Source organism: Moraxella nasicaprae (assembly GCF_025643275.1).
Classification (GTDB): domain Bacteria; phylum Pseudomonadota; class Gammaproteobacteria; order Pseudomonadales; family Moraxellaceae; genus Moraxella; species Moraxella nasicaprae.
Genome location: NZ_CP089977.1, coordinates 1,093,753 through 1,324,438 on the forward strand (window position 1 = coordinate 1,093,753; position 230,686 = coordinate 1,324,438).

The following is a 230,686-nucleotide window of genomic DNA, read 5'->3' on the forward strand; positions in this document are numbered from 1 at the left end:
GCCCAGACTCCTACGGGAGGCAGCAGTGGGGAATATTGGACAATGGGCGAAAGCCTGATCCAGCCATGCCGCGTGTGTGAAGAAGGCCTTTTGGTTGTAAAGCACTTTAAGTGGGGAGGAAAAGCTAGTGGTTAATACCCATTAGCCCTGACGTTACCCACAGAATAAGCACCGGCTAACTCTGTGCCAGCAGCCGCGGTAATACAGAGGGTGCAAGCGTTAATCGGAATTACTGGGCGTAAAGCGCGCGTAGGTGGTTATTTAAGTCAGATGTGAAAGCCCCGGGCTTAACCTGGGAACTGCATCTGATACTGGATAACTAGAGTAGGTGAGAGGGAAGTAGAATTCCAGGTGTAGCGGTGAAATGCGTAGAGATCTGGAGGAATACCGATGGCGAAGGCAGCTTCCTGGCATCATACTGACACTGAGGTGCGAAAGCGTGGGTAGCAAACAGGATTAGATACCCTGGTAGTCCACGCCGTAAACGATGTCTACCAGTCGTTGGGTCTCTTGAAGACTTAGTGACGCAGTTAACGCAATAAGTAGACCGCCTGGGGAGTACGGCCGCAAGGTTAAAACTCAAATGAATTGACGGGGGCCCGCACAAGCGGTGGAGCATGTGGTTTAATTCGATGCAACGCGAAGAACCTTACCTGGTCTTGACATATCTAGAATCTTGCAGAGATGCGAGAGTGCCTTCGGGAATTAGAATACAGGTGCTGCATGGCTGTCGTCAGCTCGTGTCGTGAGATGTTGGGTTAAGTCCCGCAACGAGCGCAACCCTTTTCCTTAGTTACCAGCACCTCGGGTGGGAACTCTAAGGATACTGCCAGTGACAAACTGGAGGAAGGCGGGGACGACGTCAAGTCATCATGGCCCTTACGACCAGGGCTACACACGTGCTACAATGGTTGGTACAAAGGGTTGCTACACAGCGATGTGATGCTAATCTCAAAAAGCCAATCGTAGTCCGGATTGGAGTCTGCAACTCGACTCCATGAAGTCGGAATCGCTAGTAATCGCAGATCAGAATGCTGCGGTGAATACGTTCCCGGGCCTTGTACACACCGCCCGTCACACCATGGGAGTTGATCTCACCAGAAGTGGTTAGCCTAACGCAAGAGGGCGATCACCACGGTGGGGTCGATGACTGGGGTGAAGTCGTAACAAGGTAGCCGTAGGGGAACCTGCGGCTGGATCACCTCCTTAACGAGATTATCTGATTGGTAAGAATCCACAACAAGTTGTTCTTTAGTAAGATGTTTAAAACGGGTCTATAGCTCAGTTGGTTAGAGCACCGTGTTGATAACGCGGGGGTCATAAGTTCAAGTCTTATTAGACCCACCATTTAAATGGGGTTATAGCTCAGTTGGTAGAGCGCCTGCCTTGCACGCAGGAGGTCAGGAGTTCGACTCTCCTTAACTCCACCATATTAAAACATAAAAAAGCAATCTTGATAAGATTTCTTCTTTATGCTTTAATATAAAGCATAAAAACATCTTATAAGCTGACGAAGTTTATGAACATTATTTAACAACATGATTATGAGTCTGGGTAATTTATTTAATTCCAACAAATAAATTACCATAGTAAGTACACCCCAAAATGTACTTACTTAAAGTAAAGAGAACTGAATCAAGCGTAAACATAGGTAAATCGTTACACATTACCCTTATAACACCAAGACTACTTGGGGTTGTATGGTCAAGTAATGAAGTGCACATGGTGGATGCCTTGGCAGTCAGAGGCGATGAAAGACGTGATAGCCTGCGATAAGCGTCGGTGAGGTGGCAATATCCTGTGACCCGGCGATTTCTGAATGGGGAAACCCAACCAACCTAAGTTGGTTATCTTATCCTTTGGATAAGAGGCAAACCGGGAGAAGTGAAACATCTCAGTACCCCGAGGAAAAGACATCAATAGAGATTCCCCAAGTAGCGGCGAGCGAACGGGGAGGAGCCGATCAAACTTGTAGTAGCAAAATGGCGTGGGAAAGCCAACCATAGTAGGTGATAGTCCTGTATGCGAAACTGCAAATGCGACATATTAAGTAGGGCGGGACACGAGAAATCCTGTCTGAAGATGGGGGGACCATCCTCCAAGGCTAAATACTCCTGACTGACCGATAGTGAACCAGTACCGTGAGGGAAAGGCGAAAAGAACCCCTGTTAGGGGAGTGAAATAGAACCTGAAACCGTGTGCATACAAGCAGTCGGAGCGGACTTGTTCCGTGACGGCGTACCTTTTGTATAATGGGTCAGCGACTTATATTCTGTAGCAAGCTTAACCGTGTAGGGGAGGCGTAGGGAAACCGAGTCTTAATAGGGCGACATAGTTGCAGGGTATAGACCCGAAACCGAGTGATCTATCCATGAGCAGGTTGAAAGTGCCGTAACAGGCACCGGAGGACCGAACCCACTCCCGTTGAAAAGGTAGGGGATGACTTGTGGATAGGGGTGAAAGGCTAATCAAACTCGGTGATAGCTGGTTCTCCCCGAAAGCTATTTAGGTAGCGCCTCGGACGAATACCTTGGGGGGTAGAGCACTGTTTCGGCTAGGGGGTCATCCCGACTTACCAAACCGATGCAAACTCCGAATACCCAAGAGTACTATCCGGGAGACAGACGGCGGGTGCTAACGTCCGTCGTCAAGAGGGAAACAACCCAGACCGCCAGCTAAGGCCCCAAATTCCTAGTTAAGTGGGAAACGATGTGGGAAGGCACAGACAGCTAGGAGGTTGGCTTAGAAGCAGCCACCCTTTAAAGAAAGCGTAATAGCTCACTAGTCGAGTCGGCCTGCGCGGAAGATGTAACGGGGCTCAAACTAGGAGCCGAAGCTGCGGATTTAATTGTTTCAATTAAGTGGTAGGGGAGCGTTGTGTAAGCCTGTGAAGGTGCATCGTAAGGTGTGCTGGAGGTATCACAAGAGCGAATGCTGACGTGAGTAACGACAAAACGGGTGAAAAGCCCGTTCGCCGGAAGACCAAGGGTTCCAGTCCAACGTTAATCGGGGCTGGGTGAGTCGACCCCTAAGGCGAGGCCGAAAGGCGTAGTCGATGGGAAATCGGTTAATATTCCGATACTTGTTTATGATGCGATGGAGGGACGGAGAAGGTTATGTCAGCCTGGCGTTGGTTGTCCAGGTGGAAGGATGTAGGTAGGCTTAGTAGGCAAATCCGCTAGGCTATTACTGAGATCTGATAGCAAGCTAGGTTTACTAGCGAAGTGGCAAATACCATGCTTCCAGGAAAAGCTTCTAAGCGATAGTCATAAAGAAATCGTACCCGAAACCGACACAGGTGGTCAGGTAGAGAATACCAAGGCGCTTGAGAGAACTCTGCTGAAGGAACTAGGCAAAATGGTACCGTAACTTCGGGAGAAGGTACGCTGCCGATGGTGATAAGACTTGCTCTTTGAGCTGTTGGCAGTCGCAGATACCAGGCTGCTGCAACTGTTTATTAAAAACACAGCACTCTGCAAACACGAAAGTGGACGTATAGGGTGTGATGCCTGCCCGGTGCTGGAAGGTTAATTGATGGGGTTAGCGTAAGCGAAGCTCTTGATCGAAGCCCCAGTAAACGGCGGCCGTAACTATAACGGTCCTAAGGTAGCGAAATTCCTTGTCGGGTAAGTTCCGACCTGCACGAATGGCATAATGATGGCAGCGCTGTCTCCAGCAGAGACTCAGTGAAATCGAAATCGCAGTGAAGATGCTGTGTACCCGCGGCTAGACGGAAAGACCCCGTGAACCTTTACTACAGCTTTACATTGAACTTTGACCTAACTTGTGTAGGATAGGTGGGAGGCTTTGAAGTAGGGACGCCAGTTCCTATGGAGCCATCCTTGAAATACCACCCTGGTTATGTTGGGGTTCTAACTTAGATATAACAGTATCAAGGACAATGTATGGTGGGTAGTTTGACTGGGGCGGTCTCCTCCTAAAGAGTAACGGAGGAGTACGAAGGTGCGCTCAGGACGGTCGGAAATCGTCCAAAGAGTATAAAGGCAAAAGCGCGCTTAACTGCGAGACCCACAAGTCGAGCAGGTACGAAAGTAGGTCTTAGTGATCCGGTGGTTCTGTATGGAAGGGCCATCGCTCAACGGATAAAAGGTACTCTGGGGATAACAGGCTGATACCGCCCAAGAGTTCATATCGACGGCGGTGTTTGGCACCTCGATGTCGGCTCATCTCATCCTGGGGCTGAAGCAGGTCCCAAGGGTATGGCTGTTCGCCATTTAAAGAGGTACGCGAGCTGGGTTTAGAACGTCGTGAGACAGTTCGGTCCCTATCTACCGTGGGCGTTGGAAATTTGAGAGGATCTGCTCCTAGTACGAGAGGACCAGAGTGGACGAACCTCTGGTGTTCCGGTTGTGACGCCAGTCGCATTGCCGGGTAGCTATGTTCGGATGGGATAACCGCTGAAAGCATCTAAGCGGGAAGCCCACCTCAAGATTAGATTTCCCTAAAGAGCCGTTGTAGACTACGACGTTGATAGGTTGGGTGTGGAAGCATGGTGACATGTGTAGCTAACCAATACTAATTGCTCGTTTGGCTTGACCATACAACACCCAAGTGGTTTAAATCACTGACAGTGTTGTATGATAAAGTGTAATGATTACCTTAATCTTGATTTAGTCAATGCTTTAAATTGAAAAATAAAATAACAGACTCATAAGCAGCGTTGTTAATCCTTTTACGCTGACGACAATAGCAAGATGGAACCACCTGATCCCTTCCCGAACTCAGAAGTGAAACGTCTTAGCGCCGATGGTAGTGTGGTTCGCCCATGTGAGAGTAGGTCATCGTCAGCACCTTATTAATAAAACCCCCTCTGTCGGATGATGGAGGGGGTTTTGGTTTGGGGGTTGGGATAGGATAAAAAGAGGTTAAAATTTTTTTAAAAAAATTAAATAAGTATACTTATTTAAAGCATTCCTTGACAGGAATGCTTTAAACATTATTTGTTAATATGGATTTAATGGGGTATGTTATGAGCGATTTGCCACAGCTTGTGTTTCGGTTGCCTTATCTGGATGTGCTAGCGTAGAAAAGGTGGGCGTTGGTGTAAGCCAATATATCAAACAGCTAGATGATAAAATAGAAAGATCTCATAAGGGACTATATTATGATGAATCTACAGGCTTGATGTGGTATGTTTGTGCTGTTGGTATAAACTGGTCAGATAAACGCAAATACGAGAATGGAAGCTATGGAGATATTATTGGGTGTCATGGTAGTCGCTCTATTTACTTAAATGCGGAAGACACCGAAAGATATATTGCCGAGTTTATCAACAGTAAAAATTTTGGCGGATATTCAGATTGGCGATTACCGACTGTTTTTGAGGTAGAGTCGCTTCGTTTGGCTAATTGTAGTAGTTGGAGACAGGAGCAAACCGGCGATACGCTTACTGAAACAGGTCGACAGCCCACCTATAAAACAGCTACTCGTACCACTTTGGATAATCAAGGTCGTCTGATTATAGTGGATGATTGCCAGTATGACAAACGGACTGTATTTGATAGAGCCTTTGGGGGAGATTATCAAAAGTATGATAGGGATATGTACAGCTCTTATAATGTTTATTCTGTTCGTGTTAAGGAAAGTATTCTTTCTAAAAATTATCAACAAATGATAGATATAAAAGATGATTATGGTGTACGGCTTACAGGCTTACGCCTGTATAAATCAGATATATCGTTTTCGGATGATAGACCTGCCGCCTTTTACATTGTCCGTCAGCATACACCAGCCAAAGAAGCCACCAAATGAGCAAGATTTACTTTATCCGCACCGACCCAGAAGCGGTTGAGCGTGGTTGTGTAGGTTGTGGTTGGGGTGATTGAATTTTTCTACTTTTTCTTTGTTGGCGGATTTATTGTCCGCTTGGAAAATAATGACCACTATAATTGGCAGCAAGAGCGTCAAATCACCGCTTTTTATACTCTAAGCAAGGGCGATATCGTGATTGCAACGACTCGCCACACCAAAGAGATTTATGTTGGTGTTGTGGCAAATGCTCGTTCTTATGATGCATGTGTGGTTTAATTTAACTCAGGAGAGATGTATTATGCGTCGCATATTATCCGTATTTAGCCTATTAAGTTTGCCAATGTTGGTTGAGGCATCTTATTGGAATCATAATGGTTCAGTTATGTGGTTATCGGCTGATGGTAATTCACGCGAATTTTATTACGATCAGCCATCCAAGACCATGCGTGGAGCAGGAGTGGTCTCAGGTACTTTACTATTTAATGGTTATCGTCAGGGTAATCGCTATTACGGCACAGCTAGGAGATTTTCTAAATATTGTACTTACCCGATTGAATATGAAGTTTCGGGACGGGTTGTTACTGAGACCAAAGTTGTTTTAACTGGTCGTTATCCATCTTATGCAGCTGGCTGTCGTCCAACAGGGCAATGGAAAGATGATAGACTTGTTTTTACTTATCTTCATCGGTAGAAAAATGATTTGAAGATTGGCAATTCGAAAAACACCTAGATTGATTTCAAGGTGTTTTTTTGGCTTTGATTTCTTCGGTAAAGTTAAAACCATGAAAATTGAATTTTGCCTAATCCGTGTAGGATGGATGGGAGCTTTTCAAACACCTTTGAAAAAAGATTAGGCTTGGATATAATAATCTATCAAAAATTAGTTGGGAGACAGTATGAAGCTTATTTATCTACACGGACTGGACAGTGACAGTAATGCAATCAAAGCACAACTTGTCGATGCTTATTGTCGTCAGTATTATCCGCAGATAAATGTCATTCGTCCAGATTTGAACCGCACGCCTGATGAGGCGGTGGCGTTATTAACTGATTTGATTGGCGATGGCAAAGATACGGTGCTGATGGGTAGTTCATTAGGTGGTTACTTTGCTAATTTGATGAGCGATGTATGTGGCGTGCCAGCAGTATTGCTTAATCCAAGCATTCGTCCTGATTTTAGTTTTAGGCGTTTTTTGAACGAGCATTTTGCCAAACAACCCTTGCCTGATGATGCACCGATTTATCGCACGGGAGGAGGCTGGCAGATTGTGTATGGCGATTTGGCTTGGTTTGAGGCTCATCGTTTACAGGTCAATTATCCAGAAAAAATTCGTGTCTTTTTACAGTTGGGCGATGAACTGCTTGATGCCAAAGCAGCACAAGAGTTTTATCAGAATCACGGTGCTTTTGTGTCAGCCATGCAGGGTGGCGACCATCGAATCAGTGATTTTGAGCAGCATGTTGCTATGGTGGTGGATTGGGCAATTTCTTTAAATCAGTCAAGATGAGCTATTTGGGCTTTATAAATAGATGTTGTGCGTGTAAAATAGCAAAACGATAATAATTTGAATGATGGTAAATGATGAATCAATATACTTCCCAAAATTTAGAAGTCTTAGAGGGGCTTGAACCTGTCCGCCGCCGTCCTGGCATGTACACAGACACCACTCGCCCCAATCATTTGGCTCAAGAAGTCATTGATAATTCTGTCGATGAGGCGTTGGCAGGGTATGCCAAGCACATTATTGTCACTTTGTGTGCTGATGGCTCATTGTCGGTAGAAGATGATGGGCGAGGCATGCCAACAGACATTCACCCTGAATTTGGACAGTCTGGCGTGGAGCTGATTTTGACGAGACTGCATGCTGGTGGTAAGTTTAGCACGGATAATTATCAGGTGTCAGGCGGTCTGCATGGCGTGGGCATTTCGGTGGTTAATGCCTTATCCAAGCAGGTTGAGGTAACGGTGTGGCGTGATGGCTTGGAACATCGAATGAGTTTTGCCAATGGTGTTGCAACCACGCCACTCTTGGTGGATAAAGCATCTAATAAGAAAAAACGAGGCACCAAAGTGCAGTTTTGGGTTGATGGTAGTTATTTTGATTCGCCAAAATTTGCCATCAAGGCACTCAAACACAATCTCAAAGCCAAAGCGGTGTTGTCGGCAGGATTGCTTATTGACTTCATCGATGAAATGGGCGATGAGTCAGAAAGCTGGCAATTTGCTGATGGGGTGGTGGGCTATTTGCATGAGCAAATTGCTAATGAGCCTTGCATTCCAGATGAGCCATTTTATTTTAGCCAAGAAGTGCAGTCAGGCGAGCGAGGAGCGGCAACTTTTGCCATTTCTTGGTTGGCAGAGGGTGGTACGCCCATTCAGGAAAGCTATGTGAATTTGATTCCCACTGCACAAGGCGGTACTCATGTTAATGGTCTAAGAACAGGTGTCTTGGAGGCATTGCGTGAGTTTTGCGAAATTCATCATCTATTGCCTCGTTCGGTGAAGCTGTCTGGCGAAGATGTGTGGGACGGTGTGAATTATATTTTATCGCTTAAATTTGTTGAACCTCAATTTAGCGGTCAGACCAAAGAGAGACTATCTAGTCGAGAGGCCGCACCATTGGTGCAAGCTCTTGCCAAAGATTCGTTCAGCCTGTGGTTGAATCAACACCCAGACAGTGCCAAAGCGATTGCTGAGCTTGCCATCAGTAAAGCCAGCAAACGTCTTGCCACCGCCCAAAAAATTGCTCGTAAAAAAATCACACAAGGACCTGCCTTGCCTGGTAAATTGGCAGATTGTCGTGGCGAACAAAAAGATGGTGCTGAATTATTTTTGGTGGAAGGTGATTCAGCAGGTGGTAGTGCCAAACAAGCTCGTGATAAAGATTTTCAGGCGATTTTGCCACTAAGAGGTAAGATTTTAAATTCATGGGAGGTTTCCCATGATACGGTTTTGGCAAGCCAAGAGATTCATGACATCGCTATTGCCATCGGTGTGGACCCCGCTTCTAATGATTTATCTGAACTTCGCTATGATAAGGTGTGTATCTTGGCTGATGCTGATAGTGACGGATTGCATATCGCTACTTTGATTTGTGCATTATTTGTGAAGCATTTTCCTGCATTGGTGGAGGCAGGGCATTTGTATGTGGCAATGCCTCCGCTGTACCGAGTGGACATTGGCAAAGAAGTGCATTACGCCTTAGATGGTGATGAGCTTGATGCTATCTTAAAAAAAGCAGGCAACAAAACACCACAAATCACTCGCTTTAAGGGATTGGGTGAAATGGACCCAAAACAGCTAAGAGAAACCACCATGAACCCAGATACTCGCAAGCTGGTACGACTTGATTTGGACGATTTGACCCAAACGCAAGGGTCGATGGATATGTTGCTTGCCAAAAAACGAGCTGCTGACCGCAAACGCTGGCTTGAAGATAAGGGTGATTTGGCGGATTTGACGGTATGAGCAAACATTGGTCAGTATTGCCCAGACTTATCCCTGATGATTTGGGCGAACAAGTGCCAAAAAAGCACCGTCCGTTTGCCCAAAAAATCGCCCAATTTATCTTGCCTCGATTAGGTTGGCAAGTAACAGGAAGTATCCCAAATGTGGGACAAGCGGTGCTGATTGGCGTGCCTCACACTTCTAATTATGATGCCGTGCCTGCTTTTTTGATGTTGTTGGCACTGGGCTTGGATATTCGCATTTTGGGCAAAAAGCAGTTGTTTTCTGTGCCAATATTGGCTCAATTTTTGCGGTGGATTGGCGTGATGCCCATTGATCGCACCAAAAAAGGTTCGGTTTTGCAAAGTAGCATTGCAAATTTTGCTGACAACAAACCATTGTTTTTGGCACTAGCACCAGAAGGCACTCGTTCTTATACGACCAGCTTTAAGTCGGGTTTTTATTATTTGGCGGTGGGTGCTGGCGTACCCATCATTCCTGTGGCATTGGATTATGCCACCAAGACCATCTGCTTTATGCCGCCATTTTATCCAACGGGCGATTATGCCAATGATTTGCCTCAGATTGTTGCTTTATATCAAGGGGTGCAAGGACGACACCCTCACAAAATGTCACAGATTTTACAAGATTTATCAAGTCAATCAACCATGTAAAAAAACCGTCTGACAGGCGGTATTTTTTGCTGGACTTTTGACCAAATTACATTATAATGAAAATGTTATTTATTATCATTGAATAAACATTTCAAGCAATTATCCAAGATTTATCCAAATACAAGGAGGGCGATATGCAGATATGGCATTGGTTGGTGATTGGTCTGGCGTTGATGACGCTTGAAATATTTTTGGCAAGTTTTGCCAGTCTTTGGTTTGGGGTGGCTGCCTTAGTGACGGCACTATTGTTGTGGCTTATGCCGATGAGTTTGCTGGCTCAGGTGGTTGTGTGGCTGGTATTGTCGGTGTTGTGCTGCCTGCTTTGGTTTCGATTCATACAGCCTATCCTAAAAAATAAACAAGGCAAGTCGCACAAGTTGCTATTAGGGGAGGCGGGCATCGTCATCGGTGTGCCAGTGGCAACACAGCCTGGTAAAGTCAGATTTAGCGTGCCAAAAATGGGTCGTGATGAGTGGTGGTGTCGCTCCACTGATGGTGAGGTGTTGGAATTGGGTGGTCGTGTTTTTGTGGTTGGCATGAGTGGCGGTGAGCTGATTGTATCACAAAAGCATCAATGATTTTGGATTGTTAGACAAGGAGTATCATGATGTTGGATATTGGTTTATTGATTTTGGTGCTGATTGCTTTTGTTGGATTGACAATCTACAAAGGCGTACGCATTGTGCCTCAGGGGGAAAAGTGGATTGTACAAAGGCTTGGCAAGTATCATCAAACGCTTGAACCAGGGCTAAGTCTGATTATTCCTTTTATCGATGCAGTGGCGTATAAAGTGACCACCAAAGACATTGTGCTGGATATTCCAAGCCAAGAAGTCATCACACGAGATAATGTGGTCATCATTGCCAATGCAGTGGCTTATATCAATATTTTGCAACCAGCCCAAGCGGTCTATGGCATCGAAAACTATGAGCAGGGCATTCGCAATCTGGTGCAGACTTCCTTGCGTTCCATCATTGGTGAGATGGATTTGGATGCAGCATTATCAAGTCGAGATCAGATTAAGGCACAGCTAAAACACGCCATTTCTGATGACATTTCTGATTGGGGCATTACCCTTAAAACAGTGGAAATCCAAGACATCAAACCATCATCGACCATGCAAATGGCGATGGAGGAGCAAGCGGCTGCCGAACGCCAACGCCGTGCTATGGTAACTCGTGCTGATGGTCAAAAACAAGCCGCCATCTTGGAGGCTGATGGTCGTCTTGAAGCATCACGCAGAGATGCTGAGGCTCAGGTGGTGCTTGCCAAAGGTTCTGAGGAATCAATTCGCTTGGTGTCGCAAGCGATGGACGGCAAAGAAATGCCAGCCGTATATTTGCTTGGCGAACAGTACATCAAGGCAATGAATGAGATGGCACAGTCTAATAATGCCAAGACAGTGGTATTGCCAGCCGATATTCTAAACACGATTAAAGGTCTGGTGGGCGATAAATTAAAAGCCAGCTGATGGTCATTAAAAAAATAAACCCTTGATATTCAAGGGTTTATTTTTTTGGTTCATCAATGATCTGCTCGTATTGCACCGTGATGATACAATATTTGTACGATTTCATCGGTTTTGTGACGCAGGAGTGTGGTGTCGCCAAGAGTCTCAATATTTAGACGAATGAGCGGCTCGGTATTTGATGAACGCAGGTTAAATCGCCAGTTGCCAAAGTCCAAACTAAGTCCATCTAGGGTATTTTTATTTGGAGATAGCTGGGCAAAATGTTGCTCTAATAGTTGGCTGATTTGCGTGGCATCTGTCTGACCTAAGCGGAAATTAAGCTCGCCTGAACTTGGGAATTTGGCGATATAATCATCAACGAGTGAGGACAGCGACTGACCTGTCACTGACAACAATTCAATCAACAGCAGCCAGACAATCATGCCACTATCGCAATAAAAAAAGTCTTTAAAATAATGATGGGCTGACATTTCGCCACCATAAATCGCCCCAGTCTCACGCATGACTTGCTTGATGAATGAATGCCCTGATTTACTTAGGGCTGGCACACCATTGAGGCGACTGATGACATCTTGGGTGTTGTACACGACTCGTGGGTCATAGACGATGGTTTGTTGTGGGTATTTTTGTAAAAAAGCTTCGGCAAGCATGCCAACCACATAACTGCCTTCAATGAAACGACCATGTTCATCAAACAAAAAACAGCGGTCAAAATCGCCATCAAACGCCACACCAAAATCCGCCCCATGAGCGATGACCGCTTCTGAGGTTGCTTGTTGATTGGCGATAATCATGGGATTGGGAATGCCGTTGGGGAATGAGCCATCTGGGGTGTGATGGACTTTGATAAGCTCAATCTTGTCGCCCAAGCGTTTTTCTAGCTCGTCTACCACAGGACCTGCTGAGCCGTTACCGCTATTGACCACGATTTTTTTCGGGGTGAATTTGGCGGTATCAACAAAGCTCATCAGTTTATCGATGTAGGCGGTTTTATCGGTGTGTACGCTGATTTTGCCTTTGTGTGCTGGCGTGATAAAATCGCCTTGTTCAGCGATGGTACGAATGTCTGCCAAGCCTGTATCTGCACTGATGGGACGGCTGTTTTCACGCACCATTTTTAGACCATTATAATTGATGGGGTTGTGGCTGGCAGTAACCTCGATACCACCGATTGCTTTGTAGTGGCTGACTGCAAAATACACCTCTTCGGTACCAACCATGCCCAAATCAATGACATCAACACCAGCGTCTGTGATGCCATCAATGACCGATTGTTTTAGGCTGTTACTTGATGGGCGAATGTCTGCACCCACGACCATGACGGGGTTTGTGCTGTTGTGATGTAAAAATTGAGCAAAGGCTCGCCCAATGCGATAAGCGATGCTTTCGTCCAAGTTTACGCCAAGCTCGCCACGCACATCGTATGCTTTAAAACAAGAAATGGTAATAGGGTCAAAGATTTGTTGGGTCATAAATTGGCAGCCGTTAAAAAGTGGTTGATGAATGGGTTGAGTGGTATTTAGAGAGTGGATGTTTATGATGAGTACATCGCCAATACTAAGATTGCTACGGTTCTCATCATATCCTTGGGCTTGATTGATGATTTATTATAGCCAAAACCAATGATAAAGTCTAAGTATTCTTGATGATTGTTCAATGTAGAATAAAGCGTGTCAAATTTTGACTAACAATTTTTGCGTTTGGGCGTATCCATCGCCCAAAAAATTTGTTATGCTAATCATCACATCATCAATGACTACATGAGGGAAGTTTATGAATATCGCTAACAATATCACTGATTTGATTGGTAATACGCCATTGGTCGAATTATCCAACCTAGCCAAAGATTTGCCTGCCCGTGTGGTGGTGAAGCTAGAATATTTTAATCCAGCCAGCTCAGTCAAAGATCGCATTGCTTTATCGATGATTGATGATGCCGAAAAATCAGGCAAAATCAATCAAGACACCACCATCGTTGAGGCGACTTCTGGCAATACAGGCATCGGTCTTGCGATGGTCTGTGCCGCTCGTGGCTACAAACTTGTCATCACCATGCCTGAAAGCATGAGTCTTGAACGCCGTGCCTTGCTTCGTGCTTATGGGGCGACATTGATTCTAACGCCAGCTGCTGACGGCATGGGTGGGGCTATCGCCAAAGCCAATGAGCTGGCTGCCCAAGATGGCTACTTTATGCCTCGCCAGTTTGACAATCTTGCCAATCCGCAAGTACATCGTGAGACGACCGCTGAGGAAATTTGGCGTGATACTGATGGTTTGGTGGATATCTTTGTGTCGGGTGTGGGTACAGGTGGCACGGTGACAGGCGTGGGTGAAGTCCTAAAAGCCAAAAAAGACAGCGTGCAAGTGGTGGCAGTCGAACCATCAGCATCGCCTGTGTTGTCTGGTGGCGAAAAAGGCCCACACCCCATTCAGGGCATTGGGGCAGGCTTTGTGCCATCGATACTAAATACACAAATTTATGATGAAATCATCAAGATTGACAATGATGATGCGTTTACAGTCGCTCGTGAACTGGCGGCAAAAGAGGGTCTGCTGGTGGGTATTTCGTCAGGAGCGGCAGTATCAGCGGCGTTGCAGCTTGCTGCCCGTCCCCAAAATGCTGGCAAACTCATCGTGGTCATCATTCCTTCATCGGGCGAGCGGTATTTGTCCACCGCATTATTTGCTGATTTGACCCAATAAACATAAAAATACGCACGCACTTCATTTTTTGCTTGCAAAGAAAGCGGGGGGGGGGTAATATATGTCTTGTCTTTCTTTAAGGAGTGATGTGATGAAAAAATTAGCGGTATGTTTTTTGGCAATCTTGACCTGCCAGTCAGCATTGGCGGCGGGCAACTTGCCTTTTGTGGGTGAGAAGGATTTTAATTTTTATAGAGGTAATGGCACTGCGCAGAGCATTATCATCAACAAGACTGGCAATGTAACCATGCGATTGCACGGCAAAATCTCAATAACAACATATCGTGGCAAATACAAGGCTGTCATGTGTGATGGCGAGAGCTGTTATAAAATCATTGGCAGTAACAAAATCGCCAAAACAAACCGAAAAGGCGTGATATTGTCAGGGCAAGATGAGAATTGTGGCATTCCTTTCGAACCCCTCCCCGCCAAATGTATCACAGACTTAGATTAAGCCATAGTAATCTTGCGATACCAGCAAACAAAAACTCATTATCTGATATAATGGGTTTTTGTTTTTTTGGGAAAAATATCATGACACCAAGTCGTAATTTTGATGATTTGCTTGCCTTGATGCAGCGACTACGCACCGATTGTCCTTGGGACGCTAAGCAAACCAACGAAAGTCTAAAACCCTACGCTTTGGAGGAGGTATTTGAGCTGATTGACGCCATCAACAGCAACGACGACCAAGAAATCAAGGGCGAGCTGGGCGATGTGTTGTTGCAGGTGGTGTTTCATGCCCATTTGTATGATGAACAGGGTCGTTTTGACATGGGCGAGGTGATTTATGCTTTGATGCAAAAGCTCATCAGAAGGCACCCTCATGTATTTGACAAGGAAAATCTAGCCACAGACGAAGATGTCAAACGCCGTTGGAATGAGATTAAAGCCATTGAAAATGCTGGCAAGCCCAAACGCTTGTTGTCCGATGTCAAGACAGGTACGGCTTTGATGACTGCCCAAAATCTACAAAAACAATCAGCAAAAGTCGGTTTTGATTGGGCAAATCTAGGCGGTGTGCTGGATAAGCTCCAAGAAGAGTTGGGCGAATTGCAAGCAGAATTACCCACCGCCAGTTTTGCTTATAAAACCGATAAATTGAATACTGCCCAAAAAGATAAAATTAGCGATGAATTAGGCGATGTATTATTTGTGCTGACCAATCTGGCTCGGCATTTGGACATCGATGCAGAGATGGCACTGCACAATGCCAATGCCAAATTTAGACGCCGTTTTGCGTTTGTGGAGCAGTCGTTATTGGCAAGTGGTCAAGATTTTGATGGGACAAATGTAGCAGACATGGACAGGCTTTGGACGATGGCAAAACTTAGCGAACAGCAATCATGAGATACCAGCTTTTACTGACTGGATTTGTTGGCATTTGCCAAAATGGACTGGCAACCACGGTAACGCCACATTGCTACACCGATGTGCATCAGGCATATCAAGCACTCATCAAGGACAAAAAACGCAGTCAGCTCATCAATATCAATACTGCTTCTGTGGTTGATTTGACCACATTGGCAGGCGTGGGTCATCAGACTGCCCAAGCCATTGTGAATCATCGCAGTCAATACGGTCAGTTTGCTTCTGTTGATGAACTGGCTAGGGTCAAAGGCATTGGCAAGGCGACCATTGACAAAAACCGCCACCGCTTGACGGTGCTTCATTTGCCCAGCCAGCCCAAAGAAAAATAAGCCAAAGTTTACAAGATTTGTAAACTTCCTGTGCTTTGTTGGGCTTTTTTGTCGCTTTTTTTTGGGGAAAGGGTTAAAATAGGGGGTTTAACGAATAACGATGATTTTTTTGATTTTTTGTCAAAGTCAGTGACATTGTTTTTAAAAACAAGGAGATGGCATGGCGACCAAAACGCCGAAAAAGCCAAAACATAACAAAGTGGTGAAAACCGTACACGCTGCCAAATCACTCAATCTACAAAAATCAACTTTGCCACACAGCATTGTTGAGGTGGTTGGCACGCTCAAAAAAGCAGGATTTGATGCCTATATCGTGGGCGGTGGTGTGCGTGATGGTTTGCTTGGATTTGCCCCAAAGGATTTTGATGCGGTGACAGATGCTCGTCCGCATGAGATTAAGGCGATTTTTGGAGGGCGTTGTCGTATCATTGGACGACGCTTTCAGCTTGCCCATGTCTATTCTGGGCGTGAGATGATTGAAGTGGCGACTTTTCGAGCACCGCCCAAAGACGACACCCACACCACCGATGAGGGTATGATTACCCGTGATAATGTGTGGGGCGATATTGAGCAGGATTTTGCTCGTCGTGATTTTTCCATCAATGCTTTGTATTATGACCCAATCGCAGGCGAGGTATTGGATTTTTGTGGGGCATTGACCGACCTTCAAAACCGCACGCTTAGATTGCTTGGCGACGCATCGGTGCGTGTTGAAGAAGACCCTGTACGACTGCTTCGTGCTTTGCGTTTTAAGGCCAAATTGGGTTTTGAGTTTGATGATGCACTACAAAAGCAGTTTCATGCCGATAATTGGGCATTGCTTGAACAGGTCTCTACGCATCGACTGTATGACGAAACTCAAAAAATGTTTGGCGGGGGCTATCTGACACCGTTATTGCCGATTTTATTCGAGCATGGGGCGATGGACAGCTTGATGGTGTATCCACCCGATGAGCCGTCTGCATTGATGACCGCCGCCGCCATCAATACCGATAAGCGTATTTTGGCAGGCAAAAGCGTCAATCCTGCTTTTATTTATGCCACGATGTTGTGGGGTAATTATCTGCATCAGCTTGCCAAGTTTAAGAAAAAGGGCTTGCCTTTTCATGAAGCTCAGATTAAGGCGGCTGCCAAAACCATCGATGCCCAAAGAATCAAGACCGCCATTCCTAAATTTGCCGAGCAGTTCATTGCTGATATTTGGATTTTGCAAAGCAAGCTGGTTAATCCAAAAATCAAGGACATCGCCCAGTTAGAACGCTTGCCAAAATTCCGTGCAGCTTTTGACTTTTTGGTGCTAAGAGAGCGATTTGATGACCACCCATTGACCGAGCCAACAGGCGATATGGCTGCGTGGTGGCAAGCATACCAAGATGCTAATGCGTCAGAAAAAGCAATGATGATTGAGAGTTTCGGTGCGGCGGCTGGCACACCAAAACGCCGTCGTCGAGACCGCAAGGCGGATAATATCAGTTTGGAGCTTGAACAGTTACGAGAATTGTCGTTGCGACATGATAAGCCGACCGCCAAGCCTAAGCCACTATTTGTGGTAGCACCGCAGGCAGATACCAAAGATGAGATGGTTGATGTGCCTAGTTTTGCGATGGTTGAGTACAGCGAAGAAGACTTTGCCAAATTGCTTGCCAATGATGAACCATACATTCCAGCATCTCGCCATCGTCGTCGCAAGCCGTCATCGACTTTGAGCATTTTGGAGCAGCAACAAGGATTAAGCGAGTCAAAACCGCCCAAAAAATCCAAAGCAACCACTGCCAAAAATACTAAGAAAAAATCTGCCAGTCCCAAAAAAGCGACACCAAAAACAGCGTCAAGCGATGAGCTGGGCGATAAACCCAAACGCCGCCGCAGTCGTAAATCAAACGCCAAACCCAAAGCGGATACAATCTAAGGAGAATGTGATGGTCAGTTGTTTTATTGGACTTGGGGGCAACATCGCCAACGAACACGGCACGCCCATTGAGCACCTACAAAACGCCATTACCGCCTTCAAAAACAGCCCCCATTTTGACAAGGTGGTGGTGTCGTCTTTTTATACCTCAAAAGCCTATGGCGTTACCGACCAGCCTGATTTTGTCAATGCTGTGTTAAAAGCCGATACCAATTTGTCGCCACTGGATTTACTAGATTTTTGTCAATCGCTTGAAAATACAGCAGGGCGAGTTCGCTTACGCCACTGGGGCGAACGCTCGCTTGATGTGGATATTTTGCTTTATGGTGATGAAGTGATTGACAATGAGCGTTTGATTGTTCCACACAAAGAATTGACCCTAAGAAATTTTGTGGTCATTCCAATGCTCGAACTTGATGATACGCTGATGATTGATGGCAAGCCTTTAAAGGAGCTTTCGACAGCTGGCGACTGGCAGGGGCTTGAAATTTTAAAAAATTAACCCACTATAATGATACATTTTTACCAAAATGACCGTGATTACCCAAATCAATCATGCCATTTTGAATCATTTTTCCCATCTGGATCAGCATCAATGACCTATCTTGCCCCAAATCATCAAGCCCCCATCACTCTATCCACCCTTGCCAAATACAAAAAGGTAGGCGAAAAATTTAGCTGTTTGACCTGCTATGAGGCAAGTTTTGCTCATCTGATGGGGCAGGCAGGCATTGACACCATTTTGGTGGGCGACAGTCTTGGCATGGTGGTACAAGGACAAAGCTCCACTTTGCCTGTCACGGTTGCCGATATGGTCTATCACACGCAAAATGTCGCAAGGGCAAATAGCCACGCCCTGATTATGACCGATTTGCCCTTTATGAGCTATGCCACCTTGACAGACGCAGTCGCCAACGCCCGTGCGGTCATGCAAGCAGGGGCAAATGTGGTGAAGATTGAAGGCGGTAGTGAGCTTGCCGAAATCGTTCAAGTTTTGGCAAATAATGGCGTGCCCACTTGCGTGCATTTGGGCTTAACCCCCCAATCGGTCAATGTCTTTGGTGGCTACAAGGTACAAGGCAAAACAGACGCACAAGCCGAAAAGCTCTTAAAAGACTGTGAAATATTGGTAAACGCAGGGGCGAGTATGATTTTATTAGAATGTGTGCCTGCTTCCCTTGCCAAAACCGTTACTGAAAAATTTGCCGTGCCTGTTATCGGCATTGGGGCAGGGGCGGACACCGATGGGCAGGTGTTGGTTATGCACGATATGCTAGGCGTTTATACTCGTAAACCTGCCAAATTTGTCAAAGACTTTTTAAAAGATGATGGCAATGAGACAGGCGATATTTTGGGGGCATTTGTCAATTATCACAATTCGGTAAAAAATGGCTCTTTTCCGAGTATAGAGCATACTTTTTAAAAAAATTTAGAGAATAACAATGCAAGTCTTTAACACCATCGCCCAATTACAAGCACAATTAAAAGCATACCGTGATAACACCATTGCTCCCAAAGTTGCCCTAGTCCCCACGATGGGCAATCTGCACGAAGGGCATTTGACCTTAGTCAATATCGCCAAACAGCACGCTGACATCGTGGTGGTGAGTATCTTTGTCAATCCCACCCAGTTTGGGGCAGGCGAGGATTTTGATAGCTATCCACGCACCCTAGATGAGGATTGTCAAAAACTACAAACGGTGGGGGCGGATATGGTCTTTGCCCCAAGCGTTGATGAAATGTACCCCACTTATCCGCCAAATATCCAAGTATTAAGCGGTGAGATTACCAAGATTTTGTGTGGCAAAAGTCGTCCTACGCATTTTGATGGCGTGGGGCTGGTGGTGTCTAAGCTCTTTAATATCGTGCGTCCTGATGTGGCTGTTTTTGGCAAAAAAGATTATCAGCAATTAGCCATCATCAGACAGCTTAATGACGAATTAAATTTTGGCATACAAATTATCGGAGCGGATATCGTGCGAGCCGATGATGGGCTTGCCTTATCATCTCGCAACCAGTATCTGACGGATGATGAGAGACGATTGGCACCGATGTTAAACCAAACGCTTAACCAGCTGGCAAAGCATATTCGCCAAGCACCATTCATGGACTATCATGCATTGGTGGCACAAGCACGAGAGCATCTGAACGCCAATGGATTTGTGGTGGATTATCTAGAATTATATAATGACAAGCTGCAAACCGTCAGTCAGTCGGATACAAAGTTGGTGGTTTTGTTGGCGGCGTGGCTTGGTAAAGCCAGATTGTTGGATAATCTACAAATTAACCTAAATTAGCACATCACCTGTACAGGAAGTATATGACAAAACAAGCATCCATCATCATCGTGTCGGGTCGTTCGGGTTCTGGCAAGACTTCGGTGCTCAATATTTTAGAGGATTTTGGGTTTTATGTGATTGATAATTTGCCCTTATCCATCGTGCCAGAGACCATCAAAAAACTCACCTCTGATGACAGTATTCATAAGATTGCTTTGGGCGTTGATGTCAGAGCCCCAGCGGCGGATTTGTCCAGCTTTCCCAAAGTGCATGACGATTTGATTGCTTGTTATGGTGAGAGTGCCATCACGGTATTGTACACAACAGCTACCGAATCGGTGCTGGTGGCTCGTTTTGGGGCAACCAGACGAGTACACCCCTTGATGGCGACAGGGGTGACGGGCAATCTGCCAAAAGCGATTTTGAGTGAGATTGAGCTGTTGGAGCCGATTGCCAGCTTATCTGATATTAAGATTGACACCAGCTATCTCAATACGCACGAGCTAAAAGAAAAAGTGCGTGACTATCTGGGTGTGCAAAATCAAGTAACCATCAATCTGCTGTCCTTCGGTTTTAAATATGGCACACCAATTGATGCTGACTTTATTTTTGATGTCAGAGTGTTGCCAAATCCGCATTGGCACATCGAGCTGCGTCAGCAATCTGGCGAAGATGCTCCTGTGCAAGCATTTTTTGCCCAGCACCCAGAAGTGGACGAGATGGCGGCGGATATTGCCACTTATTTGAATAAATGGCTGCCAAGTTTTTTGCAAAACAATCGCCACACCATCACGATTGGCATTGGCTGTACAGGCGGTCAGCATCGCTCGGTGTATATGACCAGACTGATTGAAAGACGACTGGCACAATCATTACCCAATCAGATGCGAGTGGTTGCCAAGCATCGTGAAAAACGCTATTGGTGCTGTTAAGTTGTGAATTTATTGCTAAAAAAGAGATGATAGAATGATGATTGATTGGTCAAAACAAGACATGCGAGTATCTCGCACCGAAATCAAAAAAGCCCATGAACGCCTGCAAGCATTGGCGACACCGCTTGCCAATTTATCCAAAAAACAACAAAAAAATCTGCCTGTCAGCGAGTATTTTTTGGACGAATTAAGCCAGCTTGCCAGTATCACCAGTGCCGCTGCTAAAAATCGCCAAATCAAGCGAGTGGGCAAACTCATCATCGAGGAAGACCACCACAGTTTGACACAGGCATTGTTTGAATGCAAATTTACCAAAGAACAAATCGCCAAGATTGAGACTTGGTATGCACGCCTCAAATTAAGCGATGAAAGCACCATTAAGCAATTTGTTAAGCAGTTTAATGCCAGTGAGTTTAACAGCATTTATCAACTGTTGTTGTGGATAGAGTACGCCCGTCACTTAGGCGATGATGAACTGCTGACCGAAAGCGTGGCGGATTTTGAAAGCTATGTCAAGGAAGTGGCGATTTTATCTACTTGATTTGCCGATGTATCAATCCATTTGATAATGATAATCAATAAAATATATTGTATTTTTCTGATATACAGTGCTATGATGTAACAAAGCCACATGAAATTCGGGTTCATGTGGCTTTGTTACTTTCCTAAGCGATGACCTTGCGGTCAAATCCATGCAATGCGTTCCATCAAAACAGCGGTCGTCCATGTTGGCATTTCCATTCGCCATTTCCTTGCTGTGTGCGTATTATCACACAATAGCAGGTTGTGGTATAGTGGTAGAAATCATCTTTTGTTGTAAGATATTTCGTACAAGCATCACACCATCATTGATGGGTCATAAAAAAACATCGCCCATGCGAGCGATGTTTTTTGGCAAAAAGTGACTTATTTTTTCTCTTCACGCACTTTATTGATAAGAAAATCAACTACTTGTGGCACTTTGGCATCTTCGCCTGTTACCACATATTTGCCATGCACCACCACCGCAGGCACGCCCGTCAGTTGATAACGCTGAGCTCCTGCTTTGGAGCGTTCGATTTTGGTGGTGACAGGGAATGAGTTGTATAGACTGTTGAATTTGGTCTTATCCACGCCTTGTGAGGCATACCAATTAGCAAGCTCTTCTTGTGAGCCGATGATGTTTCTCTTGCCATCTTTGTGTACGGCATCAAACAGTAGCTGATGCGTTTTTTCTTGTACGCCAAGTTGCTGAGCGGCATAAAAACCACGAGCACTCACCTCCCACATAGGGTTTAGAGCGGCTGGCGTTTGGAAAAATGCCACATCTTTGGCACGAGTTTTTGCCCATTTTTGCATGTGTGGTTCTAGGGCGTAGCAATGTGGGCAACCATACCAAAAAAACTCACGCACCACGATAACATCGCCTGCGATATTTTCAGGGTTTGGTAAAACTTGGTAATCTTTATTCGCTTCAAACTCGGCAGCTTGGACAAGTGTCGCCAAGCCAAGCACGGTCGCCATGACGGAAGTTTTTAGTAAAAATTTCATCATTGTTTCCTTAAATCCAACGGTTGTTTGGAAATGATGGCAATACCGCCCGATGGGAGACAATTGCCAAAAAAATTGGTCGGGTATAGTTTAGCGTATTTTTGGGCAAATGTGGCAATTGTTTTCTTAATAATTCGTTGCAGTTTGTGTAAATTTTATGTTTTTTGGGCAAATTTACCTAAATAACAGGCAGAAGTGACATCTTTGTTGCTGGTTTGGCCGTCAAGCATTGGCAAGAATGTAGTCAATGGGCTTGAAAAATGGTAAGATAGTCATTTTATGAATCATTTTAGCGTCTGAACAAGGATACGCCATGCAGCACATCAATACGCCTGCCAATGCTGATTTTGATGAAATCGGTAAATTCACCAAACTTGCCAACGAATGGTGGGATAGAAATGGTGCGTTTAAATCTTTGCACGACATTAATCCATTACGCCTTAACTGGATTGAAGATAGGGTCAATGAGCATTACGGCTCGCCATTGGTGGGCAAATCGGTGGTGGATATTGGCTGTGGTGGCGGTATTTTGTCGCATTCGATGGCGGTGCGTGGTGCTGGTGTGCTGGGTGTGGATTTGGGCGATGAAAATCTGCAAGCGGCTGGTATCCATGCTGCCAAGACAGGAATGAGCGATAAAGTATCGTTTCGTTGTGTGGCGGTTGAGGAGCTTGCCAAAGAACAGCCTGCCAGCTTTGATGTGGTCACTTGCATGGAGATGCTTGAACATGTGCCAGACCCATCAGCCATCATACAGGCGTGTTTTGACCTACTAAAACCAGGTGGTGCGTGCGTGATGAGTACCATCAATCGCAATCCAAAATCGTATCTGTTTGCCATTGTGGGGGCGGAGTATGTGCTACGATTGTTGGATAAAGGCACGCACGATTGGCATAAATTCATCACACCAGCTGAGCTTGACCAGATGGCAATCCGAGCAGGATTTGAGCGATTTGATATGACAGGACTGCATTATAATCCCATCACCAAGCATTTTTGGTTATCAAACAGCAATGTCGATGTCAATTATATGATGGCATTTACCAAGCCTGCTGCATAAGGAGTGTATGATGACCTCAAAGATTTGGGCGGTGTTGTTTGATTTGGACGGTACGCTCATCGATACTGCCCCTGATTTTATTCGCATCATCAAGCAGATGTGTGCTAAGCACAACCACCCATGCCCCACAGAAGAGGCGATACGAGAGCAAGTGTCAGCAGGGGCTAGGGCGATGGTGCGTTTGATGTTTGGCGATGAGCTGGCAGAGGTGGCGGACAGTGATGAGAAACTGCTCGCCTATCGCCAAGAGTTTTTGGATTTGTACGAACAAGACATCTGTGTCGATAGCAGACTCTTTGATGGCTTGGATAAGCTACTAAACACCCTTGAAAATCAAGGCATTCAGTGGGGGATTGTCACCAATAAACCCAGATATTTGGCAGAACAGCTCCTTGATAAGTTAGACCTAGCCAAACGCTGTGCGGTACTGGTTTGCCCTGATGATGTGGTCAATACCAAGCCTGACCCAGAGCCGATGTTTTTGGCGACAGACAGACTCAATCAAACATTTGGCACAAACATTGAGTGCAAAAACTGCATCTATGTGGGTGACCACATCAGGGACATACAGGCAGGGCAAGCATCTGGCATGACCACTGTGGCTGTTGGCTTTGGTTATATCGTTCCTGATGAAAATCCTGATGATTGGGGAGCTGATAAAGTGGTGCAGACACCTGATGAGCTGACCGATTGGGTGTTGGGCAAAATACAGGAGGTGATGGCGTGAACCATCATGATATTCGTGCTTTTGATTATCAAGCAGACAGCCTAAATGGTAAAATTATCCTTGTGACAGGGGCAGGAGACGGCATCGGTAAAGTGGCGGCACTGACCTATGCCAAATGTGGTGCGACGGTATTACTGCTTGGTAAAACCCAAAGCAAACTAGAAGCGGTCTATGATGAGATCGAAAGCCTGCATTTGCCAGAGCCTGCCATTTTGCCATTGGATTTAGAAAAAGCAACTTTTGCCCAGATGCAAGAGCTGGCAAGATTGATAGAAAAGGAATTTGGACATTTGGACGGTGTGCTACACAATGCAGCGATTTTGGGGGCATTAACACCGCTTGAAATGTACGACCCCATTACTTTTGAGCAGGTCATGCGTGTCAATTCGACAGCGGTTTTTATGTTGACTCAGGCACTCATGCCGCTATTAAAAGCCGCCAGTAGCGGTTCGGTGGTTTTTACCAGCAGTGGTGTTGCTAAGCCTCGTGCATTTTGGGGGGCTTATGCTTTATCGAAACAGTCGCTTGAAGGCATGGCGACGATTTTTACCCAAGAAACCAACAATCATACTACTTTAAGATTTAACTGCATCAATCCAGGGGCAACTCGCACCAATATGCGAGCCCACGCTTTTCCTGGCGAAGACCCTTATACCCTAAAAACGCCCGAAGAAATCATGTCGCCTTATGTATATTTGATGACAGATGAAGCGGCAGGTGTGAAAGGCGAAGTGATTGATTGTCAGCCCAAACAATAACGATTGGTGTTCCTGTGAGCTTATTTCAACACTTGTTAATCATTTTGGCATTGATTTTGACATCGAGTTTTTTTTCCATTTCAGAAATTGCTCTGGCTGGGGCTCGCAAAATCAAGCTCAAACTTTTGGCAGAATCTGGCGATGAACGAGCCGACAAAGTGCTGCAATTACAAGAAAACTCTGCTGATTTTTTTGCCACTTCGCAAATCGGTCTAAATGCCGTTGCCATCTTGGGTGGTTCGGTGGGCGAAAGTGCGTTGCGTCCTTATTTTGCCGAGTGGATTGGTGTGTTTTATTCAGGGCAGTATTTGGACAGCATCGCATTTTTTGCGTCTTTTATCGTGGTGACTTTGCTGTTTATTTTGTATGCAGATTTGATTCCCAAACGCATTGCGATGATTAACCCTGAAAAAGTGGCCTTGGCGGTCATCAATCCGATACTGTGGACAATCATGTTGGTTAAGCCACTGGCTTGGGTCATCAATGCCATCGCCAATCTCACTTTTCGCATCTTTAAAATCAACACCACCCGAGATGATAACATTACTTTTGATGATATTTCTGCCATTGTGGACGCAGGGGCGGAAGCTGGCGTGGTGTTACAACAAGAACAACATTTCATCGAAAATGTCTTTGAACTAGAAGAGCGTACCGTACCATCATCGATGACGGTGCGTGATGATGTGGTGTATTTTACGCTGGGCGAGTCAGAGGAGTCGATTCGCCAAAAGATTGCTGACTATCCGTATTCGAAGTTTTTGGTGTGTAACGAAACCATTGACCAAGTCATTGGCTATGTCGATACCAAAGATATTTTGGTGCGAATCATGAATCAGCAGTCGTTTTTTCAGCTTAATGAGTCCACCATTCGTAATGTGCTGATTATTCCTGACACGCTGACTTTGTCAGAGCTTTTGGATAAGTTTCGTGCCAGTAACGAAAAACTGGCGGTGGTCATCAATGAATACGCCTTAGTGGTGGGTGTGATTACGCTATCAGACATCATGATGACTGTGATGGGCGATTGGGCATCTGCTGAACCTGAGGACCAACAAATCATTCGCCGTGATGAAAATTCTTGGTTCATTGACGGCTTAACCCCGATTGATGATGTTAAGCACGCACTGGATATTGATGAATTTGCCGACTGGGAGCATTATGAGACTTTGGCGGGTTTTATCATGTATCGACTGCGTAAAATTCCTCGCTTGGCAGACTTTGTGGAGCATGAGGGTTATAAATTTGAGGTGGTGGACATCGACCATTATAAGATTGACCAATTATTAGTGACTCGCTTACCACCAAAAATTGAAGAAAAAACCGATGATTAAGCGTGCCAGCTTTTTGTCAAATCAAGCATGCCCAAAAGCCCCCATCAATCAGGGGGCTTTTGTTTGGCATAATGCCATCAGTTCATCGTCCCATTGCTGCCAAATGACGTCGTTTTGATGTGTTGATAAAATCAATTCTAGTTTGCTGGCATCTTGGGGGCTGGCATCGCTGATGTTGATGCTTTCTGGGGTGATGTTCAAAGAAACCCAGCCGTCATCGGTGTGAATGACCGCCTTGATGCGTAAATAGTCTGGTAGATTGAGCAGCCATTTTTGTAGCGGATAGCTGATAAATTGCCAATCAGCAGGCAACAGCCACCCACCCACTTGATATTCGCCCAAAATATCGTGATAGCGATAGGGAGGCGTGACATCATCTGCTGTATCGATGGGATTGGAGACTGGATTGAGCGGTGCCAGGCTGACCTTATGCACAGTATGATGAGTCTGTCGTGGCATGCTGAGCATCTTGGTATAATCTTGATGGGAAAGTTGTTTTTGGTCAAAGAGCATCGCTTTTGGGTTGATGTTTGCTACCCATTGATATAATAGCGATGTATCATCTGTCGTGCCGTGATAGACGATGATGTCAGCATGTTTGATGTGGGCAATGTAACCTTCGTGCGTGCGGTACTTTTCTTGTTGCCATTGGGCAAGATTTAGTACGCAAATGATGGCATTGATGCTAAGGCTATTTTGCCAATGCGACTGACTTAGCTGACTGCTTAGCTCATCAGGGTGTGATAATCCTGTTGGCTCAATGATGAGCTGGCTGGGTCTGTGGTCGGATAATAAACGCACCAAAGCAACCTGCAAGGGGAGCTGGCTGGTGCAACAGATACAACCACCGCTGACTTCCTTGATGGCAAGGTTATTGCCATCAATCAGACTGCCATCAATGCCGATTTTGCCAAATTCATTGATGAGTAATGCCCAAGTGTCATCAGGATTTTTTTGGGCGATGAGTTGATTGATGAAAGTGGTTTTGCCTGCTCCCAAAAATCCAATCACCAAAGTGGTGGGCGTGGCAATGATGGGCGATGGTGTGTACTGCATAGATAAAAATGGGACAAAAATTTGCCCCATTATAAAGGTTTGGCATACACCAAATCAAGCAGCCCCATCTGGAACAAACACATAGCCCACGCCCCAGACAGTCTGAATGTAGCGAGCTTGTGAAGGATTATCCTCAATCAAGCGACGCAGGCGAGAGACTTGCACATCGATGGAACGCTCCATTGCCCCCCATTCACGACCACGAGCCAGATTCATCAGCTTATCACGAGTCAAAGGCTCTCTTGGGTGTTGGACTAAGGCTTTTAGGACGCTAAATTCGCCTGTGGTCAAAGTGACTACATCGCCATCTCGTTTGAGCGTGCGAGTCGATAAATCCAAAATCCAAGGTCCAAATTGCACCACTTCAATCTGCTGGCTTGGAGCACCAGGCAGTTCACGATTGTGGCGACGCAACACCGCTTTGATGCGAGCCAGTAGTTCTTTTGGGTTGAAAGGTTTGGGCAGATAGTCATCAGCCCCAGCATCAAGACCCGCAATGCGGTCACTGTCTGAACCTTTGGCGGTCAGCATGATGATGGGAATGCTACTGTTTTCAGCACGCAGTCGTTTGCAGATGGCGATACCATCTTCGTCAGGCAACATCAAATCCAGCACAATCAAAGAAAACATCTCTCGTGCGATGAGTTTATCCATTTGTTTACCGTCGTGTGCCACACGCACCACATAGCCATCGTCTTCTAAGAAGCGTTGTAGCAAGGCACGCAGGCGTGCGTCATCGTCCACAACCAAAATACGATGGGTCATTGCATCAATGGTATCGGTCATAAGTGTGTCCTTATTTTTGGTCATTTATCGTCAGATTGATGATGCTAAGTGTACAACATTACACCATAAAATGTAACTGTTTTTGTGTTAATTTACTTAACCGAGTATTGATTGGTCAAAGCCGTCATCGTTTTTTGGCGTTTTGTTGGCAAAGTTGTTATAATAAGTGCATTTTCCTGCCAATTTGGCGTAACATAAGATACCATCATGACCCAAAATGTAGAAACTTTGCCGTCCATTGACCAAGATGCCATCTATGCACAACTTGCCAGCGAGCATCACATCAGACCCGCCCAAGTGTCGGCATTTGCCCAGTTGTTCGATGAGGGGGCAAGTGTGCCGTTCATCGCTCGTTATCGCAAGGAAGTGACAGGCGGTCTGGACGATGAGACATTGCGTCAGCTTGAAAAATCATTGGTGTCCGCACGAGAGCTGGCGACTCGCCGCCTAAAAATCATTGAGCTATTAAAGGCTCAAAACGCCTTGACCGATGAGCTACAAAATCGGGTCAATCAAGCCATGAGTAAATTGGAGCTTGAAGAGATTTATCAGCCGTATCGCCCTCGTCGCCGTTCGGTTGCCGCCAAAGCGACTTTGGCTGGATTGGGCGTGCCTGCCAAACAGATTTTGTCAGGGGTAGCACCAAGCGTGGCGTTGGCGGATTTTGTTGCACCTCAGACTTTGACCGATGAGTCGGGCGAAACCTTTGAGGCAGATTTTGGCGACTTTGATAAGCAGTTGGCTGGCGTACAGGCGATTATCCTAGATGAATGGGCAACGGCACTGGACTTGCTTGATGTGGTGCGTACAGGCTTTAATAAGACTGCCAGCATTCGTTCAGAGCTGATTGGCGAAGAAAAGCGAGAAGTTGGCGAGAAGTTCAAAGATTATTTTGAGCATAGTGAGCCATTTGCCAAATTATCCAATCATCGTCTGCTTGCCATGCTCAGAGGTCGCCAGCAAAATGTACTGGTGCTGCATGTCGATGGCGAAGATGAGCCATTTATTGAGCAGATTGTGCGTCATTTTGGCGTGGATAGTCGTGCTGATAATGGGGCATTTTTGGCAGACTGTGCCAAAAAACTTTGGACAACCAAATGGCGTACACAGATTGAACATCGTCTTTTGACCGAAAGACGCATCACGGCAGAGACGGACGCCATTGCTGTGTTTGCGGAAAATCTAAAACATTTATTGATGGTTGCACCAGCGGGGCGTAAGGTCATTTTGGGTGTCGACCCTGGCTACAAAAATGGCGTCAAAATGGCCATCATTGACAGCACAGGCGATGTACTGGCAACCCAAACCGTTTATCCTTTTGCCAGCAGCCAAGAGAATGCCGAAAAAGCCAAGCTCATCATCGCCAAGATGATTCAGGATTATCAGGTTGAGCTGGTTGCCATCGGTAATGGTACTGCCAGCCGAGAAAGTGAAATTTTTATCAAGGACATCATCAAGCAGCATCAACTATCCGCCACAGCACTGGTTATCAGTGAGGCAGGAGCGTCGGTGTATTCTGCCAGCGAGCTTGCCTCTGCCGAGCTTGGCGAACTTGATGTGTCGCTGCGTGGTGCGGTTTCTATTGCCAGACGATTGCAAGACCCATTGTCTGAGCTGGTCAAGGTTGAGCCAAAAGCCATTGGCGTGGGTCAATATCAGCACGATGTGAATCAGGCAGAGCTTGAAGCAAGTCTTGATAAAGTGACCGAAGATTGCGTCAATGCGGTGGGTGTCGATGTCAATACCGCCAGCCCTGCGATTTTGGCTCATATTTCTGGCTTGAACAAAAATGTCGCCCAACAAATCGTGGAATATCGCCGTGCTAATGGTGCATTCAAAAACCGTGAAGAGCTGAAAAAAGTACCAAGACTTGGCGTGAAGACCTTTGAGCAATCGGCAGGTTTTTTGCGTATCAAAGATGGTAATGAACCGCTTGATGCCACTGGTGTACACCCTGAAAGCTATGGCTTGGTTTATGAGATTTTGACCAAGCATGACAAGACCTTGGGCGAAGTTTTGGGCAATGAAACGCTTGCTAAGTCACTTAACGATAGCAACAATGATTTTAGCCAATTATCGGTCGTGTTGTCTGAGCTTGCCAAGCCAGCACACGACCCACGAGGCGAGTTTAAGACAGCAACTTTCCGTGACGATGTCAATGACATCAAGGATTTGCAGATTGGCATGGTGCTAGAAGGTGTGGTGACGAATGTAACCGCCTTTGGCTGTTTTGTGGACATTGGGGTGCATCAAGATGGCTTGGTGCATATTTCAGAGTTGTCCGATGATTTTGTGGACAATCCTGCCAGCGTGGTCAAACCACAGGATATTGTCAAGGTGCGAGTGATTGTCGTTGATGAGGCTCGCCGCCGCATTGGGCTTAGTATGAAATCGGATAAACCAAAGGCAAATCCAGAAAAAACCGACCGCAAAGCCAAGCCAAAAGCCAAACCAAGCCATAAGCCAAAAACAGAGCAACCAAAGGCGATGGGTAGTTTTGGTGCGTTATTGCATACGGCATTAAATCAATCGTCCTAAAACAAGGCTGGCAAGTAGGAGGTTGTGCCTATTTGCCAGCCAATATCTTAGTGCATCATTTTTTATTTGTGTCTTGTTGATTGCTATTTGGTAAATTTTTGTAACTTTTACAAAAGAATTTTCCCTGTTTAGTTATTTTTTCTGTATTATGGTTTGAAGGTGGATTATATAGTCTGAAAGTCATGTTCTTAGCATGACCAAAAAGTATCGCCTATATTTGGTATTTAGCTTTTTTGACAAAAGGATTTTTTATGAAACGCACTTTACTTGTTTTGGGTCTGACCACTGCTGCAATGAGCCTAACTGCCTGTGGCGGTGGCGGTCATCATTCCGTAGATAATGCGGCCACGCCTGTTGTGAATAATTCAGCCAACAACACCAACACGAACAATACCAATGCCAACAATGGTGCTAGCAATACTGCCAGTAATACTACCAACACCGCCAAAACGGGCATTCAAGGTAATATCATCGCCATCAAAAATCATAAAGCAGGCAATAATACTGCCATCAGTGCCACCAAAAACATTGAGAGCATTGTGATTAACGGTCAGGCTATTGATTTTATCCCAGCAGGATTTTCGGTGGGTAGCATCGATTTGCGTGCCAACAACATGGTGCGTGTTGGTTCGGGTAATAACGGCAGAAACTTAATTCACTCTTATTACGGCTATCTAAAAGAAGGTACTAATGGCACGCCTCATCTGTTCTCACAAGGTAATGTGACCACCACAATGCCTCAATCAGGCAAAGCAAATTACACAGGTAATGCAGTCAATGTCAGCACCAGTGCCGATGGCAAAAGCCACGCCATCAGCACTTCGACCGCCAATTTTAGTGTCGATTTTGGTGCCAAAACCTTAACAGGTCAAATCAACAGTGCCAACAAAGTTGAACTGGCTGGCACGATTAAGAACAATGGTTTTTCTGGCACCAAAAATGGCATTACGACCAATGGTTATTTTTATGGCAATAACGCTGCCGAGCTTGGCGGTACTTATAAAAATGCTAACGGCACCATCAGTGGTGCGTATGGAGCAAAAAAACAATAATGTTTTTCTTGATAAAAGCCTGTTGTCATCAACGGGCTTTTTATTGCTTATCTTGATGGCAAAGATGGTCAATCAAGAAAAAATCCGCCCAAATTGAGCGGATTTTTTTGCAAAACTTTTAATCAAAGAAAACCGTTTGTGGCAAGCTAAGTTAAACCATGTCAAACCATGACGGTTTTCCGCCGCCCAAAGGCAAACTTGGGGCGAACGAAAAACTGGTTTTGCGAGTAATTTAATTATTCTACCGTAACCGATTTGGCAAGATTTCGTGGTTTGTCCACATCGGTGCCACGCACCAACGCCACATGGTAAGATAGTAGCTGAACACCAATGGTATGTACGATTGGCGATAAGATACCCACATGACGAGGTGTGCGAATCACATGAATACCATCAGCAGCATGAAAATCGCTGTCCAAGTCTGATAGTACGAACAATTCTCCACCACGAGCCGAGACTTCTTGCATATTGGCTTTGACCTTGTCTAGCAGACCGTCATTAGGCGAGATGACCACGATGGGCATATTTTCATCGACCAACGCCAAAGGACCGTGTTTTAGTTCGCCAGCAGGATAAGCCTCTGCATGAATGTAGGTCAGTTCTTTGAGTTTTAAAGCACCTTCTAAGGCAATCGGATAATGAATGCCACGACCCAAGAACAGCGTGCTTGGTTTGCCAGCAAATTTTTGTGCCCAAGCAGACAGTTGTGGTTCTAGGTTGAGAGCGTGTTGGATATGACCAGGCAGTTGACGTAAATCATCTTTGTAGCTTTCTGCTTTGGCATCATCAACATGACCACGCACCAGACCCAAAGTCACCGCCAAGCCGAACAAGATGACCAGCTGGGTGGTGAATGCTTTGGTTGAGGCGACACCAATCTCTGCTCCTGCACGAGTGTAGATGGCAAGCGTGCTGTTGCGAGGTAGGGCAGATTCCATCACATTACAGATGGATAAGCTGTATTGATGACCTTGTGCGATGGCGTATTTTAGGGCTTCCATCGTGTCTAGGGTTTCGCCTGATTGGCTGATGGTAATGATAAGCTCGTTAGGGTCTGCGATGACATCACGATAGCGATATTCGCTGGCAATCTCGACATCACAGCGGATTTTGGCGATGGATTCTAACCAGTATTTGCCTGTCAAGGCAGCATAGTAGGAAGTGCCACAGGCTAGGATTTTGATGCTATTGATGGTGCTAAAAATATCACTTGCTTGGCTGCCAAAATTCTCTGGCACAAAACCACCGTCCAAGAAAATCTCTGCTGTGTCTGAGACGGCTCGTGGTTGTTCGTAGATTTCTTTTTGCATGAAGTGGCTATAAGGACCTAGTTCAAGTGATGCCAAAGACAGCTCAGAAGTTTTGACCAAACGATTGGCTTGATTGCCATCTTTGTCAAGCAGTTGTTCGATGCCGTTGGCACTTAGCAAGGCAACATCGCCATCTTCTAGATAAGAAACTTTGCGAGTAAAAGCGATGACGGCTGAAACATCAGAGGCGATGAACACTTCTTCGTCACCAAATGCAACCAACAAAGGACAGCCCATGCGAGCCACGACCATTTGGTTTGGCTTATCATTGGCAATCACGGCGATGGCGTATGCACCATGAAAACGAGAACAGGCAGTCTGTACCGCACGATACAAATCGCCATTGTTATTAACATATTCGTGATGGACGCTGTGAGCGATGACTTCGGTATCGGTTTGTGATTCAAATTCATAACCCAAAGCTTCTAGACGACGGCGTTCTGCTTCGAAGTTTTCGATGATGCCGTTATGCACCACAGAGATGAGTCCTGCCGAGATGTGTGGGTGGGCGTTTGGCTCGGTAACACCACCGTGTGTCGCCCAGCGAGTATGACCAATGCCAGTCAGACCATAGATTTGCTTGTTTTTGGCAGCTTCTTCCATCAAGGCAACACGCCCGACACGACGCACACGACGAATGCCTTCATCTGTCTGCACAGCGATGCCTGATGAGTCATAGCCACGATATTCTAGGCGTTTTAGACCATCTGTCAAAAAATCAACCACATTGTGATGAGTACGAATTGCACCAACGATACCGCACATAATTTAAGTTCCTTAGTATCCAAACCAATGTCAAAAAAACCAAAGCGGTAAACAATTCCAAATCGTTAAATTGCTTACCATAAAATTCTTAAAAAATGCATCATGGCATTTTTATGAATCAGTATAGCATAAGACAATCGGGCAAATTGTTAATTTTTTATACTCATTGGTTGATGAATGAATGGATTTTTTTGCTCGTTGATTATCCTGCCTAAGGGTTGTTAAATTTTCAACATCGTCTAAGTTTGCCATACATGGGTGTTGTGGTTGAAGTTTGACAAAAAGCTGAATAAAAAACCGTGCTAGGGGTGGCACGGTTTGGCTTGGATAAAGATTAGAGTAAATCCCAGTTATCACGAGCAGGATAGACCACTTTGGGTGTGGTAGGTCTGTCATCTTCTGCTTGTAGTTTTTTACTGCGATGCACCAAAAAGTCCAGCAAATGATTGCGAATGCGATAATAATCTTGGCTGTGGTGCAGCTCTTCTCGGCTTCTGGGGTGTTCGATGGTGTTCACCACGATTTCAGCCAGCACCGCTCTTGGACCATTGCTCATCAAAAAAATACGGTCAGCCAGCAAAATGGCTTCATCAATGTCGTGGGTAATCATAAAGACGGTTTGTTGGGTTTTTTCGACGATATTGACCAGCTCATCTTGAATGATGCCACGAGTCAATGCGTCCAATGCCCCAAACGGCTCGTCCATCAGCAGCATCTTAGGTTCGGTGGCAAAAGCACGAGCGATACCAACACGCTGTTTCATGCCGCCAGAAAGCTGTGAAGGCATCTTGTCCATCGCAGATTCTAGTCCGACCAAAGACAGATAATGGCGGATTTTTTCGTTTTTTTCTGCTGTGGGCAATTTGCCAAATCTGGCATCGATGGCAAAGCCAATATTGTCTTTGACCGACAGCCAAGGCAGTAGGGCGTGACTTTGAAATACCACACCTCTATCAAGACTGGGACCTGTGATGGGTGTATTGTCCATCAACATTTGTCCTTGTGTGGGTGTGTCAAGTCCTGCCAGACAGTTTAAGATGGTCGATTTGCCACAGCCAGAATGACCGATGAGGCAAATAAATTCGTTCTTTTTGATGTCAAAATTGATGTTTTCAAAAACATTTTGACCGCCATGTTGAAAACTTTTGGCAAGATTTTGTACGCTAATTAGAGTTTCTGTCATCGTGTATTCTCATTCAGTATAGCTGACTTTCTTTTGTAATTTGGCAAAAATTAAGTCCAAAATCATGCCAACCACGCCAATCATCAGTACGGCAAAAATCACATTGCCCAAAGATAGATTATTCCATTGATTCCACACAAAATAGCCAATACCTGTACCGCCAACAAGCATTTCAGCAGCCACAATCACCAGCCATGCAATGCCCATTGAGATACGCATGCCTGTAACGATGGTTGGTGCGGCGGCTGGCAGGACGATTTTGGTGGCTTTGGTCAGAGGTGGTACTTCTAGTGTTTTGGCGACATTGAGCCATTCACGGCGAACCGAAGATACGCCAAATGCTGTGTTGGTCAGCATGGGCCAAATCGAGCAAATAAAAATCACAAAGACCGCTGATAGGTTGGCATCTTTGATGGTGTACAACGCAATCGGCATCCACGCAAGTGGCGAGATGGGTTTGAGTAGTTGTACAAACGGAGAAATGGCTTTATTGGCAATCGGCGATATACCTAATAAGTAACCTAAGGGAATGGCAACCAGCATCGCCAATAAAAAGCCCGCCAACACTCGACTGATGGAATAGGCAAGCTGAATGCCGATGCCCTTATCATTGAGTCCTTTGTCATAAAATGGATCGGATAGATGGGCAAAGCTGGTTTTGGCAAAACTCAGCGGACTTGGAAAGTCGCTTTCTTGGCTGCTTAAAATCGCCCCAGCAGGCGTACCTTCGGGGATATTGCCCATCAGCACTTCGTATTCTAAGGCAATGGCATCGGTTGGTGCAGTGATTTTGGTTGGTTGTGTTGCCATGTGCCAGACGCCAATCACGCCAACGACAATCAATAGACTTAGCAGGTAAGCCTTCATTTGTCCAGAAAGTTTGTTCATCATCATCTCTTAGCGTTTGATTTTAAAGCTGTTTAGGTAGTCGTCAGGGCGACTGGGGTCAAATCGCTTACCCATCACGGTGATGGATTTTTCGTTGGCAAAAGTATAGCCCATATTCGCCATTTGTTTTTTGGCATCGGTAAGCATGAATACTTGATTGGCAAGCGTTTGATAATTCACATTGCCTTTGAGGTAGCCCCAGCGTTTCATTTGAGTCATCATCCAAATCGCCAAAGAATGCCACGGCATCGCATCAAAACCTGTACGGTCTGGCACATCTTGTACCTTACCAATGCCATCAGCAAATCTACCCGTCAGACTTTGGCGAATCACCAGTTCTGGCTGGTTTAGGTAGTTGGCAGGTGATAGAATCTTTGAAAACTGTTTTTTCATTTCAGGATTATTTGCCATCACATTGGCTTTGAGAATGGCACGATACATTGCCAAAAAGCTGTTCGGATTTTGGCGAATAAACGCAGCAGAAGTCCCAAATGAACAACAAGGGTGTCCATTCCAGATGTCACGACTTAGTGTGTGAATGTAGCCTGCTTTATCCCAAACGGCTCGTTGATTGAATGGTTCAGGGCCAAAAAATCCATCAATATTGCCTGCTCGTAAGTTGGCAATCATGTCAGGCGGCGTGGTTAGGCGAAGTTTGACATCTTTATCAGGGTCAAGTCCATGCTCTGCCAAAAAATAACGCAACAAATAGTTGTGCATCGAATGCTCAAAGGGAATGGCAAAAGTCATGCCACGCCAGTTGGCAGGGTTGCGATTGTCTTTGTGTTTTAATGCCATCACCAATGCTTGTCCGTTGATGTTTTGGATACAGGCAACTTGGGTATCTTGTTTGGCAGAACCTAGACCCAAAGTCATCGCCAAAGGCATGGGTGCCAAAAAGTGCGATGCGTCCAGTTGGCGACTCATCACTTGGTCTCTGACCAATGCCCAGCCTGCTCGCTTGACCAATTTGGCATTGATGCCTTGTTCGGCATAGTAGCCCAGTGGGTCTGCCATGATGAGTGGGGTGGAGCAGATGATGGGAATAAAACCAATGGTTAAGTCTTTTTTCTCAGGGGCAAGTTTGTCCATCGCTGCCGCTTCTTGTAGCAAGCCAAGCGGTAAGATACTCCCAATCGCTGCCATGGCAGTGCTTTTGCCAACGCTTGCCAAAAAAGCTCTTCGAGTTGGCTCGTGTGGAAATAATGCCTTGATGGCGGCAGCTTCGACAAAATCGGTCGAGGCTTGCTCGATTTGGCTGGCATCGCCAAAGCGTGTGTCTGGTGTTGCCATATCGCAAGCCTGTTGGCTATGATGGCGACCACAGCGACAGCCTAAACTGCTGTCTGTATCAAAGGGGCGAAAAATGTTAGTCATATCAATTTCTTATCAAAAATCAGGGTGAATCTATCCTAAAAAATCCAAAAAAGCCAATCTGCAACGAACTTGGTGCGTCATACAGATTGGCTGGCAAGGTCATCGCTCAGATGTGGACTGATGAAGTCGAATCACGATGTATTGCTGGCAATATTAACCGATGGGTTTTTTGAGCAGGGCTTTGGCAAGCAACTGCCCATCTTGATGTAATTCTAGCGACAGCTCATGCTCTGTTTGTGTGATGATTTGCCAGTCGCCATCAGCAGTTGGATACCCATTAGCAGTCACCGAAATGGATTTGTTTTTTAGGCGAATCATCGGTGGTTTATGCTCATAATTGCCCACGCCTTGCAAAATATGGTTGGCGATGGCAGTTGCTTGCGGACGATGAGGGGCAACATAACGACATGGCATGCCATCAATGCTGATACAGTCGCCTAAGGCATAGATGTGCGGCACATTGGTTTGTAGGGTGGTGGTATCAACCTTGATGCCTGTGCGTTTATCAAAATCTAGTCCTGCACGAACAGGCAATCTGTCATCGACCATCAGTCCTGTGCTGACCACAATCTCATCAAATTGATGTTGAGTGGTTTGGTTGCTGGTGCAATCAAGCAGTTCAAGCACATAGCCAGCATCATTTTTTTGGACACTTTGCACCATGCTTTGCCCCAAAAATACGACACCCAAGCCAGTAATAGCATCAAGAATTTGCTCAGTGGCAATTTTGGGCAATAGGGCATTTAGCGGTCTTGGGTGAACATCGATGAGACTGACCTGATGTCCTGCCATCGTCAAATCTTCGGCAAGCTCTGTACCAATCATGCCAGCACCAATGATGGCAATGTGTTTTTTGTTGCCAGACAGCCGAGCTTGCAAGCCAGCAAATTTATCCAAATGATTGACATGCCAAGCCATGCTTGGGTCAATGGTTGGTGGATAGGCGGGTTTTGCACCGATTGCCAGCACCAAATCATCATAAGCAATGTTGCCCAAGGTGGTGTGCAGTCGTTTGGCATCGGTGTCGATGTTGGTGACAAAAGTATTGGCAAGCAAGCGTACATTGGCGGTGATGGCAGCTTCTGCTCCACGACTACGCACCAAATCGCTTGGCGTTTTGTGCTGACTGATGGCAACAGACAGCATGGGTTTGTGATAGCGGTCAGCATCATCAGCACTGATGAGTGTGACGGGAATGTCTTTATCCACAGCACGAATGGCATCAACCATCGCCCAGCCAGCCAGACCTGCACCAACGATGACTACACCAGCTTGCTGACTGTCAAACTCAACAATCGCTACCGTCTCATCATCGGTCTGCTCATAAGGTTCAAAGTCGGTTTTTCTGACACCGCATAGTGGGCATTGCCAGTCATCTGGAATGTCCTCAAAGCGAGTGCCAGCAGGCAAACCGCCATCAACATCGCCCAACTCTTCATCATAAATAAAGCCACAAGCAATGCAGATGAACTTTCGCCATGCACCACGACCATCGGTTGGCATCATTTTGTCTTATCCTTTAAAAAATCTTAAATAACTTTTGGTTCGCTCATCAGTTGATGCGACAAATAGCGTAGATGTTTAATCGCTGGGGTAACAATGGCGACAAATTGAGCTTCCCTGAGGCGACGCTGTGGGGCTGATGTCATCAGATAGCCTTTGGCACCTTGATGTAGCATGGCTGCTTGGGTCGCTTGCAGGCACAGCATTGCTCCTTGGGCACGAGCATCTAGCACATCAAGAAAGAAGTCCTTGTGCGTCTCAAAAGGTGTTTTGGCAAGTGTTAAGGTGGTCTTGACCAGCTTGTCCAGTTCGTGTTGCAGTGTGCCTGCTTGGTCTTCTAGGTAGGCATTGCTGACCGCTACGCCTTGCTTGATGTCGTCAATCGCCCCTGCGATGATGCCTGCACCGATGCCAAGCTGCATCAAGACGAATGCACCACGAATTTTTTTGATGAATGCTTGGCAAGGATTGGCGATGATGTCCTGTTCACGCACAGGATAGTTGTTCAATTCAATTCGCCAAGTGCTAGAACCCTCCATGCCTGCAAAGGTTGGGCAGGCGTGTAGTTGCCAAGCACCTTGTCTTTCGTCATCAAATTGCAACAAGAAAAACACCTGCTCGCCTGTTTCTTCGATGAGTGCCACCGCACCGCAGTATTGATGTGGGGCAATGTGGCTAATCCAAGGCAAAGTGCCTGACACCACATAGCCATTGCCATCTTTTTTTGCTTTTAAAATCATCGTTTCGATGTTTGCCCAAGTTTTCATTGGGTTGGATAAGGCCGTGCCGCCAAAGCTGTCTGCCCATTGGTGCTTACTTAGAAATTTATCTTTTAGGTATTCGTTGTCTGATTGGTCAATGTACAATCCGCACACTTGATGACACCAAGACAAAAAGCCAGTCGTGCCACAGACCTCGGCGATTTTGGCGGTGGATAAAATCGCTGTTCCAAAATCGCCCCCGTTGGCATTTAGATGTGCCGAAAAAGCCCCAGCCTTACCCAAGGCTGACATTTCTGCCAATGGGTAGTAGCCCCTATCAATTTCCAATACTTTTGGAGCAAGGTGGGTTTTGGCAAGCGTGGCAACATTGTCTAGTAATTGATTGGTATCTTGAAAGTTGATGTTCATCATAATTTAACGATTATTAAGCAAAAATTTCGAAGTATTATAGAAAAAAATCATATGAATAGATAAGTTATTTTGGCATATTTTTAGTTCATTTTAGAATAAGAAATGACCAGCATGGCAAAAACCAAGCATCATTTGCCAAAATTTAGGTCAAATCTGCACAATTGTCGGTGGTTTGCCCTAGAAAATATCCAGCTTATCCCCATAAATGACCCAAATTTATTGATTTTGGAATTAAGTTTATGAGCCAAGTTTATCCAGCCAATTATCGCCAGCGTTTTTTTATTGATGGTTCTGTCGTGCGTGGCGATGTCGTGCGTCTGACCGATGCCTATCAAACCGTCATCGCCCAAAAAGATTATCCTGTCGCCATCAAGGCTTTATTGGGCGAGATGTTGGTATCGGCAAGTTTGCTGATTGGTACGCTAAAAATCGATGGCAGACTATCCATTCAACTACAAACTTCGGACGAAAACGCTCGACTGAGCTGGGCGATGGCAGAATGCGACCACACAGGGGCGGTGCGTGCGTTGGCAGGGTTTGCCCAAGATGATGAGGCTGACGCAGTTTGGCAAACACTCACCACCAGTGACGATGCCTTTGCTCAGATGGGAGCTGGTGTATTATTCATCAGTATTCACCCTGCCAAAGGCGAGGCATATCAGGGTATTGTGGAGCGTGTGAGCACCAATTTGGGCGAATGTTTGGCACATTATCAAAAGCAATCTGCCCAAATCCCAACCATCATCAAACTTGCCAGCGATGACAGCACGGCAGGCGGTATGTTGGTACAGCTATTGCCACAGACGCAGGCAGATAGAGACAATGACCCTGATTTGTGGGACAGATTGAGTGTTTTGACCAGCACCATTAAGGCGGACGAATTGACAGGGCTTGATGCCAACGAAATCTTGTATCGCCTATATCACGAAGAGGAAGTGGTATTGCCAGAGCCTACACCGTTGCAGTTTGCTTGCACTTGCTCGCAGCAAAAAAGTGAAGGAGCAATCATTCAACTTGGGCTTGACGATGCTAAGCAGGCGGTGGCGGCTCATGGTGGCAAGCTGGTGCTTGACTGTGGATTTTGTGGCACAGAATATCAGTTTGACGAAAAAGCAGTTGAAGCATTATTTGCCTAGGCGGTCTTGATGATTTGTTCCATGTGGAACATCAAGCCACGCATCGATTGATGGGTGGCTTTTTTGGCTCTGATGATTTTTATCAGCCAAGCTGATGGCATATCATCAAGTGCTTTAATGATGTATTTTGGCATACATGGCTTTGTTTGGTTGTGATGAGAATTTGCCATCATCAAAGACAGTGATATTTTTTAGATGGCGAAGTTTGACGAGATTGGTCATATCGCATTATTTTTTATTTTAACAAAAAAATCGTTTTTTTTGGATTGGGGGTAAAATGGCTGCATGATGGGGACTTTCCATCATCACACGAATATTGTTCATGTACGAGGAGATTATGATGAAAAAATTCATCTTAGCGGCCGTGTTGTCGGCTGTGGGTTCATCGGCATTTGGCTTTTGTAGTTATAGCACTTACATCAGCCCAGATGATAAATATAACAGCAATGGTCAATACTTAGCAGGTGCGGTTACCAAAAGTGCAGCGGCAGCAATTTTACGCCAAAACAGAGCTTGGGCAGGTTCTAATGAATGTGGTCTGGGTAGTAAGTCAGCTCGTGCCAGCTTTGAGGCAAAGGTACGCAGAGGTAATATCTCGCCAAGCACCATTCGTGCCATCGTGCGAGGCAACCCTTGGGTAACTGTTGAAATTCATGGTAACTCGGTTACTGTTTATTGATAAAAAAATCGCACCACATGGTGCGATTTTTATTAGATTAGGCAGTTGTGGGTGGAACATAGCGTTTGTGCTTATTGATATAGCGTTCAAATTGGCGAAAGCCAAATAAGAATATCCAACTAATCAATAGATAAATGATACCAGCAGCAAAGTAGATTTCTAAGGTCAAATAAGTCACCGAAATGATGTTTTTGGCTTGGTGGGTCAGTTCAACCAAAGTGATGGTTGATGCCAACGCACTGCCTTTGAGCATAAAAATCACTTCGTTACTGTACGCAGGAATCATGATACCAAAAGCACGAGGTAGGGTAATACGACGCATTTTTTGGAATGCTGACATACCGATGGCATCAGCCGCTTCCAATTCGCCTTTTGGCACAGCCTGAATTGCACCACGCACAATCTCAGCGATGTAGGCACTGGTGTTGAGTGTAAAGGCGATGATGGCACACCAATAGGCTTGGCTTAATACGGGCTGCCATAGCCAAGATTCTTGTACACTTTTGAATTGACCTAAGCCTGCATAAATCAAAAAAATCTGTACCAGTAGTGGCGTGCCACGAAAAAAATAGATGTAGGCGGCTGGGAAAATTCGCACCCATGCCACAGATGACAATCGCCATAAGCCAAGCAAAACGCCAAACACCAAGCCCAACGCACATGACAATACAACCAGCTCGATGGTGGTGACGGACGCTTTTAATAGTGCTGGAAAATGTTCAATAATTGCTTGCCAGTTCCAGTTCATGCTTGCCCCCTTGTGTTACGCAGTTTTTTGGCATAGCGAGCTGCTGGATTGGCAAGAATCTCAAAGCGATTCATGAACAGCATGATGACTGTGGTCAGTAGCAGATAGATGAACGCTGCCGCCAGATAAAAAGTGAATGGCTTTTGGGTGGATTGGGCGGCTCGCTGGGCATAGTACATCAAATCGTGCAAACCAACCACCGAGATAAGAGCGGTATCTTTGAGCAGTACCAGCGTCAAGTTACCAAGACCTGGTAGGGCGACCATCCACATCTGTGGCAAAATGATACGAAAAAAAGTCTGAGCAGGACGCATACCGATGCTTTGAGCTGCTTCCCATTGACCTTTTGGAATGTCCTGAATCGCCATACGAAATACTTCGGTGGCATAAGCACCAAACATCACAGATAAAGCCGTGACACCTGCCCAAAATGGACTGATGTCCACTCGTCCGTGATAGCCAAACAGTTTTAAGATGGCGAGCAAAATGATACTGCCACCAAAATAGATGAACAGCACCATGAGAAGTTCTGGAATCCCACGCACCACCGTGGTGTAGATGTTGGCAAGTTTTTCCAAAATCCAAATGCCAGATAGCTTAAATAACGCACCAATCAAGCCAAACAACAAGCCCAACACCAAGCTGGCAAATCCAAGCTTGATGGTGGTGATGGTGCCTTGCACAAGAATTGGGCCGTAGCCTTGCAAATCAAACACAATAATACCTTTAATGCCCAATAATATGGTTGGTGTTGGCTAATCAAGATGCTACTTTGGCTGAGTTGATTAAACAATACCAAATGATTTTGTTTATAATTATTAAAAAACTTTCTAAAACGGTCAATCTGCCAAGAAAACTTAGGACTATCTTAGACAGTTTGTTGTCAAAAATATACCGCCAGTGGACAACATAAAGCACATTGTAGCAAATCTTGCCACCAAAATAAAACTTTTTGATGGCAAGAGATGTGATTATTGTGCATCTTTTGGTAGGGCTTCTTTGCCAAAATGTTTGATGACAATTTGTTCATAAGTGCCATCTGCTTTAATGGCAGCCAATGCTTCATCAAATTTGTGCAAAAGCTCGGTATTGCCCTTGTCCACAGCGACAGAGATTTTGTCATCAATGTCAATCTCATCGCCAACGACGGCAAAATCTTTGCCAATGTCGCTTTTTAGCCAGCTAAGAGCAGGTAATTTGTCAGAAATCATCGCATCAGCACGCCCATTACCAAGGTCAATGAATGCATTATCCAAAGTATCGTACAGTTGTGGTTTGCTGTTTGGATAGGTTTGGGTAAGCCATTGACTTGAAATGGTTGAGCGTTGGGCAGCGATTTTGGCAGATTCGATGTCTTTGATTGATTTTGGGTCAAATGACGCACCATTTTTCTTCAAAAACACCAGCGAATTGACAAAATACGGCTGACTAAAATCCACTTGTTTGCTTCGTTCCTCGGTCACTGACATGGCTGAGACGATGGCATCAAATTTGCCTGTTTTTAGGGCAGGAATGATGCCGTCCCAGTCTTGTGCTGAGATTTCACAAGTGGTCTGCATTTTTTGGCACAAGGCATTGGCGATGTCGATGTCAAAACCACCCAAACTGCCATCGGCATTGGTGTAGTTAAATGGTGCATAAGCTCCTTCGGTGGCGATACGCAAAGTTTGGGTTTGCTCGCCTTTGTCAGAGCCACAGCCCGCCAATGCAAGAGTGGCAATGATGCCAAACACCAATTTTTTCATTTATTTCACTCCTTGAAATGATGATTTATTCAACCAAAGCAGGGTCAAAGTATTTGCCAGCGATTTCTTTGTATTTACCATTGGCTTTTAGGCTGGCAATGGCTGCGTTGAAGTTGTTGGCAAGTTCGGTGTCTGATTGACGCATGGCAATGGCAACATTGTCATTGATGTCAATCGATTCGCCTTTAACCTCAAAGCCTTTGCCTTGTTCGGTGTTATTGAGCCAATCGGTTGCAGGGGCAATGTCAGACAGTAGATAATCAACACGACCCGCCGCCAAGTCTAGATAAGCATTGACCTGCTTGTCATAGATTTTGAGGTTGGCTTTTGGGTGGTTTTTTTCTAAGTATTGAGACGATACGGTGGCTTGTTGAGCAGCAACATTTTTGCCATCAATATCGGCAATCGTGCCAGTATCGCCTTTTTTGCCAACCAAGACCAGCTTGTTGTTAAAATACGGTTCGCTAAAATTTACAGTCTTGCGGCGTTCTTCGGTGGCAGACATACTGGCAAAAATGGCGTCATATTTATCTGCAATCAAACCAGGAATCAGTGAGTCCCAGTCGTAGGAAGTGATGGTGCATTCTGCTTTCATCTCTTCACACAGGGCGTGGATAAGGTCAATCTCAAAGCCCTGATGTTTGCCTTCTGCGTCCAAATAGCTAAAAGGCTTGTAGTTAGATTCAGTGGCGATGCGTAGCTGAACTTTACCACCATCGGTGGCTGGCTGGCTTTCTTGTGGCTTGTCGTTACCACAAGCAACCAAAGTCAGGCTCAGTGTCGCTGCTGCTGTTCCTAGAACATACTTTTTCATCATAACACTCCTTTTTTGTGGTGAATTGGTACCGCTTAACTGTGTTTGGCAATCAATCGCCAAACTTTGGCTGATGTTTTGCTTGATGATTCAAACAAAACATCAGCTGATACTGACATTATTTGGTTGCACCAAAATATTTGTCAGAGATTTGTGCATATTTGCCATTGGCTTTTAGGCTGGCAAGTGCTGCATCAAATTGTGCCTTAAATGGACTGTCTTTGACAACGGCGATACCAACTTTGTCGCCAATGTCAATCGGTTCGCCTTTAACCTCAAAATCCTTACCTTGCTCAGTGGTGAGCCAGTCAGAGATTGGCACGATGTCTGATAGCATAAACTGGACACGACCAGCCGTCAAGTCTAAATATGCATTATCTTGCTTATCATAGACCTTGATGAGGGCTTTTGGGTGATTTTTTTGTAGATAATCTGCCGAGACGGTCGCTTGTTGGGTGGCGACTGCCTTGCCATCAATGTCAGCGATGGTTGAAGTATCGCCTTTTTTGCCAACCAAGACCAGCGTGTTGTCAAAATAAGGTTCGCTAAAATCCACCACTTTTAGGCGTTCTTCGGTGATGGACATGCCTGCCATCACGGCATCAAATTTATCAGCATTAAGACCTGGAATCAGACCGTCCCAATCTTGGCTGGAAATTTCGCATTTGGTTTTCATTTCTTCGCACAAGGCATTGGCAAGGTCAATCTCAAACCCCGCCAAATTACCTTGATTATCCAGATAGCTAAATGGCTTAAAACTAGATTCGGTGGCAATACGCACTACTTTTTCTTCTGTGTTGGCGGTAGTATTTTCGGTTTTATCGTTGCCACAGGCGGTTAGGGCGGTGATTGCTAGCACGGTGCTGGCGATTTTTAGGATTTTTGTCATTGTGATTCTCAATATTAGTTACCAAAATGGAGTTTTTCTAGTTCTGCCAGTTTGCCGCTTTCTTTGACTTTTGCCAAAGCAGCGTCAATGTCAGCTTTTAGGGTATCGCCCTTGCGAACCGCAATGCCTAGATGGTCGTTGTTGTCAATCTCTTCGCCAACCAAGCCAAAACCTTGATTGTCTGCTTGTTTTAGCCAGTCGCTGGCGGAAACTTTTTCTGCCATCACAGCTTGGTTACGACCTGCTTTTAGGTCAAGATAGGCATTGGTATAGGTGTCATACAGCTTGACGGTATTGCCATCTTTGCCATCGTATTTTTCGCTGATGTAGGCAGCACCTGTGGTGGCTCTTTGACTGCCTAGGACAAGATTTTTGATGTTATTTGGGTCAAAGCTACCATCATTTTTGGCAAGCCAAACGATGGTGTTTGAAAAATAAGGTTCGCTAAAATCAACCTGAGCTTGGCGTTCTTTGGTGATGGACATACCAGCGATGATGGCGTCATAGTGATTGGCAAGCAGGCTTGGAATCAGACCGTCCCAATCTTGGGCTTTAATCTCGCATTCGGCATTCATTTCAGCACATACTGCTTGAATGACATCAACATCAAAACCGACAATTTTGCCATCTGGTGTGGTGTTGTTGAACGGAGGGTAGGCAGCTTCGGTGGCGATGGTCAGTTTGCGTTTTTCAGCAGTTGGCTGGGCATCTGCTTGCTCGGCTGACTTGTCTTGACCGCAGCCAACTAAGACAGTACCACAAAGTACAGCAAGAGCGGTTAGGCGTTTTAGCATGATAAATCCTTAAAAAGTACAAATGAAAAAATCAACAATATTTAAGTCAAATATATTTTGGTAATCAAATCACACGGCACAAAATCATTGGTGAGAGGCCATAAATTCACGCACACGGGGCGATTTTGGGTTGTCAAACACTTCGCTTGGCGTGCCAATTTCTTCGATGCGACCTTGATGTAAAAAGACCACCTTGCTTGATACCTCACGAGCAAAACGCATCTCGTGGGTCACAATCAGCATCGTACGACCTTCTGCGGCTAATTCTCGCATCACCGCCAGCACTTCATTGACCAGCTCGGGGTCAAGAGCGGAGGTTGGTTCGTCAAATAGTAAGACTTGTGGACGCATGGCAAGTGAACGAGCGATGGCAACACGCTGTCTTTGACCGCCTGATAGATTGTCAGGGTAGGCGTCTTTTTTATCCAATAGACCCACTTTGGTCAATAGTCTTTCAGCGTCTTTAATCGCCTCTTCTTTGGATAAGCCTAAGACTTGCGTTGGTCCTTCGATGATGTTTTGCAAAATGGTCTTATGTGGCCATAGATTAAAACTTTGGAACACAAAGCCGATTTTGGAACGCAATTTTTCAAGCTGGCGTTTATCGGCGGCAATCAACTCGTCTTTTTTGGCTTTTAGTTTCAGCTCTTCTTGACCGATAAAAATTTTGCCAGAGCTTGGGTTTTCAAGCAGGTTAATGCAGCGTAGCAGGGTTGATTTACCCGAACCTGATGAACCAAGAATGCTGATGACATCGCCATCGTGTGCGGTTAAAGACACGCCTTTTAAGACTTCCAGCGAGCCGTAATTTTTGTGAATGTCCTGCAAGTCTAATGCAATCGGTCTTGAATCTGAAATGTCAGTCATGGCTATCCTAATGTTGAAGTCGTCAAATATCAATCAATGCACCATCAATATATCGCATCAATTTTTTGGGTGCATCATCGCATTCTATATTTTTACCCAAAACATCAATAAAGGCAAATATTTTTCATCACTTTTTGTGATTTTATCAGCTTTTCTTGGATTTTTGTTAACATTATTAACAAATAAGCAATATTTGGCAATAATATCCCATTTCATTTGTTGTACCACCAAGTTTTTTGTTCAGCATAAGTCCTTGAAATCATAATTGAGCGTTGATTTGGTTTGTGATTTTTTTTAGATGAATGTGAGCGTATTTATTGATGTTGATTTGGGCATGATAGGGCAGTGGTTATTGAATAAAAAAATTCCCCAAAAGATTTTTTGGGGAATTTAGGAACAAGCAGTTTATTTGCGTTCGTTCACTGGTACGAATTGACGGTGTGTTTCGCCAGTATAGCGTTGGCGTGGACGACCGATTTTGAAAGATTCTGAATGCATTTCTGTCCAGTGAGCAATCCAACCTGCGGTACGAGCCAAAGCAAAGATGACGGTAAACATCGAGGTTGGGATACCGATGGCTTTTAGGATAATGCCAGAGTAGAAGTCCACATTCGGGTACAGCTTACGCTCGATGAAGTAAGGGTCTGATAGGGCGATTTTTTCTAGCTCCATTGCCAGTTGTAGTTTTGGATCGTTCACACCCAAAGCACTTAGCACTTCATCGCAAGTTTCTTTCATGACTTTGGCACGAGGGTCAAAGTTCTTATAGACACGATGTCCAAAGCCCATTAGCTTGGCTTCTTTGGTTTTGACTTTTTCCATGAACGGAGCGACATTTTCAATCGTGCCAATTTCATCTAGCATTTGTAGTACAGCTTCGTTTGCACCACCGTGTGATGGTCCCCATAGAGCGGCAATACCTGCTGCGATACAGGCGTATGGGTTTGCTCCTGTTGAACCAACCAAACGCACGCTAGAAGTAGAGGCATTTTGCTCATGGTCAGCGTGTAGCGTGAAAATCTTGTCCATTGCTTTAACAAGCACAGGATTTGGCTTGTAATTGACATCGCCTGGGGTAGCAAACATCATGTATAGGAAGTTTTCAGCGTAGCTAAAATCTTTGCGTGGATACATGAACGGTTCGCCAATAGAGTATTTGTAGCTCATTGCCGCCAGTGTTGGGGCTTTGGCAATCAAATCCACACAAGTATCATCACGATGTTTTGGGTCAGAGATGTCTAGATGGTTGTGATAGAACGCAGACAATGCACCCACCACGCCCAGCATGATTGCCATCGGGTGAGCGTCACGGCGAAAACCTTCAAAGAACTTACGCAGTTGGTCATGAACTGCCATTCTTTTGCTGATGCGAGCTTCAAACTTCGCTTTTTGTTCAGCATTAGGTAGTTCGCCATAAAGTAGTGCGTAGCAGACTTCTGAATATTCTGCTTGACTTGCCAAATCAGCGATGTCGTAGCCACGATGTAGTAGCTCGCCTTTGTCGCCATCAATGTAAGTGATTTTTGATTCCACAGGTGCTGTCGCCATAAAGCCTGGGTCATAAGTCCATAGACCTGCTTTTGCAATCGCACTGACATCAACCACAGGACGACCTAGCGTGCTTTCTAGCACAGGCATTTCATATTCAACACCATCAACGGTAAGAGTAACTTGTTTTGACATAAAAACCTCTTTGTTTTAAGTTGCATCTACCCAGTCACTAAGGTTTTTTGCCGCTTTCCCTGCCAACAAAGGCATCAGCGATGTGTAGATGAGCTGTATTGCACCTGCCATCACAGCCTGTGTGCCAAGTGCAGCTTCCTTGTTTTGATTGTAAATGGGCATCTGATGACAGACACCACTCAACTAATGAGTTTTTTGATGATACAAAAACTTTACCCAAGTTACAAGCATTTTTTTATTTAAAGTTGGCATAATGACTGCTCAGTATAAATTTTCCATTGGTTTTCTTTACCCTCCGATATTTCATGAATGATGACTGTATCAAAAAATGGCTTCGTTGATGTTGTTTGGCAAGGTTTTAAGCTGATTTATTGGCATAAAAAATCAGGGGCTGGTTATTTTGACATTATTTGTAACAATTTTACATTTGGTATTTGAAAAAAATTACAGGATTTTTACACAAAATTAGGGATTTTGTTTGTAATTATTCATCAAGAGTTTTATAATCTATAAGATTTATTACCGCACTTTCTTAAACGATAATCACTCGCATTGTCAAGTGTTTCGCTAAAAACTTGGCGAAATGATGTGATGATTTTTGGAAAGTTTTTTATTGTTTTATTGTGGTGCTCGCTGCATTTGAAATTATTCAAGTGATGGACAGCCAAGCTGCTCCAATCCAGCCAGCTACTCCTTGCCGTTGTCGGCGTAAATGATATAAGGATGCCCGCTGTGAAAAGCAACCGACCGATTGATTTACCTCTAAGTCAAGTGATTAAGGTGAACTCAAAATCACCCATCGCAATGGCTTCTATTTTGCACCGTGTTTCAGGGATTGTTTTATTTTTGCTTGTTCCTGTGATGCTTTGTGTATTACAAACCTCTTTGTCATCTGCCGAAAATTTTGCGGCTGTGTTTGACAATATTGCTGTGCGTTTTGTGGCGTGGATTTTTGTGGCTGCGACCGCTTATCACTTTGTGATGGGTATTAAGCATCTGCTTGCCGATTTGGGCATGAACGAAGAGTTCAAATCTGGGCGTACCGCTGCTATCATCAGTTTTGTGATTGCTGCGGTATTGATTGTCGCATCGTTTGTATGGGTGATGTTCTAATGAGAAATAATTCTGGTATTAAAAGTGCGACAGGTCTGACAGGTTCAGGCTCTCGTGACTGGGTATTACAACGCCTAAGTGCCGTTGTTTTGGCGATTTACAGCATTGTTGTGGTGGGTTTTTTCCTATTTAATGATGTGAATTTTGAAGTTTGGCACGGCTTTATGATGAGCTTGCCAATGAAATTATTCAGTCTGGTGGCGATTTTGTCATTGGTATTCCATGCTTGGGTGGGTATGTGGACGGTGTTTACTGACTATGTCAAATCATCAGGTCTGCGTATCGTTCTACAAGCCATCGTCATTGTTGCGATTTTGGCGTATTTGTTTTGGGGTGTGATGATTTTTTGGTAATCCTTAAAAATCGTCCCTGTTAAGAATTATTAGGAAAAAAGATTATGGCATTAGCACCAGAAAAACCTATTGAAAATATCCCTACCCTAAACTTTGATGCGGTCATTGTTGGCGGTGGCGGTTCAGGCATGAGAGCCTCATTGCAGTTGGTTAATGGCGGTATGAAAGTCGCTGTTTTGACCAAAGTATTCCCAACTCGTAGTCACACGGTAGCTGCCCAAGGCGGTATCGGTGCGTCTTTGGGTAACATGAGTCCTGATAACTGGCATTTTCACTTTTATGACACCGTCAAAGGCTCAGACTGGCTAGGCGACCAAGACGCTATTGAATATATGTGCCGTGAAGCACCAAAAGTGGTGTATGAGCTAGAACACATGGGCATGCCGTTTGACCGTAACGCAGATGGTACGATTTATCAGCGTCCATTTGGTGGACATTCTGCTGAATACGGTGCTAAGCCTGTACCTCGTGCCTGTGCTGCTGCTGACCGTACTGGACACGCTCTACTGCATACGCTTTATCAAAAGAACCTAGAAAAAGGCACACAGTTTTTTGTTGAGTGGATTGCCCTTGATTTGATTAAAGATGAAGAAGGCAACATCAACGGTGTGATTGCTCTTGACCAAGAAACAGGTAAAGTTAGCGTTTTCCAAGCCCAAACTACCGTGCTTGCCACAGGTGGTGCAGGTCGTATCTTTAAAGCATCGACCAATGCCTACATCAATACAGGTGATGGTCTTGGCATGGCAGTGCGTGCTGGCATTCCTTTGCAAGACATGGAATTTTGGCAATTCCACCCAACAGGTGTGGCAGGAGCAGGCGTACTATTGACCGAAGGCTGCCGTGGTGAGGGTGCGATTTTGCGTAACAAGCACGGCGAAGCCTTTATGGAACGCTATGCCCCAACCCTAAAAGACCTAGCACCTCGTGACTTCGTTTCTCGTTCGATGGACCAAGAAATCAAGGAAGGTCGTGGCTGTGGCCCAAATGGCGACTACATCGTGATGGACATGACTCACTTAGGTGCTGCCACTTTGATGAAGCGTCTGCCATCAGTTTTTGAAATCAGTAAAAACTTTGGTAATGTGGACATCACCAAAGAGCCTGTCCCTGTTGTACCAACCATTCACTACATGATGGGTGGCATCCCGACCAACATTCATGGTCAGGTGACTGTGCCTGTGCTTGATGGTCATGTGGACGAGCAAGGTCTATATACCGAAGGTCGTGTCATCAAGGGTCTGTATGCCATCGGCGAATGTGCGTGCGTGTCAGTGCATGGTGCAAACCGCCTAGGCACGAACTCGCTACTTGACCTTGTGGTATTTGGTCGTGCCGCAGGTCAGCATATCCTAGATGAATTTGCCAAATCTGACCGCAGCTATAAGCCACTAAGCCCACAAGTGCTTGACTTTACTTTGGCTCGCTTGAATAAATTGCAAGATTCTACCGAAGGCTATAATGCCCAAGAAATCGGTGATGAAATTCGTCAAATCATGCAAGATCACGCTGGTGTATTCCGTACCCAAGAGTTGATGGATAAGGGCGTGGAGCGTATCTTGGCATTAGAGCCAAAGATTAACCAAATCCATTTGGCGGATAAATCGCAGGTATTTAACACCGCTCGTATTGAAGCATTGGAAGTGGCAAACCTATACGAAGTTGCCAAAGCAACGATGATTTCAGCCTCTTTGCGTCATGAGTGCCGTGGTGCTCACAGCGTGCTAGACTATGAGCGTCCAGAAGATGACAGCTATGCACCACTAGGACGAAATGACCATGAGTGGATGAAGCATACACTATGGTACTCAGAAGGTAATAAAGTGGTTTATAAGCCAGTTCGTAAAACACCTTTGACCGTAGAATATTGCGAACCACGAGTGCGTACATTCTAATCAGCCATTAGGATAGGTTGTGATGGCTTCATGTTTATCCATCACAACCCATATCGCAAGTCCAGCTTGACCTAGCAGTAGCCTTAGGGGCTTGCCAAAAAGCTGATTTTATTGAATTTTAAAATTTTTAGAATAAATTAGGTCATTTTTGAGCAGATGCAACAAGACATTGCTTAAAAATCCCAAATACCCAATGGAGAAACCCATGAGTCGAGGTAAACGCATTGTAGAGATTTATCGCTACGATCCAGATAAAGACAAAGCCCCTTATATGAAAACATACGAGATTGAACTGCTTGACAGCGATCGTATGTTACTTGATGTCCTACTTCGTCTAAAAAAACAAGATGAAACCCTAACTTTCCGCCGCTCTTGCCGTGAGGGTATCTGTGGTTCGGACGGTATGAACATCAATGGCAAGAATGGTTTGGCGTGTCTAATCAACATGAACACATTGCCAGAAAAAATCGTCATTCGTCCATTGCCAGGTTTGCCTGTCATCAAGGATTTGGTGGTGGACATGAACCAATTCTATGAGCAATACGAAAAAGTACATCCGTACTTGATTAACAACCAGCCTGCACCGCCAACCGAACGCTTGCAGTCACCAGAAGACCGTGAAAAACTTAATGGTCTGTATGAGTGTATCTTGTGTGCGTGTTGCTCGACTTCTTGCCCATCGTTCTGGTGGAATCCAGATAAGTTCCTTGGGCCATCAGCATTGCTTAATGGCTACCGCTTCATCATCGACAGCCGTGACAATGACACCCAAGCTCGTCTTGCAAGACTTGACGACCCATTTAGCCTATTCCGTTGCCGTGGCATCATGAACTGTGTGTCGGTATGTCCAAAGGGATTAAACCCCACCAAAGCCATCGGTCACATCAGAAGTATGCTGCTTGACCAAGCAGGCTAAGCCAAGCGTCAAAAAAACCGCATCATTAGGTGCGGTTTTTTTGTGTTGGTGTTTATGCTTGGTGGGTGTTGTTAGGTTAATTTTGATTTTTTGGCGGCACTCATGCAGGTCTGATAGCGTTTATCCACCCGAGTGGCGAACCAGTTGGTGTCATAATCTTGACTGAGTTTTGGCCCTGAAATGACGACTTTTGGCATGATGGCATAACTGGCAGGCTTGCCTGTTTTTTGGGTAAACAGCTCATTGACCAGTTGATAGGTTTGTGTTTGCTCAAAAGATTTTTTCTTTTCTTTTTTCAAATCAGAACGGATTTGTCGTTCGTTTAGCGGTTGCTTGGTTTTGGCAAGCAGTGCGACTAACACTTTTTCGGTTTGGCTTTTTTTGATGGTGGGACTGCCATCATTATATAGCAATAAATCGCCATCAATGGAAATTTTTTCGCCCGTCAAGGTGGCGATACGCTGCTGAAAAGCGGCATTACGACTAGAATACATGCCCGAATTATAATCCGCAAAGCGATACAATGGTCTGTCATAGTCGGCTTGATAGACCATCAAGCGATGAATGCCATAATACAGACCGCCAAATTGTGTGTACAAATCCTGTCTAAGCTCACGGTCGCTCATATTGACACGGCGATGACTGCGAGCATAATCAATATGCACCTGCATTGAGCCTAGCGTGGTGATGGGATTGATGCGTTCGTCAATGCCTTGTCCGCTTAGTTTGGTGATTTGCGACAAAGAATTGACTTTATAGGTGGTGGTAAAATAATCAAAAATCTTTTGGTACAGCTCATCAAGCTCTTTTTCGGTTTTGACTTTTTTGATTTGCTTGATGAAGTTGTCTTGTTTATTTGGGCGGGTTTCTAGCATCGTGCGAAATACGCCAGCCAACGGTTTGCCCAATTTGCTTTCTAATTTTTCGTCAATGGCGTTCAAGGCGGCATTGCCCAGATTTGGCACACTAGGGTCTGCCACGAAGTTGGATTCTTGGTCGATGACAGCGATGGCAGTGCAGATGTTTTGGGCGGTTTTGTCGAGGCGTAATTGGTCAAAAACCGAAGCGATGTCCGCAGCCCAACTTTGGGAGTTCTTGACATGAGTGGGAATGAGCTTGGCGATTTGTTTGTTGCTCAGCGATGTGCCAGTATCAGACTGATGGCTGGGTAAGTCACAGCCAGTCATTGCCACAATGCCCATCATCAAAAAAGCAGTACGAAAGATTGTCTGTCTCATAACGCTACGACCAAAAGAAAAACCACCATTATATTAAGTGATGACAGCATACTCGTCAATATGCTGTACAAAAGATAACCGATGGGCAAACTTTAAGGCATGATATGTCAGATGCTGGCTGTGTCAAATATTATCAAGTATGGAGCGATGCAGACGCATCAGACCTTCTTGTTGTGTGGTGGCGACCAGCTTACCATCTTGCCAAAATTGCCCATGATTAAGACCTTTGGCGTGGCTGGTGGTGTCGCTCCACATGTCGTAGAGTAAAAATTCTCTGATGTCAAAAGGGCGATGAAAGTGCATACTATGGTCAATGCTGGCAATCTGTAAGCCTTTTTGCATGAAGCTGATGCCATGACTCATCAATCCTGTGGCAACCAAATAAAAATCTGATGAAAAAGCCAGTAGGGCTTGGTGGACGCAGGCGGGCTGATTGCCCAAATCAGCAATGCGTAGCCAGTTGGCTTGGTGCGGTTTGGTCTTGGCAGGCGTGATGGGGTCTTGGGGGAAAATGGGGCGAATCTCAATGTGGCGTGGACGCATGAAGCGAGCTTGCAATGCTGGGTCAATGCGGTCAAGATACTGTGCTTTTAGCTCTTGTTCGGTCGGCAGGCTCATTGGTGCTGGGTAGTCTGGCATTTGGGTTTGATAGTCCAGACCGCCTTCCATCGGCGAAAAAGAGGCAATCATCGAAAAAATGACCTGTTCTGTCTTGATGGGCAGACCTTGTTCGCTGGTGCTGTCCACATACTGCACGGCAATGATTTCTCGTGCTGACAAACTGCGTCCATCTCTGAGGCGACGCACCTGATAGACGATGGGCAATCGAATGTCCCCACCACGCAAAAAATAGCCGTGCAAGCTATGGCATGGCTTGTCATCGGTCAAGGTGCGAGCTGCTGCCATCAAGGCTTGTGCCAATACTTGCCCGCCAAACACCCTAGGGCCGACATAATCAAAACTTTGACCTTCAAACACATCATCGCTTAGCTGCACCAAATCTAATGTATTTAATAAATCTTGCACGCTGGCGGTCTGCTGGCGTGGTGTGTGGGCGTAGCGGTCATATGAAGTTTGCATAAAAAATCATCAAAATTATCAATAAAAATCGACCAAAATTATAGCATTTTTTTGATATGTTTAGCCAAAAAATTAAAAAAATGATACAATGGGTTAATTGATTTTAATGAAAAAGTTTTTTGTATGTTTAAACTGCCAAAGTGGTTTGGTCAAACAAACCAATCTAACAATCAAGAAAGCACCTTAGAACAAAAACCAAGCTCGTATCGTCGCTTATCCGCCAAAGGATTGTCGCTGGCGGTCAAGCCAAGCCTGATTGGTGAAGTGCCAGAGTTGGATACGCACATACCGACTTTTTATGTGATTCGAGCTTATTCTCGCTCCAATAGTTTGCTGGTTGGTATGCAGACGCAGGAGCTTGGCTTGCCATCAGCACTGGCTCCCATTAAAACCGATGACATCAACGAAACTTCGGCGATGATTTTTTTGCAAGACCGCAGACAAGGCAATCCGACCAAGCCAAGCTCTCGGCTTGATAGATTGATTGCAGCGGCACTTGCCAATCCAGAATTACAAGTCAGATTAGTGCCAGTCACGATTTTATGGGGACGAGCCCCTGACAAAGAGGAGTCTTTGTTCCGTTTGTTGATGGCGGACGAATGGCAGTCGCCCAATATTCCCAAGCAGCTGTTTAATATTGGCGTGATGGGGCGAGATACTTTTGTGCAATTTTCCAAGCCAAAAGACCTGCAAAAACTCATCAGTGATGCTAAGGCAGGCGTGGGCGATGACCTGACACAAATCATTGCGTTGCGACTCAAAGGCTATCTGGATAAGCAACGCACCAGCATTGTTGGGCCTGATTTATCCGACAGACGCAATATTGCAGGGACGATTCTATCATCGCCTGTGGTGCAGGCCGCCATCGAAAAAGAAGCCCAAGCCTCAGGTCGCAGTATCGCTCAGGTTAAGGCAGAGGCACAAGGCTATCTGGGCGAGATTACCAGTGATTATTCGCATTCGGTGATGCGATTTTTTGACCACTTTTTGACTTGGCTATGGACTCGCCTGTACGATGGCGTGGAAGTGCGACACTTTGAGCGAGTGAGGGAGCTGGCTGCCGACCATCAAATCGTCTATGTACCGTGCCATCGCAGCCACATGGACTACCTATTATTATCTTATGTGATTTATAAACAAGGATTAAGAATACCGCACATCGCTGCTGGCGATAATCTAAATATTCCGATTTTGGGCGAGATTTTGCGAAATGGCGGTGCGTTCTTCATGCGTCGTAGTTTCAAGGGTAATGCCCTATACAGCACGGTGTTTAAGGAGTATGTACACAGCCTTATGCAGCGAGCAGCACCGATGGAATATTTCATCGAGGGTGGTCGTTCTCGTTCGGGTCGTCTGTTACCGCCCAAACTTGGTATGCTGGCGATGACGGTGAATAGCCATCTTAGAGAGCCTGCCAAGCCTGTGGTGTTTATCCCAACTTACATCAGCTATGAACGCATCATGGAAGGGGCAACTTATGTGGGCGAATTAAAGGGCAAGCCCAAAGAAAGTGAAAACTGGCTTGGTATCCTAAAAACCGCTCGCAAGATTGAACGGATTTTTGGTACGGTGCATTTGGTGTTTGGCGAACCGCTACATTTGAATGATTTTATGCAGAAATTTTCTGTCAAGCCGATGGAAAATTCTGATGAAAACACCAAAAACACGCACGCCATGGTACAAAATCTGGGCGTCAAAGTGATGCAAAACATCAATAAAGCGGCGGTGGTCAATCCTGTATCATTGTTGGCTTTGGTGCTGTTATCCACGCCAAATCTGGCACTTGATGAGAATCAGTGTATTCAGCAGATTCAACTGTATCAGCATCTTGCCCAAGCATTGCCTTATGATGCTGACACTCATGTGACCGACATGACCCCAAAACAAATCATCGATCATGGAGTGAAGCTAAAACTCATCGAACGCACGCCACATATTTTGGGCGACATGGTGCGTGTGGCGGACAAACAAGCTCCTTTGCTGAGTTATTTTAGGAACAACATCTTGCATGTGTTCATCATTGCAAGTTTTATGGCGGCATTGGTACAACGAAATGGTCGTATCTATCGAGATAAATTAGATGGCATCACCAAGCTGCTGTACCCGTTTTTACAAAGTGAATTATTTTTAAAAACTTCCCTAAGAAACATCACTGAGACGACCGATGGCGTGCTGGATTTGCTCATCGAACAAAAAGTGATTGTGGACTTGGGCGATGGTGTGCTTGGCTCGCCACAGGGTAATAGCGTGGCATATCAGCAGTTGATGGTGCTGGCTGCTCCTGCCCAGCAGAGTTTGGAACGCTATTTTATGGCATTGACTTTATTGTCAGAGCAAGGCTCAAACCGCCTGACAACTGAACAGTTTATCAATCTGTGCCATGTGCTTGGTCAAAGAATCTCGGTGCTACACGCCGATGATTTGCCAGATATGTTTGACAAAGCATTGTTCCAAAGTTTCATTGATACTTTGGTGCGAACAGATTATGTCAGCATTGATGACAAAACAGAACTGCTCAAATTTGATGAACGCATCGATCAGATTGCCCAAAACGCCAAATTTGTCTTGCAGCCCGATGTGATGCAGCTGCTTCGCCACAGTGCCAATCTGTCTAACGAAGAGATGACGCTTGCCATCGAGCAGATGAGCCAAAAACGCAAATTTGGACGCAAGTGATGATGAATTTGGTTAGAATGCAAAACTTGTATTGACCTGATGGTGTTTTTATTATCATAAATTGTCATTGATTTTTTGTTTTGAGTTCATCAAGCCGTCAAACGCTTGTTTTGATGTGCTTGATGAGCTTTATTATTTGAAAAAGATTTGGGCGACTTGCCAAATTTCTTGCCCAGATATTTGTTTTTATAGATTGATTTTATGCTCATCACTCAACAGCTGTCGGTTTATGCTTACCAAAAAACCTTATTAAAAAACATCAACTTACAACTAAAACCTGCCACACTCTATGGTCTGATTGGGCATAATGGTTCTGGCAAGTCCACGCTCATCAAGGCGTTGTCTGGCAACATCAAGCCCAGCGATGGCAAGGTTTTGCTTGATGGGCAAAATCTGCATGATTTATCCCCAAAACTGCTTGCCAAACAACTGGCGTATCTGCCCCAAAAACTGCCCGAGCAAGCAGGATTTAGTACCAAAGAACTGGTGATGCTTGGGCGTTATCCGCACCAAAGTTTTCTATCTAGACCCTCTGAGCAGGATTATCAGCTGGTTGAAAAAGCGATGGCGGTAACAGGGGTTGCACCGTTTGCCGCAGCCAGTTTGGCAACTTTGTCAGGCGGTGAAAAGGCTCGCGCGTGGCTTGCGATGTGTCTGGCTCAAAAGACCCCTTATTTGTTGCTTGATGAACCATTAGCACCACTTGACATCGTATATCAAGTACAGATTCTTGAATTGATTCAACGCCTTGCCCACGAACAAGGTCTGTGCGTGGTGGTCATCATTCATGACATCAATCTGGCAAGTCAATTTTGTGATGAAATCATCGCCCTAAAAGGCGGGGAACTGGTCTATCAGGGCGATGCCCAGACCCTGATGAATGCAGAAACCTTGCACGATATTTTTGGGATAAGATTGACGCTATTGACGCACCCAACCACAGGCAAACAGGTGGCGGTGGTTTGATGAAAGGGTTTATGTTATTTGGCTTGGTTTTGATGATGACCGCTTGCTCCAAGACTGACGCACCGCATCAATCAACCAGCAATACCAATCATCTTAGTCCAAGCATGAGCATCATTACCCCAGATTGGGGCGTTGCATCGACGCTGGTCGGTATCGGCAATCCTCCTGTGGCGACGGGCGATTTGACCACTTTACCTGATTGGTCGGTCAGTCCAGCCATGCCTGAGGGTGTGATGGATTTGGGGACAAGATTCACGCCCAATCCTGAGCTGATGGCACAGTTATCGGCAGATTTGTTTATTTATACAGGATTTTATGGTCATCTAAACACCGTTACCATGCCTGCTTGGGAGTATCAAGGTGTTGATAGAAAAGGTCGAGAGCCTGTCTGGGCAGATTATGCGCAGGCTGTTTTGGCGTTGGGCGATAAAATTGGCAAAAAAGAACAAACGGTCAATTATATCAATCAGGTCGCCAAACACCTAGAACAGCAAGGAGAGATTTTTCAAAAGCGATATCCGCACATCAAGCGACTTGCTGTGATGCAAATTCCTAATGCCACTCAGTTTTATCATTACACCACATCTACGCCGTTTGGCGTGGCAATGGAAAAAATGGGATTGGCGTCGATGGCATTTGGCGATGCTGGCGAATGGGGTACTTATATTGGGCAACTCAATGAGCTGACCAAACTTGACGCAGATACTTGTCTTGTGATTGTTGCTCCGTTTAGTCCGATGCTCAAAGCAGAGCTGGCAAAAAATCCCTTATGGCAACGCTTAGGCTATGACGATGGCAGTCGCTGTGCGATGGTCATGCAACCTGCGTGGGCGTATGGCGATTTGGCGAGCATGACAGGGTTTGCTGATGGGCTGGTGAATGCGACTGCTTATACTGATTTTGGTCATCTTGGTGGTAATAAGTGATGATGAAAACAAGTCATGTATTTTTGATTGGATTGTTGGTTTTGGCATTCATCACAAGCCATGCTGTCATTGATGGGCAATGGCAAGGCGATGTGGCAACATTATTTTTATCCACCAATGTTTTATTGGAAAAATTAAATCACCATTCGCTGTCCCTAGCTGATTTTGGTGTCGCATTGTCGTTGATTCCCACGATGGTGGTGGCGATATTGGCAGGTGGACTATTGGGTGTGTGCAGTACCTTATTGCAGACCTTGACCAAAAATCCATTGGCGTCAGACAGCACTTTGGCGGTGGGCGGTGGAGCCCAAATGGCATTGCTGATTACCACGATTTTCTTACCCAGTTTTGGTTTGTATGGCAATTTTTGGGTGGGATTTTTGGGGGCATTAGCAAGCATTGGATTGATTTTTTTATTGTCCGCTCCTAGTCGGTTTAGCCCTGTGGTGATGGTGCTGTCAGGCTTGATGGTCAATATTGTGCTTGGGGCGGTTGCCAATGTACTGATTTTGCAGTATGCCCAATATGGACTGGGGGTGCTGTTGTGGGGCAGTGGTGTGCTGACCCAATCAGGCTTTACTAAGTCTTTGACGCTGCTGATGACTTTGTGTGTATTGATAATTGCCATCGCACCTGTCTATAAAGCGATGAGTGTGATGAGTCTTGATGATGAGCGTGCCAAAAGTCTGGGCGTGAGTGTGGGCAAGATTCGCCTGTATGTGACGGTGCTGGTGGCGGGTGTATTATCCATCATCGTGGGTAATTTAGGATTGATTGGTTTTGTGGGCTTGATGGGAGCGACGCTTGCCAATGCCATGCCCGTGCATCGACTGTGGCAAAAATTGCTGGCAAGTTTTGTGTTTGGGGCATTGACCTTATGGATTACCAGCAATCTAACCACGCTCTTTTTGGCAAATACAGGCATCGGAGCAGGGGCGATGACCGCTTTATTGGGAACGCCTTTGATGATTTATTGGTTGTTTCGCCTGCCCAAACAAAAAGATGACTCATTTGCCATTACCATGGCTTTTGACAAAACAGCTCGACCCCATCTGCTTGTGATGGCATTATTGCTTTTGATGATGATTGCTTTATGGTTTGCACCAAAAGTGGTCAATGATGGCACGATGATGCAAATCGTTTGGGCATGGGCAGGGATTGATGATGGCTGGCTCATCAGTGAATACCGCTTGCCAAGAACCTTGACGGCAATCAGTGCAGGTGTGATGCTATCTGTGGCAGGCGTGGTGCTACAAAGTATGAGCAACAACCCAATGGCAAGTCCAGAAGTGCTAGGCATCAGTAGCAGTACAGCCATGGGTGTGGTCGCAGGTTTTGTGATTTTGCCGATGATGGGCATCACACCAACGATGAGTACGCTGTTTGGCTTTGGTCTGGCGGGGGCAGCACTGTCTTTGGCGTTCATTCTTTGGTTGTCTGGTCGAGTGGCAAGTAGTGCATTACTGTTGACGGGTGTGGCGGTGTCTGCATTGGTGGGTGTGCTGATGAGCATCATCAAAGTCTCTGGCAATCCGCAGCTGACAACGGTGTTGTCATTTTTTTCAGGGTCAAGTTATTATGCCAATCCAAGCACTGCGTATGCTTATGCAGGGGTGGCGATGGCTGGTCTAATCATGGCTGTTTTGTATGCCAAACCGCTTGGATTGCTTGGCTTTGGCAGAGGCATTGCCCAAGGGCGTGGACTTGATGTGACTTGGACAAATGGGGTATTGCTTGGCTTGGTGGCACTGCTGTCTGTGACCGCCACTTTTGCCACAGGCGTGCTAAGTTTCGTTGGCTTGATGACACCGCACCTAGCGATGATGATGGGAGCTAGAACTTTACAACAACGCCTGTTGGTCTCAGCTTTATTGGGAGCGTGCCTGTTGGTGGTGGCTGACTGGGTGGGGCGTTATGTCATTTTCCCTTATGAAATCCCTGCTGGCACGATTGCCTCTTTGGTGGGAGGTGTGTATTTTGTTGGACTGATGAGAAAATTTCGATGAGCTGACTTTCTTTTTGGTCACGCTGATTGATTTGTTGCTTATTTTAATGATTTGTATTATCATTAAGCAATTTGGTGCATGAATGATTTGATTGAACACCAAAAGCCTGTACTTTTTGATGGAAAAAAGAAGTCTGCACATCAAGGTGCAGGCTTTTTTGTTGCACAAAAGTTTTTTTATGATGATTTGCCATGCACAAGATGACTGCTTGTCAAACTTCACCCAGTTGTTGGGCGTGTGCATGGTATTACAGAGTGATTTGATGATGCGTATTTCTCCTTTGTCTTTGACAATCAAAAGTTTATTAGTGACCAGCTTGATTGGTACTGCCGCTGCCAATAACAATGAGCCAGCTGATGTGAATTTGGGTACAGTTGTGGTGACGGTCAGTGCTGATGCCAGCAGCGTGGGTCTAAAAAAAGCTCATGCAGGCGGACAGTTTGCCAAAGGCAGTCGTGTGGGCATTTTGGGCAATAAAGATGTGATGGACACGCCTTTTTCTACCACAGCCTATACCCAAAAATTCATCAAAGACACCCAAGCTGACAGCGTGGGCGAAGTGCTAAAAAAAGACCCGACGGTACAGCTGGCACGAGGCTATGGTAATTTTCAAGAAGCCTACATGATGCGTGGTTTTGTGACTTATTCTGATGACACGATGTACAATGGTCTGTATGGCATCATGCCTCGACAATACACCGCTGGCGAGCTGTTTGAGCGAGTAGAGATTCAGCGAGGTGCTTCGGCTGCCCTTAATGGCGTGTCACCAGGCGGTGCTAACACAGGTGGTACGATTACTCTGCTACCAAAACGAGCTGGCAATAATCCAAAAAAAGAACTGACAGTCAGCTATGAATCAGATGGACAGGTCAAAGTGGCGGCTGATGTGGGGCAACGCTTCGTGGGTAACAAAGTGGGCGTGCGTGTCAATGCTGCCTATGGCAAGGGCGATGGTGCGGTATCGGGCGAAGAAAAAGAGACCAAGCTTATCTCTGTGGGCAGCGACTATCGTGGCGAAAACTTGCGTGTGTCTTTTGATGTCGGTCATCAAGAGGTAACAGACACCGCCAAACGCAGCAGTGTTGATGTCAATGCCGCCACCGTAGCACCAAAAGCGGTCAATGCTAAGACGAATTGGACACAAAACTGGGCAAATACCCAATCTAAGGACACCTTTGCAACCGTGCGTGGCGAGTACGATTTTAATGACAACATCACCGCTTTTGCTGCTTATGGTATGCGTCAAGGCGAAGAAAATAATGTGCTTGGTGGTGGATTTTTCTACTTGACTGATGGTAAGACGGGCGATGGCTATTACACCAGCTTTGATAATAATCGCAAGGACGACATCAAGACAGGCGAGCTTGGTGTTAAGGGTAATTTTCAAACGGGCAAGCTAAGCCATGCTTGGACACTGACCGCTAACGCCTATCAAGCCGAAGAAAAAAATGCCACCGTGTGGGATTGGAGTAATCAGCAAGCCAACAATCTATACAGTCCAACGCAGGGCGATAAGCCAGCGTTATCAGCAGCGGTGTATCGTTCGGGCGGTTCTTTGGACAACCCAAGTCTGACGGCGACCACCAAATTAAACAGCATTGCTTTGGCAAATACCATTGGTGCATTGGACGATGATTTACAGCTGACTTTGGGGGCTCGTTATCAAGCCATCAAAACCCAAGACCATACTTGGAATACTCATTATGATGACAGCAAAGTATCGCCTGTATTTGCTGCCAACTATCGTTTTGCTCCAAGCTGGTCAGCATTTGCCAATTATAGCGAAAAATTGACGGCAGGCAAAAATGTCAGCATCAATGCCAGCACCCAAATGCTTAAACCATATGTCTCCAAGCAGGCTGAATTGGGCGTGAAATATGACCAAGATGGCATCGGAGCGACCGCATCGGTTTTCCAAATCAAAGAACCAAGAGCATCTTTGGCAAATGGCAATGCCGACACCAAAGGCGATAATGTGCATCAGGGCTTGGAAGTGATGGTGTATGGTGCTGCCACACCAAATCTGCGTCTAAACACAGGCTTTACGGTGCTTGATGCCAAACAAAAAGACACAGACGATGCCTTTGATGGCAAGACAGTCATTGGTGCTGCCAAGTTTAATTGGCGTACAGGTGCTGAATATGACTTAGATGGCATCGAAGGATTAACTTTGACAGGCGATGTCTTACACACTGGCAGTCGCTATGCCAAAGCTGACAATAGCCTAAAAATCGATGGCTATACCTTGCTTAATCTAGGGGCAAGATACCACACCGAGCTGGGTGCCGTGCCAGTGACTTTGCGTGGCAATGTAGAAAATGTATTTAACACCAAGCATTGGGCAAGTGTGGGTGGCTATCCTGGACAGGGCTACTTGGTGGCAGGCGAGCCACGCACCGTCAAGGTCTCAGCATCGTTTGATTTTTAATCATCAACCTCTCACAACCAACCGTTTTTGCGGTTGGTTTTTGTTATGTTGTCTATGAAACAATCCACTTTATCAACCCTGCTATGGCAGACGCACCAATCCGCCCTATGGCAGGTGGTTCTTCTCAATCTCATCAACGCACTGGTTAATGTGGGCGTGTTGGCGTTCATTCATCACTATTTGTTTGATGCTCACTTTGTCATGGATGATTTGTGGTGGTTTTTTGGGCTGATTGCATTACTGCTTTTGACGACATTTTTGTCACAATATGCCTTGACGGTTTTGGGGCATCGTTTTATGTTTGGTCTTAAAACAACGCTCATTGAACGATTGCTCAACACCAATCATCAAACTTTGATGCAAATTGGCACGCCCAAAATTTTGGCAAGTTTATCCAATGACATACAAAGCATCACCATGGCGTTTGTCCGCTTACCAGAGCTGGCACAAGGTCTGATTGTCTGTGCGGTAGTGATGGTGTATTTGGGCAGTTTGTCGCTTGGGCTATTGGTGGCGGTGAGTATTTGGGTGGGTATCACGCTGTGGCTGAGCAAGGTGCTGGTTCATCGAGTGTATGCACATTTGACGAGTTTGCGACACATCGATGATGAGCTTTATGGCGATTATCAAGCGGTGCTAGATGGTCATCAAGGCTTGACGCTCAACAAAGCACGAGCCAGACGACTTCATCTTGGTTTTATGAACAAAGCCAGCACCTACCAAAAACACATCATCAAGGCAGATACTTATCATTTATCAGCGGTAAATTTTTCCAACATTTCGTTGTTTGGGTCATTGGGGCTGGTGATGGGGCTGACTTACTGGCTTGATTTGCCATTTGAGGTTGGGATTACTTTTGGTTTTGCGATTTTATTCTTGCAATCGCCTTTATTAAAGGCAGTTGGTGCATACCCTGTTTGGCAAACTGCCAAAGTCGCTTTTGATAAAATCAATGCATTACAACTACCAACAACTACCCAGTCTTTGCCACAACGACCACCGACACATTGGCGGCAAATCGTGTTGCATGATGTCAGCTATGGCTATGATGATGGTCATTTTGCACTCAAACAGGTTAATCTGACCTTAAATCGTGGCGAGACGCTGTTTTTGATTGGTACTAATGGTTCTGGCAAATCCACGCTTGCCAATGTTTTGTTGGGATTTGCCACGCCTCAAACAGGCACGATATACATTGACGACACACCAATCCATGCTGATGATATGAGAGATTATCAGGGGCTATTTTCGGCAATTTTTGTGGATTTTTATTTGTTTGATGCCTTGCTTGGCAAAGAAGATGAGTTGGTTGATGAGAGCTGGTATCAGGCATGGCTACATCGCTTGCAGTTAGATGATAAAGTTGAAATTGTTGATGGCATCATCAAAAATAATCATCTTTCTACGGGGCAAAAAAAGCGTCTTGCATTACTGATTGCCATCTGTGAGCAACGAGATATTTTGTTGCTTGATGAATGGGCAGGCGAGCAAGATCCTCATTATCGACATTATTTTTATCAAACCATTTTGCCAATATTGCAGGCGATGGGCAAAACGTTGTTCGTGATTAGTCATGATAATGCTTATTTTGACCAAGCAGACAGATTGTTTGAGATGAGAGGTGGTGTACTTAAAGAGTTGGTGGGCGATGATAGGGTGCAAGCCAGTCAAGGGGCGGTGGCACATTTAAGCAATAAGTGACCGATGTCGCCAAGTTAGGCGGGCTGATGGTGCGTTTGTTTGATTTTATTGATGAGCATCGCACCCATAAATAGCACCGCCTGACACAGTACAATGGTTGCCCCTGTTGCCGAATCCAAATGAAAACTTGCCAAAACACCAACCGTACTACTAATAATGCTACTAATAATAGCAATGGCAAGCATTGGCAAAAAGCGTTTGGTTAATAAAAAGGCGGTAATCCCCGGGCTGATGAGCATCGCCACCACCAAAATGACCCCCACCGCATTCATCGCCACCACAATAGTTGCACACAGCAAAATAAGCAGTCCATAATGCAAGGCACTGACAGGCAAGCCTGCGATTCTGGCTTGGGCGGCATCAAAGGCGTACAATAAAAAATCACGGTATTTAATCAAAATCAAAAGCAGCACCGCCACCGATACCGCCACCACCTGCCAAAGCAGGGCATTTGAAATACCCAAAAGATTACCAAACAAAATGTGCTTTAAATGCTCGCCTGTGTTTAATTTGGTAAATGCTACCAACCCAAAGGCAAACATTGACGAAAAGACAATACCCATCAGGGTGTCTTCTTTGATACGAGTGTTGTTTTTTAAAAATCCGACTGACACCGCACACAAAATCCCTGCCAAAAACGCCCCCAGCATTAAGGGTAAGCCCAAAATACTTGCCACCACCACGCCCAAAAACACGCCGTGACTGATGGCATCGCCCATCAACGACCAGCCCTTTAAAACGACAAAACAAGACAGCACCGCACAAACAGACGACACCGCAATGGCGGCAATCAAGGCGTGTTGCATAAAGGTATGGGCAAGGGGGTCTAGGAAAAATTGGGTTGGGGTCATTGTATCGGCTCCTGATGTTTGGCAAGCCGTTTTTGTCTTAAATACCCAAACTTACTTGAAAACAAAAACGCCAAAATAAACAAAATCCCCTGCAAAGACACAATCACACCGCCTGTCGCCCCATCAAGAAAATAGGATAGATAGACACCCAGTCCGCCAGTTACCACGCCAATGGCGATGGCGATTTTGATGATTTGTGAAAATTTATCGGAAAGCTGATAAGCGGTTGCCCCTGGGGTTACCACCATTGAGATGACCAAAATCGCCCCCACCGTCTGCAAACTTGCCACCACACACGCCGACAGCAAACTAAAAAATAAAACCTTTAAAACTTTGGGATTTAGTCCGCTTGCCACCGCTTGCACTTCATCAAAAAAAGTTAAGGTTAAGTCTTTGAAAAATATTACCAAAAATAAAAAAGCCACCGCCATCACCACGCCCACTTGCCAAACATCGGAGCTGGCAATGCCCAAAATATTACCAAAAATAATCTCTTGCACATTGACCGCCGTTGGGTTGATGGAGATGATAAACAAGCCTAAGGCAAAAAAGAAAGTAAAAATAAAGCCAATGACCGCATCTTCTTTTAGGGCGGTGATGGATTTAATCCAAAGAATTGCCAAAGTCGCCAAAAACCCTGACAAAAACGCCCCCACCGCAAAGGGCAATCCAAGTGCATAAGCAATCGCCACCCCTGGCACAACAGCGTGCGAGAGGGCATCGCCAATCAAAGACCAGCCCTTTAACATCAAAAAACACGACAAAAACGCACACACTCCCCCAACAGCGGCACTCATCACCATTGCCGTGTTCATATAGTCATAAGAAAAGGGTTCAAAAAGCAGTTCAATCATCGCCATTTTCCCCATTTTTCTTAGGATTTGGTTCGTTTTGTAGGGTTTTGGGGTTATAAATAATGGGGGCTTGCAGGTGCTGTTTGGGGCTGGCTCTGTGGTAATTTTTACTCATATTCTTTTTGGCAATCTCGTCTTGGCAACTGGCATCGCAATTATCATTGCCATAAAACACCGCAGGCACTTCATCGTCCGCCAAAATGGTAACACTTCTGGTATCATCATCATTGTGCAAATCCTTACCGCCCAAGCGAATTTGCCGTAGCACCCCACCAAACACCTTCGCCAAATTCTCCTGCGTAAAGGTGCTTGCCGTGTCGCCCACCGCCAAAACGGTGCGATTTATCATCACCACTTGGTCGCAAAACTCTGGGATTGTGCCTAAGTTGTGCGTAGAAATCAGCACCAAATGCCCACTTGCTTTTAATTCTAATAACAAGGTCATAATCGCCTGCTCGGTCTTGACATCAACCCCTGTAAAGGGTTCATCAAGCAGGATAATTTTGCTTTCTTGGGCAAGCGAACGAGCCAAAAACACCCGCTTTTTTTGACCGCCAGACAGCTCACTGATTTGCCGATTTGCCAGACTTTCAATACCCACCCTTGCCATCGCCTCACGCACTTTGTCTTTATCACGCTGTTTGGGCATTCTTAAAAAATTCATATAGCCATACCGCCCCATCATTACCACATCAAGCACCGACACAGGAAATTGCCAATCCACTTCTTCGGCTTGGGGAACATAGGCGACAAGGTTTTGTTTTAGGGCTTTTTTGATGGGCAAATTGCACAGTTTGATTTGTCCTGTTGTGGGCGTAACCAGCCCCATAATGGACTTAAACAGCGTGGATTTGCCCGAGCCATTGACCCCCACCAAGGCACAAATCGTCCCCCCAGTTAGGTCAAAATTGACATCGTTTAGGGCGGTGTGTCCGTTGGGATAGCGGACAGAGACATTGGCAACGCTAATACTGGTGGTGGTCATAGGGCAACTTATAATTCCATTATTGGATTGGGGCATTTATTTTAAAAGATAATGAGCATTTTTTAAAGTGATTTTTGTAAGGGTTTTTGATTGAAAAAATCAATCGTTTTTTAAAGTGCTTAGACAAAGTCAAATGCTGGCAATTGCAGCCATGACAAAAAACGCACTTGCCACATACAGCCATTGCAAAACGGCAATGAGTAAAAATTTATATCGCCAATTTACCCCGCTAATTATCATCGTGGCAAGCATTGCCATAAATGCAACAATAGCTGTTTCTGGCAATACAAAAGGAGCAAATACACCTGCAAACAATCCTGCTAAGGTATCTAATAATGAGCTTTCTGATACCAAATATTGATAAAACACAAAACCAATATAATAAATCCAAGATGATAATGCTATCAAATACTTAATACTGCTTTTGGTTATTTTCATAGACTGTTATTTGACTTTTAATTATTCAAAACAAAATCCATCTAATCACAACCAGCACCGCCCCAATGACGGTCAGAACATTCACCAAATAATGATAGGATTGATGTAATTTGCTGTGAAAATGGGGTTTTGCCAACTGTCTGTTTTTCTTAAAAATCAAGCGATGATAAGAATCATTGATAAACCAATCAACGATGATTAAAAAGATAATGGCGGTTGTGATGGGGTTTAGCCAGTCCATTATTTATCCAAAAATCAACTTCTTGCCATTATAACATAAAGGGCGAAACAACCCGCCCTTTATGTGATTTGCTTATTTACTTGCACTCTCAAACCCATCGGCAATGGTGCTGACCGTAACATTTAACAAGTCCAAATAAGTCGGCACTTTGCCACCGCTTTCAGATAGGCTATCTACATATAATACGCCACCATATTTTGCTCCTGTCTCTTTGGCGACTTGCTGCATTGGCTTATCGCTGATGGTGCTTTCACTAAATACCACAGGGATTTTGTGGGTTTTGACCGTGTCAATCACCGCCTTGACCTGCTGGGGCGTGCCTTGTTGCTCAGCATTGACCGCCCAAATATAGACCTCTTGTAGCCCATAATCTTTTGCCAAATAACTAAACGCCCCTTCACTGGTAACCAGCCAGCGGTATTCTTGGGGGATTTTGCTTAGTTTTTCACGCAAAGGGGTGTCTAAGTCCTTGATTTTTTGGGCATAATCTTGGGCGTTTTTGGTATAGGCATCAGCATTGGCAGGGTCGGCTTTAATCAGGGCATTTTTGATATTTTCTACATAAATCAAGCCGTTAGAGGGCGACATCCAAGCGTGCGGATTGGGCAAATCCTTGTACGCTCCCTCTTTGATGGGCAAAGGCGTGATGCCTTCGGTAACGGTGGCACTTGGCACATTTTTGGCATTTTCATAGAATTTATCAAACCAGCGTTCTAAGTTTAGCCCATTATGCAAAATCAGTCCTGCATTTTGCACTCGTGCGATGTCTTGGGGGGTTGGCTCATAGTCGTGAATCTCCGCCCCTGCTTTGGTGATGGAGACCACTTCGGCTTTGTCGCCAGCGACATTTTGGGCAATGTCGGCAATGACGGTAAAGGTCGTGGCAACCACCAGTTTGTCAGACTGCTGTGCTTGCGTGCCAGCCTGCTGGTCTTGACCACAGCCAAATAATAATGCTAGACTAGCGGAAAGTGCTAGTGTTTTTAGGATATTTTTCACCACTGTTCTCCATTGTTGCATTTACGAATTATATATGATAATGATAATCATTTTTAATTAAAAAAGCAAGTATTTTATCGGTCGATGTGTGATAAGCCTAAGAAAAATCCAGTCATACGGTTGTTTGACTGGATTTATTTTTTTGGCTAAACACGAAATGCTGACGCTAAGACTGTCAAAGGTGGGGCAATTTAGGAGATTGATTGATGTTTTATCCAGCCCATATACACTCCCCAAAGCCCAAGCACCCATACAGGCACAAACGCCAAGCCTTTGACGGTATCAGGATTTTGACTAAACAAATACAAAACCCAGACAAAAAACACGAGCGTTAGATAAGACAAGGCTTTGCCATAGGGCATTTTGTAGCTTGAAGTTTGGTGTAGGTGTGGGGCGGTTTTGCGATAGCGTAAATACGCCAGCAAAATCACCGCCCAAATCAAAATAAAGCACACCGATGACACCGTGCTAATCAGCACAAAGGCTTGTACCACATTATCCGCCCCATAAAGCAAAATAAAGCAGAGTGCCAAATACAATGCCGAATAAAGCACGCCATAGACAGGTACGCCTTTTTTGTTTAATTTTTCAAAGACTTTTGGGGCGTTGCCTTGTTTTGATAAACCATACACCATGCGAGATGCCGAGTACAGACCGCTATTGGCACTAGAAACCCCTGCCGACAACGCCACAAAGTTGATGACCCCAGCCACCGCCCCAAAGCCAAGCAGTCCAAATAATTGCACAAAAGGGCTAATTCCCACCTGAATGTCGGTTAAAGGAATAATCGCCAAAATCACCGCCAAACTACCCACAAAGAAAATCGCCACACGCAAGGGAATTTGGTTAATCGCTTTGGGCAGATTTTCTTTGGGATTGTTTGTTTCTGAACTTGCCGTGCCGACCAGCTCTGCCCCTGCATTGGCTTGTACGGCTAATTGAAAGGCGGCAAAAAACCCTGCCAAGCCTTGTGGCATAAAGTTTTGTGGATTGAATAAATTGCCAATATCCGCCCGATACTCGCCCACCTTTGCCCCTGTGATGAGCAAAAAAAGCCCTGCACCAATGATGATAAACATTGTAATGACTTTGATAAGGGTAAGATAACTTTCCACTTCGCCAAACCATTTGACCGACAATAAATTGACAAAAACAATCAATGCAATGTTCAAAGTCGCTGGCAACCAAAGAGCAATATCTGGATACCAAAACTGCATATAACCTGTCATCGCAACGGTATTGGCAATGGCAATAATCAGCCAGCACAGCCAGTAGCTCCATCCCACCACAAAGGACGCACCACGCCCCAAATAACGGTCAATCACATCAATAAAGGAGCGAAAATTTAAATCCGACAACAACAGCTCGCCCATCGCTCGCATTACCAAAAACACAAACAAGCCCACCAAAGCATAGACTATCAGCACCGAAGTGCCAGCCAAACTGATGGTACGCCCAGCCCCTAAGAAAAACCCCGCCCCAATCACACCGCCAATGGAGAGCAGTTGTAAATGGCGAGCGTGCAATTGGCGGTTCATTTGGCGATTTGTAGCGGGTTTGTCATTGGTTAAGATGGGGGCTTTGAAACGGTTGGCTGACATTTTGGCTGAACCTTGTTTGATTTTTTGGTCATTTTTGGCAATAAAAAATCGCCAATTCCAAAATTTTGGAAAAGTTTGGATAGATTGGCGAATTTTTTGGTTGATAAAGCGTGAATGGGGCGTTGGGTGCAATCATGCACCGCCAAGTTTTACATTTCTTTTTTAGATGGCTCTTTCTTTATAAAACGGCTCATCGCCAAGCACAGTCGCACGGTGCATAATCCGATGAGCATCGCCATAATCAAACAGTGCCTTGTGCTGGGTGGCACGATTATCCCAAATCACCACATCGCCCTCGCTCCATTGATGGCGAATGACAAACTCATCCTTGATACTGTGGGCAAACAGCTTATCAAGTAGCTCACGGCTTGTCTGTTCGTCCAGTCCGTCAATCTGACTGGTAAAGCCCTCGCTGACAAATAGCCCCTCCTTGCCTGTCTCGGGGTGGGTGCGGACAACAGGGTGCGATAGCGGTGGGTTATTTGCAATCGCCTTTTGCAATTTTTCATCATCTTCGGCAGACTGCCCAAAGCGTTCGGCAGGAAAGGATAGACGAATGTCGTGGGTGGCGGTTTTGCCTCGTAAAAAATCTTTGGTTTCATCGTCCAAGGCTTCAAAGGCGGCGGTCAGACTTGCCCACAAGGTGTCGCCTCCAACAGGCGGAATTTTGACCGCTCGTAACACACAGCCCAAAGGCGGTGTTTTGCTAAAAGTAACATCGGTATGCCAAAGCTCATTATCTCGCAAATCGGTCTGATGACTGTCTAGCACAATCACTTCCTTAACATCAGGCACGGTGGGGAAAACTGGGTGAATATGAAGGTTGCCAAAAGTGCGTGCTAGGGCGACTTGCGACTGGCTGGTCAGGTTTTGTCCTTTAAAAAATAGCACTTGGTGTTTGAGTAGTGCCTCTTTGATGGCTTGATTGTCATCGGCACTTAGGTGGTTTAAGTCCACGCCTGTGATGGTTGCACCGATGGCAGGTTTGATGGGAGTGATTTGAATGCTCATTTATGATTCCTTATAGACTATTGATGATATTATTGATGAGATGTACTATAAATCAGTCTGCTTGGGAATAAAAAGAATAAATTTCACTTAATATATTCTAGTTTTTCATATCAAATCATAAAAAATCACGCCCAAACGATGGCTTGGGCGTGATGGCTGATGCTAGAATGCAACCAAGTTAGTCTAAGAAAGCAAAATGCTCAATCTGCATCTGCGTCATGCTGCTGCTTGGTGTGGTCATGCTTTCAGCGTGTGCAGAAGTGCGTGGCAAAATCTTATCAAAATAAAACTCTGCGGTTTGGGTTTTGGCAAGATAAAACTCTTTGGGTTGTTCGCCGCCATTTTTTAGTTTGTCAAATGACACCGCCGCCATTCTCGCCCAATGATACGCCATCATCACATAGCCTGAATACATCAAGAAATCATCAGATGCCGCTGAGACGATGTCACGGTCTTTGCGAGCGGTCAGCAGTAGGCGAGCGGTCAGCATATTCCATTCGGCACACAGCTTGGTCAATGCCCAAACATACTTACGCATTTCTTTGTCTAGGGCGTATTCGCCACACCATTTCATGATACCTGCGGTGTAGTCACGAATCACTTTGCCACCGCCTTGTAGCAATACTTTGCGACCCAATAAGTCTAGGGCTTGCACACCTGTTGTGCCTTCGTACAGCGTAGAAATACGAGCATCACGAGCAATCAGCTCCATGCCAGCTTCTTTAATATAGCCGTGTCCGCCATAGATTTGTTGTCCGTGTTTGGCAGCCTCGATGCTCAGCTCAGTGATGAAGCCTTTGATGATTGGGGTGAAAAATCCCAATTTATCGTCCCATTGTTTGATGGCAGCTTCATCGCCTTTGACCACCGCTTCGGCAAGTTTGTCAGCATAGCGAGCGGTGTGATAAATCATACTTCTGGCTCCTTCGGCAAAGGCTTTTTGGGTCAGAAGCATACGACGCACATCAGCGTGATGAATGATGGCATCAGCAGCTTGATTGGGTTCTTTTGTGCCTGACAAAGCACGCATAGAACGGCGTTCTTTGGCATAAGGCAGGGAGTTTTGGAAAGCCAGCTCCATGTGTGCCAAGCCCTGAACGCCTGTACCAATACGAGCGGTGTTCATGTAGGTAAACATGGCTTTTAGCCCTTTGTTTGGTTCGCCAAGCAGATAGCCTGTCGCACCATCGAAGTTTAGCACACAGGTGGCTGATGAGCTGATGCCCATTTTGTGTTCGATAGAGCCACAATGCACCGCATTTCTTTCGCCCATCTCGCCTGACCCGGTTGGCAAGAATTTTGGCACGATAAAGAGCGAAATGCCTTTGGTACCAGCAGGTGCATCAGGCAGGCGAGCCAGCACAATATGAACGATGTTGTCGGTCAGGTCATGTTCGCCTGCTGAAATGAAGATTTTGCTGCCTGTGATGGTGTAGCTGCCGTCTTCATTTGGTGTGGCACGAGTTTTCATTTGGTTTAGGTCAGTGCCGCAGCCCGCCTCAGTTAAGCACATGGTGCCAGACCATTCGCCTGTCACCAGTTTTGCTAGATAGATGCGTTTTTGGGTGGCATCGCCATATTGCAAGATGGTATTGACCGCCCCAATGGACAAACCTGGATACATCGCCCACGGCCAGTTTGCCGTACCCATCATTTCTGATTTGATGAGGTTTAATGACATGGGCAGGTTCATGCCACCAAATTCTTCTGGATAGCTGATGCCTTGCCAGCCACCTTCGGCAAATTGTTGATAAGCCTCTTTAAACCCTTTGGGCGTGGTAACTTGACCATCATTAAAATGACAGCCCTCTTCATCGGCTGGTTGATAGATGGGCGATAGCACATTTTCGGCAAAATCTGCAAAACCCTGCAAAATCATCTCAACCGTTTCAGCGTCAGCATTTTTGCCGTTGTCTAGGGTTTGGTAGTGCTTTTGGTAGTCAAACATCTCATTGATGAGAAATTTCATGTCACGCAAAGGGGCTTTGTAACTTAGCATAAGTCTTCCTTTATCTTGTTGATGAATTGCACTGATTGGGCAATAAAAAAGTATGGATAAAGAGCAATATACAGTAATTTTTGGACAAGCACAGCGATTTTGTCGAATTGATAAAATATTTTCATATTCGTGTATTGATTATATAAAAATATTTTATCAATGATGATGGGTTTGATGATTTTTTATCACAAGCATCACGCAGTCATGACAATAAAAAAGGGCGAAACCAAGTCGCCCAATGTTGTTTCATCAATGAATGATTATAGCTTGCAAGCACCGCCTTCACAGCCAGCGTCATTTTCGTTATCCACGCCACCCTCGACAGCCACGCCATCAAACTCATCAAATAAATCGTCCAAATTGTCAAAATCAAGTGCGTTATCGCTCATTATTTTACCCCTTATTTCATCAATGTGGAAAAAATTGTGGGGCGTATTCTAGCAAATTTATCCATCAAAATAAAACAAAATATGGGGTATTTTCGCAAAATTTTGCACAATTTATGGTAAAGTTTTGAAAATTAAGCAGTTTTTAATTGGCTAAGACAATCGGTTGTGATGACCTGATTTGTCCATAGTTCAAAAGCGTAAGCCGCCTGATGAATGAGCATGCCGTAACCATCACAAATCTTGGCATTTTGGGCGGCAAAATGTGCCAAAAATGCCGATGGTTTGCCATACATCATGTCATAAGCAAAATTTGCTTGGCAGTTGCCTAAGTTCAGATGTTGTCCGTGTGTGGTGGCAGAAGTGGCATTGATGATGACATCGTGTTTGGCTCTCATCAGTTCATCGAGCGTTTTGATGGATAAGGGGTGTTTGGATAGGGCATCAAAATCGGTTGCCAGCGATTGAGCTTTGGTTAGTGTGCGATTGTAGATGGTGAGCCTTGCTCCTGCTTTTAGTAGTGGCAAGATTGCTCCACGAGTCGCTCCACCAGCCCCAACGATGGCGACATCTGATGATGCCAAAGATACGCCTTGTCCAATCAAATCTGCCACCAGTCCACGCCCATCGGTGTTGTCGCCATAGAGCTTACCGTCCTTGATGGCAAGGGTATTGACCGCCTTAGCACAAGCTGCCTCATCGCTAAGATTGCCTGTATCGACACACAGCTGATAGGCGATTTCTTTAAAGGGCAAGGTGACATTTGCCCCCACGCCACCACCATGAAAAAATGCTTGCACCACCGCCACAAAACTGTCTTTGTCATCAGGGCAAAACTGCCGCTGATAGCTGATGGCAAGCCCTGTATGCTTGGCAAAGGCGTGATGAATTTGGGGGCTTTTTGAATGGCTGATGGGATTGCCAATGACGATGAAATGTTGCATAGCTGTGTGCCTAATCCAAAAATCAAACCTTTTTGCACGATGGCGACCATCTGCCCAAAAGTTAAGCTGATGGGCATCATGATTTGCCATGACTTAAATCGTTGCCACAAATGGCGATTTTTTAGGATTTTGTGGAAGGTTTGATGTTGTCAAAAATTCAGCAAACAATAAGCCAATGCTGACGACTTGTCAAGTTTTTGGGCAAATCATGATATTTGGCAAAGTGGCTAAAACCCTGTACAATGGCAGATAACTTCACCAAATAAGAATGCTTATGACCGCTAATAACAAGACAAACAAACCTGTCATTTTGTGGATAGTGATTGGACTCATACTGTTTTTATTGCTGTGGTTTGGCATATCGTCTGATGAGTCAGCCCAAGCCCCAACCGATGTGCCAAAATCGCCCCCAACTGCGGTCATCTATCCCACTGATGATTGGCAGTTGCCCAGCCGACAAAGTGCCAAAATGACTGATATTAAGGCGGTGCTGGGCGATGTTATCCAGACGCAGTCGTCACTGGATTTTTATGGCAGACCTGCAACTTTATCCTATTATCGACAGGCCTTTTTGCCACCACTTTATACGGTTGAGTCTGATAGACTGTTTGAGCTGGTGTGGTATTATCCCACCCCCACTGACAGCGATGCCGACAAGAGAGCTGGACAAGAATACGCCAAGCGTGCCCATGAATTGATGGGCGTGGCAACAGGCGAATTGGGGGCAAATCTCATCAAGGCATTGGTGCAGGGCAAGACGATTTCAAAACTGGATTTGGGCGATTTTTATGTGGTGCAGGCAGCGTGCAAGCCTTATCGCTGTCGTGTGATTTTATCGTATTGATGGGGGCGCGATGTACTATCTATTTGATGGCGATTGGCAGCAGGTACACACGCCCATTGATGAACGAGCGTGTGCTTATGGTGATGGATTTTTTAGCACCATTGGCGTGTATGATGGGCAAATGCTTTGGCAAGACCATCACAAAGACAGAATACGCACAGGCGTACAGGTGTTTGGTTTTGAGCTGGATATTGAGCCATTGATGGGTCATTTGGTCAAATTTGCCAGTCAAATGAATGAAGGTATCATCAAAATCATCGTCAGTCGTTGTCAGCAATCGGTGCGTGGCTATGGCTATCAAGATGGGCAGTGTCAGGTGTGGATTAAGGCGATGCCAAGCCAGATTTATCAAGGCGTTGTGTGGATTGATGGCGTACCTGTTCAGCCAGCCATGCAGATTGGCTGTTTGCCTGATGCCCTACCAACTCGTATTCCTGCCTTGTGCGGTGTTAAGCTCATCGCTTGTCCAGAACAGGTGCTGGCGGTAGCACGATTACAGCAGATACAGCAGGATAATCCAAGCATCAGCGATGCCTTGCTTGGCGATGTGCGGGGCGAGTGGATTTCGGGGACGACGGGCAATGTGCTGTATCGGCTTGATGGGCAATGGTACACACCGCCCATCACTCACGCAGGTGTGGCTGGGGTGATGCGTGCGGTGCTGTGTCAGCGATATGCCATCAGAGAACGCAGACTTATCGATGATGATTTGGCACGGCTTGATGCTTGTGTTTTGACCAATGCGGTGCGAGGCATCACGCCTGTTGTGGCGTTATATCATCAAGGGCAATGGCGGACGCTATCTGTGTGCATGCCGTTATCGTGATGGCATAAACAGCTTTTTTAGGGCGTTTAGGGCTTGATATTTGGTATCAAGCTCATCGCTGTCTTGGCGAAGTTTATCCACTTTATCCATCAAAGTTTGGCGTGCTTGCTCAAATTCTATCCGTGCCATCATCTCGTCAATGAGCGTCTCTTCTTCGTGGCGTTTGGCAAAGGCGGTCAAATCCACCTTATCCACGACCCATTTATAGCGATAGTGTGTGTTTGCTTGGATTTTTGGGGCTTGGTGCACTTGGGTGATGCGAGCGATTGCCAGCCGATTTTGGGCGTGTACGACCACACGGTCGCCAACTTGTAGATTAAGCAGGATATTGGCTTTGTAGGTATAAGCTCGTCCGTCTTGGCTAGGTGTGTCATCAAGATTGTCTGGCTCAAAAAAATCATCAAAGACGACTTCAACGGTGGTGTAATCGCTTTGCAATAAGTCAGCGTGATGAAATTTATCCATAAAAATTCCTTGTTGTTTTATTTTGTGATTTTGATGGCGGTGCTTTATGATACCAAAACTAATGGCAAAGTTACAATTTTCTTGACGCTAGGCAACTAACTTTTGCTAAAATAGGCAAAATTTTTGTGTGATAAAAAATATGAGCAGAATCAAACGCCCAACCAAAACCAAAAAATCCACCAATCGTTTGACCAGCATTTTGGTTGTGTTAAGCCTTGTGGCACTTGTTGTGCTATTGGCGGTCTATCAAAGCATCTTTTCTACCACCAAAAAAGCTGAACAAAACCTGACTGTCAGCAAAGGCGATACTTACCAAAAACTTCTTACCAAGCCCAGTTGGTCAGATGCGTGGTTGGCATCAGATTTTGTGACTCGTGCTTATTTGTCTGTGGCTGCCGACAAGCCATTGCAGGCAGGAGACTATACCATTCCTGCTGGGGCAAGCCTTGCCCAGACGGTCAAGATTTTGGGCGAGGGTGCGAAGGTTGAACAAATCACGGTGCGTATCATCGAGGGCAAAACCATCAAAGATTTGTATCAAACGCTAAAAAATACCGATGGCGTGGTGCTAGAAACCTTGACCCCAAAGGCAGATGGCTATGCTTGGAGCGATGTCGCTAGGGACAATGAGGCGGTCGCCAAAGCACTTGGCATCAGCTCGCCTAATGGTAATTTGGAGGGTTGGTTTGCTCCTAATACTTATCACTTCACCAAAGGCACGACCGACACCGTGATTCTAAAACGCCTTTATGATACCCAGACCAAAGTGCTCAATGAAGCATGGGCGGCTCGTGATGAGAATCTACCCTATAAAACGCCATACGAAGCGTTAATCATGGCAAGCATCATCGAAAAAGAAACAGGCATCAAATCAGAGCGAAATCTGGTGTCATCGGTATTTGTCAATCGCTTGCGTAAAAATATGCGTCTGCAAACCGACCCAACCATCATCTATGGATTATTTGACCGCTATGACGGCAAGATTTATAAGTCCAATATTGCCGAACGCACCGATTATAACACTTATCAAATTGATGGCTTGCCACCCACGCCGATTGCCTTGCCATCTGCCGAAGCCATCAAGGCAACCATGCACCCAGATGACAGCGATGTGCTGTTCTTCGTGGCGACAGGTAATGGCGGACATAAATTTAGCAAGACTTTGGCGGAGCACGACGCTGCTGTTGCCGAATATCGTGCCGTGATGAAACAAAAGGAAAGTCAATGACAGGCAAGTTCATCAGCTTTGAGGGTACCGAAGGCGTGGGCAAAACCACCGCCATTAACGCATTATGCGATAAGCTGACAACGCTTGGCATTCAGTTTATCAAAACTCGTGAGCCAGGGGGTAGTGTGCTTGCCGAAGAGTTGCGGGCGATATTTTTGGACAAGACTCGCACCATTGATGCCGATACGGAAATTTTGCTCATGTTTGCCGCTAGGGCTGATCATCTGCACCAAACGATTTTGCCAGCATTGCAGGCGGGTAAATGGGTCATTTGCGATAGATTTTGTGACAGTACGATGGCGTATCAGGGCTTTGGGCGATATTTTGGCGACGCACAGGCGATGATTAAGATTGAGCAGCTGACCCAGCTTTTTGTGCCAAAATTACCTGACATCACGCTGTGGCTGGATTTGGACATTAAGACGGGCATGAGTCGTGCTGGCAAGCGTGGGGCGTTTGACCGCATGGAAGCCAATGACATTGCATTTTTTGAGCGAGTTTATCAAGGATTGGCGTATCAACACAGTAAATATCCAGCTCGCATCAAACGCATTGATGCAGCTGGCACGCCTGATGAAGTTGCCAAACGCATTGATGCGGTGCTTGACCTGTTTTGACAAACAAATCAGCGAAGATGCTTGACGAATGAGGGGCATTTTGCCATACTAGCCATCGCTACTGATTCTCAATCATCAAATGTTGGCGAGATGGATTTTTGGGTCAAAATTGCCAAAATCATCATCAAAACTGCCAAAAAGTATGATAAACTAATCCTAATAAATTGCCATCAGCCAACTGGCAAATATGGCTTAACAATCAATAACCCAAATCAAGGTCGATTATGACAGACGCATATCAAGACATTAAATCCAGACTTCGTGGTGCGATTACTGCACTGATTACACCGATGACGACAGACGGTGCGGTGGATTATGATAAATTAGCGGATTTGATTGAATGGCAGATTGCCGAAGGGATTCATGCGTTGGTGGCGGTTGGTACGACAGGCGAGTCGGCGACTTTGACCATGCAAGAGCATAGCAATGTCATTCGTTTCTTTGTCAAGCAAGTCGCTGGGCGTGTGCCTGTGATTGCAGGAACAGGGGCAAATTCCACTCATGAAGCCATCGAGCTGACACAGCATGCCAAGGACGCTGGGGCGGATTGTGCGTTGTTGGTGGTTCCTTATTATAACAAACCAACCCAAGAGGGTATGTATCAGCACTACAAGGCGATTGCTGAGGCGGTGGATATGCCACAGATGCTGTATAATGTACCAGGTCGCACGGTGGTTGATATGAGTCAGCAGACGGTTGAGCGACTGATGAGCATTCCAAATATTGTCGCCATCAAAGATGCCACAGGCAATTTGGAGCGTGGCAAGGCATTGATTGAGGCGGTGGGCGAGCATATGGTTGTCTTGTCTGGCGATGACCCAACAGCATTAGAGCTGATTAAGCATGGTGCTAAGGGTAATATTTCTGTGACCTCTAATGTTGCACCAAAAGCGATGTCTCAGGTGTTTGCCCTTGCCTTAGAAGGGCGTTTTGATGAAGCCAATGCCATTCATGATACCATCAAACATCTGCACAAAGATTTGTTCATCGAGTCAAGCCCACAGCCAACCAAGTACGCCCTGTACAAACTTGGCAAAATCGACAAAGGCATTCGCTTACCGCTGGTCTGGCTATCCCAAGAGTATCAGCCTGTGATTGATGCAGCGATTGAGCGTGCTAAGCTAATCTAAATTATCAAGAGTATGATTATGAAATTCCCAAAATTTATGGTTGTAGCTGCCTCAGCAGTGGTGCTGATGAGTGGTTGCTCAACCATCAAGGGCGTATTTGCCAAGCGTGATAACGGCAGTCTGACCTATCGCCAAAGCCAAAAACTTGCCCCAATTCAACTGCCTGCCAATCAGCCTGCTGGTGATTTTGTGCCATTATACACAGCACCGAATGCCGTTGGTGAATTGAGCGACTTCACCAATGAAGCTGGCAAACAGTACCAATTACCAAAACCGCCGACAGTTCGTCGCTAAACTTTGTCAATGTTGAGATTTTATCATGGAAAAACAAGCTCTGCTCTATACTGGAAAAGCCAAATCTGTTTATGAAACCGCCGACCCTGACTATCTGGTGTTGCATTTTCGTGATGATGCCAGTGCGTTCAATGGTGAGCGTGTCGCAAGCCTTGACCGTAAAGGTAAAGTAAATAATCGCTTTAATGCTTTTATCATGCAAAAATTGGCTGAGGCTGGTATCGAGACCCATTTTGAGCGTCAATTATCCGATGATGAAGTCTTGGTAAAACGCTTGACCATGATTCCTGTTGAGGCGGTGGTGCGTAATTATGCCGCTGGTGGTCTGATGAAACGCTTAGGTTTGGCAGAAGGCTTGCCATTGTTGCCACCGACTTATGAGCTGTTTTATAAAGACGATGCTTTGGGTGACCCAATGTTGTCAGAATCTACCGCCATTGCGTTGGGCTATGCAACTGCCGATGAGCTTGCTCAGATGCAAAGTTTGACTTTCAAAGTCAATGAAGTGCTTAGCAAGCTGTTTGATGACGCTGGCTTGATGTTGGTGGATTTTAAGCTAGAATTTGGTCTGTTTCATGGTCGTGTGGTTTTGGGCGATGAGTTTTCGCCTGATGGTTGCCGTCTATGGGACAAAGAAACCAAAAAGAAATTGGACAAAGACCGTTTCCGCCAAAGTTTGGGCGATGTGGTTGAAGCCTACGAAGAAGTCGCTCGCCGTATCGGTGTGCCACTAGAAGACTAGGATTGATTGACCAAATAGATGCCCGCACAAAGAATTGTGCGGGCTTTTTTTAGATTGGAGATTTGTTATGTATAAATTCATCGCCTATATTCCAGAATCGGCATTAGCATCTGTTAAAACAGCGATGTTTGAGGCGGGGGCTGGGCGTGATGGTAACTATGATTGCTGTGCTTGGCAGACTTTGGGCGTGGGGCAATTTCGTCCATTGGCTGGGGCGAATCCTGCAATCGGTCAAGTGGGCAAGATGAGCGAAGTTGCCGAATGGCGAGTAGAGATGATGGTTCATCAAGACAGACTGCGTAAGGTGGTGAGTGCCTATAAGCAAGCTCACCCTTATGAAGTGCCAGCCTATGAAGTGTATCAGATGATTGATGTTGATTGATGATTGCTTAGTCGGGTGTCTTGACAAATTCCGCAGGGGGGGGTAAAATATAAAAGTATAACTAAACAATAGGAAAGATGATGGGAAGATTTTTTGGTGTTTTGTTATTTGGTTTTATTGTGCTGGCTGCTTGGCACGGTTATCGTTATTTTTATTGATGAATCAAAAAAGCAAGTATCAATCATTGAATGTGATGGATTTGACTAAAAAACAACCACTTAGATGAGTGGTTTTTTGCGACTTGGCGAAGTGATATTTAGATGAGCGATGGTATTGGCTCGACTGCCACGGACAGTTAAGCATTTGCCAAATCATCATTTGGACAATATTGATGATTGATGTACCCAACCTAATATTAAAAATAACTTAACAAAATACTGTTAAAAAATCAAGTGATGTCTTTTGTGTCAAGGCGATTTTTGGCAGTTTAAATCAATATCAATATGGATAAGAATTTTTTATGATGTACTTATTGACTGTCTGGCGGTCAAAATAACTTTAAGGATGTACAGGCATGGATAAGAATCATCATGGCAGGGACTGACATACCTTAATACGCCTAAATCATGATGAGATGATGGCTAAGCAATGCTAATTAACAATAAAAAAGCAGGACATAAACCCTGCTTTTTTATTGTTCGGATTCAATCGGCTTTGGTCATGCTGGCAACCTTGCCAAATCCTTTGGGCAGCTGAGTGCCACGAGAGGCTCGTTTGCCGTGATAGCTGGCTAGGTCAGCAGGTTTGAGCGTTAAGGTGCGTTTGCCAGCAGTAATCATCAATGCGTCATCAGCGGATAGGGCGGTGATGGCGATGATATGCTCATCGTTTTTTAGGTTCATCAGTTTATTGCCCTTACCCTTAGCAAGCATTGGTAATTCATCGGTTGGAAAGACCAATAAGTAGCCCGATGAATTGACCACCGCAATCAAGGTATCGGTCGCTGCCATCTGGGCGATGGGCAGTAGTTTGCCCTCATTAAGGTTGATGCTGGCTTTACCTGCCTTTTGGTTGGTATCCAGATTGGATAATTGGTTGATGAAACCATAACCTGTACTGCTTGCCATGATGATGGGGCTGTCTGCGATGAATAATAGCTGTTCGGCTTTAATGCCATTGCCCAGATTGATGAGGCTGGTGATGGGGTCGCCTTGCCCACGAGCAGATGGCAGATTGGCAGCGTCCACACCATAGCTTCGACCTGTATTATCCAGCAAAATCAGCCGTTCGTTAGATTTGCCCAATGCGTGCGTCAAATAGCCATCGCCAGCACGGTAACTCATCTGCAACGGGTCGGTTTGATGTCCTTTGGCACTACGAATCCAACCAGCTTGCGACAGCACAACCGTAATCGGTTCGGCTGGCACTAGCTCAGTGGCTTTTAGACTCACTGCATCATCTCGTTCTACAACAGGCGAACGGCGTGCATCGCCATGTTCTTTCATGTCAGCCGTCAGCTCATCAATGAGCAATCCTGTCATCGCATCGTCATTACCCAGATAATGATTGATGCTGTCTTTTTCGGCGGTCAAGCGGTCTTTTTCGGCATTAAGCTCGATTTCTTCCAGTTTGGCAAGTTGGCGTAGTTTAATGTCCAAAATCGCATCAGCCTGAACATCAGTCAAACCATAGCGGTTCATTAGTTCAAGTTTGGGGTCATCTTCTTCACGAATGATGGCGATGACTTCATCGATGTTTAGGTATGCAATCAGTAAGCCTGCCAAAATATGCAAGCGTTTTTCGATTTTGGCAAGACGATGTTGCAATCGGCGAATCACCACATTGCGACGAACCGACAGCCATTCGGTCAAGATTTCTTTGAGATTTTTTACCTGAGGTTTGCCATTAACCCCAATCATGTTCATATTGACACGATAGCTGGTTTCAAGGTCGGTATTGGCAAACAAATGATTCATGATTTTATCAATATCAAGTTTGCCTTTTTTAAGTTCAAGAACGATGCGACAAGCGTGTTCGTGGTCGGATTCGTCAGTGATGTCATTGACCCAAGGCAACTTTTTATCGCTCATCAGTTTGGCGATTTGTTCAATGATTTTGTTGCCAGAGATTTGGTAGGGCAGAGCATCGATGATGACGGTGTTTTTGTCCTTGGGATCGATATGATAAGTGGCACGCATCTTATAGCTGCCCTTGCCTGTTTGATACATCGCCACGAGGTCAGATTTTGGCGTGATGATTTCGGCGGCGGTGGGCAAATCAGGTGCAAGCACCGTTTGAGCCAGTTGTTTGACCGACAAAGTAGGGTCTTTGAGCAGACGGATACACGCCTTGACAATCTCGGTCAGATTGTGTGGCGGAATGTCGGTTGCCATACCAACGGCAATGCCAGTCGTGCCATTGAGCAAAATGTTCGGCAGTCGAGCAGGTAGGGTAACAGGTTCGGTCAGCGAGCCATCGAAGTTATCTTGCCAATCGACCGTGCCTTGTTCCAATTCAGCCAGTAGGGTATTGGCGTATTGGCTCATCTTAGCTTCGGTATATCGCATGGCGGCAAAAGATTTGGGGTCGTCAGGACTGCCCCAGTTGCCTTGTCCTGTGATGAGCGGATAGCGATAGCTAAATGGTTGTGCCATCAGCACCATCGCTTCATAACAAGCAATATCGCCATGTGGGTGATATTTGCCCAGCACATCGCCCACAGTACGAGCGGATTTTTTTGGCTTGGCGGTGTGACGTAGTCCAAGCTCGCTCATCGCATAGACGATGCGGCGTTGGACGGGTTTTAGACCATCAGCAATGTGTGGCAAGGCTCTATCCATGATGACATACATGGCATAATTAAGATAAGCCTGTTCGGTAAAATCACTGATGGAGCGAGTATCGATGTTGGTGTCGTTATATAAAGTCATGATATTTTAATGATGATTTAGCAAACCGCTTATGATAGCAAGTTTGATAAAAAAAGCAATGATAAGACATCATTGCTTTTTGGTGTTTGAACTTAGTGTGCGATGCTTTCAAGGCGTTTGGCAAGCTGAACATCACGACTTTGTACAGCAGATTGCTCAGGGTCGCCAATGCGAACAGTCAGGACATTATGGTCATTTTGCCATACAGGATAATGTTCCAAACTTTGGGCAGAAAATGCCCCACGCACCATAAAACTGATGGCATCGCTAAACTCTGCAAAGGTATAAGTCTTGACTAAGCTGTTGCCGTCTTTTGACCACTCAGGTAGGCTTTCTAGTTGTAGGGCAACTTGGTCGGCGGTAAGGCTACTCATACATGTTCCTAAATTTTGCTAAAAAAATTGGGTTTATTATGGGCTATTTTGGCAAAAAATCAAGCCAATAACTGCTGATATTCTGTTTTTTTATCGATGTACGCTGCCACAAAGCTGCAACTTGGCACGATTTTTTTGTGATGTTGCTGGGCGTATTCTAGGGCAAATTTGACCAAAGCAGAACCAATGCCACGACCGCCAAGCTCAGATGGAACGATGGTGTGGTTATAATTGAGCGTATCTTCATTGAGAACCTCGTAGCTTAAATAAGCGGTATGTCCATCAATGGTGGTCTCAAATCTTTGGGTGGTGGGGCTGTGAGTGATGTGCATCGGCTTTTCCTAAAATAAGTAAAAAATCGGGCTTTACAACGGTACTGTATTAATCTATGCTAACATAAATTAGGATACAAGAGAATGATTTATGGATAAAAAGACAAAAAATGATTACCCAACTTTAAAAGTCATCACACTTTATCCGCTATTAGGTGGCATTATTGGCGGTTTGCCCATTACATTAACGGTTGTTATTGGAATATTGATAAGAGCAAGATTGGAACTCTATTTTTGAAATGTTATGGGCAAGTGTTGCAGTGACTTTTTTAGCAGGTCTTATTCCATCGGCATTGGCGGGGATTTTGCTGGCTTATTATAAGATTAGGGTTTTACATAAAGCAAATTATTTACAAGCATTCTTTATTGGTTGGCTTGCTACTTTTTTACCGACAATGATTTTGGTAATACTGGCAAATATTGATGTGCTGTTTGAGTGGCAAATGCTGGATATTCTGTTTGGCTTGGTTGTATCTATGGTGGCAGTTGCTATTTTTTCATTATTAGGAGGTTTAACATCAACTCTTCTTGCTAAATTTATTTTGCCAAAATATTAACAGGATAATTTTATGAATAACAATAATAAAAACAAATACCCAACCTTAAAAGTCATCACGCTTTATCCATTGTTAGGCGGACTGGTGGGCGGAATGCCATTATTGATTTTTGCGGTACTTGCTTTCTTTTTCTATGATTTTGTGGGAAAAAATCAAATCTTGCTTTTTATTGTTGTAGTTTGGGCGACTGGCTTTGTTCCTGCATTATTGACAGGCATTGTCTTAGCTTATTTTAAAATAAAAATACTTAAATCCGATGATTATTTTAAAACATTTTGGATAGGTTTTGGGGTTACTTTTGTTTGTTGGTTAATTATTAATATTAAAAGCACTTTTTATAAGCTAAATGAAAGTTTGGTTTCAGGGATTTTATCGGTGATTTTTTCTCACTTGGTATTTGCCCTAATTGGTGGAATATCATCAGCAATTCTTGCTAAATTTATTTTACCAAAATCTTAAAAAGGAAAATTTTATGAACAATAATAAAGAAAACAAATACCCAACTTTAAAAGTCATCACACTTTATCCATTATTGGGAGGTGTTATATATTGTGCAATTGTTTTATCAATAATGTACCCAATGATATTAAGTGAGGGTGTTAAATTTTCATTAGAGTATTTTTATTTTCATTTAATGGGATTTTCTTTTATTGGTTTTATCTTAAATTTAATCATCAGTTTTATTTTTATTATTCTTAAAATTAAAACCATCAATAAAAATTATGCTAAAATTTTTGGTATAGGTTTTGTGGTTTACTTTTTGTCAAGTTTTAGATTTTTTTATCCCAATATGATACCAAATATTGTATTTATTCTTGTTTGTGGTTTGCTAGGTGGCTTGTTATCAACCATTTTAGCCAAATTTATTTTACCAAAATCCCAAAATAAAACACCTTGCCCAAACCCAAAAATAATGCGATAATAGCAGGTTAAATCCCCCATTTTTATTTTATAATTTTTCTTTTTAAATCAAAAGGATAGCTATGGCTCAATACATCTACACGATGAACAAAGTCTCAAAAATCATTCCGCCTAAACGGGAGATTTTAAAGGACATTTCACTCTCCTTTTTCCCAGGGGCAAAAATTGGCGTACTGGGTCTAAACGGTGCAGGTAAATCCACCCTGCTACGCATTATGGCAGGCGTGGACACCGAGTACAATGGCGAGGCACGCCCCCAAGCAGGCATTAAGGTCGGCTATTTGCCCCAAGAACCCCAGCTTGACCCCAATAAAACCGTGCGTGAAAATGTAGAAGATGGCGTGCGTGAAGCCCTAGACGCCCTTGACCGTCTCAACCAAATCTATGCTGAGTATGCCGAGCCTGATGCTGATTTTGATAAATTGGCTGCCGAGCAAGGCAAAATGGAGGACATCATTCAAGCGTGGGACGCTCACAACCTAAACACTCAGCTTGAAAAAGCCGCCGATGCCCTACGCCTACCGCCTTGGGACGCTGATGTTTCTAAACTGTCAGGGGGCGAAAAACGCCGTGTCGCCCTGTGCCGTCTGCTCCTGTCTAAGCCTGATATGCTCCTGCTTGACGAGCCGACCAACCACCTTGATGCTGAGAGTGTGGCGTGGCTTGAAAGATTTTTAAAGGACTATTCTGGCACGATTGTGGCGATTACCCACGACAGATATTTTCTTGACAATGTCGCCGAGTGGATTTTGGAGCTGGACCGTGGCTATGGCTATCCTTATCAAGGCAACTACACCGAGTGGCTAGAACAGAAAAACAAACGCCTAGAACAAGAGCAAAAGCAAGAAGAAGCCTTTGCCAAAGCCCTAAAACAAGAGCTTGAATGGGTACGCAAAAACCAAAAAGGTCAGCAAGCCAAATCCAAGTCTCGCCTAGAACGCTTTGAAGAGATGAACTCTCGTGAGTTCCAACAGCGAAATGAGACAGCAGAAATCTACATTCCACCAGGACCAAGACTGGGTAATAAAGTCATTGAAGTCAAAAACATCTCCAAATCCTTTGGCGACCGCCTGCTTTATGAAAACCTATCGTTCACCGTGCCACCAATGGCGATTGTCGGTATTGTCGGTCCAAATGGGGCTGGTAAAACCACGCTGTTTAATATGATTACAGGCAAAGACACGCCCGATACAGGCTCGGTGGAAGTCGGCGAGAGCGTCAAAGTCGCCTATGTCGGTCAGGTACGTGATAATCTTGACGACAAAAAAACGGTGTGGGAAGAGGTGTCGGACGGTCTTGATATGATTACCGTGGGCGAATATACCACGCCAAGCCGTGCCTACATTGGTCGCTTTAACTTTAAAGGGCAAGACCAACAAAAACTGGTTGGCAACTTATCAGGCGGTGAACGCAATCGCTTACAGCTTGCTAAGACCTTAAAGCAAGGAGCGAATGTGATTTTGCTTGACGAACCCTCCAACGACCTTGATGTGGAGACCTTGCGTGCCTTAGAAGATGCCATTGAAGTCTTCCCCGGTACGGTAATGGTCGTCTCACACGACCGCTGGTTCTTAGACCGTATTTGTACGCATATTTTGTCGTTTGAAAATGAACAGCCTGAGTTTTTTGACGGCAACTACACCGAATACGAAAAATGGCGTAAAGAGCGACTGGGAGCAGATGCCACGCCCAAGCGTATGAAGTATAAGAAGATTGGGGGTTGATTTAGCCTTCAATGGTAATAACATGCCCATATTTTTTTATGGGTATGTTTTTAAATACAATCTAAGGTGTATATATGATAATAAAGTCTGCTGAAGTTATTGGTTTAAATGGTTTGAATAATCACATTAAATTAGATTTTAATCGTGATTTAAATATTATCACAGGTCGCAATGGCTCTGGCAAAACCAATATTTTAAAGTTAATTTGGTATGTAATAAGTGGAAATATTGAAGTTGCTTTAAGAGAAATTAATTTTTCAAAAATTAAAATCGTTACAGATAAATATATTTGTACTGTTAGTAAAATAGATACAGAGACATGTCAGGTTGCTTGGCAATGGAATGGCTCTAAAGATATTGAATTGTTTGAAGATGTTGAGGAAGATAGAGTTAGTAGTTTGGTGGTTCGTGTAAGACCTGCTGAGTATATTCCAAATAATCGATTAATAGAACATGGCGCATCAATATTTTTACCAACATTCCGACGTATAGAAGGTGGTTTTTTAACAAAACATAAAATTAGTAGTGCTACCGGCAGAATTTTACCTAGTATTAAAGGTAGTGCTATTGAAGATGCTTTAAATAATATATCTGGGCAATTATCAAATGGTTCTCATAGTTTTGTATCCTCTTTAAGTACTGCAGATATTGAATTATTAGTTATAAAAAAACATTCTGAATTATCTGAAGAAATATCACAACTTCAACAGAAAACTTCGCAAGATATACAAAATAGAATTAAAGAATCTACAGAAGAAGAATCGTCTAATATTTTGCAAGAAGTAAAATCTCAAATGGAAAAATTGGAAATTATTAGAAAGAATACTATGCAACCATTTGATACTTTTAAGGAACAGGTCTTTAAATTTATTAGTTATGGCGGTATTAAGCTAGGTTCTAAAAAAGAAAGTTTAAGTTTAGGCGATAGTGCTAGTGCAATTAATTCGGATTTACTCTCTGCAGGCGAAAAACAGATGCTAAGTTTTTTAGCCTATAATGCTTTTTATCAAGATACTATTTTCATTATTGATGAGCCAGAATTAAGTTTACATGTAGATTGGCAGAGAATCTTATTTCCAACTTTATTAAGACAAAATTCTAGCAATCAATTTATTGTTGCAACTCATTCTCCATTTATTTATGCAAAATACCCTGATAAAGAATTAACTTGGGTTGATGATCGAGGAGATTGTAATGGAGAAGAGCAATAATGGCAAAAGTTGATTTAGATGAGATGATTTCTACATTAAATCATTCTGATTTACCAGCAATTATTGTTGAAGGAAAAGATGATATTATTATTTACCGAAAATTAGAAGATGAGATAAGCAATGTTATTGTAACTCCTGTTGGTGGTAGAGCAAATGTATTAAAAATATTTCAAGAAACAGTCAACCCTAATGGGCGTTTGTACAATAAAAATATTGTATTTATTGCAGACCAAGACATTTGGATTAATATTGGAATTCCTGATGAGTTTAAAAATCAGAAACTTATTTTCACAAGTGGATATTCTATTGAAAACGATGTTTTTATTGACTACTGCTGTCAAAAAATGATAGACGATAATCCTGATATTAAAGCCAATTTCAATCAAGATAAAGAAAAGTTTATTGATTGGTATGTTTTGGCGTTACAGGCAACCATTGATAAATATAATCATGATTTAAATAAATTAGATTGTGCAGAAAACTTAACTTTATCGGAATTCAGAAAAATATCTCATAACCCTGAAAGGGTGTTTAAGCAATATGAAGACATGATTAAATTACTGGAAAATGAAATTCTCAATCATCAATTAAAACAAAGTTTGATAGATGATTTCCCCTTATCCATTAGAGGAAAATCTCTAATGGCGTTATTTACAAGCAATATGAAAAATGGCATAAGAACTATGCAAATTTTTCAAAATATTGCCGTTCGACCCAATGACCGAATTAACCGTATTTTTGATGATGTCAAAAGATTATTTTAGGTAAAGAAAATTTCACCCTTAACCAATTTTGAACCCCGTATTCTCACTCGTGGTAAGAGTTATTTAAACAATATTTTGCAATTAAAAAATAACTTTAATAACTATTGGATGACATTGGTTAAAGGCACATACTGTTATTAAGTCAAAGTTGCATTAACATAAAATGGTTGGCGCAGTGTGTTAATTTAACAAATGCATTGCAGTTGATTTCAAAAAATTAATAAAAATCACCAACGCAAACCTATTTTGCAAGACTAAACAGAAACTTGGAAGGATAAATTTATAAAAAATGACCATCAATTAAGAAATTAAGTCAGATTGGTGATTACTATTAATTAAGAATAAGATATCATAGGAATTTTTCCTATAGACCAAAAATAGCATTATGTTACACTAAGGAGCGAACAATGTTAATTAACAATTATCAAATTGGCACAATTTTTACTAATCAAGATTTAATGGATACTTTTAAGGTTTCCAATGCAGGTGGTATGCGTCGCAGCAAACAAGCCAATTGCCTAATTTTAATCAATAAAACTGATTCTATTTATAAAAATTATTGGCAAGAGGATATTTTTTATTACATAGGTATGGGTTTAAAAGGCGACCAAGATATTAATTTTGCACAAAATAAAACATTGGTAGAATCTGTTTTTAATGGTGTGCAAATTTTGCTATTCAATAGTTCAAAACCCAATCATTATCAATATGCTGGCGAAGTGTGTTTGGCGGGGGAGCCTTTTTATCAAATGCAACAAGATGAAGATAATAAAAATAGGAAAGTAGTAGTATTTCCATTAAAAAATGTCTGATTTTGGTTGGTAATATCCTATACGGCTATATGGCGTGGAACTTAGGCAATACCAAAGTATTTTGTCCGCAATCGGTAGATTTCTTTGATAATGCGGGTGATAATAAAGAAAAATCTGAAAAATGCCTAGTCATTGATGGCAAATATTTACAACCCATCAGTGCAAAATATGTGTCTGCTTGGTAATAATGATGTCAATTTCTGCTTGGCACTGGTTATAGATGCTTTTGTTGCTTGCTTTATCTGTCACGCCATCGTTGTGTTATGTGGCTTGTCGAAAATGGCGATGGTCTATGCTGTGGGCTTATGTGATGGCATAGATGGTGTGCTATTTGTTGCTTGTGGCGGCGGCAAAGGCAACCGATGGCTATCTGTATGCTGTTTTACAAAATTATGATGTTGATGGCGATGGCTCATTTGATGGGCATGAAATCAACCCAGCACAACAACAAGCAATGGACGCTGTCACCAGCGATACAGGTAGGGCGATGGTGGTTTTAACAGGTGTGTTTATCTCGCCAATACTGACAGGGATTGGCTTTGGCTTGACTCATTTGTTGGTGCAGGGCTATGTTTGGTTTACCTCAAAAATCAGCCGTTTAGATTGATGTTAATGATATCAAAAATCTTTGTTGTAATTTTATTGCCAGATGATTGATTTGTTTTATTATCTGATGGGGCTATGCTAAAATGCCACATCAGTAAAACACATTAACAAGGCAAAATATCATGACAAATACAACCTATCAGCAAGTATTTCACAGGGTGGTGGACATCGAGATTCAAGCATTGCAATCGCTGACAAAGGCGGTCAATGAGAATTTTGATAAAGCCTGCCAGACGATTTTGGCGTGCCAAGGTCGGCTCATCATCACAGGCATGGGTAAGTCGGGCTTGGTCGGTCGAAAGATGGCGGCGACGATGGCATCGACGGGTACGCCTGCATTTTTTGTTCACCCAGGCGAGGCAGGGCATGGCGATTTGGGCATGATTATCAAGGGTGATGTGGTACTGGCCATTTCCAATTCGGGCAATAGCGACGAAATCAATGTACTGCTGCCTGTCATCAAACGCCTAAACATTCCACTCATCAGCATCAGTAAAACACTCAATGGTCGTTTGCCCAAAGAGGCAGACATCGCTTTGACTTTGGGCGAGTTTGAAGAAGCGTGCCCATTGGGGCTGGCACCAACTTCTAGCACGACTGCCACGATGGCACTGGGCGATGCCTTGGCGATTGCATTGCTTGAAGCCCGTGGTTTTAGGTCGGAGGATTTTGCCTTGTCGCACCCCGCAGGCTCGTTGGGTAAGCGACTTTTGACCGATGTGTCAGGCATCATGAAAACAGGTCATGACATTCCGATGGTGGCAGGCGAGACCAGCGTGATGGACGCTTTGTTTGAGATTACTGAGAAGCGATTGGGCATGACGGTGGTTTATGATGATGGTTTGGGTTATGGTATTTTGACCGATGGCGATATTCGTCGCTTGCTTAGCCAAAAACAAGACATGAATCAGCCCATCAAACAAGTGATGAAAACCAATCCTTTGACCACCAGTTCGACCATGATGGCAACCGACGCCCTCAAATTAATGCAAGACAAGAGCGTCAATCAGCTATTAGTGGTCGATGAAGATAAATTGGTTGGGGTATTGGCATTGCGTGATTTGGTGCAGGCGGGGATTGGTTGATGAATATTTGATAATTTTATTATCAATTTACGACTAACAAATATCCAACAAAAATCAAAGGTCATTTTTTTGGGTTTATTATAATGATATTGGTCTGGGTAATAAGACAGTGTGTTTTTGTTACTTTGGGTAAACTTCATTGTCTTTCTTAGGGTAATTTGCTATTATGTATGGCATAGTCCTATTGTGGTTTTGGTGCTTAACTGGTTGTGCAGAGATAGAAAGTAGTGACCTTGGTTGATTTTTAGAACAATGAATTGATGTAAAACCAATGGTTAATTAGTGCTTCTTGATCGGCTTGAAAATTCCTTATTGCGAGTGATATGGATTTTGTCAGACGCATAGAAATCACATCTCTTTTTTGCTTGGATAATTAGGTTATGAAAAAAATTCTATTTGTAACAGGCACTCGTGCAGACTTTGGCAAAATCAAAAGCCTGATGTCTGTAATTGAGCAATCATCACAGTTTGAATTGCATGTCTTAATAACAGGGATGCATATGATGAAACGCTATGGTTCAACCTACCTAGAAGTAAAAAAAGAAAATTATACCAATACCTATTTTACTTCCAATCAAAACGAAAACGAGCCAATGAGTTCGGTGCTGGGCAATACCATTACCATTATTACTCGTCTTGTCAATGCCATTTCGCCAGATTTGATTGTGGTACACGGTGATAGATTGGAGGCGTTGGCAGGGGCAACTGTTGGGGCATTGAGCCATATTCGTGTATGTCATATTGAAGGTGGAGAGCTGTCTGGTACCATTGACGACTCCATTCGCCATTCGGTTAGTAAATTATCTCACATTCATATGGTGGCAAATGAAGAGGCTAAGGCTCGTTTGCTGCAATTAGGCGAAAACGAAAAAACGATCTTTATCATCGGCTCGCCAGACCTTGATGTGATGAATTCACAAAAATTACCAACATTACAAGACGCAAAAGAGCATTATGGTATTGATTTTGAGGAATATTCAGTGGTAATGTTCCACCCTGTTACTAGTGAAGAACACGAAATCAAAAAGTACACCCAGAATTTATTCAAGGCATTGGAACAAAGCCAAAAAAATTATGTAGTGATTTATCCAAATAATGATACGGGTAGTGCCAAGATTTTGAATGTTATTGCTGATTATGAAGAGCATCCGAATTTTAAATGCTATCCGTCTATCAATTTTGAACATTTTCTAACCTTATTAAAAAACGCCCAATTTATTATTGGTAATTCTAGTGCGGGCGTGCGTGAAGCCCCATTTTATGGCTTGCCAAGTATCAACATTGGCACCCGCCAAAATGCCAGATTTCGTGGCAAAACCGTCATTGATTGTGGCTATGACACCCAAGCGATTTTGTCCGCCATTGAGTGTGTGAATGATGTGCATACCGAAAAATCTACTTGGTTTGGCGATGGCAGCAGTACAGAAAAATTTGCCGAATTTGTTGCTAGCAAGGAATTTTGGGATATTCCTGTCCAAAAAGTCTTTGTGGACATCAATCAAGGAAGTTAGTTATGTATATCGCAGTCATTCCTGCTCGTGGCGGTTCAAAGGGTATTAAAGATAAAAATTTACAACTGGTGGGTGGTGTGTCGTTGGTGGCTCGTGCCATCATTGAAGCCAAAAAAGTAGATAAAATTAGCCAAATTATTGTCTCAACTGACAGTCAAAAAATCGCTGATGAAGCGGCAAAATATGGAGCAAATGTCCATTTTCGCAGTGAAAAAACTGCCAGCGATACCGCCAAAACCATTGAAGTGATTGAAGAGCTGGTGCAAGATATGAGTTTGCAGGACGATGTGTGTGTTTTGCTCCAACCAACCAGCCCTTTGCGAATGAGCGAGCATATTTTGCAAACAATTGAATTATTTGAAAAAAATAATCATCGAGGCTCATCAATCACCGTAACACCAAGCGAACATCACCCCTTCAAAATGATAATAATGGGCGATGATGGCAAGTATCAAGCGGTGCGAGCATTGGCAGACTTAGAAATGCCACGCCAAGCCTTGCCAGAGGCTTTTCGTATCAATGGAGCGGTTTATGTTAAACGCTTTACCGATTTGGTGGCTGAACAATCATTTTTTGGCAAGCCACAAGCCTTTGTCCAGATGGACGAGAAATCTTCAATAGACATTGATAACATCGCTGATTTGGTATTGGCAAATCAGTATTTTGAACAAATTTAGGTTATGAATTAAGGTAATAGTATGACGACCACCAAAAAGCCAAGTTTTAAAATCGCTAACCGTATGGTTGGCTATGATTATGAACCACTTGTGATTGCCGAGATTGGCATTAACCACGAAGGTTCGCTAGAAGTCGCCAAACAGATGGTAGATGCCGCTTATGAGGCAGGTGCTGAAGTCGTCAAGCACCAAACGCACGTGGTAGAAGACGAAATGTCAGACGAGGCAAAAAAAGTAATCCCTGGTAACGCTGATGTGTCTATCTATGAGATTATGGAGCGTTGCGCATTAAACGAAGAAGACGAAACCGCCCTAAAAGAGTATGTAGAAAGTAAGGGTATGATTTTTATTAGTACACCGTTTTCTCGTGAGGCGGCTTATCGTCTCGAAAGAATGGGTGTGGAAGCTTATAAGATTGGTTCTGGCGAATGCAATAACTATCCATTGATTAAGCTGGTGGCATCATTTGGCAAACCAATGATTGTCTCAACAGGCATGAATAGCATTGAAAGTGTGAAAAAATCTGTACAAATTATGGAAGAAGCTGGCGTACCATACGCCCTACTTCATTGCACCAATGTGTATCCAACACCGCCAGAACTGGTGCGTCTGGGTGCGATGGAGGAGTTGCAAGAAGCCTTCCCAAATGCAGTCATTGGTTTGTCTGACCACTGTGTAGATAATTATGTATGTATGGGTGCGGTTGCTAGCGGTGCTTGTATCCTAGAAAGACACTTTACTGACTATTTTGATCGTCCAGGCCCTGACATTAACTGCTCAATGGACGGCAAGGGTATGGCAGAACTGATTGAAGCAAGTAAGCAAATTGCCAAAGCTCGTGGCGGTAAAAAAGGTGCGGTTGCCGAAGAGCAAGTAACCATTGATTTTGCTTTTGCGTCTGTGGTGGCTTATAAAGACATCAAGGCAGGCGAGGTCTTTACTGAAGAAAATCTGTGGGCGCGTCGTCCAGGTACAGGCGAGATTTTGGTAACCGAATATGATGATTTGCTTGGCAGAGTTGCTGCCACAGACATCAAAAAAGGCGAGCAACTTAAAAAAGCTCAGGTAAAATAACACTTGAAACTGGGGTTTGTATTTCAAAAAGACTCTCATCTAAAAGCGGTTTTAGCGACTGCTTTTAGATTGAGAAAGGATTATTCGCAAGCAAAAATACAGTTTTTTGTGATTGATGCACCGTCGGACAGTGTGCAATGGTTGCCTGATGGCGTGGTGTTTTTGTCTGTGGAAAATCTAACACCGATGCAGGATTGTGATTATTTGGTTTGTTGTTTGGGTGGTTATTTACTCAATAAAATCATCGGACAGTATCACCAAACCCAAACCAAAATCATCGCATTGTTTCCAGGAATTGTTAGTCATTATCAGCTCGATGCTTTTATCACCCGTTTTAATGCTGACCAAGTGTGGTTAAATTGCCCTGCTGATGTGCAGTTTTATGCCAAATTGTGCCAAGTTTTTGGTGTGCCAAATAATGGTGTACTGTACGGTGCTTCTTGGTTTTTGCAAAAAAACAATCAATCAATAAGCGATGGTAGCACCATCTTTTTTGAGCAGACGCAAATTATCAACAATCAAGCGACCGCCCAAAAGATCGAGTCGCAACTGATTGGTCTGATTAAAAAAAATCCAAACATACCATTTATTTATAAATTGCGTGAAAATATCCATAATGAATATTTGGTAACAATGCGAGAACGCCTTGCTCAATTTGCTAATGTTCAAATGGTAAGCGTGCTAAATGATAGCGATGTGCAAAAAGCAGATACTTTTTTGTCTATTTCGTCATCAGCGATTGTGGAAGGATTGTTGCTTGGTAAGCAATGTTATTTGTTGGATAAAGAGTATCTTGATGATGATGCACGAGAGTTTTTTGGGCAAAGTAATTTGTTCTTGAGTGGCAATCTAAGCCCAAACCCAAATTGGCTAACAGACCGGGTGTTTGCCCCTGTGTCTACGGTAATATTGGAGACAATCTCTAAGCAGTCACCCAAAAAATTTCATCAGCGCAGTTTAATAGTGGTTGTAGTCAAGATGGTTTTGTTTGCGTGGCGTTATCCAAAATTATTTTTCCTGTTTGGCAAGTCAGACAGAATCAGGGCCATAAAAAAATCACTAGAATATTTATAGGTGAATATGAATAATCAGATGCTAGAACTTCAAAGTGGATATGCACAGACATTTGTAGACTATCTAAAAGCACCTCAGCAGGTCAAAAATTTATTTGTAGTTACCCATTTGGGGCAGTTAAAACAAATGGAGTCTTTGATTCAACAAAAGCAGCTAAAGAACAATTTGTTGGTTATTTTGTATACAATGAAAAATCTTGATACGCCTAAGATGGTCGTAGATAACATTTCGCAAAATTGTTTTTCTGGTGCGATAACTGTTGAGATTCCTGTTGGTATCAATAAAATAAGTTACAGCAAGCTCAACGAAGTTCAAAAAACATATGGCAAGATTTTAAATGCGATAAATTTTGATGATTTGTATGTGAATAGTTTTGAAGGTCATTATGCTATTCTTTTAAATATGGCAAAGAATAAAAAACGGGGTACAATCCTTGTTGAGGAGGGTACGGCAATTTATAAGCCAATTAGTGAGATGCCCACTCAACAATACTCATTGTCCAAATATAAAAAAGTAGATTTTAAATTTCTCAAATCTCATTTTATGACCACGATTGGTGAAACACAAATTTTTAAGAAAGGGGTCAAAATAAAGAAAAATATCAAAAAGCCAACAGATATTTTTCCAGTCTATAAAAAAGTTGGGATTAAGCAGAGCGATATTTTAGATGGCAAGTTATTAAAGCAGATAAAAAATTTTGCTTTGAGTATTGATAAAGATTTGGGAGTGCAGCGTGATTTTATACGAATTGGCGGAAATGGGTATCTAAAATCAGCTTTGTCTGCTTATGTGGATTTTGATAAAGTGTATGCTAGTTCACCAAAATTACTGGCCGATACCTTTAAAAATTCTGTCTTTGAAAGATTCTTTATCTATGATTGGCTAGATGAGGAAAGTGTCGCTTATGCAAAATCATTGATCGCAAAATATAAAATTGGACATAACGATATTTTATTCTTAAATCAAAGATATGAACTTGATTTAAGACTGTATATGACTGAGCTAAGAGCGTTGCTTTTGAGTATGGCAGACCAAGAGAACAAGATATTTGTAAAACTTCACCCAAAAGACGGGGACAGGGTTAGAGTATTATTTAATTATCTTGAACAACAGTCAGATGGTCGTATTGTTATTATAGAAGAGCAAGATTTTCTGGTGGAGTCTTTACTTAAGGTCAGTGGCATCAAAAAAGTGGTTGGAATTACCTCTAGCGTCTTGATGTATGCCCATTTGATTAATCAAGATGTAGAGGCGATATCTATCGCTAATTATTTGATAGATAGATTGTCTAGTTATTCAGAATGCCAAAAAGGTTTGGAGGATATTTCTATACACCTACACATTATTTATAAGTTTGATTCTATCCAAGTTATTTGAATTTGTGCGAGATTTGCTATGTTGAAAGAAGTTAATTTAAATTCATTGCGTCCACTTGACAATCCAAAAGAGAGTACAAAATATTTTTTGGAAAAAGATGATTTTTACCAATATGTTTGGGCATTGAAATGGAATTATGAAGATACCACTGATTTAATTCAAAAGTTTTATGCTCGTGGAGATGGTCGGTCATTCTTTAAAGCTTTGTATTTGATTTACCATCTTGACGGAGCTGACAAGGCATATCAGTTTATTAAAACAGAAGGCGTTTTGTCTGATGTGATTGCGGCAGATTCCTACTATATGGAAATGTTGATTTTAATATTGGTTATTTATTCCAAAGTGGGAAATGCTAACGACATTGACTTTGTGCTAAATCTAATGAATGCACAATTAACTCGAAGCTTGCCAAGAACTTTGGGGATTCCAGATATTTATACCCACGCATCTTTGCACGCTTTAATTGCTAGAGCTATCAGACAGGCTGGCGATATTTCTTTATCTAATACAAATGATTTGATTGTCATGGATGTACAAGATGGACAATTGGTATTAGAGGATGTGTCTGGCAAAAAAATTGAATTACAGAATAATCACGATATTTCTATTGCGGCAATGATGAGGGTTAGAAACGAGAGAGATAATATTGGGGTTGTTATTGAAGCTGTTTATAAGTATGTTGATGTGATTATCTTATATGATGATTGTTCAACTGATGATACTGTCGATATCGTCAAGTCTTATCAGCAAAAAGGCATTAATATTGATTTGATTGAGGGTCAAGAATGGTTATTTAATGAAGCATTAATTCATCAAATCATTGTCAAAAGAGGTAGAGAGATCGGCGCAACACATTTTGTACAGCTTGATGCTGACGAGATTTTTTCTAGTGCTCTAAACCCTACTGTATTCAGAGAATTGATGCAACAAATGCAACCTGGCGATGTTCTAGCATTGCCATGGCTAAATGTCAATGACGATATTAGTGGGTATTATTCGGAAGAAAAAATAGTTGGGATTATGCCTTCTCGAGGATTGAAGCGTTATAAAGACATTGCTTTTGCTGATGATGGTTTTACCAATTTTGGAGAATGGCAGTATGCACATGTAAATACCTCTCCTTTTGTGTATGTGCGTAGATTTTTAAGTTTGTCCGATGAATTTTCGTTGATACATTTGGAGCAAATTAATTTGCTAAATTACATTGCAAAAAAAGATTGGTATAGAATAAGAGCTTATGCACAAAATGGGAAGTTGCCATCTGACCCTTATGCTGATATTCGCTTGCCTTTACTGCAGTTGCAAGAATCTATTAGTTATTTTGATAATCCTGTGCATTGTGGAGATGATCATATTATTGAGATTTTTAAGCAATTGGCAATGGCTAGAATTGAGTCTAATACCCAAGGCTGTCAAATGTATCCAGATATTAAAAAGCAGATGTATCTTAATTATGATGCTTTTATCAAGAATAACACCAATACCATTTCGGAGAAGTAAGAATGGCTGTGAATAAAATAAGTTATCTGGCTATTTGTGATAATCCAGAACAAATTGTGCAGTTGCTAGGCTATGAAAAAATCAACAAACAAATTTCTTTTGAGAATTGTGGTGCTAATCTTTTGGTGTTAATTGATCAAAAATCAGCGTCAAATGCAGATGATTTGATTCAGAAAATTCGTCAAGAATTGAATGAGAATTTTTTGATCAATACTCAGATCATTCAATATCAACCAGAAGATATTATATATAGCCATGACTACACACAGATTGACGCAATTCGAAGTAGCACCCAGTTCATTCGAGAGAAAGTTGGTGTTAATGTTGTTGGTATTTTTTGTTCAGATTTACAAGATAGATTTACCAAAATTCACTTAGATGCCTTGCCGAAGTCAAGTGTTTACTTGTTAAATAATGGGGTTTTTTCTTACCTTGAAAAATTAGTTAAGCACTGCGAATCTTGGGTGTCTTATTATAGACACAAAGGTGTGGTTCTAAATCATCTAAATCGAGTAAAGCAGGCCAATTTAATCCAAATGGATTTAGGGGTGCCTAACAGTTATTTAAATCAACGCCCTGTCCATTTAGACCTTATTCATCATAAGGTTACAGAAGTTGCTCAAAGCAAAAATGTCTTTTTGGGGCTTGATGTTCAGAAGCGATCCATTATGACAATGCAAGAACAAGATTATTGGCTAAAAAAGGCGTTGTCAATAAAACTTGAGAAAGGCTTTGGTGCTGTGTTTTTGGGTCAAAATCTTGCCAGTTTTTGTAATAATTTTCATTTTAGAGATGAGCTTGAATTACATCTTGAAGTGTGTGAAAAACTTTTGCAAAAATATCAAAAAATCATTTTTGTGCCAGATGCTGAATCTAGACCAAAAATGATAGAATTGATGAAGCAAAAACTATCCAATCCTGACAATGTCCTATTTATGGATTTTGGTACTTATGCGGAATCTTTGGTTTTTGTTGAAAATGCACCCAAGATTTTTGTGGGTTTCTATAATTCATCATTGTGGAATCTAAAAAACATATTAGATTGCGATGAGGTGTACAATGCATTAGGTTGGGATACGTTGAAGCTCTATCAAGAGCTTGCTTTTGAGATTCATAAGCAGGCATATAGAAAGTCCAGACTGCATTTTTATTCTTTTGATAAGCTACTACTTGGCTAAAAAAAACAGGTGATTAACTTATGTTTGAGCTAGAAAGACAAACGCAACAGTGGTTTGATCAAAAAAATTATGATGCTGTTATAGATTTTTACAAAAAAAAGCAGTCTACAGAATTTTCTGACGAGCTATTGAAATTGGTTGCAATTTCATACTATCGGAAAAACTTGCCAGATAACTGCTTGAATGTATTGCATAAAATTTCTAAAAATTTTCTAAAAGAAGATTATCTATTAAATGAAATTTTGGCACATTGTTATTTAAAAAATGGAAATTTTGATGCGGCTTACGATGCATTGTCTGTGGCATTGAATTTAAGACCCAATTTAATTCAAGCTCGCCATAGACTACTGGTTTTGTCAGCAAGAAAAGGATTGGTTATTACCAAGCAAGAAATCGATCATTGCTGGAATAATGCGATTAAGATTGGTGACAAAAATTGGATTAGAGAACTGGCTTATATATATTATAGCAAGGGCTATTATACCGAAGCCAATCGGTGTATTGATAAAATTGTAGAGCTTGGCGGTCAGTTAGATTTATTGGATAGGTTGGCATATACAGCAGCTGGTCAAAGCACGCGGCACTATGAACCTAAGCAATATTTTAAAGAGCGATTTGTGCAATCTACCCAGAATAGCGATCATTTGGTTGTTATTCTGTCGCCAGATCATAACTTTGCTTTTAAAGCTTATCAGTTTTCGACTTCTCTTGATTTATTATATATCGCTGACGAAACGTATTCTTGGTATTGTTTTTTAGCAAATGAATTATCCGAATTCTTAATTGAAAAAATATCAAAGTTTGGGTATAAGAAGGTAACCTTGCTAGGCGGATCTAAAGCGGCAAGTGGTACTTTGGTTTTGTATCAATATCTGATAAAGAAAATAAAGATACCTGTAAATTGCATCGCTTTTTCTCCACAGATTGACTTGTATCCCTACAATAACAATTTGATTATCCCTACTTACTTAACACTATCAACCTACTTTGCTGTACATCCAGCGGCATATTTTATGATGAATAAGGTTTTGCAACCCAAGCATATACAGGTAAGGGCAGGGGATAGTGTTAAAATATTTTATGGCAAAGGATTTGAGATGGATAAGGTTGAGGCTCAAAAAATCCCACAGTCATCAGGTGTAGAGGTGATCGGATTGGATTTTTCCGGTCATTCTACCAGTATACCATATACTATTCCAGAAGGTCGAACCTATGAACAGTTAAAAACTTTTTATGCCAAGTTGTCTGATTTGGATGATAAGGATTTTCAGGCGTTAGGCGGAGGACAAACGGTAAATTTAATTGATGAAATTTGGGCTTTATATCAAGACCCAGAAGTGGATTTAAATAAATTGATTGAGAAAAGCTAAAAAAATCCCTGTTTAGAATGCTAAACAGGGATTTTTACTTCATAGTGACTGTTTTTGGATATGTAATTGCAGGTATTTCAATTCTTGGGCGTGTTGAAAGACCATTTTGAGTCCAGCCTGATGAGTGCAGCCCGATTCATTTAGATTTTTCAAAAATTCGTCAGCCAGTGAGAAACTGCGTACTTCTGGGAACAGGAGTTGTGTATAAAATAAAGATGATGATGTGATGCTGTGCAACGCCTCAGGTTTGATCGCTGATACCAGTAGCTCAATTCTGATTGGTTGGTTAAAATCAATAAAAGCAAATTGATGAGTAACATCAAGTTCTTCAATAAGTTTTTGAATAACAGCTCTATCGGAGAAATTTTTTGGATGTAATTGAAATACAATTAGATGATCCTTGGGAACGGTATTATCCAATGCCTTGATAACCGCTTGATAATGTTCTTCGGTTGCAAAGCCAAATGTTTGATCCGCATAGACGGATATAGGTAATGATTTTGGGTTGTGCTTTTGAATCGTTGTTTGAATATCTTCAATCAAATTTTGGTTTTCTAAAATGTATTGTTCAACAGGATTGTATTTTTCGCTCTGAACGGTCGGCAACATAGAAGGTACGGCAATATAAATTGAATCAAATTCTAAAAAGCCTTTGATGGCCTTTTTCATAATACTGTTACCGAAATTTTCAATCAGAGATTCCTGAGTGTAATTCCGAAAATGCTTTGGCTGAGAAATGTAATGTCGGTAATTTTTATTAATATGCAGTCGATTGATCTGATCGTATGTACCCAAACCTTCTTCAATTAAAAACACTTTTGATTGCAGAGATTTTGCTGTATGACACAGAATGGCTGTTCTGTATTCAGAACTTGTAACAATCAAATTATTTAATCTTGTTTTTTTAATAAGCTGTTCGTAGCGTTTATTAAAAATGAAAAAATCTAAAAAATTTACTTGATTGCTTAGATGAATTTCATAAAATTTTAAGGAGGTATCTTGATTGTGCAGGTTGTTTTCGAGATGGTAATTGATAATTAAGTCCATCATCTTTAGATTAAGGCGAGTGTATTGAGCAATAATTGTAATTTTTGCATATTTTTGATTGCTTGCTTGACAATTTATGGCATTAATATATTGGTTAAAAGTTTCTACAAAGTAAACAGCCTGACCTTCCAGACTTGTCTCATTAAGATCTAGATGATTTTTCAAAAAATATGTATAGTTTTTGTGCTCTATGATGGATTTCATGATAGCGGTCGGTGTTGGAAGGTTTTGTCCTATCTGTAGTGTAGCAAACTCGTCATTGCAGTTTAGTTTTTGCACTTTCTTTTGTTTAAATACATTGCTATATCCATTTCTGGAGGCTGTGATGTTTGTTTTTATGAAATAATTAATGTCATTTTCGTCAAATTCGGTGTTAAATACATGAAAGTTGGGGAATTGTTTAAGGGTTTCTTGGAGGGTGTGGTTTTGTTTTGATAAATAGACAGCCCCAAATGGTTGTAGATTTTTGGTTTTAATAAAAGCCAATGGGTCAACATAGGATTTAGTATGCATATACAAAGATTGGTAATCACGAGAAGCTTTTGCTAATGATAAATTGTTATTCAAGTCTACACAAATGCAATGGCAGGATTTTCCTACTGGGCGTAGCATACTTTCAAGTATGGCAGACCACAAAAAAGCTGCCGACGAAGAATATTTGGAGCCAAAAATAATTACTTTTTCTATATTTTGTGCTTGAATAAAGTCAAATAATTTTTCACAAACAAGCTCCGTTTTGTATAAAAAAAACGAACCAATCCCTTCGGTGATTTCTAGCAGTGAAACACTTTTTCCTAGAGGGGATGGCAAGTCAAATTTATTGATAGATGTGGATAGTGAAATAAGCAAATCAGAATGATTTTCACCTGCCTGATATTGATATTGGTAATTGAAAGGTAGGTTAAGTTGTGCCATTTTGTAGCCTTTGGTTGTGTTGTATGAATGAATAAGATATCACTAGGTTATTTTACTAAAGAAAGCAATGCTTTGGCAAGATTTTAGTCTATTAATCTGTATTCTGTATTGAGACTTTATTGAATTTAAGGTTTTATAGCATGATAGAATGCGGTTTAATTTAATATTTGGGGCTGTACTAGAATAACACCCATGTTATACTAGTTTTATGAAGATAACCCATTGTAAATTAAGTAAAAAAGTACAAAAAAGGTTGCTTGAATTTTTTGTACTTGAAGTTACTGCTCGTTCAGCAGCTGATTTATTGCAAATACACCCAAATTCAGCAGCTTTATTCTATCACAAAATCAGACTTGTGATAGAATATCATTTAGCTCAAGAAACCAAAGAGCTTTTTGATGGCGAGATTGAGTTAGATGAAAGTTATTTTGGTGGTATCCGTAAGGGCAAACGAGGTCGAGGGGCTGCTGGTAAAACAGCGGTATTTGGTCTTTTAAAGCGTAATGGTAAAGTCTTTGTTGTTGTCGTTAAAGATACTAAGACAAATATACTAATGCCCATTATTACAAGTAAAATCAAACCTGACAGCATTGTTTATACTGATAGCTACAAAAGTTGCAATGCTCTTGATGTGAGTGATTTTAAGCATTTTAGGATTAACCATTCCAAAGAATTTGCACAAGACCACAACCACATCAACGGTATTGAAAACTTCTGGTCGCAAGCCAAACGAGTGCTTAGAAAGTACAACGGCATTGACAAGAAAAACTTTCACTTATTCATCAAAGAATGTGAGTTTAGATTTAACTATGGCACACCATCTAATCAACTTAAAATATTGAGAAGGTGGTGTGGAGTTTAGGCTAATCTAGTACAGCCCCTAATATTTTGCAAAAATACTTCTTGCAAAACTTATTTTGTGCTAAAATACTAAAATGAACAATGAGTTCTCCATATACTTATCTGATGGCAAGTTCAAATGCCTAATGGCATTCAACGAATTGTCTTTTAGTAGATGATTGGTTGGTGCAATTTTGTTTGCTCATCATTTTAAGGCGGATAAGGCTTTTGCTTATTCGCCAAAAATTCTGACCTTCTATCATTATCAAAACAAATACAGACAAGCTGTGAATACTTAAGCTAAAATTGTCCTAATGCAATCGCTGATCTGTTGTGATTCAGGGTTGTAGCCAAGGATTTGCATCAAAAACTGACATTTCTTTGGATGAGGATAATAAGATTGATATGAAGTATTTACAAATGTTGGATTTGGAATACTGCTCTGATATTTCGGTTAATTATCATTGTAGTGACAATCATAATGTTTTGCATTATGTGATAAGAATGTTGAATTTGAAAGATTGTATAATTTTGCTATTGATAGAATATAAAAGGTAAATTGAAGTGAAAATCACCCACGCCATCATTCCCACCGCAGGCTTTGGTACTCGTATGCTTCCTCTCTCAAAAGCTGTACCAAAAGAGCTGTTGCCCCTTGGTAATCGCCCCTCTATCCATTATGTGATTGAAGAGGCTATTAAGGCAGGCATCAAAAACATCGTTCTTGTCAATCACGCCCAAAAGTCAGCAATAGAGAACTATTTTGACATCAACAGTGAGCTGGACACTCAGCTTAGAAATAAGGGCAAAGACAGTCTGGCTGATAGCCTAAACTTTTTGCCTGATGATGTGGTGATTACCAGTGTGAGGCAAGGCAAACCTTTGGGCTTAGGACACGCTGTCTTACAGGGGCGTGCGGTGGTGGGTGATAATCCGTTTGCTGTCCTGCTTCCTGATGTGGTGCTAAATCCTTATGAGACCGATTATGCCAGTCAAAACTTGGCGTTTATGATGAATGAATTTGAGAGAACTGGGCGTAGTCAAATCCTTGTAGACCCTGTGGCGGTATCAGACATTGACAAATATGGCATTGCCAAACTTGAAAATGCCCAAACCCTAGAAAAATCAAGTGATAATAGAAGTTTTGCCGTCACAGGCTTTGTAGAAAAGCCAAAATCAGAGGTTGCTCCGTCAAACCTTGCGGTGGTGGGTCGCTATGTCTTTGACAATGCCATTTTTGATTACCTTGCCAAAACCGCCCCCAGCGTGGGCGGTGAGATTCAGCTCACCGATGCCATTGATGCCTTGATTGGCAGTCAGGGCGTCGATGTGGTTACCATGACGGGCAATAGCTTTGATGCAGGCGATATGGCAAGCTATATGAGGGCGTTTATGTATTTTGCCCAAAGGCAACTGTCTGATAAATAAGGGTTTTTTATGACAAATTCCACTTGGCAAACCCTGCAATCCTACGCCCAAACGCCCCCAGATTTAAACACTCTGTTTAAATCTGACCCCGCTCGTGGCGAGCGACTGACAGCAAGCGCTTGTGATATTTATATGGATTTTAGTAAGCAGGCGATTGATGATAAGGTTTTGGCAAAGCTATTACAGTTAGCCGATGACTTTGATTTATCTAATAAAATCAATGACTTGCTCACAGGTAAAAAAGTAAACGACACTGAAAACCGTCCAGCCCTGCACACCGCCTTACGCACCCCCAAAGGCGAAACGCTCATCGTGGACGGTGTTGATGTCAATGCCCAAGTTCATGATAGTTTGGAGCGTGCCAAGCACATCGTCAATCGCATTCGAGAGAAAGTTTGGCGTGGCTATTCTGGCAAGGCAATCAGCGATGTCGTCAATATCGGTGTGGGTGGGTCTGACCTTGGGCCTTTGATGGCGACGACTGCATTGGCCGAATGGGCAGATACGGACATTCGTGTGCATTTTGTCTCCAATATGGACGGTACACAGCTTGATGGATTGCTAAAAAAACTTGACCCTCAGACGACTTTATTCATCATTTCATCAAAATCATTTGGCACGATTGATACGCTTTCTAATGCCAAGACCGCCCTTGCTTGGCTGCTGGCAACAGGAGCGAATAAAGCCAGCGTGCTCAGACGACATTTTATCGGTATTTCTACTCGTGCTGATAAGATGAGCGAATGGGGCATTTATACCGATAATCAGCTTTTGCTGTGGGACTGGGTGGGCGGTCGATTTAGCTTATGGTCCACGATTGGTTTTGCGGTGGCGATTGCCATTGGTATGGCAGGCTTTAAAGAAATGTTGGCGGGTGCTTATGCGATGGATAGGCATTTTGCGACGGCTGATTTTGCTCATAATTTGCCTGTGTTGCTTGGACTGTTGGGTGTGTGGAACTCAACTTTTTTGGGCATTCATGCACACAGTATTTTACCTTATGATGGTCGATTGTTGCATTTCCCCAATTATCTAACCCAGCTTGAAATGGAATCCAACGGTAAATCGGTAGCCCGAGATGGGCGAGCGGTTGATTTTGATACTTGTCCGATTTTGTGGGGCGATATTGGTTCAAACGCCCAGCACGCCTTTTATCAGCTACTGCATCAAGGCACACAACGGGTGTCGTGTGATTTTATCACGCCCATTCATCGCTATGATAATCGCCAATCGCATCATGATGCGTATTTGGAAGAACAGCATAAATTATCTTTGGCAAACTGCCTTGCTCAAAGTCAGGTGCTTGCCTTTGGCAACAATGCCTTGCCTGATGAATTAAGAAATGACAATGACAGTTTTGGTCATTTTAAACAATATCGTGGCAATCAGCCGTCCACGACACTGCTTTTGACCGCATTATCGCCAAAAACTTTGGGTTCGCTCATCGCTTTATATGAGCATAAAGTGTATGTGATGAGTGCCATTTGGGGCATCAACCCCTTTGACCAGTGGGGCGTGGAAGTGGGTAAAGTGATGGCAAATAGCGTCTATCAAGCGATTGACGCAAAGGCGATGGACGGTTTTGACAGCTCAACCAATCAACTACTGGCAAAAATCCATCAACGCCAAGACAAAGTACAGGAATGATGATGAAAGATGTGTTGATTATTGGGGTAAGTCACGAATCCATCAATGCGGCAATTTGGCTGGCAAGCATCAATAAGTCAGTGCGGGTGCTGGCAGAGGAAACGGCAATCGATGAGGTGTTGTCCAACTATAAGTTTGACCATCAGATGTCGGCATTGTGGCACATGTATCGCCAGTCTGGGCAGATTACTTTTGCCAAATCATTGGGTCAGGCTGATTGCATTTGGCTGTTTGTTGATGGTGTGACAGATGAGCTGATTTGGCAATTATTGCCCTTACCAAGCCCCTTAATCATCAGTGGCTCAAAGCCCATCGGACAGATTACTCAGATTGCCAGCAAGTACACAGGCGATGTGTGCTATGTGCCGTTCATTTTTTTGCAGGATGGGCAGGGTTTTGCCTCAATTTCATCGCCAGATTTGGTCTTGATTGGCGAAAAAAGTGCAGGGTGCCACCAAAAAAATGCCATTTTGCTTGCCCTGCTTACCAAAGCCGAACGCTCCTATGTGGCGGATATTACCACCATTGAATTTGCCCGTTCTAGCATCATGGCGATGCTTGCCACTCGTCTAAGTTTTATTAACGAAATGGCACGCCTTGCCGATGTGAGTGATGTGGATATTCTTAAAGTTCAGCAGATTTTGGGATTGGACAAACGCATTGGCAAAGATTATTTGTCGGCAGGTTGGGGTTTTGGTGGTTATACTTTGCCAACTGAGACGGCGATTTTGGGGCAATATTTTGCCAAAAATCAAGTGGCAAGCCCATTGCTTAATGCCGTCACCCAGATCAATGATGACCAAAAAGAGCTGCTTTTCCGCAAATTTTGGCAGTATTTTGATGGTTTTATCGACCAAAAAACCGTGATGATTTGGGGGGCGGGCTATCGTCGTAGTACAGGACGCACGATTGGTAGTGCCATTCACCCTTTGCTCAAACTGTTATGGTCGTATGGCATCAAAACGCATATTTACGCTCCCAATGCAGGATTTGAGCTGGGGCAGATGTATCGTGATGAGCCGTTGTTCACGCTGCACAACGATGCGTATGCGTTGGAGGGTGTGGACGCATTATTTGTGTTGAATTGGTCCGATGTATTGCCTGTCAATCTGGATAAAATTACCAATAAGCAGTTGCCAATTTTTGATGGTAAAAATCTGTTTGATGAACAAATGATTGCCCAACTACCCAATTATCAAGGGGTGGGCAGATGCACCAAAATACTCAACGAGGAATAGACGATGAAAAAAATCCTAGTAACAGGCGGGGCTGGCTATATTGGCTCGCATACATTGATTGAGCTGATTGATGCAGGGTTTTATCCTGTGGTGTATGACAATCTATCTAATTCTAGTACGGTTGCCCTAGACCGTGTGGCACAGATTACAGGGCAGACGATTGAGTTTGTGCTGGGCGATGTGTTGGACAAGGCGTTACTTGATGAGACTTTTGCCAAGCATGATTTTTTTGCCGTGATTCATTTTGCAGGCTTAAAGGCGGTGGGTGAAAGCGTTGCCAAGCCTGTCAAATATTACCAAAATAATGTGGCTGGTACACTCAATCTGCTGGAAGTGATGGCAAAATATGCCGTGAACAATTTTGTATTTTCATCATCAGCGACCGTCTATGGCAATCCTGAAATGTTGCCATTGGTTGAAAGTGCCAGCCGTTCTTGCACCAATCCGTATGGTCAAAGCAAGCTGACCGTTGAGTATATCCTAGAAGATTTGGCAAAAGCAGACACTTCGGCGAACATCGTCTCTTTGCGTTATTTTAATCCTATTGGAGCTCATCACAGCGGTCTGATTGGCGAAGACCCAAGCGATATTCCAAATAACCTAATGCCTTATATTTCACAAGTGGCGGTGGGCAAATTGGAAAAACTATCTGTCTTTGGCAATGATTATGACACCATTGACGGTACAGGGGTACGAGACTATATCCATGTGGTGGATTTGGCAAAAGGACATGTGGCAGCGTTGCAATACATCGCATCGGTAGAGAATGCCATTGGTTTTTGCCCTGTCAATCTAGGCACGGGTAATGGCACAAGCGTGCTGCAATTAGTCGATGCGTTCGAAAGAAATACAGGGCAAGCCGTGCCATATGTGATTGCTGATAGACGAGCTGGCGATGTAGCAAGTTGCTATGCCAGTGCCGATAAAGCCAAAGCATTGTTTGGCTGGGAGGCAGAATATGACATTCAAAGAATGTGCGTGGACGCTTGGCGTTGGCAAGCAGGCAATCCAAACGGCTATCGTGATTAAGTCTTAGACTGCTACCAAAAACCATCTGATTTTAGGTCAGATGGTTTTTCTATGTTGATAATTTTACTGATGGATAAATATATTAAGCACATCGATTGTTGTTTGGGAGGCTGATTTTTTTGAAATGATTAACAAAACATACTGCATTCACATCAAAAAATCAGGCAAAAACTGTTTGTCCTAGTCATTGGCTTGCGTGGTATCGAAGGGTGAGGTGGTTTTTTGCTGGATTTGATAAGCCTGTTCGACCAAAAAACCTTTGTTGGTTTTCAATCAAATTGACCAGATTTGGCGGTGGTGTGATGATTTGTCAATAAAGATGATGCAGGATGAACATCATCAAAAGATTTGATGGGCAATTATTTAGTTGGCAGATGAATATCGATTGAACGACACTATTTTATTCCCTGTCCTAAAACTTGTTGAGTGCAGCGGTCAGCCTGTCGCCAAGCTCTCTTAGCTCCGGTAAAACGATGATTGATGATGATACTTATTTGGCGTATTTAAAGCAAGTGTTTGGAGTGCAGGGCTAGTATTGTTTATGTTTGATGATAAAAAAATAAGCACCGAGTTGGTGCTTATTTTTTAGGCTTAGAACTTTTTCTCAAAGGTTAAAGAAACCCCTTGATTGTCATAGTGTTTACGCCATTGCCCTTCATAAGCAAGCGATAATGTGGTGGTGTCAGTTGGGGTATAGACCACACCAAGACCTGCTTGACCAAAGCCTTTACTAACTTCATGACCCAATACGCCAAATTGGGTGTTGGCAGTATCAGCAAAACGACCACTAATGTCGCTACGTCTGCTACCTGCATCAGCCCCCACAGATAGCAACCCTGTCAAGGCAAGCGTGGGCGAGCCAATACGACCTTTAACGCCGATGCTATTTTGTAGGTTGGTATGGGTGTCGGTGTTGATGGCAAGGTTGTAGTCGGTACCGCCTGTTTCGGTGTATGCGTCTGATTTGACTTGGGTTAAATCAATCTTGGCAAAAGGTGACAGATGTCTGTCGGCTGTACCAATGCGATAATGGGCGGACACGCCAGCGTTGATGAGTTTAGCATCGTAATCAGATTTGGCAGTGCCACGGCATTATCAAGGGTCAAAGTGCCAACGCTTGTGGCGGTATCGCCTAACGCAACTTGATTGGCGGTAATGCTTGCTTGATTTTTAGCAATCAAACTGCCCGTGCCATTTTCGCCCACCCGAATGATACTAATGCTGTCGGTATTTGGTGTTACAGCAAGTTTGGTGTTTGCACCGTCAAGCTCTACTTGTCCTGTCGCCCCTGCGGCATTGCCACCAAGACAGCCTTGGCAAAGAGGAAGCAATGAAAACACCCATGGGTTATTAAGAGAATATTTCCCCAAAGGGTCTGATATTAACCAGTGGGACAATCAATACAAACAAAGGTCGCCAAACTCAATCTGCGACCTAGAAAATGTTTAAATTGGCGAACACCTTAGGAGGTCTATTATCAAAAGGTGTTGCAGTTAGTTTGATGATTCAAGCCATAAAAAAAACAGCCCCAAATGGAGCTGTTTTTGTTAGAAAGCCGATTATTTGTTGTCGTTTTCTAGTTTGTCTTGTAGGCGACGCAGGTAACGAGCTGCCGCTTCTTGACCGCCCAAGCCAAATGATAGAGCAAAGGCAACAGCAACAGCACCCAAAGTTAGACCAAAGGCAAGATTGACGATAGAGTCAGCGATGCCCATGGCTTTTAGACCCATTGCCAAAACCAGACCCATAATCAAGACACGCACGATGTTGGCTAGGAATTTTGAACCTTGTTCTGAACGCTCCACCACACCAGCGATGATGTTGGCAAGCCAAAAACCGATGGTTAGGATAACCGCACCTAAGATGATTTGACTACCAAAGGCGATGAACATAGTAACGATGTCGCTGATTTGGGCAAAGCCAAGTAGGTCGGCTGCTGCAACGGTGGCAAACAGCATGGCGAAGAATAAAATCGCACCACTAACGATGTCAGATAGGCTTTTTGTGCCCAGCACATTTTGCATGCCAATTTTGGCTGGTAAAGCGTTGATTTGAGTGCTATCAAGCAGACCTTTGATGATGCCTGCAATCATACGCACCACAAAATAAGTGATGGCAAGTACAGCGACTGCGGTGAATACATTTGGCAATGATTCCATCACTTTGTTGAGCATATTGGTCGCAGGACGAGAGATGGCTTCAACTTTTAAGGCATCAAGAGCTGCGATGGTGAATGGCATGATAATTAGCAAGAATGCCACAGAACCTGCAATGTTTGGTAGGCTGTTCTTTTCGCTCACACCTGCTTTGCTGGCTAGGGCTTGAATATTTAGACCTGCCACTAAGTTGGTGGCGATAGAGCGAACAATCTTGGCAACAACGAAACCAACAAAGAACACAAAGCCTGCCATCACTGCATTTGGCATGAAACTAAAAATCTTATCAACCATATTGGTCAATGGGGTAAATAGACCATCTAGACCCAAACGACCAACCACCATGGTCAATACAATCAGCAAGATAAACCAATAAATCACATCAGCGATGGTGCTGCTCATTGGTTTGACACCAGCTTCGGCAGATAGTTTGTCATCTAGTGAAGTTTTGTTCAAGGCAGCGGCAGCAGCATTGCGAGCAATGGTCGCCACAAACCAGCCGATTGCACCAACAGCAACGGCGGCTAATAGATTTGGCAAGAACAGCAGCACTTGGTTAATCATATTGGCAAAAGGCACTGAGATTGAATTTAGGTTTAATTGGTTCAACGCACCAGAAATGGCGATGGCAAATACAAACCAAAAGACAATTTTTGAAAGAATGTTGTCCAGCTGGTAAGTAGTGCCAACCGATTTACCGACTTTTTCGTTGATATTAAGATGTTGTAGGGCTTTGCGAACGATGGCGGCAAGCACAAGGGCAATCAGCCAGCCTAGCACAAAAATGACAATCGCACCAATGATAGAACCAATAGGTCCTTGTAGGCTTTGATTGAAAATGGCGATTTTTGAGAAATCCATACCATTGACTCCATTAAAAATGATTATAACAAATTATTGAAAATTTTCACGGACTTTCTTGACAATTTTGAAATACTTTATCAATAAAATCCGAATACGCCCCATTGTAACACCAAAAATGCAGTTTTTTGGGCGAGCGTTAAACTTTGCTCACAAAATTAACAATACTTATACAGCTTTTGCCAAAACGCACGGATTTTTGATGGCAAAAAAATTGAATTTTTGATATGATGGGCAAAATTTCGACATTCCGTCATTTTTGACATTTTTTTGGATTTAAGATTATGAAAAAACACATTTTGGTATCAGCAATCGTTGCTGCACTTGCCCTGACTGGCTGTAACAAAGACAAAGAAGCTGCTCCTGCTGACGGCAAAGCGGCTAAATCTACCGTGATTAACGAAAAAAGCACCGAGATGCAAAAGGTCAGTTTCTTGCTTGGTTTTAACACAGGCAAGGACATGAAAGAGCTGGATAGCGAGATTGACCTAGATATTTTCTACAAAGCCATGAAAGACGGTTTTAATGGCAAAGAAAATGCCTTGACCGACGAAGAAATCAAAGAGCTGGCAACCGCTTACGAAAAACGCAAAACCGAAGAGGCCAAGAAAAAGTTTGACGAAACTGCTGCCAAAAACAAAGCTGATGGCGAAAAATTCTTGGCTGAAAACGCCAAAAAAGAAGGCGTACAAACCACTGCATCAGGCTTGCAATATAAAGTCATCACCGAAGGTACTGGCAAACAACCAAAAGCCACTGACACTGTTGTGGTGCATTATGAAGGTAAACTGCTAGATGGTAAAGTGTTTGATAGTTCGTATGAGCGTCAAATGCCAGCACAGTTCCAGCTAAATCAAGTCATCAAAGGCTGGACAGAAGGTCTGCAACTGATGAAAGAGGGTTCAAAATATGAGTTTTATGTGCCATCAGAGCTTGCTTATGGTGCAGAAGGTAATCAAAACATCGAACCAAACAGCGTGCTGATTTTCACGGTTGAGCTACTGACCGAAGCCCAAGCCAAAGAGGCTGTCGCTAAGGCTCAGGCTGAGCTTGAAAAACAAATGAAAGCGATGCAAGAAGCCCAAGCTGCTCAACAATCTGCTGGTGAAGCTAAGACTGACGCAGCAGGTCAAGACCAAGCCAAAAAATAAGCCAGCAGACAACAAAAAACCGCTCTTGATGGGGCGGTTTTTTTTGTCAGGCAATCCAAGTAATATCAAGAATGATGAATTTACCATAATCCAACAGTTTAGCCATTCATTATTGATGATGATTATGCTATGCTATGGTCGATTTATTTTTTGACAAAAAGGGTTTTTATGAAAGCATATGGCGTACTTGTAGCAAGTTTGGCGGTTTTTGGTTTGACAGCGTGTGCATCACTACCAAACACGCCTTCATTGCCAAATCTGGGTAAAATTTTACCAACCAGCACTCAAAACACCGCTGCCCAAGCAGGCGAGGCAGCTGCTCCGACCGTTTCGACCAGCGAAAACATCAATGCTGTGGTCAATGCCTTTGTGGTGCGTCAGGCTGGCGGTAGTGAGACTTTGGAACCAGTTACTGCCAATACCGCCATCAAGTCAGGCGATGTAATTGAGTATCATGGTTTGTTCACCAATACAGGCAAAGACCGTGTGCGTCAAATGACAGTAACACTTGCCTTGCCACAAGGTGCGGCTTTCACAGGCGTGACTGAGCCTGCGTTGGGCGTTAAGGCAAGTTTGGATAATAGCCGTTTTGTCTTTATGCCAATTCGTGTCAGCAATAATGGTGCGGTTGAGAATGTACCATTTGCTCAGTATAAGGCACTTCGCTGGACGATTGAGGAGATTGGCATCGGTGCAACGGCGGTGGTTAAATACCGTGCAACCATCCAATAATAAAAGATAAATAAAAAACCACTCTATTTTGAGTGGTTTTTTATTTCATAAATCACATCATTTTTGGGGGTTTGGTAGGAATTTGGTTGCTAAATTAGAAATATTATTATTTACAATAGCATTGTGCCAATAATTGTTTTATAATATTCAACTCATTTATCAATTATTTTTTTATTAGTTGTGCTGACGACTAGATATTTGGACGAGTATGCAATGAAGAAATTAACCACACTTGCTTTGGCGGTATTGATGACAACAGGTTTGGCGGCTTGCGGTAAAGAAGATAAGTCATCTGAGCAAAATGCCGAGCAAGTTACTCAAACAAAAACAGATTCAGCAGATGTTCAAGCAAGCAACACCCCAACAGAGCAGATGACCATCAAAACCGCAACAGGCGAGCAGCAAATCCCTGCCAATCCACACCCGCTGGCGGTGTATGATATGACAGCGATGCAGAACTTGGCAGTATTGGGCGTGCCAGTCGAGGGCATGCCGTCAGGTTTGCGTCTAAATAATCTAAAAGCCGCCAATACCCCAGAATCTGCCGACATTGGCACATTGTTTGAGCCAAATTTGGAGGCATTGAACGCCTTGCAACCAAAAGCAGTATTGGTGGGTAGCCGTATGGCGGAAAAAAGCGAAGAGATTGCTAAGGTTGCCCCTGTTTATAATCTGACCATTGACACCAATAATGTCTATGAGGCGACCAAGCAACAACTGACGGATTTTGGTAAATTGTTTGGCAAAGAGGCCGAAGCCAAAACCGCTATTACCGAAATTGATGCCGTAATTGCCGAAGCTCAAAAGGCGGTTGCTGGCAAGGGTAACGGCTTGGCGATTTTGGTCAATGGCAACAAATTATCTGCCTATGGCAAAAACTCTCGTTATGGATTTTTGCATACCACTTTTGGGATTCCGATGGCTGATGAGCATATCCAAGAAGCAAGACACGGACAGCCGATTTCTTTTGAATACCTACAAAAAACTGACCCAGATTGGTTGTTTGTGCTAGACCGTGGTGCGGCGATTGGCGAAGAGGGCGAATCTGCTGAATCGGTGTTGAACAATCCGCTTATGCACAACACCAAAGCCTACAAAAACGGACAAATTGTCTATCTAAGTGCCGAAAGCTACTTGGCGTTTGGTGGCTATTATCAATGGCTCACTGATGCCAGAATCGTCATTGATGCCTTTAATGCCAAAAATAATCCTTGATTTGCAAGATAAGTAAAGAGCCGTTTTGGTTCTTTACTTTTTTGATAATGGGATTTTTCATTTTTTGTTCAGCTGCTGATGAATATAATCAGCTGCCAAGCCAATAACCATCAATCCATCAAAATCTATGACCAAATCCAACCTCATTTTATCGCCGATACTACTTAATGCTGGCAGTGTACTGTTATTAGCACTGCTGGCATTGGTAAGCGTGTCGGTGGGCGTGGCAGATTTTTCTTGGCAGGGATTGCTTGGGCAGTCAGGTCAAGATTGGCAATTGCTGCTGGTCAGTCGCCTGCCTCGTACGCTTGCCATTATTTTGACAGGGGCGAGCATGGCGGTTGCTGGCATGATGATGCAGGTCGTCCTAAAAAACCGTTTTGTTGAGCCGTCTATGGTGGGGGCCACTCAAAGTGCGGCGTTGGGTATGCTGATGACGGTCTTGCTTTATCCTGCTGCTTCGGTGATGATGAAGATTGTCATTGCAACCATTTGTGCGATGATTGGTATGATGGTGTTCATGCGACTGATTCGTCGTCTGCCAGCCACAGATTATCTCATCGTTCCTTTGGTGGGTATTGTCTATGGCGGTATCATTGATGCGTTTAGCACTTTTATTGCTTATCAAACAGAGATGGTGCAGCTGCTTGGCGTATGGCGATTTGGCGATTTTTCGTCAATCTTGGCAGGTCGATATGAGATGCTGTGGCTGGTCGGTATTTTGGCGGTGGTTGCCTATGTGCTGGCGGATAGATTGACCATTGTCGGACTTGGCGACCATATTGCCAAAAACTTGGGCGTGAATAAAGAGCTGGTGATGTGGCTATCGGTGGCGATGGTGGCATTGATTAGCTCGGTGGTGGTCTCAACAGTGGGCATGATTCCTTTTGTGGGATTGATTGTGCCAAACATCATCAGCCGTATGATGGGCGATAGACTAAGATTGACCCTGCCTGCGGTGGCACTTTTTGGTTCATCAGCAGTCCTGATTTGTGACATCATCGGGCGAGTGATTCGTTATCCTTTTGAGATTCCTGTGACGGTGGTGTTTGGTGTGCTGGGTGCATTGGTTTTTTTGGTATTGCTGTTTCATAATTCACGCCAAGCAGGATAAAAGTGATGAGTATGTTGTCTGTCATCAAAAAACACCCCATTGCCACAGCATCACTACTGTTGTTGGGTGCGTGCCTACTATTTTTGGGGCTAAATTTGGTGGGTAATGTGGAATTTGCCTTGCAACTTCGTGGCAAAAAATTGCTTGCCTTATTGACGGTGGGTTTTGCCATCGGTACTTCAACTTTATTATTTCAAACCTTGACACACAATCCCATTTTGACCCCAGCATTGCTTGGTTTTGATAGCTTATATGTACTTATCAAGAGTTTGATGGTGTTCTTTTTGGGCTCGGTGGGTATGGCAAACATCTTACCCATTGGCAAATTTGGCTTCGAGGTTGTGTTGATGCTAGTGTTATCAATGCTACTGTTTCGTTGGCTGTTTGCTGGTCGTGGACAAGATTTGACACGGCTGATTTTGGTGGGTGTGGTGTTTGGTCTGTTGTTTCGCAGCTTATCTTATTTGGTGGCACGAATGATTGACCCAGAGGAGTTTGTTACCGTGCAAGCGGTCAGCTATGCTCAGTTTAATACCATCAATACCCAAGTGTTGAGCGTGGCAGTTTTGGTCTGTCTAGGCTGTGCCTTGCTGATGTATCGCCTACGCCATCAATGTGATGTGCTGATGCTTGGTCGATTGCCTGCCGTCAATCTGGGCATCAATTATCCAAAATTGGGCTTATTGCTGTTGATGATGATTGCCTTGTTGGTGTCAGTCTCTACCGCCATGGTCGGACCAGTGACTTTTTTTGGACTATTGGTGTGTGCTTTAACTAATCAACTGTGCCATCAGATGTATCATGGTCAAAGACTGGTCTTGGTGAGTGTGATTGCGATGTTGTGCTTGGTGGGTGGTCAGATGATTTTTGAGCATATTTTGGGCATGGCAGGCGTGCTAGAAGTGGTCATCGAATTGGTGGGCGGACTGGTCTTTTTGTGGTTAATTTTTCATCAATATCGACATCAAAAGGGGTAGAATGTGATTCAAGTTAGCCAAATCAATCATCAGTTAAACAAGCAGCAGATACTTCGTGATGTGTCTTTGTCATTAGAAGCAGGGCAAGTGATTGCTTTGATTGGTCCTAATGGTGCAGGCAAATCGACGCTGTTTTCGTTGATGGCACGCATTTGCCCACTACAATCAGGTGTGGTCAAATTTGGCGAGTATGACATCGCCAAGACGGACCAGCAAACGCTTGCTAAGCAGCTTGCGATGCTGACCCAAGAAAACCATGTGCAAGGCAGATTGCGTGTCAAAGAGTTATTGATGTTTGGGCGATTTCCATATCATCAGGGCAGTCCCAGCGTAGCAGATTGGCAAAAAGTACAAGAGGTCATTGATGAGTTTGAATTGAGCGAACTTGCCGATCGGTTTTTGTCCGACTTATCAGGTGGGCAACGCCAGCGAGTATTGATTGCGATGATTGTGTGCCAAGACACGCCCTATGTGTTACTTGACGAGCCTCTCAACAACCTTGATATGTATCACGCTGGCAAATTGATGAGAAAACTTAGGGCGTTATCACAACAGGGCAAGACCATCGTCATCGTTTTGCATGACATCAACCAAGCCGCCCAATTTGCTGATACGGTGGTGATGATGAAACAGGGTCAGGTGATGGCGGTTGGGGAGCCTGCCTGCGTACTGACTGCTGATGCGATGTATGACCTATATGGAGTGAAAGCCACTGTACTGACCCATCAGGGACGACCAGTCATCGTGGACACGCTAAACTGAGGTTTAGTCGCTGGCAATAAGAGCGGTTTTGATGTCATCAGCCGCTTTTATTTTTTTGACTGTCTGCCAAAGCCTATCTGCTTGCTCATAGCCTTTGGTCAGCATTCCAAGCCATTGTTTGTAGCGTCCGACAAGTCCATTTTGGTTGTCGGTGTCGTCATTTAAAAACTCCAATTGATAAGGCAATAATCCTTGCCAATCCAGCACTTTGCCATTGCCAATTTGGGCGATTAAATCAGGTCTTGTTACCGCCCCACGCCCAAGCATTAAATGAGGGGTGTGGGCTTCTTGGCTACAACGCTTGGCATCATCTGCCGTCCAAATCTCACCATTGGCAATCACAGGTATGCCAAGCTGGGTAAAGGCGGTGATTTTATCCCAATAAGCAGGCGGTTTGTAGCCGTCCACTTTGGTGCGAGCGTGAACTGTCAGCCAGCTTGCGTTGGCAGATTTGACCGCCTGCCCAATGTCGTTCATTTTGGAAGTGTCAGTATAGCCTAGGCGGATTTTTGCCGATACTGGAATGTGCTTGGGGACGGCTTGGCGGACTTGGCTGATGATGGCGTACAGCGTTTCAGGTTCGTCAAGTAGCACCGAACCGCCCTTGTGGTTATTGACCGTCTTGGCAGGGCAACCAAAGTTTAAATCAATCACCAATGCCCCACAAGAGACCGCCACCATCGCACTTTGTGCCATTGTATCAGGGTTGTTGCCCAAAAGCTGAATGTGAACAGGCGTACCGCTTGCCGTCTTACCGCCATTGTGTAGCTCTGGCACAAATTTATAAAAGGTGTGGGCAGGCAGTGGGTAATGGGTAACACGGATAAACTCACTTACCGCCCAATCATAGGGCGTACCCAAATCGGTGGCAATCTGGGTTAAAATCTTTCGCATTAGGGGGTCTGTTAAGCCTTCCATTGGGGCAAGCAGACGAACAGAATTTTGGAAAAAATTTTGAAAATTCATTGGGTTAGCACCCAATATGCAGATGCAGATAAGTACCTTCTTTGCCCCGTGAAAAGCTGGCACTGGTTTCATTATCGCAAACATTGTCTTCAGTGCTAAATTTGATATGACGGTTTAAATGGCGATATTGGGCGTTGGTCATTGGAGCAAATTTAACCCCAAAACCCACACCGCCACATTCAAAACAATAATATTCATAATAAAATTCACTAATCGGCAACCCATATAAAGTCGCATTTTTTAAAGGAATGATGGCTTGCAGAACAATGTCTTGATTGGGGTTTTTGTACACTTTGGCAGGTGAAAGGTCGGCACGGTAAGGGGCTTGGATTGGATAATTGCCTTTTTGGGCGTATTTGGTTAAGGGATTGATTTTTTTATAATTATTAGAATGGATATCATCTACAAAAATATTACTCATTAGCTTATCAATCAAAACCCCATCATCGCCTGTTTTGCCCTGCTCCAAATATTCAAAAGCAGGTGTCCAGTCGGCACTATGGGCAAGGTTGGGTGTAATAAGGACAATGGATAAAGCAAGTGGGGCGAGTAGGGATTTCATAAATATATCCTAAGTGGCTAATGATAATGATTTTATTCACAAATTTTACCAAATTCTGTGCAGAATGTCCCATTTTTTACCCAATTGAGTATAGAAAAATGATGGGCAATGTGTCAAATTTTGATGACAACCACAAACAAGAAAGGGATTGTTGCTAGCCATTACCCCAAAACCACCTTTTTTCTTTGTAAACCATCTAATAAATCATCAATGTGGTGTGTATCAAGCACCGCCTTGCCACGAGTGCATGCCACATAGAGCAGACGCAATTCTTCTGGGCTGATTTTGACGCTTTGGTGTGTCACATCATACAAAAAATCATCGCTAATCTGCACGCTATTCCATTCTAGCCCTTTGGCTTTATGAGCGGTGGTGATGATGTAGTCGGCATTTTGGGGTGGTGTGAGTTTTTCTAGGGTGTGCTGCAAGGTTTTGGTGCCATGTTCGTCAATGAGCTTCACCCAAGTTTTTAAATCACCGCCTTCACCTGTCTCACTAAATTCTTGCACTTCGCCCCAATGCCCAAAAAAAGCCAGCTCGGCAATACCATAGGCGGACTTACCATTTTTGAGATTTTCTGCCCCCTGACAAAATCTGAGTATTCTTTGGGTGTCGGCTTGTAGGGCGACCTTATGACCCAGTTTTAGACCAAGTAATAGCTCACTCATGGCGTTAGCATTGGTGCGACATAAGATGGCGTCTTTTTTGCCATGAACCAGACTTTTGGCGATGGTAGAATGTTGATTGGGGTTGCCTTTGAGTGGTATGGTTTCTTGTAAGGCGGTCAAAAATACATTGGCAATCTGAGCAATCGGCTCGCCAAAACGAAAAGACTGAGTCAGCAGTGTCTGCGGATAAGGCAGTCTTTTCATGGCGTTTAATGCACCACGCCATTCATAAATCTGCTGATGAGCATCGCCCACATAGATGGTTTGTTTGTCTTGGCGAATCAATGCTCCCATCATCAAAGGGTCGGCATCTTGGGCTTCATCAAACAGCACAAAATCGGCTGGAATGATGGGATTGGAGAGTGTCCATAGTTTTAGATAGACATCGTGGCTGATGCCTGATTGATGGCGTGGGTCAATGGATTGTAGCCAGCGTCTTTCAAAAGCAGGATACAGATATTCTTGCAGGCGAGCGGCATCGGCAGCATCAAGCCAGCTTGGTACATTGATGTGTCGTGGGGCAGGATAGGCTGATGAGGTTTTGCAAAAATTGGTCATTGCCGCGCTGATGATACCGCCTAATTTGGCAGGGGTTAGCATGACGGGTTTTTTGATGCCATCAACCAAGCGTTCAACAGCAATGCCCTGAACTCCAAGCTCTTCGGCAAGGCGAGCTGGGGTTAGGCGTGGCAAAGAGACTTTGGCGGTGATGTCTCTTGACACATGGCGAAATGCCAGCGAATGAAAAGTTTGGCAACGCACATTGGGCGGAAATTTGCCCTGAGCCTCATTGGCGATGGCTTTATTAAATGCCAAATACAGTCCACGACCACGCAGATTTTCGCTGATGAGTTTTAGGGTGGTGGTTTTGCCAGCCCCTGCATACGCCACGATTTTGAACGATTGTCCAGTCCTTGCCATATCAAGAGCGGCAAGCTGCTCATCGGTCGGTGTGGGGCGTGCCTGTGCGATTGGGTTGCTTGGTGGCAAAAAATTAGGCTCGGTCATTGTGATTGCTAAACGAAAAAAACAGCCAATTATAGCACAAGCTGATGGTAAATTTTGATGCTTTTAAAACAAAAATAGCCGTGCAATCGCCACCAATGCCAGAACGATGCCAAAGGCGTTGATGATGCTGATTTTTTCTCGAAATAGCCACAGTCCTGTCATGGTTCCGACAACAATCACACCCATATTCATGCCAGCAAAGACCAAAGTGGGCGTGTCGCTCATGGCTTTATGGGCGTTGATATAGGTATAAATATTGGTAAAGTTGAGCAGCCCAAGCAATAAACCGCCCAGCAAACTGATGGTGCGTGGTTTGATTTTTTTGATGAACAGGTACGCCAGCATGAATAGGCAAGCCAGTCCAAAACTGATGATGAGATTACCAGCCGTTGCACCGCCTAATTTGCTCAGCTGTTTGAGTAGCACATCGATGACGCCATAGCCAACAAAGACGCCAATCAGCCATAATGTGGCGAATCGTTGAGCTGGCTGATTGGTGCGATAAGGCTTATATAGCAGGCAACCCATTGCCAAAAATACCAGCACCAAAGCGATGAGTTTTGAGGAAGTTAAATCCTCGCCAAACAGGGTAAATGAAGCCATGATGGGAATGATGAGTGCTAGACGCTGTGCGGTGTCAGATTTGACGATGCCAGCCGCTTGCACCGCCTTACCCATCACCAAAAAGATGCTAGGCAATAGCACACCAAGTGCCACAAAAATGGGCAATCCTTGTGCCAAAATGTGCGTGTCAATGCTGGGTTTGAGCAGCCATAAGGTCAGCACGATACAGACGATATAGTTGGTCATGATGGCGGTGGCAAGGTCGATGTCTTTGGTTTTGGCAATTTTGAGCAATACTGACACCAAAACACTACAAATGACGCTAATGGCTAAAAATCCCACAATAATATCTCCAATGATTTTTGTACAATTGTACGCTCAATTTTTTGGGAAAGCAAAGTTTTTTGTGATGGGTTTGGCATTGATGATTAGAATGTGTGATTACCAGCCAGAGTCAATGAGGTCATAAAAAATCTCCAAAGACCAATGATGTCTTTGGAGATGTATGTCAGCGATGATGCTTAGCCAAGTCGGCAGACGGTTTCGCCACGATTGCCGTGTGTGCCTACATAGCCAAAATATGCCTCACCGCCTTTGGTGTGCCATTCTCCGCCAGCACCAAACAAGCCTTGATTGGCGATGTAGCGATTGCCTGATGCAGCAGGTGCAATCGACATGATGGCACGATAATCTTGCACGATGAGTTCTAGCTTGTCATCAGCGATGTTTTTGGTATAGACAGTCAGACCGTTATCGCAATCATATTTTTGCGTTTGGGTGGTGTGTGCTGTCTGAACAGACTGAGCCAATGTGCCAGATTGAGTTGAAGTCGGTGTGGTGGTCGGTTGGCTGGCACAGGCTGTTAATGCCAAAGCAGCCGCCATCAGTGATATAGACTTTTTCATGATAATCCTATCGTCAGTTGAGTTGGTATTTGATACAGTATAATATATTTTTGAGTGTAGTACAACCATTCGTATTTTCTGGCGTTTAGTGATTTTTACAATAAGATTATTAGTTTTTATGAATTTTTAGAATGAATAAATATGCTATAATCCTTGGTTGCTTAGCGACTGATGTTGGTCAATGTTGAAATGAGAGTTTGCCAGTAAGCGGTAATTTTTTATTTCAAAGTTGTCCATTTTGTTATGTAAAAATGATGATGCCCCACCGTATTGCGGGAAGCAATCTGGGGTCGATTGGATTGATAGCCCATGCCAAATACCAACACAAATATTGCTCAAAAGCCATCAAGCGATACTTCGTCCAATTATTTCTTTTTAATCATGCCCAGATTTTTCTTATTTTGGGTGTGTATTGCCATTGTACCGATTTCCTATTTTTTTAAAATTTGGTGGTTGTTTGGCATTGCCGTTTGTTTGACGATTTTGGGCATTTATAACATCAATCAAAAACGCCATTCTGTATTACGAAACTACCCCATTAGTGGGCATTTTCGTTTTTTGTTTGAAAATTTTCGTCCAGAAATTCGCCAGTATTTTTTGGAAGACGACCACGAAGAGGTGCCGTTTTCTCGTCAGCAGCGTTCTATTGTTTATCAGCGAGCCAAAAATTTGGATAGTACAACCGCCTTTGGTTCTATCGTAGATTTAAAGCGAGATGGGGCGGAATGGTTTTTGCATTCTGGTAACAGCAAAAGCATTAAAGATTATAAATTTAAGGTTAAAATTGGCGGTAAAGATTGCCAAAAGCCTTATGAAATGTCGATATTTAACATTTCGGCAATGAGCTTTGGGGCGTTGTCGGCAGCCGCTATTGAAGCCTTGAACAAGGGAGCAAAAGAAGGCGAGTTTGCCCACGATACAGGCGAGGGTAGTATCAGCCCCTATCATCAAAAGCATGGAGGTGATTTGATTTGGGAGCTTGGCACAGCGTATTTTGGTTGCCGAGATGACAATGGGCGATTTAACCCAGAGACTTTTAAACAACGAGCTACGCTTGACCAAGTTAAGATGATTGAAATCAAGCTAAGTCAAGGAGCCAAGCCTGGTAAGGGTGGGGTGCTACCTGCGTCCAAAATCACCGAAGAAATCGCCAAAACTCGTGATATTCCAATGGGCATCGATTGTATCAGTCCTGCCACGCACCCAGAGTTTAGCACACCAAGAGAGCTGGTCAAATTCTGGCAAAAACTACGAGAACTGTCTGGCGGTAAGCCTGTTGGCTTTAAGCTGTGCATTGGTATGCCGTGGGAGTTTATGGCGATTGTTAAGGCGATGATTGAAGAAGATGATTATCCTGATTTTATTGTCGTGGACGGTGCGGAGGGTGGTACGGGTGCTGCCCCTGTGGAGTTTATGGACACGGTGGGCATGCCGCTGATTGATGCCTTGATTTTTGTACAAAATACCCTTGTGGGGGCTGGCATTCGTGATAAAATTCGTGTTGGCGTGTCGGGTAAAATCATCACAGGCTTTGACATTGCCAAGATGATGGCGATTGGGGCGGATTGGTGTAATTCAGCTCGTGGCTTTATGTTTGCGGTGGGCTGTATCCAGTCTCGCTCTTGTCATACCAACAAATGTCCTGTTGGGGTTGCTACCCAAGACCCCGCCCGCCAAAAAGCCCTTGATGTGCCAGATAAGGCAACTCGTGTCAAAAATTTCCACGCCAATACTTTAAAGGCATTGGCGGACATTGTTGGCTGTGCAGGGCTTGACCACCCAACTCAGTTAAAGGCACACCATATCGTTCGCCGTCAGCCTGATGGTTGGATTAAACTGTTGTCAGAACACTATCAATTTATTGCGAACGGTTCGCTACTGACAGGCGATTGTGGGCGAAAGGTGCTTGATGATATGTGGCGACTGGCCGACCCTGATAGCTTTCAAGCGATGGCGATTGCTGATGAAATCGTCCAAAAAGAAAATGAGCGAAATCGCTAAGTTTCATATGGAACAAAAAATCCCCAAGTTTGATTGGGGATTTTTTGTTGATGGATTAGAAGAAACCTAATGCCTTGCCACTATAACTGACGAGCAAATTTTTGGTTTGTTGATAATGTGCCAACATCATTTTGTGTGTCTCACGCCCAATGCCTGATTTTTTGTAACCGCCAAAGGCTGCGTGAGCAGGATAGATGTGATAGCAGTTTGTCCAGACACGCCCTGCTTGAATGGCTCGCCCTGCACGATAGGCAATGCTACCATCACGACTCCAAACACCTGCACCTAATCCATACATGGTATCGTTAGCGATGCTGATGGCTTCATCAAAGTCTTTAAAGGTGGTGACTGATAGCACAGGCCCAAAAATCTCTTCTTGGAAGATTGTCATTGAGTTATCGCCCTGAAAAATGGTGGGCTCGATATAAAATCCTCCATCAATTTCTTGGCGTGCCTCTCCACCTGTTAGAATTTTAGCACCTTCTGCTTTGCCTTTGGCGATACAGCCTAAAATTTTATCTTGTTGTTCTTGGCTGGCCTGAGCACCAATCATGGTGTTGGTATCCAGAGGGTGTCCTGTTTTGATGCTTTTAACTCGCTCCACCGCTTTTTTCAAAAATGCTTCGGCAATCGATTCATGAACTAAGGCACGAGATGGACAGGTGCATACCTCGCCTTGATTGAGGGCGAACATGGCAAAGCCTTCTAGTGCTTTATCCAAAAATTCGTCATCTTTGTCCATCACATCGGCAAAGAAGATATTGGGCGATTTGCCACCAAGCTCCAAAGTTACAGGAATGATGTTTTTGGTGGCGTATTCCATCACTTTTTGACCAATTTCGGTAGAGCCTGTGAACGCCACTTTGCCAATGCGAGGGCTGGTTGCCAAAGGCTGACCAACTTCTGGACCAAAACCATTGACGATGTTTAGCACCCCCGCAGGCAATAAGTCAGCAATCAGCTCAACCAAAACCATGATACTGGCAGGGGTTTGTTCGGCAGGTTTTAGCACGATGCAATTACCTGCCGCTAATGCAGGGGCGATTTTCCATGCTGCCATCAAAATTGGGAAGTTCCAAGGAATAATCTGCCCAACCACACCGATTGGTTCATGAAAATGATAGGCGACCGTGTCTTCGTCAATTTGGCTGATGCTGCCTTCTTGGGCACGAATGCAGCCAGCAAAATAGCGAAAATGGTCAATGGCAAGAGGAATGTCAGCCGCCAGTGTTTCACGAATGGGCTTGCCATTTTCCCATGTTTCTGCCACAGCCAGCAGTTCTAGGTTTTCTTCTAGGCGGTCGGCAATTTTGAGCAAGATATTTGAGCGTTCTGTGGCAGAAGTTTTGCCCCAGCTGGCAAATGCCTCATGAGCTGCATCTAGTGCCAGCTCAATGTCTTGATGTGTTGATTTGGCGACTTTGGTAAAGGGTTTGCCATCTACGGGCGAAATATCATCAAAATACTCACCATTGATGGGTGCAATCCATTTTCCACCAATAAAATTATCGTATTTTTCTTTGAAGTTGATTTTGGCACCATCGGTATTGGGATTGGCGTAACGCATCACATGACTCCTTGTTTGTCGTTTCGTATTGCCACAGGACACAAAATCTAATCGATGGACATTCCTTGATACCACTGAGGACTGCACAACAAAAAAGATTGTGCACAGGTGGACACTTTTATAATGCACCAAAACGATGGGCATGGCAAATGGTATTTTGCCATCAATTTGTTTCAAAATATGTCAAAAACACCACCGTGAACCATGCCGCATTATCATTAAAAAAATCATAATAAAACCTTTGTTGTTTTGATAAAATTTATCATTCGGTATCCAAGCCGTGATTTTTGGGGAAAATTTATTGGATTTTGGGCGGTTTGGCGGTTTGTAACTTGTTATCTGGGCGTAAATGGCGTAAACTATGTAATGATGCGTTTATCTGACGCAAAGCCATGCCGTTTTTAGATGAATTTGGTTCGGCTGGCACTTTGGATTTTTGACTAACATGGCGAAAGACAATGACAAACAGTAAAGATACGGTGGCTTTTTCGAACACCGAATTGGCAGCGGATAGTGCCGCCTATGTTGAGGCACTGTATGAGCAATATTTGGCGGATAAGCAGAGCGTCAGCGAGGATTGGCAGAGTTATTTTGAGACTTATCGTCAAGACACTGATGCACCGCATAATGCCATTAAAGAGCAATTTTTGCTATTGGCTCGCAATCAAACAAACGCCAAGCCAGCAGCGATGAGCGAGGGCGAGAGTGCCAATCCAAAACAGATGGCGGTCGCTGGGCTGATTGAGGCTTATCGTCGCTTGGGTCATCAAAAAGCAAGCCTAGACCCATTGGGATTGCAGGTGCGTCCAGCAGTGGCTGAGCTTGAATTGGGCTTTTATGGATTAAGCAATGCTGATTTGGACAGCGTCTTTTCGGTGGGCGATTTAGCCATTGGCAAAACTTCTGCCAAACTAAGCGAAATCATCGCTGCACTAGAAAGTATCTACTGCCAGAGCATTGGCTATGAATATACCCATGTTTATACCACCGCAGAGAAGCAATGGTTTGAAAATTACATCGAATCTAAGCAGGGTAAGATTGCTTTTGATAAAGCCAAAAAGTTGGAAATTTTTGAACGATTGACGGCTGCTGAGGGTCTAGAAAAGTATCTGGCTCGTAAATATACTGGCGTTAAGCGTTTTGGCTTGGAAGGGGGCGAAAGCTTCATTCCTGCGGTACACGAAATGATACAACGCACTGGGGCACAAGGCTCAAAAGAAGTCGTGATTGGCATGGCACACCGTGGTCGTCTAAACCTTTTGGTGAACATTTTGGGCAAAAACCCAAGTGCCTTGTTTGATGAGTTTGACGGCAAAGTACAGCCAACGATTGGTTCTGGCGATGTCAAATACCACAATGGTTTTAGTTCTAATGTGATGACCGAAGGCGGAGAGATGCATTTGGCACTTGCCTTTAACCCATCGCATCTAGAAATCGTCTCGCCTGTGGTACAAGGTTCTGTGCGTGCCAGACAAGCTCGCCGCAGCGAGGGCTACGGATTTGATATTGACAACAGCACCGTATTGCCAATCATCGTGCATGGCGATGCTGCTTTTGCAGGTCAAGGGGTAAACCAAGAAACCTTCCAAATGTCACAAACTCGTGCCTATAAGACAGGCGGTACAGTTCATATTGTGATTAACAACCAAGTTGGTTTTACCACTTCTCGCCCAGAAGACGCTCGTTCAACCGAGTATTGTACTGATGTTGCCAAGATGGTTCATGCACCAGTTTTACACATCAATGGTGATGACCCTGAGGCGGTGGTATTTGCCAGCCAGCTTGCGGTCGATTATCGCAAAGCCTTTGGCAAAGATATCGTCATTGATATTTTCTGCTATCGCCGTAATGGTCACAATGAATCTGATGAGCCATCAGCAACCCAACCTTTAATGTATGCCGTCATCAAAAAACTACCAACCACTCGTACCAAATATGCTGATAAGTTGATTGGCGAGGGCGTGTTGAGCAGCGAAGAAAGTGCCAAATTTGAAGATGATTATCGTCAGTCGCTAGATCGTGGCGAGTTTGTTGCCAAAGGTTTGGTTGAAAAACCAGATACACAGCTATTTGTGGACTGGACTCCTTATGTTGGACATCAGCTTGAAGATGATTTTGATACTGGTGTTGCGATTGATAAACTTAAAGCCTATGGCGTGGCAATGTCAAAAGTGCCAGAAGGATTTGCATTACAACGCCAAGTTGCCAAAGTGGTTGAGCAACGCCTAGCAATGCAAACAGGCGAAGAGCCTCTAAACTGGGGTGCTGCTGAGACTTTGGCGTACGCATCATTGGTTGATGAAGGTGCCTTGGTGCGTATCACAGGCGAAGATGTGGGTCGTGGTACTTTCTCACACCGTCATTCTGAATTGTATAACATGAATGATGGCAGCTTGTACATTCCACTACAACACATCTCAGAGGGTCAAGCTCGCTTTGCTACTTACAATTCATTGCTGTCTGAGGAAGCGGTACTGGCGTTCGAATACGGCTATGCCACCACCATTCCAAATGCATTGGTGATTTGGGAAGCTCAGTTTGGTGACTTTGTCAATGGTGCTCAGGTTGTCATTGACCAGTTTATTTCATCTGGCGAAACCAAATGGCAACGCCTGTGTGGCTTGGTGATGCTGTTACCGCACGGCTTTGAGGGTCAAGGCCCTGAGCACTCATCAGCTCGTTTGGAGCGTTTCTTGCAGCTATGTGCTGAGGAGAATATGCAGGTCATCACACCAACGACACCAGCACAGATTTTCCACGCATTGCGTCGTCAGGTGGTACGCCCTGTGCGTAAGCCATTGGTGGTAATGTCGCCTAAGTCATTGCTTCGTCACCCACTGGCTACCTCAACCTTAGAAGAGTTGGCGTCTGGTAAGTTTGAAACGGTATTGCCAGAGATTGATGCGATTGACAACAGCAAAGTGACTCGTCTGGTGCTTTGTGGTGGTAAGGTGTACTATGAATTGCTAGAACAACGCCGTAAACTGGGTCTAGACCATGTTGCCATCGTGCGTATTGAGCAGTTGTATCCATTCCCAGAAGAGCGAGTATTGGCAGAGCTTGCCAAATATCCAAATCTGACCGAAGTGGTATGGGCACAAGAAGAGCCACACAATCAGGGTGCGTGCTACTTCATCATGCCTGAACTGTATCACACGGTACCAAAAGCAAGTCAAGCTAAGATTGTGATGGCAACTCGCCCAGCTGCCGCTGCACCTGCCACAGGCTCGCCAAAAATGCATAACGAACAACAAAAAGCGGTTGTTGCAGATGCATTGGGCGTCACTGCTGACCAATTACAATAATTCGTACAGCCAAAGCGAATAGGTCGTTTTGGCTGTCTTTGATTTTTTTAACTAACTATTAGATGTTTATAAACTTTCAAGGAGTTTATTATGGCTGAAATCAAAGCCCCAGTATTCCCAGAATCAGTACCAGATGGCACGATTGTTGAGTGGCATGTTGCCGAAGGCGAAGCAGTGAGCCGTGACCAGTTGCTTGCCGAAGTTGAAACAGATAAGGTCGTCCTAGAAATCGTTGCTCCTGATGATGGCGTGGTTGTTAGCATTGTTAAAAATGTTGATGACACTGTTTTGTCAGGCGAAGTGGTGGCACATTTTGAAGCAGGTGCAACAGCCACCGCAGCTCCTGCTGCTACACCAGATCCAGTTGTGCCAGTTGCTGCTGCTCCTGCCGCCGCTCCTGCTGCTGCATCGGGCAATGAAGCAGAATTTAAAGACCAATCGCCAGCAGTTCGTAAAGCTGCCAAAGAAACAGGCATCAACCCAGCTGATGTACAAGGTTCGGGTCGTGGTGGACGAGTAACCAAATCAGACATGATTAACCCAACCCTAAAAGGCGACAATGGTCAAGTGATTGCTACTGCGGTGGGTCAGCGTATTGAGAAGCGTGAGCCGATGACTCGTCTGCGTAAGCGTATCGCCGAACGCCTATTATCTGCCACTCAAGAAACCGCAATGCTGACCACTTTTAACGAAGTGAACATGAAGCCATTGATGGATTTGCGTGCCAAATACAAAGACCGTTTCGAGAAGCGTCATGGTGTTAAACTTGGCTTTATGTCATTGTTTGTGAAGGCAGCCACCGAAGCCCTAAAACGCTTCCCTGCGGTGAATGCTTCTATCGATGGCGATGACATCATCTATCATGGTTACTATGATGTGGGTGTGGCAGTATCATCAGACCGTGGCTTGGTTGTACCTGTGCTTCGTGACACAGACAACATGGGCATGGCTGACATCGAAGCAGGTATCCGTGATTATGCGATTAAGGCTCGTGAAGGTAAGCTGTCTATTGATGAAATGAGCGGCGGTACTTTCACCATTACTAACGGTGGTGTCTTTGGTTCGTTGCTATCTACCCCAATCATCAACCCACCACAAACCGCCATCTTGGGCATGCACGCCATTAATGAACGCCCAATGGCAGTCAATGGCGAAGTGGTTATCCTACCGATGATGTATTTGGCGTTGTCTTATGACCATCGTCTGATTGATGGTAAAGAAGCGGTGCAGTTCTTGGTAACCATCAAAGAATTGATTGAAGACCCATCAATGCTATTACTTGACCTATAATCCTTGATGGATTAAGGATTTACAAAGGATTGTCAGTCATGCAGGCTTGACAATTCTTTGCACATGAACATTTACAAAAAAGAGTAAAAATTATGAAAACTTCTTATGACCTAGTCGTAATCGGTGGTGGGCCTGGTGGCTATGAAGCCGCCATTCGTGGTGCTCAGCTTGGTTTTTCGGTGGCCTGTATCGAAAAACGCATTCATAAAGGCGAACCAGCATTGGGCGGTACTTGCTTGAATGTTGGCTGTATCCCATCAAAGGCCTTGCTTGACAGCTCTCACCGTTATGAAGCGACTCGCCATGAGCTTGCTGAACACGGCATCAGCACAGGCGATGTTAATATCGACATCGCAAAAATGCTAGAACGCAAAGACGGTATTGTCAAAGGCTTGACCGCAGGTGTGGCAGGGCTACTAAAAGGCAATGGCGTGGATTGGCTACAAGGTTGGGGTACTTTGGTTGATGGCAAAGCTGCCGAAAAACAAATCAAATTCACCGACCACGATGGTGCTGAACACGCCATCACAGCCAAATATGTGATTTTGGCGGCTGGTTCTGTGCCAATCGAAATCCCTGTTGCCAAGACTGATGGCGAATACATCGTGGACAGCACTGGTGCGTTGGAGTTTAGTGAAGTGCCTAAGCGTCTTGGTGTGATTGGTGCTGGCGTGATTGGCTTGGAGCTAGGTTCTGTATGGCGTCGTCTTGGTGCAGAAGTGGTGGTTTATGAAGCGATGCCAGAATTTTTGGCGGTGGCTGACCAAGACATCTCAAAAGAAGCAGCCAAATTGCTGAAAAAACAAGGTCTAGACATTCGTGTTGATACCAAAGTTACCAACGCTGAGGTGGTGAATGGCGAGGTGGTTGTAACCACTGATGTTAAAGGCGAAGTAAAAACCGAAACCTTTGATAGACTGATTGTCTGCGTGGGTCGCCGTGCATACAGCGAAAAATTGCTTGCTGAGGGCTGCGGCATCGAATTGACCGAGCGTGGTTTGGTGGCGGTTGATGACCAATGCAAAACCAACCTAGATGGCGTGTATGCGATTGGTGACTTGGTACGAGGCCCGATGCTTGCTCACAAAGCGATGGAAGAGGGCATGATGGCGGTAGAACGCATTCATGGCGAAAAAGCCCAAGTAAACTACGACACCATCATCAGCGTGATTTATACTCACCCTGAGATTGCATGGGTTGGCTTGACCGAAAAAGCAGCAACTGAGCAAGGCTATGAGGTGAAGACTGGTTCATTTAGTCTGTCTGCCAACGGTCGTGCATTGGCACAGGGCGAAGGTCAAGGCTTGATTAAAGTAGTTGCCGATGCTAAGACTGACCGTCTGCTGGGCTTACACATGGTTGGCGTGGGTGCTGGCGACATCGTTCATCAAGGCATGATTGCGATGGAGTTTGTGTCTAGCGTTGAAGATTTGCAATTGATGACCTTTGCACACCCAACCGTATCAGAAGCGGTACACGAAGCAGCATTGTCTGCGGACGGTCGTGCGATTCACGCCATTCAGCGTAAAAAACGCAAATAATCGACTGCTTAATAAAAAATCCGAAGTCTGATTGGCTTCGGATTTTTTGTGCCTAAGCTGGTAGGTCATACCATGATGATGGGCGAGTTGTGCGGCATCAATCTTGATGATAGATATTCATCTAAATTTGACCACGCCCACCCCGTCAGCTTTGGCATTTTCCTCTTGAATGCGTAAGGTCTCTTCACGGCTGGGACGGCGTTCTTGGTGATTGCAGACAGTGCATTCAATATATTCATCTGGTACGGGTTCGAAAAGCTGCACTTGCACCACGACATCAAGCTGACCGCACTTTGGGCAGCGAACGCCAGCCAGAAACTGGCGTTTTGGTCGATTGGATTGATAACGCATTATTTTAGTCCACGATGACGCAATAAAGCCTCAGCATTGGCTTCTCGTCCACGAAACGCCATGTAGTTTTCTTTGGCGGAGCGAGAACTGCCACGAGCTAGGATTTCTTGGCGGAAGGCTCTGCCAGTTTGTGGATTATAGATGCCTTCTTCTTCAAATTTGCCAAAGGCATCTGATGACAAGACTTCTGCCCAAATGTAAGAGTAGTAGCCACACGCATAGCCGCCTGCAAAGATGTGCGTAAAGCCATTACCAAAACGGTTGTAGCTTGGCGGAATGATGACTGCCACTTCTTCTCTGACTTTATCCATCACGGCAAGAATGTCGTCAAACTCGATGTTGCCAAAGTGATTGATGGTTTTGGTATGCAAACGCAAATCAAATAAACCCAGCTCCATTTGACGCAGTGTCTGTAAGCCTTTTTGGAAATTTTTGGTATCAATCAGTGCATTTAGTTTATCTTCTGGCAAAGGCTCGCCTGTTTGGATATGGCGACTGATGGCACGAATACCCTCAGCATTGATGGCAAAATTTTCCATAAACTGACTGGGTAGCTCGACAGCGTCCCACTCGACACCATTGATGCCAGCAACTGCTGCAACATTGACCTGAGTGGTGATGTGATGGAGAGCATGCCCAAATTCATGGAACAGTGTATTGACTTCATCAAAGTTGAGTAGGCTTGGCTTATCGTCAATGGGCGGTGCAAAATTACCCACGATAAATCCCACAGGCAATGTGCTGTCATTGGCGGTCAGGTTGCGTTTTTGATAATCATCAAGCCATGCCCCACCTTGTTTGCCATGTCTGGCGAACAAATCTAGATACAGACCGCCCAGCAGCTCTTGGCTGATTTCATCATGAATTTGACAGAATAAGACATCATCATGCCAAGCGGTGTAGTCGGCTTTGTCGGCGATGCTTAGCGTGATGCCAAACAGTTTGCGACAAATCTCAAACAAGCCATCTAATACCACAGGCAATGGAAAATAAGGACGAAGCTCATCGCTGGTGAGATTAAATTTGGCAAGTTGTAATTTTTCTTCGATGTATGGAATGTCCCAAGGCATCACTTCATCAATGCCTAAGGTTTTGCCAAAGGCTTGAACTTCGGCATATTCGCTTTCAGCTTTTGGGCGAGCGGCAGCAGAAAGCTGTAATAAAAATTGTTCAATTTGCTCACTACTGTCTGCCATTTTGGTTGCCAATGAGTATTCTGCATAATCCGACATGCCTAGCAGTGCTGCTGCTTGGGTGCGTAGATTGATGATTTTGGTCATCAAAGGGGCATTGTCAAACGCTGTGGTATCAGGGCTTTGGTCGGAGGCACGAGTTGTGTAGGCGTGATAGACTTCTTCACGCAAGACTCTATCATCAGCAAACTGCATGATGGCAAAGTACATCGGAATGTCTAAGGTTGCCACATAATCGGTTGGCAATTTGGCATCTGGATTTTTTTGCTTATAATTATCGCCAGCAGTTTTGAGTAGTGCCAGACCATTTTCGCTAATGCCACTAAGTTCGTGAGCGTGCAATGGACGAGCATAATGATTACTGGCGTCCATGGTGTTGTCGGCAAACTTAGCACTCAGCAAGGACAACTCACTTTGAATTTGGGCAAATTGAGCTTTTTTGTCGTCATCTAGTGCCACGCCTGATAGCACGAAGTTTTGGAGTGCTTTGTTGATGGCTTGGGCGTGAGCGTCTGTTTGGTATGCACCATCTAGTTGTTCAAAATTATCTTGTAAGGTTTTATAAATTTGGTACAACGCCACCGATTGTCCAACTTTGGTACTAAAAGAGGATAATTTTGGCAAAACTTCGTGATGTGCGTGACGGATTTTGTCGTTGCTGACTACATAGTTTAGGTGCATTAATATCCCAGCAGGGCGTTCGATTTTGGCGGTCAATGTATTAAATTGTTCGATGATGTCAATCGCTTGGTCAGGACTAAGCAGGCTAGTGTCGCCCAGATTATCCAAGAAATTTTCAGCATCTAGCAATGCTTGTTCGGTTAATTGTTGGAGTGTTTCTGGGGTCGCTTGACGAAAATCAATCAGTTTTAGGCGACTGTCCAATCGGCTGGTTGTCAAATCAAGTACAGACATCATTATTTCCTTGTTGTTGAATGTTGATTGATGATTTTTTGTCATTCATGCTGATGACAAAACGTGCCATATTATGCCCCAAATCGTGCTACAATGCGATTATTTTTTAGCAAAATTATCTTAAATCATTGAGGGTAGTACAATGCAAACTTGGGTTCTGGCAAGTAATAATCAGGGTAAATTAAGCGAATTTCAAGCCTTATTTGATGGTGCTGATTTGGGAGTGCAAATCGTGGCACAAGGGACATTGGGCATTGATGACGCCATCGAAGATGGATTAAGTTTTGTGGAAAATGCCGTCATCAAGGCACGCCACGCTGCTCGTGCCAGCGGACTGCCTGCCATTGCTGATGATTCTGGACTTTGCGTGCCTGTTTTAGGTAATATGCCAGGCATCTATTCGGCACGCTATGCTGGTACGCACGGTGATGATGCCGCCAATAACGCCAAACTCATCAAAGAGCTGACCCCTTATTTTGAACAAGGGCAGGCGGTATCGGCTTTTTTTGTGTGCGTGCTTGTCTTTGTTCGCCATGCCAATGACCCACTACCCATCATCGCACAGGGCATCTGGTCTGGCGAGGTGTTGTCTAAGCCTGTGGGGGATAATGGATTTGGCTATGACCCACTTTTTTGGCTGCCTGCACTTGGCAAAAGCTCAGCACAGCTTGAAAAAAGCCAAAAAAATCAGCTTAGCCATCGTGGTCAGGCGATGACTAAGCTACTAGAACAAATCAAAACCAGTCTTTAATTTTATCAGCGAAGCCAAGCACGGATTTGCCTGATGTAGTATGGCACTGCTAAGGCTAAAATAGCCAGATTAAGTGCCATCATCACACCAGACGAGGCTGGCAGGTCGGTCCAATGGCGAGCATAAAACTGCACACCGCCCAGCAAAGCCAAGATGAACAACAAGACTTCTTGTAGCCAATCTTGGTGGTGCTGACTGGGTGTAGGGGCGATGTTTTTGGTGTCAATCAGCTTAAATGAGGACAGCCACGCTCTTAGACCAAATATGGCGGCAAATAAGATGACAAATTCCACGCCAAGCATCAGCCATACTGGTGTGCCGATACCATCTAGTGTGCCAAAAATCAGATGAGTCAGGGCAAAAAACACGCCCATATTGGCAGACAAGTACAGCATTGTCCAGTTGATGCTCTCATCTTGTTCTTGTTTGGCTAAGGAATCAAAATCTTGGGAGCTGCGATAAACAAGCTGATAGCGACCGATGGTTAAGATGGGTTTGTTGGCAGTCATACATAATCCTTTATGTGATGATTAAGGTTTGGTACTTATTGCTTGCAAATATGATAAAAATCATAGCAATGTGATAATACACTCAATTCATATCAAAACTGTACAAACCGTTCGCCCTGAGATTGTTGAAGGGTAAAACGGTTTTTCGTTATGGCTTGACAAGCTCGCCACAAACAAAAAACTTTTGCTGGATTTTGAATTTAGTATACAGCAGCCGATATTGATAATCAATACTATTTTTAAGTATAAATAAGAAATTTTTTATGATTTATTGTCAATAAAACTGCTGCCATATTTGCATTGCCTAACACAGTTGTAATCTTGCCCAAAAAATACTATAATGAATGACTTTTATGGCATTTTTGCCAATCAGATTTTATGTTGATTATCAAGTGATTGATGATTGATTGAATTTTTATAAGGTGGAATTATGAGCGATTTACAAGTCTCTGTGAATGTCATCTCTGACAAAGAAACACAGCTAACCGTTAAAGTGCCTGTTGGCAATATCCAAAACCAAGTTGAAAGCCGCATCCGCAGCGTGGCAAAAACTGCCAAGATTGATGGTTTCCGTAAGGGCAAAGTGCCTGTATCACACATTCGTGCCCAATATGGTGCTGGTATCCAACAAGAAGTCATCAACGATGTGATTCGTGATACTGTGTTTGAAGCACTGTCAAACGAAAAAATCCGTGTGGTTGGCGTGCCAAACATCGACGATGTTAAGCTAGAAGATGATTTCTTGGTATATCAAGCAACCGTTGAAACTTTCCCAGAAGTGGAAGTCAAAGGTCTAAGCGACATCGAAGTAGAACGCCAAGTTGCCAGCGTGTCTGACGAAGATGTTGATGTGATGATTGAAAACCTACAAAAACAACGCCAAACTTTTGAAATCAAAGATGGTGCGATTGAAGATGGCGACCAAGCGACTTTTGATTTTGAAGGCTCAATCGATGGCGAAAAATTTGAAGGCGGTAGTGCCACTGATTACACTTTGGTCATCGGCTCAGGTCGTATGATTCCAGGCTTTGAAGATGGCATGAAAGGCATGAAAGCTGGCGAAGAAAAAACCATCACGGTTACTTTCCCAGAAGATTATCAAGCTGAAAACCTAAAAGGTAAAGAAGCTCAATTTGCCATCAAAGTTAAAGAAGTCAAAGTTGCAACTTTGCCAGAATTAAATGATGAATTCTTTGCTTTATTTGGTGTGACCGAAGGCGGTCTTGACAAGCTAAAAGCTGATGTTCGCAAAAACATGGAGCGTGAAGTGAAGCACGCTGGTCGCAACCAAGTCAAGCAGGCGGCTTTTGATGCATTGCTTGAAAAAAATGAGTTTGATGTGCCAAAAGCAATGCTTGACCAAGAGATTGACCGTCAGCGTCAGTTGATGCTAAGCCGTTTTGCTCAGCAGTTTGGTGCAAACCCAGCCAGCTTTGACGCTAATATGCTGCCAAATGAACTGTTTGAAGATCAAGCATTGCGTGCAGTGCGTTTGGGCGTATTGGTTAGCCAAATCATCGAAAGTCAAAAAATTGAAATCGACCAAGAGCGTGTGTCTGCATTCATCGCAGAAGCTGCTGAAAACTATGAAGACCCAGCAGAAGTCATCGAGTACTACACCAATGACAAAGCTCAGCGTGCCCAAGTAGAATCTGTGGTACTAGAAGACCAAGTGGTTGATTATCTACTAAGTCAAGGCAAGGTAACTAACAAAGAAGTCAAATACCAAGAGCTGCTAGCGGCTGCACAGCAACAAGCCATCTAAGCCTAAGTTTGGCTAATTTTGGTTAAACTTATCTTAGCCCCAAACCTGCGATTGGCTTGTTTGGGGCTTTTAGCCTTATTGATGAATGGATTTTTGGTAAATATTATGAATACTCTAAAAAATAATCCTTTTTATGATCAGCTGATGGACAGCTATCATGCACCGCAAAACGCACTTGTGCCGATGGTTATCGAACAATCAGGTCGTGGCGAGCGTTCTTTTGATATTTTTTCTCGCTTGTTGCGTGAGCGAGTGATTTTTTTGACAGGACAAGTTGAAGACAATATGGCAAATCTGATTGTTGCCCAGCTTTTGTTTTTGGAAGCGGACAATCCAGAAAAAGACATTCATTTGTACATCAACTCGCCAGGCGGTGTGGTGACGGCTGGCATGGCGATTTATGATACGATGAATTTCATCAAGCCTGATGTTTCAACCATTTGCTTGGGACAGGCTGCCAGCATGGGTTCATTTTTGTTGTCAGCGGGTGAAAAAGGCAAACGCTACGCACTTGCCAATTCTCGTATCATGATTCATCAGCCTTTGGGTGGTTTTCGTGGTCAGGCATCAGACATTGAGATTCATGCCAGAGAAATCATTGAACTAAAAGCCAAACTTAATCAACTGCTTGCTCAGCATACAGGTCAGACGGTTGAGCAATTGGAAAAAGATACTGACCGAGATAACTTTATGAGTGCCGAACAAGCCAAAGCGTATGGTTTGGTCGATGTGGTTTTGGACAAACGCCCAAAAGCCTTGGCGTAATTGGAGCAGAACGAGAAAATCATGAGTAAAAAAGACCCATCAAGCTGTTCGTTTTGTGGTAAATCCAAGCCAGAGATTGACAAACTCATCGCAGGCAACGAAGAGGGCGTGTGCATTTGTAATGAATGCGTGGAAAATTGTGGTGATTTGTTGGGCTTAAAACCAACCAAGACCGCCAAAAAAAGCGATGACAAAACCAGCTTTGAAAAAGAGCAAGACAGCGACCATGAATCGACTTGGGAATGGCTAAATAAACCACTGCCTACTCCTAAGCAGTTACGAGAGCATTTGGACGATTATGTCATCGGGCAAGACGCTGCCAAAAAAGCCTTGTCAGTGGCGGTGTACAATCATTATAAACGCCTAAAAGTTGCCCAAAATCAGCAAGAGAATCAAGAAACGATTGAGCTTGCCAAAAGTAATATTTTGTTGATTGGACCGACAGGTTCGGGCAAGACTTTGCTTGCACAGACTTTGGCAAAAATGCTTGATGTGCCATTTGCGATGGCGGACGCAACCACTTTGACTGAGGCTGGCTATGTGGGTGAAGATGTCGAAAACATTGTCCAAAAGCTACTTCAAGCGGCAGACTATGACATCGAAAAGACCCAAAAGGGCATCATCTATATTGATGAGATTGATAAAATCTCCAAAAAGAGCGAAAACCCGTCCATCACCCGTGATGTGTCAGGCGAGGGTGTGCAACAAGCCTTATTAAAACTTATTGAGGGAACGGTTGCCAACATTCCTCCACAAGGCGGTCGTAAGCACCCACGCCAAGAGATGATTCAGGTGGATACCAGTAACATATTGATGATTGTGGGTGGGGCGTTTGCAGGACTTGATAAGGTCATTCGTCAGCGTACTGAGAAGACAGGCATTGGCTTTAATGCTGATGTCAAGGCACAGGACGAGTCGAGCATTACTGAGCTGTTTGGCGAAGTGGAAGTGGAGGACTTGATTAAATTTGGTCTGATTCCAGAGTTAATCGGTCGTCTCCCAGTCATCGCAAGTCTTGCAGAGCTTGATGAAGCGGCATTGGTGCAGATTCTAACTGAGCCAAAAAATGCTTTGGTGAAACAGTATCAGTATCTGTTTGAGATGGAAGGCGTGAAGCTAAGTTTTGAACCAGAGGCTTTGGTTGCCACCGCCAAGCAAGCGATGAAGCGAAAAACAGGAGCAAGGGGCTTGCGTTCAATCGTTGAGAATGCTTTGTTGGATACGATGTACGAGCTGCCAAGCATGCAAGGTATTAGCGAGGTGGTGGTTACTGCCGAAGTGATTAACGAGGGAAAATCGCCAATAATCCGCTAACTGACAATCCCCAAGTAAAATGCTTGGGGATTTTTATCGGCTTGATGACTTATTTTGTAGGAAAGGTGCGTAGTTTGTCGGCATCAATCCACGCTTGAACCCAAGTGTCTGGCTCGATGATAAGGTCGCCATGACCGATGGCATCAAGTACCGTCTGTGCTGGCAAGGTTTTGCCTGACAGCAGATTGGTAACACCTGTACGCAGCAAAGCGTGCGAGGCAGGCTTGCCATTGCAATACATTACTTGTTCAATATAAAACCAGCGTTCATCAATGGCAGCAATGCGAGTATCAATGCGAATTTTATCAAATAATCGCACTCGTTTGCGGTATTGAATGGTGCTACCAGCGACAACTAAGCCCCAGCGATTGGCGAGCAGTTTTTTGCCAAGCCCTGAACGAATGGCAAAATCATTTCGCCCCAAGTCGAACAAGGTCAAAATTCTGCCATTGTTCATTTCCAAAAAATTATCAATATCATTGATACTGCAAATAAACTCAACCTGACTGGTGTCGGTTGGTGCAAGCGTGTTGCCTTTTAGGGTGTGATAACTGCTTTTGCCAATGGTTTTGGCAAGACGAATGAATGGGTACATATGTTTACTTGGTGAAAATTTGGCTAATGATAGCAAAAATCCATGAATCACTAGAATAAAAATCATGACCCATCAGTCATTTTTCATCATCGCCTGATGTGCCAATCCACCAATGGGTGTGCTATATTAGCAAAACAATGATGACAAACCTTTTAATCAGGAGAGTTTATGATTTATCAAGGAAATAATCTTTGGCTGGACTTTGTCAAAGATGGCGATGGCATTGTGCAGCTGTGTTTTGATGCCAAAGACGGTAGCGTCAATAAATTTGACAAAACCACCAATCAAGAATTTGCCGAAGTGGTTGGCGTGCTTGAACAAACACCAAACATCAAAGGCTTGGTACTGACTTCCAATAAGTCGGTCTTTATTGCAGGGGCGGACATTACCGAATTTGTGGGGTATTTTGGACAGCCTCAGGAATGGCTTGAAAACTGGCTATTGCAGGTCAATCAGGTATTTAGCCGTTTTGAGGATTTGCCATTTCCAAAAGTCGCTGCCATTGGCGGTGCGGCATTGGGCGGTGGTTGTGAGATGACTTTGGTGTGTGAATACCGAGTGATGAATGGTTTGGGGCAAATTGGATTGCCTGAGACCAAGCTGGGTATTTATCCTGGTTGGGGCGGCACGGTGCGAGCCAGTCGTCTGATTGGTGTGGACAATGCCTTAGAGGCCATCGCCACAGGCAAAACCTATCGACCCTTAGATGCCCTAAAAATTGGTCTGGTTGATGCTGTGGTGGCTGATGAGCAGTTGTTTGATTCAGCGATGGATTTGGTGCAAAAGTGCATCAATGGTGATTTTGATTGGCAAGCTCGCCGTATTGAAAAACAAAGCCCCATTCAGCTTGGCGAGCTGGAACAGGCGATGGCATTTAATAGTGCCAAAGGCATGATTTTTGCCAAAGCCAATCCAAAACAATATCCAGCGGTTGCGTTGGCACTTGATGCCATTGAAAAACACGCCAATTTGCATCGTGATGAGGCGATTAAAATTGAGGTCGCAGGTTTTGCCAAAGCTGCCAAAACCTTGCAAGCACAGGCGTTGGTTGGATTATTTTTAAACGACCAACTGGTCAAAAAACTTGCCAAATCACACAGCAAGCACGCTCATGACATCAAGACGGCAGCCGTGCTTGGTGCAGGGATTATGGGTGGCGGTATCGCTTATCAAGCAGCGGTTAAAGGTCTGCCCATCATCATGAAAGACATTAAATCAGCCCAATTAGAACTCGGCATGAACGAGGCTGGCAAACTGCTTGCCAAAGAAGTGGACAAAGGCAAAATCAACCCAGTCAAAATGGGACAAGTGCTATCAACAATCCGACCAACGCTAAGCTATGCAGATTTTGGCGAGGTGGATATTGTCATTGAGGCGGTGGTTGAAAATCCAGCCATCAAAAAGAGCGTGCTTGCAGAGGTTGAGGCACTCACCAAAGATGATGCCATCATCGCTTCTAACACTTCAACCATTTCTATTACCAACCTTGCTACTGCGTTAAAACGCCCAGAAAATTTTGTGGGCATGCACTTTTTTAACCCTGTTCATCGAATGCCTTTGGTGGAAATCATCCGTGGCGAAAAGACCTCTGATGAAGCAGTGGCAACAACTGTGGCGTTGGCTCAAAAGATGGGCAAAACACCGATTGTGGTCAATGATTGCCCTGGATTTTTGGTCAATCGTGTGTTATTTCCTTATTTTGGTGCGTTTGATTTGCTCATCAAAGAGGGGGCTGACTTTGTTCAGATTGACAAAGCGATGGAGCATTTTGGTTGGCCAATGGGGCCTGCGTATCTGATTGATGTGGTGGGCTTGGATACAGGTGTGCATGGTGCAGCCGTGATGGCAGAGGGTTTTCCTGACCGCATGAAGCCAGATTATACAGGTGGTATTGAGCATCTGTATGGACAAAATCGTTTGGGTCAAAAAAATCAGCTTGGCTTTTATCGCTATGAAATTGATAAAAAAGGCAAACCAAAGAAACTGGTCGATGAAACAACTCATCAGCTATTGGCAGAGGTACAAACAGACAAGCGAGCCTTTGATGACCAAGAAATCATCGACCGCATGATGGTGGCGTTTTGTAATGAAACGGTGCGTTGTTTGGAAGACAATATCGTGGCAAGTGCTGCCGAAGCGGACATGGCGATGATTTTGGGCGTGGGATTTCCGCCATTTAGGGGCGGTCCATGTCGCTACATCGACCAAATTGGCGTTGAGGCATTTGTGGCATTGTGTGACCGTTATGCTCATCTTGGTAAGGCGTATCAAGCTCCTGACAAGCTGCGTCAAATGGCACAGACTGGCGAAACTTTTTATCAATCATAATATAAGGAAATCATCATGACTGTACTAAATCCAACCGATGTGGTGATTGTTGATGGTGTTCGAACTGCCATGGGTAAATCCAAAAATGGTATGTTTCGCCATGTGCGAGCTGATGAGTTGTCAGCCGCATTGATTCGTGCGTTGATTGAACGAAATGACATTGACCCTGCTCAGTTAGAAGATGTGATTTGGGGCTGTGTTAATCAGACTTTGGAGCAGGGCTGGAACATTGCTCGTTATGCTTCTTTGTTGGCAGGCGTGCCAAAAACTGTCGCTGCTCAGACGGTCAATCGCCTTTGCGGTTCATCGATGCAAGCATTACATACAGCTGCTGCCCAAATCATGACTCATCAAGGCGATATGTTCATCATTGGCGGGGTGGAGCATATGGGTCATGTGGGCATGACGCATGGCATTGACCCCAACCTAAAAGCCTCCAAGCACTTTGCTCGTGCTTCAAACATGATGGGCTTGACCGCCGAAATGCTGGGGCGTATCAATGGTATTAGCAGACAAGAACAAGATGTGTTTGCCCTAAATTCCCACCTAAAAGCCGCCAAAGCCACCCTAGAAGGTAAATTTGCCAATGAAATCGTGGGTGTAGAAGGGCATGATGAGGCGGGAAATTTGCAGCTATGCAAGACAGATGAAGTCATTCGTTTTGATGCCAATTTAGAAAGCCTGCAAAAACTTAAACCCGTCTTTGACCCTGCCAACGGCACAGTAACGGCAGGCTCTTCCTCCGCTTTATCTGATGGAGCGTCTGCCATGCTGGTAATGTCCGCTCAAAAAGCCAAGGCATTGAGACTAAAACCACGAGCCAAAATCCGCTCAATGGCGGTGGCAGGCTGTGATGCTGCCATCATGGGCTATGGACCTGTGCCAGCCACCCAAAAGGCACTGAAAAGAGCAGGTTTGTCATTGGCGGATATTCAGACCATTGAGCTTAATGAGGCTTTTGCAGCACAGGGCTTGTCTGTGCTAAAAGGCTTGGGACTGTATGACAAACAAGACATTGTCAATCATCATGGCGGTGCGATTGCGTTAGGACATCCATTGGGTTGTTCTGGGGCAAGAATCACCACCACACTCATCAATGTGATGGAACAACAAGATACCCAGCTTGGGCTTGCCACGATGTGCATTGGTTTAGGTCAGGGTATTGCCACCATCATCGAGCGAGTATGAGCCAGCCTTGTTTGTTGATGGATACACGCCAATCATTAAAAAAACCGCTTGTCCTTATCATCCTAGGGCAAGCGGTTTTTTGATGGGTGCTGATTATTGAGTTGTGCCAACAAGGGTATATTTGGCGTTTTGTATGGCGTCTTTGATGGCGGGTATTTGGGCAAGTGTCGCTTGATAGCCAGATGTTATCAGAGCTTGGCGGTCTTCTTGATTAAAACCAACTTTGTATGTCTGTGGCTGAATCAGCACATCGCTTGCCTTAATGTCAGCAGCTTTGGCTTTATTGTTGATGCCAATATTGCCCAAAAATTGATAAAATTCCTCTTGGCTTTTTGGCAAAGTATTGGGCAGACCTTTTGGCAGGGGAATTTCAGCAATCTGTGGAAAAGCACCCAGCACGCCACCGATGATTTCTCCTAAGGGCAGCTCAAACGGCAGGTCTTTGGTGGCTTGGTCAATCTGTGATAAATCGATTGGGATATTAAAGGTGTCTTTGCCCCATTTGGCGGTGATGCCTTTATCGTCTCGACCGATGGAGATGGTGTTATTGGTGTTCTTGTCTTGATGTTCTAGGTCGTGTTGTGCGTTGGTGCGGTCTTTGGCATTTGCCATGATATCCACGCTGATGACGACATCTACCCCAAGTTCTTTGGCGATGGCGGCTGGCAGTAAAGCGGTGTTTGAGCCGTCAATGTATTTTTTGCCAGTATCGACTGGAATGCGTGGCGGCACAAAGAAATTTGGCACGCTGGCAGAGGCTTGCACCATCAGCCCTGTCTCGCCTGATGAGAATGCCACCGCCTTTTTATCCTGCATGTCAGTTGCTACCGCCACAAAACGAATGGGCAGCTGCTCGATGGGGCGATTGCCAGTTTGGGCGTTGATGTATTGGCGTAGCTTTTCCCCTGTTGCCAAGCCTTGTTTTGATGGGCTAAAATCAATCAGCTCATGTGGCGATAGTCGCAAGGCAATGCTTGTTAGACTTTTGCTGTCTTTGCCAGAGGCGTACATCGAGCCGACAATCGCCCCAGCACTGGTACCGACCACCATATTAGGATAAATGCCGTTTTCTTCTAGTGCCTGAATCGCACCCACATGAGCAAAACCACGCAGACCGCCACCGCCCAGCACCAATGCCACCACAGGACGCTCTGGTGTGGCAGGTTTGACGGTGGTTTTTGGGGTGGTTGATGGTGCATCAATCGAGCTACACGCTGTCAGAAAAATCGCTGATAAAGAGGTGGCAACTGCCGTACGAAGTGCTGTATTCATAATCAACCTTGTGCTGGTTTGGCGTATTGACAAAACGCCCAATCAATTTTTGGCAAGTGTAGCACAGCTTGACCAGATATTTGGCAAAAAAGTAGTGGGCTTGCGTAGCGATTTTGTATCTGATATGCCATGATAAAATCATTTTTGCTTTTATGGATAAATTATTTTAAAATTTTGCTAACACTTTTTCGCGTCTAATCAATCAATAAGTAATCATTATGTCTCATCAGATTCCTGCCGTTCATTTGCCCATCACTGCTTTGGCAGGCGTGGGGCAAGCATTGGCAAACCGTTTGGCACAGCTTGGCATTGTGCGTATTTTTGATATGCTCATGCACCTGCCACGAGATTATGAAGATCGCAGCCGTATTGTACCCATGATTCAGCTAGAACATGGCATGACGGCATTGGTATCAGGCGTGGTGATTGATGTTGAAAAAAATCGCACAGGTCTGTCGGTCACGCTTGAAGATGAGACAGGGCTTGTGGTGCTAAGGTTTTTTAGTAGCTATGCTTCGCTTGTCAATACGATGACGATTGGGGCAAAAATCACGGCATTTGGCGAAATTAAAATCAGCCATTATGGCGTGCAGATGTCGCACCCAGAGTTTTATTTGACAGGCACGCAATCTGCCCAGACAGGATTGCTGCCAATTTATCCATCGGTTAAGGGTCTGCACCAAAACAAGATTCGTCAGTTGGTACGCTTAGCCTTGCAAACCGTTTCGCATGATGGGCTGTATGGATTGCATGATGAGCAGCTTGCCCTTGTTGGTATGGCAGGATTGAGCGATGTTTTGCCAGCATTACGGCAGATTCATTTGCCTGACATACACGCTGATATTTTTAGCCAAACACAGCTTTTGGCAGGGCTAAAAGACCGTAGTCACCCAGCTTGTCGCAGGCTTATCATCGAAGAATTGGTCGCTCATCAGCTAAGTTTTTTGTTTCGCAGAAATAATGTTTATGCCCATAAAGCACCCTTGTGTCAAACCGATAGCCCATTGGCGACAAAATTGGCAGAAGGGTTGCCGTTTAAGCTAACCAATGCTCAACAGCGAGTGATTGGCGATGCAGTGGCGGATATGGCAACCTCTCAGCCGATGCTTCGCTTGATACAAGGCGATGTCGGTGCTGGCAAAACGCTGGTCGCTGCGATGGTGGCGTGTCGTGCGTTGGATAGTGGGTGGCAGGTGGCAATCATGGCACCGACCGAGATTTTGGCGGAACAGCATCTCATCAATTTTCAAAAATGGTTTGAGCCACTTGGGATTGGTGTTGGCTGGTTGGCTGGCAAGCAGACTGCCAAAGAACGCTCACAGATGCTGCATCGCATTGCCGAAAATGAGGTGCAGATTGTCGTAGGGACGCACGCTTTGTTTCAAGACAGCGTGGTCTTTGCCAAATTGGGTTTGGTCATCATTGATGAGCAACATCGATTTGGTGTGGAACAACGACTTAAACTCACCAATAAAGGCGTGGCAAACAGCACCCCACACCAACTGACGATGACCGCCACACCCATTCCTCGTACGCTGGCAATGAGTATGTATGGCGACATGGATGTGTCCGTCATTGATGAACTGCCACCCAATCGCACTCCCATCACCACCGCCACCATCAATCGAGACCGCCGAGATGAGGTCATCGAACGCATTCGTGAAAATTGCAAGGCAGGCAAACAGGCATATTGGGTGTGTCCTTTGGTTGAGGAATCTAGCACGCTGGACGCTCAATCAGCACAGCTGATGTATGAAGATTTATGTGACCGATTGGATATTCGTTTGGGGTTGGTGCATGGCAAGATGAAAGCTGGCGAAAAACAGGCAACCATGCAGGCTTTTAAAGAGGGAAACATCGATTTGTTGGTGGCGACAACCGTCATTGAGGTGGGTGTTGATGTGCCAAATGCCTCTTTGATGGTGATTGAGAATGCCGAGCGATTGGGGCTATCTCAGCTGCATCAGTTGCGTGGTCGGGTGGGGCGTGGCAGTGCCAAAAGTTTTTGTGTGCTGCTGTATCAAGCACCGTTATCGCCCACAGGGATTGAGCGATTGAATGTATTAAGAGACAGTACGGACGGCTTTGTCATTGCTCAAAGAGACCTTGAACTGCGTGGTGCAGGCGAGTTGTTGGGCAAACGCCAAACAGGCGATATGGGTTATTATTTGGCGGATATTGTCCGTGATGAAGCGTTGCTAGAAGCAGCAGGCGTGATTGCTCGTCATCTTATTAACGACCCCAATAGCATCAAGCAAGCCTCCTTGATGATGAGTATGTGGTTGCCTGATGCCAAAGATTATGTCAATGTTTGAGTGTTGTTATTGCTATCTTTGCATTTTTGCAAAATGAAGTTGCGTTTTTGTTGCCTTGTGCAACTGATGAAAACTTGGCATAATACCAAACAGTATGATTCATTCACTTTGCAGGAAAATATGATGAAAGCCAAACTATTGACCGCTCTTGTGGCGGTAGCGACTGCCAGCTCAGCGATGGCGGCAACTTATGAGATTGACCCATTTCACACCAATGCCAGATTTGCCATTGACCACTTTAAGACCAGCACCAATGTGGGTGGTTTTTATGGATTGACAGGTCAGGTTGATTTTGACCAAGCCAAACGCAAGGGTAAGCTAGACATCGAGATTCCTGTCAAGAATCTACAAGCCAGCTCGCCACAATTTACCCAGCATCTGCTATCAGCGGATTTGTTCAATGCAGAAGCTTATCCGACAATGCGTTTTGAATCAACCAGATTTAATTTTGTAAAAAATAAACTTAAATCAGTTGATGGCAAGCTGACTTTGTTGGGCAAGACTCACCCTGTTCGCTTGATTGCCAACAAATTTAATTGCTACGACAGCCCAATGCTAAAAACCCAAGTGTGTGGTGGTGATTTTACCGCAACCATCGACCGTACCAAATGGGGCATGAATTATTTGGTTGATGTGGGCATGAGTAAGTCAGTCAAACTTGACATTCAGATTGAGGCTGGCAAAAAATAATGAGCTTGGGGCAAGTGGTATGTCAAGCTAATGTGACATACTGCTAAAACTTAGACTGCCCGCATGGCTTGATGACGCAAGGTTTATTTGATGAATCTTGCGTTTTTTTATTGGGCAGTATTTGACTGAGCAAGCTGTTGATATTTTTGGTGTAATGGGGCAAGTTTGGCAAACAGCTCATCAAGCGTGCCTGTATTTTGGATAATATCCGCCCCTAGCGTTGTTGCCAATGCCAGTCTGTCAGCACGGCTAATTTGTTTGTTGATGATGGATTGGATTTGGGCAAGGCTGTTACCGTCTCGCTGACTGGCTCTGGTTTGTTGTAGTGATGTTGGCACATCGATGACAAGTAAATAATCACACAAGGACAGTAGGCTTGGCTGGTTGTGTCTGGTTTCAAATAATAATGGCACTGAGAGTATCACATAGCTTGATGTCGCCATTGCCAGTGCTTGATTGATGGCATCTTTGATGGCAGGGTGCATGATGGCGTTAAGTTTTTGTAAGGCATCAGGGTTGTCAAAGACATAAGCTCGCATGGCTTTGCGGTCATAGTTACCTTCTTGGTCGATGACCCAATCGCCAAAGGTGTGCTGTAATTTTTTTAGAGTATCGCTGCCTTTTTGGGTGAGTTTGTGGGCGATGACATCAGCATCAATGACATCAATGCCAAGTCCTGCAAAATAGTCACTGACCGCTGTTTTGCCACTACCAATACCGCCTGTTAGACCAATGATAATCATCATAAATTCCTGTATTTTATTAAAAAAATGAGTTTGGGGCTTAAAAATAAGCAACCAAGAAAGCGGTGCATGGTTGGTTTGTCAAACGATAATGGCTTTCTTGTTCTAATGGTTTGGGGCGAAAAAAACTTGGTCTAAGCATATTTTAGACCGCCACCAACCAATTCATCCGATTGGCATGAATAGATACGCCATCACTGCCTTGCCAAAAAATAGCCCAACCACACCGCCGATGCTCAAATAAGGCCCAAAGGCAAAACGATGAGTGCCTTGTTTTTGATGATACAGACCTGCCGCCACCCCAAATAAAGCGGCGACAAACAGCACCAAAGGCAGCAGCCAAACTCCCAGCCAAATACCCAATACGCCCAGTAATTTGGCATCGCCAAGCCCCATGCCGTCATGCCCTGTGATGAGTCGATAGATGGCATTGATAAGCCATAACACACCAAAGCCTGCCACCGCACCAAGCAAGGCATCATTGGCTGTGGCAAAAGTATGATTGACATTGGCAATCATGCCCAGCAGTCCTAATATCACCACCAGTCGGTCGGGCAATAGCTGATGTTTGTAGTCAATGGCGGATAGTGCCAGCAAAAGATACACAAAAGCCAATACCCACAATAACTGCATGGATATGCCAAACACCCCAAGGCTCATCACGCTAAGCAACATTGCCATCAGTTCGATGAGTAGATAGCTTTTGGCGATTGGATTTTGGCAATGCCGACATCTGCCACCCAAAAGCAGATGGCTGATGATGGGAATGTTGTCACGCCAAGCAATGCGATGATGGCAATGCACACAATGTGATGCAGGATAGGATAGATTGATGGGCTGACTGTCAGACAGTTGGGCGATGAGTTCTGTTTGGCAGTCGGTGGATAAAGACTTCTCTTGCAAGTATTGTATGATGTCTTGATGCCATTGTTGATACATCATGATGGGCAAGCGATGAATGATGACATTGATAAAGCTGCCCATACAGGCTCCAATGATTGCCACGAATAGACCAATAATCCACATCATCTTATGACCCTATGCCCAAATAAAAAATCGGTAAATACATCGCCAATACCAAAGTCCCAACCAATACGCCCAGCACAATCATGATGATGGGTTCTAGCATATTAAGCAGGGTTTTGGTTGTTTGTTGCACGGCATCTTGATGATACAAAGCGATTTTGTCAAGCATTTGTGTCAGCTGTCCAGATTCTTCGCCAATCATCATCAACTGTATGCTGATGGGTGTAAATAGACCCGATTGCTTGGCGGCGCTGGTTAGGGTGCTGCCTGTCTGCACTTGGGATTTGAGCGTGTGCATTTGCTCGATGAACAGTTCATCATTCGTGGCGTGGCTTGCCAGCTGTATGGCGTGTGGCAACGCCACCCCTGCACCAAAAGTGATGGCAAGTGCACTGGCAAATCTGGCATTGGCACTGTCTTTGAGTAATTGACCAATCACAGGTATTCGCATGATGTGCTTGATAAGATACAGACGAGTGGATTGACGACGACGATATCGCCAGCCGATGAATGCGGATATGGCAGCCAACATGATAAAACCATACCAAAAATAGGCACGCAATATTTCTGATAATTGTAGCACCAGCTGAGTCAATAACGGCAACTGACTACCCATCGATTCAAAGGTCTTGGCAAAACTTGGGACGACTTTGAGTAGTAGCACCGTCATCACAATCAGTGCCACAGCCACAACCGCCACAGGATATCGCAGGGCTTGATGAAGGTTTTGTTTGAGTTTGACCTGATTTTCATGATGATTGGCAAGCTGTATGAGCATCATATCTAGTGTGCCAGATTGTTCGCCAGCGTCGATGAGGGCGATGGTCAAGCGTCCAAAGATGTACTGGTGTTTTTTGATGGCATGGGCAAAACTTAGCCCAGATTCGATGTCTTGCCTGATTTGTGTGATGACTTGTTTTAGATGGCGATGATGGGTGTTTTGGGCGATGATGGATAATGCTTTATCCAGCATGATGCCAGCCTGCACTAAGGTTGCCAGCGTTCTTAGTACGATGAGTAATTCTTTTGAGTGGACTTTGGTGCTGCGTGGCAACAGAGGTTTGCTGGCGACCGACAGGCGAATGTCAGACAACCCTTGTTTTGTCAGCGATACTTTGGCAAGAGCAGGATTGCTGGCTTGTATGTCGCCTTTGACTGTCTGTCCACGACGGTCGATGGCTTTGTAGCGAAAGTGTTTGGATTTAGTCATGTATCACCCGATACATTTCTTGCAAACTGATGATGCCGTCAGCCACCAATTGTAAGGCGGATTGTTTGAGGCTCAGATTGCCTGCTTGAAAGTTGTGTTTGGCGATGTCTTGACTGCTTTTTTGTTGAATAATCATATCAGCGATGTCAGGCGTGATGGGCAGGCATTCAAAAACACCAATGCGTCCACGATAGCCATCTCGACAACGATGACAGCCCACCGCTTCAAAAATCACAGGTGGATTGTCACATTGTGCTGGCGAAAATCCTGCTTCGCTTAGGCTTTGTCTGGGGATTGTGATGGGGCGTTTGCAGTCACTGCATAGTTTTCTGGCAAGTCTTTGGGCGATGATGAGACTTACCGAATCAGCCAACAAAAAATTGACCACGCCCATGCTATGCAAGCGACCAACGGCTTCGCTGGATGAATTGGTGTGCAAAGTGGATAAGACCAAATGTCCTGTTTGGGCGGCTTTGATGGCGATTTGGGCGGTCTGAGTATCTCGTATCTCGCCCACCATAATCACATCAGGGTCTTGGCGTAAAAATGCTCGTAGTACTTCGGGAAAATCCAGTCCAATTTTTGGATTGATATTCACCTGATTGATGCCATTAAGATAGATTTCCACAGGGTCTTCGGCACTTAGAATATTACGATTTTCTTGATTGAGCAAACTAAGAGCGGTATATAATGACACCGTCTTGCCAGAGCCTGTTGGACCTGTGATGAGTATCATGCCTTGTGGTTTGTTGATGGCGGTCAAAAATTGCTGTTTTTGAATATCATTAAGACCAAGTTTGTCAATATCAATGAGAGATTTTTGCCCATCTAGGATTCTTAATACGACCTTTTCGCCAAATAAGGTGGGTAGGGTACTGACTCGAAAATCCACCGATTTGTGTTCACTGATGGGCAGTTTGATGCGTCCATCTTGGGGTTTTCTGCGTTCAGAAATATCCAGCGATGCCATGATTTTTAGGCGTGCGGCAATCTTATTGGCGTGACTGTTTGCCAAAGTGCTGATGGTGTGCATCACGCCATCAATGCGATAGCGAATGCGACACTGTGTCTCATAGGGTTCAAAATGAATGTCTGACGCTTGTAATTTTATGGCATCTGTTAGGATTTTATTCACAAATTTGACGGTCGGTGTGTCCAAGATGGTTGTATCATCATCGGTGTTTTCGATGATTTCTTCGCCATCAAGCTCGATGGGTGTGCCAAAATGTTGTTTTTGGAGCCACTGGCTTAGCTTGTCTTCTTCGACCAGTACAGGCTCAATGTGCAATCTGGTGGCAAATCGAAAAGCGTCAATGGCTTCTTGATTGGTTGGGTCGCTCATCGCTAATTTAAGCCATTGTCCTTGTCTTTGCAAGGGCAACACTCGATGGCGAGTGATGAGTTTTTCGTCCAAATCATCAGGCAAAGCCTCATGCCAATCGTCCAAATCCATCACGGTCAATCCAAGCGTTTGGCTCAGTAGATTGGCGATGGTGCTGGCGGGCAGTAGATGCTGAGCGACCAAATGACTGACCAAGGGCATCGCCTGATTGCGTGCGTCTTGTATGGCGGTGTGCAGGGTTGTTTGGTCTAATAGTTGATGCGTGGATAAAATCTTGGCAAGCCCATGCCCAAAAACAGCAGTATTCATCATACAAATTAAGCAAGTGGATAAAATATTGCCCTGATAGTAGCGTTTTTTGAGCAAAATACCAAGTGTTTTTGATGATTTTTGTGAAATTTACAAAATGCTTTTTATTTGTTGGCGAATTTAGGTTATAATGGTGCGTTTAGGGTGTATTGCTATTGTATCAATGGAAGTCTTATGAAAAACAGCAAATATGTCATCGGTAATTGGAAAACCAATCCAGCCACCAAAGCCCAAGCGATGGAACTGGCACAGTTTTTGTCCACCTTAAACGGTCAGACCAAGACAGTGCAAGTGGGTTGTGCCCCAAGTTTGGTGCATCTTGATGCGGTGAGCGGTCTTTTGTCAAAGACGGATATTTTGGTTGGTTGCCAAGACATTTGTGCGTTTACCGCTGATGTGGGTGCTTACACAGGCGATGTGTCAGCCGCTCAGCTTGTTGATACAGGGGTTCAGTTTGTGCTTGTTGGGCATTCAGAACGCCGTTCGTATTATGGCGAAAGCACGATACTGCTGACTGCCAAGATACAGCAGGCACTGCATGCTGATTTGACAGTGGTGTTTTGCATTGGCGAGACCAAAGAACAATATACAGCCGCTCAGACACTCACCGTACTAGAAGAGCAGTTGGCGATTTTGTCATCAATTGAAGTGCCAGCAAGCAAGCTCATCATTGCCTATGAGCCTGTGTGGGCGATTGGCACGGGTCTGACACCAACGGTCGATGAAGTGGTGCATACCCATCGCCATATCCAAAGTGTCCTAACCAATATGGGCTTGTCAGGTGTTAGCGTTCTATATGGAGGCAGCGTCAATGCCAGCAATGCTGGGCAATTTGCCCAATTTGATGAAATTGGCGGTGCTTTGGTGGGTGGTGCGTCCCTAAAAGCAGACAGTTTTGCACAGATTATTGAAGCATTTGCTTGATTTTGTGTCATCAGACCCTATTTAGCCAATCTGATGAGTTTATAAGAAAGCAGATTTTTGCTATTTTGAGAAGATTATGTTTACAGTTATTTTAGCCATTCATATTATTGTCGCCATCGTGATGAGCGGATTGATTTTGATTCAGCATGGCAAAGGGGCAGATGCTGGTGCTTCGTTTGGCTCAGGTGCGGCAGGTACGGTATTTGGTGCATCAGGCTCTGCCAATTTTTTGACCCGTGCGACAGCGATTTTGGCAACCATCTTTTTTATCACCAGTCTTGCTTTGGCGTATCATGCCCAAAAACAAGCCCAAGACCAGCTAAGACTTGATGTGCCAGCAACTACCTCAGCTCCTGCACAAAAAACTCACTAAGCTGCTTGCTATTGATTGAGTTTTTGGGTAGAATAACCCAAGTTTTGCGATCGTGGTGGAATTGGTAGACACGCCATCTTGAGGGGGTGGTGCTTCACGGCGTGAGGGTTCAAGTCCCTCCGATCGCACCAAATTAAAAATATTCAAAAAATTGCTTGACAATACCAAGAGATTGGTTATAATAGTAGGACATTGATGCGGGGTGGAGCAGTCTGGTAGCTCGTCGGGCTCATAACCCGAAGGTCGTTGGTTCAAATCCAGCCCCCGCTACCACTTTTATAAAGAAAATCCTAAGTTGGACAAAGTAAACCAAATTAGGTGTTTGGATTATCCAAACTTTTCGGCTGGTATTAAGATTGCCCACCAACGATGTGTTTTGTGGGTTTTTTTGTATTTATCATCTGCCATTTTTATAGGAATTTCATTGTAGATTATGAAACCATCAAGTAAAGTTGCTGAATTGACAGAGTTGATTGCCCCTGCGGTTGCTGCGTGTGGCGTGGATTTGTGGGGCATTGAGTTTATGCCACAAGGACGCAAATCCTTACTTCGCATTTATATCGAAAGCCTGCCTGAAAATCGTGCGGCAGGTGAGCATGTTACCATCGAAGACTGCTCTGCGGTCAATCATCAGGTATCAGGCGTGCTCGATGTGCATGACCCCATCGCTGGCGAATATGTGCTGGAAGTGTCTAGCCCTGGCTTTGATCGTCCACTCTTTACTCGTGAGCAGGTGGCTGAATATGTGGGCGAAATCATCAATTTGCGATTGATTCATGCCATTGGTACAGGCGATACCAAACGCCGAAAAGTGGTCGGTCGTTTGCAGGCAGTCAATGAAAATAGCATGACTGTGGTGACCGAAGATAAGCTAGAATTTGACATTGCTTTTGATAGTGTTGATAAGGCACATTTGGTTTACGAAGACTAATTTTATCATTTTAATCACATTACCCTTCATAAGGATTCAAACAGATGAGTCGTGAAATTTTGACCGTGGTCGAGACCGTCAGTAACGAAAAAGGGCTAAATCCTGAAGATATTTTTGAAGCCATCGAACAGGCATTGGTTGTCTCTACCAAGAAAAAAGTTTATACCGAGCAGCCAGAAGTGGCGATTCGTGTGCATATTGACCGTAAGACAGGCGATTATGACACTTATCGTTTTTGGACGGTGGTGGCTGATGAAGACCACGAGATGCCAGCTTGCCAGCTTGCCATCAGTGATTTGGACGAAAGCCAATATCAAATCGGCGACATTGTTGAAGAACAGATTGAGTCCATCGAATTTGGTCGTATTGCTGCTACCCAGGCAAAGCAAGTGATTATCCAAAAAATCCGTGAAGCAGAGCGTTCTTTGGTGGCTGATGCGTTTGAGTCGCATTTGGGCGAGATTGTTTCTGGTGAAATCAAAAAACAAAGCCGAGATGCGTATATCGTGGATTTGGGCGATAATGCAGAGGGTTATCTTGCCAAAGACCAGACCTTACCAAGAGAATTGCTGCGTCCAAAAAGCCGTGTCAATGCCATTTTGTACCAAGTCAATCGTGATGGCAGAAGCCCGCAGTTGATGTTGTCTCGTACCAATAATGAGATGCTGATTGCCTTGATGCATAAAGAAGTACCAGAAATCAGCGAGCAAATCATCGAGATTCGTGATGTGGCTCGTCTGCCTGGATTGCGTGCCAAAATCTCGGTCAAGACCAACGACCATCGCATCGACCCTGTGGGGGCGTGTATCGGCATGCGTGGTACTCGTATTCAGGCGGTACAGCAAGAACTTGATGGCGAACGCATCGATGTGGTGGTGTGGAATGAAGACCCAGCACAGTACATCATTTCTAGCTTAGAGCCTGCCGATGTGAGTGGCTTGGTGATTGATGAAGACACCAAGACAGCTGATGTGATTTTTGCTACCAGTGATCAGTTGGCTCGTGCCATTGGCTCACAAGGTCAAAATGTGCGTTTGGCATCAGAATTGACTGGTTATAAGCTCAACATGATTTTAGAATCAGAGTACAATGAACGCCTACAATCAGAAAGCCAAGCGGTGATTGATTTGTTCTACGAGCGTCTAGAAGTGGATCGTGATTTGGCAGAAGTCTTGGCGGAAGTCGGCTTTACCGACATTGAAAGTGTTGCCTACGCCCCAGCCGAAGAGTTTCATGAGATTGACGGCTTGGACGATGAAACCATCGCTGCTCTACAAGCCCGTGCCAAAGAAGTCATCATCGCTGATGAAATTGCCAAGCAGCAAAACATCAAAGAGCCAAGTGCTGAATTGCTTGCACTGGACGACATGACACCAGCCATTGCCTACAAATTGGCTGAGCGTGACATCATCACGCTTGATGATTTGGCGGAGCAAGCGGTGTTCGACATCGAAGACATTGAAGGCTTGGACGCAGACAGTGCAGGCAAGCTGATTATGAATGCTCGTCAATCATGGTTTGCGTAATCATGCGTGCTGTGCTTGGTGCATGGCGATGAGCGTGCAACGATTTTAATATTGCCAAAACCGCCTAATGGGTTTTGGCACACAATTTAAAAAAATCCAGTCTAAGTGCCGTTTTGGTATGGACTGGATTGCCAAAACAAATTAGGTGAATGAATGGCGAATAAGACAGTTAAAGAACTAGCCCAAATCTCAAAACAGACCCCAGAGGTGGTGTTAAAACAATTAACCGATGCAGGTTTGCCTGCTCGTGGCGAAAACGATGTCGTCAGCGAGGCGGAACAAGAGCATCTGGTCAGCTTTTTGAAACAAAGTCATGGCGAGAAAAAATCTCGCATCAGTCTAAAATCTCGAACCACTTCAACTGCCCAAGTGACAGGCACTTCTGGCAAATCTAAGACGGTCAATGTCGTACGCACCAAGAAAGTTGTGTACGAAAAACCAGATCCAGCCAAGATTGAGGCTCAAATCGCTGCCCAAGCAAAAGCAGCCGAAGAAGAACGCCTCAAAGCCATCGAAGCAAAACAAGCCGCTGAACGCAGCAAAAAAGAAGCAGCAGAACGCCAAGCGGCAACTTTGGCTGCCATGCGTGCCAATACTGCTCCTGCCGAAAAAGCAGAAACCGCTTCTGTGGTGGTCAAAAAGACCAAAAAAGAAGAGGTGGCGGTTGAAATCAAGACTGATAAGAAAAAAGCTCAGCCAGCTAAGCCTGCCAAAACAGAATCTGCCGAAGACAAAGCCGCTCGTCAGGCTCGTGAAGCAGAAGAAGACCGTTTGCGTCAAATGGAGGCTGAGACTCGCCGTAAAGCTGCCGAAGAAGCCCAAAAGCGTACTTTGGAGCAGATGAAGCAGATGGCAAGTCGCTACAATGATAATGAAGAGACCGCCACATCAGCTGTGGTGCGTACCAGAGATGATGCACCGCTTGCTGACGGTTTGGTGGGTAAGGCATTAGAAGAATCCTTTGAAAAAGAACGCCGTGAAATTAAGCGTGGCACGGCTGGCAACTCTGGCAAAAACAGTAAAAAAGGCGGTCGTCGCAACCAAGAAGAGCGAGAGATTAAGACCAAAGCTCGTGGTCTAAAATCATCTCAGGCAAATAAACACAAATTTGAGATGCCTGTCGAAAAAATCGTCCATAATGTTGAAGTGGGCGAGGGCATTGTGGTGTCGGATTTGGCTCAAAAAATGGCAGTCAAAGTCCGTGAAGTCATTAAGGCCTTAATGAAGATGGGCGAGATGGTGCGTGAAGGCGACACCATTGACCAAGATACCGCAGGGCTTGTCATCGAAGAATTTGGTCATATTTTAGTGCCTGTTTCTGAAACTAAGCTAGAAGATGATTTGCAAGAAGCCGTCAATGAAAAATCAGGCAACATTCAAACTCGTCCGCCTGTGGTGACCATCATGGGTCATGTTGACCATGGTAAGACCTCATTGTTGGATAAGATTCGTGCCACCAAAGTTGCTAGCGGCGAGGCTGGCGGCATCACTCAGCACATCGGTGCTTATCATGTGGAGACTGAGCGTGGTGTGATTACTTTCCTTGACACACCAGGACACGCTGCCTTTACAGCGATGCGTTCTCGTGGTGCTCAGGCGACCGATATTGTCGTGCTGGTTGTGGCGGCTGATGATGGCATGATGCCACAGACCGAAGAGGCGATTGACCACGCTCGTGCAGCTGGTACGCCTTTGATTGTTGCCATCAACAAAATGGATAAAGATACCGCTGACCCTGACCGTGTCATCAATGAGCTGTCTGTCAAAGAAGTCATTCCAGAAGAATGGGGCGGCGATGTGCCAATGGTGCGTGTTTCTGCCAAGAGCGGCATGGGCATTGATGAGCTATTAGAAGTCATCAGCATTCAAGCTGAGGTCATGGAGCTTGAAGCTCCTGTGGACGGTGCAGCTCAAGGCGTGGTCATCGAATCTCGTCTGGACAAAGGTCGTGGTGCAGTAGCAAGTCTGCTTGTCAAAAAAGGCACATTAAATCAAGGCGATTTGGTACTGGCTGGCGAATACTACGGCAAGGTGCGTGCGATGACCGATGAAAATGGTCAGCGTATCAAGCATGCAGGCCCATCGATTCCTGTGGAGATTTTGGGCTTGCCAGAAGCACCAGCAGCAGGTTCAGAATTCTTGGTGGTGTCTGATGAGAAAAAAGCTCGTGAAGTTGCTGATTTCCGTGCCGCTCGTGAACGAGATCGTATCCTAGAACGCCAAAACAAAATGCGACTAGACACTTTGTTTGATAGTATGGGCAATAGCGAAGTTGCTACCTTAAATATCATTCTAAAAACAGATGTTCGTGGTTCGTTAGAGGCACTGCTTGGTGCGTTGGACGAGCTTTCTACCGATGAAGTCAAGGTGCGAGTCATCAGTTCTGGCGTGGGTGCGATTACTGAGTCTGATGTGATTTTGGCGGAGTCTAGCGAAGCGGTGCTACTTGGCTTTAATGTTCGTGCAGACAATGCAGGTAAGAAAAAAGCGGACGCAGCAGGCTTAGACATTCGTTATTATAGCGTGATTTATGGCTTGATTGATGATGTCAAGGCAGCAATGAGTGGTATGCTTGCCCCTGAGCACCGTGAACAAATCTTGGGTATTGCTGAGGTGCGTGAAGTGTTCCGTTCAAGCAAGTTTGGGGCAGCGGCTGGTTGTATGGTTCAAGAAGGTACAATCCATCGCAACAAACCAATCCGTGTTTTGCGTGATGATAAGGTCATCTTTACAGGTCAGTTGCAATCATTACGCCGTTACAAAGACGATGTCAATGAGGTCAAAGCTGGCATGGAATGTGGTCTTGCGGTCAAAGGCTATGAAGTGGCTGTGGGCGATAAGATTGAAGTCTTTGAAATCCACGAAGTTCGTCGTGAGCTGTAATACCGCTCTAAACCCACCAAAGCCCTGTGTATTGCAGGGTTTTGGTTTTTTATGCTGACAAGTTTTTTGAAAATTGTTATACTCAAATCATCTAATTTTTATCAATGTAGGAAAATTATGAATCAACGCTTACAACGATTGGCTGACCAAATCCAGCGAACCTTATCAAGTCTAATCCGTGATGAGATTAACGACCCTCGTTTGACGGGGTTTGTGACCATTTCTGGTGTCAAAGTCAGTCCAGACTTAGGCTATGCAGATGTCTATGTGACCATCTTGGAACCAAATCAAGACACAGGCATGAATAAAGAATCGCATCAAGAAAGTATGCAAATTTTAAACCGTGCATCAGGATTTTTGCGAACGCAGTTATCTGCCACGATGAAAACTCGTACCACGCCACGCCTAAGATTTCATTATGATGAAGTGACGGCACACGGCAACCACATGATGGATTTGATTAGCCAAGCCATGCGAGAAACTGCCAAAAATGACCATCAAGACGATGAATAAGCAAGTTGTTTCAGGCATTTTATTGCTGGATAAATCACAAGGCATCAGTTCGCATTCAGCATTGGCAAAAGCCAAATATCTGTTCAAATCCGATTGCCAAGATTCAAAAAAAGCAGGGCATACAGGCACGCTAGATCCGATGGCGACAGGTCTGTTGCCATTGTGTTTTGGGGAGGCGACCAAATTTGCTCAATATGGATTGGACGCTGACAAAGGCTATCATGCCATCATCAAATTGGGCGTGCAGACCGATTCTGGCGATGCTGATGGGCAAGTCATCGCTCATCAAGCCGTGCCAGCATTTGTACAAGAAACGCTAGATGGTATTGCAAGCCAAATGATGGGGCAAATCATGCAAACGCCACCGATGTATTCTGCCCTAAAAAAAGATGGCAAAAAGCTCTATGAATATGCTCGTCAAGGCATTGAAGTTGAGCGAGAAGCTAGACCCATCATCATACATCAGCTAAGACTTGCCAAAATAGGCGATGATGAAGTGATGATGAATGTGGTTTGCTCCAAAGGTACTTATGTGCGAGTGTTGGGTGAAAGTGTGGCAGAGGCACTTGGGACGGTGGGTCATTTGACGCAGTTAAGACGCACGCTGACAGGTGGGTTTGATGTTACTGATGCCATTGAGTTATCTGTGCTTGAAGCGTTATCCATGCCAGAGAGGATGGCACGATTATTGCCCATCGATGCGATGCTGACACATTTACCGATTTTAAGTATTGATGAAACCCAAAAATCACGCCTAAAACTTGGGCAACGCCTTAATGTCAAAGACAAATTGGCAACTTTGCCCACCTTTGATGAATTGCTGTTGGTGCGATTATATGCTGATGGCGTGTTCATTGGCTTGGGCGAGCTTGCCAATTCTGGTCGATTACAGCCCATCAGATTGGTGCAGTCAGTATAAGAAAAGACCAATCAGTGTTTAAATTTTTTTGTAAATTTACCATTTTTTGCTTGCCGAATGTTGCGGGGGGGGGTAGAATATCTTTGCTTTGTTAAAAGCGTGTTTCTATAAACTCTCAAACGGTTTTACAGTTTTAAGGATGTATTATGAAAAAGCTACTTTTAGCTACCCTGTTGGCAGGCACTTCAATCCTAGCAATGGCGAATACTGCTGGCTTGTATGTACAAGGCAACATCGGTGTGTCTAAACTAGAAGCCAAAGCAGACGGTGAAAAATTTAAAGATAATAACACAGGATATACTATCGCTGTGGGTAAAGATGCAGGTGCGGTGCGTTATCAAGCTGATTATACTAACTTTGGCAAAATCGAAGAAAGTGGATCGGATGGTGTTGCTGGCGTTGCTGGCTATGACGAGTGGGACTCGGTTCTAAAAGCTCAATCATTGGGCGTATCTGCCATCTATGATTTCCAAACTGTGTCAGGCTTTACCCCTTATGCAGGCGTGCGTGTTGGCGTGAATCAGCTGAAATTTGAAGAGGATGTGAGATATTCAACAATTGATTTGAATGGTGCTTACACGGTGTATTCTGCAAATGAATCATATAAAAAGACCAAAGTTGGTGCAGGTGTGCTTGCAGGTGTACAATATGCCATCAACCCGCAACTTGCTGTGGATGCTGGTGTTGAGTATAACTATCTTGGTAAACTCGAAGATACTAAATTAAATCAATACGGTGCAAAAGTGGGTCTGCGTTACAATTTCTAATCGTCATGCCCGTATCAAACCCATCGTGCAAACGGTGGGTTTTTTGTGTTGTTTGACAAATGAACAAGTGTGCTTTATTAAAGGATTTGTTCATGAATTCTAAGTTCACTATTGATTATTTTGAAGGTGTTGTTTGGTAATATTTGGTAAAATCTTTACAAAATATTACTAATTGTTAGAAATTATCTATTATAATACCACCATCGATTGAATTTATATATCGATTGATTGGTATCGATGTACCAAATAATCCATTGAATAAATAATAGGTGATTTATGAAAAAGACAATTTTTGCAGCAGCAGCCTTAGCGTTATCAGCACAAGCATTGGCAATCGAATTGCCAACAAGCAACTCGCCATACTATGCACAAGCCGATGTTGGTTATTCACACATCAATGCTAAACACACTGGCGAAACCGTCAAAGAGGGCGATGTGGCGTTCCGTGTGGCGTTGGGTCGCACTTATGGCAACACTCGCTATGCGGTGGATTATACCCGTTTTGGTGGTGCTGAGAAGCGTGTTTATTCAGCCAAAACCGTAGCGGCAGGCGAGATGCCATTTGTACCAGCAGACACTTATACCCTAGAAAATTCAAATGATGTTGAAGTACATTCTGTGGGCGTGTCAGCGTATTATGATTTTGCTAAGATGAATCAATTCACACCGTATGTGGGTGCAAGATTGGGCGTAAACCGCCTAAGCCACGACATTGGCGAAGATTTGCACATTGGTGGCGAAGATTATGACATCAGCGGACATAGTGTTAATAAAACCAAAGTGGGTGCAGGCGTATCAGCAGGTGTACAATACGAAATCAATCCAGCATTGACGCTAGATGTTGGTGCAGAGTACAACCACTTTGGTAAAGTTGAAGACATCAAAGTGCATCAATATGGTGCAAAATTGGGTCTGCGTTACAATTTCTAATCGTCATACCCATCATCAAACCCATCGTGCAAGCGGTGGGTTTTTTGCGTTATTTGACAAATGAACAAGTGTGCTTTATCATATGCCTAAATCCATAATGTGAGTAAGGTTTTTTAAGATGAATAAATTTTATCCAATCATTGCTTTGGCTTTATTTTCAACAGGAGCATTGGCAAATGTTGATGGTGTGTATGTGCAGGGTTCTGTTGGCTTATCCAAATTAAGCACCAAACATGACGGTGAAAAATTGACCGATGATAAGGCACTCATCAGAGCAAGCGTTGGCAAGCAGGTTGGCAATATGCGTTATGCACTTGATTATAGTGATTTTGGTAAAGTTGAGTCGGTACAGACAGAAGTGTTTGAGGCGGATGAAGGTTATCATAATGGACCTTATATTGAGACCGAAACCATGTTGGATAACATCAAAGTGCGTTCATTTGGTGTATCGGCAATCTATGATTTTCCATTACATTCTGCCGTCAATGCGTATGCAGGTCTTAGAGTGGGGGCAAATAAGATTGATGCCAAACAGCAAAGCAGAACAAAAACAGTCTATGACAACAAAGAGCTTGGCACAACTGAGGTTGCCAGTCAGCATCAGCAAGCCAAAACCAAGATTGGCGTTGGTGTGTTAGCAGGTGTGCAATACCAGCTGACATCAAATGTGGCACTAGATGCAGGCGTGGAATACAATCAACTGGGCAAATCTGACCAAATCAAGGCTCATCAGTATGGCATCACTGCTGGTCTGCGTTACAATTTCTAATCGTCATGCCCATCATCAAACCCATCGTGCAGGCGGTGGGTTTTTGTATAAAAATCTGCCAATTTCCCAAAACAAAAAAGCTGACTTTTGCTAAATTAACTGTTATAATAATAAGCTAAGTGCCAATTTGGCTTAGGCAGGCTTTAGCAATGCAACGCTTGCCCGAATAATATTGCATTGCCCAATTAGGAATATCGATTATGCTAACTAATCAAGATCGTGAAGCAATCATTGCACAATACAAGCGTGGCGAGAATGACACTGGTAGCCCAGAGGTTCAAGTTGCCCTATTGACCGCTCGTATCAACGACCTACAAGACCACTTCAAAACTCACAAAGCTGACCATCACAGCCGTCGTGGTCTAATCCGTATGGTAAACCAACGCCGTAAATTGCTAGACTACCTAAAAGGTAAAGACCTAAACCGCTATACCGACCTAATCGGTTCATTGGGTCTGCGTCGTTAATCACTCTGTTGAGTGGCGATGATTGCGTAACGCAACAAGAAACGGCGTGCTTTGGCGTGCCGTTTTTATTTTTTGATGGCGATTAGAACTCTAAGGCATAAGGTTGTCGGGCTTTATTCCTTAGGGCTTTAATTAAGCCATCTGACTGATAAATAAAAGGAAACAATATGTTTAATGTCATTCGTCAAGAATTTCAATACGGCAACCAGCAGGTTGTATTAGAAACAGGTCGTGTCGCTCGCCAAGCCAATTCGGTGGTGGTGCATATGGGCGGCGTGTCTGTGTTAGTGGCTGTCGTGGTTCGTCCAGAAGCTGTTGCAGGTCAGAACTTTTTTCCATTGACCGTCAATTATCAAGAAAAAATGTACGCATCAGGCAAAATCCCTGGTGGCTATGGCAAGCGTGAAGGTCGTGCCTCAGAATTTGAGACTTTGACCAGCCGTTTGATTGACCGTCCGATTCGTCCACTGTTCCCAGAAGGTTATTTTAACGAAATTCAAGTGACCGCCACGGTGATTTCATCAGACAAATCACAAGATGCTGACATCGCAGCGATGATTGGTGCATCAGCAGCACTTGCCATTTCGCCAGCACCGTTTAATGGTCCGATTGGTGCTGCTCGTGTGGGCTTTATTGATGGCGAATATGTGCTAAACCCAAGCCTTGCCCAAATGAAACAAAGTCAGCTTGACCTTGTGGTGGCAGGTACTAAGGCTGCTGTTTTGATGGTAGAGTCAGAAGCTGATGAGCTGTCAGAAGACCAAATGCTTGGTGCGGTATTGTACGGTCATGCTCAGCAACAAGTGGTGATTGATAATATCAATGCGTTTGCTGCGGCGGTTGGCAATACAAAAGCAGAATTCATCGCTCCTGCGATTGATGAAGAGCTAAATGCTGCCCTAAAAGCAGGCTTTACCCAAAAAGTCAGCGAAGCCTATACCATCACAGTCAAACAAGACCGCTATGCTCGTCTTGATGAAATCAAAAACGAAGCCGTAGAAGCATTGGCAGGCGACATCGAAAGCGAAGAATACGAAAGTAAAGCAGCGGCTGTCAAAGAGCTGTTTGAAGAACTAAAATATCGCACCGTGCGTGATAATATCCTATCAGGCAAGCCTCGTATCGATGGTCGTGATTTGGACACCGTGCGTGCGTTGGACATTCAGGTGGGTGTGCTGCCTTATACACACGGCTCAGCACTATTTACTCGTGGTGAAACCCAAGCCCTTGTGGTTACGACACTTGGCACAACCCGTGATGTAAACCTTGTGGACACTTTGGCTGGTACTAAGCAAGACCACTTTATGCTACATTATAATTTCCCGCATTATTCGGTGGGCGAAACAGGTCGTGAAAGTGGGCCAAAACGCCGTGAAATCGGTCATGGTCGTCTGGCTCGCCGTGGCGTGCAAGCGATGTTGCCAGCCGCTGACCGCTTCCCATACACCATTCGTGTGGTATCAGAAATCACCGAGTCAAACGGTTCATCATCAATGGCATCGGTGTGTGGTGCATCACTATCATTGATGGATGCTGGCGTACCCCTAAAAGCTCCTGTGGCAGGCATCGCCATGGGCTTGGTTAAAGAGGGTGAGAGATTTGCTGTCTTGTCAGACATCTTGGGCGATGAAGACCATTTGGGCGATATGGACTTTAAAGTGGCAGGTTCTGTCAATGGTATCACAGCGTTGCAGATGGACATCAAAATCGAAGGCATCACCGCTGATATTATGGAAAAAGCCCTAAATCAAGCCCATGCTGGTCGTATCCATATCCTCAATGCGATGAATGAAGTCATTGCTCAGTCTCGTACTGAGATTAATGCTCATGCACCAAACTATGCCACCATCAACATCAATCCAGAAAAAATCCGTGATGTCATTGGCAAAGGCGGTGCTACCATTCGTCAGCTGACTGAGGACACAGGGGCGACGATTGACATTGATGATAATGGCACAATCCGTATTTTTGGTACTGACAAGGCATCAACTCGTGCTGCCATCGCTCAAATCGAAGCCATTACTGCCGAAGTGGAAGTGGGTGCGGTTTATGAGGGTACGGTGGCTCGCATTGTGGACTTTGGTGCATTTGTGACCATCTTGCCAGGTACTGATGGCTTGGTACACATCAGCCAAATCTCTGATGAGCGTGTTGAGAATGTAACCGACCACCTATCAGAAGGTCAGACCGTCAAGGTGCAAGTCCAAGACATCGATAATCGTGGACGCATCAAATTGACCATGAAAGGCATTGAACAATAATTCATCGCCAGTTAAAAAAATCGCTCCATCATGGGGCGATTTTTTGTGGTTGGTATCAGCCGCCACGATGATAGGGGTGATGATGAATGATGCTCATCGCACGATACAGCTGTTCCATCAAAATCACTCGCACCAATGGGTGAGGTAGGGTTAAATCAGACATCGACCACTTAAAATCTGCTGCTTGCAAAATTTCATCAGACACGCCATCAGCACCACCGATGACCAAAGCAATGTCTAAGCCATCTTGCATGGCAAGGCTAAGCTTATCCGACAGTTGTTCGGTGGAGAGCATTTTGCCCTTGACTTCTAGTAGCCACAATCGTTCTTTGGGGTGTTTTGCTGCCAGAATACTTTGTGCTTCGGTGTGTTTGTATTTGAGGATTTCGGCAGGCGATGGATTTTTGCTGCGTTTGGCAGGTGGTAGTTCGACCAACTCCACGCTCATCATGGGTAAAATGCGTTTGAGATATTCTTCAAAACCTGTTTGTACCCAATCAGGCATTTTATGCCCAACGCTTAAAATTCTTAGTTTCATGACTTGCCTTAAAAGTTTTTTGCTATTTTAACAAAAAATTTGCCAAAAATTTATGGAAATTCTGATAATTTATGGCGAAAATTATAAAACTTTGCTATGCTAGTCAATTTATCAAGATGTGATAAAATAAGCATGCCAATCTTAGCCGACACCAAAACCGCCAAACAAAAAATGGGCGACTTTTATGAAATGCAGGCTTGCCAGCTATTTATTAGGCAAGGGCTGCGTGTCTGCCAAACCAACTATGTGGTAGCTGGCGTAGGAGAGATTGACATCATCGCTGAGCATCATCAACTGGTGCGTGGCAGACAACAATCCTGCTTGGTTTTTGCCGAAGTGCGTAGTCGCAAAGCGGGGCGTTATGCCGATGCCTTAGCCAGCGTAACACCAGCCAAGCAACGCAAGATTATCCAAAGTGCTGAGTGCTTTTTGCAACAAAATCCGCAATACCAAGATTGGGCGTGCCGTTTTGATGTCGTAGGCTTTGTTATAGATTATCAAGGGGTCGTGCTGTCGTGCGATTGGATTGAAAATGCGTTTTTGGCAGAATGAATCACATCATCTTTTTTCCGTGAACGAATCGGGTATCATTATGAAACATATTTTGGCAACGACAGTGGCTGTGCTTAGCTTGGCTTTGGCAGGCTGTATGAGTACACAATCGGATTTGACAGGTTATGGTGCAGATGCGATGGGTCGCACCATTCCCGAGCGTATCAGCGATAGCAGTATTGAGATTACCGCTCGCAGAAACCTTGCCACCGTACCAGGTGTGAATGAAAATAATGTGCGAGTGGCGATTGACAGCTATCGCCGAGAAGTGCTTTTGACGGGCGAAGTGCCATCAGAGGAGATTAAGACAGAGATTGCTCGCACCATCGATTCGATGAAAGATGTCGAAAAAGTATATAATTATTTGACCGTGACTGACACGCCAAAAAGCCAAAGCCATACGGTTCACGAAAACTATCTGCGTGCCAAGATTAACGCTCGCTTACTTGCCAATCGTGAAATTAAATCATCACAATATCAGATTGTGGTCAGAGATCGCACCGCTTATGTGATGGGCTATATCACGCCACAACAGCAAGATTATATTTTACAAGCCATTCAGGATACACCTGGTATGGCAATGGCGGTAACTTTGACGACCATCGTCAGTGATGGTATATCAACCGACATCGCTGCCAGCACATCAGGCGATACTTATGGCGGTGTGGTTACGCTTGAAGATACGGAGGCAGCAGCGTTGCAGTCCATCAGTACACCGAATGCAACAACAGAAGCACCCAGCAACAGCATGCCTGTTTTTGACAATGCTCAATGAATGATTTTGCACCCAAAGTGCCAACAAGACAAGAAAGAGATAGATTATGAATGCAGATGATTTAATTGCTTTATTACGCCCACATTTTGCTGACGCTCACATTGAGGCGGTCAATCAGGGTAATAAGTTTGAATTATTGATTGTGGATAATGCCTTTGATGGCAAACGATTGGTGGCACGCCAGCAAATGATTTTTGCTTTGGTGAATGACCATATCCAAAGTGGTGCAATGCACGCCCTAACCATTCACGCACTGACCCCAGCCGAGTATGCTGACCGTCAAGCCTAATTAGCATAAAGAGAGTATCATGGATAAATTTAAAATCATAGGCAAAAGCCGCATCGCAGGTGAAGTGGTTGTTTCTGGCTCCAAAAACGCTGCATTACCCCTATTGGCAGCGATGATTTTGCCAACCACTCAAACAGTTTTGCATAATGTTCCAACCCTAAAAGACACCACAACCCTGATTGAGCTGATTGCTGGTACTGGCGTAAAAATTCACAAAGAGGGCAATACGGTTGTGGCTGATGCCAGTCAAGTGACCCATTATTATGCACCTTATGAATTGGTGCGTACGATGCGTGCGTCTATCTTGGTATTAGGACCATTATTGGCTCGTTTTGGCGAGGCGGAGGTATCTTTACCAGGTGGTTGTTCTATCGGTTCTCGCCCTGTGGATCAGCACCTAAAAGCCTTAGAAGCGATGGGAGCCACCATCGTGGTGGAAAATGGCTATGTCAAGGCAACAGCCCCAGCAGGTGGTCGTTTGCTTGGTTGTGATTTTAGCTTCGATATGGTTACGGTGGGTGGTACTGAAAATACCATCATGGCGGCAGCTTTGGCAAAAGGTACTACTCGCCTAGAAAACTGTGCCACAGAGCCTGAGGTGGTTGATTTGGCGAATATGCTTGTGGCGATGGGTGCTAAAATCAGCGGTATCGGCACGACCACGATGATTATCGAGGGTGTGGATAGCTTGCATGGTTGCGAATACAGCGTCATTGCTGACCGCATTGAGACGGGCTCATATTTGGCAGGTGCTTTGATGAGCGAAGGCGATGTCTTAACCAAAAATACTTCGGCAGAATTTTTGCATCCTGTTTTAAAGAAATTTGAGGCAATGGGGGCAACCATCACCACAGGCGATGACTGGATTCGTGCGGTGATGAAAGGTCGTCCAAAGGCGGTGGATATTCGCACACAGGTACATCCTGGCTTCCCAACGGACATGCAAGCACAGCTGATGGCGGTTTGTTGCTTGGCAGAAGGCACCAGCACCATCATCGAAAACATCTTTGAAAATCGCTTCATGCATGTGCCAGAGCTACAAAGATTGGGTGCTAACATCAAAGTCGATGGTCATACTGCGGTGGTGGTGGGTGTGGATAAATTTACCCCAGCTCCTGTGATGGCGACCGACCTTCGAGCTTCTATGTCGCTTGTGATGGCGGCAGCTTGTGCCGAAGGCGAAAGCATCATTGACCGTATTTATCACATTGATAGAGGTTATGATGATGTCGAAAACAAACTGCGTGCTTTGGGTGTGAATATCGAACGCATCAAAGGCTAAGATAAGACGCACCTTTTGGTGCGTTTTTGTCAAAAATGGAATGAAATGATGAGTGTCAAACAGATAAGTCAAGATGACTTTAACGGATTAACCATCGCCCTATCCAAAGGGCGGATTTTGGACGAAACCCTACCATTGTTTGCCAAAGCTGGCATCACGCCACTAGAAGACATGCAACAATCTCGCAAGTTGATTTTCGCCACCAGCGATGAGCAAGTGCGGTTTTTGATGTTGCGAGCCTCTGATGTGCCAACCTATGTGGAGCATGGGGCGGCTGATATCGGTGTCTCTGGCAAAGATGTTTTGATGGAATACGATGCCCAAGTGTACGAATTGCTTGACCTAAATATCGCCAAATGCCGTCTGATGACCGCAGGTGTGGCAGGTTTTTCTTTGCCAAATCGTCGTTTACGCATCGCCACAAAGTATGCCAATGTGGCAAGAAATTATTTTGCCAGTCGTGGGCAGCAGGTGGACATCATTAAGCTGTATGGTTCGATGGAGCTTGCCCCTTTGGTGGGTTTGGGCGATTTGATTGTCGATGTGGTGGATACGGGCAACACCTTGCGTGCTAACGGTCTAGAACCATTTGATGAGATTTGCCAAGTCTCATCACGACTGATTGCCAATCCTGTCAGCTATAAACGAAAATTGACCCAGTTACGACCCATTTTGCAAATTTTACAGCAAGCGGTGTCATCATAAAACATTGGAAGTGTGATTATGAGCCAACAACATATTCTAAAATTAGACAGCCAATCGCCAGATTTTGCAGACAAGCTTAATCAGCTATTGGCGTTCGAAACTGTCACGGACAAACAGCTGGTGCAAGTTGTCGATGACATCATTGCCCAAGTACGCCAAGATGGCGATGAAGCGGTGTTTGCTTTGACCAAGCAATTTGACCAGCACCCAGCAAGCAGCATCGAAGAGTTATTCATCAATCCAGACAAGCTGAAATTGGCATTTGATGGGCTAAATGATGAGGTAAAAAGTGCCTTAACACTGGCCGCCAAGCGTATTTTTGCATTTCATGAACATCAAAAAGAATCAGGCTTTCGTTTTGTTGATGAATTGGGCAATACTTTGGGGCAAAAGGTCACGCCACTTGATAGCGTGGGCATCTATGTGCCAGGTGGTTTGGCAAGCTATCCATCGAGTGTGCTGATGAATGCCATTCCTGCCAAAGTTGCTGGCGTGCAGAAGATTACGATGGTTGTTCCTGCCCCAAAAGGCGTGCTAAATCCATTGGTGCTGGCAGCGGCACATCTGGCTGGTGTGGATAGTGTCATTACCATTGGTGGAGCTCAGGCGGTGGCAGCATTGGCTTATGGTACTAAACGCATCGCCAAAGTGGACAAAATCACAGGGCCAGGTAATAAATTTGTCGCTGCTGCCAAACGAGCTGTTTTTGGACAAGTGGGCATTGACATGATTGCTGGACCTTCTGAGGTGTTGGTCTATGCCGAAGGCGAGCAGGCGGACAATGCTGATTGGTTGGCGATGGATTTGTTGAGCCAAGCTGAGCATGATACAGTGGCACAAGCGATTTTTGTGACCACTTGCCCAGCTCAGCTTGAAGCGGTGGAAAGTGCCATCAATCGGGCATTACAAACCTTGCCAAAAGCAGATATTGCCAGTGCAGCACTTGCCAATCGTGGGGCGTTGATTTTGGTCAAGGATAGAGCAGAGGGCTTGACGGTCATCAATCAAGTTGCCCCAGAACATTTGGAGTTGTCGCTGGATAATCCTGATGAATTGATTGAGCAAATTCGACACGCTGGGGCGATTTTTATGGGTCGTCATACCCCAGAGGCGATTGGCGATTATTGTGCTGGTAGCAACCATGTGCTGCCTACTTCTGGCACAGCTCGTTTTTCATCACCGCTTGGCGTGTATGATTTTCAAAAAAAATCATCATTGATTTATTGTACGCCACAAGGGGCAAAACCGCTTGCCAAGACAGCCGATATTTTGGCGATTGAGGAGGATTTGCAAGCCCACGCCCTATCAGCCCGCTATCGTCATCAGGAGTGAATCAATGGATAAGCGTCTATGGAGTGATAAGGCAAAGAGCCTAACCCCTTATGTGCCAGGCGAACAGCCAAAGCATGATAATCTGTGCAAACTTAACACCAACGAAAATCCTTTTGCCCCTAGTCCAAAGGTCATGGACGCCATTGGTGCGGTGCTTGCCAATGATGCAAACACTCTTAGGCTTTATCCAGAGCCTGAGTCCGATGAACTTTGTTCGGTGCTGGCTGACTATCATGGGCTTGATACTTCCCAAGTGTTTGTGGGTAATGGCTCGGACGAGGTATTGGCATTGGTTTTTGCCAGCTTTTTTATGAAAGATAAGCCGTTGCTATTGCCTGACATCAGTTATAGTTTTTATCCAGTATATGCTCAAACCTTTGGTGTTGCGACCAAAAGCATCGCCCTTGATGAGAGTTTTGCCATCAATGTTGATGACTATGTTGGCGAATGTGGCGGAATTATTTTTGCCAATCCTAATGCTCCAACAGGTCGGTTGATGCCGATTGCACAGATTCGTCAGCTTGCCCAAAGACATACTGATGCAGTGGTGGTGGTTGATGAGGCGTACATTGACTATGCTGATGATGTATCGACTGCCTCTGCCATCAGTTTGATTGATGAATTTGATAATATTGTGGTGGTGCAAACTTTCTCAAAATCTCGTGCATTGGCAGGCATGCGTGTGGGTGTGGCGTTTGCCAATCCAAGCCTAATCGCTGCTTTGATGGCGATGAAAAACAGTTTTAACAGTTATCCACTTGATCGTTTGGCACAAGCAGCCGCCATCGCCAGCATTCAAGATGAGGCTTACTTTCAAGAAAAACGCCAAGCAGTGATTCATTTACGACAAGATTTGACGGCTCATTTACAACAGCTTGGTTTTGAAGTTTTGCCGTCAGCGGCTAATTTTGTGTTTGCCAAACCAAGTCAAATGCCTGCCGCCATCATTGCTGAAAAATTGCGTGAAGAGGGCGTGATTATTCGTCATTTTAAGCAGGCACGCATTGAGAATTATCTGCGTATCAGTGTTGGTAATCGTGAGCAAAATGCTCGATTGATTGAAGTTTTGACGCAGATTTTGGCGTGATGACTGGCAAAATTATCCAAATCATGTGATAATGATGCCAACAGGATTGATGGTTTTTGGCAAAAAAATCATCGACCAAGTTGATGCTCGGTCGATTACCGTGCGAAGTTATTAGACCATCATCTGCCATTTTAGGGGCAAAAAAGCTCATTGCCATTTTGCCAATATTAGCCATTTGTGCCAAGCACAAACAGCCAACAAGGAAATGATTATGACCGTCATTAAGCAAGACGATTTTATCCAAAGTATTGCTGATGCTTTTCAATACATCAGCTATTATCACCCAACCGATTATATCGAGGCATTGGTTGAGGCATTAGAAAAAGAAGAAAACCCTGCCGCCAAAGATGCGATGACACAGATTTTGGTCAATAGCCGTATGTGTGCCGAAGGCAAACGACCTATTTGTCAAGATACAGGCATTGCGACGGTATTTTTGAAAGTGGGCATGAATGTGCAATGGGACGCTACCATGAGTGTGGCAGAGATGGTCAATGAGGGCGTGCGTCGTGCCTACAACCACCCTGACAACACCCTGCGTGCCTCTGTACTTGCTGACCCCGCAGGTAAGCGTATCAACACCAAAGACAATACCCCTGCGGTGATTCACATGGAAATCGTGGCAGGCGACAAGGTGGAAGTGACCTGTGCTGCCAAAGGCGGTGGTTCTGAAAACAAATCAAAACTTGCCATGCTTAATCCATCGGATAACATCGTTGATTGGGTGCTAAAAACCATTCCAGAAATGGGTGCTGGCTGGTGTCCACCAGGCATTCTTGGTATCGGTATTGGCGGCACACCAGAAAAGGCGGCCTTGCTTGCCAAAGAAAGTCTGATGAGCCATATTGATATTCATGAACTGAAAGAAAAAGCAGACAGTGGGGCACAGCTTTCTACGACAGAGGCATTGCGATTAGAGTTGTACGAAAAAGTCAATGCATTGGGCATTGGTGCTCAGGGTTTGGGCGGTCTAACCACTGTGCTTGATGTTAAAATCCTAGATTACCCAACACACGCTGCCTCTAAGCCAATCGCCATGATTCCAAACTGTGCTGCCACTCGCCATGTGGAATTTGAGTTGGACGGTTCAGGTCCTGTACAGCTTGACCCGCCAAGTTTAGATGCTTATCCTGACATTACTTATAGCCCAGAAAATGGCAAGCGAGTTAATGTTGATACTTTGACCAAAGAAGAAGTGGCGACATGGCAAACAGGCGATGTGATTTTGCTCAGTGGTAAAATCTATACAGGTCGAGATGCTGCTCACAAACGCATGACCGACATGCTAAATAAGGGCGAAACTTTGCCAGTTGATTTCACCAACAAGCTCATCTACTATGTTGGACCTGTTGATCCTGTGCGTGATGAAGTGGTGGGTCCAGCAGGGCCGACAACCGCCACTCGCATGGACAAGTTTACCCGTCAGATGCTTGAACAAACAGGTCTGCTTGGTATGATTGGTAAGTCAGAGCGTGGCAAAGCTGCTTGTGAGGCGATTGCTGACAATAAAGCGGTCTATCTGATGGCGGTTGGCGGTAGTGCTTATTTGGTTTCCAAAGCCATCAAAAACGCCAAAGTTGTCGCTTTTGAAGATTTGGGCATGGAGGCGATTTATGAATTTGAAGTCAAAGATATGCCTGTTACTGTTGCCGTAGATAGTAGCGGCAGCTCAGTACACGCCACCGCACCAAAAATTTGGCAAGCCAAAATTGGCAAGATTCCTGTCAGCCAAGAGTGATGCCATCATAAAAAAACACCGTCCCTGTGGCGGTGTTTTTTATGGCAGTATCAACATGGTTAATCATCTATTCATGAGCTTTTTTGACCAAGTTTGGAGCAAACCATTGTTGTTTTAGGTATCGAGCGGATTTATTGATGGCTGGTGGGTAAATATCGTTTGGTCTATGATGATGGCAATAAAAAAGAGCTTGGAATCAACCAAGCCCTTTTTGGAAAAATATTTTTTAAGCAGTTAAGACTGCGTTAAAATTATTTTTTCTCTTCAGTTTTAGCTTCGCCTTCAGCAGCAGGAGCTTGTGCAGCGTCAGCAGCAGGAGCAGCGGCTTCAGCAGTAGCAGGAGCTTGTTCAGTTGCAGTGGTAGCAGCAGCTTGTGCAGCTTCAGCAGCACCTTGAGCGGTGTCAGCAGCAGCTTGTGCAGCTTCAGCAGTTGCAGTACCAGCAGCGTCAGCAGCAGCTTTTGCAGCGTCGCCAGCAGCTTCGGTAGCGGTTGCAGCAGCGTCAGCAGCAGTGTTTGCAGCGTCAGCGGCAGCTTCACCAGCAGTTGCAGCAGCGTCTTTTGCAGCGTCAGCAGCAGTGGTAGCAGCTTCGGTAGCGGTAGTAGCAGCTTCAGCAGCTTTTTCTTCAGCTGGCTTTGAGCAAGCAGTTAGAGCTAGAGCAGCGATAAGTGCAGATGCGATTAGTTTAGTTTGCATGATAAACTCCAAATCAAGGAAAATATTACAGAAAAAAGAACCCACGAATCTTGGCAGAAAAAGAATACCTTATCTCTTGCCTTAATCCATAGGTTTACACTGCGATAACATCAGTATACAACAGTTTAGCCAAAATAAAAACAAAATTTGCTACAAAAATATTAAAACATGTAACAAGAAGTTTCAAAATCAGCTCTTGTATCAATCGTAACTCAGATAAGCAGCTAAATTAAGTTTCCTTAACGCCATCATCAGTTTACGCATACAATTTGCAGATAAATTATCTTATCATAAAAATCCATAATCAACAAATAGAATTTTGTAAATTTTATTGGTTGGTCGGATTGTACTTGAATGTTTTATTAAAAAGCCGCTTGTCATGTCGTAATGGCATCGCAAGCGGCTAGAATTAGATTAGCTGTTTTGGGCTTTTTTAATCATTTGCTCAAAAAACTCTTCATTGGTTTTGGATTCTTTTAGGCGTTCAAGCAAAAATTCGGTGGCTTGTGAATCTTCCATTGGTTGCATCAATTTTCGCAAAATCCATACACGGCGAAGGGTATCTTCGTCCAGTAATCGTTCTTCACGGCGAGTGCTGGATTTTTTGATGTTGATGGCAGGGAAAATGCGGCGTTCAGCTAGGTCTCTTTCTAGGGTGATTTCTTGGTTGCCTGTGCCTTTAAATTCTTCAAAAATCACGCTATCCATCTTGGAGCCTGTGTCAATCAGAGCGGTTGAGATGATGGTAAGGCTGCCCCCTTCCTCGATGTTGCGGGCAGCACCAAAAAAGCGTTTTGGGCGTTCTAAGGCATTGGCGTCCACACCGCCAGTCAGCACTTTACCGCTTGATGGCATCACGGTGTTGTACGCACGAGCCAGACGGGTGATACTGTCTAGCAAAATGACCACATCTTGCTTATGCTCGACCAAGCGTTTGGCTTTTTCGATGACCATCTCAGCAACTTGAATGTGGCGTTGTGGTGGCTCATCAAAGGTTGATGCCACAACTTCGCCACGCACGGTGCGTTGCATTTCGGTGACTTCCTCTGGGCGTTCATCAATCAGCAGTACAATCAGATAGCAGTTTGGGTGATTTTTGGTGATGGATTGAGCAATGGTTTGTAATAAAACCGTTTTACCTGCCTTGGGTGGGGCAACAATGATGGAACGCTGACCTTTGCCAATGGGGGCGATGAGGTCAATGATACGACCTGTCAAATCTTCGGTCGTGCCGTTACCTGTTTCTAGCACCAGTTGTTCGGTAGGAAATAGCGGTGTTAAGTTTTCAAAAATCAACTTATGGCGAGAGCGGTCAGGGGTGTCAAAGTTAATCTCGCCAACTTTTAATAGGGCAAAATAGCGTTCAGAATCTTTGGGTGGGCGGATTTGCCCTGCGATGGAGTCGCCTGTTTGAAGATTGAAACGGCGGATTTGGCTTGGGCTGACATAGATGTCGTCAGGACCCGCCAAATATGAGCCTTCTGATGAACGCAAAAAACCAAAGCCATCAGGCAAGATTTCTAATACGCCATCGCCATAGATGGGTTCGCCGTTTCTGGCGTGGGTTTTGAGAATGGCAAAAATAATGTCTTGTTTGCGGCTGCGAGCCATGTTGTCAAGACCAAGCTGCTCAGCGATGGCAAGTAGTTCGCTAACGGATTTTCTTTTTAATTCGGTTAGATTCATGGGTAGGTCTGTGAATAAAAAAAATGACAGCAATATCGAGTGATTGCTTTTTTTGAAAAAAGAATGGAATAAAAAATAAGGTCAATAGACAGATGACCTTTGAAATGACAATATTAAGACCAAAGCCTTGACTTGTCAAGATGTATTGATGGATTTTGTGTTTTTTATCATAAAAAAAGACCTGCTGATACAGGTCTTTTTCTGGGATTATAGATGCTTGTCTAGCAGCTGAGCCAAGGCAGTTTTTGGTTGGCTGCCAACGGTCATGTCAACTTTTTCGCCATTTTTGAAGACAAATAGCGTTGGAATGCTACGAATGCCAAAACGAGCGGCAGTCTGTGGGTTGGCATCAACATCAACTTTGACGATTTGGACACGGTCAGCATAGTCTGCGTCTAGCTCTTCTAAAACAGGAGCGATGGCTTTGCAAGGACCACACCAAGCTGCCCAAAAATCGACCAAAACAACCTTGTCAGAGTTTAGGACATCGGCATCAAAGTTTGCGTCTGTGGTGTTAATGATTGACATAAAATTTACCTTATAAAAGAGTGTTACCAACGCTAAATAGGGCTGGTTTTATAAAATTCAAGACAAAAATTTGTATGAAGGTCGTGCTATAATACCAAACCTTATGCAAAAGCGTTGTATTTTTTATCATTAAATTTGTAAATAATATTGATTGAGTAAACAAAATGACTTTAAGCGATGGCGATATTGTACGATTAAATCAACAAGAAAGTGAGCAGTCAGACGAGTTTTTTTTGCAATTTGCCAAGCAAATCACCGTCTATGAAGATGAGGATATTTGGGTGCTGGATAAGCCAGCAGGTTTATTGAGTGTCGATGGACGAACCCTAAAAGTCAGCCTGCAATCCAGACTACTGCGAGTCAATCCACAGATAAAGTTGATTCATCGTCTGGATATGGATACCTCAGGTCTGATTATTTTTGCCAAGCATGCAGAGGCACAGACGAACATCAGCAAGCAGTTTATTGACCGTCTGCCCCAAAAAGAATATCAGGCGGTGGTGATGGGCACGATTTTGATGGACGACAAAAAAGGCATCATCGATGTGCCTGTGCGTTATGAGCCTAGCACCAAGCCAAGACATATCGTGGATATGAATTGGGATAAGCGAGCTTTGACGCATTATGAAGTGCTACACCACGAGCTGCGTACCGATGCTAATGGTCATGCACACCCAGTCACCCGTGTGGCACTCAAACCCATCACAGGCAGAAGTCATCAGCTGCGAGTTCACATGGTGCATCTTGGTCATGTGATGATTGGCGACCCCATCTATGCCGAAGGGGTGGCATTATCTTTGTCAAATCGTCTTAATCTACACGCTCACAAACTTCGCCTAAAACACCCCGTTCATGGAGCGTGGCTAGAATGGGTCAGCGAAGTGCCGTTCTAGCCCAATCAAATCAGACCGCTGATTAGTGCTGATTGGTATAGGCGTTTGGCACGAGAACCAGAATGACAAAATACCATCACAGGCTTGGGCAGATGAGCGATGAGTTTGGCAAAGTGCTGCACGACATCATTGCTAAGATGGTCGCCACTGACAGGCAGATGATGATAGACAAGCCCTGATGCCAATGCACTATTACTGATGGCATCGCTGTTTGGTTGGTTTTGGCTTTCGTCATCAAATCGCAAGTTAATCAGGCTTTTGTAACCCAAATTGGCAAGAGTTGGGCATTGGCTTGGGTAGATTTGTTTGTATAAAGTGATTTGGTCGTGCATGGCAAAGATGTTTTCCGTGTTTTTTGTTGTTCGTGATTGTAGCGAAACTTTGATGCTGGTGCAATTTTGATTTGGAATAAGTTTATTCATCACAATCTGCATCTGGATTGGTTAGTTTGCACACCGCCTGATTGGTGCTTAAAAATACTTGTCCTGATAGCTGAGCAAGCAGTTGCCCACCAACCAGCTTATCCATTACAGGACCTTTGATTTCAGCAAAATGCAGCTGTTTTTGGTATTTAAGGCACTCTTTGTTGAGTTCTAGTAGCATTTCTTGGGCGGATAAATCAATGTGATTGACCGCTGTCATGATAAGGACAAGATGATGAATCTGTGCATCTTGGGCGTGTACCGATAGCTGGCTATGTACGGTTTGACAGTTGCCAAAATATAAACTCTCATCAATGCGTAACAACATAATGCCATCGAAAGTTGTGACCGAATGTCGTTTGACATTGCGATAATGCTCGCTGTCATCAATCCGACCAACGGTGGCGATATGCACCTGATGTGTCCGATAAACCATCATTGCAAAGCTGGTCAAAATACCGCTGACTAAGCCAGCATTTAGCCCAAAAGTGATGGCGGTGACAAAAGTGATGATAAAACATATCGCATCAGCACGATCATGTTGCCATGCCTGTTTGAAGGTTTTTTTGTCCACCATTGAGATGACCGAAGTGATGATGACTGCCGCCAAAACTGCATAAGGCAAACCTTCTAACTGCCTGCCAAAAAACATCAAAATAGCCCAAATGCCAATGGCACAGACGATGGAGGAGAGTGGGGAGTTTGAGCCAACAGACAGATTGAGACTGGTGCGAGAAATACCCCCAGATACCGCAAATCCACCATACAGACCACTGGTCAAATTGGCAAGACCAAGCCCTAATAGGTCTTTATTTGGCTGATAATCTTCGCCTCGAAGTCTGGCGTGCTGTCCTGCAATGGTACTACTAGAAATGAATGCCACAAGGGCAATCAGCAGTGCTGATGGTAGTAGCTGGACGATGATGTCAACTGAAATGGTGGGCAGACTGGCACTAGGAAAGCCTGTTGGTAGGGCTTGTAGGAGTCGAATGCCCATATCATCAAACTGCCAATGATGAGCCAGCCAAATTGAGAACATGACTAATATGATGACAAACAGACGACCTGCAAAGCCTGCGGATTTTTTGGGTAGCCAGCTGCCCCATACGATGGATTCCCCATAGCGACTGATGAGCAAGATGATGAGCGTAATCATGCCCAATATGGTGGTCGGTAAGTGAATGAATTTGGCTTGTGCGTATAGCCCTTGACTGGCTAAGATAAGACTGTCGCTATTGAGCGAGATGCCCAAGATGTATTTGATTTGGCTTAAAATGATTAAAATTGCCGCACCGCTGACAAAGCCTGCTGCCACGCCACGACTGACAAACTGCATAATCCAGCCCAATCTGAGCATACTGGCGAGTGATAAAATGACCCCCACCATAAAAGCCAGCGTGATGGCAAGCTGAATATACTGTGGACTGCCTAGGCTATAATGACTCAACGCAGAAGCGGTCATGATGGCGGTCACTGCCACAGGTCCGACCGAAGCAATGCTGCTTGCCCCAAGCCATGCATACACCAAGACAGGTGTGATGGAGGCGTATAAACCCATGATGGGGGGCAGTCCTGCCAAAGTGGCATAGCCAAGACTTTGGGGAATGACCAAGACAGCCATCATCAGCCCAGCCGTCAGTTCAGCATAGATGCGACTGGGCTTTTCGACAAATTGCAAAATCCAGTTTGGGATAAGATTTTGCAATTTCATCAGTTTATTCTCCGTAGATTTTCATATTTTGGGCAAAAGCACAGCTCTTTTGACGAGCGGCAACGACCATCGCATCGTGTTCGCCATACAGTTTAGATAGTGTATTGTTGCGAGCGGCTCTTTGGCTGCTGCCAGAACCCATGCCCAGACTGATGCTTGGGTAAATACCATGACGACCGCCTGTCAGACCGATACCAATGCCAGTTGATGATAGCGAAAAACCTTGTTTTTTGGTTTGTTCAGCGACATTGGCAATGCGTGCAACTTCTGATTGTAGGTAGTTGCAATCATGAGCTTGATAGTTGCTTGGATTGACATACTGGGGTGCTACTTTACCAGTGCTGGCACAGCCAGTCAAGACGGCAGCAACAGTAGCAAGTGTAAAAGCGATTTTTTTCATAAAAATACCTTGTATCAAACATAAAAATAGTCAGCAAGCAAAGAGCTTGACCAAATGGGAAATCAATGGCGTTTTGAGGCACAGACAGGACTGCTGGGTGCTTGACCAAGCATGCCCCATTCATCTGGCGTATAAGCATGAATTGCCAAAGCGTGTACCGTGCCACCACCGCTGGTAAGTAATGAGGTCAGGCGAGCGTAGATGGCTTGATGACGAGCCGCCAAACGCAGTCCATTGAATGCATCGCTGACGATGGTCAGTTTAAAATGACTTTCTTTGCCCTCAAAAAAATGAGCGTGCATATGGCTTTCGTTCACAAGCTCAATGTGTGATGGCGATAAAGCGTGCAGGGCTTCAAGCAATGCGTTGGCGGTCGGTGTGTTCATGGGTGTCCTTAGTGTTTTTGGGCAGCTTGATATAATGGCGTGACGGTTGGCATCAAGGCTTGTAGGTTGTTGATGCGATTGCCGCTATTAGGGTGTGTGCTTAGAAATTGAGGCACACCGCCACCGCTATCAGCAGCCTGCATTTTTTGCCATAAGGTTACCGCAGCGGCTGGATTGTAGCCTGCACGAGCCATCAATTCTAAGCCAATTTTATCTGCCTCAGATTCTTGGGTGCGTGAGTGTGGCAGATTTAGTCCAAGTTCGCCAGCCAATCCCACCAGTTGAGTTTGACCATTGGACAGACCCAAAGCACTGGCAGCGATACCAAGCACACCTTGTGTGGCGACGCTACGGCTCATTTTTTCACGAGCGTGTTCTCGTAGAGCGTGTGCCATTTCATGACCCATGATGGCGGCAATTTCAGCATCGCTGAGGTTTAGGCGGTCGATGATGCCAGTATAAAATACGATTTTACCACCAGCCATGACATAGGCATTCAGGCTTTTGTCGTTGATGGTGTGTACTTCCCATTGCCAAGTGCCCGTGTCGTTACGATAGACGCTGGTGTGGGCAATCAGATGTTTGGCGATGCGTTGCAGGCGAGCGACTTGGGCAGGATTGTTGTCCAGTTTGCCAGCAGCACGGGCATCGCTTAGAGTTTCTTGGTAGGCTTGGGCGGATAGAGCGAGTACCTCATCGCTGGATACCAAAAGAAGCTGTTTGCGGTCAGCACCAACAGCACCGCCTGAGGTGGTGCTACCACAACCAATCATTGGCATGGCGACCATGCTTGCCAAAGACAAACCTAGAATGCTTTTTTTGAATGAAGTCATATCTTACCTTTTGCGATAAAATGGGATTTTGCTCATTATACTCAAAGCCTGCATGTTATAAAAGCAATGACAACAAAAATTCACAAATCAATCTATGTTTTTAAAGATGATTTTGTGATGATGCTGGTCTATCATCTGGTGGTCTCATTGGCGATGATGAAAATTGTTTATTTATAACTGATTGATTTTATTAAATTTTTTAGAATTTTGATAAAAAAATCAAAATTTTTTGCAAAAAGTGTTTGACAAGGTCAAAAAATCTTGTATAATACGCACCACAAAGCAACGATGCTTAGATAAGCGGGAATAGCTCAGTTGGTAGAGCACAACCTTGCCAAGGTTGGGGTCGCGAGTTCGAATCTCGTTTCCCGCTCCAAATTTTAAAAAGCTCAAATCGAAAGATTTGGGCTTTTTTGTTATCCAGATAAACACCATAGGAGTGATACATTGCTCCTGTTATTTTTTTCATCATATTTCATCAGTATTTTTCATTTCATACATCGCATTAGGACGAATACGCTTACACATGGCAAGCTTGATGCTTTTGTCGGTTGTGCTTGGTATGCCACACTCATCAAATCATGATATATAATAACAATAAGTTGGATAAATTTTATCCAGCTGAACTATTTGTTATTGATAATAATTCTTATTGTATTTTCATTTATTATTAACTATAATAAAAAATTAGCAATGTTTAGAAACAAATGCTTAATATTGATTATTTTTTATACAAACTATCCCTTAATCAAATCAATTTTGCATGGATTTTTGTTGAATACTTGGAGTGTGTCATGCTTTCTTTGTCTTATGTTACCAAATTTACACCATTGCCGTTAGTGCTTGCCATCAGCACAGCCTTATTGAGTGCGTGTAGTAGTGGTGGGTTTAGCAATCCTGCTTATATCGAATCGGGGCTTAATCCAAGTGTCGTACCCAAGCCTGCTGATGGCTCAAAGCCTGCCGACGGTTCAAAACCTACCGATAATTCACAGCCTGCTGATGAGTCAGCACAAGACGAGCCATCGCCGCAGACTTTGGCAATCATTCAGCCAACATTAGGTAGTGCAGCTGCTATTGCCAAACGAAATCTGTATGCCAATACTGAGGCAGAGAAAAAAATTAATGCTGATGAAATTCTACCCATCGATGCTCAATCCATCAAAGAATTGGTTGAAAAATTGGGCGAAAAATATCCCAACAAAACGATTTATCAAAATGATAAAACCAATCAAGAGTATCAGTTTGTCAAAGCTGGTTGGGTGTTTTCAGAGCTGTATTCTGGCGAATCAGTGATTGATGTTCAAAAAAGCACTCGCTATCAGGCGGGCGATGGCTATGTGTATTATTATGGCGATAAGCCAACCATGGGCATTGCCAAAGGAGAGGTTAAATATCTGGGGCATTGGGATTTTATGACCAACGCCAAACACGTTCGCCGTAAAATCGAAAATGACAAAGGAGAAGTTGAAGAAACTGTGGGTGGTGGCTCAGCGTATGGCATGGACGATAAATTTGGCGACCATGTGGGGGCGACCAGTTTTGCCGAAAGCTATTTTCAAGAATATGCACCAAGACAAGGTCATCACAAGGCACAGTTTTTGGTTAATTTTGATGATAAGCGTTTGACAGGTAAATTAAGCACCCAAAAGAAAACATCAGCCAATGAAGATGCTCAGGAAGTGGATAGATATGACATCAATGCCACCATTCGAGGCAATCGTTTTGTGGGCAGTGCCACTGTACCAAAAGACCAAAAGGGCAACAACAGCACTTTATTTTATGAAGATGCCACTGGACGATTGGAGGGTGGATTTTATGGCGATAAAGCACAAGAGCTGGCAGGTAAATTTTTGACCGATGATGAATCGGTGTTTGGGGTGTTTGCCGCCAAGCAAACAGACCAAGCACAGGAATTGGCTCAATCATACGACACTTTGTATGTCGATACCACTAATGATGCCAGTATCAATGCCAAACAGCTAAGCAGTTTGAGTAATTTTGCTATTTTGGGCGATGTTAGGCAGCTGAGCATCAATGATAAAGTGATTGATTTGTTACCGCAAAATGACCAAAAATTTGCCCAGCAAAGTGTTGATTTGCCCACAGGTCAAAAAGCCATCATCACCAATTTTGGTACAGCAGATGGTGTTTTGACCTTAGGTCATCTGACCAAAACAGGGGTCAGCAACAAGAAAACCGCTGCACAAGCATTGGCGGAAAAACAAGCCCAAGCCAAACGAGCATTAGAAGAAAAAATTGCTAATGCAAAAGTAGCTTTGGCAAACAGTCAGGAGGCTGCAAAACAAAAATTTGCCGACAAAATCACAGGGCTTCGAGATGATTTGAGTGCCAATGTGTACGACTATCTGCTAGAAGAAGATGCGGATGCCAAAGATGAATTGCAACAAACCATCATCGAGCAAGTATTTGCAGGTTATACGCAGCATACCGATGCTCAAAAAGAGCAGATTTTAACTTGGCTTGACCATCTTAATGATGTTGATTTGGACGGGTATGAAGAATTTGCTGAAAATAATCAATTCGTTGAAGAAATCATCAAGGTGTTTGATGCAGGCGAAAAATTCAATGTCAATGATGAGCGAAATTGGCAAGAATTCTTTGAGATTGATGATGAGACGCTGACTTTGGCAACGGCTGGCGATTTGTTGAATCGTTATGAATTAAAGGACATCAACCAAGCGAAGGCAGAATTTAAGGAAAAGGTTCAGAGCCAGATACAAGATTTTGATGATTTGTTGGCAGAATATGAGGGCGGCGAAATTGAGCTGTCGGATTTAACCAAAAAAGCCACCAAGCAGCTCTTGGCAGTTTATGACAAAAATCAACATAACAATGTCAAAAAGACGCTCAATGAGTTGATTGCTCAGCTTAGAATCGATGAAGAGAGCGACATTGATATTGATGAAGAAGGGCTTGAAGACGATATCTTGATTGAGAACAGTACGCTGTTTGCTATTGCCAGATTATTCCAACAAGGCGATAAACTAAATCCTAACAACCAGAAAAACTGGCAGGCTTATCTACCTAAGTCGCCAACCATTGAACCGCCAAAGCCTGTGGAATACGGCCCACAAGCCATTAAGCTGGCTCAAAATCAGCTAAAAGCTAAGCTCATTCAAGAGCAAGAGGAGCTTGGCGATTTGCTTAGCGAGTATCCTGATTTGGTACTACTACCTCAACTTGATTTGATGGACGCTAATGAAGCGTCTCAGACATTAAAAGACTTTTTAGGTCGCATTGAGGCGAAAATTTTATCTTATTATGCCAGTGATAAACACCCAGCCATTAAGACTCAAATCAGCCAGTGGCTTACTGTCATTGATGAAGCTGTGACGGTGGCGGTTGAAGAGCTTAATGCAGCTGGGGATATTGAAAGCAAACGCCAAGCGGCACTCAAAAAGCTGGAACAGGCAGTCATCACGCCCCAAGAGACACTTGCCAAGCTCATCTTGGCAGGCGAGAAAGCCGATGTGAATAATCAGGAAAACTTGCAAGTCTTTTTGGCGGCAATGCCAGTCGTTGAAGAAATGGACATCAATCAGTCAAATAGTGGTTTTTATGTGATGGGTGAACGCACGCCACTAAGCCAAATCCCAACACAAGGTCAGGTGCATTATCAAGGCACTTGGCATGGCAAAATCCATAATGACCGTAGTTGGGAGACGACACCAGGTCAAGGCGTGCATGACAGCAAAGCATTGTTTGATGTTGATTTTGATAATAAGGCATTGACAGGTCAGCTGCTAGAAAAAGGGGCATCTGATGCTACTTTTAACATCAATGCCAAAATCACTGGCAATACTTTTACTGGCAAGGCAATCGCCAATGAAAAAGGCATTTATCTGGATAAATATTTGGACATTGCAGGCGGTGTCATCAAACAAAATCCTGTGTTAGATGATAACTTGCAAGGTGGTTTTTATGGTAAAGATGCCGAGTATTTAGCAGGTGGCTTTTCTTTTGATGGTAAGTTGGAACGCTATGATAGCTCAACCGCCTCAAACGACAAAGAGCTGATTGTTGAGCCTGTCATCGGTGGCGGTGTGTTTTATGGCACCAAAGATAAAAAAATTAAACAAAAATAAGGGACAGTGATGAAAACTACTCAATATCGCCTAACTCGCCTAAGTATCGCCATCTGTGCCGTCATTGCAGGTGGTGCGATGCCAGCATTTGCCCAAGATGGCATCGATGCCAATCAGATGAATGCTGCCCATGCTCAGACCCAAGCTGATGAGGTCAATCTGGGCGAAGCTAAATTGGTCATCAAAAAAAAGACCACCAAAAAAAGCGAAGAAACCACAGGACTTGGCAAGACTGTCAAGACAGCTGATGACATCAGTGAGCAGCAGATTTTGTCGGTCAGAGATTTGGTCAGGGATACCCCTGGTGTGGCTGTGGTAGAGCAGGGTCGTGGTGCTAGCTCTGGCTATACCATCAGAGGCATGGATAAAAACCGAGTGGCGGTCACGGTTGATGGTATTAGTCAAGCCCAATCCTATCTGGTGCAAAAACGCCAGACAGGCGAGGGTCGTGAGGGTAGTGGTGCCATCAACGAAATCGAGCTTGAAAATGTGAGTGCCGTGCAAATCAGTCAAGGAGCCAGCGGTGTGGAGTCTGGTAGCGGTGCTTTGGGTGGTGGGGTGAGTTTTCGCACCAAAAGTGTCGATGATGTGCTAGACGATGGGCAAAAATTCACCACCTTTTACAAAGGAGCGTATGCCAGCCGTGACAAACAGGCACTGCATTCGGCGGGGTTTGCTTTCAAGCATCAAGGCTTTGATGGTTTGGTGCAATACACCGACCGTACCAAAGAGGCTGTCAAACCGCACAAAGATATTTTTAAGACCACGCATGGCGTGTGGCGATGGGGAGCAACAGCTGATGATGTTGCCAATGGTGGTGTTGCGTTAGATAAATATCGATTTGTCTTGGTGGAGGAATGCCCAAATTATGACACGCAGTTAGATGGCTGTACCATCAAACAAAAAGCACAAAGCAAACCTGTTTTTGAAAAGATAAATGCCAAAGATTATACGGGTAAAAACCGAGTCTTGGGCGACCCGATGGATTATGAGTCCAAGTCTTATTTGGTCAAACTGGGTCATGACTTTAATCCAAGCCATCGTCTTGAAGCGGTCTATGAGCAAACTGAGCAGCATTATAATACTCGTGATATGACCAAAGAGGCGTATCATTTGATTGATTCTAAGGGCGTGGGTGTGCTTGGGGCAAGCCGCAATATCTATCTTGGCGATAAAGTTCATGAGGCACTTTATACCCCAGCAGGCGTGGCGGGATATTGGACACAGACCAGATTTGTCGATGAAAAGCATGAAAAAGACAGACTGGGTCTAAGTTATCAATTTAATCGTGCCACCAAAACAGGACTGTTTGACGAGGCGAAATTCAGCATCGACCAGCAAACGGTGGACATTGATAATTTTGCCTTTGAAAAATACTGCTCAGCATATCCATCGGTAGATAAGCATTGTGTACCAAGTGCTGATAAGCCTAATTCTGGCGAAAAAACCAATCGCACTTTGTACCAAGAAAAACACCATCTGCTGCGTGCTGATTTTGGTAAGTTGATTGATGGCAAGACCATTCGTCATAGATTATCGGCTGGCTTGGGTGTGGATAAATTTAAATCCACTCGCACCATCAAAGACATTCACGAAAGAGCTTACAAGCTAAATTATAATTTTGTCAAAGACAAAGGCGATGTAGAAGTTTGGTCCATCAAAGATGCAACTTTGGTGCATGATGATATCTGCAAAGACCAGCAGTTTGGACTTGGCGAGGCTCGCAAATGTGGCAGCAGTATCATCACGGGTCATAATTTTTATGCCAACATCAAAGACACCATTCATGTGGGCGATGTGGCTGATATTAGCTTGGGCGTGCGTCAAGACATTCATCGATTTGACAGTGATGACGATTGGACTGGCACAGGCAAATATAAGAATACCTCTTGGAATGTGGGATTGGTTGTCAAGCCAACCGAAAGTTTGGATATTTTGTATCGTGCCTCCTCGGGGTATCGTGTGCCAAGTTTTAAGGAATTGTTTGGCTATCGTTTGGACGGTGTGACCAAAGAAGATGTGGCAACACCGCCTTTTGACAGACAATTTCGCCACGAAAGAACCAATGTTCGCCCAGAAAAAGCCTTAAACCAAGAGTTTGGATTTAGTCTAAAACAAGCATGGGGCAATCTTGATGTTAGCTATTTTGATAATCGCTATAAGGATTTGATTGATTTGACGCTCAAAAGTTATCCAGGTGTCAATCTGGCGGCAGCGACCAATAACATTTGGGCGTATCGCAACTATCAAGATGTGCATCTAAATGGCATCACGGTGGGAGGCAAGCTGTATTTTAATGCCTTGTCAGATAAATTGCCATCAGGATTATCTGGTCGTTTGGCATACCTAAAAACCAAGGTCAAATCAAACAAGCTCAAAGATGTATTTGTGAATGCTGATGGTTATTTTTTGGATACCATCACGCCAACTCGCTATGTGTTGGGGCTTGATTATGTCAGTGATGATGACAGATGGGGCTGGGGTGCGGTTATGACCATTACAGCAGCCAAAGATGCCAATGAACTTAAAACCACAGCCCAAGTACCCAGCGGTCAAGAATATCAAAGACAGGCCACCAAAGCACACAGTCGCAGCTGGCAGACGCTGGATTTGTCCGCTTTTTATCGTCCAAATCAGTACATGACTGTGCGTGGCAGTGTCCAAAATGCACTCAACCATCGTTATAGCACTTGGGAGTCATTGCGTCAAACTTCCATCACTTCTGGCAATGCTCATGAGCAAGATTCGCTCAATCAATACGCTGCTGCTGGTCGTAATTTTGTGGTGTCGGTTGAGCTTAAATACTGATAAGGCTTAACCGCCTGCCAAAATCACAAAAACCGCTTTACTTGATGTTAATAAACAGTGGAGCGGTTTTTTTATATTTCTGTTTTTGCAAACAAGTTGATGCAATGCATCAAAATATCGTCAATTCTATTTAAAACCAGACAAAGGTTTTTTTGCTCAAAGCAAGCTTGCCTGCCCATAACAAAAACCCACCCGCAGGCAAGCTTGGGGCGAACGGTTTTGCTGTATGGTTTTGGTATGAATTAAGCACACATAAAAACAGTCATCGGTCAAATCAAGATAAGACTGGTTTATCAGTATTTTTGGGATAATTGTTTGGTAGTGATTGACAGGATTTGACCGCCAAGCCCTGCCACAGGCTGCTGCACCAGACTGGTTAGTTGGGATAAAAAATGCTGTCTGGGCATGATGTTTGCCCCAAGACTCATCAGATGTGGATTTTCAAGTTGGCAGTCGATGAGCGTGATACCCTGTTGTTTGGCAAAAGTCATCAAGCCCCAAAAGGCGATTTTTGAGGCATCGGTCTGGCGATGAAACATACTTTCTCCACAAAATATCGCCCCAATATTCACGCCATACAAACCACCAATCAATGCACTTGATTGGGGTGTGTTTTCCCATACTTCAACACTGACCGCTACGCCAAGCTGATGCAACTCTTGATAAGCAGTTTTCATCGACTGATGAATCCAAGTGCTGTCTGCATAAGCACGAGGCTGACTACACGCCTCAATGACTTGGGCAAAAGCAAGATTGGTGGTGATGTGCCATGATTGTTTTTTGGCGGTACGCATCAAGGATTTTTTGGGCGTAAAGTCATCAGGCGACATCACACATCGCTCTTTGGGCGACCACCAACAAATCGGCTCATCGTCATCAAACCAAGGAAAAACGCCGCAGCGATAAGCGTGCAGCAGGGTCGAGGTCGATAAATCTGCCCCAGAACCGATGAAGCCGTGATGATTTGCCATCAGGTGCATATTGGCAAAATCATAGGGGCACTGGTCGGCGATGTGGTGTAATGATTGTAAGTGAGTGCTTGGCGGTATGTCCATATTTATTATTAAAAAATCAATCGTGCCAGTGGTAAAACCATGATTGGTGATGATAAAAAAACCGCAAGCGATGAGTGGCTTGCGGTTTTTAGGGTGTTAGCCTTGTGCGTCCAGATATTTTTCGACATCAAGTGCTGCCATGCAGCCTGTACCAGCAGAAGTGATGGCTTGACGATAGATATGGTCAGCAACATCACCGCAAGCAAACACCCCTTCGATACTGGTGGCAGTGGCATTGCCATCCAGACCGCTTTTGACCTTGATATAGCCGTCTTTCATGTCAAGCTGACCGTCAAATAAGGCGGTGTTTGGCTTGTGTCCGATGGCGACAAACATACCCATCGCATTGATTTGTTTGGTGCTGCCATCGACCGTTGATTCGATGATGACGCCTGTCACGCCCATGTCATCACCCAAAACTTCTTTGACAGCAGCATTCCATTCGATGCTGACATTGCCATTATTGACTTTTTCAAAGAGCTGGTCTTGGAGGATTTTTTCAGAACGCAATGTGTCACGGCGATGAATTAGGGTAACATGACTTGCGATGTTTGATAGGTACAATGCCTCTTCGACGGCGGTATTGCCACCGCCGATGACCACCACTTTTTGGTTTTTGTAAAAAAAGCCATCACAGGTTGCACATGCTGATACGCCTTGACCCATGAATTTTTGTTCGCTGTCAAGTCCTAGATATTGGGCGGTTGCTCCTGTGGCGATAATAAGAGCATCACAGGTGTATTCGCCATTATCCCCGATGAGTTTGAAAGGACGAGTTTGCAAATCGGCAGTATGAATGTGGTCATAAACCATCTGTGTGCCAAAACGCTCAGCGTGTTCTTTCATACGCTCCATCAGACCATTGCCAGTCAAGCCATGTGCATCGCCAGGCCAGTTATCCACTTCGGTGGTGGTTGTCAGTTGTCCGCCAACTTGCAGACCTGTGATGATGACGGGATTTAGATTGGCACGGGCGGCATAGACAGCTGCTGAATAGCCAGCTGGACCTGAACCTAAGATGATTAAGCGATGATGATTTGACATGGTGAATTTCTCAAAAAAGTTTTGCCTGCATAAGTGGCAAGGCGTTGATTTTAAGTATATAAGGATTGTGACAAAAATTGCAAGCAGCACTTAGGTTTTTTGGGCAAATTTGATAAGATTTTACCAAAGTCATTGGTAAAGTTTGGCAAATTGGATATAATGTAGGGTTTGACCCAGGCCATCCATTTGATAAGTCCAAGTTTTCATGAAATTTTTAGAGCGTATTTTTGAAACCGAATTATTACGACCTGTTGCTGGCAAATTACCAACACTAAAACAGACGCTATTTAGCCTGTTTGGTATTGTGTTGCTGTGCTATTTGTTTGTGATTTTGTTGTCGTATAATCCTGCCGACCCTGCTTGGTCTCATGTGGGTAATGCGATGCAAACGACAAACTTGGGTGGGCGTTTGGGTGCATGGATAGCGGATATTTTGCATGTATTTTTTGGCTTATCATCGTGGCTATTTCTGCTGTTTTTGGTCTATGAATTGGTGCGACTTTGGTGGGTAAAAACCGCATTGGTTTGGCCGATGCGTGTGGTGGCTTATGCAGGATTGGTGGTGTTGTTTGGGGCGTTTGTTTCCTATGTTACCAGCATTTCATATCCTGAATCAGCGGCTCACATGGGTGGCATGATTGGCTTTGAGATTTGGTCGTCATTATCTGGTTTGCTTGGCACTTCATTGGCGGTGGTCTTTTTGGTGGTGCTGATTTTATTGATTACCGCATTGACTTTTGAGATTCGCTGGAAGGCTTTATTGTTAGGATTGTTTGGCTGGGCGGATCATCGTGCTGATGACGATACCAATGACCAAACAAGCACGCAAACGATTGAGATGCCCCAAGTGCAGGACAAGACAGGCGATGAAGAGATTGACGATTATACGCCGCACAATCACGATGGGGCATTCGCCAGTTTTTTGGTGCATTCAGGACTGCGTGATGAGATTTTGGCAGACAAACAGGCTAAGGAGCAAGCAGAGGCGACTGCTGTATTAGCGGAGACTGTGCCGCTGGCGACCGATGTCAGCCGTCATCAAAAAATTGCTGAACAGGCGGTGCAGGTGGCTTCATTTTCTTATGATGAGCGTGATGTTGATGAGCCAAGTGCCAGTGAGGTGGTGCTGGCTGATGAGCCTGAGTGGTCTGATGTTTGGGTTAATCAAGCGATGGACAATGAACCATCACAGGATAAGCCATCGCAAGATATGCCATCACAATCAGCCAATCAGCCTAAATCTGATGTTTGGCAAGCGACCAATACCGCACAGTCTGTCTGGTCTGCTGACAAGATGGACGATGATGTGTCTGATGCCCAAGAGCATCTTGATGATGAGCCTGTCATGCCAAGCCCTGCTCGTTCGCACGCCATGGATACGCTAAGCTATCGACTGAGTTTATCGCCCATTCCAGAGTTGTCTTTGTTAGATAAGCCTGATTTGAATAAAAAACCCAGCTACACGCCAGAACAACTTGCCCAGATGTCTGAGCTGTTAGAAATTAAGCTACAAGAATTTAACATCAAAGCAGAAGTGGTCAGTGCGATGGTTGGTCCTGTGGTGACCCGTTTTGAGGTGGAGCTGGCACCGGGTGTCAAGGCAAGCCGTGTTTCTCGGATTGCCCAAGATTTGGCTCGCTCCATGAGTAAGACTTCTTTGCGTGTGGTGGAGATTGTTCCTAATAAACCGTATATTGGCATCGAAGTACCAAACGAAAAACGAGAAATGGTGCGTTTGATTGAGCTTTTGGATACGCCTGATTATCAAGATAATGACAATCAGATTGCCATTGCGGTGGGCAAGGACATTGGCGGTAAGCCTGTCATTGCCGACCTTGCCAAAGCACCACACATGCTGGTGGCAGGTACGACAGGTTCTGGCAAATCAGTGTTGGTCAATTCGTTTTTATTGTCAATGCTACTAAAATATACGCCAGATGAATTAAAATTGGTGCTTATTGACCCAAAACAATTAGAGCTTGCCAACTATGGCGATATTCCACACCTATTGACACCTGTCATCACAGACATGAATGATGCGGTGGCGGCATTGACTTGGTGTGTTACTGAGATGGAACGCCGTTATCAGTTGATGGCCAAGTTAAAGGTGCGTAAGATTTCTGAGTTTAACAAAAAACTTGCCCAAGCTGAAAGCAGAAATGAGCCGATTTATGACCCACTTTGGAAGGCTTCCGACAGCGTCAGTCAGTCCAAGCCACCTAAGCTAAAACCGTTGCCACTCATTGTTGTTGTGGCGGACGAATTTGCTGATATGATTATGCAGCTTGGCAAGACGGCTGAGGACCCGATTGTGCGTCTTGCTCAAAAGGCTCGTGCAGCAGGTATTCATTTGTTGCTTGCCACCCAACGCCCAACGGTCAATGTGGTGACGGGCTTGATTAAGGCGAATGTGCCAGCCCGTGTGGCACTACGAGTGAACTCCAAAGTGGATAGTCGCACCATCATCGAGGAGGGTGGTGCTGAGGATATGCTTGGGCATGGCGACATGATGTTCATTGGACCTGGCAAAAACAGCCCAGAGCGTGTTCATGGAGCGTATGTCGATGATGATGAGGTCAATCGTATCTGTGATGCGTGGCGTGAACGAGGTCGTCCTGATTATATTGATTTGTCAAGCAGTTATACTTTTGAGGGCGAGGGGTCTGGCGATGCTCGTTCTTTGGGTGCAGGCGTGGACGATTTGTATGATGAGGCGGTTGCTCTTGTGCTAGAAACTCGCAAAACTTCTACTTCGTTCATACAAAGAAAGTTGGGCGTTGGCTATAATCGTGCAGCTCGCATCGTTGAGCAAATGGAAGAGCAAGGCTTGTTAAGTGCAGCTGATAATAGTGGCAAAAGACAGATATTGATGTAAGATGAATCTATCAAGTAGCACCATTGCCATCATCGTTGTGCTGTTAGTAGCAGGATTTGCGATTGGTAATTTTATGGGAGCAAAACCTAAGCCAAATCAGGTCAGGTCGGCTGAATTGCGTCTGCTGGCAAGAGGGCTTAGATTGTATCCAAAATTAGTGCCAACCCCAAGTTGGTTGCCTTATGATAAGCCAATGGTAACCCAATACACACTCATCATTGATGAGCTTAGCCTACCAATGGCGTGCTATGTGGCAGAGGCTGGCGTGTGGCGATTGCTTGATGGGGCGGTCAATGACCGACCAAAGGTGCTTCATCAGGCAAAGATTGCGTTGCCAGATTCGTTGTTGCTACTGGTGCTGGGTTTGCAAATCAAAGCCAATAGCATCACGATTTTTTGGCAAGATGAACAATATCAGTACAGCAAACAAGCATTGAAATTGGATAAGATACTCGCCCAAGCAGATTTGCAAGCATTAAAAGAGGCATTGACACGGTGGGCGGAACAAATTTAGGGAAATGGTGGGTTGTTTTTATGATGATTTCACCTCATTTTGACAAAAAGGATTGACAAAACTTGATTGTCATTTTATCTTTTTATGGGCGTGCGATGAGACAGGAGGTGTCATTGTGCGAGTTTTTTATTGATTAATCGTTTAATTTTTTAAGGCATATTGATGGCAACCACCACAAAAACAAGCAAATCCACCACTCCAACCGCCAGTGCAAAAGGCAAATCGCTGGTCATCGTGGAATCACCTGCCAAAGCCAAAACCATTAACAAATATCTAGGCAGTGATTATATTGTCCGTTCTAGCGTTGGTCATATTAGAGATTTGCCTGTGGGCGGTAGTGGTGGCAAAACAGAAAAGGTGGACGAGACGGGTCTGTCTCGTGAACAAAAGGCGTGGCGAGCATTGGTGCGTCGTATGGGTGTCAATCCTGAGCAGGATTGGGCGGCGGTGTATGAGATTTTGCCCAACAAAACCAAAGTCATTCGTGAACTTAAAGCCCTAGCCAAAGATGCTGATAAAATCTATCTGGCAACCGACTTGGATAGAGAGGGAGAGGCGATTGCTTGGCATCTTAAAGAAGTCATTGGTGGTAGTGATGACAAATACAGCCGTGTGGTGTTCAATGAAATCACCAAAACAGCGGTGCAGCACGCCTTTGAACAGCCTGCCAAATTAAACATTGACCGTGTCAATGCTCAGCAAGCTCGCCGTTTTCTTGACCGTGTGGTTGGCTTTATGGTCTCGCCATTGTTGTGGGCAAAAATCGCTCGTGGTCTGTCAGCAGGTCGTGTGCAGTCGGTAGCAACTCGTTTGGTGGTTGAAAGAGAACGAGAAATTCGTGCGTTTGTGCCAACCGAATACTGGCAAATCCACACCGTCAATACTGCCGCAGGTCAGGCATTGGAGTTGGAGGCTGCCAAATATCAGGGCAAGACACTTAAACTGGGCAATAAAGAAGAGACGGATAAGCTGGTTCATGTCTTGCAATCGGCGGATTTTGTGGTGTCAGCTTTGGAAGAAAAACCCACACAGTCTCGTCCATCAGCACCTTTTATCACTTCTACTTTGCAGCAGGCGGCCAGCACTCGCTTGGGTTTTAGTGTAAAAAAGACCATGATTTTGGCACAACGACTGTATGAGGCAGGACACATCACTTATATGCGTACTGACTCAACTTTTTTGAGCCAAGATGCACTCAATGCGGTGCGTGATTATATTGATGGGAATTTTGGCAGTCAGTATCTGCCAGCCAAGCCTAATTTTTATGGCAATAAACAAAATGCCCAAGAGGCACACGAGGCGATTCGCCCATCGAATGTGCTGGTCAAATCATCGCAACTGACTGGCATGGAGCGAGATGCTCAAAGATTGTATGAATTGATTTGGCGACAGTTTGTGGCGTGTCAGATGACCCCTGCTCGCTATCAGTCGGTCAGTTTGATTGTTGATGCCAGTGGTGTAGAACTAAAAGCAAAAGGTCGAACGCTGCTGTTTGATGGATATACCAAGATTCAACCGCCTGCCAAAAGTGATGATGTGCTATTGCCAAGCGTGAAAGTGGGCGAAAAATTACCGTTGATTGACATCAAACCAAGTCAGCATTTTACCAAGCCGCCTGCTCGTTATAGTGAGGCAAGTTTGGTCAAAGAGCTAGAAAGTCGTGGCATCGGTCGCCCTTCAACTTATGCGTCCATCATTTCCACCATTCAAGAGCGTGGCTATGTTAAGCTGGAAAACAAACGCCTGTATGCGGAAAAAATGGGCGACATCGTCACCGAACGCTTAGTGGAGAGTTTTCCTGATTTGATGGATTATGCGTTTACCGCAGGATTAGAAGACCGACTTGATGAAGTGGCACTTGGCGAGGAAGATTGGAAAAAGCTGCTGGATAATTTTTATCAAGGCTTTAAAAACAAACTAGAAATTGCTAAGTCTGCACAAGGAATGCGTCCTAACGACCCCACCAATGTGGCGGACATTCATTGCCAAGAATGTGGTCGTCCGATGCAGATTCGCACAGGTTCGACTGGTGTGTTTTTGGGTTGTACTGGCTATAATCTGCCCCCAAAAGAACGCTGCAAAGGCACAAAAAATCTCATGCCAGCTTCTGCTTTTGAGTTTGATGCTGATGATGAATCTGCCGAAGTCAATGCCTTGATGGAGAAAAAACGCTGCCCAAAATGCAATGCAGCGATGGACGGCTATGTGGTTGATGGTGGTCTAAAACTCCATGTTTGTGGCAATAACCCAGATTGCGATGGTTATGTGTTAGAAAAGGGCGTTTTTGAGGTCGGTGGAGCAACGAATGACGCACCGACCATCGATTGCGACAAATGCGATGGGCAGATGGAGCTAAAAACAGGGCGGTTTGGGGCGTATTTTGCGTGCAGAAATTGCGATAATACTCGCAAAGTACTCAAAAATGGACAGGCAGCACCGCCACGCATGACTGCCATCGCCATGCCACAACTGCGTTCACAAAAGTTTGATGACCATTATGTGCTTCGAGAAGGGGCGGCAGGACTATTTTTGGCAGCATCCAAATTCCCCAAAGTGCGTGAAACTCGTCCGCCCAAATTAAGCGAACTACGCACGATTCAAGACCAGCTTGATGATAAATTTCAATATCTTTTTGCTGCACCAGATACTGATGATGATGGCAATCCAACAATTTTGCGATGGTCTCGCAAAAATAATGAGCAGTATGTTGGTTCAGAAAAAGATGGCAAGGCAACTCGTTTTGCTTTGGTCTGGAAAGATGGTGCTTGGGTTAAGGGTTAAGATTCTTGCCACAAGCCCAACAAAAAAAGAACGCATCAATGCTGGTGCGTTCTTTTTTGTTGATGAGATTTAGGATTTTTTGAAGAGTTTTTTGCCAGCGATGAGAATAAACAACACTACCAATCCTGCCAAAAATCCAACCACGCCATTATAGACCGCTTCGGTCAAACTACCAAAAATGCCTGATAGATTTGCCAAATCTTGGGCTTGGTGATGTAGTATGTCGATGCCATGCACCAAAATACCGCCACCAACCAAAAACATGGCAAGCGTTCCTGCAATGGATAAAAATTTCATCAGCTTAGGAGCGAATGCAAGCAATGCCCTGCCTAAGGCTTGACTGGTTGAGCTAGGTTTATTAAGTAGATACAGACCCATGTCGTCTAGTTTGACAATCACACCCACCAAGCCATACACGCCCACGGTCATCAAGATGGCAATCAGCGATAGAGCGATGGCTTTGGTAGCAAGTGTTGCCGTTGCCATCACGCCCAAAGAAATCACAACAATCTCAGCAGATAAAATAAAATCGGTACGCACCGCCCCACGGATTTTGTCTTTTTCTAGGGCGACTAGGTCAATGGTTTGGTCTGCATTGGCTTCTAGGCGTTTTTGATGGACTTCTTCGTCATCAAGGTCGTGTGGCAAGAGATTTGGGGCGAATTTATGAACGATTTTTTCAGCACCTTCAAAGCATAGAAACAGACCGCCAATCATCAGTAGGGGTGTGATGAGCCAAGCGGCAACAGCACTAATCAATAATGCTGCTGGTACCAAGATGAGCTTATTGACAGCAGAACCTTTGGCAACCGCCCAGACGACCGACAACTCTCGGTCGGCACGCACGCCAGAGACTTGCTGTGCGTTTAATGCCAAATCATCACCCAAAACCCCAGAGGTTTTTTTGGCGGCAAGTTTGGTCATGACAGACACATCGTCTAAGATGGCGGCGATGTCGTCCAAAAGCAAAAGTAAACTACCTGATGCCATGTTTGTGTATTCCAAATCAAATGATAATAAAAAGCGTATTATAAGCCAAAAAATCGCCACAGATTGTAGCGATTTGTTGTGAATGATTAGGGTTTTTTGGCAATCATCACCGCTCGTTTCGGGCGAGGATAGCCTTCCACCGTTTTGCTGTCGTCATTAGGGTCTAAAAAGTCGGATAAGGAATGGTAGGTCATCCATTCGCTGGCTCGCTGTTCTTCGTGCGTGGTGATGTTCAAATCCACACAACGAACATCGACAAAACCTGCCTTTTCAAGCCATAAAGTCAATGCCGCCACCGATGGTAAAAAATAGACATTATTCATCATGGCGTAGCGGTCTTTTGGCACCAAAACGGTATTTTCATCGCCATCAACCACTAAGGTTTCTAGCACCAATTCCCCATTTTTTAGGAGTTGATTTTTTAATTGCAACAAACAATCAAATGGCGATGCACGATGATATAGCACCCCCATACAAAAGACTGTATGAAACAGCTCTCCTGAGGGCAATTCTTCAAGACCAACAGGGATAAAATGAATGCTTGATTGGTTAAAGCTGTTTTTTAGATCGCCCAAAAAATGCCTAATTGCCATAAATTGATGATAAAACAAGCAAGATGGGTCGATGACAATGACCGTGCTTGCCCCAGCTCCTACCATACGAAAACCATGATAGCCAGAACCACCACCAACATCAAGCACTCGTTTGCCTGTCAAATCGGCAATGTGTGGTAGTACCCTGTCCCACTTTAAATCACTACGCCATTCGGTATCAATGTGAATGCTTTGCTCATCATCGCCAATCAAAAAACCGCCTTTTCGCCACGGCATCAAGTTTTTTAGTAGAGCTTCGCTTTTGCGATAGTCATCTTGCCTAAGGCTTACTTTGACGGTAACACAGCGATGATTTAGGTCGATGGAGTGCGGCTCAGCGATGGGCAGTTTGTTTACCACAGATTCATAATAAGGAGCATGAGCATAGCGTTCCTTATTTTTGATGGCAGCCAGCCAATCGGGCAGTTTTTTTAGCCATGCTTGGGCAATGGGATATTTTTGGCTAAGAGCAAACAGGGTCAAATAAAGCTGTTGCTCGCTATGATAGATGCTATTATTCATGGGTTTAGTGTGCGGTGTGATTGGTGCTGTATAAAATCTTATCGGTATAAGCAATGGCAATCGCTGATGCCAAAAATCCTAGATGTAGCAGTAGTTGCCATTGCATCGTGGTTGGGCTGACATTAGCAGCGTTGATGAATGTTTGTAGCATATGAATACTAGAAATGCTGATGATTGCCATGGATAGTTTGACTTTAAGCACTGAGGCATTCACATGGTTGAGCCATTCAGGTTGGTCAGGGTGGTCATCGACATTCAAGCGAGAAACAAAAGTCTCATAACCACCAACAATCACCATCACAAGCAGGTTGGCAATCATCACCACATCAATCAGGCTAAGTACACCCAGCATGATGGTGTTTTCGTCCATCTGACCTAGATTGACAATCAGATGCCACAAAGATTTTAAAAATTTGTAGGCATAAATGGCTTGCACTACAATCAATCCCAAATAAATGGGCAGTTGCAGCCAGCGACTGGCAAAAATAATCTTGGCAAAAATACTTTGGCGACTTTCAATGCCAATAGCGGTGTTTTCTAAAATGTCTTTATTTAAATTACCCATAATGCTCTCTTAATCACATATATTGCCAAGTATTTTTCATAAATCCGATAATGTCTTTTAATGGCACTTTTTCAATGCTAATATTATCGCCAGACTTTTCCAAAATAATCATACAGCCGTCTGACAATTTACCCTCTTGATTAAACTCTAGCTCTTTTATTTTAACCGATTGGGTAATGCCATTATCGTATAATTCATTATTAAAAGGTTCACCCGTATGCCCATAAAAATGATAAGAAAAGGCAATATTATTTAAAGTCTCGGCAATTTCAACCGAACCGTAGCCACGAATGCTTTCGCTCGGTTTGTCGTGAGTGATTAGAATATCAAAGTCTTGTTTGCTTTTAAAGAGCTTTTTTAGTGCTTGATATTCATACTCTTGAATAAACTGACTGTCTTTTCGCCCCTTTCTATCGCCAATTCGTCCAATGCCAATTAAAGAAATTTTTTCATTGCCATTATCCAAAATAATTGGCACGCCTGTTCGCATAACCCATACTTTTTGATAACAATCAATAGAAAAATGGGTTTGATTGTTTAATTCGGCTTGTTTTTCTAAATTATCCAAAAACAAATGGTCTTCGTGATTGCCCCGCACGCACAGCATATTAAGATTTAATCCATTTAAAAATTTCTCAATCTCTCTATTCTTTTGGCAAAATTGCCTTAAAAACCCGAGTTCATCAGGGTCATTTTGGGCGTGGCGTAAGGTGGCTTTATCCATTGTGTTTTTGTTGGGAAATGCCCCCATATCGCCACATTGGATAATATAATCAATCTTTTTGCCTGTTAGATTTTGGTAATGATTTACCAATTTAAAAGGCAATAAAAATTTTCCGTGAATGTCTGCAAAGATTGCCAGTCTTATCATTCTTTAAATCCAATCATTGAAGCAAAATTTAAAAACATGAACCAAGTTAAACTCCGCTCAAAACCTGCTTGCGACAGTCTGTCATGATGTGTTTGTAGCGTGTCGGTCATCAGTACATTTTCTAGGGCGTTGCGTTTACCACTGATTTCCAGCTCGCTATAACCATTGGCACGCTTAAAATCATAATAGCGTTCCACTCGCCAAGCATCGTCTTGTTCATCGTTTAGATGGGTTTTTTCGGTCAAAATCAAAATACCACCATCAGCAAGAGCGTCATGGCATTTTTTGAGCAAATCAAGGCGTTTGTCAGGCGATAAAAATTGTAAGGTCAGATTCAGCACAATCATGTCGCATTCTTGTAATGGCAATTCACAAATATCAGCAAGAATAAATTCGATATGATGATGGGGATAATGCTCGGTCAGTACCGTTTTGGCTTTATCAATCATGGGGGCAGAAATATCCACCGCCAAAATTTGTAATTCATCAGGGGTGAATTTATCTGCCAGTGCAAACGACACCGCCCCCAAAGAACAGCCTAAGTCATAAATACGGCTGACTTTTTTGCCATCATCATGCTGACGAAACAGACAATGACGGCGGGCAAAAATAGGGAGCATGGCAAGCATTTGCCCATAGCCTGGCACACTACGGCGTATCATGTCAGGAAAACAGGCAACCACTTCTTCATCAAAACTAAATCTGGCAGTTTTATCCAAAGGTGTGGCAAATAGGGTATCGTGAGCAATATTGGACATAAATTGATGATTGGGCTTGTTGTTTGGCTAAATTGTTCGTATTATACCATTGTGATGAATTTTATGCTTAACATTATGGTTTGCTGACACCAATCGTGATGTTTGATTGGATAGATTACCTGTTTGCTCGGTTAATATCAAGATGACAAGATGAATGACAAAGGAGATAAGACGATGGCAAAAATTGTACTAGGTGGCGGCTGTTTTTGGTGTACTGAGGCGGTGTTTTTACAGCTTCAAGGTGTGCTATCAGTAACCTCTGGCTATATGGGCGGAGAGGCACAGACGGCTGATTATGAGAGCGTCTGCACAGGTCAGACAGGGCATATTGAAGTGATTTTGGTTGAGTTTGATGAACAAGTGATTGATTTATCAACCATTTTTTCGGTATTTTTTGCCACACACGACCCGACCACGCTAAATCGTCAAGGCAATGATATTGGCACGCAATATGCGTCAGCAATTTTTTATTTTGACGATGAACAAAAGCACCTCGCCCAAACTGCCATTGATGAATTAAAAGCCGATGGCGTGGCGGTGGTAACGCATCTGCGACAGGCGATGGTGTTTTATCCTGCCGAAGAGTATCATCAAAACTTTTTTGCCAAAAATCCTACGCAAGGCTATTGTAATTTTGCCATTCCGCCAAAGCTTGGCAAGTTGCGTGAAAAATTTGCTTCATTGCTCAAATAAGCAGGATAATTTCGCCCAAAAATCAATCAAATGGTTACGCTTTTGTTGCCAGATGGTTGTTTTTGTCGGCAAAAACCGATTTTGTTTTGTATTTGCTCCCAAAATTGGGTAATCTTAACCCTGATATTTTGTGCATTTGCCAAAGTTGGGCGGTTTAGGCATTGGTCGGACGATGGATTTTTTTATCATTCATCATCGGGTGTTTTTGCTGACCTAGTTTGCTTGATTTTGGCAAAATTCGTTGATTTTGACCTAAGGATTTTTATGAAATTACTCAAAAGTGCCATCTTGACCACGCTTGGTCTTGGTTTGGCAAGCGTTTCATTGGCTGATGAATTGCCAAATTTAAGCAATGCTGAATTTCAACAATGTTTAGATAATCTAAAATCTAGCAGTAATTTTCGTGGTGTCTCATCGCAGACTTTTGAACGCCATCGCCCAGCTCAGCCAGACCCAAGCGTGATTCGCTCACTAAATTATCAACCAGAATTTAAAAAAGATGTATGGGATTATTTGGCGTCTTTGGTGGACGATGAGCGAGTGATGGACGGTATTCGTGCCAAAAATGAGCAGGCCGATGTGCTTCGTCGTATCGAAAGTCGCTACGGTGTGAAAGGCGAGCATGTGCTTGGTGTGTGGGGTGTGGAGTCCAACTTTGGACAGACTTTGGGTAAGAAAAATCTGTTTGACAGTCTGGCGACTTTATCGTGTTTTGACCGCCGCCAGTCATATTTTCGTGGCGAGTTTGCCAATGCCTTGCGTATCGTCCAAAATGGCGACATTCGCCCACAGGACATGACAGGTTCGTGGGCGGGGGCATTTGGTCAGACGCAGTTCATGCCCAGCACCTTTTTGGAATTGGCGGTGGATTTTGATGGCGATGGACGCAAAGACTTGGTTAATAGTAAGGCGGACGCACTTGCCAGTACCGCCAATTTCCTAGCCAAAAAAGGCTATCGCACAGGCGAGCCGTGGGGCTATGAAGTTAAGCTCAATGGCTACAATGGTAGCAGTGGTCGCCGTGACAAAAAATCCATCGACTACTGGCGAAATCAGGGCATTACCTTGCCAGATGGTTCGTCAATCCCAAATAATATGGCGTCAGCAGGCTTGCTACTACCAGCAGGTCGCCAAGGCCCTGCGTTCTTGGTGGGCAAAAACTTTGATGCGTTTTATGCGTATAATGCCTCAGAAAGCTATGCTCTTGCCATTGCTCATTTGTCAGATTTGATTGCTACTCAAAATACCGACACTAATTTTAAAACACCATGGCCAACCGATGATGCTGGTATCTCTCGCCGTGAAGCCAAAGAAATCCAGCAAGGACTGCTTAATGCAGGCTATGAGATTGGTGCGGTCGATGGCATCATTGGCGACAATACTCGTCGTGCCATCATGGATTATCAGACCAAAATGGGTGTGCCTGCCAATGGTCGTGCAGGACAAAAATTCTTACGCCTGATTCGCCAATCAGCCAACCAAACTCCTAGCACGCAACAAGCTCCAAGCCCAGTCCAGTCGACAACAGTCATGCCAATGGCAACAATGCCAGCACCAGCACCAGCGGCGACCATGAAGACCACCGATTCGCAAGCAGGTAAAGTCTATCGCCGTGTGGTGAACGCAGATGGTACAACCTCTTTGATATTGGTCAAATAAACTCATCAATAAAAAAGACCCATCGATTGGGTCTTTTTGTTTGGCTGATAAAACCAGTTTGGTAGGGTCTTGGTAACCAATACCACATCTGGCAAAAATCAGTCCTCTTGTTCTTCGTCATCGTCCCAGTTGGCATAAGTTTTGGCAGGGTCAATGCCTTGACTTTTTAGGTAAGCCACTTGTTCTTCTAGCGTGCGTTTTTTGCCTGCGTCATTCATCTGGTCGGTTAGTTTGTCCAGTGTTTCGATGTGCTTGCTAAGATTGTTCATTGAAAGGGTTTCCTGCGGTTAATTAGTGTTTTTGTTCGACAATGAGTGAGTCAATGCCGTTGTTTTTAAGCTTTTGGTAGGCAAGGCTTGCGGCTTCCTGCGAAGTCATCGGAGTGGAGACGACTTGATAAAAATGCGTGCCATTTGCTCCATCATCACGGCGTACCACCAAGGCATCAACACCTGACATCAAAACTTCGGCACGCTTAATATCAGCTTCATCAGCATTGGTGTAGCTACGAATTTGTAGAATATAGGTGGTTTTGGTGTCGTCTTTGTTGTCGTGATTGTTAGTGGTATTGCCATTATTGACATCATCATCTGCAAGCGTGATGTCTTGACTTTGCTGGGTTTTGGGTTGTTCGTCTGTTTTTTTGGTTGTGCTGGCAGGCTTGGCAGGGCGTACCACAGCGTCAGGCTTGGCGATGGTGTGAGTGTTTGTCTGTTGGTCTTGGACGCTCACGCCTTCTGGCACGCTATGAAAATCTTGCTCTGGCAAGACTTCATAAAACTCAAACTCAATCTTCTTTTCAGGTTCATCAGGGGTGGCAACGACCTCGTTATCGACAGGTGCGGCAGTTTTGTGAAAGTTGGCAAATAAGGGCGATAAATATAAGATGGAACCTGCCGCCACAATGATGACAATACCGACCAGCAGCCATAGCAGGCTGCTAACACCAAGACTGGCTCGTTCTTGGTCTTCTTTATAGACAGCAGAAGGCTTGCTGGTTCGGTGATTCATGGGCAAATCCTTGTTGTTGGGTCGATGTAAATCTGGTTATTATAAAATATAATGACCAATAATAAAACAGGCATACCGATGGTTTTTGTTGGGATTTTTTATCATAAAGTCATCTGTTTGCGCGTTGATTACCCAAGTTTATGCTATACTATGAGTCAGATGTGCGATTTGAGAGCGAAACGATGATTTTTTTGGTATCTGCTGAGACGATTACAACGCTGGGGCTATATATTTTATTGCCTGTATTTATTGGGTTTTTATTTTTTATCATGTGGGACATTTCTAAAAAATCCAATGCAGGGCGTGCGGGGACTTTTTGGATTTTTGTGGCATTGGGCATGGGCTTTTTTGGCTTTTTGGCAAAATTGGTCATCGAATTTGTATTACAAAAATGGGTCTTGTAAGTTTTCTTTTGACCATCATCACAACCTGTTTAAGCAAAAAAACCGCCCAAATATTTTGAGCGGTTTTTTGTGGGTTATTTCTTTTCTTCGGCGGGTGCGTCAGTTTTGGCTTCTGTTGCTGCTTCGGCAGGCTTGGCTTCCTCTGCTTTATCTGCTTCTGCTGGTTTGGCAGCGTCAGCGGTTTGTTCGTCTGCCTTGCTTTCGTCTGTTTTGGCAGCATCTTCGGCAGGCTTAGGCTCAGCAAATGGTGGCTGACCTTCATCATCAAATTTGATGGCTTCTGGCTGTGGTGCTTTGGCTTTGGCGGCAGCTTGGGCTTCTTCGATTTTGTCCACAGCGTAAACAGCTTCGTGCTTTTCACCACACGCACTTAATAATACACCAGCAGTTAGGGCAGCAAGAATGAAATTGATTTTCATGAGATTCTCCAAAATAGCGACAAGGTCGAACATTCTTGCGTTCTATTATGCCACAAAATTCAATCAATGAGAATATGGCAAGCTGGCATTGAACATTGGCGATGGTATTTTTGACAAAATGTTGTCGATGTCTTGAAAATAGATAAAAAATCAGCTATAATCACACGCTAATTTGTATCGTGCAAATGAACCGATGGAGCAATGGTTGCTCCATGCGGATTTTCCAGTTTGAGCTGATGCCTGATGCCAAGACCATGAGGCTATATAACATCAATACAGCCAAGCTGATGCAACCTGTCTTGATAGGAGATTTGTTATGCCACTAGTTAAAGTAAAAGAGAACGAACCAGTTGATATCGCTATCCGTCGTTTTAAGCGTGCTTGCGAAAAAGCAGGCGTACTTGCTGATGTTCGTAAAAAAGAATTCTTTGAAAAGCCAACCCAAGAGCGTAAGCGTAAAAAAGCTGCTGCGGTAAAACGCTACAAGAAAAAAGTATATCGTGAGCAAGTTCGCACCACTCGCAAATACTAATCAGCTCAAAAAACGCCCCGCATTGGGGTGTTTTTTTATGTTCTAAAAAAATACCATAAAAATATTAAGGTTTTTTGGCAAGATGGCTGTTTTTTTGACAGATTGAGCGTATAATAAATACCAACCCAGTGAGTAAGCAAGGTATTTTATGAAACATTATCATTTGGTATTAGTTGGTGCATTGTGTGCGATGATTTTGATGGCGTGTGGTGAGGATAAAACAACCACCGCACCAGCAAAGACAACCAGCACTGACACCTTGTCAGTCCAAAACACCCAAGCTCAGACAACTGCCCAGCCAAAGACTGATGAACCCAGTCAAGCACAGCAAACCGATGAATCGTCGCAACCTAAGCCTGCGGTAGAGACGAGCGAAAAGGTGCAACCTTTGTCGTTGGCAGAGGGTAAGGCATTGTATGAAAAAACCTGCCATCTTTGCCATGACCAAGGTTTGCTTGATGCACCAAAAATCAGTGATAAAGCCCAATGGCAACAACGCCTGAATAAAGGTGTAGATACTTTGTATTTACATTCTGCCAAAGGTTTTAATAAAATGCCAGCCCAAGCCACAGGTGATGTCAGTGAGGCACAGGTCTATGCGGCGGTGGATTATATTTTAAGCCAAACTAAATAAGCTGATTGGGCATAAAAAATCCAGCCTTGATTGAGCTGGATTTTTGCCATAATGTGGTTAGGTGGCGTAAGAGATGCCTAATGCACTGACCGCCAGCCAGCTGCTATAACCAATAAAACACAGTACCAAGAACGCTCCTGCCAATCGACCAATTTTGCCATTGGTTCGCAAAGCATTCAGACATAGCAAGAACAGCACGGCGGTGATGGCACACACCACAACAATATCACGGCTGATGATTTCTGCCGATACCTGCATTGGGGCGATGATGGCGGCAAGACCAACGACCGCCAAAGTGTTAAACAGGTTTGAGCCTAGCACATTGCCCAATGCCATCTCAAACTCGCCACGACGAGCAGCAATGATGGATGAGACTAATTCTGGCAAACTTGTACCAATTGCAACAATGGTTAAGCCGATAATCAAATCTGGTAGCCCCCATAGTTTAGCAAGTTCTACCGCACCCCAAACAATCAAACGAGAGCTTAAAATCAAAATGACCAACCCTGCCACAAGTTTTAGTAGGGATTGACCGATTTTGATGTTGTTGGGATTGGGCAATTCGTCGTCATTTTGGGTTTGCTCAGCCAAACTTTGTTTGCTTTTTTTGGCACTAATGATTTGTGTAGTGATATTGGCAAGCATCGCGGCAATTAGGATAAATGCGTCCAAGCGACCAAGATGACCGTCCAACAATAAGAATACCGACAAGATGGTAACAACAATTAGCCATAAAAAGTCTGATTTGACCACTTGTTTTTGGATGGTGATTGGCGAGATGAGCAGCGTCAAGCCCAGCACCAGCATAATATTAACGATATTAGAGCCATAGGCATTGCCCAATGCCAAACCAGGACTGCCAGACAAAGCTGACAAGGCTGAGACAACCAGTTCGGGTGCAGAAGTACCAACACCGATAATCAATGCACCGATGAGCATTTTTGGCATATGATATTTGGTAGCCACCGCCACCGCACCATCAATAAACACATCGGCACTGTACACCAAAATAGCAAGCCCGACGACAACAGCAAGTAATGAAAGTAGCATAATAATCAGCAAGAAAATAAGTTAAGGTTTAAAGCCATTGATTTGGTTGCGTGCTTGGTCAAATTTACCGCTCATCAAATCTGGCAGGCTTTTGATGGCACAATCAATGGCATTATCAATCAGTTCTCGTTCGCTGGCAGGAGGCTTACCCAGCACAAAGTTGCTCACTTGTGATGAATGAGCAGGGCGACCGATGCCGATTCGTAGGCGATGAAACTCTTGCCCCAAATGTGGCACAATGTCTCTTAGTCCATTGTGTCCACCATGTCCGCCACCTGTTTTTAATTTGATAAAACCAGCACCAATGTCCAGTTCATCATGAGCAATGAGTATTTGCTCGGCAGGGGTGTTGTAAAATTTGGCGAGTGGAGCAACTGCTTGACCTGAGCGATTCATGAAAGTTTCTGGCAACAGCAAGCGAACTTCTTGCCCGTGTATGATGCCTTTACCCACTTGACCGTGAAATTTTTTGTCAAAATTTAGGCTGATGCCAAAATCATCTGCCAGTCTTTGTACAAACCAAAATCCTGCATTATGGCGAGTATCTGTATATTGATTGCCAGGATTGCCAAGCCCAACAATTAGCTTAATGCTCATAGATGAGATAACCTTATTATCCAAGAAAAAACCAGCAAGCATTGCCTACTGGTCTTTGAAAAAGTTTTTGCAAACTTTTGTCTAATTAAGCACGCTGAAAATCAACATGTAGTGGGAAGCCTTTGGCTGGGTGGCGTTGTAGTGCTTTGATGACTACTTTATGCTCAGTACCGTCAATAGTGATGGTAGTTACGGTTGAGAAAAACGCTTCGCTTTCTAGGGCTTTAACCAATTCGTTGGTTTTTACGCAGATAGAAATCGGCTCTTGCTTGCCGCCATAGATGATGGCTGGGATTAGGTTTTCTTTACGCAGGCGGCGGCTCGCACCTTTGCCCTGCTGGTCTGCACTGCGTGCAACACCGTTTAGAGTGAATTGACTCATGGATAAATCCTTAAATGAATAAAAAGATTAGGACAAACTTGCGACCAGTTTGTCAAAAATTGCCTAATTTTGGGATTAGGTGGCATTTATTGGCTTATTTTGCCAACAAAATCGGACGACATTGTAGCAAATTTTCTATTCATTGACAAAGTTTTTTGTGAATTTTGTTGAATTTTTCAACAAATACATAAAAAATTTACCGATTGATTATAATGATTATCATTATCTAATTTACTTTCGTAAATTTGTGTTATAATAGTAACGCTTTTGTATCAATAAGAGATATTGATTTAAGTCAGTAAGTTTGATGAATATTGGGTGTGCAACTCATCGAGTGATGTTTGAGCATCATTGGTTTGCACGCCACAAAAAATAAGTGCTAGTTTTAAGGAGAATGCCATGCAAACTGTGGCAACTGGCGTTTGGATTTCTTTGGCAATCTATTTTATTTTGATGATTGCCATCGGTGTCTATGCGTATTTTAAACAAAAAAATGATGTCGAAGGCTATATGCTTGGCGGTCGTAATCTTGGCCCTGCGGTAACAGCTCTGTCGGCTGGTGCGTCTGATATGTCAGGCTGGCTACTGCTTGGTCTGCCTGGCTATATGTATGCCTCTGGGGTGGTCTCTATTTGGATTGCGTTGGGATTAACCATTGGTGCATTTGCCAACTATCTAATCGTTGCTCCTCGTCTGCGAGTGTTCACCGAAGTGGCGGATAATGCGATTACCTTGCCTGACTATTTTTCTAATCGCTTTAATGACACTTCACACCTGCTGCGTATCATGTCAGCGGTGGTCATCATTGTCTTCTTCACGGTCTATACCGCAGCAAGTCTGGTGGCGGGTGGCAAGCTGTTCGAAAGCTCGCTTGGTCTGTCTTATGATTTGGGCTTGTGGGTAACAGCAGGCGTGGTGGTGGCTTATACCTTGTTTGGTGGGTTTTTGGCGGTGTCATTGACCGACTTTGTGCAAGGTGTCATCATGCTGATTGCCATGCTTCTGGTGCCAATCGTGGCATTTACTGAGATTGGCGGTGTCAGCGAGGGCATGGCAGCAGCTCAGCAGGTAAACAGCGAAGTGTTTAACTGGACCAATGGCGTTACCACGATGGGCATCATCTCTTTGATGGCGTGGGGCTTTGGCTATTTTGGACAGCCGCACATCATCGTGCGTTTTATGGCGATTCGTTCGGTCAAAGATGTGCCAGTAGCAACCGCCATTGGTATGGGCTGGATGATTTTGTCTTTGATTGGAGCGTTGGGCGTAGGCTTGGCTGGGATTGGCTATATCGCCAAAACAGGGGCAAAACTAGACGACCCTGAAACAATTTTCTTGTTCTTCTCACAAGTGTTATTCCACCCATTGATTTCTGGTTTCTTGTTAGCGGCGATTTTAGCAGCGATTATGAGTACCATTTCAAGCCAGCTTTTGGTGGTGTCAAGCTCTCTAACCCGTGATGTTTATAAGCTATTTTTTAATAAAAATGCCACAGAAAGCCAGCAAGTAACCGTTGGTCGTATCTCAGTGGTGGTGGTTGCCATTGTTGCCATCATCTTGGCTGGCGATAGAAATAGCTCAGTTCTTGAACTGGTGTCACACGCTTGGGCAGGCTTTGGGGCGGCATTTGGTCCTTTGGTTATCCTAAGTTTGATGTGGAAGCGTATGAATCGTAATGGTGCATTAGCAGGTGCTATCGTAGGTGCTTTGACCGTCATCATTTGGGTGTACGGTGGATTGACCATCAACGGTCAGCCAGCTAATAGTGTCATCTATTCTATTTTGCCTGGTTTTGCGTTTAGTTTCATCGCCACCATCGTGGTAAGCTTGATGACTGCTCCACCAAAAGACTTCATCGTGGCACGCTTTGAGGAGATGGAAAAAGGTCTAAAAGGCTGATTGTTTCACTTGTTTATCAAGGTAAATGATGGTATTGTATGCCGATTAGACCCTGATGTAACACCACAAATCATTTGGGTTTGTGGTGTTTTTTTTGATAAGGAAATTTTATGAAACGCCGTTCCTTTTTGCAACTTAGTACAGCAAGCCTTGCCTTGACTGCTTGCCATTCTTTGCCGACCGCCTTGCAGATGCCAACTTCTGCCAAGCCCTTGATGGCTGTTCCAGATGATTTAAAAAATAACCCCCTATTGCAATTTGAAACCTTGCCCAATTATCAGGCGATTAGCCCTGCCCATATTGAGCCTGCCATCAAATTTGTCATGGAGAGTTCTCGTGCCATCACAGAAGAGCTGATTAAACAAGACAATCCCACTTGGGCAAGTTTTTATCAGCCCTTAGAAGAGCTGTATGCCTTGCGGTATTATAGTTTTAGCATTGCTTCTGATTTAAATTCGCTTGCCAACACCAAAGAAATCCGCACCGCTTATGATGCTGCCAGAAAGCACAGAAGCGAATTTAATAATTGGTACAATACCAATGACCAAATTTATCAAGCCTTCAAACGCCTAAAACAAAGTGGCGAATACAGTCGCTACACCGATGCCCAAAAAAGAGCTTTGGACAAAGAATTATCCGACTTTGAAAGAGCAGGCGTGGGCTTACCTTCTGACAAAAAAGAAAGACTAACACAAATTTCTGACCGCCTAAGCAAACTTAGAACCCAATTTTCCAACAACACTTTGGATTCTAGCAAATGGTCAATGACCCTAAGCGAGCAAGAAGTCTCTGGCATTCCAGAATCAGAGCTAAGCCTTGCCAAAGAAGATGCCAAAAAAGACGGCACAGACGGTTACAAATTTACGCTCAATGATGCCACAATCCGCACTGTGCTAGAATATGCTGATAATCGAGATTTTCGTGAAAAATTCTACAAAGCCTATGTTACTCGCGCTTCAAAACAAGCCGATGATGGCGGAAAATACGACAACAGTCCTGTGATTGAAGAGATTTTGGCATTGCAATACGAAAGAGCCAAGCTTTTGGGTTATGACAATTATGCCCAATATGCCCTAGCCGACCGAATGGCAAAAACGCCAAAAGAAGTGATGGACTTTTATCAAGGACTGCTTGCCAAAACCGCCCCTGTTGCCAAAGCCCAAACCGCCGATTTGATTGCCTATGGCAAACAAAAATTGGGGATTGACAACCCACAAGCGTGGGATATGCACTATATTACTAATAAGAAAAAACAAGCCGAATACGACTTTGACCAAGAACTGCTTCGCCCTTATTTTCCAATGGATAAGGTGCTGTCTGGGGTGTTTGAAGTCAATCGCCGTTTGTTTGGCATTACGGTCAAAGAACGCTTTGATGTCAAGGGTTGGCATCCATCGGTTCGTTTTTTTGATATTTTTGATGATAAGGGTCAGCATCTTGGCTCAACCTATGCCGACCTTTATACGCGTGAAGGCAAGCGAAGTGGTGCGTGGAAAAGCAATGTTATCTTAAAGCGAAAAACCGCCAACGGCAAAATCATCAAGCCTGTTACAATGCTAGTTGCCAATATCACACCGCCTACAGATGGCGTTGCTCTTTTGACCCAAAACGATATGATTGCTGTGCTACACGAGTTTGGGCATTGCTTGCACCAGATTATCAGTACGGTGGACATTACCAATATCACAGGCACTGCCATCGCCCGTGATGCGGTGGAGTTTCCAAGTCAGCTGATGGAATATTGGGCGTGGCACAAAGATTCTATTTCGCTGTTTTCAGGGCATTACAAAACAGGCGAGGCTTTGCCACAAAGTTTGATTGATAAGGCTGCCGCCGCCAAAGATTATATGATGGCTCGCTACACAATGAACCAGATTGATTATGGTTTGGGCGACATTCGTTTGTACAATGAATACAACCCAAATGAAAAGGGCTTTGTAGAACGCATTGTCAAAGAAGTAGCCGATGTTACCACTTCTTTGGTCAAACGCCCAGATTATGACCGTTCTTTAAATACCTTTAACCACATCTTTACCAGTTCCACTTATGCTGCTGGCTACTATGGCTATGTTTGGAGCGATGTTTTGTCGGCAGATGTCTTTTCGCACTTTGAGCAGGTGGGGATTTTTAACCGTGCCGAAGGCAAACGCTATGTAGAAAAATTCTTATCGCTTGGCAATTCCAAAGAAGTGATGGCAATGTATGTGGACTTTATGGGCAGAAAACCAAAACCTGATGCCTTTATGAAACAAATCCAAAGCTAATCAGAAAGTCAAGTAATAACAAACACGCCCAAAGTTGATGTTGGGCGTGTTTTTTTGTGCCAAAGATTATTTTTGAATGACAAATTCATCAACTTGATAAACCGTGCGTGCCTCGCCCTTAGACAAATCGCCAGAGACTTGATAGACTTTGGCGGTTAAGGTTTTGCCATTGATGGTATAGGTGGCAAAGTTTTGAATGGTATTATCCCTATCATTGCCAATACTTGTGTCAAATTTGTCGGTGGTTTGTGGTTGAAAACCTTTTTCAAATAGGCTGTTATAATGCTCAAGCTGGCTTTGGGTGAGCCAATCTAGCTTTGGGCGGATTTTGTGAATATGGGCAAGCGGACGATCAAAAATGGCATCATACGCCTTAGTGCCTGCGGTGTTTGGCACCATAAAAATCGTTCCCTTTGGATTATAAAAAGTCTTGATATTTGCCCCATTGTAGCTGTATTTGACATCTTCAATCTTGGCATTGACAAAGCTGTCCGCCTTTGGTGCATAGCTTAAAGACTTGGTACGAGAGTAGGTGTGGTCGTGTCCTTGCAATGCCAAATCTACACCCAGCTCGTCAATGGTTTTCATAAACTCATCTCGTACATTTTGTGTTTCCACATCTTGCAAAGAGTGATAACCCTTAGAAAATAAGGGACGATGATAAGTAACAATCACCCAATCTACGCCATTCTCCCTTGCTTTTTTGACATCGGCTTTAAACCAATCCATCTGCTCTTTGCCGATGGCTTTTTCGTCATCTCGCTTGTAATCATTGGTATTTAAAACAACAAAATGGGCATTATTATGGGTAAACGAATAATAAGAACCACCATCAATCTTGCCAATACTGTCCACATTAAAATGGTCATTAAATTTATTAAGCATCAATTCATCACGGTTGATGGTAAATTCATCGTGATTGCCAGCCACAGGCACAAGACTCATTTTTAACAAGCCTTTTTGGGATTGTTTCATCAAATCCACCCATTCATCTTCGGCTTCGGCAAGCTCTACAAAGTCGCCTGTATGTAACACAAAGCTGGCATTGGGCAGCACCTTTTGGGCTTGAAAGAGCGTATCGGCAGCATAGCGAGCTTCGTTGTTGGTGTGTTCATTATAATAGGCGTTTTGGCTGTCGGTGTATTGAATAAAGCCAAAGGCATCTGTTTTACTCCCTGCGGTTTTAAATGTTCCCACAGGGCTAAATTTGCCCTGACGACTGCCCACTTGATAATAATAGGTGGTGTTTGGCTTTAAATTTTCTGCCAATGCCTTGTAGCTGGTTTCGGGTGTTTTGATGACATCAACGGCAGGTCGTTCGTCTTTGTTTGGTACTTCGTTTCTTGGAAACCACGGGGCTTTTTTGTTTTCATCATTAAAATAGCCAACCACTTGCCCTGTTTTGCGATGTACTCGTTTAAAGATAAAATAGCCTTTTTGGTCTCGTTCAATATAATGGCTGCTAACTTTGATGGGCGTGGCTTCTACAATGATGGCGTTTTTCATTGATGGCGAGGTTGAAATTTTGACCACAGGGTTTACAAATTCATCGCTGGTAAACCAAGTAAAGGCACGCATTGTGGTAGGGTCGCCCTTGATGGTGGAGGTGATACGGTTTGGTGTGTTGTTCTTTTTGATGGGGGCAACAACAGGCTTGATGACAAGGTTGTCGGCTTCTGCCTTTTGGGTTTGGTCATTGCGGTGAGCCTTGGCGTGTTCTGGATTGGGGTTGTCAATCACAGTGTTGGCAAAGGTAAGGCTAGCAGCGGTGCTAAGCAGTATAGCCAGCAAGGTTTTTTGAAATTTCATAAAATATCCTTATGTGATGAAAATGTGAATAATTGGCAAATGGCTAAATCAATATGGCAAAAATTATATCACAGTGAGCAAAAAATCAGACATAAAATGACCTAGGTTTTTTAAAATTGAATTAATTTTGATAAAATTCTGCAAAAATTGTAATAATTTGTTGCCAAATACTTTCAGGTTGAATATACTAGCAGTGCAAAGAAAATATTAGTTTGGGATTTAGCCAGATGGATAACCATATTTTTGGTTCGCCAGCCAGTCCCTTGTTAATTTGCTCACGGTTCATGCCAGCAGGAGTTGTGGTAGATGCTGGTTTTTATAAGGATTTTTTTATGAAGTATTCGATGCTTTGCTGTGCCGTTGGCATGGCATTTTTGAGTAATGCAGCAATCGCCAGCCCAAAAATTTCTGGTGAAATTCAGTTGGAAGCGTTACAGCAGTCAACTGATGTGGTCAGTAGAAGTCTTAATAGTGGACGAGTAACATACCCAGAGGATTTGTATAAGCGACCAACACTTGAAGGAGCTGGTGAAATTAAATTTTCTGCAAGCCAAAAGTTGAATGACGATTTAACAACTCGCTATTCTTTGACATACTTGGTGGGAGTTGCCGATGATGGAAGAACCAATTTCCGTTCTGGTACGACCTATATCAGTTTGGATCATAAAGATTATGGTCGTCTTCGTTTCGGTCGTATGACAACCCCAGAAGATGAGTTGGTTGATGTGGGTGTAGCAAAAAGTGGCTGGCTGTATGGGGTTGGTAAGCCTTTTACCAATTCAGGCTTTAAGACCAATAATACCGTCCAATACTATTCCCCTTATTTTATGGAAAGCAAAGATGGCAGAACTCGTGTCAAATTGCATTATGCAATGGATGAAAATAATAGTTCTGTTACAGGTCTAAGACTGTATAAAGACGATGGCTCTAATGTTCGTGAAAACAAAAAACGAGATGTGTTTGTTGCTCAGATTTTACATAGCGGTAAAATTGATTGGGGCTTTGCTTATACGCAAGCAGGTAGTGATTTAAAAGCCATTTCTGGCATGGCACGCTATAATGCTGATGATTGGAGTGCGGCTCTTGCGGTGCGTCAAGCTGATTATGGTACGGGCAAAGATGAAACAGGAGCCTTTGGTTCGTTAATTTATAGCTTGCAAAGAGATTGGGCGGTTTATGGGCAGGCAGGCTATGTTAAAAATTATGCAGGTCAGGGATTTAATATCAAAGACACCGACTATTTGGTTGGAGCTTTGGGCGTTTCCAAAGACTTTCGTTTAGCAAGTGGTCGTGCCACCGTTTATGCTGAAACAGCCCTAGAAAAGATAGACTTTATCGCACCCAATAGTTCAGAAACCAGACTGTCTAGCGACCGAAAGGAAGAAGTGCTAGGTTTTGCTACGGGTATCGAGTTTAAATTCTAATACTTTTATACCACTAAAACTTCTGTCTTTTGGCAGGCTTTTAGTGGTATTTTCTTAAAAAGAAATCCCCCACAATGGTAATGATGGGGGATTTTATCATTGGTCAGTAATTGGTTAGGCCTCGTATTCAAACATGGCACTGATTGATTCTTCATTATTGATGCGGCGAAGGCTTTCAGCAATCATCGCAGCAATGCTGACTTGGCGAATGTTGCCACAGGCTTTGGCATCTTCGGTCAATGGAATGGTGTCGGTCACTACCAGCTCATCTAGGGCAGAATTTTTGATGGTTTCGATGGCTTTGCCTGATAGGACAGGGTGGGTGATGTAGCCAACCACTCGTCTAGCACCATTGTCTTTTAGAGCTTGGGCGGCCTTGCATAGTGTGCCTGCGGTATCAACGATGTCATCCACGATGACACAATCACGACCTGATACATCGCCAATGATGTGCATGACTTGTGATTCGTTGGCACGGGCACGGCGTTTGTCGATGATGGCAAGGTCGGCATCGCCCAACAGTTTTGCCATAGCACGAGCACGCACCACGCCACCCACATCAGGCGATACCACCATGAGGTTGTCGTAGTTTTGTTGTTTTAGGTCTTTTAGCAGCACAGGCGTGCCATACAGATTATCCACAGGCACATCAAAGAAACCTTGAATCTGGTCAGAATGCAAATCAACCACCACCACACGGTCAATACCAGCGATTGACAGCATATCCGCCACCACCTTAGCAGAGATTGGTACACGAGTTGAGCGAGGACGGCGGTCTTGGCGAGCGTAGCCAAAGTATGGAATGACCGCTGTAATGCGACCAGCACTCGAACGGCGTAGAGCGTCTGCCAATAGGACGATTTCCATCAGATTGTCATTGGTCGGTACGCAGGTCGGTTGAAGAATGAAGACATCTTTGCCACGCACATTTTCTTTGATTTCGATAGCGATTTCACCATCAGAAAAACGAGAAATGTCAGCATTACCCAAAGGGATATTTAGATGGTCAGCGACAGTTTGGGCAAGTTTTGGATTGGCACTACCTGAAAAGACAGCCATATATGACATGAGCAAAATCCTGTAAAAGAAATCAAAAATAGTATAAAAAGTGCAATCGTTGGCACATGAGCTATTTTATCATCTTTGGCTACAAATTTGCAGTATTTGTGCAAGAATTCACACAGTTTTGGTAAAAAAATATGAAAAATGGCGGTGCGAGTACAAAAAAATCAAGCCAATCACGAATGACTGGCTTGATTTGGATTTGGCAGAGGTAGCTGGACTCGAACCAACGAATGTCAGGATCAAAACCTGATGCCTTACCAACTTGGCGATACCCCTAAGGTGCAATTTTAAAGATTGCGAACTTTAAATTGGCAGAGGTAGCTGGACTCGAACCAACGAATGTCAGGATCAAAACCTGATGCCTTACCAACTTGGCGATACCCCTGTATAGGTCGCACATTATACCGATATTTTGCAAAATTGCAAGTATCTTGTTTCAGATTATCGAAATAAATTTTATAAGTTATTGATTATCAATGATTTATTTATTTGAGACTGTGAGCGATGACGCTGCGACAAGGGGCGTTTTTTTGCCATTGTGCCAGTGTGTCATCATCAATCTTGTGACCAATCGGTAGAAAAACTGTACTGCCTGTACCGCTGAGGCGAGCGGTGGTGTTGCTGATGGGTTCTAGCTGTTGTAGATAGCTTAGGGCTTGGGCGATTTTTGGCGAGATGGAGACGGCAATCGGCTCAAAAACATTGACAAAATCTTGGCTTAATCGATGGCAAAATTGGTCGGTTTTTTGATGAAGTTCGTCTATGTAAGCACAGTTTTTTTGCAGATTAGGCTGTGCAAAAAAATTTGCCGTAGCAGCGTGTTCATCGGGCAATAGCAGCAGATAGCGATGGCTTGGCAGTTTGATGGCATCAAGTTTTTCGCCAATGCCTGTGACGATGGCGTCAGGGCAGCGATGATGAGCAAAAATAAAAAATGGCACATCAGCCCCAATGCTTGCTCCGATGTTGATGAGCGTGTCGGTGTCTAGGTGTGTTTGCCAAAGTTGGTTTAGGGCAATCAGCGTTGTGGCGGCATTGCTTGAACCACCACCAATCCCTGCACCCGTAGGCAGACGTTTGGTCAAAGTGATGTTGGTGGCAGGTGTCTGAATGTCAGCATATTCAGCCAGTGCATTGGCAGCTTTGATAATCAGATTGTCCTTGATGTCAGCGGTTAAATGCGTTGCCCCAGTAAGACAAACCAAGCCAGCTTGATTGTCACATTCAAAATGCAGCTCATCGCCAAAATCAATGGCACGAAAGACGCTTTGCAAATCATGATAGCCGTCTGCACGCTTGCCTGTAATGTGCAAAAACAGGTTGAGTTTGGCGGGTGAAAATAAAGTTAATTGACGCATGATTATTGATGTGTGATGGTCATGACAACACGATGACCGTCTTGATGCGTGATGCGAAGACGGCTTGGTCGTTGGTGCTTATCGTATTCAAAATTTGCCGTCCAACCTGTATTGCTGGCGGTGGTCAGTCGTCCATTGGTATCAAGAGTTTTGCTGTCATCGCTGGGTGCGTTACGACCGACAATCCAATAGGGCAATTGGGAAATGGGGGCGTACCAGCCTGTTGCTGATAATAGCAGTTCTTCTGGACTGTCCGCTTCAATCAGACCTGTGCGTTCGCTTTCTAGGGTGGCGGTTGTGCCATTGTAGCGAATTTGGGTTGCACCGATGCCCAATGCACCAGTTAGGTCAATGCTAAACCGCTCACCCTCTTGTGCCCATGCATAAAAAGCACTGCCGCCTTGTGTGCCATCAGCGGTCTTAGCAGTGATGCCAATTTTACCTGTGGTGGTAAACTTGATGGGGGCATTTGGCAGGGCGGTGGTTTGGGCGATGGGTGTATTAGGCACGCTTTGGCAGGCGGTCAAAACACCAGTCAAGGCACAGGCGGTCAGGATAAGTCGAATATTTTTCATGATGATTGTCCAGCTAAGGGCGAGAGGTTAATAGATTTGACTGTCGTCAAATGAGCCATCTTGATTGCCAAATCTGTTTTGTAAATCTGATAATACCTGCTCAACCATCTCTTGATTATCCAAACCTTGATAGGCTCGCAACAGGGCGATACCAACATTGAGCGTTGGCATCACATCATAAGGGGCTTGTAGATAATCAATGACGGCATCATAATGCTGCTGGGATAGGGCATGATTAGCAAGCACCAGTAGAGCGTCTAGTTGTAACTGACTGTCATAATTTGGGTCGTCAGCCCCGATGTGACTGATGTCGATGGCGGTTTGTAGTGCTGTATCGTCATCAGGATTTTTTTCAAGGCGTAACTTGACATCGGCAAGCTGGTATTGCGGATTGAAGTCGTCCAACTCTAACAGCTTGTCAATGGCGGCTCGCCTGTCTTCAAAACTTAGCTCATCTTCAAGCAACTGAAAACTGGCAAACAGCAAGCGGTCATCGTTTGGGTATTCACGATTGGCGATGGTCAAAAGGTCTTTGGCGTGTTGTTTATCGCCTTGACGCAAGTACAGCTCAGCTTGCAGAATGTAGCTGTCTGTGGCGTACACTTCAAATTCATCTCTGAGTGCCACTAAGGTATTGACCGCAGCGTCAATGTTGTTTTCAAGCATATAAAAACCCATGACTTTGGTGCGTGCGTCCAATACTTGTTCATAGCTATGCACCTGCTCGTAGTGTTTGCGAGCATTGAGATTGTCGCCCAGTCGTTCGTAGCCGATGGCGGTGTAATAATGGGCTTGATTTTTAAAGTCGGGATTTTTGGTTAAAGGGGTCAGTAGTTCAATGGCGTTGGTGTAACGACCACTATCTAGTGCCACCAGACCAGACAATAAAACCACATCAGGGCTATTTGTATGCTTATTAGCCAGTGTTAATAATTGCCAAGCATCATTTAGTTCGCCAACAGCAAGCAAATGCCTGATTTCGTAGAGATATAGTTCTTTTTCGGTGGGTAGTTTTTGGCGAATTTGGTGTAAATATGCCCACAGCTCGTCCATGCGATTTTGTAGTTTTAAAATATCAAGTTTGAGCGTGATGAATGCCAAATTGGTCGGTTCTAGACTCAAAGCATGATTCACATGCAACAAGGCGGCGGATTGTTCGCCAATGCCCATCAATAGACCTGCTCGCAGTACAGACACAGAAGCATTGTTTTGCCCAAGTGGTATGAGGGCGTTAAAGAGTTCTTTTTGTTCGCTTTGGTCGCTGGGCATGATGCCAGTCAGAATTTGTTCCAAATTGGCGTTTGGGTCATAGTGCAAGATGGTCGAAAGCATTGCCGCAGCTTGCTTGTACTCACCTGCTTTGAGTGCCAAATGCGTCACATAAAACCATGCGGGCAAATGTTCTGGATTGTGCGTTTGCCAAGCGGTGGCAAAGGCAAGCGATTTGTCAGGGCTTTCAAATTCAAGCGATAAGCCCAATGCTCGCTCAAAGACATGGGTGGCATTTTTTTTGAAAGACTCTGCCTTATAGATGGTTAAAGCCTTGCTAATATCGCCTCTATCGGCAGCAAATTCAGCGTCCAATAAAGCATATAAGTCTGGCGAATCAAGCATTGGCTCGGTGTCATTGGCAATCAGTGTGTCGTCCAAAAAAGCCTCTGGCAAGGCAGGATTGACAACTTCGGTCAAAGGATTGCTTGGATTGTCTGACATCATCTCATCGGCGTGGGCGTGTGCAGACAATGCCATCAGTATGGGCAAGATGGCGATGACACGCAGACACCAAAGAGATGTTTGGTGTCTGTATGCCAGATGATAAGAGGGTAAAATCGCCATAAATCAATACGCCAAACCGCACAGCATGACAACGGTGATGATGTGTGGTTTTATTGGATAACCATGAGCAGTCAAATCAAGTCAATTGCTTGGTTTGATGGATAAACATTCACAAAAGCATTGTTTGTTTTAAGGTCATATTATAAAAGTATTTTGAATAAGTGCAACCAAATCCGTGTGAATTTTGATAAAAAATGTTACCGCCCATGTTTGTCATGACGATGATTTGGCAGACTTTTTTTGATGTAATACCAACCAATGAACAAAATGAGCCAAAATTTAATCAAAAAGAGCGATTGTCATGCACTTTGATGGATTTGGGCTTGATTATGACTGTATCAATGCTGATAAAGCTGTTATAATAGCCAAATTTTGTTAATTGTTGGTTTTGTGTATGAAATTAGCCGTTGTCGGAGTGAATCATAAGACTGCCCCTGTTGCACTACGGGAGCGGCTGTCGTTCGGCTCGGATATGCAAACAGCCATTGAACAATTATCCACTTTATCGTCAGGCTGCACCATTGTTTCGACCTGTAATCGCAGCGAATTGTATTTTGGGGTTGATGATGAACTGATGCCTCCAAGCGATGATGACGATGAACAACAAGCATTACCAGAATTTTTGTTAAAGGTTTGTCAGTGGCTGGCGGACTTTAAGCAGTTGCCACTTGATGAGATTTTGCCTTATCTGTATGTATATCAGGAGTCCAGAGCCTTAAACCACTGGCTAAGAGTGGCGGCAGGGCTAGATTCGATGATTTTGGGCGAGCCGCAGATTTTGGGGCAGATTCGTCAAGCGGTGGCGGTGTCTCGTGAATATGGTGGTATCAGCAGTGAGTTTGGCTGGCTGACCCAGCAGGTGTTTGCTGCTGCTCGAACGGTTCGTCGTGATACCAAAGTGGGGGCTCAGGCGGTTACTTTGGGTTTTGCGACTGCCAAATTGACGACTCAGATTTTTGACGACCCAAGCCAATTAACCTTTTTATTGGTGGCGGCAGGGGAGATGAATCGTTTGGTGGCACATAATGTCACCGCACTTGGCATCAAAAAAATCATCATCTGTAACCGCAGTCATGAACGAGCAACTGCATTGGCGGACGAGCTGGCACAGATGGCAACACAGGCGGGCAGGGAGCTGGATATTGAGCTGGTGCCACTTGATGAGTTGGCACAAGTCTTACCACAGGCAGATGTGGTCAGCAGTTGTAGTGGCAGTATGCACGCCTTGATTGATGTGTCAATGGTTCGAAATGCCCTAAAACAACGCCGCCATGAGCCAATGTTGCTTGTTGATTTGGCAGTGCCAAGAGATATTGAGCCAAAAGTTGGGCAGCTTGATGATGTCTATTTGTATTCGGTTGATGACTTGCAACATGTCATTGCAGGCAACCTGCAAGAACGCCAACAGGCAGCGGTCGAGGCAGAGTTGTTGGTGGGTCAGTTGGTTGCCGATATTGAACAACAAATGCAGGTGCAAGTGGCTCGTGGGCAGATTGACGCCTATCGAAAAATGGCAGATGCACATACCCAAAGACTGCTGGCAAAGGCGATGGAGAGACTTTTGGCTGGCGAAGATGCCAGTCAAGTGATGCAAGTTTTTGCTCACAAACTCAGTCAGACGCTCACACACAGCCCCTCAAAGCTCATTCGTCATGTCGCCATGCATGCTGATGCCAATACGCTGGATATGGTGTCGCATGAGCTGATACATGGCTATCGTGATAAGCAGGTGTGATGCCTGCTTTTTTGATGCTTGATTTTTTGGGATTGGCTTGGTAAATTGAACATCATCTCGCCAAGTGTTTGTGTTGTTTTGGGCAAGGCTGTCAGGTTGATTTTTTGGTCATGATGCCACCATAGGCTTGATGGATTAGGCTGATGAGCGAGATATTTAGGCGTATTTTCTTAACTGTTTTTTATGGATACATCAGTAATAATACAAGGAGCAATTTTATGCCTGCATTAAGAAATGACATCGACCCAGATGGATTATTGGAATATTCGGTGGTCTATACCGACCGAGCATTGAATCATATGTCCAAGCAGTTTTGTGCGGTGATGACGGATTTATCCACCGAATTAAAAGCCCTATATCAGGCTGATGCTGTCGCCATTGTGCCAGGTTCTGGCACTTCTGGCATGGAGGCGTGGTGCGTGCGTTGGCGGACAATCAAGACTGCGTGGTGGTGCGAAATGGCTGGTTTAGCTATCGCTGGACGCAGATTTTGCAGGCGACAGGTGTTGCCAAGTCCAGTCAGGTATTTTGTGCCAGCACCACGATGGTTGATGGCGTGCCAATGTTTGCCCCAGCAGACATCGATGAAATCACCAGCCATATTAAAACTCATAAGCCCAAAGTGGTCTTTGTCCCTCATGTAGAGACAGCGTCTGGCATGATGGTGAGCGATGAATATATCAGGCAGCTTGGCGAGGCTGTACATCAAGTTGGGGGTTTGTTGGTGGTGGATTGTATCGCCTCAGGGTGTATGTGGCTTGACATGAAGCAGCTTGGTATCGATGTACTATTGTCCGCACCACAAAAAGGTCTATCTAGCACGCCTTGTGCAGGCTTGGTGATGTTGTCTAAGACTGCCAAAGAAGCGGTATTGGCAAGTCATTCATCAAGTTTTGCCCTAGATTTAAAAGCATGGCTAAACATCATGCTGGCTTATGAAAATGGCGGTCATGCCTATCATGCAACCATGCCAACCGATGGGCTAAAACAGCTCAGAGATGCGTTATTTGAAGCAAAAAATATTGGCTATGATGCCCTAAAAATCGCCCAAAAACAGCTTGGCGAGAGGATTTTGGCAGTGCTGGCACAATATGGCATCAAAAGCGTGGCAATGCCTGATGTCCAAGCCTATGGCGTGGTGGTGTGTCATGCACCAACCCAAGACATTCAAAAAGGCACACCATTTGCCCAAGCAGGCGTGCAGATTGCTGCTGGCGTGCCACTACAAGTGGGCGAGCCTGAGAGTTATCAAAGTTTTCGCATTGGGCTGTTTGGGCTGGACAAGCTGACTGATGTGGCAGGTACGATTGAGCGATTTGCCAATGTCGCCAAGCAGGTTTTCGCCAATAATCTGATGAAATAAAGGAGCGGTTATGTCATTGAACGAACAAGCATATCAAGAAAATCTGGCAGTGGTGTCAGGGTTTGAGCCATCGTTATTATGGCGATGGTTTGCCCGCATTGGAGCGATTGCTCACCCAAGCTATCATGAAGAGGCATTGGCAAACGACATCGTTGATTGGGCAAAAAGTCAGGGCTTGCCTGTACGCCGTGATGCGGTGGGTAATGTTATCATTAACAAAGCTGCCACCAACGGTATGCAGGATATGCCAACGATTGCTTTACAAGCTCATCTGGATATGGTACCACAAGCCAATGCCGATACAGTGCATGATTTTACCAAAGACCCCATTCGTTTTCGTCTCAATCCTGACAATCCACAGTGGCTGATGGCAACTGGCACGACTTTGGGTGCAGATAATGGCATTGGCTTGGCAAGCTGTTTGGCGGTGCTAGAAAGCAAAGAGATTGCTCACCCAGCCCTTGAAGTGCTTTTGACCATGACCGAAGAGACTGGCATGGTGGGTGCGATTGGGTTGGCGGCTAATGAGCTGTCTGCCAGCATGATGATAAATACCGACACCGAAGAGATTGGCGAGGTGTATATTGGGTGTGCTGGTGGTATTGATGCCGATGTGAGTTTGCCTGTGGCGTATGAAGACAGTGATTTTGATGCAGCATTATCCATTAGCATCAAAGGCTTGCGTGGCGGACATTCTGGCATTGATATTCACAAAAATCGCGGCAATGCCATCAAGCTGATTGCCAGAGTGTTGGCGACATTGCAGCAGTCGGGCGGGCATTTTACCATCGTGCAGGTGCAAGGTGGTACGCTTAGAAATGCCATTCCACGAGAGGCGTCTGCCATCATCGCTTGCCAAGCTGAACAAAAAAATCAGCTTACCGTCAAAATTGAGGCGATTTGTCAGCAGATTTTTGAGGAAATCAAGCAAGCAGAATCGGGTTTCGTCAGTTTGGTGCAAGATACTCAGTTTGATGGCAGGGCAATCAGTACATCAGACAGTGATAAGCTGATTGGTTTGATGAATGCACTGCCTAGTGGTGTGGTGCGATACAGCGATACGGTAGAAGATACTGTGGAGACCTCATTATCGCTTGGACGAGTGGGTATTGTTGATGGTCAATTTGAGGCAGTGCTACTTGTGCGTTCACTGATTGAGTCTGGCAAAGAGGCAATCTGCACTGTGATTGACAGTATTGCTCGTTTGGCTGGGGCAAAAGCGGTGTTTGACGGTGGTTATGTGGGCTGGAATCCTGAACCAAACTCTGCCATCACTCAGCTGACCATCAAAGAGTACACCAAGATTTTGGGAACATTGCCACAGGTCAAGGTCATTCACGCAGGGTTAGAATGTGGTCTGATTAAGCAAAGCCACCCAAATCTTGATATTGTATCGATTGGACCTACCATCAAAAATGCTCACTCACCTGATGAGATGGTGGATATTGCCAGTGTTGATGTGTACTGGCAGTTGTTGGTGCGTATCTTGGCAAACATCAAGGCATCAGCGTGACATCTGCGGTTTTACGCCATAATTTTTGGCAAAATCATCGCCTTGATGAGCTAAACGATGCTGAATGGGAGGCGTTGTGTGATGGCTGCGGGGTCTGTTGTTTGGTGAAGTTTTTGGACGAAGATGATGTTCGCTTTACTGAATACACCGATGTGGCGTGCAAATTGCTTGATTGTCAAACAGGGCATTGTCGTGATTATGCTCATCGACAAACCCAAGTACCTGATTGCATCCGCCTGACGGTACAGATGTTGCCACAGATGATGTGGCTACCTAGACATTGTGCCTACAAAAGATTGTACTTGGGTCAATCTTTACCAAGCTGGCATCGATTGATGTCGGGTCAAGATACGCATCAGGCTGGTTTTGCCAAAGTCTCAGTGGCAGGCAGGTGTGTCAGCGAGCTTGATTTTGATGATGAACAAATCGAAGAGCGTATCGTGCGATGGGTGAAGATTTGAATTTTTTTGTCAATTTTGATGAAGATGCTTGAATAATATGTGCCAATCGGCTACATTGTACGATAATTTTTTTACCAATAGCTAAAAGAGGTTAGTCAATACCGTTCATGTCTGATGATTCTGGTAGTTGGTCGATGAGGGGGCTAAAACGCTGGTTATCCACCGCCCCTGAGACCCGTGATGATTTATTAAAACTTGTCCAAGATTCCCGTCAATTTTTGGAGCCTGATACAGTCGATATGCTCGAAGGCGTGCTAGATTTACCTGCCACGCAAGTACGAGAAATCATGACACCCCGTCCACAGGTTGCCGCCGTCAGCAGTGGCGATGATTTATCAGAAATTTTGGCGATGGTGCTAGAAACAGAGCATTCTCGCTATCCTGTTTTTGATAGTCAAGACGATAATGCGGTGGTGGGAATTTTGCTTGCCAAAGATTTAATCCCAATCCTAAAAGCCAAAACCGAAGGGCAAGACCATGCCCTAAGATTGAGTGAATTGGTACGAAAGCCCTTGTACATCAGCGAAACAGCTCGTTGTGATACGCTGTTAAGACTGCTCCAAAAAGCCCAAGTGCATATGGCGATTGTGGTTGATGAGTTTGGTTCTGTGTCTGGCGTGGTTACGATGGAAGACTTGCTTGAAGAGATTGTGGGCGACATCGTTGATGAGCATGATGACATTGATGAAGATAGCGACATCAATAACATCGTTCCACATTCTGAAAAATCAGGCGTATGGCTTGTGCAAGCCTCGACACTCATCAGCGACTGTAATGAGATTTTGGGCAGTCATTTTGATGACACCGATGTCGATACGATGGGTGGCTTGGTGATGCAAGCATTGGGTTCAGTCAGCCATCTAGAAGGCGAGGTGGTGCAGATTGACGATTGGCAAATCACCATTGTTGATGTTGATGGACGATTTATCCATCTGCTTGAA

Annotated in this window: 206 protein-coding genes, 7 tRNA genes, 3 rRNA genes and 3 pseudogenes (2 of these 219 running past the window's edge); 134 read left to right on the forward strand and 85 right to left on the reverse strand. The window is 44.4% G+C overall.

From position 1 onward, the window contains the following. The 13 genes from LU297_RS05130 to LU297_RS05190 all read left to right on the forward strand — a co-directional run. Window positions 1-1,209 (forward strand): 16S ribosomal RNA (locus LU297_RS05130); it begins 320 nt to the left of the window's first position. Window positions 1,210-1,270: 61 nt separating this feature from the next. Next, window positions 1,271-1,347: transfer RNA gene (locus LU297_RS05135), tRNA-Ile, on the forward strand. Window positions 1,348-1,354: 7 nt separating this feature from the next. Continuing rightward, a tRNA-Ala gene (locus tag LU297_RS05140) sits at window positions 1,355-1,430 on the forward strand. Between the two features lie 272 nt (window positions 1,431-1,702). Continuing rightward, window positions 1,703-4,561: ribosomal RNA gene (locus LU297_RS05145) — 23S ribosomal RNA — on the forward strand. A 136-nt stretch (window positions 4,562-4,697) separates the two neighbouring features. Beyond that, a 5S ribosomal RNA gene (gene rrf, locus LU297_RS05150) occupies window positions 4,698-4,811 on the forward strand. The 16S, 23S and 5S rRNA genes sit together here with 2 tRNA genes alongside, the layout of an rRNA operon. Window positions 4,812-5,052: 241 nt before the next feature. Beyond that, on the forward strand, window positions 5,053-5,772 hold the full coding sequence (locus LU297_RS05155; protein ID WP_263075496.1) for an Lcl domain-containing protein: 720 nt from the start codon (window positions 5,053-5,055) through the stop codon (window positions 5,770-5,772). Window positions 5,773-5,838: 66 nt separating this feature from the next. Continuing rightward, window positions 5,839-6,048: a hypothetical protein gene (locus LU297_RS05160; protein ID WP_263075497.1), complete on the forward strand. Its 210-nt coding sequence runs from the start codon at window positions 5,839-5,841 to the stop codon at window positions 6,046-6,048. Window positions 6,049-6,070: 22 nt separating this feature from the next. Then, window positions 6,071-6,463, forward strand: coding sequence for a hypothetical protein (locus tag LU297_RS05165; protein ID WP_263075498.1), 393 nt, complete (start codon window positions 6,071-6,073; stop codon window positions 6,461-6,463). Window positions 6,464-6,668: 205 nt separating this feature from the next. Beyond that, on the forward strand, window positions 6,669-7,280 hold the full coding sequence (locus tag LU297_RS05170) for a YqiA/YcfP family alpha/beta fold hydrolase (RefSeq protein WP_263075499.1): 612 nt from the start codon (window positions 6,669-6,671) through the stop codon (window positions 7,278-7,280). Between the two features lie 74 nt (window positions 7,281-7,354). Then, complete coding sequence (parE, locus tag LU297_RS05175) at window positions 7,355-9,241, forward strand: DNA topoisomerase IV subunit B (protein WP_263077333.1); 1,887 nt, start codon at window positions 7,355-7,357, stop codon at window positions 9,239-9,241. After that, window positions 9,238-9,894, forward strand: coding sequence for a 1-acyl-sn-glycerol-3-phosphate acyltransferase (locus tag LU297_RS05180; RefSeq protein WP_263075500.1), 657 nt, complete (start codon window positions 9,238-9,240; stop codon window positions 9,892-9,894). Before parE ends, LU297_RS05180 begins: the two co-directional genes overlap by 4 nt. A 134-nt stretch (window positions 9,895-10,028) precedes the next feature. After that, window positions 10,029-10,472, forward strand: coding sequence for an NfeD family protein (locus LU297_RS05185; RefSeq protein ID WP_263075501.1), 444 nt, complete (start codon window positions 10,029-10,031; stop codon window positions 10,470-10,472). A 29-nt stretch (window positions 10,473-10,501) separates the two neighbouring features. Then, window positions 10,502-11,365: an SPFH domain-containing protein gene (locus tag LU297_RS05190; RefSeq protein WP_432806282.1), complete on the forward strand. Its 864-nt coding sequence runs from the start codon at window positions 10,502-10,504 to the stop codon at window positions 11,363-11,365. A 53-nt stretch (window positions 11,366-11,418) separates the two neighbouring features. Here the strand turns inward: LU297_RS05190 and LU297_RS05195 are convergent, their stop codons facing one another. Further along, a complete protein-coding gene (locus LU297_RS05195; RefSeq protein ID WP_263075502.1) occupies window positions 11,419-12,837 on the reverse strand; it encodes a phosphohexomutase domain-containing protein in 1,419 nt (472 codons plus the stop codon). A gap of 301 nt (window positions 12,838-13,138) precedes the next feature. Here LU297_RS05195 and cysK point away from each other — a divergent pair, with 301 nt between their 5' ends. From cysK to yjgA, 10 genes are all read left to right on the forward strand, one after another. Next, the gene (gene cysK, locus LU297_RS05200) at window positions 13,139-14,068 is read left to right on the forward strand and encodes a cysteine synthase A (protein WP_263075503.1); all 930 of its coding nucleotides are present in this window, start codon (window positions 13,139-13,141) and stop codon (window positions 14,066-14,068) included. 91 nt (window positions 14,069-14,159) lie between these two features. Then, a complete protein-coding gene (locus tag LU297_RS05205; protein ID WP_263075504.1) occupies window positions 14,160-14,522 on the forward strand; it encodes a hypothetical protein in 363 nt (120 codons plus the stop codon). Between the two features lie 80 nt (window positions 14,523-14,602). Further along, window positions 14,603-15,418, forward strand: a complete 816-nt coding sequence (gene mazG / locus LU297_RS05210) for a nucleoside triphosphate pyrophosphohydrolase (protein WP_263075505.1) — start codon at window positions 14,603-14,605, stop codon at window positions 15,416-15,418. After that, complete coding sequence (locus LU297_RS05215) at window positions 15,415-15,768, forward strand: ComEA family DNA-binding protein (protein WP_263075506.1); 354 nt, start codon at window positions 15,415-15,417, stop codon at window positions 15,766-15,768. Before mazG ends, LU297_RS05215 begins: the two co-directional genes overlap by 4 nt. 160 nt (window positions 15,769-15,928) lie before the next feature. Continuing rightward, on the forward strand, window positions 15,929-17,677 hold the full coding sequence (pcnB, locus tag LU297_RS05220) for a polynucleotide adenylyltransferase PcnB (protein ID WP_263075507.1): 1,749 nt from the start codon (window positions 15,929-15,931) through the stop codon (window positions 17,675-17,677). 10 nt (window positions 17,678-17,687) lie between these two features. Beyond that, window positions 17,688-18,179 carry a 2-amino-4-hydroxy-6-hydroxymethyldihydropteridine diphosphokinase gene (gene folK, locus LU297_RS05225; RefSeq protein WP_263075508.1) on the forward strand — a complete coding sequence of 164 codons (492 nt, stop codon included), beginning with the start codon at window positions 17,688-17,690 and terminating at the stop codon, window positions 18,177-18,179. Window positions 18,180-18,272: 93 nt separating this feature from the next. Next, window positions 18,273-19,100 (forward strand): 3-methyl-2-oxobutanoate hydroxymethyltransferase, encoded by an 828-nt coding sequence (gene panB, locus LU297_RS05230; protein ID WP_263075509.1) that lies wholly within the window; start codon window positions 18,273-18,275, stop codon window positions 19,098-19,100. A gap of 19 nt (window positions 19,101-19,119) precedes the next feature. Further along, window positions 19,120-19,974 carry a pantoate--beta-alanine ligase gene (gene panC, locus LU297_RS05235; protein WP_263075510.1) on the forward strand — a complete coding sequence of 285 codons (855 nt, stop codon included), beginning with the start codon at window positions 19,120-19,122 and terminating at the stop codon, window positions 19,972-19,974. Between the two features lie 23 nt (window positions 19,975-19,997). After that, window positions 19,998-20,888: an RNase adapter RapZ gene (gene rapZ / locus LU297_RS05240; RefSeq protein WP_263075511.1), complete on the forward strand. Its 891-nt coding sequence runs from the start codon at window positions 19,998-20,000 to the stop codon at window positions 20,886-20,888. A 37-nt stretch (window positions 20,889-20,925) separates the two neighbouring features. Continuing rightward, on the forward strand, window positions 20,926-21,429 hold the full coding sequence (yjgA, locus tag LU297_RS05245; protein ID WP_263077335.1) for a ribosome biogenesis factor YjgA: 504 nt from the start codon (window positions 20,926-20,928) through the stop codon (window positions 21,427-21,429). A 365-nt stretch (window positions 21,430-21,794) separates the two neighbouring features. On the opposite strand, the gene LU297_RS05250 is transcribed toward yjgA, so the two are convergent. After that, window positions 21,795-22,418: a thiol:disulfide interchange protein DsbA/DsbL gene (locus tag LU297_RS05250; protein ID WP_263075512.1), complete on the reverse strand. Its 624-nt coding sequence runs from the start codon at window positions 22,416-22,418 to the stop codon at window positions 21,795-21,797. Window positions 22,419-22,731: 313 nt separating this feature from the next. Between LU297_RS05250 and ubiG the strand changes: the two genes are divergently transcribed. The 4 genes from ubiG to paeA are packed head-to-tail and all read left to right on the forward strand — an operon-like array spanning window position 22,732 to window position 26,294. Beyond that, window positions 22,732-23,478, forward strand: coding sequence for a bifunctional 2-polyprenyl-6-hydroxyphenol methylase/3-demethylubiquinol 3-O-methyltransferase UbiG (gene ubiG / locus LU297_RS05255; protein WP_263075513.1), 747 nt, complete (start codon window positions 22,732-22,734; stop codon window positions 23,476-23,478). Window positions 23,479-23,488: 10 nt separating this feature from the next. After that, the gene (locus LU297_RS05260) at window positions 23,489-24,205 is read left to right on the forward strand and encodes an HAD family hydrolase (RefSeq protein WP_263077336.1); all 717 of its coding nucleotides are present in this window, start codon (window positions 23,489-23,491) and stop codon (window positions 24,203-24,205) included. Beyond that, entirely contained in the window at window positions 24,202-24,963 is a 762-nt protein-coding gene (locus LU297_RS05265) for a YciK family oxidoreductase (protein ID WP_263075514.1), read from the forward strand. The genes LU297_RS05260 and LU297_RS05265 overlap by 4 nt, the downstream gene beginning before the upstream one ends. A 14-nt stretch (window positions 24,964-24,977) precedes the next feature. Then, complete coding sequence (gene paeA / locus LU297_RS05270; protein WP_263075515.1) at window positions 24,978-26,294, forward strand: polyamine export protein PaeA; 1,317 nt, start codon at window positions 24,978-24,980, stop codon at window positions 26,292-26,294. Window positions 26,295-26,342: 48 nt separating this feature from the next. Here the strand turns inward: paeA and LU297_RS05275 are convergent, their stop codons facing one another. Both LU297_RS05275 and ompR read right to left on the reverse strand, forming a co-directional pair. Continuing rightward, window positions 26,343-27,350, reverse strand: coding sequence for a CobW family GTP-binding protein (locus LU297_RS05275; RefSeq protein WP_263075516.1), 1,008 nt, complete (start codon window positions 27,348-27,350; stop codon window positions 26,343-26,345). A 54-nt stretch (window positions 27,351-27,404) separates the two neighbouring features. Further along, a complete protein-coding gene (gene ompR, locus LU297_RS05280) occupies window positions 27,405-28,136 on the reverse strand; it encodes an osmolarity response regulator transcription factor OmpR (RefSeq protein WP_263075517.1) in 732 nt (243 codons plus the stop codon). Window positions 28,137-28,340: 204 nt separating this feature from the next. Here ompR and LU297_RS05285 point away from each other — a divergent pair, with 204 nt between their 5' ends. Beyond that, window positions 28,341-30,674, forward strand: coding sequence for a helix-hairpin-helix domain-containing protein (locus LU297_RS05285; RefSeq protein WP_432806283.1), 2,334 nt, complete (start codon window positions 28,341-28,343; stop codon window positions 30,672-30,674). 251 nt (window positions 30,675-30,925) lie between these two features. Continuing rightward, the gene (locus LU297_RS05290) at window positions 30,926-31,726 is read left to right on the forward strand and encodes a transferrin-binding protein-like solute binding protein (RefSeq protein ID WP_263075519.1); all 801 of its coding nucleotides are present in this window, start codon (window positions 30,926-30,928) and stop codon (window positions 31,724-31,726) included. 236 nt (window positions 31,727-31,962) lie between these two features. Here the strand turns inward: LU297_RS05290 and glmS are convergent, their stop codons facing one another. The 6 genes from glmS to LU297_RS05325 form a co-directional block, all read right to left on the reverse strand. Next, window positions 31,963-33,801 carry a glutamine--fructose-6-phosphate transaminase (isomerizing) gene (glmS, locus tag LU297_RS05295; protein ID WP_263075521.1) on the reverse strand — a complete coding sequence of 613 codons (1,839 nt, stop codon included), beginning with the start codon at window positions 33,799-33,801 and terminating at the stop codon, window positions 31,963-31,965. Between the two features lie 334 nt (window positions 33,802-34,135). Continuing rightward, window positions 34,136-34,984, reverse strand: a complete 849-nt coding sequence (locus tag LU297_RS05300; RefSeq protein ID WP_263075522.1) for an ABC transporter ATP-binding protein — start codon at window positions 34,982-34,984, stop codon at window positions 34,136-34,138. Between the two features lie 9 nt (window positions 34,985-34,993). Continuing rightward, window positions 34,994-35,872 (reverse strand): ABC transporter permease, encoded by an 879-nt coding sequence (locus LU297_RS05305; RefSeq protein WP_263075523.1) that lies wholly within the window; start codon window positions 35,870-35,872, stop codon window positions 34,994-34,996. 9 nt (window positions 35,873-35,881) lie between these two features. After that, window positions 35,882-37,249 carry a CmpA/NrtA family ABC transporter substrate-binding protein gene (locus LU297_RS05310; protein ID WP_263075524.1) on the reverse strand — a complete coding sequence of 456 codons (1,368 nt, stop codon included), beginning with the start codon at window positions 37,247-37,249 and terminating at the stop codon, window positions 35,882-35,884. A gap of 153 nt (window positions 37,250-37,402) precedes the next feature. Continuing rightward, window positions 37,403-38,755, reverse strand: a complete 1,353-nt coding sequence (locus LU297_RS05315; RefSeq protein WP_285894525.1) for an FAD-dependent oxidoreductase — start codon at window positions 38,753-38,755, stop codon at window positions 37,403-37,405. 23 nt (window positions 38,756-38,778) lie between these two features. After that, window positions 38,779-39,885: an acyl-CoA dehydrogenase family protein gene (locus LU297_RS05325; protein ID WP_263075525.1), complete on the reverse strand. Its 1,107-nt coding sequence runs from the start codon at window positions 39,883-39,885 to the stop codon at window positions 38,779-38,781. 239 nt (window positions 39,886-40,124) lie between these two features. Between LU297_RS05325 and hslO the strand changes: the two genes are divergently transcribed. Beyond that, window positions 40,125-41,021 (forward strand): Hsp33 family molecular chaperone HslO, encoded by an 897-nt coding sequence (hslO, locus tag LU297_RS05330; RefSeq protein ID WP_263075526.1) that lies wholly within the window; start codon window positions 40,125-40,127, stop codon window positions 41,019-41,021. Here the strand turns inward: hslO and LU297_RS05335 are convergent. Then, complete coding sequence (locus LU297_RS05335) at window positions 41,018-41,155, reverse strand: hypothetical protein (protein ID WP_263075527.1); 138 nt, start codon at window positions 41,153-41,155, stop codon at window positions 41,018-41,020. The two genes, hslO and LU297_RS05335, sit on opposite strands and share 4 nt — an antisense overlap. A gap of 206 nt (window positions 41,156-41,361) precedes the next feature. Between LU297_RS05335 and LU297_RS05340 the strand changes: the two genes are divergently transcribed. Continuing rightward, window positions 41,362-41,700, forward strand: coding sequence for a hypothetical protein (locus LU297_RS05340; protein ID WP_263075528.1), 339 nt, complete (start codon window positions 41,362-41,364; stop codon window positions 41,698-41,700). 37 nt (window positions 41,701-41,737) lie between these two features. Here the strand turns inward: LU297_RS05340 and LU297_RS05345 are convergent, their stop codons facing one another. The 9 genes from LU297_RS05345 to LU297_RS05385 all read right to left on the reverse strand — a co-directional run bounded on the left by LU297_RS05345 (window position 41,738) and on the right by LU297_RS05385 (window position 49,402). Beyond that, complete coding sequence (locus LU297_RS05345; protein WP_263075529.1) at window positions 41,738-42,448, reverse strand: ABC transporter permease; 711 nt, start codon at window positions 42,446-42,448, stop codon at window positions 41,738-41,740. Further along, entirely contained in the window at window positions 42,445-43,164 is a 720-nt protein-coding gene (locus tag LU297_RS05350; protein WP_263075530.1) for an ABC transporter permease, read from the reverse strand. The genes LU297_RS05345 and LU297_RS05350 overlap by 4 nt, the downstream gene beginning before the upstream one ends. Window positions 43,165-43,419: 255 nt before the next feature. Continuing rightward, the gene (locus LU297_RS05355) at window positions 43,420-44,193 is read right to left on the reverse strand and encodes a transporter substrate-binding domain-containing protein (protein ID WP_263075531.1); all 774 of its coding nucleotides are present in this window, start codon (window positions 44,191-44,193) and stop codon (window positions 43,420-43,422) included. A gap of 25 nt (window positions 44,194-44,218) precedes the next feature. Next, window positions 44,219-45,007 carry a transporter substrate-binding domain-containing protein gene (locus LU297_RS05360; RefSeq protein WP_263075532.1) on the reverse strand — a complete coding sequence of 263 codons (789 nt, stop codon included), beginning with the start codon at window positions 45,005-45,007 and terminating at the stop codon, window positions 44,219-44,221. A gap of 118 nt (window positions 45,008-45,125) precedes the next feature. Then, a complete protein-coding gene (locus tag LU297_RS05365; protein WP_263075533.1) occupies window positions 45,126-45,896 on the reverse strand; it encodes a transporter substrate-binding domain-containing protein in 771 nt (256 codons plus the stop codon). Window positions 45,897-45,910: 14 nt separating this feature from the next. Next, the gene (locus LU297_RS05370) at window positions 45,911-46,690 is read right to left on the reverse strand and encodes a transporter substrate-binding domain-containing protein (protein WP_263075534.1); all 780 of its coding nucleotides are present in this window, start codon (window positions 46,688-46,690) and stop codon (window positions 45,911-45,913) included. An 84-nt stretch (window positions 46,691-46,774) separates the two neighbouring features. Further along, window positions 46,775-47,557, reverse strand: coding sequence for an ABC transporter ATP-binding protein (locus LU297_RS05375; protein ID WP_263075535.1), 783 nt, complete (start codon window positions 47,555-47,557; stop codon window positions 46,775-46,777). 405 nt (window positions 47,558-47,962) lie between these two features. Continuing rightward, entirely contained in the window at window positions 47,963-49,240 is a 1,278-nt protein-coding gene (gltA, locus tag LU297_RS05380; protein WP_263075536.1) for a citrate synthase, read from the reverse strand. 15 nt (window positions 49,241-49,255) lie between these two features. Further along, window positions 49,256-49,402 (reverse strand): hypothetical protein, encoded by a 147-nt coding sequence (locus LU297_RS05385; protein WP_263075537.1) that lies wholly within the window; start codon window positions 49,400-49,402, stop codon window positions 49,256-49,258. Between the two features lie 561 nt (window positions 49,403-49,963). On the opposite strand from LU297_RS05385, the gene sdhC reads away from it, so the two are divergent. The 4 genes from sdhC to LU297_RS05405 all read left to right on the forward strand — a co-directional run bounded on the left by sdhC (window position 49,964) and on the right by LU297_RS05405 (window position 53,517). Further along, window positions 49,964-50,353, forward strand: a complete 390-nt coding sequence (sdhC, locus tag LU297_RS05390; RefSeq protein ID WP_263075538.1) for a succinate dehydrogenase, cytochrome b556 subunit — start codon at window positions 49,964-49,966, stop codon at window positions 50,351-50,353. A 17-nt stretch (window positions 50,354-50,370) separates the two neighbouring features. Then, window positions 50,371-50,706: a succinate dehydrogenase, hydrophobic membrane anchor protein gene (sdhD, locus tag LU297_RS05395; protein ID WP_263077338.1), complete on the forward strand. Its 336-nt coding sequence runs from the start codon at window positions 50,371-50,373 to the stop codon at window positions 50,704-50,706. 41 nt (window positions 50,707-50,747) lie between these two features. Beyond that, window positions 50,748-52,601 (forward strand): succinate dehydrogenase flavoprotein subunit, encoded by a 1,854-nt coding sequence (sdhA, locus tag LU297_RS05400; protein WP_263077339.1) that lies wholly within the window; start codon window positions 50,748-50,750, stop codon window positions 52,599-52,601. A 205-nt stretch (window positions 52,602-52,806) separates the two neighbouring features. Beyond that, a complete protein-coding gene (locus tag LU297_RS05405; RefSeq protein ID WP_263075539.1) occupies window positions 52,807-53,517 on the forward strand; it encodes a succinate dehydrogenase iron-sulfur subunit in 711 nt (236 codons plus the stop codon). 71 nt (window positions 53,518-53,588) lie between these two features. Here LU297_RS05405 and LU297_RS05410 read toward each other — a convergent pair whose 3' ends face one another. After that, the gene (locus tag LU297_RS05410; protein WP_263075540.1) at window positions 53,589-54,755 is read right to left on the reverse strand and encodes a DUF1615 domain-containing protein; all 1,167 of its coding nucleotides are present in this window, start codon (window positions 54,753-54,755) and stop codon (window positions 53,589-53,591) included. Between the two features lie 123 nt (window positions 54,756-54,878). Further along, the gene (locus LU297_RS05415) at window positions 54,879-55,835 is read right to left on the reverse strand and encodes an acyl-CoA thioesterase (RefSeq protein WP_263075541.1); all 957 of its coding nucleotides are present in this window, start codon (window positions 55,833-55,835) and stop codon (window positions 54,879-54,881) included. A gap of 123 nt (window positions 55,836-55,958) precedes the next feature. Here LU297_RS05415 and plsB point away from each other — a divergent pair, with 123 nt between their 5' ends. The 6 genes from plsB to LU297_RS05445 all read left to right on the forward strand — a co-directional run bounded on the left by plsB (window position 55,959) and on the right by LU297_RS05445 (window position 66,538). Next, on the forward strand, window positions 55,959-58,511 hold the full coding sequence (gene plsB, locus LU297_RS05420; protein WP_263075542.1) for a glycerol-3-phosphate 1-O-acyltransferase PlsB: 2,553 nt from the start codon (window positions 55,959-55,961) through the stop codon (window positions 58,509-58,511). Between the two features lie 201 nt (window positions 58,512-58,712). Next, window positions 58,713-59,477 (forward strand): ABC transporter ATP-binding protein, encoded by a 765-nt coding sequence (locus LU297_RS05425; RefSeq protein WP_263075543.1) that lies wholly within the window; start codon window positions 58,713-58,715, stop codon window positions 59,475-59,477. A gap of 11 nt (window positions 59,478-59,488) precedes the next feature. Further along, a complete protein-coding gene (locus tag LU297_RS05430) occupies window positions 59,489-60,403 on the forward strand; it encodes a TroA family protein (protein ID WP_263075544.1) in 915 nt (304 codons plus the stop codon). Further along, a complete protein-coding gene (fhuB, locus tag LU297_RS05435) occupies window positions 60,403-62,409 on the forward strand; it encodes a Fe(3+)-hydroxamate ABC transporter permease FhuB (RefSeq protein WP_263075545.1) in 2,007 nt (668 codons plus the stop codon). The genes LU297_RS05430 and fhuB overlap by 1 nt, the downstream gene beginning before the upstream one ends. 91 nt (window positions 62,410-62,500) lie before the next feature. After that, window positions 62,501-64,837, forward strand: coding sequence for a TonB-dependent receptor (locus LU297_RS05440; RefSeq protein WP_263075546.1), 2,337 nt, complete (start codon window positions 62,501-62,503; stop codon window positions 64,835-64,837). A 54-nt stretch (window positions 64,838-64,891) separates the two neighbouring features. After that, entirely contained in the window at window positions 64,892-66,538 is a 1,647-nt protein-coding gene (locus LU297_RS05445; protein WP_263075547.1) for a multidrug ABC transporter permease/ATP-binding protein, read from the forward strand. A 14-nt stretch (window positions 66,539-66,552) separates the two neighbouring features. Here LU297_RS05445 and LU297_RS05450 read toward each other — a convergent pair whose 3' ends face one another. The 11 genes from LU297_RS05450 to aroE all read right to left on the reverse strand — a co-directional run bounded on the left by LU297_RS05450 (window position 66,553) and on the right by aroE (window position 76,847). Beyond that, a complete protein-coding gene (locus tag LU297_RS05450; RefSeq protein ID WP_263075548.1) occupies window positions 66,553-67,389 on the reverse strand; it encodes a metal ABC transporter permease in 837 nt (278 codons plus the stop codon). After that, window positions 67,386-68,243 (reverse strand): metal ABC transporter permease, encoded by an 858-nt coding sequence (locus tag LU297_RS05455; protein WP_263075549.1) that lies wholly within the window; start codon window positions 68,241-68,243, stop codon window positions 67,386-67,388. The genes LU297_RS05450 and LU297_RS05455 overlap by 4 nt, the downstream gene beginning before the upstream one ends. Beyond that, entirely contained in the window at window positions 68,236-69,228 is a 993-nt protein-coding gene (locus tag LU297_RS05460; protein ID WP_285894526.1) for a metal ABC transporter ATP-binding protein, read from the reverse strand. The genes LU297_RS05455 and LU297_RS05460 overlap by 8 nt, the downstream gene beginning before the upstream one ends. A gap of 129 nt (window positions 69,229-69,357) precedes the next feature. Then, window positions 69,358-69,666 carry a hypothetical protein gene (locus tag LU297_RS05465; RefSeq protein WP_263075550.1) on the reverse strand — a complete coding sequence of 103 codons (309 nt, stop codon included), beginning with the start codon at window positions 69,664-69,666 and terminating at the stop codon, window positions 69,358-69,360. Between the two features lie 25 nt (window positions 69,667-69,691). Beyond that, window positions 69,692-69,907, reverse strand: a complete 216-nt coding sequence (locus tag LU297_RS05470; protein WP_263075551.1) for a hypothetical protein — start codon at window positions 69,905-69,907, stop codon at window positions 69,692-69,694. Window positions 69,908-69,979: 72 nt separating this feature from the next. After that, window positions 69,980-70,906, reverse strand: a complete 927-nt coding sequence (locus tag LU297_RS05475) for a metal ABC transporter substrate-binding protein (protein WP_263075552.1) — start codon at window positions 70,904-70,906, stop codon at window positions 69,980-69,982. A gap of 191 nt (window positions 70,907-71,097) precedes the next feature. Further along, window positions 71,098-72,639 (reverse strand): amino acid permease, encoded by a 1,542-nt coding sequence (locus LU297_RS05480; protein WP_263075553.1) that lies wholly within the window; start codon window positions 72,637-72,639, stop codon window positions 71,098-71,100. 30 nt (window positions 72,640-72,669) lie between these two features. Continuing rightward, the gene (gene tauD, locus LU297_RS05485; RefSeq protein ID WP_263075554.1) at window positions 72,670-73,518 is read right to left on the reverse strand and encodes a taurine dioxygenase; all 849 of its coding nucleotides are present in this window, start codon (window positions 73,516-73,518) and stop codon (window positions 72,670-72,672) included. Between the two features lie 178 nt (window positions 73,519-73,696). Then, the gene (locus tag LU297_RS05490; protein WP_263075555.1) at window positions 73,697-75,517 is read right to left on the reverse strand and encodes an acyl-CoA dehydrogenase C-terminal domain-containing protein; all 1,821 of its coding nucleotides are present in this window, start codon (window positions 75,515-75,517) and stop codon (window positions 73,697-73,699) included. Window positions 75,518-75,777: 260 nt separating this feature from the next. Further along, window positions 75,778-75,906: a hypothetical protein gene (locus tag LU297_RS05495; protein ID WP_263075556.1), complete on the reverse strand. Its 129-nt coding sequence runs from the start codon at window positions 75,904-75,906 to the stop codon at window positions 75,778-75,780. Window positions 75,907-76,037: 131 nt separating this feature from the next. Next, window positions 76,038-76,847 carry a shikimate dehydrogenase gene (gene aroE, locus LU297_RS05500; protein ID WP_263075557.1) on the reverse strand — a complete coding sequence of 270 codons (810 nt, stop codon included), beginning with the start codon at window positions 76,845-76,847 and terminating at the stop codon, window positions 76,038-76,040. Window positions 76,848-77,121: 274 nt separating this feature from the next. On the opposite strand from aroE, the gene LU297_RS05505 reads away from it, so the two are divergent. Together LU297_RS05505 and LU297_RS05510 are read left to right on the forward strand one after the other, a co-directional pair. Beyond that, on the forward strand, window positions 77,122-77,691 hold the full coding sequence (locus tag LU297_RS05505) for a hypothetical protein (RefSeq protein WP_263075558.1): 570 nt from the start codon (window positions 77,122-77,124) through the stop codon (window positions 77,689-77,691). A gap of 10 nt (window positions 77,692-77,701) precedes the next feature. Next, window positions 77,702-78,517: an aminotransferase class IV gene (locus tag LU297_RS05510; RefSeq protein ID WP_263075559.1), complete on the forward strand. Its 816-nt coding sequence runs from the start codon at window positions 77,702-77,704 to the stop codon at window positions 78,515-78,517. On the opposite strand, the gene LU297_RS05515 is transcribed toward LU297_RS05510, so the two are convergent. Then, window positions 78,509-78,982 carry a hypothetical protein gene (locus LU297_RS05515; RefSeq protein WP_263075560.1) on the reverse strand — a complete coding sequence of 158 codons (474 nt, stop codon included), beginning with the start codon at window positions 78,980-78,982 and terminating at the stop codon, window positions 78,509-78,511. The genes LU297_RS05510 and LU297_RS05515 overlap by 9 nt on opposite strands. Window positions 78,983-79,121: 139 nt before the next feature. On the opposite strand from LU297_RS05515, the gene mltG reads away from it, so the two are divergent. The 6 genes from mltG (at window position 79,122) to LU297_RS05545 (ending at window position 83,375) form a co-directional block, all read left to right on the forward strand. Then, window positions 79,122-80,210: an endolytic transglycosylase MltG gene (mltG, locus tag LU297_RS05520; RefSeq protein ID WP_263075561.1), complete on the forward strand. Its 1,089-nt coding sequence runs from the start codon at window positions 79,122-79,124 to the stop codon at window positions 80,208-80,210. Next, window positions 80,207-80,827, forward strand: coding sequence for a dTMP kinase (gene tmk / locus LU297_RS05525; protein WP_263075562.1), 621 nt, complete (start codon window positions 80,207-80,209; stop codon window positions 80,825-80,827). Before mltG ends, tmk begins: the two co-directional genes overlap by 4 nt. Window positions 80,828-81,051: 224 nt before the next feature. Continuing rightward, window positions 81,052-81,957, forward strand: a complete 906-nt coding sequence (dapA, locus tag LU297_RS05530; protein ID WP_263075563.1) for a 4-hydroxy-tetrahydrodipicolinate synthase — start codon at window positions 81,052-81,054, stop codon at window positions 81,955-81,957. A gap of 18 nt (window positions 81,958-81,975) precedes the next feature. Beyond that, on the forward strand, window positions 81,976-82,251 hold the full coding sequence (locus LU297_RS05535) for a hypothetical protein (RefSeq protein ID WP_263075564.1): 276 nt from the start codon (window positions 81,976-81,978) through the stop codon (window positions 82,249-82,251). A 25-nt stretch (window positions 82,252-82,276) separates the two neighbouring features. Continuing rightward, window positions 82,277-82,993 carry a phosphoribosylaminoimidazolesuccinocarboxamide synthase gene (purC, locus tag LU297_RS05540; protein WP_263075565.1) on the forward strand — a complete coding sequence of 239 codons (717 nt, stop codon included), beginning with the start codon at window positions 82,277-82,279 and terminating at the stop codon, window positions 82,991-82,993. 67 nt (window positions 82,994-83,060) lie between these two features. Further along, window positions 83,061-83,375, forward strand: a complete 315-nt coding sequence (locus LU297_RS05545) for a YqfO family protein (RefSeq protein ID WP_263075566.1) — start codon at window positions 83,061-83,063, stop codon at window positions 83,373-83,375. Window positions 83,376-84,019: 644 nt separating this feature from the next. Here LU297_RS05545 and parC read toward each other — a convergent pair. The 3 genes from parC to LU297_RS05560 all read right to left on the reverse strand — a co-directional run bounded on the left by parC (window position 84,020) and on the right by LU297_RS05560 (window position 86,951). Further along, a complete protein-coding gene (gene parC, locus LU297_RS05550; RefSeq protein WP_263075567.1) occupies window positions 84,020-86,245 on the reverse strand; it encodes a DNA topoisomerase IV subunit A in 2,226 nt (741 codons plus the stop codon). Window positions 86,246-86,337: 92 nt separating this feature from the next. After that, complete coding sequence (locus tag LU297_RS05555; RefSeq protein WP_263075568.1) at window positions 86,338-86,619, reverse strand: 4a-hydroxytetrahydrobiopterin dehydratase; 282 nt, start codon at window positions 86,617-86,619, stop codon at window positions 86,338-86,340. Between the two features lie 59 nt (window positions 86,620-86,678). Next, a complete protein-coding gene (locus LU297_RS05560; protein ID WP_263075569.1) occupies window positions 86,679-86,951 on the reverse strand; it encodes a GNAT family N-acetyltransferase in 273 nt (90 codons plus the stop codon). A 91-nt stretch (window positions 86,952-87,042) separates the two neighbouring features. Between LU297_RS05560 and LU297_RS05565 the strand changes: the two genes are divergently transcribed. The 19 genes from LU297_RS05565 (at window position 87,043) to LU297_RS05655 (ending at window position 104,392) form a co-directional block, all read left to right on the forward strand. Next, window positions 87,043-87,189, forward strand: a complete 147-nt coding sequence (locus LU297_RS05565) for a hypothetical protein (protein WP_263075570.1) — start codon at window positions 87,043-87,045, stop codon at window positions 87,187-87,189. Window position 87,190: 1 nt separating this feature from the next. Beyond that, window positions 87,191-87,508 (forward strand): hypothetical protein, encoded by a 318-nt coding sequence (locus tag LU297_RS05570; RefSeq protein WP_263075571.1) that lies wholly within the window; start codon window positions 87,191-87,193, stop codon window positions 87,506-87,508. 12 nt (window positions 87,509-87,520) lie between these two features. Further along, window positions 87,521-87,967 carry a hypothetical protein gene (locus LU297_RS05575; RefSeq protein WP_263075572.1) on the forward strand — a complete coding sequence of 149 codons (447 nt, stop codon included), beginning with the start codon at window positions 87,521-87,523 and terminating at the stop codon, window positions 87,965-87,967. Between the two features lie 13 nt (window positions 87,968-87,980). Continuing rightward, the gene (locus LU297_RS05580) at window positions 87,981-88,430 is read left to right on the forward strand and encodes a hypothetical protein (protein ID WP_263075573.1); all 450 of its coding nucleotides are present in this window, start codon (window positions 87,981-87,983) and stop codon (window positions 88,428-88,430) included. Window positions 88,431-88,491: 61 nt separating this feature from the next. After that, window positions 88,492-90,153 carry an energy-dependent translational throttle protein EttA gene (ettA, locus tag LU297_RS05585; protein ID WP_263075574.1) on the forward strand — a complete coding sequence of 554 codons (1,662 nt, stop codon included), beginning with the start codon at window positions 88,492-88,494 and terminating at the stop codon, window positions 90,151-90,153. Window positions 90,154-90,227: 74 nt separating this feature from the next. Further along, complete coding sequence (locus LU297_RS05590; protein WP_263075576.1) at window positions 90,228-91,364, forward strand: AAA family ATPase; 1,137 nt, start codon at window positions 90,228-90,230, stop codon at window positions 91,362-91,364. Beyond that, window positions 91,364-92,128 (forward strand): DUF4435 domain-containing protein, encoded by a 765-nt coding sequence (locus tag LU297_RS05595; RefSeq protein WP_263075577.1) that lies wholly within the window; start codon window positions 91,364-91,366, stop codon window positions 92,126-92,128. The genes LU297_RS05590 and LU297_RS05595 overlap by 1 nt, the downstream gene beginning before the upstream one ends. A 407-nt stretch (window positions 92,129-92,535) precedes the next feature. Continuing rightward, a complete protein-coding gene (locus tag LU297_RS05600; RefSeq protein WP_263075578.1) occupies window positions 92,536-92,940 on the forward strand; it encodes an SRA domain-containing endonuclease in 405 nt (134 codons plus the stop codon). Between the two features lie 2 nt (window positions 92,941-92,942). Then, on the forward strand, window positions 92,943-93,125 hold the full coding sequence (locus LU297_RS05605; RefSeq protein WP_263075579.1) for a hypothetical protein: 183 nt from the start codon (window positions 92,943-92,945) through the stop codon (window positions 93,123-93,125). 137 nt (window positions 93,126-93,262) lie between these two features. Next, a complete protein-coding gene (locus LU297_RS05610) occupies window positions 93,263-93,547 on the forward strand; it encodes a hypothetical protein (RefSeq protein ID WP_263075580.1) in 285 nt (94 codons plus the stop codon). Window positions 93,548-93,668: 121 nt separating this feature from the next. After that, window positions 93,669-94,631 carry a KpsF/GutQ family sugar-phosphate isomerase gene (locus tag LU297_RS05615; RefSeq protein WP_263075581.1) on the forward strand — a complete coding sequence of 321 codons (963 nt, stop codon included), beginning with the start codon at window positions 93,669-93,671 and terminating at the stop codon, window positions 94,629-94,631. Window positions 94,632-95,011: 380 nt separating this feature from the next. Further along, window positions 95,012-96,142, forward strand: coding sequence for a UDP-N-acetylglucosamine 2-epimerase (gene neuC / locus LU297_RS05620; protein WP_263075582.1), 1,131 nt, complete (start codon window positions 95,012-95,014; stop codon window positions 96,140-96,142). Between the two features lie 2 nt (window positions 96,143-96,144). Continuing rightward, window positions 96,145-96,819: an acylneuraminate cytidylyltransferase family protein gene (locus LU297_RS05625; protein ID WP_263075583.1), complete on the forward strand. Its 675-nt coding sequence runs from the start codon at window positions 96,145-96,147 to the stop codon at window positions 96,817-96,819. 21 nt (window positions 96,820-96,840) lie between these two features. Beyond that, on the forward strand, window positions 96,841-97,893 hold the full coding sequence (gene neuB, locus LU297_RS05630) for an N-acetylneuraminate synthase (RefSeq protein WP_285894527.1): 1,053 nt from the start codon (window positions 96,841-96,843) through the stop codon (window positions 97,891-97,893). A gap of 3 nt (window positions 97,894-97,896) precedes the next feature. Continuing rightward, the gene (locus LU297_RS05635) at window positions 97,897-98,967 is read left to right on the forward strand and encodes a DUF6716 putative glycosyltransferase (protein WP_263075584.1); all 1,071 of its coding nucleotides are present in this window, start codon (window positions 97,897-97,899) and stop codon (window positions 98,965-98,967) included. A gap of 18 nt (window positions 98,968-98,985) precedes the next feature. After that, window positions 98,986-100,344 carry an alpha-2,8-polysialyltransferase family protein gene (locus tag LU297_RS05640; protein WP_263075585.1) on the forward strand — a complete coding sequence of 453 codons (1,359 nt, stop codon included), beginning with the start codon at window positions 98,986-98,988 and terminating at the stop codon, window positions 100,342-100,344. Window positions 100,345-100,362: 18 nt separating this feature from the next. Continuing rightward, on the forward strand, window positions 100,363-101,844 hold the full coding sequence (locus tag LU297_RS05645; RefSeq protein WP_263075586.1) for a glycosyltransferase family 2 protein: 1,482 nt from the start codon (window positions 100,363-100,365) through the stop codon (window positions 101,842-101,844). Between the two features lie 2 nt (window positions 101,845-101,846). Continuing rightward, on the forward strand, window positions 101,847-103,022 hold the full coding sequence (locus LU297_RS05650) for an alpha-2,8-polysialyltransferase family protein (protein ID WP_263075587.1): 1,176 nt from the start codon (window positions 101,847-101,849) through the stop codon (window positions 103,020-103,022). A 20-nt stretch (window positions 103,023-103,042) separates the two neighbouring features. Further along, window positions 103,043-104,392 carry a tetratricopeptide repeat protein gene (locus LU297_RS05655; protein ID WP_263075588.1) on the forward strand — a complete coding sequence of 450 codons (1,350 nt, stop codon included), beginning with the start codon at window positions 103,043-103,045 and terminating at the stop codon, window positions 104,390-104,392. Between the two features lie 39 nt (window positions 104,393-104,431). Here LU297_RS05655 and LU297_RS05660 read toward each other — a convergent pair whose 3' ends face one another. Then, on the reverse strand, window positions 104,432-106,354 hold the full coding sequence (locus tag LU297_RS05660; RefSeq protein ID WP_263075589.1) for an alpha-2,8-polysialyltransferase family protein: 1,923 nt from the start codon (window positions 106,352-106,354) through the stop codon (window positions 104,432-104,434). Window positions 106,355-106,562: 208 nt separating this feature from the next. Here LU297_RS05660 and LU297_RS05665 point away from each other — a divergent pair, with 208 nt between their 5' ends. The 5 genes from LU297_RS05665 to galE all read left to right on the forward strand — a co-directional run bounded on the left by LU297_RS05665 (window position 106,563) and on the right by galE (window position 112,536). Continuing rightward, window positions 106,563-107,216, forward strand: coding sequence for an IS1595 family transposase (locus LU297_RS05665; RefSeq protein WP_263075590.1), 654 nt, complete (start codon window positions 106,563-106,565; stop codon window positions 107,214-107,216). Window positions 107,217-107,758: 542 nt separating this feature from the next. After that, window positions 107,759-108,622 (forward strand): UTP--glucose-1-phosphate uridylyltransferase, encoded by an 864-nt coding sequence (locus LU297_RS05670; RefSeq protein WP_263075591.1) that lies wholly within the window; start codon window positions 107,759-107,761, stop codon window positions 108,620-108,622. A gap of 9 nt (window positions 108,623-108,631) precedes the next feature. Continuing rightward, complete coding sequence (gene pgi, locus LU297_RS05675; RefSeq protein WP_263075592.1) at window positions 108,632-110,269, forward strand: glucose-6-phosphate isomerase; 1,638 nt, start codon at window positions 108,632-108,634, stop codon at window positions 110,267-110,269. Window positions 110,270-110,271: 2 nt separating this feature from the next. Further along, on the forward strand, window positions 110,272-111,507 hold the full coding sequence (locus tag LU297_RS05680; protein WP_263075593.1) for a UDP-glucose 6-dehydrogenase: 1,236 nt from the start codon (window positions 110,272-110,274) through the stop codon (window positions 111,505-111,507). A 3-nt stretch (window positions 111,508-111,510) separates the two neighbouring features. After that, window positions 111,511-112,536, forward strand: a complete 1,026-nt coding sequence (galE, locus tag LU297_RS05685; RefSeq protein ID WP_263075594.1) for a UDP-glucose 4-epimerase GalE — start codon at window positions 111,511-111,513, stop codon at window positions 112,534-112,536. Window positions 112,537-113,127: 591 nt separating this feature from the next. On the opposite strand, the gene LU297_RS05690 is transcribed toward galE, so the two are convergent. Beyond that, window positions 113,128-113,577, reverse strand: a complete 450-nt coding sequence (locus LU297_RS05690; RefSeq protein ID WP_263075595.1) for an autotransporter domain-containing protein — start codon at window positions 113,575-113,577, stop codon at window positions 113,128-113,130. Then, a complete protein-coding gene (locus LU297_RS05695; protein ID WP_263075596.1) occupies window positions 113,511-113,867 on the reverse strand; it encodes a hypothetical protein in 357 nt (118 codons plus the stop codon). Before LU297_RS05695 ends, LU297_RS05690 begins: the two co-directional genes overlap by 67 nt. Here LU297_RS05695 and LU297_RS05700 point away from each other — a divergent pair. Then, window positions 113,839-114,002 (forward strand): annotated as a pseudogene (locus LU297_RS05700) (transposase); the annotation flags it as partial. The gene LU297_RS05695 and the pseudogene LU297_RS05700 overlap by 29 nt on opposite strands. 93 nt (window positions 114,003-114,095) lie before the next feature. Here LU297_RS05700 and LU297_RS05705 read toward each other — a convergent pair. Beyond that, window positions 114,096-115,553: a mechanosensitive ion channel gene (locus LU297_RS05705; protein WP_263075597.1), complete on the reverse strand. Its 1,458-nt coding sequence runs from the start codon at window positions 115,551-115,553 to the stop codon at window positions 114,096-114,098. Between the two features lie 284 nt (window positions 115,554-115,837). Here LU297_RS05705 and bamJ point away from each other — a divergent pair, with 284 nt between their 5' ends. The 6 genes from bamJ (at window position 115,838) to LU297_RS05735 (ending at window position 121,504) form a co-directional block, all read left to right on the forward strand. After that, entirely contained in the window at window positions 115,838-116,704 is an 867-nt protein-coding gene (gene bamJ, locus LU297_RS05710) for a BamJ family beta-barrel-assembly machinery protein (RefSeq protein WP_263075598.1), read from the forward strand. 168 nt (window positions 116,705-116,872) lie between these two features. Then, window positions 116,873-117,436 carry a hypothetical protein gene (locus LU297_RS05715; RefSeq protein ID WP_263075599.1) on the forward strand — a complete coding sequence of 188 codons (564 nt, stop codon included), beginning with the start codon at window positions 116,873-116,875 and terminating at the stop codon, window positions 117,434-117,436. 213 nt (window positions 117,437-117,649) lie between these two features. Beyond that, a complete protein-coding gene (locus tag LU297_RS05720) occupies window positions 117,650-118,651 on the forward strand; it encodes a siderophore ABC transporter substrate-binding protein (protein WP_263075600.1) in 1,002 nt (333 codons plus the stop codon). Between the two features lie 127 nt (window positions 118,652-118,778). Next, window positions 118,779-119,765 carry an ABC transporter permease gene (locus tag LU297_RS05725; protein WP_263075601.1) on the forward strand — a complete coding sequence of 329 codons (987 nt, stop codon included), beginning with the start codon at window positions 118,779-118,781 and terminating at the stop codon, window positions 119,763-119,765. 5 nt (window positions 119,766-119,770) lie between these two features. After that, window positions 119,771-120,742, forward strand: coding sequence for an iron chelate uptake ABC transporter family permease subunit (locus LU297_RS05730; protein WP_263075602.1), 972 nt, complete (start codon window positions 119,771-119,773; stop codon window positions 120,740-120,742). 3 nt (window positions 120,743-120,745) lie between these two features. After that, window positions 120,746-121,504, forward strand: coding sequence for an ATP-binding cassette domain-containing protein (locus LU297_RS05735; protein WP_263075603.1), 759 nt, complete (start codon window positions 120,746-120,748; stop codon window positions 121,502-121,504). Window positions 121,505-121,507: 3 nt separating this feature from the next. Here the strand turns inward: LU297_RS05735 and LU297_RS05740 are convergent, their stop codons facing one another. The 5 genes from LU297_RS05740 to LU297_RS05760 form a co-directional block, all read right to left on the reverse strand. Next, window positions 121,508-122,470 carry a tRNA dihydrouridine synthase gene (locus LU297_RS05740; RefSeq protein ID WP_263075604.1) on the reverse strand — a complete coding sequence of 321 codons (963 nt, stop codon included), beginning with the start codon at window positions 122,468-122,470 and terminating at the stop codon, window positions 121,508-121,510. A 4-nt stretch (window positions 122,471-122,474) separates the two neighbouring features. Then, window positions 122,475-123,032 carry a hypothetical protein gene (locus tag LU297_RS05745; RefSeq protein ID WP_263075605.1) on the reverse strand — a complete coding sequence of 186 codons (558 nt, stop codon included), beginning with the start codon at window positions 123,030-123,032 and terminating at the stop codon, window positions 122,475-122,477. A gap of 161 nt (window positions 123,033-123,193) precedes the next feature. Then, entirely contained in the window at window positions 123,194-124,708 is a 1,515-nt protein-coding gene (locus LU297_RS05750) for a UvrD-helicase domain-containing protein (RefSeq protein WP_263075606.1), read from the reverse strand. Between the two features lie 63 nt (window positions 124,709-124,771). Then, complete coding sequence (locus tag LU297_RS05755; RefSeq protein ID WP_263075607.1) at window positions 124,772-125,614, reverse strand: EamA/RhaT family transporter; 843 nt, start codon at window positions 125,612-125,614, stop codon at window positions 124,772-124,774. A gap of 179 nt (window positions 125,615-125,793) precedes the next feature. Next, a complete protein-coding gene (locus LU297_RS05760) occupies window positions 125,794-126,177 on the reverse strand; it encodes an MliC family protein (RefSeq protein WP_263075608.1) in 384 nt (127 codons plus the stop codon). Window positions 126,178-126,486: 309 nt separating this feature from the next. Between LU297_RS05760 and LU297_RS05765 the strand changes: the two genes are divergently transcribed. Continuing rightward, the gene (locus tag LU297_RS05765; RefSeq protein WP_263075609.1) at window positions 126,487-128,178 is read left to right on the forward strand and encodes an FMN-binding glutamate synthase family protein; all 1,692 of its coding nucleotides are present in this window, start codon (window positions 126,487-126,489) and stop codon (window positions 128,176-128,178) included. Window positions 128,179-128,233: 55 nt separating this feature from the next. Here LU297_RS05765 and exaC read toward each other — a convergent pair whose 3' ends face one another. Continuing rightward, a complete protein-coding gene (exaC, locus tag LU297_RS05770) occupies window positions 128,234-129,745 on the reverse strand; it encodes an acetaldehyde dehydrogenase ExaC (protein WP_263075610.1) in 1,512 nt (503 codons plus the stop codon). A gap of 458 nt (window positions 129,746-130,203) precedes the next feature. On the opposite strand from exaC, the gene LU297_RS05775 reads away from it, so the two are divergent. The 3 genes from LU297_RS05775 to lpdA all read left to right on the forward strand — a co-directional run bounded on the left by LU297_RS05775 (window position 130,204) and on the right by lpdA (window position 135,881). Then, window positions 130,204-133,050, forward strand: coding sequence for a 2-oxoglutarate dehydrogenase E1 component (locus LU297_RS05775; RefSeq protein WP_263075611.1), 2,847 nt, complete (start codon window positions 130,204-130,206; stop codon window positions 133,048-133,050). A gap of 90 nt (window positions 133,051-133,140) precedes the next feature. Further along, entirely contained in the window at window positions 133,141-134,340 is a 1,200-nt protein-coding gene (gene odhB / locus LU297_RS05780) for a 2-oxoglutarate dehydrogenase complex dihydrolipoyllysine-residue succinyltransferase (protein WP_263075612.1), read from the forward strand. Window positions 134,341-134,432: 92 nt separating this feature from the next. Further along, window positions 134,433-135,881 carry a dihydrolipoyl dehydrogenase gene (gene lpdA, locus LU297_RS05785; RefSeq protein ID WP_263075613.1) on the forward strand — a complete coding sequence of 483 codons (1,449 nt, stop codon included), beginning with the start codon at window positions 134,433-134,435 and terminating at the stop codon, window positions 135,879-135,881. Window positions 135,882-135,998: 117 nt separating this feature from the next. On the opposite strand, the gene LU297_RS05790 is transcribed toward lpdA, so the two are convergent. Together LU297_RS05790 and LU297_RS05795 are read right to left on the reverse strand one after the other, a co-directional pair. Then, a complete protein-coding gene (locus tag LU297_RS05790; protein WP_263075614.1) occupies window positions 135,999-136,232 on the reverse strand; it encodes a YheV family putative metal-binding protein in 234 nt (77 codons plus the stop codon). After that, window positions 136,232-138,340 (reverse strand): M3 family metallopeptidase, encoded by a 2,109-nt coding sequence (locus LU297_RS05795; protein ID WP_432806234.1) that lies wholly within the window; start codon window positions 138,338-138,340, stop codon window positions 136,232-136,234. Before LU297_RS05795 ends, LU297_RS05790 begins: the two co-directional genes overlap by 1 nt. Window positions 138,341-138,482: 142 nt before the next feature. Here LU297_RS05795 and rdgB point away from each other — a divergent pair, with 142 nt between their 5' ends. After that, window positions 138,483-139,091 (forward strand): RdgB/HAM1 family non-canonical purine NTP pyrophosphatase, encoded by a 609-nt coding sequence (gene rdgB / locus LU297_RS05800; protein ID WP_263075616.1) that lies wholly within the window; start codon window positions 138,483-138,485, stop codon window positions 139,089-139,091. A 5-nt stretch (window positions 139,092-139,096) separates the two neighbouring features. Here rdgB and LU297_RS05805 read toward each other — a convergent pair whose 3' ends face one another. Next, a complete protein-coding gene (locus tag LU297_RS05805) occupies window positions 139,097-139,600 on the reverse strand; it encodes a hypothetical protein (protein ID WP_263075617.1) in 504 nt (167 codons plus the stop codon). 427 nt (window positions 139,601-140,027) lie between these two features. Here LU297_RS05805 and tig point away from each other — a divergent pair, with 427 nt between their 5' ends. The 3 genes from tig (at window position 140,028) to clpX (ending at window position 143,444) form a co-directional block, all read left to right on the forward strand. Continuing rightward, window positions 140,028-141,365 carry a trigger factor gene (gene tig, locus LU297_RS05810; protein WP_263077341.1) on the forward strand — a complete coding sequence of 446 codons (1,338 nt, stop codon included), beginning with the start codon at window positions 140,028-140,030 and terminating at the stop codon, window positions 141,363-141,365. Window positions 141,366-141,509: 144 nt separating this feature from the next. Continuing rightward, window positions 141,510-142,130 carry an ATP-dependent Clp endopeptidase proteolytic subunit ClpP gene (gene clpP / locus LU297_RS05815; RefSeq protein WP_263077342.1) on the forward strand — a complete coding sequence of 207 codons (621 nt, stop codon included), beginning with the start codon at window positions 141,510-141,512 and terminating at the stop codon, window positions 142,128-142,130. 21 nt (window positions 142,131-142,151) lie between these two features. Then, window positions 142,152-143,444 carry an ATP-dependent protease ATP-binding subunit ClpX gene (clpX, locus tag LU297_RS05820; protein WP_263075618.1) on the forward strand — a complete coding sequence of 431 codons (1,293 nt, stop codon included), beginning with the start codon at window positions 142,152-142,154 and terminating at the stop codon, window positions 143,442-143,444. Between the two features lie 49 nt (window positions 143,445-143,493). On the opposite strand, the gene LU297_RS05825 is transcribed toward clpX, so the two are convergent. After that, on the reverse strand, window positions 143,494-144,039 hold the full coding sequence (locus tag LU297_RS05825; protein ID WP_263075619.1) for an acyl-CoA thioesterase: 546 nt from the start codon (window positions 144,037-144,039) through the stop codon (window positions 143,494-143,496). A gap of 168 nt (window positions 144,040-144,207) precedes the next feature. On the opposite strand from LU297_RS05825, the gene fadB reads away from it, so the two are divergent. Together fadB and fadA are read left to right on the forward strand one after the other, a co-directional pair. After that, entirely contained in the window at window positions 144,208-146,367 is a 2,160-nt protein-coding gene (gene fadB, locus LU297_RS05830; protein ID WP_263075620.1) for a fatty acid oxidation complex subunit alpha FadB, read from the forward strand. Between the two features lie 15 nt (window positions 146,368-146,382). Then, window positions 146,383-147,555 (forward strand): acetyl-CoA C-acyltransferase FadA, encoded by a 1,173-nt coding sequence (gene fadA / locus LU297_RS05835; protein WP_263075621.1) that lies wholly within the window; start codon window positions 146,383-146,385, stop codon window positions 147,553-147,555. A 93-nt stretch (window positions 147,556-147,648) separates the two neighbouring features. Here fadA and LU297_RS05840 read toward each other — a convergent pair whose 3' ends face one another. Continuing rightward, the gene (locus LU297_RS05840) at window positions 147,649-148,827 is read right to left on the reverse strand and encodes a patatin-like phospholipase family protein (protein WP_263075622.1); all 1,179 of its coding nucleotides are present in this window, start codon (window positions 148,825-148,827) and stop codon (window positions 147,649-147,651) included. Window positions 148,828-149,045: 218 nt separating this feature from the next. On the opposite strand from LU297_RS05840, the gene recG reads away from it, so the two are divergent. Beyond that, complete coding sequence (recG, locus tag LU297_RS05845) at window positions 149,046-151,142, forward strand: ATP-dependent DNA helicase RecG (RefSeq protein WP_263075623.1); 2,097 nt, start codon at window positions 149,046-149,048, stop codon at window positions 151,140-151,142. A 123-nt stretch (window positions 151,143-151,265) separates the two neighbouring features. Continuing rightward, window positions 151,266-151,832 (forward strand): YceI family protein, encoded by a 567-nt coding sequence (locus LU297_RS05850; protein WP_263075624.1) that lies wholly within the window; start codon window positions 151,266-151,268, stop codon window positions 151,830-151,832. Between the two features lie 107 nt (window positions 151,833-151,939). On the opposite strand, the gene coaE is transcribed toward LU297_RS05850, so the two are convergent. From coaE to pilB, 4 genes are all read right to left on the reverse strand, one after another. Continuing rightward, complete coding sequence (coaE, locus tag LU297_RS05855; RefSeq protein ID WP_263075625.1) at window positions 151,940-152,578, reverse strand: dephospho-CoA kinase; 639 nt, start codon at window positions 152,576-152,578, stop codon at window positions 151,940-151,942. A gap of 162 nt (window positions 152,579-152,740) precedes the next feature. Then, complete coding sequence (locus LU297_RS05860) at window positions 152,741-153,604, reverse strand: prepilin peptidase (protein WP_263075626.1); 864 nt, start codon at window positions 153,602-153,604, stop codon at window positions 152,741-152,743. Between the two features lies 1 nt (window position 153,605). Beyond that, complete coding sequence (locus LU297_RS05865; RefSeq protein ID WP_263075627.1) at window positions 153,606-154,811, reverse strand: type II secretion system F family protein; 1,206 nt, start codon at window positions 154,809-154,811, stop codon at window positions 153,606-153,608. Next, on the reverse strand, window positions 154,804-156,465 hold the full coding sequence (pilB, locus tag LU297_RS05870; RefSeq protein ID WP_263075628.1) for a type IV-A pilus assembly ATPase PilB: 1,662 nt from the start codon (window positions 156,463-156,465) through the stop codon (window positions 154,804-154,806). Before pilB ends, LU297_RS05865 begins: the two co-directional genes overlap by 8 nt. 171 nt (window positions 156,466-156,636) lie before the next feature. On the opposite strand from pilB, the gene tpiA reads away from it, so the two are divergent. From tpiA to pnp, 14 genes are all read left to right on the forward strand, one after another. Then, window positions 156,637-157,386, forward strand: a complete 750-nt coding sequence (tpiA, locus tag LU297_RS05875; protein WP_263075629.1) for a triose-phosphate isomerase — start codon at window positions 156,637-156,639, stop codon at window positions 157,384-157,386. Between the two features lie 76 nt (window positions 157,387-157,462). Then, the gene (secG, locus tag LU297_RS05880; protein ID WP_263075630.1) at window positions 157,463-157,759 is read left to right on the forward strand and encodes a preprotein translocase subunit SecG; all 297 of its coding nucleotides are present in this window, start codon (window positions 157,463-157,465) and stop codon (window positions 157,757-157,759) included. Between the two features lie 46 nt (window positions 157,760-157,805). After that, window positions 157,806-157,890, forward strand: a tRNA-Leu gene (locus tag LU297_RS05885). A gap of 65 nt (window positions 157,891-157,955) precedes the next feature. Continuing rightward, window positions 157,956-158,032: transfer RNA gene (locus LU297_RS05890), tRNA-Met, on the forward strand. A 160-nt stretch (window positions 158,033-158,192) separates the two neighbouring features. After that, window positions 158,193-158,690: a ribosome maturation factor RimP gene (gene rimP, locus LU297_RS05895; protein ID WP_263075631.1), complete on the forward strand. Its 498-nt coding sequence runs from the start codon at window positions 158,193-158,195 to the stop codon at window positions 158,688-158,690. Between the two features lie 44 nt (window positions 158,691-158,734). Then, a complete protein-coding gene (gene nusA / locus LU297_RS05900) occupies window positions 158,735-160,216 on the forward strand; it encodes a transcription termination factor NusA (protein WP_263075632.1) in 1,482 nt (493 codons plus the stop codon). Window positions 160,217-160,369: 153 nt separating this feature from the next. Then, complete coding sequence (infB, locus tag LU297_RS05905; RefSeq protein ID WP_263075633.1) at window positions 160,370-163,099, forward strand: translation initiation factor IF-2; 2,730 nt, start codon at window positions 160,370-160,372, stop codon at window positions 163,097-163,099. Between the two features lie 117 nt (window positions 163,100-163,216). Then, window positions 163,217-163,612: a ribosome-binding factor A gene (locus LU297_RS05910; RefSeq protein ID WP_263075634.1), complete on the forward strand. Its 396-nt coding sequence runs from the start codon at window positions 163,217-163,219 to the stop codon at window positions 163,610-163,612. Then, window positions 163,590-164,531, forward strand: a complete 942-nt coding sequence (gene truB / locus LU297_RS05915) for a tRNA pseudouridine(55) synthase TruB (protein WP_432806238.1) — start codon at window positions 163,590-163,592, stop codon at window positions 164,529-164,531. Before LU297_RS05910 ends, truB begins: the two co-directional genes overlap by 23 nt. A gap of 146 nt (window positions 164,532-164,677) precedes the next feature. Then, complete coding sequence (locus tag LU297_RS05920; protein WP_263075636.1) at window positions 164,678-165,298, forward strand: opacity family porin; 621 nt, start codon at window positions 164,678-164,680, stop codon at window positions 165,296-165,298. 276 nt (window positions 165,299-165,574) lie between these two features. Further along, complete coding sequence (locus LU297_RS05925) at window positions 165,575-166,228, forward strand: opacity family porin (protein ID WP_263075637.1); 654 nt, start codon at window positions 165,575-165,577, stop codon at window positions 166,226-166,228. A gap of 118 nt (window positions 166,229-166,346) precedes the next feature. After that, the gene (locus tag LU297_RS05930; protein ID WP_263075638.1) at window positions 166,347-166,997 is read left to right on the forward strand and encodes an opacity family porin; all 651 of its coding nucleotides are present in this window, start codon (window positions 166,347-166,349) and stop codon (window positions 166,995-166,997) included. A 197-nt stretch (window positions 166,998-167,194) separates the two neighbouring features. Next, the gene (gene rpsO / locus LU297_RS05935) at window positions 167,195-167,464 is read left to right on the forward strand and encodes a 30S ribosomal protein S15 (protein WP_263077343.1); all 270 of its coding nucleotides are present in this window, start codon (window positions 167,195-167,197) and stop codon (window positions 167,462-167,464) included. Window positions 167,465-167,631: 167 nt separating this feature from the next. Further along, the gene (gene pnp / locus LU297_RS05940) at window positions 167,632-169,725 is read left to right on the forward strand and encodes a polyribonucleotide nucleotidyltransferase (protein WP_263075639.1); all 2,094 of its coding nucleotides are present in this window, start codon (window positions 167,632-167,634) and stop codon (window positions 169,723-169,725) included. A gap of 55 nt (window positions 169,726-169,780) precedes the next feature. Here pnp and rlmH read toward each other — a convergent pair whose 3' ends face one another. Then, window positions 169,781-170,263 (reverse strand): 23S rRNA (pseudouridine(1915)-N(3))-methyltransferase RlmH, encoded by a 483-nt coding sequence (gene rlmH, locus LU297_RS05945; RefSeq protein ID WP_263075640.1) that lies wholly within the window; start codon window positions 170,261-170,263, stop codon window positions 169,781-169,783. Between the two features lie 132 nt (window positions 170,264-170,395). Between rlmH and LU297_RS05950 the strand changes: the two genes are divergently transcribed. From LU297_RS05950 to LU297_RS05985, 8 genes are all read left to right on the forward strand, one after another. Beyond that, on the forward strand, window positions 170,396-170,815 hold the full coding sequence (locus LU297_RS05950) for a YraN family protein (protein WP_263075641.1): 420 nt from the start codon (window positions 170,396-170,398) through the stop codon (window positions 170,813-170,815). Between the two features lie 40 nt (window positions 170,816-170,855). Beyond that, window positions 170,856-171,590 carry a BON domain-containing protein gene (locus tag LU297_RS05955; RefSeq protein ID WP_263075642.1) on the forward strand — a complete coding sequence of 245 codons (735 nt, stop codon included), beginning with the start codon at window positions 170,856-170,858 and terminating at the stop codon, window positions 171,588-171,590. Window positions 171,591-171,636: 46 nt separating this feature from the next. Next, window positions 171,637-171,879, forward strand: coding sequence for a BolA family protein (locus tag LU297_RS05960; RefSeq protein WP_263075643.1), 243 nt, complete (start codon window positions 171,637-171,639; stop codon window positions 171,877-171,879). Window positions 171,880-171,898: 19 nt separating this feature from the next. Continuing rightward, window positions 171,899-173,161, forward strand: a complete 1,263-nt coding sequence (gene murA, locus LU297_RS05965) for a UDP-N-acetylglucosamine 1-carboxyvinyltransferase (RefSeq protein ID WP_263075644.1) — start codon at window positions 171,899-171,901, stop codon at window positions 173,159-173,161. Window positions 173,162-173,209: 48 nt separating this feature from the next. Beyond that, window positions 173,210-173,866, forward strand: coding sequence for an ATP phosphoribosyltransferase (gene hisG, locus LU297_RS05970; protein ID WP_263075645.1), 657 nt, complete (start codon window positions 173,210-173,212; stop codon window positions 173,864-173,866). Window positions 173,867-173,884: 18 nt separating this feature from the next. Continuing rightward, window positions 173,885-175,198, forward strand: coding sequence for a histidinol dehydrogenase (hisD, locus tag LU297_RS05975; protein ID WP_263075646.1), 1,314 nt, complete (start codon window positions 173,885-173,887; stop codon window positions 175,196-175,198). 4 nt (window positions 175,199-175,202) lie between these two features. Further along, entirely contained in the window at window positions 175,203-176,285 is a 1,083-nt protein-coding gene (hisC, locus tag LU297_RS05980) for a histidinol-phosphate transaminase (protein ID WP_263075647.1), read from the forward strand. A 208-nt stretch (window positions 176,286-176,493) separates the two neighbouring features. Further along, window positions 176,494-178,023, forward strand: a complete 1,530-nt coding sequence (locus tag LU297_RS05985; protein ID WP_432806284.1) for a fumarate hydratase — start codon at window positions 176,494-176,496, stop codon at window positions 178,021-178,023. A gap of 251 nt (window positions 178,024-178,274) precedes the next feature. On the opposite strand, the gene LU297_RS05990 is transcribed toward LU297_RS05985, so the two are convergent. The 3 genes from LU297_RS05990 to trxA all read right to left on the reverse strand — a co-directional run bounded on the left by LU297_RS05990 (window position 178,275) and on the right by trxA (window position 180,932). Beyond that, entirely contained in the window at window positions 178,275-178,718 is a 444-nt protein-coding gene (locus tag LU297_RS05990; protein WP_263075649.1) for a hypothetical protein, read from the reverse strand. A gap of 414 nt (window positions 178,719-179,132) precedes the next feature. Further along, a complete protein-coding gene (rho, locus tag LU297_RS05995) occupies window positions 179,133-180,404 on the reverse strand; it encodes a transcription termination factor Rho (protein ID WP_263075650.1) in 1,272 nt (423 codons plus the stop codon). Between the two features lie 207 nt (window positions 180,405-180,611). Further along, window positions 180,612-180,932, reverse strand: a complete 321-nt coding sequence (trxA, locus tag LU297_RS06000) for a thioredoxin (protein WP_263075651.1) — start codon at window positions 180,930-180,932, stop codon at window positions 180,612-180,614. 164 nt (window positions 180,933-181,096) lie between these two features. On the opposite strand from trxA, the gene LU297_RS06005 reads away from it, so the two are divergent. Continuing rightward, window positions 181,097-181,825 carry an RluA family pseudouridine synthase gene (locus LU297_RS06005; RefSeq protein WP_263075652.1) on the forward strand — a complete coding sequence of 243 codons (729 nt, stop codon included), beginning with the start codon at window positions 181,097-181,099 and terminating at the stop codon, window positions 181,823-181,825. Window positions 181,826-181,830: 5 nt separating this feature from the next. Here LU297_RS06005 and LU297_RS06010 read toward each other — a convergent pair whose 3' ends face one another. From LU297_RS06010 to LU297_RS06030, 5 genes are all read right to left on the reverse strand, one after another. Continuing rightward, window positions 181,831-182,247 carry a protein tyrosine phosphatase family protein gene (locus LU297_RS06010; RefSeq protein ID WP_263075653.1) on the reverse strand — a complete coding sequence of 139 codons (417 nt, stop codon included), beginning with the start codon at window positions 182,245-182,247 and terminating at the stop codon, window positions 181,831-181,833. Continuing rightward, window positions 182,240-183,958 carry a SulP family inorganic anion transporter gene (locus LU297_RS06015; RefSeq protein ID WP_263075654.1) on the reverse strand — a complete coding sequence of 573 codons (1,719 nt, stop codon included), beginning with the start codon at window positions 183,956-183,958 and terminating at the stop codon, window positions 182,240-182,242. The genes LU297_RS06010 and LU297_RS06015 overlap by 8 nt, the downstream gene beginning before the upstream one ends. Window positions 183,959-183,962: 4 nt before the next feature. Further along, window positions 183,963-184,358 carry an META domain-containing protein gene (locus LU297_RS06020; RefSeq protein WP_263075655.1) on the reverse strand — a complete coding sequence of 132 codons (396 nt, stop codon included), beginning with the start codon at window positions 184,356-184,358 and terminating at the stop codon, window positions 183,963-183,965. Window positions 184,359-184,420: 62 nt separating this feature from the next. Then, window positions 184,421-184,744 carry a BolA family protein gene (locus tag LU297_RS06025; RefSeq protein ID WP_263075656.1) on the reverse strand — a complete coding sequence of 108 codons (324 nt, stop codon included), beginning with the start codon at window positions 184,742-184,744 and terminating at the stop codon, window positions 184,421-184,423. 8 nt (window positions 184,745-184,752) lie between these two features. Further along, window positions 184,753-185,577, reverse strand: coding sequence for a M48 family metallopeptidase (locus tag LU297_RS06030; protein ID WP_263075657.1), 825 nt, complete (start codon window positions 185,575-185,577; stop codon window positions 184,753-184,755). 300 nt (window positions 185,578-185,877) lie between these two features. Between LU297_RS06030 and LU297_RS06035 the strand changes: the two genes are divergently transcribed. The 3 genes from LU297_RS06035 (at window position 185,878) to LU297_RS06045 (ending at window position 192,494) form a co-directional block, all read left to right on the forward strand. After that, window positions 185,878-185,953, forward strand: a tRNA-Gly gene (locus LU297_RS06035). A 418-nt stretch (window positions 185,954-186,371) separates the two neighbouring features. Continuing rightward, on the forward strand, window positions 186,372-189,686 hold the full coding sequence (locus LU297_RS06040) for a transferrin-binding protein-like solute binding protein (RefSeq protein WP_263075658.1): 3,315 nt from the start codon (window positions 186,372-186,374) through the stop codon (window positions 189,684-189,686). Between the two features lie 9 nt (window positions 189,687-189,695). After that, window positions 189,696-192,494 carry a lactoferrin/transferrin family TonB-dependent receptor gene (locus LU297_RS06045; RefSeq protein ID WP_263075659.1) on the forward strand — a complete coding sequence of 933 codons (2,799 nt, stop codon included), beginning with the start codon at window positions 189,696-189,698 and terminating at the stop codon, window positions 192,492-192,494. 293 nt (window positions 192,495-192,787) lie between these two features. Here LU297_RS06045 and aat read toward each other — a convergent pair whose 3' ends face one another. Next, on the reverse strand, window positions 192,788-193,549 hold the full coding sequence (aat, locus tag LU297_RS06050) for a leucyl/phenylalanyl-tRNA--protein transferase (RefSeq protein ID WP_263075660.1): 762 nt from the start codon (window positions 193,547-193,549) through the stop codon (window positions 192,788-192,790). 96 nt (window positions 193,550-193,645) lie between these two features. After that, on the reverse strand, window positions 193,646-194,593 hold the full coding sequence (gene trxB, locus LU297_RS06055; protein WP_263075661.1) for a thioredoxin-disulfide reductase: 948 nt from the start codon (window positions 194,591-194,593) through the stop codon (window positions 193,646-193,648). A gap of 205 nt (window positions 194,594-194,798) precedes the next feature. Here trxB and LU297_RS06060 point away from each other — a divergent pair, with 205 nt between their 5' ends. The 3 genes from LU297_RS06060 (at window position 194,799) to topA (ending at window position 200,763) form a co-directional block, all read left to right on the forward strand. Beyond that, a complete protein-coding gene (locus tag LU297_RS06060) occupies window positions 194,799-197,468 on the forward strand; it encodes a DNA translocase FtsK (protein WP_263075662.1) in 2,670 nt (889 codons plus the stop codon). A gap of 1 nt (window position 197,469) precedes the next feature. After that, window positions 197,470-197,982: a hypothetical protein gene (locus LU297_RS06065; RefSeq protein ID WP_263075663.1), complete on the forward strand. Its 513-nt coding sequence runs from the start codon at window positions 197,470-197,472 to the stop codon at window positions 197,980-197,982. 162 nt (window positions 197,983-198,144) lie between these two features. Beyond that, window positions 198,145-200,763, forward strand: a complete 2,619-nt coding sequence (topA, locus tag LU297_RS06070; RefSeq protein WP_263075664.1) for a type I DNA topoisomerase — start codon at window positions 198,145-198,147, stop codon at window positions 200,761-200,763. Window positions 200,764-200,832: 69 nt separating this feature from the next. Here the strand turns inward: topA and LU297_RS06075 are convergent, their stop codons facing one another. The 5 genes from LU297_RS06075 to cmoA form a co-directional block, all read right to left on the reverse strand. After that, entirely contained in the window at window positions 200,833-201,753 is a 921-nt protein-coding gene (locus LU297_RS06075; protein WP_263075665.1) for a DUF808 domain-containing protein, read from the reverse strand. Window positions 201,754-201,839: 86 nt separating this feature from the next. Further along, complete coding sequence (gene cmoB, locus LU297_RS06080) at window positions 201,840-202,868, reverse strand: tRNA 5-methoxyuridine(34)/uridine 5-oxyacetic acid(34) synthase CmoB (RefSeq protein WP_263075666.1); 1,029 nt, start codon at window positions 202,866-202,868, stop codon at window positions 201,840-201,842. A gap of 4 nt (window positions 202,869-202,872) precedes the next feature. Continuing rightward, a complete protein-coding gene (locus LU297_RS06085) occupies window positions 202,873-203,433 on the reverse strand; it encodes a TIGR00645 family protein (protein ID WP_263075668.1) in 561 nt (186 codons plus the stop codon). A gap of 13 nt (window positions 203,434-203,446) precedes the next feature. After that, window positions 203,447-204,304, reverse strand: coding sequence for a metallophosphoesterase family protein (locus tag LU297_RS06090; protein WP_263075669.1), 858 nt, complete (start codon window positions 204,302-204,304; stop codon window positions 203,447-203,449). Further along, window positions 204,301-205,062, reverse strand: coding sequence for a carboxy-S-adenosyl-L-methionine synthase CmoA (gene cmoA, locus LU297_RS06095; protein ID WP_263075670.1), 762 nt, complete (start codon window positions 205,060-205,062; stop codon window positions 204,301-204,303). The genes LU297_RS06090 and cmoA overlap by 4 nt, the downstream gene beginning before the upstream one ends. Before the next feature lie 174 nt (window positions 205,063-205,236). Between cmoA and msrA the strand changes: the two genes are divergently transcribed. Then, the gene (gene msrA / locus LU297_RS06100) at window positions 205,237-205,755 is read left to right on the forward strand and encodes a peptide-methionine (S)-S-oxide reductase MsrA (protein ID WP_263077344.1); all 519 of its coding nucleotides are present in this window, start codon (window positions 205,237-205,239) and stop codon (window positions 205,753-205,755) included. 264 nt (window positions 205,756-206,019) lie between these two features. Next, the gene (locus LU297_RS06105; RefSeq protein WP_263075671.1) at window positions 206,020-207,414 is read left to right on the forward strand and encodes a lytic murein transglycosylase; all 1,395 of its coding nucleotides are present in this window, start codon (window positions 206,020-206,022) and stop codon (window positions 207,412-207,414) included. A gap of 98 nt (window positions 207,415-207,512) precedes the next feature. Here LU297_RS06105 and LU297_RS06110 read toward each other — a convergent pair whose 3' ends face one another. Both LU297_RS06110 and LU297_RS06115 read right to left on the reverse strand, forming a co-directional pair. Next, on the reverse strand, window positions 207,513-207,683 hold the full coding sequence (locus LU297_RS06110) for a DUF787 family protein (RefSeq protein ID WP_263075672.1): 171 nt from the start codon (window positions 207,681-207,683) through the stop codon (window positions 207,513-207,515). Window positions 207,684-207,705: 22 nt separating this feature from the next. Continuing rightward, window positions 207,706-208,425, reverse strand: coding sequence for an SPOR domain-containing protein (locus tag LU297_RS06115; protein WP_263075673.1), 720 nt, complete (start codon window positions 208,423-208,425; stop codon window positions 207,706-207,708). Window positions 208,426-208,607: 182 nt separating this feature from the next. Between LU297_RS06115 and LU297_RS06120 the strand changes: the two genes are divergently transcribed. Then, entirely contained in the window at window positions 208,608-208,829 is a 222-nt protein-coding gene (locus LU297_RS06120; RefSeq protein WP_263075674.1) for a DUF2788 domain-containing protein, read from the forward strand. Between the two features lie 74 nt (window positions 208,830-208,903). On the opposite strand, the gene LU297_RS06125 is transcribed toward LU297_RS06120, so the two are convergent. Beyond that, the gene (locus LU297_RS06125) at window positions 208,904-209,248 is read right to left on the reverse strand and encodes a hypothetical protein (RefSeq protein ID WP_263075675.1); all 345 of its coding nucleotides are present in this window, start codon (window positions 209,246-209,248) and stop codon (window positions 208,904-208,906) included. A 316-nt stretch (window positions 209,249-209,564) separates the two neighbouring features. Between LU297_RS06125 and rpsU the strand changes: the two genes are divergently transcribed. After that, window positions 209,565-209,780: a 30S ribosomal protein S21 gene (gene rpsU, locus LU297_RS06130; RefSeq protein WP_263075676.1), complete on the forward strand. Its 216-nt coding sequence runs from the start codon at window positions 209,565-209,567 to the stop codon at window positions 209,778-209,780. Between the two features lie 148 nt (window positions 209,781-209,928). Beyond that, on the forward strand, window positions 209,929-210,414 hold the full coding sequence (locus LU297_RS06135; protein ID WP_263075677.1) for a c-type cytochrome: 486 nt from the start codon (window positions 209,929-209,931) through the stop codon (window positions 210,412-210,414). 57 nt (window positions 210,415-210,471) lie between these two features. Here LU297_RS06135 and LU297_RS06140 read toward each other — a convergent pair whose 3' ends face one another. The 3 genes and pseudogenes from LU297_RS06140 to rplY form a co-directional block, all read right to left on the reverse strand. Further along, entirely contained in the window at window positions 210,472-211,464 is a 993-nt protein-coding gene (locus tag LU297_RS06140; protein ID WP_263075678.1) for a calcium/sodium antiporter, read from the reverse strand. Between the two features lie 21 nt (window positions 211,465-211,485). Further along, window positions 211,486-212,061, reverse strand: coding sequence for an aminoacyl-tRNA hydrolase (gene pth / locus LU297_RS06145; RefSeq protein WP_263075679.1), 576 nt, complete (start codon window positions 212,059-212,061; stop codon window positions 211,486-211,488). A gap of 91 nt (window positions 212,062-212,152) precedes the next feature. Beyond that, a pseudogene (gene rplY, locus LU297_RS06150) lies at window positions 212,153-212,443 on the reverse strand (50S ribosomal protein L25); the annotation flags it as partial. Window positions 212,444-212,842: 399 nt separating this feature from the next. Here rplY and putP point away from each other — a divergent pair. Both putP and LU297_RS06160 read left to right on the forward strand, forming a co-directional pair. Continuing rightward, window positions 212,843-214,342 carry a sodium/proline symporter PutP gene (gene putP, locus LU297_RS06155; protein WP_263075680.1) on the forward strand — a complete coding sequence of 500 codons (1,500 nt, stop codon included), beginning with the start codon at window positions 212,843-212,845 and terminating at the stop codon, window positions 214,340-214,342. Window positions 214,343-214,452: 110 nt separating this feature from the next. Beyond that, entirely contained in the window at window positions 214,453-216,606 is a 2,154-nt protein-coding gene (locus tag LU297_RS06160) for a M3 family metallopeptidase (protein ID WP_263075681.1), read from the forward strand. A 66-nt stretch (window positions 216,607-216,672) separates the two neighbouring features. Here LU297_RS06160 and LU297_RS06165 read toward each other — a convergent pair whose 3' ends face one another. Further along, a complete protein-coding gene (locus LU297_RS06165) occupies window positions 216,673-218,415 on the reverse strand; it encodes a purple acid phosphatase family protein (protein WP_263075682.1) in 1,743 nt (580 codons plus the stop codon). 227 nt (window positions 218,416-218,642) lie between these two features. Here LU297_RS06165 and LU297_RS06170 point away from each other — a divergent pair, with 227 nt between their 5' ends. After that, window positions 218,643-219,839 (forward strand): porin, encoded by a 1,197-nt coding sequence (locus LU297_RS06170; protein ID WP_263075683.1) that lies wholly within the window; start codon window positions 218,643-218,645, stop codon window positions 219,837-219,839. Between the two features lie 114 nt (window positions 219,840-219,953). Here the strand turns inward: LU297_RS06170 and LU297_RS06175 are convergent, their stop codons facing one another. From LU297_RS06175 to LU297_RS06200, 6 genes are all read right to left on the reverse strand, one after another. Continuing rightward, window positions 219,954-220,907, reverse strand: a complete 954-nt coding sequence (locus LU297_RS06175; RefSeq protein WP_263075684.1) for a ribose-phosphate pyrophosphokinase — start codon at window positions 220,905-220,907, stop codon at window positions 219,954-219,956. Between the two features lie 197 nt (window positions 220,908-221,104). Continuing rightward, window positions 221,105-221,180: transfer RNA gene (locus tag LU297_RS06180), tRNA-Gln, on the reverse strand. A 33-nt stretch (window positions 221,181-221,213) separates the two neighbouring features. After that, window positions 221,214-221,289: transfer RNA gene (locus LU297_RS06185), tRNA-Gln, on the reverse strand. 100 nt (window positions 221,290-221,389) lie between these two features. Next, entirely contained in the window at window positions 221,390-222,262 is an 873-nt protein-coding gene (gene ispE / locus LU297_RS06190) for a 4-(cytidine 5'-diphospho)-2-C-methyl-D-erythritol kinase (RefSeq protein ID WP_263075685.1), read from the reverse strand. A 2-nt stretch (window positions 222,263-222,264) separates the two neighbouring features. Then, on the reverse strand, window positions 222,265-222,837 hold the full coding sequence (gene lolB / locus LU297_RS06195; RefSeq protein WP_263075686.1) for a lipoprotein insertase outer membrane protein LolB: 573 nt from the start codon (window positions 222,835-222,837) through the stop codon (window positions 222,265-222,267). 27 nt (window positions 222,838-222,864) lie between these two features. Continuing rightward, on the reverse strand, window positions 222,865-224,673 hold the full coding sequence (locus LU297_RS06200) for a tetratricopeptide repeat protein (RefSeq protein WP_263075687.1): 1,809 nt from the start codon (window positions 224,671-224,673) through the stop codon (window positions 222,865-222,867). Window positions 224,674-225,067: 394 nt separating this feature from the next. On the opposite strand from LU297_RS06200, the gene hemA reads away from it, so the two are divergent. From hemA to LU297_RS06225, 5 genes and pseudogenes are all read left to right on the forward strand, one after another. Continuing rightward, window positions 225,068-226,408: a glutamyl-tRNA reductase gene (hemA, locus tag LU297_RS06205; protein WP_263075688.1), complete on the forward strand. Its 1,341-nt coding sequence runs from the start codon at window positions 225,068-225,070 to the stop codon at window positions 226,406-226,408. Window positions 226,409-226,626: 218 nt separating this feature from the next. After that, a pseudogene (locus LU297_RS06210) lies at window positions 226,627-227,771 on the forward strand (aminotransferase class V-fold PLP-dependent enzyme). 10 nt (window positions 227,772-227,781) lie between these two features. After that, window positions 227,782-229,284: an aminoacyl-histidine dipeptidase gene (locus tag LU297_RS06215; protein WP_263075689.1), complete on the forward strand. Its 1,503-nt coding sequence runs from the start codon at window positions 227,782-227,784 to the stop codon at window positions 229,282-229,284. Next, a complete protein-coding gene (locus tag LU297_RS06220; protein WP_263075690.1) occupies window positions 229,281-229,745 on the forward strand; it encodes a YcgN family cysteine cluster protein in 465 nt (154 codons plus the stop codon). Before LU297_RS06215 ends, LU297_RS06220 begins: the two co-directional genes overlap by 4 nt. A gap of 107 nt (window positions 229,746-229,852) precedes the next feature. After that, window positions 229,853-230,686, forward strand: partial view of a CBS domain-containing protein gene (locus LU297_RS06225; protein WP_263075691.1) — the 5' portion only. 30 nt of this gene lie beyond the right edge of the window; only the first 834 of its 864 coding nucleotides appear in the window; its start codon is at window positions 229,853-229,855; its stop codon lies beyond the right edge, outside the window.

What these genes read in the sequence shown, in the direction of transcription:
- LU297_RS06105 (WP_263075671.1), top strand. Translation starts at nt 206,020, where the DNA reads ATGAAATTACTCAAAAGTGCCATCTTGACCACGCTTGGTCTTGGTTTG.
- LU297_RS05955 (WP_263075642.1), top strand. Translation starts at nt 170,856, where the DNA reads ATGAAACATATTTTGGCAACGACAGTGGCTGTGCTTAGCTTGGCTTTG.
- LU297_RS05850 (WP_263075624.1), top strand. Translation starts at nt 151,266, where the DNA reads ATGAAAGCCAAACTATTGACCGCTCTTGTGGCGGTAGCGACTGCCAGC.
- rpsU (WP_263075676.1), top strand. Translation starts at nt 209,565, where the DNA reads ATGCCACTAGTTAAAGTAAAAGAGAACGAACCAGTTGATATCGCTATC.
- LU297_RS05370 (WP_263075534.1), bottom strand. Translation starts at nt 46,690, where the DNA reads ATGCTAAAACGCCTAACCGCTCTTGCTGTACTTTGTGGTACTGTCTTA.
- LU297_RS05470 (WP_263075551.1), bottom strand. Translation starts at nt 69,907, where the DNA reads ATGGACTGGCTAAACCCCATCACAACCGCCATTATCTTTTTAATCATC.
- tauD (WP_263075554.1), bottom strand. Translation starts at nt 73,518, where the DNA reads ATGAGCATTCAAATCACTCCCATCAAACCTGCCATCGGTGCAACCATC.
- LU297_RS05465 (WP_263075550.1), bottom strand. Translation starts at nt 69,666, where the DNA reads ATGAAAATAACCAAAAGCAGTATTAAGTATTTGATAGCATTATCATCT.
- pth (WP_263075679.1), bottom strand. Translation starts at nt 212,061, where the DNA reads ATGAGCATTAAGCTAATTGTTGGGCTTGGCAATCCTGGCAATCAATAT.
- infB (WP_263075633.1), top strand. Translation starts at nt 160,370, where the DNA reads ATGGCGAATAAGACAGTTAAAGAACTAGCCCAAATCTCAAAACAGACC.
- LU297_RS06075 (WP_263075665.1), bottom strand. Translation starts at nt 201,753, where the DNA reads ATGGCATCAGGTAGTTTACTTTTGCTTTTGGACGACATCGCCGCCATC.
- LU297_RS05165 (WP_263075498.1), top strand. Translation starts at nt 6,071, where the DNA reads ATGCGTCGCATATTATCCGTATTTAGCCTATTAAGTTTGCCAATGTTG.
- recG (WP_263075623.1), top strand. Translation starts at nt 149,046, where the DNA reads ATGTCTCATCAGATTCCTGCCGTTCATTTGCCCATCACTGCTTTGGCA.
- LU297_RS05795 (WP_432806234.1), bottom strand. Translation starts at nt 138,340, where the DNA reads ATGTCTGTACTTGATTTGACAACCAGCCGATTGGACAGTCGCCTAAAA.
- fadA (WP_263075621.1), top strand. Translation starts at nt 146,383, where the DNA reads ATGACTGTACTAAATCCAACCGATGTGGTGATTGTTGATGGTGTTCGA.
- LU297_RS06125 (WP_263075675.1), bottom strand. Translation starts at nt 209,248, where the DNA reads ATGAAAATCAATTTCATTCTTGCTGCCCTAACTGCTGGTGTATTATTA.
- parC (WP_263075567.1), bottom strand. Translation starts at nt 86,245, where the DNA reads ATGACTTTATATAACGACACCAACATCGATACTCGCTCCATCAGTGAT.
- aroE (WP_263075557.1), bottom strand. Translation starts at nt 76,847, where the DNA reads ATGCAACATTTCATCGTCATTGGCAATCCCATCAGCCATTCAAAAAGC.
- LU297_RS05960 (WP_263075643.1), top strand. Translation starts at nt 171,637, where the DNA reads ATGAATGCAGATGATTTAATTGCTTTATTACGCCCACATTTTGCTGAC.
- LU297_RS05560 (WP_263075569.1), bottom strand. Translation starts at nt 86,951, where the DNA reads ATGCACATCACTCACAGCCCCACCACCCAAAGATTTGAGACCACCATT.
- murA (WP_263075644.1), top strand. Translation starts at nt 171,899, where the DNA reads ATGGATAAATTTAAAATCATAGGCAAAAGCCGCATCGCAGGTGAAGTG.
- LU297_RS05625 (WP_263075583.1), top strand. Translation starts at nt 96,145, where the DNA reads ATGTATATCGCAGTCATTCCTGCTCGTGGCGGTTCAAAGGGTATTAAA.
- LU297_RS05655 (WP_263075588.1), top strand. Translation starts at nt 103,043, where the DNA reads ATGTTTGAGCTAGAAAGACAAACGCAACAGTGGTTTGATCAAAAAAAT.
- LU297_RS06110 (WP_263075672.1), bottom strand. Translation starts at nt 207,683, where the DNA reads ATGAACAATCTTAGCAAGCACATCGAAACACTGGACAAACTAACCGAC.
- LU297_RS05565 (WP_263075570.1), top strand. Translation starts at nt 87,043, where the DNA reads ATGGATAAAAAGACAAAAAATGATTACCCAACTTTAAAAGTCATCACA.
- LU297_RS05300 (WP_263075522.1), bottom strand. Translation starts at nt 34,984, where the DNA reads ATGACAGAAACTCTAATTAGCGTACAAAATCTTGCCAAAAGTTTTCAA.
- cmoB (WP_263075666.1), bottom strand. Translation starts at nt 202,868, where the DNA reads ATGAATAATAGCATCTATCATAGCGAGCAACAGCTTTATTTGACCCTG.
- LU297_RS05190 (WP_432806282.1), top strand. Translation starts at nt 10,502, where the DNA reads ATGTTGGATATTGGTTTATTGATTTTGGTGCTGATTGCTTTTGTTGGA.
- LU297_RS05375 (WP_263075535.1), bottom strand. Translation starts at nt 47,557, where the DNA reads ATGACTGACATTTCAGATTCAAGACCGATTGCATTAGACTTGCAGGAC.
- LU297_RS05445 (WP_263075547.1), top strand. Translation starts at nt 64,892, where the DNA reads ATGAAACAATCCACTTTATCAACCCTGCTATGGCAGACGCACCAATCC.
- LU297_RS05360 (WP_263075532.1), bottom strand. Translation starts at nt 45,007, where the DNA reads ATGAAAAAGTATGTTCTAGGAACAGCAGCAGCGACACTGAGCCTGACT.
- LU297_RS05180 (WP_263075500.1), top strand. Translation starts at nt 9,238, where the DNA reads ATGAGCAAACATTGGTCAGTATTGCCCAGACTTATCCCTGATGATTTG.
- LU297_RS06165 (WP_263075682.1), bottom strand. Translation starts at nt 218,415, where the DNA reads ATGAAATTTCAAAAAACCTTGCTGGCTATACTGCTTAGCACCGCTGCT.
- LU297_RS06115 (WP_263075673.1), bottom strand. Translation starts at nt 208,425, where the DNA reads ATGAATCACCGAACCAGCAAGCCTTCTGCTGTCTATAAAGAAGACCAA.
- exaC (WP_263075610.1), bottom strand. Translation starts at nt 129,745, where the DNA reads ATGCGTTACGCCAATCCCAATACCGATGGTGCCAAAATCAACTTCAAA.
- tpiA (WP_263075629.1), top strand. Translation starts at nt 156,637, where the DNA reads ATGAAAAACAGCAAATATGTCATCGGTAATTGGAAAACCAATCCAGCC.
- LU297_RS06215 (WP_263075689.1), top strand. Translation starts at nt 227,782, where the DNA reads ATGTCATTGAACGAACAAGCATATCAAGAAAATCTGGCAGTGGTGTCA.
- mltG (WP_263075561.1), top strand. Translation starts at nt 79,122, where the DNA reads ATGAGCAGAATCAAACGCCCAACCAAAACCAAAAAATCCACCAATCGT.
- clpX (WP_263075618.1), top strand. Translation starts at nt 142,152, where the DNA reads ATGAGTAAAAAAGACCCATCAAGCTGTTCGTTTTGTGGTAAATCCAAG.
- pilB (WP_263075628.1), bottom strand. Translation starts at nt 156,465, where the DNA reads ATGATGAATACTGCTGTTTTTGGGCATGGGCTTGCCAAGATTTTATCC.
- fhuB (WP_263075545.1), top strand. Translation starts at nt 60,403, where the DNA reads ATGATGAAAACAAGTCATGTATTTTTGATTGGATTGTTGGTTTTGGCA.
- LU297_RS06140 (WP_263075678.1), bottom strand. Translation starts at nt 211,464, where the DNA reads ATGCTACTTTCATTACTTGCTGTTGTCGTCGGGCTTGCTATTTTGGTG.
- trxB (WP_263075661.1), bottom strand. Translation starts at nt 194,593, where the DNA reads ATGTCAAATCATCATCGCTTAATCATCTTAGGTTCAGGTCCAGCTGGC.
- LU297_RS05185 (WP_263075501.1), top strand. Translation starts at nt 10,029, where the DNA reads ATGCAGATATGGCATTGGTTGGTGATTGGTCTGGCGTTGATGACGCTT.
- LU297_RS05290 (WP_263075519.1), top strand. Translation starts at nt 30,926, where the DNA reads ATGAAACGCACTTTACTTGTTTTGGGTCTGACCACTGCTGCAATGAGC.
- LU297_RS05415 (WP_263075541.1), bottom strand. Translation starts at nt 55,835, where the DNA reads ATGCAAACTTCATATGACCGCTACGCCCACACACCACGCCAGCAGACC.
- cysK (WP_263075503.1), top strand. Translation starts at nt 13,139, where the DNA reads ATGAATATCGCTAACAATATCACTGATTTGATTGGTAATACGCCATTG.
- panC (WP_263075510.1), top strand. Translation starts at nt 19,120, where the DNA reads ATGCAAGTCTTTAACACCATCGCCCAATTACAAGCACAATTAAAAGCA.
- LU297_RS06200 (WP_263075687.1), bottom strand. Translation starts at nt 224,673, where the DNA reads ATGGCGATTTTACCCTCTTATCATCTGGCATACAGACACCAAACATCT.
- dapA (WP_263075563.1), top strand. Translation starts at nt 81,052, where the DNA reads ATGACAGACGCATATCAAGACATTAAATCCAGACTTCGTGGTGCGATT.
- truB (WP_432806238.1), top strand. Translation starts at nt 163,590, where the DNA reads ATGACCATCAAGACGATGAATAAGCAAGTTGTTTCAGGCATTTTATTG.
- LU297_RS06160 (WP_263075681.1), top strand. Translation starts at nt 214,453, where the DNA reads ATGAAACGCCGTTCCTTTTTGCAACTTAGTACAGCAAGCCTTGCCTTG.
- LU297_RS05705 (WP_263075597.1), bottom strand. Translation starts at nt 115,553, where the DNA reads ATGGATTTCTCAAAAATCGCCATTTTCAATCAAAGCCTACAAGGACCT.
- LU297_RS05730 (WP_263075602.1), top strand. Translation starts at nt 119,771, where the DNA reads ATGAGTATGTTGTCTGTCATCAAAAAACACCCCATTGCCACAGCATCA.
- clpP (WP_263077342.1), top strand. Translation starts at nt 141,510, where the DNA reads ATGGACAGCTATCATGCACCGCAAAACGCACTTGTGCCGATGGTTATC.
- trxA (WP_263075651.1), bottom strand. Translation starts at nt 180,932, where the DNA reads ATGTCAATCATTAACACCACAGACGCAAACTTTGATGCCGATGTCCTA.
- hslO (WP_263075526.1), top strand. Translation starts at nt 40,125, where the DNA reads ATGAGCCAAGTTTATCCAGCCAATTATCGCCAGCGTTTTTTTATTGAT.
- LU297_RS06065 (WP_263075663.1), top strand. Translation starts at nt 197,470, where the DNA reads ATGAATCTATCAAGTAGCACCATTGCCATCATCGTTGTGCTGTTAGTA.
- ompR (WP_263075517.1), bottom strand. Translation starts at nt 28,136, where the DNA reads ATGACCGATACCATTGATGCAATGACCCATCGTATTTTGGTTGTGGAC.
- LU297_RS05745 (WP_263075605.1), bottom strand. Translation starts at nt 123,032, where the DNA reads ATGAAATCCCTACTCGCCCCACTTGCTTTATCCATTGTCCTTATTACA.
- rdgB (WP_263075616.1), top strand. Translation starts at nt 138,483, where the DNA reads ATGCAAACTTGGGTTCTGGCAAGTAATAATCAGGGTAAATTAAGCGAA.
- LU297_RS05315 (WP_285894525.1), bottom strand. Translation starts at nt 38,755, where the DNA reads ATGATGCCAACCGATGGTCGTGGTGCATGGCGAAAGTTCATCTGCATT.
- LU297_RS05580 (WP_263075573.1), top strand. Translation starts at nt 87,981, where the DNA reads ATGAACAATAATAAAGAAAACAAATACCCAACTTTAAAAGTCATCACA.
- LU297_RS05600 (WP_263075578.1), top strand. Translation starts at nt 92,536, where the DNA reads ATGTTAATTAACAATTATCAAATTGGCACAATTTTTACTAATCAAGAT.
- LU297_RS05595 (WP_263075577.1), top strand. Translation starts at nt 91,364, where the DNA reads ATGGCAAAAGTTGATTTAGATGAGATGATTTCTACATTAAATCATTCT.
- neuB (WP_285894527.1), top strand. Translation starts at nt 96,841, where the DNA reads ATGACGACCACCAAAAAGCCAAGTTTTAAAATCGCTAACCGTATGGTT.
- LU297_RS05510 (WP_263075559.1), top strand. Translation starts at nt 77,702, where the DNA reads ATGTACTATCTATTTGATGGCGATTGGCAGCAGGTACACACGCCCATT.
- LU297_RS05665 (WP_263075590.1), top strand. Translation starts at nt 106,563, where the DNA reads ATGAAGATAACCCATTGTAAATTAAGTAAAAAAGTACAAAAAAGGTTG.
- LU297_RS05365 (WP_263075533.1), bottom strand. Translation starts at nt 45,896, where the DNA reads ATGACAAAAATCCTAAAAATCGCCAGCACCGTGCTAGCAATCACCGCC.
- rlmH (WP_263075640.1), bottom strand. Translation starts at nt 170,263, where the DNA reads ATGAAACTAAGAATTTTAAGCGTTGGGCATAAAATGCCTGATTGGGTA.
- LU297_RS05680 (WP_263075593.1), top strand. Translation starts at nt 110,272, where the DNA reads ATGAAAGATGTGTTGATTATTGGGGTAAGTCACGAATCCATCAATGCG.
- cmoA (WP_263075670.1), bottom strand. Translation starts at nt 205,062, where the DNA reads ATGTCCAATATTGCTCACGATACCCTATTTGCCACACCTTTGGATAAA.
- LU297_RS05455 (WP_263075549.1), bottom strand. Translation starts at nt 68,243, where the DNA reads ATGATTGAACTGCTTTTTGAACCCTTTTCTTATGACTATATGAACACG.
- LU297_RS05275 (WP_263075516.1), bottom strand. Translation starts at nt 27,350, where the DNA reads ATGCAGTACACACCATCGCCCATCATTGCCACGCCCACCACTTTGGTG.
- LU297_RS05840 (WP_263075622.1), bottom strand. Translation starts at nt 148,827, where the DNA reads ATGAATACAGCACTTCGTACGGCAGTTGCCACCTCTTTATCAGCGATT.
- sdhC (WP_263075538.1), top strand. Translation starts at nt 49,964, where the DNA reads ATGCCCGCTGTGAAAAGCAACCGACCGATTGATTTACCTCTAAGTCAA.
- hisD (WP_263075646.1), top strand. Translation starts at nt 173,885, where the DNA reads ATGAGCCAACAACATATTCTAAAATTAGACAGCCAATCGCCAGATTTT.
- aat (WP_263075660.1), bottom strand. Translation starts at nt 193,549, where the DNA reads ATGGACATACCGCCAAGCACTCACTTACAATCATTACACCACATCGCC.
- LU297_RS05860 (WP_263075626.1), bottom strand. Translation starts at nt 153,604, where the DNA reads ATGATGTGGATTATTGGTCTATTCGTGGCAATCATTGGAGCCTGTATG.
- LU297_RS05570 (WP_263075571.1), top strand. Translation starts at nt 87,191, where the DNA reads ATGTTATGGGCAAGTGTTGCAGTGACTTTTTTAGCAGGTCTTATTCCA.
- ispE (WP_263075685.1), bottom strand. Translation starts at nt 222,262, where the DNA reads ATGCGTCAATTAACTTTATTTTCACCCGCCAAACTCAACCTGTTTTTG.
- LU297_RS05555 (WP_263075568.1), bottom strand. Translation starts at nt 86,619, where the DNA reads ATGAGTAGCCTTACCGCCGACCAAGTTGCCCTACAACTAGAAAGCCTA.
- LU297_RS05825 (WP_263075619.1), bottom strand. Translation starts at nt 144,039, where the DNA reads ATGTACCCATTCATTCGTCTTGCCAAAACCATTGGCAAAAGCAGTTAT.
- LU297_RS05740 (WP_263075604.1), bottom strand. Translation starts at nt 122,470, where the DNA reads ATGAATTTTCAAAATTTTTTCCAAAATTCTGTTCGTCTGCTTGCCCCA.
- LU297_RS05425 (WP_263075543.1), top strand. Translation starts at nt 58,713, where the DNA reads ATGCTCATCACTCAACAGCTGTCGGTTTATGCTTACCAAAAAACCTTA.
- LU297_RS05260 (WP_263077336.1), top strand. Translation starts at nt 23,489, where the DNA reads ATGACCTCAAAGATTTGGGCGGTGTTGTTTGATTTGGACGGTACGCTC.
- LU297_RS05410 (WP_263075540.1), bottom strand. Translation starts at nt 54,755, where the DNA reads ATGAGACAGACAATCTTTCGTACTGCTTTTTTGATGATGGGCATTGTG.
- secG (WP_263075630.1), top strand. Translation starts at nt 157,463, where the DNA reads ATGTTTACAGTTATTTTAGCCATTCATATTATTGTCGCCATCGTGATG.
- pgi (WP_263075592.1), top strand. Translation starts at nt 108,632, where the DNA reads ATGACAAATTCCACTTGGCAAACCCTGCAATCCTACGCCCAAACGCCC.
- topA (WP_263075664.1), top strand. Translation starts at nt 198,145, where the DNA reads ATGGCAACCACCACAAAAACAAGCAAATCCACCACTCCAACCGCCAGT.
- LU297_RS05720 (WP_263075600.1), top strand. Translation starts at nt 117,650, where the DNA reads ATGAAGAAATTAACCACACTTGCTTTGGCGGTATTGATGACAACAGGT.
- LU297_RS05335 (WP_263075527.1), bottom strand. Translation starts at nt 41,155, where the DNA reads ATGCCAAAATACATCATTAAAGCACTTGATGATATGCCATCAGCTTGG.
- hemA (WP_263075688.1), top strand. Translation starts at nt 225,068, where the DNA reads ATGAAATTAGCCGTTGTCGGAGTGAATCATAAGACTGCCCCTGTTGCA.
- gltA (WP_263075536.1), bottom strand. Translation starts at nt 49,240, where the DNA reads ATGTCAAAACAAGTTACTCTTACCGTTGATGGTGTTGAATATGAAATG.
- LU297_RS06005 (WP_263075652.1), top strand. Translation starts at nt 181,097, where the DNA reads ATGACTTTAAGCGATGGCGATATTGTACGATTAAATCAACAAGAAAGT.
- fadB (WP_263075620.1), top strand. Translation starts at nt 144,208, where the DNA reads ATGATTTATCAAGGAAATAATCTTTGGCTGGACTTTGTCAAAGATGGC.
- LU297_RS05195 (WP_263075502.1), bottom strand. Translation starts at nt 12,837, where the DNA reads ATGACCCAACAAATCTTTGACCCTATTACCATTTCTTGTTTTAAAGCA.
- LU297_RS05865 (WP_263075627.1), bottom strand. Translation starts at nt 154,811, where the DNA reads ATGACTAAATCCAAACACTTTCGCTACAAAGCCATCGACCGTCGTGGA.
- LU297_RS05345 (WP_263075529.1), bottom strand. Translation starts at nt 42,448, where the DNA reads ATGAACTGGAACTGGCAAGCAATTATTGAACATTTTCCAGCACTATTA.
- LU297_RS05430 (WP_263075544.1), top strand. Translation starts at nt 59,489, where the DNA reads ATGTTATTTGGCTTGGTTTTGATGATGACCGCTTGCTCCAAGACTGAC.
- hisG (WP_263075645.1), top strand. Translation starts at nt 173,210, where the DNA reads ATGAGTGTCAAACAGATAAGTCAAGATGACTTTAACGGATTAACCATC.
- LU297_RS05340 (WP_263075528.1), top strand. Translation starts at nt 41,362, where the DNA reads ATGAAAAAATTCATCTTAGCGGCCGTGTTGTCGGCTGTGGGTTCATCG.
- LU297_RS05385 (WP_263075537.1), bottom strand. Translation starts at nt 49,402, where the DNA reads ATGCCCATTTACAATCAAAACAAGGAAGCTGCACTTGGCACACAGGCT.
- LU297_RS06025 (WP_263075656.1), bottom strand. Translation starts at nt 184,744, where the DNA reads ATGAACACACCGACCGCCAACGCATTGCTTGAAGCCCTGCACGCTTTA.
- LU297_RS06170 (WP_263075683.1), top strand. Translation starts at nt 218,643, where the DNA reads ATGGATAACCATATTTTTGGTTCGCCAGCCAGTCCCTTGTTAATTTGC.
- LU297_RS05925 (WP_263075637.1), top strand. Translation starts at nt 165,575, where the DNA reads ATGAAAAAGACAATTTTTGCAGCAGCAGCCTTAGCGTTATCAGCACAA.
- folK (WP_263075508.1), top strand. Translation starts at nt 17,688, where the DNA reads ATGGTCAGTTGTTTTATTGGACTTGGGGGCAACATCGCCAACGAACAC.
- pcnB (WP_263075507.1), top strand. Translation starts at nt 15,929, where the DNA reads ATGGCGACCAAAACGCCGAAAAAGCCAAAACATAACAAAGTGGTGAAA.
- LU297_RS05305 (WP_263075523.1), bottom strand. Translation starts at nt 35,872, where the DNA reads ATGAACAAACTTTCTGGACAAATGAAGGCTTACCTGCTAAGTCTATTG.
- LU297_RS05450 (WP_263075548.1), bottom strand. Translation starts at nt 67,389, where the DNA reads ATGACCCCAACCCAATTTTTCCTAGACCCCCTTGCCCATACCTTTATG.
- LU297_RS06010 (WP_263075653.1), bottom strand. Translation starts at nt 182,247, where the DNA reads ATGAATAAACTTATTCCAAATCAAAATTGCACCAGCATCAAAGTTTCG.
- LU297_RS06085 (WP_263075668.1), bottom strand. Translation starts at nt 203,433, where the DNA reads ATGGGTAATTTAAATAAAGACATTTTAGAAAACACCGCTATTGGCATT.
- ubiG (WP_263075513.1), top strand. Translation starts at nt 22,732, where the DNA reads ATGCAGCACATCAATACGCCTGCCAATGCTGATTTTGATGAAATCGGT.
- LU297_RS05590 (WP_263075576.1), top strand. Translation starts at nt 90,228, where the DNA reads ATGATAATAAAGTCTGCTGAAGTTATTGGTTTAAATGGTTTGAATAAT.
- lpdA (WP_263075613.1), top strand. Translation starts at nt 134,433, where the DNA reads ATGAAAACTTCTTATGACCTAGTCGTAATCGGTGGTGGGCCTGGTGGC.
- LU297_RS05920 (WP_263075636.1), top strand. Translation starts at nt 164,678, where the DNA reads ATGAAAAAGCTACTTTTAGCTACCCTGTTGGCAGGCACTTCAATCCTA.
- lolB (WP_263075686.1), bottom strand. Translation starts at nt 222,837, where the DNA reads ATGAAAAATATTCGACTTATCCTGACCGCCTGTGCCTTGACTGGTGTT.
- LU297_RS05790 (WP_263075614.1), bottom strand. Translation starts at nt 136,232, where the DNA reads ATGCGTTATCAATCCAATCGACCAAAACGCCAGTTTCTGGCTGGCGTT.
- LU297_RS05575 (WP_263075572.1), top strand. Translation starts at nt 87,521, where the DNA reads ATGAATAACAATAATAAAAACAAATACCCAACCTTAAAAGTCATCACG.
- LU297_RS05725 (WP_263075601.1), top strand. Translation starts at nt 118,779, where the DNA reads ATGACCAAATCCAACCTCATTTTATCGCCGATACTACTTAATGCTGGC.
- mazG (WP_263075505.1), top strand. Translation starts at nt 14,603, where the DNA reads ATGACACCAAGTCGTAATTTTGATGATTTGCTTGCCTTGATGCAGCGA.
- LU297_RS05930 (WP_263075638.1), top strand. Translation starts at nt 166,347, where the DNA reads ATGAATAAATTTTATCCAATCATTGCTTTGGCTTTATTTTCAACAGGA.
- LU297_RS05490 (WP_263075555.1), bottom strand. Translation starts at nt 75,517, where the DNA reads ATGCTAAGTTACAAAGCCCCTTTGCGTGACATGAAATTTCTCATCAAT.
- LU297_RS05495 (WP_263075556.1), bottom strand. Translation starts at nt 75,906, where the DNA reads ATGAGCGATAACGCACTTGATTTTGACAATTTGGACGATTTATTTGAT.
- LU297_RS05990 (WP_263075649.1), bottom strand. Translation starts at nt 178,718, where the DNA reads ATGCAAACTAAACTAATCGCATCTGCACTTATCGCTGCTCTAGCTCTA.
- glmS (WP_263075521.1), bottom strand. Translation starts at nt 33,801, where the DNA reads ATGTGCGGTATCGTTGGTGCAATTCGTACTCATCACAATGTGGTTGAT.
- LU297_RS05310 (WP_263075524.1), bottom strand. Translation starts at nt 37,249, where the DNA reads ATGACTAACATTTTTCGCCCCTTTGATACAGACAGCAGTTTAGGCTGT.
- LU297_RS06015 (WP_263075654.1), bottom strand. Translation starts at nt 183,958, where the DNA reads ATGAAATTGCAAAATCTTATCCCAAACTGGATTTTGCAATTTGTCGAA.
- rapZ (WP_263075511.1), top strand. Translation starts at nt 19,998, where the DNA reads ATGACAAAACAAGCATCCATCATCATCGTGTCGGGTCGTTCGGGTTCT.
- galE (WP_263075594.1), top strand. Translation starts at nt 111,511, where the DNA reads ATGAAAAAAATCCTAGTAACAGGCGGGGCTGGCTATATTGGCTCGCAT.
- parE (WP_263077333.1), top strand. Translation starts at nt 7,355, where the DNA reads ATGAATCAATATACTTCCCAAAATTTAGAAGTCTTAGAGGGGCTTGAA.
- purC (WP_263075565.1), top strand. Translation starts at nt 82,277, where the DNA reads ATGGAAAAACAAGCTCTGCTCTATACTGGAAAAGCCAAATCTGTTTAT.
- coaE (WP_263075625.1), bottom strand. Translation starts at nt 152,578, where the DNA reads ATGATGATTATCATTGGTCTAACAGGCGGTATTGGTAGTGGCAAAACA.
- LU297_RS06045 (WP_263075659.1), top strand. Translation starts at nt 189,696, where the DNA reads ATGAAAACTACTCAATATCGCCTAACTCGCCTAAGTATCGCCATCTGT.
- rimP (WP_263075631.1), top strand. Translation starts at nt 158,193, where the DNA reads ATGAAACCATCAAGTAAAGTTGCTGAATTGACAGAGTTGATTGCCCCT.
- plsB (WP_263075542.1), top strand. Translation starts at nt 55,959, where the DNA reads ATGTTTAAACTGCCAAAGTGGTTTGGTCAAACAAACCAATCTAACAAT.
- LU297_RS05715 (WP_263075599.1), top strand. Translation starts at nt 116,873, where the DNA reads ATGAAAGCATATGGCGTACTTGTAGCAAGTTTGGCGGTTTTTGGTTTG.
- LU297_RS06020 (WP_263075655.1), bottom strand. Translation starts at nt 184,358, where the DNA reads ATGAAAAAAATCGCTTTTACACTTGCTACTGTTGCTGCCGTCTTGACT.
- msrA (WP_263077344.1), top strand. Translation starts at nt 205,237, where the DNA reads ATGGCAAAAATTGTACTAGGTGGCGGCTGTTTTTGGTGTACTGAGGCG.
- LU297_RS06090 (WP_263075669.1), bottom strand. Translation starts at nt 204,304, where the DNA reads ATGATAAGACTGGCAATCTTTGCAGACATTCACGGAAAATTTTTATTG.
- LU297_RS05775 (WP_263075611.1), top strand. Translation starts at nt 130,204, where the DNA reads ATGACAAACAGTAAAGATACGGTGGCTTTTTCGAACACCGAATTGGCA.
- LU297_RS06120 (WP_263075674.1), top strand. Translation starts at nt 208,608, where the DNA reads ATGATTTTTTTGGTATCTGCTGAGACGATTACAACGCTGGGGCTATAT.
- LU297_RS05545 (WP_263075566.1), top strand. Translation starts at nt 83,061, where the DNA reads ATGTATAAATTCATCGCCTATATTCCAGAATCGGCATTAGCATCTGTT.
- LU297_RS06135 (WP_263075677.1), top strand. Translation starts at nt 209,929, where the DNA reads ATGAAACATTATCATTTGGTATTAGTTGGTGCATTGTGTGCGATGATT.
- LU297_RS05760 (WP_263075608.1), bottom strand. Translation starts at nt 126,177, where the DNA reads ATGAAAAAGTCTATATCACTGATGGCGGCTGCTTTGGCATTAACAGCC.
- LU297_RS05535 (WP_263075564.1), top strand. Translation starts at nt 81,976, where the DNA reads ATGAAATTCCCAAAATTTATGGTTGTAGCTGCCTCAGCAGTGGTGCTG.
- LU297_RS05805 (WP_263075617.1), bottom strand. Translation starts at nt 139,600, where the DNA reads ATGACTGCCAACAAACCCATCTTAACCATCGGTCGCTATCAGCTTGTT.
- LU297_RS05405 (WP_263075539.1), top strand. Translation starts at nt 52,807, where the DNA reads ATGAGTCGAGGTAAACGCATTGTAGAGATTTATCGCTACGATCCAGAT.
- LU297_RS05950 (WP_263075641.1), top strand. Translation starts at nt 170,396, where the DNA reads ATGCCAATCTTAGCCGACACCAAAACCGCCAAACAAAAAATGGGCGAC.
- neuC (WP_263075582.1), top strand. Translation starts at nt 95,012, where the DNA reads ATGAAAAAAATTCTATTTGTAACAGGCACTCGTGCAGACTTTGGCAAA.
- LU297_RS06040 (WP_263075658.1), top strand. Translation starts at nt 186,372, where the DNA reads ATGCTTTCTTTGTCTTATGTTACCAAATTTACACCATTGCCGTTAGTG.
- tmk (WP_263075562.1), top strand. Translation starts at nt 80,207, where the DNA reads ATGACAGGCAAGTTCATCAGCTTTGAGGGTACCGAAGGCGTGGGCAAA.
- panB (WP_263075509.1), top strand. Translation starts at nt 18,273, where the DNA reads ATGACCTATCTTGCCCCAAATCATCAAGCCCCCATCACTCTATCCACC.
- bamJ (WP_263075598.1), top strand. Translation starts at nt 115,838, where the DNA reads ATGAAAAAACACATTTTGGTATCAGCAATCGTTGCTGCACTTGCCCTG.
- rho (WP_263075650.1), bottom strand. Translation starts at nt 180,404, where the DNA reads ATGAATCTAACCGAATTAAAAAGAAAATCCGTTAGCGAACTACTTGCC.
- LU297_RS05765 (WP_263075609.1), top strand. Translation starts at nt 126,487, where the DNA reads ATGCCAAATACCAACACAAATATTGCTCAAAAGCCATCAAGCGATACT.
- LU297_RS05505 (WP_263075558.1), top strand. Translation starts at nt 77,122, where the DNA reads ATGACCGCTAATAACAAGACAAACAAACCTGTCATTTTGTGGATAGTG.
- yjgA (WP_263077335.1), top strand. Translation starts at nt 20,926, where the DNA reads ATGATTGATTGGTCAAAACAAGACATGCGAGTATCTCGCACCGAAATC.
- LU297_RS05660 (WP_263075589.1), bottom strand. Translation starts at nt 106,354, where the DNA reads ATGGCACAACTTAACCTACCTTTCAATTACCAATATCAATATCAGGCA.
- LU297_RS05250 (WP_263075512.1), bottom strand. Translation starts at nt 22,418, where the DNA reads ATGAAATTTTTACTAAAAACTTCCGTCATGGCGACCGTGCTTGGCTTG.
- LU297_RS05640 (WP_263075585.1), top strand. Translation starts at nt 98,986, where the DNA reads ATGCTAGAACTTCAAAGTGGATATGCACAGACATTTGTAGACTATCTA.
- LU297_RS05750 (WP_263075606.1), bottom strand. Translation starts at nt 124,708, where the DNA reads ATGACCGAGCCTAATTTTTTGCCACCAAGCAACCCAATCGCACAGGCA.
- ettA (WP_263075574.1), top strand. Translation starts at nt 88,492, where the DNA reads ATGGCTCAATACATCTACACGATGAACAAAGTCTCAAAAATCATTCCG.
- pnp (WP_263075639.1), top strand. Translation starts at nt 167,632, where the DNA reads ATGTTTAATGTCATTCGTCAAGAATTTCAATACGGCAACCAGCAGGTT.
- LU297_RS05615 (WP_263075581.1), top strand. Translation starts at nt 93,669, where the DNA reads ATGACAAATACAACCTATCAGCAAGTATTTCACAGGGTGGTGGACATC.
- LU297_RS06060 (WP_263075662.1), top strand. Translation starts at nt 194,799, where the DNA reads ATGAAATTTTTAGAGCGTATTTTTGAAACCGAATTATTACGACCTGTT.
- LU297_RS05910 (WP_263075634.1), top strand. Translation starts at nt 163,217, where the DNA reads ATGAATCAACGCTTACAACGATTGGCTGACCAAATCCAGCGAACCTTA.
- nusA (WP_263075632.1), top strand. Translation starts at nt 158,735, where the DNA reads ATGAGTCGTGAAATTTTGACCGTGGTCGAGACCGTCAGTAACGAAAAA.
- LU297_RS05650 (WP_263075587.1), top strand. Translation starts at nt 101,847, where the DNA reads ATGGCTGTGAATAAAATAAGTTATCTGGCTATTTGTGATAATCCAGAA.
- odhB (WP_263075612.1), top strand. Translation starts at nt 133,141, where the DNA reads ATGGCTGAAATCAAAGCCCCAGTATTCCCAGAATCAGTACCAGATGGC.
- LU297_RS05460 (WP_285894526.1), bottom strand. Translation starts at nt 69,228, where the DNA reads ATGACCACCACCAGTATTAGCGTTGCCAATGTCTCTGTCCGCTATCCC.
- LU297_RS06175 (WP_263075684.1), bottom strand. Translation starts at nt 220,907, where the DNA reads ATGTCATATATGGCTGTCTTTTCAGGTAGTGCCAATCCAAAACTTGCC.
- LU297_RS05170 (WP_263075499.1), top strand. Translation starts at nt 6,669, where the DNA reads ATGAAGCTTATTTATCTACACGGACTGGACAGTGACAGTAATGCAATC.
- LU297_RS05215 (WP_263075506.1), top strand. Translation starts at nt 15,415, where the DNA reads ATGAGATACCAGCTTTTACTGACTGGATTTGTTGGCATTTGCCAAAAT.
- LU297_RS05325 (WP_263075525.1), bottom strand. Translation starts at nt 39,885, where the DNA reads ATGATGAACATCAACTTTCAAGATACCAATCAATTACTAGACAATGTT.
- LU297_RS05515 (WP_263075560.1), bottom strand. Translation starts at nt 78,982, where the DNA reads ATGGATAAATTTCATCACGCTGACTTATTGCAAAGCGATTACACCACC.
- LU297_RS06030 (WP_263075657.1), bottom strand. Translation starts at nt 185,577, where the DNA reads ATGACTTCATTCAAAAAAAGCATTCTAGGTTTGTCTTTGGCAAGCATG.
- LU297_RS05355 (WP_263075531.1), bottom strand. Translation starts at nt 44,193, where the DNA reads ATGAAAAAATTGGTGTTTGGCATCATTGCCACTCTTGCATTGGCGGGC.
- hisC (WP_263075647.1), top strand. Translation starts at nt 175,203, where the DNA reads ATGGATAAGCGTCTATGGAGTGATAAGGCAAAGAGCCTAACCCCTTAT.
- putP (WP_263075680.1), top strand. Translation starts at nt 212,843, where the DNA reads ATGCAAACTGTGGCAACTGGCGTTTGGATTTCTTTGGCAATCTATTTT.
- LU297_RS05205 (WP_263075504.1), top strand. Translation starts at nt 14,160, where the DNA reads ATGAAAAAATTAGCGGTATGTTTTTTGGCAATCTTGACCTGCCAGTCA.
- LU297_RS05645 (WP_263075586.1), top strand. Translation starts at nt 100,363, where the DNA reads ATGTTGAAAGAAGTTAATTTAAATTCATTGCGTCCACTTGACAATCCA.